Here is a 225601-nt window from a genome sequence, read left to right as displayed (position 1 = left end):
TTTCGTTTCGCCCACCCCTGGAAAGGGATGGAGAAACTGCCGCAGGCCGGCACCGTGATCGGCTGGTCCGATGGCCAAGCCGTGACCACCCCCTATGACAACTGCGTGCTCATCATGCCGTCGCTGGCCAATCTGCGCCCCGGCGTGACGGTCTTGCGGCTGGCCCGGCCGCTGGCCTGAGGCCAGGCTTTATTCTGTGATCGCTCCTCAGAGCGTATCTTTCACTGAGACCACCAAGGAAATCGAAACGTGGCCTTGTTTATCCTGCGCAGGCTGATACAGAGCCTGTTTGTTCTGCTGGCGGTATCGCTCGTCGTCTTCCTGGCGGTCTACGCCGTGGGCGACCCGATCGAACTGCTGGTCAGCCCCGAAGCCAGCATGGAAGCGCGCCAGGCGATGATCACGCGCCTGGGGCTGGACCTGCCGGTGTGGCAGCAGTACCTCAACTTCCTGTGGCGCGCCCTGCATGGCGATCTGGGCACGTCCTTCGTGCACGGCATCCCCGCCATCGAACTCATCGTCCAGCGCATGCCGGCCACCTTCGAACTGGTGCTGGTGGCCATCACCCTGACCTGTATTGTCGGCATTCCGATGGGGCTGGTCGCCGGCCTGTATCGCGATGAGCCGCTGGGTCGCGGCATCATGGCCACCTCGGTGCTGGGCTTTTCGCTGCCGAACTTCTGGCAGGGCATGATGCTCATCCTGCTGTTTTCCGTGTGGCTGGGCTGGCTGCCGGCCTCCGGACGCGGCGCCACGGTCACCGTGCTGGGCATCCCGTTCTCCTTGCTCACGGCCAACGGCTGGGCGCACGTGATCATGCCCGCCATCAACCTGGGCCTGGCCAATATCGCCCTGGTGCTGCGCATGACGGCCAGCGGCGTGGCCGAGGCCCAGTCGCAGGAGTACGTCAAATTCGCGCGCGCCAAGGGCATCAAGCCCGGACGCATCGTGCGCCGCCATATCCTGCGCAACATCCTCATCCCGGTGGTAACCGTGATCGGCATGGAGTTCGGCCAACTGATCGCCTACTCGACCATCACCGAAACCGTGTTCGCCTGGCCGGGCATGGGCAAGCTGCTGATCGACAGCGTCTACCAGCTCGACCGCCCCGTGGTGGTCGCCTACGTGATGCTGGTCACGCTGATCTTCGTCATCATCAATCTCATCGTCGACATCATGTACGCCGCGCTCGATCCGCGCGTGCAGCTGGTCGCCCCCGCCCAATAAGGTCCGCCATGGCAACCCCTTCCAGCAATGGCCGCACGCGCACGGTTCCGCCCCTGGCCGAAACCCCGCGCCGCGCCCAGATCCTGAAGAAGCTGCGCAGCCGCCCGACGCTGCGCGGCTCGGCGTTTGCGCTGTTCATCCTCATCGCCATCGTGCTGATTGCGCCGTTCTTCGCGCCGCAGAACCCCTACGATCTGGCCAACCTCAACCTGCTCGACGGACGCCTGCCGCCACGCTCGCCCATGATGGATGGCGGCATTTACTGGCTGGGCACCGATGACCAGGGCCGTGACATGCTCAGCGCCATTCTCTACGGCCTGCGCATCAGCCTCTTCGTGGGCCTGAGCGCCGTGGCGCTGGCCACGGCCATCGGCAGTCTGGTGGGCCTGGTGGCGGCCTACACCGGCGGCATCATCGACGCCGTGCTGATGCGGCTGGTCGATTTCATCCTGGGCTTTCCGACCATTCTGGTGGCCCTGGTGCTGCTGGCCATGATGGGCCGCGGCGTGGACAAGGTGATCCTGGCGCTGGTGATCGTGCAATGGGCCCACTACGCCCGCATCATGCGCGGCCGCGCCCTGCAAGAGCGGCGCAAAGAGTACGTGGAAGCGGCCGCCAACCTGGGTTTCCCGGCCTGGCGCATCATGCTGTTTCACCTGCTGCCCAACTGCATGGGGCCGGTGATGGTGTTCGCCACCATCCAGATCGCCAACGCCATCGTGCTGGAGGCCACGCTGTCCTTCCTGGGCGTGGGCGTGCCGGTGACCGAGCCGTCGCTGGGTCTGCTCATCGCCAACGGCTTTCAGTACCTGCTGTCCGGCGACTACTGGATCAGCCTCTTTCCGGGCCTGGCCCTGCTGATCCTCATCCTGACCATCAACATCGTGGGCGACCGCCTGCGTGAAAGCCTGGACCCGCGACGAGCATGAGCGACACTATTCTCGAGGTGCGCGGTCTGCGCACCGCATTTCACACCGAAGCCGGCGCCTGGCCGGCCGTCGACGGCGTGGACCTCACCGTCAAGCGCGGCGAGATCGTGGGGCTGGTGGGCGAATCCGGCTCCGGCAAATCCGTCACCGGCTTCTCTTTGCTGGGGCTGATCGACCCGCCCGGGGAAGTCGTGGCCGGCGAGATCCGCTTCAAGGGCAAGGATCTGCGCAAACTGAGCGAAGAACAGATGCGCCAGTTGCGCGGCAACCGCATCGCCATGATCTTCCAGGATCCGCTCATGACGCTCAACCCGGTGCTCAAGGTCGGCGAACAGATGATGGAAGCCATCCTCACGCACGAGAACGTCTCGCGGCAACAGGCGCTGGAGCGGTGCCGCGAGGCGCTGGCCATGGTGGGCATCCCCGCGCCCGAAAAGCGCCTCAACGCCTATCCGCACGAATTCTCCGGCGGCATGCGCCAGCGCGTGGCCATCGCCATCGCCATGCTCAATCGTCCGGACCTCATCATCTGTGACGAACCCACCACGGCGCTGGATGTCACCATCCAGGGCCAGATCCTCTATCGCATGCAGGAAATCTGCCGCGAGCACAAGACGGCCCTCATCTGGATCACCCACGATCTGGGCGTGGTGGCCGAGTTGGCGGACAAAGTGGCCGTCATGTATGCGGGGCGCATCGTCGAGGCCGGCCCGGTCAACGACATCCTGGATGCGCCGCGCCATCCCTACACGCGCGGGCTGCTGGACTCGATGCCGGCCCAATCCATGCCGGGCAGCCGCCTGCACCAGATCAACGGCATGGCGCCCAGCCTGTCGGCGCGGCCCTCGGGCTGTGCTTTCCGACCCCGCTGTCCGAACGTGATTCCCCGCTGCACCGAGCAGCCGCCCGCCGCCACCCAGGAAGGGCCGCGCAGCTACCGCTGCTATGTACCGATTGCCCGCGAGGCCGCATGACCCAGACCGACACCCCTGTTATCGAACTGCGCGACGTCCACAAGCGCTTTGAGAACCGCCCGGACATCGCGCAACGCCTGCTTGCGCTGGCCGGCAAACCCATCGACCGCCGCACGGTGCATGCCGTCAACGGCGTGTCGCTATCGGTGGCGCGCGGCGAAGTCGTGGGCCTGGTGGGCGAGTCCGGCTGCGGCAAATCGACGCTCGGCCGCGTGGTGGCCGGGCTGCATCACCAGAGCTCCGGCGAGCTGTATTACCAGGGCCGCGAGGTGAGCAGCCTGCAGAACGCCGACAAGCTGGCCTACACGCTGGGCGTGCAGATGATCTTCCAGGACCCGCAGGCCTCGCTCAATCCGCGCCAGCGCCTGCGCCAGATCCTGGGCGAAGCGCTCAAGGTGCACAAGCTGGCGCCGGCGGCCGACATCCCGCAGCGCGTGGATCGCGCGCTGGCCGAAGTCGGCCTGGACCGCGAGTACCGCGATCGCTTTCCGCATCAGATATCGGGCGGACAGCGCCAGCGCATCGGCATCGCGCGCGCGTTGCTGGTCGCGCCGAAATTTCTGGTGTGCGACGAGCCGGTGGCCGCGCTGGATGTGTCCATCCAGGCTCAGGTCATCAACCTGTTCATGGACTTGCGCGAGCAGCACGGTTTTACCTATCTGTTCATCAGCCATGACCTGGGCGTGGTGCGCCACATCTCCGACCGGGTCGCCATCATGTATCTGGGCAAGATCGTCGAACAGGCCAAGGCTTCGGAGATCTTCGCGCACCCCAACCATCCCTACACCCAGGCCCTGATGGCCGAAGTGCCGGATGTCGAACGGCGTGGGCGCAAGTTCACGCCCATTCGCGGCGAGATCCCGTCACCGCTGAATCCGCCCTCGGGCTGTACCTTTCATCCGCGCTGCCCGCAGGCCATGCCGCGCTGCAAAGAAGAAGCCCCCGAGCTCAAGACCATCGCCGCAGGCCATATCTCGGCCTGCCATCTCAACGACAACGCCGCCTGATCATGAAACCCGCCGAACTGAGCAACGCCGACCGCATGGCCATCGAACTGGGCCATGCGGGCCGCAACAGCTTCATCTATGTGGATGACGACCGCAACGCCGATCGTCCCTTTACGCTCAACACCTACCGCCCCTACGGCTATACGCCGGAAGACCCGGTGGTCATCGTCCAGCACGGCGTGCTGCGCAACGGTGACGACTACCGCGACTTCTGGATCCCGGCGGCCGACAAACACCGCCTGCTCATCATCGCGCCGACGTTCTCCAACGAGATCTGGCCCGGCGTGGACAGCTACAACAACGGCCGCGTGTTCACGCCTTCGGGCAACCCGCGCCACGTCGACGGTTGGACCTACGCCCTGGTCGGGCGCGTGCTCAAGGATCTGGCGGCCTCCGAGATATCGGTGTGCAAGCCCGTCTACCTCTTCGGCCATTCGGCCGGCGGGCAGTTCGTGCACCGTCTCATGAGCAGCCAGCCTTCCGAGGCGTTTGCGGGCGTGATCGCGGGCAACCCGGGCTGGTACACCCTGCCCACCCTGGATCTGCCTTACCCCGAAGGCATGGGCGGCGTGGGCCTGACCGAACAGCATCTGGCCCGGCTGCTCGCCTATCCCATGATCATCCTGGCCGGCGATCAGGACATCGCCACCGATGACCCCAATCTGCCCAGCCAGCCCGAGGCGCTGCGCCAAGGGCCGCATCGCTATGCGCGCGCCCACCACTACTACGAAGCGGGCCGCCAGGAAGCCGAACGCCGCGGCCTGCCTTTTGCCTGGCACTTGCAGACGGTGCCCGGAATCGGCCATGATGGACGCGCCATGTCCGCCGTTGCCGCCAACCTCTGGTTCGACGGCAGCATGCCCGACGCCGCCACGCTGGCCGCCCTGGCCGGCAATCACACCGCCTGAGCTCCTTCCCAAGCCATGACCACGCTTCCGAATACGCAAGAACTCGTCGCCGAAATCCAGACCTGGGTGCAGTGCGAATCGCCTTCCCATTACGTCGAAGGCATCACCGCCATGGCGCATCTGGCCGCCGAGCGGGCCCGCGCCATCGGCATGCAGGTGGAAGTCACCTCGCTGGGCGCCGAGGTCGGCCCCATGGTGCTGGCCACCACGCGCGCGCCCGGCGACACACGGCCCGGCATTCTGATCATCGGCCATATCGACACCGTCCACCCTGTGGGGACGCTGGCCGACAATCCCTGCCGCATCGAGGATGACCGCCTCTACGGCCCGGGCAGCTACGACATGAAAGCCGGCATCGTGCTGGCGCTGGCCGGCCTGCGCGGGCTGACCCAGCCCGGCGCGGCACGCCTGCCGATAGACTTTCTGATGGTGCCCGACGAAGAAACCGGCAGCCACGCCTCGCGGGAACACATCGAACGTCTGGCCAAGCAGGCCAAGTACGGCCTGGTGTGCGAACCGGCACGCCCCAACGGCGGCAAATGCGTGACCGCGCGCAAGGGCACGGGCATGCTGCGCCTGGGCGTCAAGGGCCGGCCGGCCCATGCCGGCATGTCGCACGAGAAAGGCCGCAGCGCCATCCGCGAAATGGCGCACCAGATCCTGGCCCTGGAGAACATGACCGACTACGCGCGCGGCGTGACCGTCAGCGTCGGCACCATCGCCGGCGGCACGGTGACCAACACCGTGCCGGCGCACTGCCGCTGCGTGGTGGACTTCCGCGTGCCCGACATGGGCGCGGCCAAGGACGTGCTCGCCCGCATGCGCCAACTGTGCGCCGTGGGCCCCGATGTCGAACTGGATATCGATGTCGAGCTGAACCGTCCGCCCATGGTCAAGACGCCCGAATCGGCCGCGCTGCTGGCGCTGGCCCAAGGCTATGCCAGCGAAGCCGGCTTCCCGCTCGAAGACGCGCCCATGACCGGCGGCGGCAGCGATGCCAACTTCACCTCCGCGCTGGGCGTGCCCACGCTCGACGGCCTGGGCGCCGATGGCGACGGCGCGCACACGCTGCACGAGTACATCCAGATCTCCACCCTGGATATGCGCGCGAAGTTCTGGCACTTGTTGCTGCGCGACCTGGCCTGAACGCCGCCGGCCGCCGCAGGCTTATTTCTGCAGCAAGGCCTTGAGCATGCCCAGGCGTTCCTTGGGGCTCAAGGCCGCGGTGGCCGCGTCTTCCTTGATGCCGGGCTGAGACAGGCCCATCTCCTCGATAAAGCGCGAGGGTTCACACACCCGGTCTTCCCGGGCGCGCCGCCGCTTGCGGCACCAACTCAGATGCAGGCTGCGCTGCGCGCGCGTGATCCCCACATACATGAGACGGCGCTCTTCCTGAATGCGCGTGGCCAGATTGTTGGCGGCATTCTCCGGATCAGTGTCTTCTTCGTCGCGGCCCACATGGGGCAGCAAGCCTTCCTCCACGCCGACCAGATACACGTGCGGATACTCCAGCCCCTTGGACGCATGCAGCGTGGACAGCTTGACCGCATCGGGCTCCTCGTCTTCGCCGCGCTCCAGCATGGTGACCAGCGCCACGTGCTGCACCAGTTCGAATAGCGTCATGCCATCTTCTTCGGCTTTGCGCTTGAGCCAGGACACCAATTCCATCACGTTCTGCCATCGCGTCTGGGCCGGACGCTCTTCCAGCGTGTCAAAGAGATAACGCTCGTACTGAATGGCCGCAAGCAGGTCGTCCAGCAACGGCCCGGCCGGCTCGGCCGCGCGTGTGGTGGCGCCGTCGGCGCCGCGCCCGGCACGCCACTGAATGCGGCGGATGAACTCGCCGAAGGTGCGCAGCGGCTCGAGTTGCCGTGGTTGCAGCAGCGCCTCCAGCCCCTCTTCGGATGCGGCCTGCAACAGCGAAATCGCCCGCTGCGCCGCATACTGCCCGAGCGTCTGCAGCGTGGCCTGGCCGATACCGCGCTTGGGCGTGGTGGCGGCACGGATAAACGCCGGATCGTCCTCGTCATTGGCCACCAGACGCAGATAGGCCAGAATGTCGCGCACCTCGGCCTTGTCGAAAAAGCTCTGGCCGCCCGAGATGGTGTACGGGATCTTCAGATTCCGCAGCGCCTGCTCCAGAATGCGCGACTGATGGTTGCCGCGGTACAGGATGGCGAAATCCTTCCACTGCGCCTGGCGCTCAAAGCGCGACGCCGACACTTTCATTGCCACCGATTCGGCCTCGTGCTCATCGCCATCCATGGGGCTGACGGTGATGGGCTCGCCGGCGCCCAAATCCGACCACAGCTTCTTTTCGAACAGCTTGGGATTGCGCTCGATCACATTGTTGGCGGCCGCCAGGATGCGCTGCACGGAGCGGTAGTTCTGCTCCAGCTTGATGAGCTTGAGGTTGGGATAATCGGTCGTGAGCTTGGCCAGGTTTTCGATGGTCGCGCCGCGCCAGGCGTAAATGGCCTGGTCATCGTCGCCCACGGCGGTAAACAGCGAACGCATGCCCGTGAGCAATTGCACCAGGCGATACTGGCAGACATTGGTGTCCTGATACTCATCGACCAGCAGATAGCGCACGCGATTCTGCCAGCGCGTGCGGACCTCTTCGTTGTGCTCCAGCAGCATGGCCGGGATGCGGATGAGGTCATCGAAATCCACCGCCTGATAAGCGGCCAGCGTCGCGGCATAGCTGCGGTAGACGGCCACGGCTTCCACTTCGCCGGGCGTGACAGCCACCTTGGCCGCGTCGTCCGGTTCGAGCAAGCCGTTTTTCCAGAGCGAAATAATCGACTGCACCTCGCGCAGGCGGCCGCGATCGGTCGTGGCCAGCAGATCCTGGATAATGGCCATCGCGTCATCGGCATCCAGGATCGAGAATTGCGGCTTGAGCCCGGCGTGCGCGGCCTCTTCGCGCAACAGGCGCACACCCAGGGCGTGGAAGGTGCTGATCGTCAGCCCTTTGGCCAACTGGCGATCCACCAGGGTCTTGACCCGCTCGGCCATCTCGCGCGCGGCCTTGTTGGTGAAGGTCAGCGCCACGATGTTGCGTCCCATGTAGCCGCACTCCCGCAGCAGATAGGCAATCTTCTGCGTGATGACGCGCGTCTTGCCGCTGCCGGCGCCGGCCAGGACCAGGCAGGGGCCGTCCAGATAAAGCACCGCCTCTTTCTGGGCGGGATTCAGGCCGTGGCCGATCGGGGTATCAGTGGACATGGTGTAAGCGTGGGGGTCAGGATAGCCGCGGGCGCGAAGACGTCAGATCTCCAGAGGATCGACCTCCAGTTGCCAGCGCGCGCGGGCCTGTGCCGCCAGCGGCACGATGGCGTCGAGCCAATGCGGCAGAAACGCCTGCAGGGCGGGGCGGCTGGCGCTCTCGACCAGCAATTGGGCGCGCTCGACATTGGCCACGCGCACAATCCGCAGCGGCACGGGATCGTAGAGTGTAATCGCCTCGCTCAGGCTTTCGCCGGCCTGCCTGGCCGCCTGCAGAAACGCCAGCGCCTGGGCGACTTCGCGCGCCTCCGAGGTCAACAGCGCCTGGTAGGCGAAGGGCGGCAAGCCCGTGACCTCGCGCTCCTCGAGCGAATGACGGGCAAAACCCGCGTAATCATGGCGGATCAGCGCCTGGTAGACGGGTTGTTCGGGATAGCCGGTCTGGATGAGCACCTCGCCGCCGCCGACATGGCGGCCGGCGCGGCCGGCCACCTGCATCAGCTGGGCAAACAAGCGTTCCGGCGCACGGAAGTCCTGGGCAAACAGCATGGAATCCGCATTCAGCACGCCGACCAGGCCCAGCTTCGAAAAGTCATGGCCTTTGGCCACCATCTGCGTGCCCACCAGAATATCCACCTCGCCGGCATGCACCGAGGCGAACAGCGCCTGGGCGCTGCCCTTGCGCCGCGTGCTGTCGGCATCGATGCGGGCAATGCGCGCCTCGGGGAAAAGCTCGGCCAGATGCTCCTCGATGCGCTGCGTGCCGCGGCCCATGGGTTGCAGATCCTGATCGCCGCAGTCCGGGCAGGCGCGCGGCACCTGCCCCTGATAGCCGCAATGGTGGCAATGCAGCCGGTAGCCACCCTTGGCGCCGGCGCGGTGCAGCACGGTGAAGGCCGAGCAGCGCGGGCAATGCGTCACCCAACCGCAAGACGCGCAATGCAGCACCGGCGCATAGCCGCGGCGGTTCAGAAACACCAGCGACTGTTCGCCCCGCGCCAGGCGTTCGGTAATGCCGTCGATCAATTGCGGCGACAGCCCGTGCTTCATTGGCAGCCGGCGCGTGTCCACCAGGCGCATGCGGGGCAACTCCGCGGCACGCGCGCGATGGGCCAGCGTCAGCAACTGATAATGGCCGCGTTGGGCGTGATGCCAACTCTCCAGCGAGGGCGTGGCCGAGCCCAGCACGACAGGGATGCGCCGTTCGTGTCCGCGCCACACCGCCAGGTCGCGGGCAGAGTAGCGCAAGCCTTCCTGCTGTTTGTAAGAAGCGTCATGCTCCTCATCGACCACGATGAGCCCCAGATCCGGCATGGGCGCGAAAATCGCCATGCGCGTCCCCAGCAGCATGCGCGCCTGTCCGCGCTGCACCCGCGCCCAGGCCTGCAGCCGCTCGCCATCGGACAGCCCGCTGTGCAGCACGGCCAGCCCGTCCTGCCCGATCAGACTCTCGAAGCGGGCGCGCAGAGCGGCCTCCAGCTGCGGCGTCAGGTTGATTTCCGGCACCAGCAACAACACCTGCCGCCCGGCGGCCAGGATGCGCTGTGCGGCGTGCAGGTACACCTCGGTCTTGCCGCTGCCCGTCACCCCATGCAGCAAAACGGTCTTGAAGCCGCTGATCCCGGCAATGGCCGCCACCGCCGCGGCCTGCGGCGCGTTGAGCGCCGGGGCGGTATCGGGCTGAGCAGGCGCGGCGGCGGCGCGCCGCGGCTTGCGCGCGTCCAGGCGCGCCACCGGCCCGGCGCCGGAGCGCTTGCCCTGATAGGCGGTGGGCTTGCGTAACGGCGGCGGCAGCACCGGCAGCATGACTTCGCCCAGCGGGCGTTGATAGTACTCGGCGGCAAACTGGGCCAGCCGCATCCAGTCGGCGGGCAAGGGCGGCAGATCCTCGAGCACCTGTTCGATCTCCCGCACCTGCGCCACGTCGATGGACGGCTGCTCGGGCAGGGCCAGCACGACGCCCACCAGTTTGCGACGCCCGAAGGGGACGATGACCCGGCTGCCGGGCTGCACCGCCGCCGCGTCCAGCCCGGCCGGCAGACGGTAATCAAACGGGCCATAGAGCGGCACGTCCAGCGCGACGCGAACCCATACCGGCTCAAGCATGACGCAGGGGTGCCGGCCGCGTCCGAGGACGGGCGGCGTAACGGAAAGACCGGGCCGGAGACGGGCGCAAACGAGGTTCCAACTTAAAGTGGATTCTGGAAGATGGCGCTAAGCGCCGCACGTGCCGAGGGGATTGGAGAGAAATTTTCCGGCCTGTGGATAACTTTGGGGAAAAACACAAAACAATTCGATCGGACCGATCTGCCACAGGCTCGGCATGCTTGGCAAGCCATTCAATAACCATGAAATTATCATTAAAATTCATTGGCTTATCTGAATTTTACACTGCCGTGACGAGAAATTTCGGGTTTTCCCCATCGCTGTCATTGCTGTGCACAACTCAAACCGAAGGCAGGCCGAGAATGCCGTTTGTGACGCAAGCGGTCACTCACTTAGCATGCAAGGCACGGCTGTATTGATGCACTTCGTCGACCAGCTCATGGACCGCCTCGGGCGGGGTGAATTGGGAGATCCCGTGCCCCAGATTGAAGACATGCCCACCCTGGGCCACTGGCCCGAACGCATCAAGCGTGCGCCGCGCTTCGGCGCGGATCGCCTCGGCCGAGCCGAACAGCGTCATCGGGTCGAGATTGCCTTGCAAAGCCACCCGATCGGCCACCCGGCGCCGGGCCTGCCCCAGGTTGACCGTCCAATCCAGGCCCACGGCGTCGCAGCCGCTGGCGGCGATATCCTCCAGCCACAGGCCGCCGCCTTTGGTGAAGGCGATGACCGGCACCCGGCGTCCCTCGCGCTCGCGGTGCAGGCCGGCGATGACCTTGCGCGTATACGCCAGCGAGAACGCCTGATACAGGCCATCGGCCAGCACACCGCCCCAACTGTCGAAAATCATCACCGCCTGCGCGCCGGCTTCGATCTGGTGGTTCAGATAGTGCGTGGTGGCCTCGGCGTTGATCTCCAGGATGCGGTGCAGCAAGTCGGGCCGCGAGTACAGCAATGTCTTGATCTGCCGGTAGTCGTCGCTTCCCTTGCCCTCGACCATGTAACAGGCGATGGTCCAGGGGCTGCCGGCAAAGCCGATCAGCGGCACCCGCCCATCCAGGGCGCGCCGTATGCTGCTGACCGCGTCAAACACGTAGCGCAGCTTGTCCATGTCCGGTACGGCCAGACGCGCGACATCGGCCTCGTCACGGATGGCATGCGCAAAGCGCGGGCCCTCGCCTATGGCGAAATCCAGGCCCAGGCCCATGGCATCGGGCACGGTCAGGATATCGGAGAACAAAATGGCCGCATCCAGCGGAAAGCGCTCCAGGGGCTGCAGCGTCACCTCGGTGGCATAGGCCGTATTGCGGGCCAGGCCCATGAAAGAACCGGCTTTGGCCCGCGTGGCCCGGTACTCCGGCAGATAGCGCCCCGCCTGCCGCATCAGCCAGATTGGCGTGTAAGGCACAGGCTCGCGCAGCAGCGCGCGCAGAAAGACATCGTTCTTCAGGGCAAGGGACACGGCTTTCCTCGGATGATAGGCAGCGCACGATTTTACCGCCCCTGGGCCCCGCGGCCTTGCGCGGCCGCAAGATGGCGGCGCCTAACCCGGGCGCGGCCGCTGCTCGCGGGCCTGTTCGCGATACGGGGCGGCCTGGATGCGGTGCTTGCGCATCAAGGCCCAGAAGGCACGGCGGTGCTTGGCTGCGGCGCGCGCGGCCTGCGTGACATTGCCCTCGTAGCGCGCCAGGCTGCAGTGCAGATAGGTACGCTCGAAATGCCCCACCACGCGGGCCTTGGCCGCGCCAAACGGGGTGTCCAGCAACGAGGCATCAACGGCCGCGGCGTCCTCGCCAGGTTCGCTCAGCGTCGTGGCGGCATCCTCGAAACGGCCGCGCCGCACGTCATAGACCCAGGCCTCGTCCGGCTCGAGGGCCGGCGCGGCGGCGCGGGCGCGGCGCCGGCTGGCCAGGGCAATGCGCAGGCGCAGTTCTTCGGTCGAATCCGGCCGCAGGAAATCATCCAGGCCCAAGGGCAGCAGATCACGCAGGGCCACGCTGCCGACGTCGCTGGCCAAGGCCAGCACGGGCGTTTGCAATTGCTCGCGGGCCGCCGCCAGGGCCGTGCGCACCCAGGACAACGTGGCCGATTCCACCGGCAACACGCAGGCATCGAAACGGCGCAGGCTCAGAGACGAAGCGGCCAGCCAGGAGGGGTCGCAGACACCGGGCGAGACGGCCGGCTCCTGAGGGAACAGGCGCGGATAGCCATTGCGCAGGCCTTGCCGCTGCACGCCTTGCATCCAGTCATGCAGCCAGGTCCCATGCCCAGGCACTAATACCAAGGCGCAATCGTAGGTTTCACGCATCGCAACTCCTCTGTCGTACGGGAAGAAAGAGGCTACGCGACTTCGCTGGCGCTGCGATAGGCGATGGGGCCGCATTGCGGCAACTGCGCGAGACAAGATCGAAGCACTCTCGGCGGGCCCAAAACAGAACAGCGACCCGAAGGTCGCTGTTCTGTTTGCCGTCCGCGTGGTGCTTAGTGCGAATTGCGGCCGCTGCGCAGGCGGCGAGCCGCCGCGGCCTGTGCTGCCAGCATGGCCAGCTCGGCTTCGACCACGGCGATGTCCTCGCGGTCCTTGGCGTTGCGCAAGGCCTCTTCGGCCTTCTCGCGCGCCGCCAGGGCACGGGCTTCGTCCAGGTCAGCGGCACGGATGGCCGTATCGGCCAGCACGGTCACGCTGCCGGGCTGCACTTCCAGAATGCCCCCGGCGACGAAGATGTTTTCCTCGCCTTCGTCGGCACGGACGATCTTGACCGTCCCGGGGCGGATGCGCGAAATGAGCGGGGTGTGGCCGGGCAAAATGCCCAGTTCGCCCGACTCGCCAGGCAGGACCACGAACTTCGCCTCACCGGCGAAGATCGCTTCCTCTGCGCTGACCACATCAACATGCAGGGTTGCCATAATGGATCCTTATTGCAGTTTCTTGGCCTTCTCGAAGGCTTCGTCAATCGTGCCGACCATGTAGAAGGCCTGCTCGGGCAGCGTATCGCACTCGCCGCTGACGATCATCTTGAAGCCACGGATGGTTTCGGCCAACGGCACGTACTTGCCGGGCGAACCGGTAAACACTTCGGCCACGTGGAAAGGCTGCGACAGGAAGCGCTGGATCTTGCGCGCGCGGGCCACGGCCTGCTTGTCTTCCGGCGACAGTTCGTCCATACCCAGAATCGCGATGATGTCGCGCAGTTCCTTGTAGCGCTGCAGCGTCTGCTGCACGCCACGGGCCACCTGGTAGTGCTCTTCGCCCACGACTTGCGGGTCGAGCTGGCGGCTGGAGGAATCCAGCGGATCCACGGCCGGGTAGATACCCAGGGCGGCGATGTCACGCGACAGCACCACGGTCGAGTCCAAATGCTGGAAGGTCGTGGCGGGCGACGGGTCGGTCAAGTCATCGGCAGGCACGTACACGGCCTGGATGGAGGTGATCGAGCCGGTCTTGGTCGAGGTGATGCGCTCTTGCAGAACGCCCATTTCCTCGGCCAGCGTCGGCTGGTAGCCCACGGCCGACGGCATACGGCCCAGCAGTGCGGACACTTCCGTACCGGCCAGGGTGTAGCGGTAGATGTTGTCCACGAAGAACAGAATGTCACGGCCTTCGTCGCGGAACTTCTCGGCCATCGTCAGGCCGGTCAGCGCCACGCGCAGACGGTTGCCCGGGGGCTCGTTCATCTGACCGAACACCATGGCGACCTTGTCCAACACGTTCGACTCTTCCATTTCGTGGTAGAAGTCGTTGCCTTCGCGGGTACGCTCACCCACACCGGCGAACACCGACAAGCCGCTGTGCTGCTTGGCGATGTTGTTGATCAGTTCCATCATGTTGACGGTCTTGCCCACGCCGGCGCCGCCAAACAGGCCGACCTTGCCGCCCTTGGCGAACGGGCACACCAGGTCGATCACCTTGATGCCGGTTTCGAGCAGTTCAACCGAGGGCGACAGTTCGTCGAACTTCGGGGCGTGCTGGTGAATGGCGCGCTTTTCGTCGGCCTGGATCGGGCCGGCTTCGTCGATGGGGCGACCCAGCACGTCCATGATGCGGCCCAGCGTGCCGTGACCGACCGGCACCGAGATCGGGGCGCCGGTACGATTGACGGGCATGCCACGGCGCAGGCCGTCGCTGGAGCCCAGGGCGATCGTGCGGACCACGCCGTCGCCGAGCTGCTGTTGCACTTCGAAGGTCAGGCCCTTCTCGGCGAACGAGGAACCCTCGTCGGCCAGGGTGAGCGCTTCGTAGATCTTGGGCATTTCGTCGCGGGGGAACTGAATGTCCACCACGGCGCCGATGCACTGAACGATGGTTCCGTTGCTCATGTCGATTCCTTGATATTTTGACGGGATACTGCCCGGCTTACACCGCGGCAGCGCCCCCTACGATTTCCGAAATTTCCTTGGTGATCGCGGCCTGGCGGGTCTTGTTGTAGACCAGCTGCAGCTCACCGATGACCTTCTTCGCGTTGTCCGACGCCGCCTTCATGGCGACCATACGAGCGGACTGTTCCGAGGCCATGTTCTCGGCCACGGCCTGATACAGAAGGCCTTCGACGTAGCGTTGCAGCAAATCGTCGATCACGCTCTTGGCGTCCGGTTCGTAGATATAGTCCCAGCTATAGTCAGATTTGACCTCAGCCGTGCCATCCAGAAGCTCCATGCCCGACTGGAAGGGATCGTCCAAACCAGAGGCCAGCGGCAAGAGGCGCAAGAACACCGGCTCCTGCTTCATCGTATTGACGAAGCGGGTGGTCGCCACGTAAAGCGCGTCGATGCGGCCTTCGAGGTAGTCGTCCAACTGCACCTTGATGGCGCCCAGCAGGCGATCCAGATCGGGCTTGTCGCCGAGCTGGGTTTCCTGCGACACCAGCTTGGCGCCGATACGGGTCAACAGGCCGAGGCCCTTGTTGCCGAAGGCGGTCGACTGCACCTTGATGTTCTGCGCTTCGAAGTCCTTCAGGCGCGACAGAGCAAGACGGCTGATGTTGGTGTTCAAGCCACCGCACAAGCCCTTGTCCGTGGTAACCAGCACCACGCCCACGGCCTTGATCTCGCGTTCCTGGAGATAGGGGTGGTTGTACTCGGGATTGGCCTGCATCAGATGCGCGGCGATCTCGCGCACCTTGTTGGCGTACGGACGGCCCGCGCGCATCCGGTCCTGCGCCTTGCGCATTTTGGATGCGGCGACCATTTCCATCGCCTTGGTGATCTTGCGCGTGTTCTGCACGCTCTTGATCTTGGTTCGGATTTCCTTGATTCCGGGCATTGCGCTTTCCTGTTGAGACGGCTGGCGGGTTCGGCCTCTGGCCTGGCCCGCCCTACCGTAGGATGGGCGTCAACCCATCACTACGCCAGAACTTGCCTTAAAAAGCACCGTGCTTCTTGAAATCCTGGACAGCTGCGGCCAATTCGGCTTCGTCGTCCTTGGACAGTTCCTTGGTGTCCTCGATGCGCTGGATCAGGGCGGCATGCTTGGCCTTGAGCAGGTCCTTGAAGGACTTCTCGAAAGACAGCACTTGAGCCACGTCCACGTCATCCAGGTAACCGTTGTTCACGGTGTACAGCGACACGGCCAGTTCCCACACTTGCAGCGGCTGGTATTGCGGCTGCTTGAGCAGTTCGACCACGCGCTTGCCGCGCTCGAGCTGGCGACGGGTAGCGTCGTCCAGATCCGAGGCGAACTGTGCGAAGGCGGCCAGTTCACGGTACTGCGCCAAGTCGGTACGGATACCGCCGGACAGCTTCTTGACGACCTTGGTCTGCGCAGCGCCACCCACACGCGACACCGAGATACCGGCGTTGATAGCGGGACGGACACCGGCGTTGAACAGGTCGGTTTCCAGGAAGATCTGGCCGTCGGTGATCGAGATCACGTTGGTCGGCACGAAGGCGGAAACGTCACCGGCCTGGGTTTCGATGATCGGCAGCGCGGTCAGCGAGCCGGTCTTGCCCTTGACGGCACCGTTGGTGAACTTCTCGACATACTCTTCGTTGACGCGAGCGGCACGCTCGAGCAGACGCGAGTGCAGATAGAACACGTCGCCCGGGTAGGCTTCGCGGCCCGGCGGACGGCGCAGCAGCAGCGAGACCTGGCGATAGGCCCAGGCTTGCTTGGTCAGATCGTCATAAATGATCAGGGCGTCTTCGCCACGATCACGGAAGTATTCGCCCATCGTGCAACCGGCGTAGGCAGCCAGGTATTGCATGGCGGCCGAGTCGGAGGCCGAAGCGGCCACGACAATGGTGTACTCCATCGCGCCGTGCTCTTCGAGCTTGCGCACGACGTTGTTGATGGTCGATGCCTTCTGGCCGATGGCGACGTACACGCAGGTGACGCCCTTGCCCTTCTGGCTGATGATGGTATCGACGGCAACAGCGGTCTTGCCGGTCTGGCGGTCGCCGATGATCAGCTCGCGCTGGCCACGGCCGATCGGGACCATCGAATCGATAGCCTTGACGCCGGTTTGCAGCGGCTGCGACACCGAGCGGCGGGCGATAACGCCGGGCGCCACTTTTTCGATGATGTCGGTTTCCGTCGTGTTGATCGGACCCTTGCCATCGATGGGCATGCCCAGCGTGTTGACCACGCGGCCACGGAGGGCGGGGCCGACCGGCACTTCGAGAATGCGGCCGGTGGTCTTGACCTGGTCGCCTTCGGACACGCCGGTGTAGTCGCCCAGAATCACGGCGCCGACCGAGTCGCGCTCGAGGTTCAGAGCCAGACCGAAAACATTGTTGGGAAATTCGAGCATTTCGCCCTGCATCACGTCGGACAGACCGTGGATGCGGGTAATACCGTCGGTCACAGAGACGACGGTACCTTGGGTACGAACATCAGTCGAAGCGCCCAGGCCCTCGATGCGGCTCTTGAGCAGTTCGCTGATCTCGGAGGGATTGAGTTGCATATTGACTCCTGGAATCCTGTTAGTCTCGCGTGCCTTGTCAGGCGGCCAGCGTATCGCGCAAGCGGGCCAGTTGGGCTTTCACGGAAGTATCGAGCACCTGGTCCCCGACGGCCACGCGCACACCGCCGATCAGGGACTGATCGACCGTGACATGCGGCTTGAGCTTGAGACCGAATTTGACTTCGAGCGCGGCGATCAGCTCGTTGACCTGAGCATCACTCATTTCGAACGCGCTGGTGATTTCCGCCTGCGCCGTGCCCTCGTGACGATTTTTCAGATCGACAAATTGCGTGGCGATGCTGGGCAGCAGCAACAGCCGGTCGTTCTGCACCAGCAGGTCAATGAAATTGCGCGCGGCCTGCGGCAGCGGCGATTTGACCAGGCTGGTGAACACCTGGCCACGCTGTGCGTCGTCCAGGCGCGGATCGGTCATCGCCTCGCGCACATCGGGGTTGGCGGCAACCTGGGCCAGTTCGCCGACGAGCTCGGCCCATGCGGCCAGGCCAGCCTTGTCGTCGCGCGCAGCGCCGAACAGAGCTTCGGCGTAGGGGCGGGCAACAGTGGAAAGTTCAGCCATGACGTTCCCGGATTAAAGCTGTGCCTTGAGCTGGGTCAGCAGCTCGGCATGGGCGCGGGCGTCCACCTCGCGTTTGAGGATCTGTTCGGCACCCTTGACGGCCAGCGCAGCGACTTCGTCGCGCAGGGCATCACGGGCACGCTGAACTTCCTGAGCGGCGTCCTGGGCGGCTTGGGCCACGATGCGCGCACGTTCGGCTTCGGCTTCGCGGCGGGCTTGATCGATCAGGCCGGCAGCTTGCTTCTCCGCGTCGACGATGCGAGCGTGGGTTTCAGATTTGGCAGAAGCCTCGATCAGACTGACGCGCGCTTGGGCCTGGGCCAGGTCGGCTTTCCCTTTCTCGGCGGCGGCAAGGCCGTCGGCGATTTTTTGGCGGCGCTCATCGATCGCCTTCGTCAGGGGCGGCCACACGAATTTCATCGTGAACCAGCCCAGAACGAAGAACACGAGCATCTGGAAGAAGATCGTCGCGTTCAGATTCACGGTCGTTCCTTTAACACCTTGCGGCTCCGGCTACCCGACGCGGGGCGGCACGGAGCTCTCGATACTTGCCGGGCGTACCACGCCCAGCTGCGGGCCCGCCTCGCGCCGGCGGGCATGGCCTTTATCCGACGAACGGATTGGCGAAGGCGAACAGCATGGCGATACCCACACCGATCAGGAACGCCGCGTCGATCAGGCCGGCCAGCAGGAACATCTTGGTTTGCAGCGCGTTCATCAGTTCGGGCTGACGAGCCGAAGCTTCCAGGTACTTGCCGCCCATCAGTGCGATACCGATGCAAGCGCCGATGGCGCCCAGGCCGATGATGAGACCGCAAGCGAGAGCAACGAAAGCGACGTTGGTCATGACAACTCCTTGGTTAAAAATCTGAAGTCAGAAATGTTAGAAAACGGGTACTACTTGAATGCAAGAAAATCTTGCCATCGGTGCCCGCCACCATGGCGTGCACCGAAAATTGGGATCAATGACCTTCGTGAGCCTGACCGATGTACACCAGGGTCAGCATCATGAAGATGAATGCCTGCAGCAGCACGATCAGGATGTGGAAGATTGCCCACACCGAACCGGCCAACACATGCCCAATGCCCAAACCGATGCTGGAGGCGTTAAAGCCCGTCCAGGCGCCACCCAGCAGGGCGATCAGCATAAAGACCAGCTCACCGGCAAACATGTTGCCGAACAACCGCATGCCGAGCGAAACCGACTTGGCGGCGTACTCGATGAGGTTGAGCAACAGATTGAAGGGCGCCAGCACGACGGCCGCCAGGCCATGCGCGTGGAACGGCGCGGTGAACAATTCTTTGACGAAACCGGCCGGGTGCTTGATCTTGATGCCGTAATAGAACATCAGGAGCAGCACGCCCAGCGACATGCCCATCGGCACGTTCAGGTCGGCAGTGGGGAGAATGCGGTGGTAATAAAGCGGATCGCCGTGATGCGCGCCCAGGCCGGTGATGCGCCACAGGGACGGCAGCAGATCGACCGGCAGCAGGTCCAGCGCGTTCATCAGGATGATCCAGACGAAGACGGTCAGGGCCAGCGGCGCGACGAACAGGCGGCTCTGGGCGTTGTGCACGATGCCCTTGGCCTGATCGTCGACCATGTCGACGATCATTTCGACAAAACCCTGGAAGCGACCCGGCACGCCCGACGTGGCACGGCGCGCGGCCAGCCACAGGAAAAAGACGACGACCAGACCCATGAGGCCGGACCAGAACAACGAGTCATAGTTGATGACGTTGAACTGGGCGATAACGGACTGTTTCTCACCCAGGTTGTTCAGGTGCACCAAGTGATGCTGGATGTACTCGGACTGAGGCGACGCGCCACTGGCTGCAGCCATGTGAAATCCTACCCTGTTTGCTGTGCGCCGCCTCTTGCGAAACGGCATGCACGATTGTTAATTGCGCTATGACAACTTGCGGAACATCAACAGCACGAGATAGCCCTTGAGCGTCAATATCAAGCCCAACAGCACCGCCGGCCAGACCAACCAGGCCTGTGTGTAGTGCCATATCAGCCACAACAGCAGCGCCGTTATGAACAGCTTGAACATCTCGCCCACGAAAAAGGTCAACGGATTGGGCTGTACCGACTTGACGACGTTTATCAGTAAGCGCAATGCAAACAATGCATTGGGCAAGAAATACGCCCCCGCTCCCAATAACGCCGACGTTGCCGCCGCCGTTCCCGCAACCGCCCCCGCGATTGCTGCCGCCACGAGTCCCATGAGCCCCTGTGCCAAGACAGCCATAAAGAGTTCCCGGCACGCACGCGCATTGATGGCCGCGCGATCCGCATCGGTAAGAACCAAACTCTTCTGCATTAAGCTTCCCCGCCCATAACCGCCCACGATATCGCCACGACATCGCAGCACGGCTCAAGGCTTGCTTCGAAAGTGGCCCTGCAACCCGATTTCCGTGCCTTCCGCCGCCGCCCGCTCCCCGTCGCCGACAGGGTCGGCAATGGCTGGCAAGTGCATCAGATAAGCCCCCAGGATATGGGGTGGGAATCGAGCCACCGAACGTGGCCTCTCTAGCGTTTTTCGCCCAATTTGCTATTGGCCGCCCAGGCGCAGCTTTTAAGCTACGTGTTACCCCGCAAGCGTCAAACCGCGAAAGTATAGCTTGAAAGCAATTCGGCAGACAAATGAGAAAACGGGCCACCAGATGGGGGTGCCCCGTCCCTTTTCAAGTCCGGCAAAAAAATCCCCCCGACAACGGGGGGAAAAACACGGAAATCAGTGCGAAAAGCCGGTTTTTCAATCGCGGACGATGGGCGGCGGGGCCCATTGGCCGTCCAGCGCGATGTTGTGCGGCGCATACAGACGCAGATTGACCAGGAAATTACCCTCGCGCGGCGCGGGCAGCCAGTTGGCTTCGCGCGACGCACCCGGATGGTCGCGCCGGATGTAGATATCCAGCGACCCGTCACTGTTGTACTTGAGCGGATCGGAGCTGCGCAGGGTGTAACGGTTGGCGGCATTCTCGGCAAAACCCTGGTGCGCGTCGTAGAGGTTGATCGACCAGAAGCCGTCGACCGGCGGCAACTGCCCCTTGTCGAAGTGCAGAACATAGTCGCGTCCGCTCTCCAGGGGCCGGCCCTTGTTGTCCGCGCCGGTGACCGGATAGATGACCTCTTCCGGCGGACTCGCGCCCAGCCCCGCATAGGCCACCGAAGCACGGCGCAGATAGTCCGTGCCATAGGTGCCGATGCCCGAGAGCACGGTGTTCCAGTTGTTGGCCGGCGTGCTCAGCCGCGAGATGCCGTCGGCGATACGGCGGCCGGCCAGGGGCTGCGCCTCGTTCAGCGCCTGCTGCACCGCCGGCTCCAGTTGGCCAAAGACCAGCGGGCGGTCGCCGATGCCGATGCGGCGCAGGCGGTCGAGCATGGGGTAATCGTTGGCATGCGGCGGGTTGTTGCGCACCAGCTCGGAAAAGAGCGTGAAGAAGGTGGCGGCATCCATATTGGCCACCTGTTCGGCCGGTGTGCCCTGGGTGTTCCAGGTCGTGTTGACCGGGCCGCTGGCGGCAAAGCCGTAGCCATGGCCGTACTGATTCATGGGGGTGGCCGACAAACCGGCCTGGAACTGACTCAAGGCCTGGGCATCGTTCGGGCCGCCCGCCTGCACGCGGCCGATCAGCCAGCCCGTTGCGGTCGGACTGCGCACCAGATCCACGCCGGCCGGCAGCGTGCCCTGCCAGCTCGGGCCCACGATGGCGAAGGTCTGGGGTCCGCGGCCATTGGCCCGCGTACCGCGCGTGGCGAAGCTGTCGGTCCACATGTCGAGCAGATTCAGCATCACGAAGCGCTCGCCGGCATCAGGCACCTGCACGATCAGCGGCTCGCGCGAGACGTCATACCAAAGGCTGGAATACAGCGTGTCGGTGCTGGGCCAGGCCATATCGGCCGTGCGTGCGTCGGGCGCGGCGGTCCGGTGCCCGAACTGGTTCATGGGCGCGCGCCCGCCCACCGGCGATTGCACATTGGTGGTCTGGCGGCGCGTGACCTCCATCAGCACCATCGGATAGGCATAGACATAGGCGTCGACCGCCAGATCGCGCAGCTCCTGCGCGGACAGCGGCGCCAGGCGCACGCCGCTGGAGGAAGCCGGATAAGGCGTCTCGGACACCAGACGCAGTGTCGGCGTCGGCGAGCGGTCCTGTGCCTGGGCGCTGCCCAGCGCGGCCACTCCCAGCACGCTGGCCACCAAGGCCGCTTGCCAACGCAACTTGCGGTTTGCCGGTGTTTGCATATGAGGCTCCTTGTTTCTCGTTGGACGGACGCGCCGCCGACATCCCGCAGGCATCAGCCGGCGCGACTGAGTCCACCCAGCATAGGCTTCTGACCTGCAACAGAGTGCAATGCAAAGGTTTCAACGGGCAACATGAGCAGCGCCGCCGCGCAGGCTGCCAAGGCCCAGGCCGCACGCCTTTTTCATAGACAAACCGCCCGCCGGCGAATGCGGGCGGGCGGTTCAGGCGCCTGGCAACCAGACACTACGACAAGTAACCGGCCAAGGGGCTCAGCGGTGCTTGAAGTCGGGTTTGCGCTTCTCGGTAAAGGCAGCCATGCCTTCTTTCTGGTCATCGGTGGCAAACAGCGAATGGAATACGCGGCGCTCGAACAGCAGGCCCTCGTTGAGCGAGACCTCGAAGGCGCGATTGACGCACTCCTTGGCCATCATGACCGAAGGCAAGGACATCGAGGCGATGATGGTCGCCGCATCCAGCGCTTCGTCGAGCAGTTTGTCGGCGGCCACCACGCGCGAGACCAGCCCGCTGCGCTCGGCTTCGTCGGCGTTCATCATGCGGGCCGTGAGCACCAGATCCATGGCCTTGGACTTGCCCACCGCGCGCGTCAGGCGTTGCGTTCCGCCCGCGCCGGGAATCACGCCCAATTTGATTTCGGGCTGGCCAAAGCGCGCCGTATCGGCGGCAATCACGATGTCGCACATCATGGCCAGTTCGCAGCCGCCACCCAGGGCATAGCCGGCCACGGCCGCGATCACGGGCTTGCGCACGCGCTTGAGCGTCTCCCAGTTGCGCGTGATGTATTCGCTACCGTAGACATCCATATATGACCAGTCTTTCATGGCGCCGATATCGGCGCCGGCGGCGAAGGCTTTCTCGCTGCCGGTGATCACAATCGCGCCGATGCCGGCATCGGCCTCGAACGCCAGCAAGGCCGCGCCGAGCTCATCCATGAGCTGGTCGTTCAGGGCATTGAGGGCCTTGGGACGGTTCAAGGTCAACAGACCCACTCGGCCACGGGTTTCGACCAGTACAAACGACTCGCTCATGGAATGTCTCCTGCGAAGAATATGAGAAGTAAGATATGCGGATGAACGACGCACCCGTAATTTACCGCCTTGAGCCCCATGACCCGGCCGGCCATCGCTACCGGATAACCCTAACGGTGCAACAGCCCGACCCCCAGGGCCAGCGGCTGTCGCTGCCGGCCTGGATCCCGGGCAGCTACCTGATCCGCGATTTTTCGCGCCAGATCGAAACGCTCTCCGCGCGGGCGGGCAATCGCCCCGTGGCGGTCGAGAAGACGGACAACCATACCTGGCAACTGGCGCCCTGCGCCGGGCCGGTAGTGATCGACTACACGGTTTACGCCTGGGACCTGTCCGTGCGCGGCGCGCACCTGGACGAAAGCCACGGTTTTTTCAACGGCACCAGCGTCTTTCTGCGCGTGCATGGCCAGGATGATCAGCCCTGTCAGCTGGACCTCGCTCCGCCTCCCGGCATCGAGGGCTGGAAGGTCTACACGAGCCTGCCGCAAGCCGGCGCGCGCCGCCATGGTTTTGGCCGCTATCAGGCCCCCGACTACGACGCCCTGATCGACCATCCAGTCGAAATGGGCACGCCGCAAGTGGCCCGCTTCACCGCCCATGGCGCCGAGCACGAGCTGGTGTTTACCGGCGTGGCGCCGCACCTGGACCTGGCGCGCATCGCACGCGATGTGCAAAAAATCTGTGAAACGCAGATCGCCTTCTTCGAGCCGCGCACCCGGCGCGCGCCGTTTCTGGACAGCGCCGACCGCTATGTCTTCATGACCATGGTCACGGGTGACGGCTACGGTGGCCTGGAGCACCGCGCCAGCACCGCGCTCATGACCGCGCGCAAGGATCTGCCCGTGCTGGGCCAGCAAGGGCAGGGCGAGGGCTACCGCAGTTTTCTGGGGCTGGTGAGCCACGAATACTTCCACACCTGGAACGTCAAACGTATCAAACCGGCAGCCTTCGCCCCCTACGGCCTGCAACAGCCCGACCTGACCCGGCTACTGTGGATCTTCGAAGGCTTCACCTCTTATTACGACGACCTGCTGCTGCTGCGCGCCGAAGTCATCGGCCGCGCCGACTACCTGCGCCTGCTGAGCAAGGCCATCACCGGCGTGATGCGCAGCCCTGGCCGGCACAAGCAGTCGGTGGCCGAGAGCTCGTTCGACGCCTGGACGCGCTACTACAAGCAGGACGAGAACTCGCCCAATGCCCTGGTGAGCTACTACACCAAGGGGTCGCTGGTCGCGCTGGGTCTGGATCTGCTCATCCGCCGCGACAGTCAGGGCCAGCGCAGTCTGGATGACGTCATGCGGCTGCTGTGGCAGCGCTATGGCCGCGATTTCTACCAAGGCCGGCCGCAAGGCCTGGGCGAAACGGAATTCCCGGCCCTGGTGCGCGAAGCCACCGGTGTGGATGCGCGCCGCTTCATTCAGCGCTATGCCTATGGGCGCGCCGACGTGCCGCTGACGGAGTTGCTGGCGCCGCACGGCGTAGAGGTGCGCTGGAAAACCGCCAGCCCCATTCCCAGCATGGATGTGCGCACGCGCAAGCAGGCCGACAGCCTGGTGCTGGCCACGGTGTTCGAAGGCGGTGCGGCGCATCGGGCCGGCCTGTCGGCCGGCGACGTGCTGGTGGCCATCGATGGACTGAAGGTCGAAGCGCCCGCGGGCCTGGATGTGCTGCTGTCGCAGTACCGCCCGGGCGACCGCGTGCTGGTACACGTTTTCCGGCGCGACGAACTGCGCGCTTACCGGCTGCGGCTGGCCGCCCCCGAGGCCCTGGACTGCGTGCTAAGCGACACGGCCTGACGCCGCTCGCTTAAGCGCGCTCCCAGCGCCGCTGGATGTCCTTGGCGGCCACGACGCCATCGGCCATGGCGGTCACCACGCAGGGGTGGGCGCGATTGGCGACCTCGCCAATCGCGTAGACATCCGGCAGGCTGGTGCGCGCGGTGGCCGTCTCGGTCTGGATATAGCCGCGCGCATCGCGGGCCAGATTCAGCCCGTCGGCGAAGTCGGCCTGCGGCTCCCAGCCATAGAACACCAGGATGAGGTCATAGCGCTGCCCGTTGACGCGGCGCGCGGCGGGATCCACCTCATAGGCGCCCACGCTCACGCCCGCGCTGCCGGCGCGCTGCACCCACTGCTGCTGCGCCCGCACGCTGCGCGCATACAGATGCACCTGGCGCGCGCCGCGATTGCGTACATAGACGAAATTCTCGAAGGCATTATCGCCGCCCCCCAGCACGGCGACCGACAGGCCCGAGTAATCCTGGGCCACGATGGGCGAGCCCGGGCCGATCAGCACGCCCGGCCAGCTCACGCCTGGCGGATGACCCGGCAACCCGCGCGCGCGCACGCCGCTGGCGATGACCAGACAACGCCCGTGCAATGACTGCGCCGGATCCGCCAGGCTCAAGACGATGCCTCCTTTGCAGGGCCGCACCGAGCGCGCCGCGGCACCCAGCCGCAGCGGCACCCCGGCCTGCTCCAGACTCTCGGCGATCTGTCCCGCGATCTGCTGGCCGGTCAGCCCGGCTACCGCCACGATCCAGTCATCGGCAAAGGGGTTGTCCGCCGTCAGCCCGCCGGCACGCGGGCCGGCCTCGACCAGCACCGGCGACAGGCCCAGCCGGGCCAGCCAGACCGCGCAGGACGCGCCCGCCGGCCCCGCCCCCACGATGACCGCATCGTAAAACTGCTGCATATATCCCTCTTTCGCGCCGCCCACGGGCGCGCTGTCCGAATTGTAGTCAGACCGCGCAAACCGCCTCACCGACTTACAATTCAGCTTCTCCCCGCCTAGAGTTCATTATGCCCACTCGCCGTATTTTCATTTCGGGCCTCGCCCTGGACGCCCGCATCGGCATCCTCGAACACGAACGCCGCGCCACCCAGCCGCTGCACATCGATGCCGAGTTCGATATCGACATCACGCGCAATGTGGACGACCACGACATCCAGAGCGTGCTGGACTACCGCAGCCTGCGCGAAGCCATCGTGCAGGAATGCACCCAGGCTCACGTCAACCTAATCGAAACGCTGTCCGAACAGGTCGCCGCCCGGCTGCTGGCCGAGTTCGCGGAAGTCCGGGCCTTGCGCCTGCGCATCAGCAAGCCCATGGCCTTTTCGGACTGCAACGCAGTGGGCGTGGAAATCCAGATCAGCCGTTAAACCATGAGCGCCACCGATACCGAATTCCGCAGCCCGGCCGAAGAGAAGGCCCGGCATGAAGGCAATAAGCTGAGCAAGCGTCTGGCGCGCGAGACGACACGCGCGCTGTCAGACTACAACATGATCGAAGAGGGCGACCGGGTCATGGTCTGCCTGTCCGGCGGCAAGGATTCCTATGCCATGCTGGACATCCTCATGGCGCTGCAACAGCGCGCGCCCTTCCGCTTCGAACTGATTGCCGTCAACCTGGACCAGAAACAACCGGGCTTTCCGCCCGAGATTCTGCCCAACTACCTGACCGCGCTGGGCGTGCCGTTCCATATCGAGACCCAGGACACGTATTCCATCGTCACCCGCGTGGTGCCCGAGGGCAAGACCATGTGTTCGCTCTGTTCGCGCCTGCGCCGCGGCATTCTGTACCGCGTGGCCGACGAGCTGGGCGCGACCAAGATCGCCCTGGGCCATCATCGCGACGACATCCTGGGCACACTCTTTCTGAATCTGTTCTACGGCGGCAAGCTCAAGGGCATGCCGCCCAAGCTGGTTTCCGATGACGGCCGGCACACCGTCATCCGCCCGCTGGCCTATGTCCCGGAAAGCGACCTCATCGCCTATGCCCAGCTCAAGCAGTTCCCCATCATCCCCTGCAACCTGTGCGGCTCGCAGGAAAACCTCAAGCGCAAGGAAGTCTCGCGCATGGTGCAGGAATGGGACCGGAAGTTTCCCGGGCGCTCCTGGAATGTCTTCAATGCGCTGTCACGCGTGGTGCCGTCGCATCTGATGGATCGTGATCTGTTCGATTTTGCCGGCCTCAAACCCACCGGCGTGCCGGATGCTGGCGGCGACATCGCCTTCGACCAACCCGACGAAGACGACGACCAGGCCTGTGGCGCGCCCGCCGACGAAACGGCGGGCCTGGCCGAACAGAAAATCGTCTTCAGCCGTCAGGCCTGAGCCCGGACGATCCGCCTCAAGCGTTGAATACCTGGATGGGGGTGCCGTCCATCCAGGCCCGCACTGCCTTGACGGCATTGCGGTAGAAGGCCTCGAAGTTGGACTGGCTGACATAGCCCAGATGCGGTGTGAGGATCACATTGTCCAGATCGCGCACCGCATCGGTGGGCGAGAGCGGTTCGACCGGGAAGACATCCAGGCCGGCGCCGCCGATACGGCGCTTCTGCAGTGCATCGAACAGCGCCTGCTGATCGACCAGACCGGCCCGCGACGTGTTGACCAGATAGGCCGACGGCTTCATCGCCGACAGCGCGGCATCATCGACCACATGGCGCGTGCGCTCGCTCAGGATGAGATGGATGCTGATGGCGTCGCAGGTCGAGAAAAACTCGTTCTTGTCCAGCCGCTTCACGCCCGCCTGCGCGGCGCGCTCTTCGGTCAGATTGGGGCTCCAAGCCACCACGTCCATACCGAAGGCAAGCCCCACGCGGGCCACGGCCTGGCCCAATTTGCCCAGACCCAATACCCCCAGCCGCTTGCCGCTCAAGGGTTGCGGCATGCCCGTCTGCCACATGCCGCGCCGCATGGCGGCGTCTTCCTGGGGCAGATGCTTGAACAACGCCAGCAAATGCGCCCAGGCCAGCTCGGCGGTGGCGGTATTGGCGTCGGCACTGCCTGGCGCCCCGCACACCACAATGCCGCGTTCCGAGCAGGCCTTCATGTCGATGGCGTTATTGCGCAAGCCCGTGGTGACCAGCAAGCGCAGATTCGGCAGCGCGGCGATCAGCTCGGCCGGAAAGGCCGTGCGCTCGCGCATGGCCACGATGACATCGAAAGGCTGCAGGACCTGCGCGCGCGCCGGCCCCTCGGGCAGGGCATCGCGAAACGCCGTGACCTCGGCGCCCAACGCGTTCCAGTCGGCATAGCTCAAGGCCACTTCGTGGTAATCGTCCAGTACGGCGATTTTCATGTTCTGTCTCCTCTCCCGCGTCTGACTCAGTGGCTCGTGGCCAGCCTTTGCTGCAATTGCGCCAAGGGCAGCGCGCCGCTGGCGCGCGCGCCATTTTCAAAGAATATCGTCGGTGTGCCCCGCACCATGAGCTTGCGGCCCAGCGCCAGCATCGCCTCGACAGGCGCTTCGCACTGCGCGGTGGCAGGCCGCTTGCCATCGATCATCCAGTCGTCCCAGGCTTTACCCTTGTCGGCGGCGCACCATACGTCGCGCACCTTGGTCGTCGAATCGGGCGAAAGAATAGGGTAGAGGAAGGTGTAGATCGTCACATCATCGACATCCTTGAGGGTGTGACGCAGCTGTTTGCAATAGCCGCAATTCGGATCCTCGAAGATGGCGATCTTGCGCGTGCCCTTGCCCTTGACCTGCTTGATGGCCAGATCGAGCGGCAGATCGGAAAACTGGATGGCGCTGAGCTTTTCCTGGTTTTCGCGCGTGACATCACGCCGCGTGGCCGCGTCGATCAACGGCCCTTCCATGACCCAGGTCACCCCTTCGTCGGTGTAGATCATGTCGGGGCCGACCTGGACCTCGAACAGGCCATAGGGGGTGCGCCGCACGGCCGTGATGTCCATCTCATTGAAACGCACCTGGAAGCGCTTCTTGACGGCATCGGCCGCCGGATCGGCCGGCTGCACGGCCGCCGTGGAATAGACCTTGTCCTTGGCGCCCGCGGGCTGCGTGGTCGAGACCGATTTGCCATCCTGGGCTTGCGCCAAGCCGCACAACAGGCCGACCAGCAGAAAAGCGATGCGTGCTTTCATAATCCACTCCTGAAACCAGAACCGCGCCGATGGCGCGATTCAATTGCGCGAGGCGTCCTCGATAAGACGGCGCTTGAGAAAAGGCAGGGCATCGACCAGCCGCATGCCGGCATTGCGCACGAAAGCCGCCGGCGCGTTGTGCGCGGCAAACAGACGATGCAGCCCGTCGGTGGCCAGCCGCATGGCCAGCACCGGCTCGGCGCGGGCGCGCTGATAGCGGCGCAGCACGCGCAGATCGCCGGCTTCGCGATAAGGCTCGCGCGTGGCCACGACACGCGCCAGGGCCTCCACGTCGCCCAGCCCCAAGTTCAGGCCCTGGCCCGCCAGGGGGTGCAGCCGGTGAGCGGCGTCGCCCGCCAGCGCGATGCCGGGAGCCACCATCTGCGATCGCGCCAGGGTCAACGGGAACCCATGCAAGGGGCTGCGCGCGCGCAACCGCCCCAGCCGGCCTTCGCTGGCCATGAACAGGCGTTTTTCGAGCTCGGCGGCCTGCTCGGCGGCCGGCATATCCAGCAACACCCGGGCCTGCGCCTCGCGCATGGACCACACCATGGATACCTGCGCGCCTTCGCGCGTGTCGGGCAGCGGCAGCAAGGCCAGCACGCCGTCATCACGGAACCACTGGAAGGCGGTGCCGAGGTGCGGCTGCTCGACATCCAGGTGCATGACCAACCCGATGTCGCCATAGGATTTGCTCTCATGCTTGAGCCCGGCGGCGGCGCGCAGCGGCGACGCGGCGCCATCGGCACCCACGAACAGCTCGGCCTTCAGACGCTGGCCGGTTTCGGTCTCGACCTCGCCGTCATGCCAGGCCACCGCGCGTTCTTCGATCCAGGGAATGCCGAACATGCGCGTGGCCTGCACGAGCACGCGTTCGATTTCGCCGGACTCGACGATCCAGGCGAGCTGATTCTGCGCGGCCTGCCAGGCGTTGAGTTCCACCCGGCCATCGGCATCGCCGTGGATCTCCATGGCCGTCACGGGCGTGAGGCGGGAGGCGGGCATGGAATCCCAGATACCCAGCTCGGCCAGAAAGCGCTGGCTGGCCGGCGAAATCGCATAGACGCGCGGGTGATAGACGTCCGGCTCTGCCGCCGGCAACGGCATGCGCGGGGCCAGCACGGCGACCCGCTGCTGCCGCCTGGCCAGCGCCAGCGCGGTCGACAGGCCAACGATGCCCGCGCCACAAACCACGATTTGATGTTTCATCTTGCGGACGGCTCCCCGGCTTGTTTGGGCCACAGCAGCCACATCTGGCCGCGCTGCTTCATGCGCCCGGCCTGCTGCCCGGCCTCATCGCCGAAACCCCAGTAATAATCGGCCCGCGCCGCGCCGCGTATGGCGGTGCCGGTGTCTTGGGCGAACACCAGGCGCTGCAGCGGCCGTTCGGAAGCGGGATAGGTGGTGGCAAGGTAGACCGGCGTGCCCAAGGGCACGAAGGTCGGATCCACGGCAATCGAGCGTCCGGGCGCCAGCGGGATGGCATACGCCCCCTTGGGACCCTGCTCGGGATCGGCGACGGTCTCTTCGCGGAAGAACACCACGGCCGGATTGGCGTTGAGCATCTCCTGCACGCGCGCGGGGTTGCGCTGCGCCCAGGCACGGATGTTCTGCATCGAGGCCTGATCGGCCCGCATTTCGCCACGATCGATCAGCCAGCGGCCGATGGACATATACGGCTGGCCGTTGTGATCGGCATAGGCCACGCGTATGGTCTTGCCCGCGTCAGGGCCTTCGGTGAGCTGCACGCGACCGGAGCCCTGCACCTGCAGAAAGAAGTTGTCCACCGGATCGTCCACCCAGACCACCACGGGCGGCTTGCGGCTGGCGGCCTCGATGCCGGCGCGGGTGTCGTAAGGCACCACCCGGCGCCCTTCGAGCTTGCCGCGCACGCGCTTGCCGGCCAGGTCCGGATATACCGCGCCTAGATCGATGGTCAGCAGGTCGTCGGGCACCCCGTACAGCGGCCATTGATGGCGCCCGCCGCGCTCGCGCGAGCCGCGTACCAGGGGCTCGTAGTAGCCCGTCACGGTGTTGATCGCCGGGCGGCCGTCGGCGCCACTGAGGCGCCAGGGTTGCAGATAGGTCTGGATGAACCGGCGCACGGCGGCCGCGTCGCCCGCGGCTGGCGCGCGCGCCGGATCGGCGACCGCGGCGCAGACCGGCTGCCAGGCGCGGGGCGTGGCCCGTGCCGGCACCGCCAGATTGCCCGAGGTCGGGCGCATCAGGCCCTTACAGTTGCGCACGATCAACGGCCAGATACGCGACAGATCGTCGCTCTCCCAGCCGGGCAGCTCGCTCCAGGCGGCGCGCTGATAGCGGCCGGCCAGCGCGCGCGCCGGGGTGTCGGGCAGCGCCGAGGCGGTCGGCACCGACAGCCCGGTCTCGGCAGCGGGCGCCGTGCCGCGCCCGCCGTCCTCGGGCGGGATTTCCGTTGTGGTGGAACATGCCGCCAGCAGCGCCGACAGCAGGGACAAACAAAGAAGACGTTTCATGAAGACGGGTGGGTCCGGTCAGTGCAGCGTACGGGGCATGGCCAGCAAGAACTCGGCAATCGGGACCTCGAAAGGAATGCCGTTTTCGCCCACGCAGTGATAAGTGCCCCGCATCGTGCCGACCGGGGTCGGCAGCGGACAGCCGCTGGTGTATTCAAACGTCTCGCCCGGCGCCAGCAAAGGCTGCTGCCCCACCACGCCCAACCCGCGGACTTCCTGCACGCGCTGATTGCCGTCGGTGATGACCCAGTGGCGGCTGATGACCTGGGCCGGATGCGCGCCGGTGTTGGTGATGCGCACCGTATACGCGAAGACGTACTGTTGTTGACTTGGATCGGACTGCTCCGGTACGAAGCGCGGAGTCACGGATACGGTCAGATCGTAGGGTTTCACAGGCCTTTCCCGGTTTGGCTCTCGACAATACGATAAAGGCGGGCCAGGGCGTCTACACAAACCCGTAACGCAAGCCTGGGCGCCAAACTGCAATAATTGCACATTATGCCCTTGGATACTTTGAACACCATGTCCGTCCCGGCCACCACTCGCATCGCTCCCAGCATTCTATCCGCCGACTTCGCCCGCCTGGGCGAAGAAGTCCGAAATGTCGTCGCCGCCGGCGCCGACTGGATACACTTCGACGTGATGGACAACCATTACGTTCCCAACCTGACCATCGGGCCCATGGTGTGCGCTGCCATCCGTCCCCATGTCCAGGTTCCCATCGACGTCCATCTCATGGTCGAGCCGGTCGACGAGATCGTGCCGCTGTTTGCCAAGGCCGGCGCCAACATCATCACCTTCCATCCCGAAGCCAGCCGCCACGTCGACCGCACGCTGGGCCTGATCCGCGACCACGGCTGTAAAGCCGGGCTGGTGTTCAATCCCGCCACCCCGCTGTCGTACATGGACTACGTCATGGACAAGCTGGACGTGGTGCTGTTGATGTCGGTCAACCCCGGCTTCGGCGGCCAGGCCTTTATTCCGGCCACGCTGGCAAAATTGCGCGAAGCGCGCGCCCGCATCGATGCCTGGATGCAAGCCGGCGGCCAGCCCATCCTGCTGGAAGTCGACGGCGGCGTGAAAACCGATAACATCGCCGAGATCCGCCGCGCCGGGGCCGACACCTTCGTCGCCGGCTCGGCCATTTTCGGCAAACCCGATTACCCCGCCGTCATCAAGGCCCTGCGCGAAGAAATCGCCCGCGGCGAAACCCTGTCTGCCTGACCCGAGAGAAGCCCTATGAGCCGTTATCGCGCTGCCCTGCTGGATCTGGATGGCACCCTGCTCGATTCGATCCCCGACCTGGCCATGGCCGCCAACGCCATGCGCGTCGAGCTGGACATGCCGCCGCTGCGCGACGACGTGCTGGCCACGTTCGTGGGCAAGGGGGTCGACAATCTGGTGCGCCGCACGCTGGCGGCCAGCCGTGACGGCGGCGAAATCGAGGAGGCGCTGTTTGCCAAGGGCCGCGAATCCTTCCACCGCCACTATCACCTGGTCAACGGCGACCGCGCCCGCGTCTTCGATGGCGTCATCGAAGGCCTCAAGCGCATGCGCGAGGCCGGTCTGAAGCTGGCCGTGGTGACCAACAAGCCCACCGAGTTCACGCTGCCCCTGCTGCAGCGCACCGGGCTGGCGGGCTTTTTCGAACTCGTGGTCTGCGGCGACACCTGCGCGCGCCGCAAGCCGGACCCCGATCAGGTGCTGCACGCCTGCGAACAATTGGGCGTGAGCCCGCGCGAGGCAGTGACCATCGGCGACTCGGTCAATGACGCGCAGGCCGGGCGCAGCGCGGGCACGGCTGTGCTGGCCGTGCCTTATGGTTACAACGAAGGCATGGACGTGCGTTCGCTCGATGTCGATGGTATAGTTGATTCGCTTATCGAGGCCGCAGCCTGGATCACGCGCCAGCCCGACACCGGCCGGCCCGCCTGAGCCCAGCGGCCACCCCAAGCCTATTCACAGCTACCGCCCGATTCAATGAACACTCGCCTCCAGACCCAAATGCGCAACGCCTCGTGGCGTTGGTGGCGTTTGTCTTCCGGGTGGCGATGATCTCTTCCCGGCCCTAAACGCGCGCGTCGCGATAGTGCCCAAAAGCCAAGCCCGGAACCGCCAAGGACCGGGCTTTTTTGTTGCGTGCCTGGTCCCCCAAACATCGAGACCCGACATGACCGAACTTGAATTCAAAGCCCTCGCTGCCCAAGGCTACAACCGCATCCCGCTGGTCGCCGAGACCTATGCCGACCTCGACACGCCGCTGGCCATCTACCTGAAGCTGGCCCACGCCGGCCCGCAGAACGGCCGCATGAGCTGCCTGATGGAATCCGTCGTCGGCGGCGAACGCTTCGGGCGCTACTCCTTCATCGGCCTGCCGGCGCACACCGTCATCCGCGCCAGCGGCCGCAAGACCGAAGTGCTGCGCGACGGCAACGTGGTCGAAACCCACGACGGTGACCCGCTGGCTTTCATCGAGCAATATCAGGCCCGTTTCAAGGTCGCGCTGCGCCCGGGCATGCCGCGCTTCTGCGGCGGCCTGGCCGGCTATTTCGGCTACGACACCGTGCGCCACATCGAGCCGCGCCTGGGCCCGGCCGTCAAGCCTTTCCCCAACGGCATGGAAGAGGGCACACCGGACATCATGCTGCTGCATGTCGATGAGCTGGTGATCGTCGACAACCTGGCCGGACGCACCTATCTGATGGTGTACGCCGACCCGGCCCGCCCCGAAGCCTACAACCGCGCCCAGGAACGCCTGCTGGAGCTGCGCGCCCGCCTGCGCAAGCCCGTCGACATTCCCTACAGCCACGCCAGCATGCAGACGGAAGAGCGCCGCGACTTCGCCAAGGACGACTACCTGGCCGCGGTGCGCCGCGCCAAGGAATACATCGCGGCCGGCGACCTGATGCAGGTCCAGGTCGGCCAGGTGATCGCCAAGCCTTTCCGCGATGCGCCGCTGTCGCTGTACCGCGCGCTGCGCTCGCTGAATCCTTCGCCTTATATGTACTTCTGGAACTTCGGCGACTTTCAGGTCGTGGGCTCCTCTCCGGAGATCCTCGTGCGCCAGGAACAGGTCAAGGAAGAAGGCCAGCTCAAATCGCAGATCACCATTCGCCCGCTGGCCGGCACGCGCAAGCGTGGCGGCACGCCCGAAGAAGACCTGGCCCTGGCCGCCGAACTGCGCGCCGACCCCAAGGAAATCGCCGAGCACGTCATGCTGATCGACCTGGCGCGCAATGACGTCGGCCGCGTGGCCGAAGTCGGCTCGGTCAAGGTGAGCGACACCATGGCCATCGAGCGCTACTCGCATGTCATGCACCTGGTCTCCAACGTGACCGGCAATCTGAACCCCGGCATGAGCAGCATGGACGTGCTGCGCGCAGCCTTCCCCGCCGGCACGCTGACCGGCGCGCCCAAGGTGCGGGCCATGGAGATCATCGATGAGCTCGAGCCGGTACGCCGGGGGATTTATGGCGGCGCGGCGGGTTACCTGAGCTATGGCGGCGAAATGGACGTGGCCATCGCCATCCGCACCGGCGTCATCAAGAACGGCACGCTCTTCGTGCAGGCTGCGGCGGGCGTGGTCGCCGATTCGGTGCCCGAACTCGAATGGGCCGAGACCGAGGCCAAGGCACGGGCTGTCCTGCGTGCCGCCGAACAGGTGCAGCATGGGCTGGATGATCCCATCTGACATCGGCCGCCCGCCGGCCCGCGCGCCGGCGGGCGCTTCCGCCTTCTGCTTCGTCCATCATTCTCTTGAGGTTGCACAGCCATGCTGCTGATGATCGACAACTACGATTCCTTTACCTACAACCTGGTGCAGTACTTCGGCGAACTCGGCGAAGACGTGCGGGTGGCCCGCAATGACCAGATCACGCTGGAAGAGATCGCCGCCATGGCGCCGGACCGCATCTGCGTCTCGCCCGGCCCCTGCTCGCCGGCCGAAGCCGGTATTTCGGTACCCGTCATCCGCGAGTTCGCCGGCAAGCTGCCCATTCTGGGCGTGTGCCTGGGCCATCAGGCCATCGGCGCGGCCTATGGCGGCGACATTGTGCGCGCGCAGACCATCATGCACGGCAAAACCGTGCAGGTCAGCCATACCGGCACCGATATTTTCCGGGGCTTGCCCTCGCCCTATACCGTCATCCGCTACAACTCGCTGACCATCGATCCGGCCACGCTGCCGGACGTGCTGGAAGTCACCGCCACCGCGCCCGACGGCGACATCATGGGCGTGCGGCATAAAACCCTGCCGCTGTACGGCGTACAGTTTCATCCGGAGTCGGTGCTCAGCGAGCACGGCCACGACATGTTGCGCAATTTTCTGAATATCTAAAAAAGGCGAATCCACCATGACGATCACTCCCACCGAAGCCTTGACGCGCTGCATCGAACACCGCGAGATCTTTCACGACGAAATGCTGCATCTGATGCGCATGCTGATGCGCGGCGAAATGTCGCCGCAGATCGCCAGCGCCTTGTTGATGGGTTTGCGGGTCAAAAAGGAAACCGTGGGCGAGATCACGGCCGCGGCCCAGGTCATGCGCGAGTTCGCCACCCCCGTGGTCACGCCCAATGCAGCCGATCTGCTGGACATGTGCGGCACCGGCGGCGACGGCAGCCACACCTTCAACATCTCCACCACGGCCATGTTCGTGGCCGCGGCCGCCGGCGTGCCGATCGCCAAGCATGGCAACCGCAGCGCCTCCTCCTCGTCGGGCAGCGCCGACGTCCTGGAGGCCCTGGGCGCCAATCTGCAACTCTCGCCCGAGCAGGTCGCCGAATGCATCCAGGCCACCGGCATCGGCTTTATGTTCGCCCCGGCTCACCATGGCGCCATGAAGAACGTCGCGGCGGTGCGCAAGGAACTGGCCGTGCGCACCATTTTCAATATCCTGGGCCCGCTGACCAACCCGGCGGGCGCGGCCAATCAATTGATGGGCGTTTTCCACCCCGACCTGGTGGGCATCCAGGTGCGCGTGCTCGAGCGCCTGGGCTCGCGCCACGTGCTGGTCGTGCATGGCAAGGATGGCATGGATGAAGCCTCGCTGGGCGCGGCCACCCTGGTCGGCGAACTCAAGGACGGCGTCGTACGCGAATACGAGATTCATCCGGAAGACTACGGACTATCCATGATGTCCAATCGCACCATCAAGGTGTCCAATCGCGAACAGTCGCGTGAACTTGTCATGGAAGCATTGGATAATGTCGAAGGGGCGGCACGTGATATCGTCGCGCTGAACGCTGGCCTGGCGATCTACGCCGGCAACAAGGCCGACAGCATCGAGTCAGCTTTGGCTCTGGCTTTTGAAACGATCACCAACGGGGCGGCACGCGCCAAGTTGGAAGAATTCTGCGCATACACCCGGAAATTTTCAACATGAACGACATTCTTGCGAAGATCCTCGCCATCAAGGTCGAGGAAGTCGCTACCGCGCGCCAATTGCGCAGCGAAGCGGAGTTGCTGCGCGAAGCGCAGGCCCGCCAGGACGTGCGCGGCTTTGCGCAAGCCATCGAGGACAAGATCTCGCAGGGCAAGGCCGGCGTGATCGCCGAGATCAAGAAGGCCTCGCCGTCCAAAGGCGTGTTGCGCGAGAACTTCGATCCCGCCGAAATCGCCGCCTCCTATGCCGTGCATGGCGCGGCCTGCCTGTCGGTGCTGACCGATGTGCATTTTTTCCAGGGCTCGCACGACAATCTGCGCCGCGCGCGCGCGGCCTGCTCGCTGCCCGTGCTGCGTAAAGACTTCATCATCGATCCCTACCAGATCATCTCGGCGCGCGCCATGGGCGCGGACTGCGTGCTGCTGATCGTGGCCGCGCTCACGCCGGCACAACTGCGCGACTACGAAGCGCTGGCGCTGGATCTGGGTCTGGATGTATTGGTCGAAGTCCACGACGAGCGCGAGCTCGAAGTGGCGCTGTCGATGAAGACGCCGCTGCTGGGCATCAACAACCGCAATCTGCGCACGTTCGAGACCCGCCTGGACACCACGCTGAACCTGCTGCCGCGCGTGCCTGCCGGCAAGCGCGTGGTCACCGAGAGCGGCATCGTCAAACCCGAGGATGTGCAACTGATGCGCCAGCACGATGTGCACGCCTTCCTGGTGGGCGAGGCCTTCATGCGCGCCGAGGATCCCGGCGTCGAACTGGCCCGCCTCATCGCCTGATCCGCCCTGCGGCAGCGCCGATCGCCAGCAGGCGGCTTGACAATACACAACCTCAGGCCGCCGCCGATGCGCTACAGTCTTCGGGTATCCCGCGTCTCCGGGAGCGGATCCTCTCCTCCCATGCCTGCGCGGGCACCCCAGGAGATCGGCAATGGCAAAAACCATGAAAGCCGCAGTGGTCCGCGAGTTTGGCAAACCCCTCGTCATCGAGGACGCCCCCATCCCCATGCCTGGCCCGGGCCAGATCCAGGTCGCCATCCAGGCCTCCGGCGTCTGCCACACAGACCTGCACGCCGCCGAAGGCGATTGGCCGGTCAAACCCAATCCCCCGTTCATTCCTGGCCACGAAGGCGTGGGCTTTGTGTCGGCCGTCGGCGCGGGCGTGACCTTCGTCAAGGAAGGCGACCGGGTAGGCGTGCCCTGGCTCTACACGGCTTGCGGGCATTGCCGGCACTGCCTGGGCGGATGGGAGACGCTGTGCGAGTCGCAGCAGAATACCGGCTACTCGGTCAACGGCGGTTTCGCCGAATATGTGGTGGCTGACCCCAATTACGTGGGGCATTTGCCGGCCAACGTCGGCTTCGCCGAGATCGCCCCGGTGCTGTGCGCGGGGGTCACGGTCTACAAAGGGCTGAAGGTCACCGACACCAAGCCCGGCGACTGGGTGGCGATTTCCGGCATCGGCGGGCTGGGTCACATGGCCGTCCAGTATGCGCGCGCCATGGGCCTGCACGTGGTCGCCGTCGACGTCGACGACGACAAACTGGAACTGGCCCGCCGCCTGGGGGCTGAAATCGCGGTCAACGCCCGAACCAGCGCCGATCCGGCCGCCGAGGTCAAGAAACTGACGTCGGGCGGTGTGCAAGGCGTGCTGGTGACGGCCGTCTCGCCCAAGGCGTTCGAGCAGGCCATGGGCATGACGGCGCGCGGCGGCACGATTTCGCTCAACGGGCTGCCGCCGGGAGACTTCCCGCTACCCATATTCAGTACCGTGCTCAATGGCTTGACGGTGCGCGGCTCCATCGTCGGCACCCGGCTGGACCTGCAGGAATCGCTGGAATTCGCCGCCGACGGCCGCGTGGCCGCAACCATCAGCACCGCGCGGCTGGACGACATCAATCAGGTGTTCGACAAAATGCACAAAGGCCAGATCGAAGGCCGCATCGTGCTGGACATGACGGCCTGAGTCAGTCCTTTTTGTCCGTGTCCGCCGCCGGCGCGGCGCACACGCCATCCTGACGGCGACGCCAATGAAACGCCACGCGACGGATACGGGCACTGCGGAATTGGGTCAAGGAGCGGCTGCCCGGCATGGGCAGCGCGCGGTGGGCACTGTTTTTCATCGTCCGCCTGAGACTTCGATAAAAGAGGCGGTGGTGTAGCTCGCCTCCGGAGAAAGCAGCCACATGATGGCGGCGGCGACTTCGTCGGCCGTGCCGCCGCGCTTCATGGGCAGAAAATGCTTGAGCCGGTCCACACGGCCGGGTTCGCCACCCGAGGCATGCATCTCGGTATGAATGAGGCCAGGCCGCACCGTGTTGACGCGGATGCCGTCCTCGGCCACTTCACGCGCCAGGCCCAGCGTCAGCGTATCCAGTGCCCCCTTGGAGGCAGCGTAATCGACGTACTCGCCGGCCGAACCCAGCCGCGCGGCCGCCGATGACACATTGACGATGGCCCCACCCTGGCCACCATGGCGCGGCGCCATGCGCCGCACCGCCTCGCGGCAGCAGACAAAGGCGCCGACCACGTTGGTGGCCAGGATGCGCGTGATGCGGTCCGCGTCCATGTCTTCGACCCGCATCTGCGTCTCCAGGATGGCGGCATTGTTGACCAGCGCATCCAGCCGTCCCCATTGCCGGTCCACCGCCGCGAACAAGGCCGCGACCTCGGCCTCGCGGGCCACGTCCGCCTGTACGGCCAGCGCCTCGGCACCCGTGCCGCGCAACGCCTCGACCAGGCGCTCGGCGGCCTCGACATTGGTGCGATAGTTCACACAGACCGCATAGCCGCGGTGCGCGGCCAGGCGCGCGGTCGCCGCGCCAATGCCGCGCGCGCCGCCGGTGATCAAAAGCACCGGCCGGTTCATGCCGGGCTCCGGTCGCAGGCCCATTGCAGGGCGTCCTCAAGCCTGTCATTACCCCAGAACATTTCATCGCCGACCATGAAGGTCGGCGCGCCGAAGATGCCATGCTGGCGCGCCCGGTCGACCTGCCGGCGCAAGGCCTCTTTGGTGGCTTCGGTCCTGGCGCGCGCGATCCAGTCCGCCGCATCCAGGCCGAGCTCCAGCAGAATCTCTTGCATGACATCCTCGTCCTGAATGTCGCGATCCTGAGCGAAGTTCGCCCGAAAGACTGCCTGGCAGAACGCCAGGCCCCAGGCCTGATGCTGCCCCAGCAGCGCCAGCCGGGCGGGCAGCACGCCCACCCGCGGGAAAATCACCGGCCGGTGGTACGGCACGCCATACTTGTCGGCCAGGCGGGCAATATCGCGCATCATGTAAGCGCCTTTACCCGGATAGAGCCGGAAGGGGCTGTCGTTCCAGCCCTGAGCCTGAAAAATAGGCCCCAGCAGAAAGGGCTGCAAGGTCAGCCGCACACCGGCCTGGCTGGCCAGCGCCTCGACGCGCGCCATGGCCAGATAACTGTAGGGGCTGGCGAAATCGAACCACATCTCAACGCTGGGCGCGGGAAGGGTCATGAGGGTGGACTCCGGCGGTAAAAAGGGCACGGCGGTCAGGGCCGCCGTCGGCGGGCTCGCGAGCGGACCACGGGCGGCCGCTGCCCCAAGCATAGAACAGCGTCGCGGCAGCGCAAGCCCGGGCCTTGCCGGCGCACAGGCCTGGCAGCCCGGCCCGTCAGCCCGCTCATTCGGGCCACTGCTATTGAACGCCCCGGGGGTACTATTGCTCAAGCGACTTTCACGGCTTCATGACATGAGTTTTACGAATGCCACTTACCCTCGCTAAATTACCACCGCTGGACCTGGTGCGCGGCTTTGTGGCGGTGGGCCGGCGCATGAGCATCACCCAGGCGGCGCAGGATCTGCATGTCACCCAATCGGCCGTGAGCCGCCAGATCCGCAGCCTGGAAGCCCATCTGGGCGTCCCCCTGCTCAAGCGCGGCTTCCGCAGCGTGTCGTTCACCCCGGAAGGCGCGCAGCTGTTCCGCCTGGCCGACCCCTGGCTGAGCGAGCTGGCCGAACTCAGCGCGCAATGGCGCACACCCGGCCGGCGCCTGCCCATCACGGTGACCACGACCATCGGCGTGGCGTCGCTCTGGCTCTTGCCGCGCCTGGGCGCCTTCCAGGCCGCCCATCCGGACATCGATGTCCGGGTCGCCGCCGACAACCGGGTGATGGATCTGGACCGCGAAGGCGTGGATATCGCCATCCGTTACTGCACCGCCGATCAGGTCGGTGAAGCGGCCCAGTGGCTGTTTGGCGAGGCCGTGCTGCCCGTGGCTCACCCCGCGCTGCATCTGACCCGCCTGGACCCGCGCACGCTGCCTGAGCAGGTGCTGCTCGAATTCGACGATCCCACTCGCCCCTGGCTGCAATGGGAGAGTTGGCTGCAGGCAAGGGGCCTGGACCGGCTGCGTCCGCGCAGCATGTTGCGCTTTAACCAATATGACCAGGTCGTTCAGGCCGCGCTGGCCGGCCACGGCGTGGCCCTGGGGCGCCAGGCGCTGATCGCGCCCATGCTCGCCGAAGGCAGGTTGCAGGCCGTGGGCGGCGAGGCGGCCGGCGACACGCCCTTGGCGTACTGGCTGGTGCGCAATCCCCGGCGGCCTTCTGCGCAAGCAGATATCGTGGCCGACTGGCTGCGCCATCAGGCGCGAGCGGCAGCCGGCTGAAGCGGCTTATGCGACGTCGACCACCGGATCGCCTGCGGCCATCTCGCCGATGACCGCCGCTTCGGCAAAGCCCGCGGCGCGGAAAACCGCCAGCACCTGATCGACGGTGTCGGGCGCGCAAGCCACCAGCAGGCCGCCTGAGGTCTGCGGGTCGGTCAGCAAGGCGCGATCGCTCTCGGCGAGGGTGGGGGCCAGACGAATGTCGGCGCCATAAGAAGCCCAGTTGCGGCCCGAAGCGCCGGTGACCACGCCCTCGGCGGCCAAGGCACGCACGCCGGGCATCCAGGGCAGATCGCTCAAGCGCAAACGGGCCGTCAAGCCCGCGCCACGCGCCATCTCCAGCGTGTGCCCCAGCAGGCCAAAGCCCGTGACATCGGTCATCGCATGTACGCCGGCCAGCGCACCGAGCTCCGTCCCCGGACGGTTGAGCCGGGTGGTGGCGGCGATCATGGCGGCGTAGCCCGCCTCATCGAGGCAGTTTTTCTTCAGGGCGGCCGACAGCACGCCCACGCCCAGCGGTTTGCCCAGAATCAGCACGTCGCCGGGCCGCGCATCGGCATTGCGTTTGATGCGCTCCGGATGGACCAGGCCCATGGCGGCCAGACCATAGATGGGTTCGACCGAATCGATGCTGTGCCCGCCGGCCACCATGATGCCGGCGTCCTGGCAGACAGACTCGCCGCCGCGCAGAATCTCGGCAATCACATCATGCGGCAAGACATTGATGGGCATGCCCACGATGGCCAGCGCCAGAATGGGCTTGCCGCCCATGGCGTAGATATCGGACAGCGCGTTAGTGGCGGCGATACGCCCGAAGTCGAAAGGGTTGTCGACGATGGGCATGAAGAAATCGGTGGTGGCGATCAAGGCCTGCTCATCGTTGAGCCGATAGACGGCCGCGTCATCCGAAGTCTCGGTGCCCACCAGAAGATTCGGGTCGCTGCGTTGCGGCACGAAACGCGCCAGCAACTCCGACAGCACGCCAGGCGCTATCTTGCAGCCGCAGCCACCGCCATGAGACAACGAGGTCAGGCGCGGGACGGTATCGTTGGACATGCGCAATCTCCATCAGATCAGGGGCGCTGAAAGCATAGCATCGCGCCCGCGCAAACGATGGCGGAAGGCAGCAGGAGTCGAACCTACCTGGGAGCGTCTGACGCCCCCAACTGGGTTTGAAGCCCAGCCGTGCCACCGGGCACGCATGCCTTCCCTTGGTGGCCCTCTATGATAGCGACTCGTCCCCGTCTTGTGCATAGGGGTAAAGCAGGCTGTCACTGCGCAGCACATGCCCGTCGCGCAGGCGCCGGGTATAGCCCGCGCGATCGAAGTATTCCAGGATCTGGATCGCGCGTTTGCGGCCCAGGCCGGTCAGGTCGCGAAAGGAGGCCGCCTCGGCACTGCCATGCTCCCGGCACAAACCGGCGACCAAGGCCGCCAACGCCTGCACCGCATCACGGTGATAGAACAGATCGCGCACCACCTGGACCACCTCGCCCTGCCGCAACAGTTTGCGCAACAGGCGGCGCATATCCTCTTCGGCCACATGCAGCGCACGGCCCAGATCGCGCACCCAGGGCGGATCGTAACGGCCCTGCTGCAAGAGCGGCAACACGCTTGCGGCCAGCACGGACTCGGCGTCGCTCAAAGACACGCCATGGTCGGGCAGTTGCCACCAGACGCCGTTGCGCCGCACCTGCCCCGTTTGCGCGGCGTCCTCCAGCAAGGCCTGCCACAGCGCCGGCGTGGCCTGCGGCCAGGCCATGCGCCGCAGCCGGCCGGCATCGGCGCCCGGCTCATCCGGATACTGTGCATGAAAAGCCGTCAACGCGGTCTGCAGGTCTTCGTGCAGCGCCTGCCAGCGCGCCTGATCGATCAGCACGCGCGCGCCGCCCTGGCGCGGCGCCACCCATAGCGCGTGCGGCGGCAGCCGATCCATTGCGCCCAGGCGCAGGACCATGAGTTCGGAGATGCCCAGCGGCGCTTGCGCCAGCACGGGTTGCAGATCGCCATCGGCCAGATAGGCGGCCACGGCGTCCAGCCAGGCCAGCCGCTCGGGCGAACGGCGTTTGCGGTCGGGCGCGTTGGCATCGAGGATCTGCCCGCCGCCGACCGTGCGATTGGCCTGGGCATTGCGCACGATGAAACGGTCGCCCGGCATGGCGCACATGGGCGTATCGAACACCAGCTGCACCCGCCCGGTTTGGCCGGCCAGCAGTAGCGCGGGCGCCAGCGGCACGGCATGCGCGAGCGCGCGCGCCGCGCCCAGATGCACATGCAGCGGCGTCCAGGCGGCCAGCGCCGTCTCGCCCTGCCAACGCAGCTCGGCGTCCATATGCTGCGAGGCCGTGAAGCAGCGCGCGTCGGCCACCCAATCGCCACGCGTGATCGCATCCTTATCCACACCAGGCAGATTCAGCGCGCAACGCTGCCCGGCCACGCCGGTCTCGCTGCTGCGGTTCTGGGCATGGATGCTGCGCACCCGTACCGGCCGCGCGGCCGGCATGAGCCGCAGATCGACGCCCTCCTCGCCCACGCGCACCGTTCCGCCATGCACGGTGCCCGTCACGACCGTGCCATGCCCGGCCAGCGTGAACGCGCGATCGATCGCCAGCCGAAACAGGCCGCTGGCGGGCCGCGGCGCCAATGCCTGCGCCTGCGCCTGCGCATCCAGCCAGGCTTTGAGTTCGCGCACGCCGGCATGGTCCGGCTGCCCGGCCGCGACCACGAACACAGGCGCATCCCGCAAGAAGGTGCCGGCCGTCAACGCGGCGACCTCCGCCTGCACGGCCTGGATGCGATCCGCCTCCACGCGGTCTGCCTTGGTCAGAACGACCGCCCCACGGTCCACGCCCAGCAGCGCCAGGATGGATAAATGCTCGCGTGTCTGCGGCATCACGCCGTCGTCGGCGGCCACCACCAGCAGCCCGAAATCGATACCGCTGGCGCCGGCGGCCATGGTATGCACCAGTTTTTCGTGACCGGGCACATCGATGAATCCCAGCACGTCGCCATTAGGCAAGGGCGTGTAGGCGTAACCCAGCTCAATGGAAATTCCGCGCGCCTTCTCTTCCTTGAGGCGGTCGGTATCGACGCCGGTCAGCGCGCGCACCAGCGTGGTTTTGCCGTGGTCGATATGCCCGGCCGTGCCGACGATCATGCGATAGGCTCCGTCAATTGGGCGGCGAACTCGGCTTCATCGCGCGCTTCGAGGCAGCGCAGATCCAGCCAGAAAACATCGTCTTCGATGCGGCCGATCACGGGCCGCGCCAGACCGCGCAGGCCTGCCTGCAGACGCTCCAGATGGCGTCCGGGACGGCCTCGGCCGAGATACCGGATGGCCAGGCCAAAACTGGGCAATTGATCGACGGGCAAAGCGCCGCTGCCGATCTGGCTGAACATCGCTGCGCCTTCGACGCCAAACTCGGGCCCCACCGCCTGTTGCACGCCGGCGCGCAGACGCTCGGCCTGCGCCTGCATCTGGCGCTGCCCCCGCGTAAGCAGACGCAAGGTCGTCAGCCGCTCGGCCAGCTTCTCGGGCGCACGGTAAAGCGCCAGCACGGGTTCGAGCGCGGCCAGCGTCAGCTTGCCCACGCGCAAGGCGCGTTTGAGCGGGTTCTTCTTGATCTTGCGGATCAGGTCGGCGCGCCCGACCAGCAGGCCGGCCTGCGGGCCGCCCAACAGTTTGTCGCCACTGAAGGTGACCAAGTCAGCGCCGGCCTCGATGGTATCGCGCACGGTATCCTCGCGCGGCAATCCCCATTGCGTCAGGTCCAGCAAGGTGCCGCTGCCCAGATCGACCGTGGCCGGCAGCCCCTGGGCATGCGCCAGCGCCGCGACCTCGGCGACACTGACGCTCTTGGTAAAGCCCGTCACGGCGTAGTTGCTGCAATGCACCTTCATCAGCATCGCGGTGCGCGCGCCCATGGCATTGGCATAATCGGCGGCGTGCGTGCGATTGGTGGTGCCAACCTCGACCAGGCGCGCGCCGGCCCGCTTCATGATGTCGGGAATGCGGAATGCCCCGCCGATTTCCACCAGTTCGCCGCGCGAGACGATGACCTCGCGGCGATCGGCCAGCGCATTGAGCATGAGCAAAACCGCCGCGGCATTATTGTTGACCACCGTCGCGGCTTCGGCGCCGGTCAATTCGCACAGCAGATCTTCAACCAGGTCATCGCGGTCGCCTCGCGCGCCGGTCTCCAGATCGAATTCCAGATTGGCCGGGCGGGTGAGGGCGCGCAGCACCGCATCGACGGCCTCGTCCGGCAGCAAGGCCCGGCCCAGATTCGTATGCAACACGGTGCCGGTCAGATTGAACACGGCCCGCAGGCGCGGCGCATTGCGCGCGAGCAGCGTCTGTTCCGTGACCTTGGCCAGCACGCCAAGGTCGAGTTCGGCCAGATCCAGCGCGCCGGCCAGCGCACGTTCGCGCAAGGCCTGCAATTGCTGGCGCGCAGCCGCCACGACCTGGCTGCGTCCGAACGTCTCGTGCAGCGGCGCATAAGCCGGCTGGCTGAGCAGCCGGTCCAGCGAGGGCAGTTCGCCCGGCGTCGCCGGCCGCGCACTCATGGCGCGCTCTCCTCGTGCCAGAGCAGCGGGTTGCCGCTGGCGCGGTGATAGCCGGCCTCGCCCATCAACACATCCAGCGCCAGGCTGGCCAGATCATCGGCCACCGGATCGACACGCAGTTCTTTTTCCTGATAGAAAATCTTGCGGTAGCTGTGGCAGCTGTCGCAGGACTCGGCCTTGATGGCTTCGGAGCGGCCTTCGATGTTGTGATACGCGATGTCCTTGGTGCCCTGGCACTGGCTGCAGGTCACCCGCACCAGATGCCATTCGCAGGCGCACAGGCCGCAGGCCAGATAACGCAACCCGTCGGACTGCCCGCCCACGCGCACCACGCTGGAGACCGGCAGGCTGCCGCACATGGGGCACACGCCAAAAGGGCTGGCCACCGGCATGGCCTTGGGGTCGAAGCGGCACGCCATATCGGTCCAGTAGACCTGCAAAGCGGCCATGACCAGAGGCGCGGCGGCGCTGTCCACCCCGACGGCGCGCTCGGCCAGCACCGCGTCGGCAAGCTCCTCGACGGCCTGCGGATCGCGGGCCAGCACCTCGCGCCAGCGTTCGCAGACCTCGCGCGCGGCGGCCGCGACGTCGGGCAGCGCGGCCACGCGCGCGAGCAATTGGTCCAGCAAGTCACGCCAGGCGGGATCGCGCTCCCAGGCCACGGCCTGCATGGGCGGCATACCGTGCGCCTGCGCCAGTTCAATCCGCTCGGCCGACGGGCCGGCGAAATGGCTGGTGCCCAGCAGCGCCTGCTGGGCGTCGGCCACATGCGCCATCAGACGCAGATAGTCGGCGATCGGGCTGTCTTCGGCCAGGCTGCGCAAACGGGCGGCGCGGGCGCTGAAAACCGTGCTGCGCTCGGGTTGGCGCAGGCGGGCGATGGCAGTGTGATCCAGGGACTCGATCTCACCGCGCGGCAGAATTCGCTGCAAAGCACTCTCCAGAGAAACAAACACGGCTGCGAACGCGCCAGGAGACGCAACGCAGCCGTGCGGCGGGCCGGCCGGCCCGAGGGATACGCTGGACGGGGGTTATTCGCCGCCAGGCGACTCCTTGCGAACCGTACGGAACCAGGCGCGATGATGTTTCCAGGCCCAGCCCCAGGTCACGGTGCCGCGCACCATGGCCCGGATCGAACCCTTGACCCAGATCGCCGCATAGATATGCACAATGATCGCGCAAATCAGGGCAAAAGCAAAAATCGCATGCAGCAGCGAGGCGGCGCGCACGGCCCAGATCGGGAAATACATCGCGAAGTAGGCGCGCCACATCACGATGCCGGTCAGGATCAGGCCCAGCATGCAGACCACCAGCACGAAGAACAACAGCTTCTGTCCGCCGTTGTACTTGCCGACCTCGGGCAGTTTGTCCTCGCGGTTGTTCAGGACATCGCCCAGCTGACGCAGCCACTGGACGTCGTTTCTCGTCATGATGTTGTTGCGCCACATATGGACGGCAAAAACAAAGAAGCAGACGAACATGACGACCCCAATGAAGGGATGCAGAATGCGCGTCCACGGGCCGCCGCCCAGCAGGGCGTACAGCCACGAGAAGGCCGGATGAAAGAGCGCCAGCCCCGAGAGCGCCAGCAGGATGAAGGTCAGCGCGATCAGCCAATGATTGGTGCGCTCATTGGCCGTGTAACGCTGAATCAACTTGGGATGATGGGGGTCAGCCATGGCGCGCCTCCTCTTCAGCCTTGCGTTCGTCTTCCTCGTCGGTCTCGTTCGGGCCGACCCGGATGTAATGCATGAAGCCCGCCAGCGCCGTCAAGGCCATCGCGGCCACGCCCAAGGGTTTGGCGATGCCTTTCCAGAGACCGACCATGGGGCTGATCTTGGGATCCTTGGGCAGGCCGTGGTAGAGCTGCGGCTGGTCGGCGTGGTGCAGGACATACATGACGTGCGTGCCGCCCACGCCCTGGGGATCGTACAGACCGGCATTCTCGAAACCCCGGGACTTCAGATCCTCGATGCGCAGCTCCGCATGCTGCTTCATGTCTTCCTTGGTGCCGAACTCGATGGCACCGGTCGGACAGGTTTTGACGCAGGCCGGCTCCTGACCCACCGCCACGCGGTCCGAACACAAGGTGCACTTATAGGCCTTGTGGTCTTTCTGCGAGATGCGCGGCACGTTGAACGGACAGCCGGTAATGCAATAGCCACAGCCAATACAGTTTTCCTCGTGGAAATCCACGATGCCGTTGTTGTACTGAATGATGGCGCCCGGCGAGGGACAGGCCTTCAGACAGCCCGGGTCCTCGCAGTGCATACAGCCGTCCTTGCGGATCAGCCATTCCAGGTCGCCCTTGTCGTTCTCGTACTCCGAAAACCGCATGACCGTCCAGGAGTGCTCGGTGAGATCGGCCGGGTTGTCATAGACCCCCACGTTCACGCCGATCTCGTCGCGCAGATCGTTCCACTCCATGCACGCCACCTGACAGGCTTTGCAGCCTATGCACTTGGAGACGTCGATCAGCTTGGCGACGCTGCCCGTGGAGGGCTCGCGCACGCCAGGCGGCGGGGTGGTGGTGGCCGAGCGCCGTTTGATGTCTAGTGATTGCATCGACATAACTTGACTCCTATGCCTTCTCGACCTTGACCAGGAAGGACTTGAACTCGGGCGTCTGACTGTTGCCATCGCCCACGAACGGCGTCAGCGTATTGGTCAGGAAGCCGGGTTTGGCTATCCCCACAAAGCCCCAATGAATCGGGATACCCACCTGGTGCACGGTGCGGCCCTCGATGGTCAACGCCTTGATCCGCTTGGTCACCAGCGCCACGGCCTTGATGTAGCCGCGCTTGGACGACACCTTCACACGCGAACCGTTGGCGATGCCCAGCTCCTTGGCCAGCGCCTCGCCGATCTCGACGAATTGCTCGGGCTGCAGAATGGCATTGAGCCTGACGTTCTTGGTCCAGTAATGGAAGTGTTCGGTCAGGCGATAGGTCGTCGCCACATACGGGAAGTCCTTCGCGGTGCCCATGGCTTCCCGGTCCGACTTGAACACGCGCGCGGCCGGATTACTGACGGCCAGCGGCTGCTTGGGATGCAGCGGGTTGTACCCCAGCGGATTCTCGAAGGGTTCGTAGTGCTCGGGGAAGGGGCCTTCGGCCATGCCGCCGCGCGCGAAAAAGCGCGCCACGCCCTCGGGGTTCATGATGAAGGGCCCCATGCCGCCAGCGGGATTCTCGTCGCCCTTGAAGTCGGGGATGTCGGCGCCCACCCAGGCCTTGCCGTTCCAGGAGATCAGGCTGCGGCGCGGATTGAAAGGCTGGCCCTGCACATCGCACGAGGCGCGGTTGTAGAGCACCCGGCGGTTGGCAGGCCAGGCCCAAGCCCAGCTCAGGGTCTGCCCGATACCGGTCGGATCGCTGTTGTCGCGGCGCGCCATCATATTGCCGGCCTCGGTCCAGGCACCGGCAAAGATCCAGCAGCCGCTCAAAGTGGTGCCATCGTCGCGCAGTTCGGCAAACCCGGCCAATTGCTCGCCAGCCTTGCGCGTGACGCGCGTCGGATCCTTGGGATCGGTCAGGTCTACCAGCGCACGGCCGTTGTATTCCTTGGCCAGCTCGACCGCCGTGGGGCTTTCCGGATTGGAATAGGGCCACGACAGATTGACGATGGGATCGGGATAGACGCCACCTTCCTTGCGGTACAGCTCGCGCATGCGCGTATAAAGATCGGACATGATCTCGATGTCGCTGCGCGCCTCGCCCGGCGGCTCGGCGCCCTTCCAGTGCCATTGCAGCCAGCGGCCCGAGTTGACCAGCGCGCCTTCTTCCTCGGCGAAACAGGTCGTGGGCAAGCGGAAGACTTCGGTCTGGATCTTGCTCGGATCAACGTCGTTGTGCTCGCCCACATTGCGCCAGAACTCGGAGGTTTCGGTGCTCAGCGGGTCCATGATGACCATGAACTTGAGCTTGGAGAAACCGGCCGTCAGCTTGGCCTTGTTGGGCGCGGCGGCCAAGGGGTTGAAACCCTGGCAAATGTAGCCATTGACCTTGCCCTGGTTCATCAGCTCGTACGTCTGCAGCATGTCGTAGAGCTTGTCCAGCTTGGGCAGATAGTCATAGGCCCAATTGTTGTCCGCCGTGGCAGCCGGTCCCCACCAGGCCTTCATGAGGCTGACGTGGAACTTCTTATAGTTCTGCCAATAGCTCAGCTGATTGGGACGCAGGGGCTTTTGCGCGCGGACATCGATGTATTTGCCGAAATCCTGCTCGCCCTCGTTGGGCAGCGTCATATAGCCCGGCAGCAGGTTGGACATCAGCCCCAGATCGGTCAGGCCCTGGATATTGGAGTGCCCGCGCAGCGCGTTCATGCCGCCGCCGGCCACACCGATATTGCCCAGCAGCAGCTGCAGCATGGCGCCGGTGCGGATGATCTGCGAACCGATGGAATGCTGCGTCCAGCCCAGCGCGTAGAGAATCGTGGCGGCGCGGTCCGTGGTGGCCGTCGACGCCAGTACCTCGCAGACGTGTTGGAACTTGTCCACCGGCGTGCCGCAGACGCGCTCGACCATCTCCGGCGTATAGCGCGCGTAGTGCTGCTTGAGCAACTGATAGACCGTGCGCGGGTGCTGCAGTGTCGGATCGGTCTTGACGAAACCGTCCTCGCCCCGCTCGTAATCCCAGGAGGCCTTGTCGTAGCTGCGTTTCTCGGCGTTGTAGCCCGAGTAGATACCGTCCTCGAACTGGAAGTCCTCGCGGACGATGAACGAGAAGTCGGTGTAATTGCGCACGTACTCGTGCTGGACCTTGTCGTTTTCGAGCAGGTAATGGATCACCCCGCCCAGGAAGACGATGTCCGTGCCGGTCCGTATGGGCGCGTAAAAATCCGCCACGGACGCCGAGCGCGTAAAGCGCGGGTCCACGACCAGCAATTTTGCCTTGTTATGGGCTTTGGCTTCCGTGACCCATTTGAACCCGCAAGGGTGGGCCTCGGCGGCATTGCCACCCATGATCAGCACTACATCCGCATTCTTGATGTCGACCCAATGGTTCGTCATCGCTCCACGGCCAAACGTCGGGGCAAGACCTGCCACCGTCGGACCATGTCAGACACGAGCTTGGTTGTCGAATGCAAGCATCCCCATGCTGCGCACAACTTTGTGCGTGATGTAGCCGACCTCGTTGCTGCTGGCGGAGGCCGCGAGCATGCCGGTGGTCAGCCAGCGGTTGACGGTCTTGCCGTCGGCCGTTTTCTGCACGAAATTGGCGTCGCGGTCGTCCTTCATGAGCTTGGCGATGCGCGTCATCGCCTCGTCCCAGGACATACGCTGCCACGTATCCGAGCCCGGTGCGCGGTACTCGGGATAGGTCAGGCGATTGGGGCTGTGAATGAAATCGATCAGGCCAGCCCCCTTGGGACAGAGGGTCCCGCGGTTGACCGGGTGATCGGCATCGCCTTCGATGTGGACGATGCTGGCCTTGGCGTTCTTGGCGCCGTCGCCAAGCCCGTACATCAAGATGCCACAGGCGACCGAACAGTAAGGACAGGTGTTGCGCGTTTCTTTCATGCGCGCAAGCTTGTACTGGCGCACTTCGGCCAGGGCCGTGCCGGGCGCGACGCCCAACAGAGCCAGGCTCGAGCCTGCCAGCGTCGACCCTGTCACCTTGAAGAACTGGCGGCGATTCATGTTCAGCATGAAGCACTCCCTTCTGGGTGGAGGAAACTGACGCCCGTCCGTATCTCTCGTAAAGCCACGGCCAGCGTCTGTGATACAGCCAGTATAGGATGCATACAAGGCCCATATCAATTGCGCACCGCTCAATCAAGGATATAGATCAAGAAAGCGGTGTATTCACCGATTTTAGCGCCGCAGTGCGCTGTTACCATGCGCCGATCCCACCCCGTTTTTTTGATACGAATGGGAAGAAAATCCATTCCTGATACTGGAGATCGCATGCGCTGCCTGAACGCGGCCCTTCTGGCCCTGGCTGCTCTCGCCGCACCGGTGCCTGGCCGCGCGCAGCCGCCGGCCGCCCCCCCCGCGATGGCGGCCACGGCCGAGCTGCCGCGCCTGGCCTTGGATGCCTATGTGTATCTCTACCCGCTGGTATCCATGGATCTGGCCAGACGCCAGGCCGTATCGGCCAAAACCGCGGGCCAGCCGGGCCACGCGCCGGCCAACCATTTCTGGCTGCAGCGCGGCGAGGCCAGCACCGGCGCCTGGCCTCATGCCGACATGCAACAGATGAACGCCTGGCTGGACCTGGACGCCGGGCCGGTCGTCATCTCGGTGCCCCCCACGCAAGGCCGGCTTTATACCCTCACGCTGCATGACCTGTGGGGCGATGCCTTTGCGGTGGTGGGCAAGCGCAGCACCGGCACCGGACGCGGCAATTACGCCGTGGTGCCGCCGGGCTGGCCAACCCCGTTGCCGCCCGGGATGCAACGGATCGATGCACCCACTGGCCACGTGTGGCTCACTGGTCTGCTGCAGGCGGGCGAGCCTGGTGAGACGCAACAACTGCAGGACGCCTTCATCCTGACGCCCTTGCAAGACTGGAACCGGGGCGCGCAATCGGTCCAGGTGAAATCGGACCCGACACTGGACGCGGTCACGCCGCCCAAGCAGTTGCTGGCCAGGATGCCGGCCGAGGTGTTCTTCGCGTATGCCGCGGACCTGCTGCGCCGAACGCCGGCGCACGACACCGATCAACCCATGGCAGCGCGGCTGCGCCGCCTGGGCATCGTGCCTGGCCAGCAATTTGATTTTGCGCGCCAGGACAACAGCGTGCAGCAGGCGCTGCGCCGCGCCGCCCGCGAAGGTCCGGCCTATCTCGCGGCGCTGGATCAAGCGCCGCAGGCGGCCATCGGCGGCTGGGTGGCCGAGCGCCAGGCCATGGGCGCCTATGGCGCTGCCTATCTCAAGCGGGCGCAGATGGCCCTGCGCCAGCCCGGCGCGGAGCTGCCCGAAGATGTGCTGGCCTGGCGTCTGGTGAGCGACGCCGCCGGCCGGCCCATCGATGCGGCCACACGCTACGTGCTGCGCTTCGAACCCGATGCGCTGCCGCCGGGGGACGCCTTCTGGGCGCTGGCGGCCTTTGATGCGCAAGGCCAACCCCTGACCTCCCCCTACCGCCGCCACAGCGTGGGCGATCGCGATCCCCTGCGCTTCAATCCTGATGGGTCGCTGGAGCTCTATCTGCAAGCCGACCCGCCGCCCGAAGCCGATCGGGCCAACTGGCTGCCCCTGTCCGGCGAGGACCTGCGCATCGTGCTGAGGGTGTATCTACCCGCCGCCGCCGCGCTCGATGGGCACTGGAATCCGCCGCCGCTTGCGGCCGAACCGGCGGCAGCCGCGCCGCAGGGCGCCGCCGCCGCCCAATAGCCGGGTACGATAGCCGCTTTCCCATTCGTAAGACCGCCATGGAAGACGCTTTCAGCCACCAGCTTTCGATGACCATCCTGATGACGCCAGACATGGCGAACTTCTCGGGCAATGTTCACGGGGGCACCATACTCAAGTATCTGGATCAGGTGGCCTACGCCTGTGCAAGCCGGTTCGCCGGCCAATATGTCGTCACCCTGTCGGTCGATCAGGTGGTCTTTCGCGAACCCATCCATGTGGGCGAGCTGGTGACCTTCCTGGCCTCGGTCAACTACACCGGCCGCACCTCGATGGAAGTGGGTATCAAGGTCGTGACCGAAGACATCCGGCGCAAGCTGGTGCGCCACACCAATAGTTGTTATTTCACGATGGTGGCCGTCGACGACCAGGGGCAACCCACCGCCGTGCCGGCGCTGGAGCTACGCACCCTCGAGGAGCGCCAGCGTTTCGAGGCCGCCAAGCAGCGGCGCGCCCTGCGTCAGGAAATGGAAAACCGCCACGACGCCATCAAGAAGCAGGCGCACGATCCGAGCGTCGCGACTTAGCCCGCGAGAACAGCCGCTTCATGCCCAGCCATTGCTGGGCCCAGAAACCGCGCCCGTAATCCCGGCCGCCCCCTTGGGGCAGCTGGTCGTGGATGCCGGTCGGGCCGTAGTCGCCGTCGAAGCGCGCCGTGCGAAACAGCATGTCCCAGATAGGAAACAGGGCGGCGAAGTTATAGCCGCCCGCCGGGCCGGGCGCCGAGGCGTCATAGGCGATCGAGTGATGCTGGCGATGAAAACGCGGCCCTACGACCAGGCGCGAGCCCAGCCAGCCGAAGCTGGCGCGCAGATTGGCGTGCGACAGGCTCTCGGTGAGCTGCGTGATGGCCACCACGGCCACGAACTGCGCCGGCGGCACGCCGATCAGCTGCGACACCAGCACGATCACCACGTCGCGCAACATGTCATCGAGCAAATGATTGCGGTTGTCGCTCCAGAGCGTCATCTGCTGCTGGCTGTGATGCAGGGAATGCAAGGCCCAGAGCCAGCTGAAACGGTGCTGCGCGCGGTGGTAGAGATAATCGACCAGATCGAAGATCAGCAGATACAGCAGCAGACTGGTCCAGGGACCGTCGGTGACGCCCGGCCAGACCTGATCGAGCTGGAAGGTCGCCAGGCCCCAGGTGTGCAGCGTACCGAAGACACCGTCCCAAAGCGGCTCGACCGTAAAGAACAACAGGATGCGGAACAGCCCCAGGCGATGCACCAGGGTATAGAGCACGTCCACGAAGACTTGCTGGCGGTCGCGCACCGCCTCGACCGGACGCCAGCGCTCCAGCGCGCCGAAGATCACCACCATGACAACGATCTGGATCAGGCCGACCAGCAGCCACATCGTGCCGTCGTAGGCGTCTTCGATGATGTTGGCCAGCCCCAGATGAAAAAGCAGCGGCTGTACGGCGGTTTCAAACAGCCATTCCTGGCATTGTGAAAACAGCTGACTGAGTGTTTCCATGGTGAATCAGTGATGCGTGGCAAGCCACTGGCGATACGCCGGATGGGTATCGAGCGTGGCGAAACAATAGCCCTTGGCCTTCAGGCCGGTGATCAGCGGCTCCAGCACGGCCGGCGCCCAGGGATCTTTGCGCGACCAGATGCCCAGGTGTGCAAGCAGAATATCGCCCGGCCGGATGCGGCGCAATGCCTGCTCCAGCAAGGCCGCATTGGGGTATTTGTCGCTGGGCAGCTCATCGCCCAGAAAGCCCGCGTCGGCCCAGCCGACATGGGCATAACCGCATTGGCGTGCCGCGGCCAGCAGCGCGGGCGAAGTCTTGCCGCCCGGCGCCCGATACAGCGGCAACATGGTCTTGCCCGTCATGGCCGTGAAGCGTTGCGCCGAACGCTTGATCTCGTCGCAGTACTGCGCGGCCGTCCACGTCTCGGTCTTGCCGTTATCGGGGCCGGCGCTGGGCCGCACGCGGAACTTGCCGTCGGGCAGGTCGCCGCGCCAATAGACGTGATCGTAGGTGTGCGAGCCGAACACATGCCCCTGGGCGGCCATCGCTTTCCACCATGGCGCCCATTGCGCATCCAGGCTGCTGCCATCGGTGAGCGTGCGCTCATTGGCCAGAAAGAACGTGGCATGCACGCCCTGGCGCTTGAGCACCGCGGCGATATGCTCGGCCACTCCCATGTGTCCGGTGTCGAACGTCAGATAAACCGGTTTGTCGCACACGGCCGCCACGGGCGCGGCCAGCGCGGCTTGCGAGCAGGCGGCGGCCAGCAGGCCGGCCGCCACGATACGGCGTCGATCAGCGGGCCGGCGCATGATTCAGCGTCCATACCCCGTGCGGGGACTTGCCCACGCGGACCTGTTTGCTGACGGTTTTCTTCTCGAGATCGATGACCGTCAGCTTGCCTGCCCAGCGCGAGGTGACGAAAAGCAGCTTGCCGTCCTTGGAGACGTCCATGCAATCCGGGCCGCCGGGCGCTGCGAAGGTATCGGTCACCTCCAGCGCACGCGTATCGATGCGGCTGATGGTGTTGGCGCTGCGGTTACTCACGAAGAGATGGCGGCCATCTCCCTGAGCCCGGAAGGCGTGGGCGCCGGCCCCGGTCTTGATGCGCTTGATGAGCTTGACCGGCTTGGCGGTCAGGTCATAGGCCTCGACATAGTTGTCGCCCGTCAGCGCCACCAGCAACGTCTTGTCGTCGGCGGTGATGAAGACATCGGCCGGCGTTTTACCCACCGGCATGGTCCACAGCGGCTTTTGCGTGGCCAGGTCGATGGCCATCACCTGATCGCTGTCCTGCAGCGACACATAGGTGATCTTGCTCTTGCTGTCGATGGCGATGTGGCTGGGCGTCTTGCCGGCCGGCACGCGCTTGACCAGCTTGAGGTCGAAACCCTTGCCCTGGCCCAGCGGCTTGTACTCATAGATATCGATGTGATCCAGCCGGTTGGCCGCCGTGACGAACCACTTCATGTCGGGCGAGAAGCGCAACTGATAGGGGTCGACGATGCCGGTCAGCGTGCGCTGGATTTCACCGGTGCGAGGATCCATCAGCGTGATGGTGTCGCTCAGGGCATTGGCCACCATGAGCGACTTCTCGTCGGGAGTGAGATAGAGGTGATGCGGCTCCTTGCCGGTCGGCACACGCCGCAGCTCGGTATAGGTCGCAGGATCAATGATGCTGACATTGGCGTTCAGCGAGTTGAGCACGAAGATCGGGGCCGCGGCCGCCGACAGACTCAACGCCATCCCCGCGCTCGCCAGAGCGCAGCGGATCAAATGCAGGGGCTTCAAGGTGGGGCAATACCTAAAAAGATCAGCGGCAACAGGGCCGGTGTGACGTCATTTTGGCATAGCCGCTCCCCGAAAAGTGCAACGTCCGATGCCGCTGGAGCTTTCCCGGTGGTCTGTTGCAACCTGGCAACAGCGGCCGCAAACGCGCCGCACCCCACGCCGAGACGGCGCGCCTGACCTGCCGCCCCGGGGCCGCGCTCGCGGCCGGGGCGGGGTGGGGCGCCGGCCAGGGGCGGACAAATTCCGATTGCAGTTTCATGCTCATTTAATAGAATGAGAGCTATTTTCATTTACATTGGGCGCCTACGTGTTCTCCGCCTCCCAAGACGACGTCCATCGCCTCTACGCCGATCATCACGGCTGGCTCAATGGCTGGCTGCGCAAAAAACTCGGCAACAGTTTCGATGCCGCGGACCTCGCTCAGGACACTTTCCTGCGCGTGCTGCGCCATCGCCGCGAGCTGTCCGCCGTGCGCGAACCGCGGGCGTATCTGGTCACCATCGCCGGGCGCCTGCTGCTGAACCACTACCGGCGCCGCTCGCTGGAGCGCGCCTATGAAGAGGCGCTGGCGGTGCTGCCGCTCGAATGCGCCCCCTCGCCCGAGCAGCGCCTGCTCGTCCTCGAAACCCTGGACCATATCGACGCCCTGCTCACGGCCCTGCCGGCCAAAACGCGCACGGCCTTCCTGCTGGCCCAGATCGAGCACCTGTCTCATGCCGAGATCGCCGAACAGCTGCAGATTTCGGTGCGCACCGTGCAGCGCCATATCCTGCGCGCCTACGAGCAGTGCATTCTGGCGCTGAACGACGCATGACTCCCGAAGGCACGATAGACCGCCGCGTCGCCCGCGAAGCCGCCCGCTGGCTCATGCAACTGGCCTCGGGGCAGGCCAGTGTCGAAGACATGGCCGCCTGCGAACGCTGGCGCGCGCGCAACGCCCAGCACGAGCAGGCTTGGCAACGCGCCCAGCGCGTCAGTGATCTGCTGGGCGGCCTGCCGCCCGAACTGGCGCGCGCCACCCTGGGGCGGCCGGCCTTCAAGGCCCGCCGCGCAGCCCTCAAATCCCTGGCCGGCCTCATCCTCGCCACGCCGGCGGCCTGGGCCGCCTGGCGCGGCGGCGAGCAGGCCGGCCTGTTCGCCGAATACCGCAGCGCGCCCGGCGAGCGGCGCGACATCACGCTACCCGACGGCACCCAGGTCACGCTCAACAGCGCCACGGCCCTGGATCTCACCCCCGACGGCCTGCGCCTGCGCGTGGGCGAAATCTATGTCCGTGCCGGCGCCCACGCCTGCGTGGCCCAGACGCCGCAAGGCCAGGTCATGGCGCAGCAGGCGCGTTTTGCCCTGCGCCTGCAGGACGATGGCTGCCGCGTGGAAGTCTACGAAGGCCATGTGCGCGTCCAGCCCGCGCTCGGCTCACCCGCCACCATGCCCGCTCCGCGCACCGCCTGGTTCGACAGCACGGCCCTGCACGCGCTGCCCACGGTTCCCGACAGCCAGCCTGCCTGGCTGCGCGGCGTGCTCCAGGCGCGCGACATGTCGCTGGCCGAGTTCGCGGCCGAAATCGCCCGGCACCGCCGCGGCATCGTGCGTTGCGATCCCGCCGTGGCACAACTGCGCGTCTCGGGCACCTTCCAACTCGACAACACGGCCGGCGTGCTGCGCGCCTTGCCCGCTTTGCTGCCGGTCACCGTCCACACCCGTACCCCTTACTGGGTCACGATCGGGCCGCTGGAAACCTGAATGATTCCTGTTACAAAAAAGCGGGGCATGAGCTGTCCGGTTTGAACTGCTCAACGGTCATGGGAAGCAACGGCTACCTCTGATCGGAACGACCTCATGGCACCTGTAACTCCTCCCGCAGCTTCTTTCTCCTCCGTCCGCTCGCCCAGACTGGCGCGCGCCACGGCCCTGACAGCCCTGGCCCTGGCGCTGGGCTTGTCCGTGCCCGCGCTGGCCCAGCAGACGGCCCCGCGCAGCTATCAGATCGAGGCCGCGCCGCTGGCTGACGCGCTGGCCCGCTATGCCGATCAGGCCGGCCTGACGCTGCTGTACGAGCCCTCGGCCGTGGCGGGGCTCAAGAGCCCCGGCCTGCACGGCAACTACACCCCCGAACAGGCGCTGGCCCGGCTGCTGGCCGGCACCCCGCTGGTGGCCTCCCGGCAGGGCAATGGCACTTACGTCGTCCGCCCGGCCGGCAACGTGCCCCAATTGCCCCCCGTCTCCGTCGAAGGCGAGAGCACGCGCGCCGATCCCGCCTGGAACACGGTCACCACGCGGCCCGAACTGGACGCCGCCATGGCCTACAGCTGGAGCGACGTCAGCAAACGGCTGGACCCGGGCGTGACGTTCAACCGCCAGAACAACAGCATCAACATCCGCGGGCTGGACCAGGACCGCGTGCTGACCCGCATCGACGGCATCCGCCTGCCTTTCCTGGACGACGGCGCGCGTGGCGTCAAAGGCGGACTGGAGGCGGTGGACTTCAACACGCTGTCGCGGCTGGATATCGTGCGCGGCGCCGATTCGACCAAAGCCGGCTCGGGCGCTCTGGGCGGCATGGCCGACCTGCACACCCTGGATCCCTCCGATCTGCTGCGGGACGACCGCAACTTCGGCGCACTGGCCAAAATCGACTATGACTCGGCTGACACCAGCCGCGGCGCCAATGCCGCGCTGGCCGGCCGCCTGCAGGAAAACACCTCGTGGCTGATTCAGGCCGGCGCGCGCGCCGGCCACGCGCTGGACAACCGCGGCGATGTCGGCGGCTACGGCCCCAAACGCGACGAGCCCACGCCCGAGAACTACACCCAGCAGAACTTCCTGGCCAAGCTGCAGCAAAAAATCGACGGCGGCCATCGCTTCGGCCTGACCGGCGAGTACTTCAAGCGCAAAGGCACGCTGGACAATATGTACGAACAGGGGCCCGGCACCAGCTACCTGATCGGGGGCAACTCCACCGTCAAGACCACCAAGCGCGAGCGCGTCTCCCTCGACTACCAATACACCGCGCCGACGGCTGGCGGCCTGATCGACAGCGCCACGGCGGCCATCTATTGGCAACGGGTCACGCTGGACAACGCGCTCGACGGCCAGCGCAGCGTCGACAGCCGCGCTTCCATCATCCCGCGCGATCCCTTCCTCTATGGCTACCCCTCGGGCGCATACGGCCGCAGCAACTCCATCCGAGAAGCGCTGTTCGGGGTCAACGGCGAAGCCAGCCGCCGTTTCGAGGGCACGGTCGCCCAACGCGTAACACTCGGTGGCGAGTGGATGGGCAACCGCACGCAACAGTATTCCGATGGCTACGACAATTGCCCGGCCATCCGCAGCGGCCTGCCCGCCCCGTTCGGCCCGCGCCTGTGCGATCTGCTGCACACCAATCAGGCCGACATGCCGCACGTCAAGGGCAGCCAGTTCGCCTTCTGGGCGCAGGATGAGTTCAGCTTCGCCGACGGCCGCTACACGCTGACGCCTTCGCTGCGCTACGACCACTACGAGCAAAAGCCGCAGTCCAGCGATGGCTACGACAGCAACGCCAACTCGCAAGGCACGCTGCCGCCGTCGTCCTCGGGCGGACGCTTCTCGCCCAAGCTGCTTGGCACCTGGAAAGCCCAGGAGCAGGTCACTTTCTATGCGCAGTACGGCTTTGGCTACCGCGCGCCCAACGCCAGCGAGCTCTACACCAACTATGGCGGGGCCGGCACCTATCTGCGGGTGGGCAACCCCTATCTCAAACCCGAAACCAGCAAGGGCTGGGAGCTGGGCACCAAACTGGGCGACGAGGCCCTGGGCGGCGCGCTGTCCTTCTTCGACAACCGCTACCAGAACTTCATCGACAAGAACGTGCCCATCGACGCCAGCTCGCCGCAATGGCAGCCGAGCTGGGCCGGCCAGTATCCGCTGGGCGTGACCGGTATCGTCAATCGTGACCGCGTGCGCATCTACGGCGCCGAAGCCTCGGCCCACTGGAAGTTCGCCCCCAACTGGCGCACCTGGGGCTCGCTCGCATGGGCCGTGGGCAAGGACCAGGGCACGGGGCAATACCTGAACTCCATCCCGGCGCTCAAAGCCGTGCTGGGCCTGGGCTATGCCCGCGATCAGTGGGGGGTGGACGCCACGCTCACCGCCGCGCGCAAGCACAGCAAGGTCGAGTATCCGGACGCCTCCAGCGCCACGCCTTATCCTGATTTTCAGGCGCCCGGCTATGGCGTTGTGGATTTGATGGCCTACTGGCGGCCGGCCGCCGTCAAGGGCATGCAGGTACAGTTGGGCGTGTTCAACCTGTTCGACAAAAAGTACTGGGAAGCCATCAATGTGCCCACCGCCGGCGCCACGGCCATCGCCCGGCCGGTAGACTGGTACACCGAACCCGGCCGCAGCGTGCGCCTGTCCCTGACCTATCAATACTGACCCCCCTTGCGCGGGCGGGGTCAGGCCCCGCCCGCCGGACCTAGGAGAAACCGCATGACCGATCTTTCTTTTGACCAGCGCGCCGGCGAGCTGCGCGCCCGGCACGACGCCTATGCCGCCAGCCAACCCGGCCAGCGTGCCCGCAACGCTGCCCAGGCGCTGGGCGTGAGCGAAGCAGAATGGGTTGCCGCCGGCTGTGGCGGGGCCCGCGTGACCGCCCTGAACGGCGAGGCCCAAGCTATTTTCCGCGAACTGGGCACCCTGGGCGAAGTGATGGCCCTCACGCGCAACGAGTGGTGCGTGCACGAGCGCCACGGCCGCTACGAAGACATCCAGGCGCAAGGCGCGGTGGGGCTGGTACTCGGCCCGGACATCGATCTGCGCGTCTTCTTCAATTGCTGGCGCTCGGCCTGGGCCGTCGAACAGGACGGCCGCCACAGCCTGCAGTTCTTCGACGCCGAAGGCGTGGCGGTGCACAAGGTCTACCGTACCGACGCCACCGATGCGGCTGCCTGGCAGGCGCTGGTCGACCGCTTCGCCGGCGCCCCGGCCTGGCCCGTCCCGCAAGCCATCGCCCCCACCGTCGAAGACGACCGCGTGGCCGATCCGCAGGCGCTGCGCCAGGCCTGGCTGGCCATGAAAGACACGCACGAATTCTTCCCGCTGCTGCGCAAGTTCAAGGTCACGCGCCAGGCCGCGCTGAGCGCCGCAGGCAGCGACCTGGCCCAGACCGTACCGGCCGACGCCGCCGAGCGCATGCTCACGCAGGCCGCCGCCAGCGGCCTGTCCATCATGTGCTTCGTGGGCAATCGCGGCATGATCCAGATCCACACCGGCGCGGTGCATAATCTGCGACGCACCGGTCCCTGGTTCAACGTGCTCGATCCGCGCTTTAATCTGCACCTGAACACGGAGGCCATCGCCCAAGCCTGGGTGGTCAACAAGCCCACGTCGGATGGCTGGGTGACGTCGCTGGAAATCTATGCGTCCAACGGCGATCTGATCGTGCAATTCTTTGGCGAACGCAAACCCGGCAAGCCGGAATTGCCCGCCTGGCGAGAACTTATGATCGGCCTTTGCGCAGAGCCGCTGGCCGCTTGAGGTGGATATGAAAAGACTGTTGGGCGCCGTACTCGGAGCTTGCCTGGGGCTATCAGCGCAGGCCGCCGACCGCGTCGTGACGCTGGGCGGCAGCGTGACGGAAATCGTCTACGCGCTGGGCAAGGGCGACACGCTGGTGGGCGATGACCTCTCCAGCGTGTACCCGCAAGCGGCCACCCAGCTGCCGCGCGTGGGCTATTACCGCAGCGTGCCGGTCGAGGGCGTACTGGCGCTCAAACCGGACCTGGTGCTGGCCTCCGAACAGTCTGGCCCGCCCGAGGCGCTCAAGCGCCTGAGCGAGGTGGGCGTCAAGGTGGTGCACGTCTCCGACGAGCCGTCCGTACAGTCGCTGGAAAAACGCATCGGTCAGGTGGCCGATGCGTTGCAGGCCAGGCCCGAGGGCGAGCGCCTGCTCGCCCAGGTCCGGGAAAATCTCACGGCGGCCCAGGCCTTGCCCGCCTCGGGCAAGCGGGCGGTGCTGCTCTTGAACCGCACCGGCACGCCCCAGGCGGCCGGCGGCGGCACGGCGGCCGACATGGTGCTGCGCATGGCCGGGCTGGAGAACGTCATGGCCAAGCAGCAGGGCTATAAGCCCCTGTCCGCCGAAGGCATCGGCGCGCTCGCCCCCGAAGTCATCATTGTGACCGAAGCATCGGCCGCGGCCTCGGGAGGCTTGCCCAAGCTGTATCAGCAGCCCGGCCTGGCCAGCACGCCGGCCGCGCGCAATCAGTGCATCATCGCCATGGACGACCTGCTGGCGCTGGGTACCGGGCCGCGGCTGGGTGAAGCCATCCGATTCCTCAAGCAGCAACCTTGCATCCAACATGCCGCCGGCCACTGACGCGGCCCGCGCACGCTGGATACTGGGCGGCCTGGGTCTGGCGCTCATCGTGGTGACGCTGCTGGCCACGGCCAGCGGCGCGGTGTCCATTCCGCTGTCGGCGCTGCCGCGTCTGCTGGGCGGGCGCGCCGGCCCCGAGGACGCGCTGTGGCAGAACATCATCTGGGACATCCGGCTGCCCCGCGTGGCCTTTGCCCTGGTGACGGGCGCGGCCCTGGCCATCTGCGGCGCCACCATGCAGGCCCTGTTTCGTAATCCGCTGGCCGAGCCCGGCCTGGTCGGGATTTCGCTCGGCGGCGCCCTGGGCGCGGTGGCGGCCATCGTTCTGGGCGCGGGCGGATTCTTTCTGACCGCATCGGCGGCCTTTGCCGGCAGTCTGGCCGCAACCGCCTGTGCTTACGCCCTCGGCCAACGCGTGCAGGGCGTGGCCGGCCTGTTGCTGGCCGGGATCGCCATCAATGCGATCTGCGGGGCAGTCATCGGGCTGCTCACATTCATTGCCAGCGACGCGCAACTGCGTGATCTCACCTTCTGGAACATGGGCAGCCTGGCCGGCGCGCGCTGGCCGGTGCTGGCGTTTCTGGCACCCTGGACCCTCTTCTGGTGTATCTGGCTGATGCGGCAGTGGCGCGCGCTCAACGCCTTGCTGCTGGGCGAGCGTGAGGCCCAGCATCTGGGCTTTGCCTTGTCGCGGCTGCGGCGCAAGCTCATCCTCGTGACCGCCCTGGTGGTCGGGCCGCTGGTCGCCGCCACCGGCGGCATCGGCTTTGTCGGGCTGGTGGTGCCGCACCTGGTGCGCATGGGCCTGGGCGCCAATCATCGCCTGCTGCTGCCAGCCTGCATCCTGGCCGGCGCCGTGGCGCTGGCCTTGGCCGACTGGCTCGCGCGCATCGTGGTGGTGCCCGCAGAACTGCCCATCGGCCTGGTGACCGCGCTGGTCGGCGGGCCTTTCTTTCTCTGGCTCTTGGCACGCGGACGCCGCTTCTGATGACACTGCACGCTCATCAACTCACCCTGGAGCGCGGCGGCAAGCGCATCCTGACCGACGTCTCGCTCACGCTGACCCCGGGCCTGACGCTCGGTTTGCTGGGCGCCAATGGCGCGGGCAAGTCTACGCTGCTGGCCAGCCTGTCCGGCGAACTGGCGCCGGTCAGCGGCCAGGTGACCCTCAACGGCCAGCCCTTGCTGCGCCTGAAGGCCACGCAGCAGGCCCGGCTGCGCGCCGTGCTGCCGCAAAAACCCTCCCTGTCGTTCGACCTGGGCGTGCGCGAGGTCGTGGGCATGGGCGCCTACCCGTTTATCGAGCTGAGCACGGAACAGGTCGATCAGCTCTGCGATCGCGCGCTGCGGCAGGCCGGCGTGAGCCACCTGGCGCAACGGCGCTATCTGGAGCTGTCCGGCGGCGAGCAACAACGCGTGCAATTCGCCCGCGTGCTCACGCAATGCCAGGCCGCGCCCGACGGCGCGGCGCGTTATCTGATGCTCGATGAACCCATCTCCAACCTCGACCCCCGGCATCAGATCGATCTGTTGCGCACCGCGCGCGAGCTGGCGCGCGAACAGGGTGTCGGCGTGCTGGTCATCGCGCATGATGTCAATCTGGCGGCCCAGTGGTGCGACCGCCTCCTGCTGCTGGCCGACGGCGCCACGGTGGCCGAAGGCCGCCCGGCCGACGTCCTGACGCCGGCGAATCTGCATCACGTCTATGGTGTAGAGGCTGAAGTGCTGCCGCATCCGCGCGAGGCCGGCGCCTTGCTGGTGCTGATGCGCTGAGGCGGGCTCAGCCCTCGTCGGGGCGCAGATGGGCGATGATTTTGTCCAGCATGCGGCTGAACTCGGCCTGTTCGCGGGCGTTGAGGCAGCCGAAGACTTCGTCGTTGCGCGCGGCGATCAGGGCGATGAGCTGGCGATAGCGCCGCTGCCCCTTGGCCGTGGGGCTGAGCACGACGCCGCGCCCATCGACATGGCTGACGGCCTTGCGGATGAGGCCGGCGTCGCACAGGGCCTGAGCGCAACGGCTGGCCTGGCCCTTGTTCAGATTGGCAGCCCGCGCCAGATCATTGACCGACAGCGGCGCAAAACGGCCAATGGCCGCCAGGCACCGCCCCTCGCCGATGGGCAATTGATACTGGTCGGCATAGGCCTGGGCACTGTCTCGATCGCTGATCTTGTTGATCACATGCAGGCGATAGGTCAGGAACCGGTCCAGAGCGGGCAGCTCATCAGGGTTGACGTTATCGTTGGACATGGTCTGCATACCTCGATGGGAAGCTGCGAGTGTGCCACAAGCCGGCAAGCCTCAATCCACCCGGATATCCGCCTCCTTGATCACCTTGGCCCATTTGCCCTGTTCCTCGGCCGCGTAGGCGGCCATGGCGTCCGGCGTTCCCGGCAAGGTCTCCAGGCCCATCGCGGCAAAGCGCTCCCGCACGGCCGGCTGAGCCAGGGCGGTCTGCAAAGCCTGATTCAACTGCTGGACGATGGCCGGCGGCGTGCCTTTGGGTACCACCAGCCCTTGCCATGCGTAAGCCTGGAAATCCTTAAGACCCGACTCGATCAGCGTGGGCACCTGCGGGAAACCGGCCGGACGCTTGTCGCTGGCCACCGCAATGGGGCGCAGCTTGCCCGAGGCGATGTACTGCATCCCCGTGGCGGAATCGACAAACATCATGGGCACCTGGCCGCCCACCACATCCTGTACGGCCGGGGCCGCGCCCCGGTAGGGCACATGCACCAGATTCAGCCCGGTGCGCGCGCGCAGCAACTCGGTGGCCAGGTGATGCGGGCTGCCCGAACCGGGCGTGGCGTAGGGCACGCCGTCCTTCTGCGTCTTGGCCCAGGCGAGGAACTCGTCATAGGTCTTGACCGGCACCGAGGGGTTGACCACCAGGATCATGGAGAATCGCGTCATCAGGCCGACGGCGTCGAAGTCACGCTGCGGTTGATAGGACAGCTTGGGATAGAGCGAGGGGTTGGCGGCCAGGGTCGCCGTGTCCCCGGTGAGCATCACGTAGCCGTCAGCCTTGGCGCGCGCGGCATAGTCCGCGCCGATGGCCGTGGCCGCGCCGGGCTTATTGGAAATGATCAAGGTCTGTTTGAGTTCGCGCGCCATGGGTTCGGACAGCGTGCGGGCCACGATGTCCGAACCGCCGCCGGCCGGATAGGGCACGACCCATTCGATGGGGCGCTCGGGGTAGCCGGCCGCGTGGGCGGCGCCGGCGAACACGGTCAGGGTCAGGCTGGCGGCAAGCGCCGCCGTATATCGCAACGTCATGATGTCTCCTCGGGTTTATTGTTTTCTTGCTTTATGAAAGATGCGCGGGCTAAAGCGCTGTCTCGGCCTGCCGGATGAGCTCCAGCGCGGTTCGGGCATCGTCCTGCCGGCCCAGCAGCGCCAGGCAGAGCATGGACAACAAAAGCGGTGCACGCTCCTGCCCCGCGCGCGTCAGGCTGTGCGCCAATTCGGTATAGACCTGATCGAGTTCCTGGTGGGTCATCGCGTTTCGCCTTGAATTCCAAACGACGCCAGCGCCTGGCGCAGGGCTTGCATATCGGGTTGATTCCAGCGCCCCAGCACATAGCCGTCGGGCCGGATCAGGTAGAGCTGCGCATGGCCATACCGCTGGCGCAATTGTCCGGTGTCGCGCAGGGCCGTCTGCGCGCCGATGCGCAACACCTGAACGTGCGGCCCGCCATCGAACGCAGGCATGTCATCCCCCAGCATCAGCACGGTGAATTGCTGACCCAACCATTCGCTCAGATGCCGGCTGCGGCCGTCCTGGCGCAGTTCACATTCCGGCGCCGGCATGCCCGGCGCGGCCTGCCAGCCCGCCTCAGGGGCGCCATCGGGCAGGTTCAACGCGCTATCACGGTAGTACACCGGTTCGGATTGCCGCGGGTTAATGAGCGAGCGCACGCTCGGCTCATGCAGGGCAAGCCGCAGCGTGGCCTGGCGCAACACGTCGAAGCCATAGCTGGGCGGCGCCATGAACTCGGTGCTTTTGGCGCCGTAGGCGATGTTCATGCGCGCGGCGGCCACGCGTTCCTGGCTGTAGCTGTCGAGCAAGGTCTGGGGCGCGCGGCCGGCCACCACGGCGGCCAGCTTCCAGGCCAGATTGGCTGCGTCGTCGAGGCCGGAGTTCAAGCCGCGCACGCCGAAGATGGGCACCAGGTGCGCCGCGTCTCCGGCGAACAGGACTCGGCCATGATGGTAGTTTTCCAGCGTCAGGCATTTCGCGTTGTAGATCGAAATCCACAACGGCTCCCACGGCTCGTTCTCGCCGATCATCTCGAGATGGCTGCGCACACGCGGCAGCACGTTCTCGGGCTTGACGGCTTCGGCGGGGTCTTCATCGTCGCGGATCTGGTAATCAATGCGCCATACGTCATCCGGCTGACGATGCATGAGCAAGGTGGATCCCGGATTGGAGGGCGGATCGAACCAGGCCAGCCTTTCGGTCGCCCGCTGGCTTTTCTGGCGGATATCGACGATCACGTAACGGCCTTCATACTGCATGCCCTGCAAGGACAAGCCGCTGAGCTCGCGCACCGTGCTGCGGCCGCCGTCACAGGCCAGCACCCAATCGGCGCGCAGCTCGCGGCACTGGCCGCCGGTCTGGATCGACACGCAAGCGCCGTGCTCGTCCTGCTGCACACCGGTGACTTTGCTGCTCCACATGACCTGCGCCAGGTCGCTGTGCTGGCGCAAGGCGCGATCGAGATACTCCTCGATATAGAACTGCTGGATGTTGACCATGGGCGCGAACCGCTGCGCGGGCTCATGCGGCATCTCGAAGTGCAAGACTTCGCGATCGCGGTAATAGCTGCGCCCGCCGCTCCAGGCCAGGCCTTTTTCCAGCACCGGCTTGTCCACGCCGGCCCAGGCCAGTATCTCCAGCGACCGGCGTGACATGCAGATCGCGCGGCTGCCTTCGCAATAGGAGGGATCCGCCTCCACGGTGACCGAGGCAATCCCTTGGCGCGCCAGCAATAGCGCCATCATCAGGCCGACCGGCCCGCCACCGGCGATAACAACGGGAACATGATCGCCTTGCGGCATGCTCGTCTCCATCCGTCTATTTGGTTGTTTGCGCAACTATATGCCGTTCTAGTTGCGCTCGCAACTAAATAGGGAATACCCTCGGTGCCCGGGTTGTCATCTCCAAAAAGGGGTCAATCCAGCGCGCGCAGTGCGGCGTCGGCCGCCTCGAGTTCGAGCTCGCTGAATACCCGCAGGCCCGCTTGGGCCAGGCTGGCGGCCGTCACGCCGCTGCCGGCGATGCGCCGGCCCTGGAAGCGGCCGTCGTAGATGAAGGCGCTGCCGCAGGAGGGGCTGCCCTCTTTGAGCACGGCCACGGCGATATCGTGGCCTTGCATCAGCGCCAGCGCCAGGCGGGCCCCTGCCAGAAAGGCGGGGCTGACATCGCTGCCGTCCCGGGTGCGCACGCGGGCCACGCCTTGCCAGACGGCCAGGCCATCTGCGCCCGGTTCGATCTCGGCGGCCGCGCGCGGGATGGGCAGGCCGCCTGCCACCTCGGGGCACAGCGCCACGATGCGGCCTTCGGCCGCCCACCGCGCCAGAATGGGGCCGTCGGGCGCGGCGTGGCGCCCGTCGTAACGGACGGGTTGCCCCAGCAGACAGGCGCTGACGAGCACGCGTTTCATGGCTTAGCCCTGGTGCCGATAGACCCGCGTGTCGCGCACGGCGAAACCGGCTTTCTCGTACAGACCATGCGCCGCGGCCCGGCCGGGATGAGAGGTCAGGTCCAGCGTGCGCGCGCCCAGCTCGCGGCTGCGCGCCACCGCCGCCCGCACCAGGGCTTGGCCCACGCCCAGCCCGCGGGCCTGGCCATCGACCACCACATCCTCGATCCAGGCCCGCATGCCGGTGGGAATGCGAAAGTGCACCAGGGTCAGGGTGCCGACAATGCGGCCCGCCGCCCGCGCGACGAAAACATCGTTGCCCGGGGCCGCGACGATCTGCGCGAGCGTGGCGGACGACAAGGCCGCCGCGCTGGCCGACAATTGGGGCAGCAGCCGGGCGAAGGCCTCGACAAGCTCGGGGTCGGCGGTCTGCGCGATAGTGACGGACACGGCGCTCATCAGGATTCTCGATGCGGGGACAATGCTGTTATTTTCCTCCAACTGAAAAATGCCCGCCTGCCGGCGCTTGCGGCAAGGCCGCATCCGTCCCCCGCGCCCGATTCGAGCGCAAGAAAGCGGATGCGCCGCGGCCGCCGCTGCGTCAGACTGCCCGGCACACCCTGCACCTCCTGCCTGCCGTGACCGCTGATTACGCCCGCCGCATCGAACAACGCCTGGACACCCAAGACTGGCACGCCCTGCGCCTGTCGCTGGACGCGGCGGGGCGGGCCGTGCTGCCCGCATTGCTGCGGCCGGCCGAGTGCCGGCAGCTGGCGCAGGCCTATGACGACGACACCGGCCGCTACCGCAGCCGCATCGTCATGGCCCGCCACGGCTTTGGCCGGGGCGAGTACCGGTACTTTGCGTATCCGCTGCCCCCGGCCCTGGCCCTGTGGCGCACGGCGCTCTACGCCCGCCTGGCGCCCATTGCGCGGACCTGGGGCCAGCGGCTGGGCTTGATGGCCGACTACCCGGATCACCACGCCGACTACCTGGCCCGCTGTCATCTGGCCGGCCAGACGCGCCCCACGCCGCTGATCCTGCGCTACCGTAAGGGCGACTACAACTGCCTGCACCAGGACGTGTATGGCGAGCAGGTCTTTCCCCTGCAATGCGCCGTGCTGCTGTCCGCCCCGGGCCAGGATTTCACGGGAGGAGAATTCGTCATGACTGAACAGCGCGCCGGCCAGCCCGCGCAAGCCGAGGTATTGCCGCTGCAGCAGGGAGATGCCCTGATCTTCGCCGTCCATCACCGGCCGGCCGCCGGCCCACGAGGCTGGCATCGGCGCACCCTGCGCCACGGCGTGGCGGCGGTGCGCGCGGGCGAGCGCCACACCCTGGGCATCATCTTTCACGACGCCGCCTGACATGCAGGCCGATCTGTTCGCCGACGACCACCGCATCGCCCTGGGGCCGCATGCCTGTGTCCTGCGCGGGCTGGCGCTGCCCTGGGCCGAGGCCATCCTGCAGGCGCTGGCCGACATCGAGGCCGGCGCGCCGCCGCGGCAGATGATCACGCCGGGCGGCTTCACCATGTCGGCGGCCATCACCAATTGCGGCGCGCTGGGGTGGACCACAGACCGGCAGGGCTATCGCTATCGACCTGATGATCCGCAGAACGGGCAGGCCTGGCCGCCGCTGCCCGCGCTGTTTTCGCGCCTGGCGGCTGACGCCGCCGCGCGGGCGGGTTTCGACGGATTCCGCCCCGATGCCTGCCTCATCAACCACTATGCGCCGGGCGCACGCATGAGCTTGCACCAGGACAGCAACGAACAGGATTTCACGGCCCCCATCGTGTCGGTATCGCTGGGCTTGCCGGCGGTATTTCTGTTTGGCGGCCTGCGGCGCGACGACCGCACGGCCCGCGTGCTGTTGCAGCACGGCGACATCGCCGTCTGGGGCGGCGCGGACCGCCTGCGCTTTCACGGGGTGCTGCCGCTGGCCGATGGACGGCATCCCCTGGTGGGACGCCAACGCATCAACCTGACCCTGCGCCAGGCCGGCCACCAGGTAAAGTGAAGCGCCAGGGCGTCCGAATTCGACCGCAAGCAGCGGAGTGCGCCCGATCCGGCGCCGGCCTACAGTGGCCCCATGATGATTCTTCCCGAGCCCGCCATGAACAAGCGCCTGACCATCACCGATCCCCGCTGGGCCGCCGTGATCGCGCGCGACCCGCATGCCGACTTTGTCTACGGCGTCAAAACCACCGGTATCTACCATCATCCCGGCCACCCGGCACGCCTGCCGCGGCCGGAAAATGTCGAGTTCTTCGCCTGCGCCAGGCTGGCCGAGGCCGCCGGCTACCGGCCCAGCCTGACCCAGGCCAGGGCCAGCCAGGCCCATGCTGCCTGGGTGGCCCTGGCCTGCCGCCGCCTGGAAACCCCCGACACGCTGCCCTCCTTGCGCGAACTGGCCGCGGAACTCGGGGTGAGCAGCTACCATTTTCATCGCGTGTTCAAGGCCGCCACCGGCCTGACTCCGCGCGCCTACGCCCAGGCGCATCGCGCGCAGCGGGTGCGCCAGGAACTGGCCAGCGGCGAACGCGTCACCGCTGCCCTCTACGCCGCCGGATTCAACTCCAACAGCCGCTTTTACGCCAGCGCCGATAACATGCTGGGCATGACACCGAGTGCTTATCGCGAGGGCGGGGCCAACGCGCGGCTCTATTTCGCCATCGGCCAATGCTCTCTGGGCGCCATTCTGGTGGCGCAAAGCGAGCGCGGCGTCTGCGCCATCCTGCTGGGCGATGACCCCGAGCCTTTGCTGCAGTCCTTGCAGGATCGTTTCCCGAAGGCCGAGCTGATCGGCGGCGACCCCGGTTACGAAAGCCTGATGGCCACCGTGGTGGGCATGGTGGAGCGCCCCGGCGCCGCCGTGGACCTGCCGCTGGACGTGCGCGGCACGGCCTTCCAGGAACGGGTCTGGCATGCCTTGACCCAGATCGCCCCAGGGCAGACGGCCTCATACAGCGAAATCGCGCGCCGTATCGGCCAGCCCAAGGCCGTACGCGCCGTGGCCCAGGCCTGCGCGGCCAACGCCCTGGCGGTGGCCATTCCTTGCCACCGCGTGGTGCGCAACGACGGCGCGCTGTCGGGCTACCGCTGGGGCGTGGCGCGCAAGCGCGAGCTGCTGCGCCGCGAACGCGCGCAGGCCGCCTGAACCATGCCGCAATGGGATGAGCCGCTGGACGAGCAGGGGTGGGTGCTGCTGGACCGCCCGCTGGACGGCCAGGCCCTGCTGGGCCTGCGCGCCGGGCAGGTCCCGCGCTGGGCCGCCACGCTGCGTGATCAGCTCGAACCGATCGCGCACCGCTGGCTCAGTCATCTTGGGCCGGCCGGCGGCGCCGCCCGCGCCGCGCAAGCCGTTGTGCAAGCGCACAGGCTCACGGCCGGGCAGGCCTTGCCGCTGAGCACCCACCATGCGCCGGACCGCTTCCCCCTGCAATTGCTGATCCTGCTGGACGCGCCTGGGCGGGACTTCACCGGCGGGCAGACGATCGCGGTCGAACAGCGCCCCCGCATGCAGTCACGCCCGGCGGTGCTGCCGCTCGAGCAGGGCAGCGTCGCCATCTGCGCCACCGGCCCGCGGCCCGTCCAGGGGCGCCAGGGCCACTACACCACCGTATTGCGTCTGGGCGCGGGCCCGGTGCTGCAGGGCGAGCGCCAATGCTGCCTGCTGGGCTGGCAGCTCTAAACCACAAATTTCGCGCTCACGCCCGCTCTTCACCCCGAATGGTCTTGCGACGGTCATCACGGCAGGCTATACCACTAGCTCGCCAGTCACGAATACCGAGCATGCTTCCAACCCGCAGCATCTATTCCGCCCCCACCTGGCGCCTGACCAAGTGGCTCGCCGATCCCGGACGCAACGTTCCGCCGGAAATTCGTGGCGCCATGATCGGCGGTCTGTTCGGCACCCTGCCGATTTTCATCGGCGGCGTTCTCAATAGTGTCCTGATTGCCGCCGTGCTGGCCTGGCGGGTGGACACGCCGATTTTCTACGGCTGGATCGCGCTGGAGGTTTTCATCTGCGTCACGCGCGGCATCGTGCTGGTGTCGGCGCGCCGCAACGTGCGCCGAGGCGGCTCAACACACACCGATATCTATTTGCTGTTGGCGGTGGCCTGGGCCGCCAGCGTGGGCTATGGCGTGACCATCAGCGCGCTCAGCGGCGACTGGATCGCCATTACGATGACCTGCCTGTCGGCCGCCGCCATGGTCGGCGGCATTTGCTTTCGCAATTTCGGCGCGCCGCGCCTGACCGCCGTGATGGTCGTGCTGGCCCTGGGGCCGTGCATCACGGTGCCGATCTTCAACTCTGCCTGGCAGCTCTGGCTGTTCGCCTGGCAGTTGCCGATGTATATCGCCAGCATGACCGTGGCGGCCTACAAGCTTAACGCGATGCTCGTGACCACCATGCGGGCCGAGCGCGAGAACGAAGAGCGCGCGCGGCGCGACTTCCTGACGGGCGTGCTCAACCGGCTGGGCCTGAGCCTGGCGCTCGAAGAAGCCACCGCCCTGGTGCGCGAGCGGCACCAGCAATACGCCTTGCTCTACCTGGACCTGGATGGCTTCAAGGCGGTCAACGACACCCTCGGCCATGCCAGCGGCGACCGCTTGCTGCGCGAGGTGGCGCAACGCTTGTGCATGCTCGCCCCGGGCGGCACGGCCATTGCGCGCATCGGCGGCGACGAGTTCGTCTTGCTGCTGCGCATCGACCGCCACTTCGAACCGGGCGACATCGGCGCGCGGCTCATCACCGAGGTCAGCAAGCCCTACGATATCGGCGAAAGCAGCATGGTGACCATCTCCAGCAGCCTGGGCATCGCGCTCATCCCCGAGCATGGCCAGGAGATGCCCGACATCCTCAAGGCCGCCGACCGCGCGCTCTATCAGGCCAAAAGCAGCGGCAAGGGCCGCTGGGCCATCGCCGCCTGACGCCTTGGCCGCCAGGCGCGGCCTGCCCGGTGCGCGGTATTCACGCAGGCTGCGCGCCTTTCACGCAAAACCCCAGCACCCCCGGCCATGGGTTTTTCACAACCCTCTGTTTTTTCTGACGATTTTCAAAACATCGAGACTGGCACGGCGTTTGCAATAAACCAGGCATCCGGCCCTGCGTGGCCGCTCTCGACCGAGTCAGAAGATGCGCTCTCTAAAAATCATTTGTCCCAACGGGCACCTGGGCTTCGCCCCCCTGCGTACCGAGAGTTTTCAGGCGGGCGTGCGCGCCCAGCCTGACTACATCGCCGCCGATTCCGGCAGCGACGACGTCGGCCCGGTGCCCCTGGGTTCAGACACCTCGACCAGCCCCGAAGCCTGGCAACGCCATGATCTGGAGCAGATGCTGCTGGCCGCGCGCGCCCAGCAAGTGCCCCTGATCATCGGCTCGGCCGGCGACACCGGCTCCAACAGCCGGGTGGACCGCTTTGTCCGCATCATCCGCGAGCTGGCACAGGAACATGGCCTGGCTCCTTTCAAGATCGGTTATTTCTACTCCGAAGTCGACCCCGAATTCGTGCGGCGCAAGCTCCGCGCCGGCGTGACCGTCGCGGGCCTGGACGGCTATGCCGACCTGACCGAGGCCGAACTGGATGCGACCCAACGCATCGTCGCCGTGGCCGGCACCCAGCCCTACCTGAAGCTGCTGCAGGCCGGCGCCGACGTCATCATCGGCGGGCGCAGCTCGGATGCGGCCCTCTTCGCGGCGGCCGCATTGCATCACGGATTTCCTGCCGACCAGGCCTACTACCTGGGCAAGGTGCTCGAATGCGCCTCGTTCTGCGCCGAGCCCTATGGCGGCAAGGAAACGGTGATGGGCGAAATCAGCCATGAGGACGTCCGGGTCACGGCCATGCATCCCGATCAACGATGCACCATCGCCTCGGTCGCGGGCCACGCCATGTATGAGCGCTCCAATCCTTATGAAGAGTTCTTCGCCGGCGGCAAACTGGACATGCGCGAATGCCACTACGAACAACTCGATGAGCGCACCACCCGCATCACCGGCTCACGCTTCATCCCCTCCGAGCACCTGTCCGTCAAGCTGGAAGGCTCGGGCAAAGTGGGGGAGCGCTACATCGGCCTGTGCGGCGTGCGCGACCCCTACACCATCGCCAATATCGATCGCGTCATCGCCTGGGCGCGCGACAAGGTGCGCGAGCGCTTTGGCGACAGCGGCTATGAGCTGCATTACAAGGTCTATGGCCGCGACGGGGTGATGGGCGAGCTGGAGCCGCTGCGCGACCGCCCCGCGCACGAGCTGTGCATCATGGTCCAAGGGGTGGCGCCCACGGCCGAGATGGCCGAGGAGTTGACGCTCACGGGCCTGCGCCAGATGTTCTATGCCCGCCTGCCCGACGTCAAAGGCACGGCCGGCTCGGTGTCCTTTCCGCTCGATGAGGTCGTGCGCGCCAGCGCTGCCTACCGCTGGACACTGAATCACACCATTCCGGTGGAAGACATCTTCGAATTGATCCAAACCCACCTCATCCAGGCCTGAGAAGACCCGCCATGTCCCTGCAGAAACTGAGCGAACTCGCCAAGACCATACGCAGCAAGAATGCTGGCGTGAACAAGATCACCTTCGACATCATCTTCCGCGACCGCGACACTTACGAATCCGTCAAGCGCTCGGGCGCCCTCACGCGGCAAAGCGTGGCCACCCTGTATCGCATCCCGGAGACACGCATCTCTGACTTTGTGGCTTACGATCCCGGCCTGGCGATCAAGTTCACCCTCTATCGCCTCACGCCCAGCGGCTCGGCCGGCGATGGCGACATCTTCGGCGCCCAGCAGTACGCGCCGCTTCTGGATCTGCCTGTGCAACGCTAAACCACAAACAGGGCCCGCCCGATGGCGGGCCTGCCACATCATGGGGAAAACAATGAAGCACATTCTTCAGGCGGTGGCGCTGTGCGCACTGACCGCCGGCGCACAGGCCCAGCAAGCTCCGGCATCCGTGCCCAAGCAGATCAAAATCGTCGTGCCCTTTAGCGCCGGCGCCAGCAATGACGCCATCGCGCGTGCCATCGCCCCGCAATTGGCCGAACAGTTAAAGACCATCGTCATCGTCGAGAACCGGGTGGGCGCGGCCGGCGTCATCGGCTCGGATTATGTGGCCAAATCGGCCAAGGATGGCGCGACGCTCCTGTTGACCTCCTCCACGTTTCTCACCTCGGCCGCCACCCAGCCGCGCATGCCCTATGACCCGGTCAAGAGCTTCGCGCCGGTGGCCATGGTGGGCGAGGGCCCGCTGGTCATCGGCGTGACCGGCACCAAACCCTACACACGCCTGAGCCAGGTTCTGGACGCCGCCCGCCCCAGTCCCGATGTGCTCAACTACGGCACGGCCGGCATCGGATCGCTGGCCCATCTGGCCACGGTGATGATGGATGACGCCGCCCACGTCTCCATGACCCATGTGCCCTACAAGGGCGCGGCCAATGCCGCCTCCGACATGGCCGGCGGACAGATAGACATCATGCTGGCCAACTACAGCTCGCTGGCGCCGCTGGTTCAGGCCGGCAAGATCAAGCTGGTGGCGACCACGGCGCGCCAGGCGCATCCGGCATTCCCCAAGCTCGAACCGGCCGCCGCCTTGCTGCCGGGCTACAGCGTGGACATCTGGGTCGGCGTCTTCGCGCCGGCGGGCACGCCGCCAGCGCTGATCGAACGCTACAACCAGGCGATCAACCAGGTGGCCAAGGCGCCCGAAACCACCGCATTGCTCGACATGGACGGCACGGTGCCGGCCGCCATCAGCAGCGCCGACTTCGGCGCGCGCGTGGCCCGCGACTATGCGCTGTGGCGTGATGTCGCGCTCAGCCACCACATCAGCGTCGAATGAAGCTTGCGCGCCGGGCCTGCCGGCCCGGCCGTCAGGCCGGTGTTTTTTCCAACGCCAGCCGGGCCATCTGGTGCCGCAGGGCATGGCGAGTCAAGCCCAAGGACTGCGCGGCCGCGGCCACGCTGCCGCCCGCCGCCGCCAAGGCCGCCTCGATCATGCGGCGCTGAAACTGCGCGGTGCGCACGGCATAACCGCCCGTTTGCGGCGCCGCGGTGGCCTCGCGCACAATGCGCGCCGGCAGGTGGCCCATGCCGATGGTGTCGCCGCTTTCCAGGATGCAGATGCGTTCAAGCAGGTTGCCCAACTCCCGCACATTGCCCGGCCAGCCATAGCGCCGGAAAATATCCTGCACGTCGGTGTCGATGTGGCGAAAGCCGCTGGCGTGCAGCGCGTTGTAGCGCGCCAGGAAACGATCGGCCAGCACGAAGACATCGTCGCCGCGTTCGCGCAGCGGCGGCAGGTTGATCGATACGACCTGCAGACGATAGTAGAGATCATCGCGAAACCTGCCCTCGGCCACCTCACCCAACAGGATCTTGTTGGTCGCCGCGATAAAGCGCACGTCGGTGCTCAGCTCGTGCACCGCGCCGATGCGGCGAAAGCGCCGGCTGTCGAGCAAGGTGAGGATCTTGGCCTGCATCATGGGCTCGAGCTCGCGCACCTCGTCGAGAAACACGCTGCCGCCATGCGCGATTTCCAGCAGGCCCTCCTTGCGCGCGACCGCCCCCGTGAAGGCGCCGCGCTCATGGCCGAACAGCTCCGACTCCAGCAGGTTGCCCGGAATGGCCGCGCAGTTGATCTCGGTAAAGCCCTTGTCGGCGCGCGCCGAATGCTCGTGCAGCGCGCGGGCGACCAGCCCTTTGCCGGTGCCGGTTTCGCCGTAAATCAGCACGGAGCTGGCGCGGCTGCGCGCCACGCGCAAGACCAGGTCGCGCAAGGCCACAATGGAGGGATGATCGCCGACGATGGCGTCGGCCAGGGCGGGCGGCGGTGTCATTGATGCAATATAGGGACGCGATACTGTCGCGATTATGCGACCGTCCGCGCCCGGGCTCCATTCCGGCATACCCTAGGCCAGGTCGGCCTGGGCTACACTAGCCCGCTTTTTTCCTGGTTTGCCATGACTGCCTGCGGAATCGATTTCGGCACCTCCAACTCCACCGTCGGATGGATGCGCCCCGGACAGCACGCCCTGCTCGCGCTGGAAGACGGCAAAGCCACCTTGCCCTCGGCCATCTTCTTTCACGATGAGGATGATGAGGTCAGCTATGGCCGTGCCGCGATCGCCGACTATGTGGCCGGCTACGATGGCCGCCTGATGCGCTCCATGAAGAGCCTGCTGGGCAGCTCCCTCATGGAAGGCCATACCGAGGTGGCCGGCCGCGCCGTGCCCTTCAAGGTTTTGCTCACGCGCTTTATCGCTGAACTGAAGGCCCGCGCCGAACGCACGGCCGGCCGCAGCTTTGAAGCCGCCGTGCTCGGCCGCCCGGTCTTTTTCGTCGACGACGATCCCAAGGCGGACCAGCTCGCCCAGGACACCCTGGCGGAGATCGCCCGCGCGGTGGGTCTGCGCGATATCGCGTTTCAGTATGAGCCCCTGGCCGCCGCCTTCGACTACGAGTCGCAGATTTCGCGCGAGGAACTGGTGCTGGTCATCGATATCGGCGGGGGCACCTCCGACTTCTCGCTCATCCGCCTGGGACCCGACCGCGCCGGGCGCGCCGACCGGCGCGACGACATCCTGTCGCATGGCGGGGTCCATATTGGCGGCACCGACTTCGACAAGCAGTTGAGCCTGGCGCATGTCATGCCCTTGTTCGGGCTGGGCGGACAACTGAAAACCGGCAAGGATGTCCCCTCGACGCAATACGCCAACCTGGCATGCTGGCATACGATCAATCAGGCCTATACCCGCAAGGCTGCCGAAACCTTTGCCTTCATCCAGGCCCAGGCGGTCGATCGCGCCAAGATCGACCACCTGATGACGCTGATCAAGAATCGCGAGGGGCATTGGGTCGCCATCCAGGTCGAGGAGGCCAAGATCGCCCTGTCCGAAGCGTCGGCCACGCACATCGACCTGGCGCGCATTGCGCCGGGCCTGGCCGCCGACATCGACCGGCCCGCCTTCGACGTCTCGATGAACGGCCTGATCGACCGTGTCGAGACCACCGTCGCCCGTCTGCTGGCCGACGCCGGGGTAACCACGGTGGACACCCTGTTTTTCACGGGCGGCTCGAGCCGCGTGCCCTGTCTGCGCGAGCGCGTCTCGGCGCTGGTGCCGCAGGCTCGCAGCGTCGAAGGCGATCTGTTCGGCAGCATCGGCGCCGGGCTGGCGCTGGATGCCCGGCGCCAATTCGGCTGACCGGTTACCAGGCGTGCAGGGCGTCGTCCGGGAAGCTGCCCTGCCGCACGGCCTGGGCATAGGCCGCGAAGGCCTCGCGCACCCCGCCGCTGCCGGCCAGGAAGTTCTTCACGAAGCGCGGCGTTTTGCCCAGGCTGGCGCCCAGCATGTCATGCATCACCAGCACCTGGCCGGCCGTGCCGCGGCCGGCGCCGATGCCGATGGTGTGGCAGGCCGGCAAGGCCTGGGTAATGCGCGACGACAGCGCGGCCGGCACCATTTCGAGCACCAGCAGCGTCGCGCCCGCATCGGCCAACTCACGCGCGTGGCGCTCCAGTAGCGCGGCGCCCGCGTCGTCGCGGCCCTGGACGCGGTAGCCGCTCAATGCGTGCACCGTCTGCGGCGTCAGCCCCAGATGCGCGCATACCGGCACCCCGCGCTCGACCAGAAAACGCACCAGCGGCGCCGTCCAGCCGCCGCCTTCCAGTTTGACCATGTGCGCGCCGGCCTGCATCAGGCGTACGGCATTGCGCATGGCTTCATCCTGCCCGCCGTGATAACTGCCGAAGGGCAGATCCGACAAGAGCAGGGAGGCCGCATCCGCCGCCGCCAGGCCACGCGCCACGCCTTGCGTGTGATAGACCATGTCGTCCATCGTGACCGGCACCGTGCTGTCGCCCCCCTGGCAGACCATGCCCAGCGAATCGCCGACGAGCACCACGTCCACCCCGGCCTGCCCCGCCAGCCCCGCGAATACGGCGTCGTAGGCCGTCAGCATGACGATTTTTTCACCGGCCTCGCGCATCTCCTGCAGACGCCGTGGCGTGACTTTGCGGACTGGGCTCGCGCCGCCGTAGGGCGCGGGGGAATGCTGGGGGGCGCTGCTGGCCATAACCTCTCCTTGATGGGAGGGCCAAGGCTACACCAGTGCGGGCCGGATGCGCCGCCGCTGCCCCGATAACGCGCAACGCGGAGCGAGCACCGCCGCCGGCCAGGGTGCGCCGCCCGCACAAACGGGGTCGAGACGATTCTTTACTTTAGCAACCTAATGTTTCTAAATAGATGCATATTGAGCACAATTGACCGAAATAGCTTCGTTTTGGCCTACACTCGGCACAAGGGAACCGCGTCATCCGCAGTTCCCTTCTTTTTTGCGCCGGACAAAGCGGCGCATGTCTCAACCCCTGCACGGAGATTTCTCGGATGAAAAAGACGTTGCTCGCAACGGCGCTGGGCCTGTCACTGGCCGGCATTGCACAGGCAGACACGTCAGTCACTCTCTACGGTGTCATCGACACCGGCATTGGCTACAACAAGATCAAGGGCCCGGGCTTCGACGGCAGCCGCGCCGGCATGATCAACGGCATCCAGGAAGGCTCGCGCTGGGGTTTGCGCGGCACCGAGGATCTGGGAGACGGACTGCGCGCGACCTTCAAGCTCGAAAGCGGCTTTGACTCCGGCAACGGCAGCCGCGCCCAGGACGACCGCATGTTCGGGCGCCAGGCCACCATCGGGCTGGCCAGCAACGCCTGGGGCTCGCTGGAATTCGGCCGCCAGGCGACGGTCGGCTCCAATTACCTGGCCGACATCGACCCCTTCTACACCAGCTACACCCAAGCGAACATCGGCGCCGGTTTCAGCGCCGCCAACACCATGCGCTGGGACAACATGGTGATGTACAAGACCCCGTCGTTCAACGGCTTTGAACTCGGCGTGGGGTATTCCTTCAACGTCGACAGCAACAACGACGATCAATCGGGCTTCCGCACCGCCGACAATACGCGCGGCATCACCGCCGGCCTGCGCTACCTGCAAGGCCCCCTGAACGTCACGCTGACCTACGACCAGCTCAACGGCGCCAGCCGCTCCTCCATCGACAACGGCGCCACGCCGCGCCAGTACGCCGTGGGCGTGACCTACGACTTCGAAGTCGTCAAGCTGGCCGCCGCTTACGGCCGCACCACCGACGGTTGGTTCGTCGGCCAGGATCTGCCCAGCGGCACGCCCTACAGCAATGAGTTCGGCAGCTACCGTTTCGAAGACGGCTTCAAGGCCAACTCGTACATGGTCGGCGCCACGATGCCGGTCGGCGGGGCAGGCAGCCTGTTCGGCTCCTGGCAAATGGTCGATCCGTCCAACGACCGCCTGACCGGCGGCGACGAGAAGATGAATGTCTTCAGCCTGGGCTATACCTATGATCTGTCCAAGCGCACGGATCTGTATGCCTATGCCTCGTACGCGAAGAACTATGCCTTCGTCGACGATCTGAAGAGCACGGCCGTGGGCGTAGGCCTGCGCCACAGCTTCTGATCCTGTAGCAGGCAACACGAGCGCAAGCCGCAAGGCCTGCGCTCACCACAAACCCTCCGGTCACACGGAGGGTTTGTTATTTGCGCTGCCGGAGCGCGCGTGCCGCGCCAGCAGCGCGTCCAGTTGATTGACGAACGCCTTGCGGTCGGCCTGGCTGAACGCGGCCGGCCCTCCGGTTTCCACGCCTGCCGAGCGCAGCTCTTCCATCATGTCGCGCATGGTCAGGCGCTCGCGGATGGTTTCCGGCGAGTAGCGCTCCCCCCGCGGGTTGATCGCCATGACCCCTTTGGCCAGCACATCGGCAGCCAGCGGGATATCGGCGGTGATGACCAGGTCGCCGGCCACGGCATGCTGCGTGATATGCGCATCGGCCACATCGAACCCGCGCGGGACCTGCACGGCGCGGATCCAGGGCGACGGCGGCGTGCGCAGCATCTGGTTGGCCACCAGCGTCATCGGCAGCTGCCAGCGCGTGGCGGCCCGATAAAGAATGTCTTTGATGACCACCGGGCAGGCATCGGCATCGACCCAGATCTGCATGCGGATCAGGCGTCCAGGGCTTGTTGCAGCAGCTCGGCGACCAGCTCGTTGGTCGACACGCCACGCTCCTGAGCCAGAGCGCGCACGCGCTCGGCCTGCGCCTGCGGCAGCTTGAGCGCAAAGGGCACCAGGCCGGCGGCCTGGTCGCGCTTGCGCTGCTCACGCCGATCCGGCAGGGGGTCGGCGCCGAAGCGGCCGGGCGTGCCGGCCTGGCGCAACTGGCCTGCCAGCTTCAAAGCCTTGTTCTTTTCGAGGTCGTACTTTTTCATGGTGATTCCTGTGCGAGGTGCGCCATCATAGCCTTGCGCGCCTTCCGCCACCCTTTACCGCTTAAAGCGGCTGGCGGCGCGGGCGATCACCGCCAGCTTCTGCTGGGCGATACCCGCCGAACAGATGGGGTTATCGGCAAAGGTCGCGAACCCGCAATCGGGATGCAGCAGCAAGCGGTCGCGCCCAAACAGCTGGATGCCGCGTTCGATGCGCGAAGCGACCTCCGCCTCGGCTTCGATGGCCGGGTCTTTCTGATTCACGACCCCGATGCCGATGCGGGCGTGATCCGGCAGGGCCCCGAGCATGGCCACGTCGCCGGCGCGCGGCGTGCACATCTCCAGCAGATAGGCGCCGACCCGCACCTGTGCCAGCGTAGGCAGCAGCGGCGCATAATCGCCCGACAGCGCCACGCTTTCATCGGGCGTCCAGTTCCCCCGGCAGACATGCAAGGCCGTGCGCTCCTGCGGCATGCCGTCCAGCACCGCATTGAGCAGATCGCGGGCAAACGCCAGCTCATCGGCCGGCGCCAGCGATTCGGACAGCGCGCCGCACATGAAGCTGCGCTTGTTCTTCGCGCCGGCAAACACCACCTCGGAGAGCACCGGCTCGTCCAACTGCACCAATGTCGCACCGGCATCCAAGGCCTCGGCCAGTTCTTCGCGCAACACCCGCACGATATCGGCCGCCAGCGCCTCACGGTTGTCATAAGCCCGGTCGGAGATGCACTCCATCCACATGGTGCGCGTCAGTAAATAGGGGCCGGGCAAGGCGACTTTCACCGGTTTGTCCGTGATCGAGCGCGCGAAATCGACTTCATGCGCGACCAATGGCCGTGACCGGGCCAGCCGGCCAAACACGGCGGGATGCCGCACGTCGCCGGCCGGAATATCCAGCGCGCGCAGCTCGGCGGCAAACGCCTCGGGGTCGTCCACCAGGGGCAGCAGATCGGTCAGGGGGATGAGCTGGCAGTTATCCAGCCGCGAGGCCACAAAGCTGGCGTAGCTGTCGCGGCGCTGCTCGCCATCGGTGACCATATCCACGCCCGCCTTCTCCTGGGCGGCGATGGCCAGGCGCACGGCGTCGTCCGCAGTCTCTTGAAACGCCGCCTCCGCCAGCCGCCCCTGCACGTGGGCGTGCATGGCATCGATCATCCAGCGCGGGCGCGGCCAACTGCCCATGCCCGTGACCGCCAGCGGCGGCAGGGCGGCAACGGGCCTGCGCTGGCGCTCGGCCTGCCGTGCCGGCGCGCCCTCGACGCGCGCGTCCACCGGCGCCTGACCCGGCGCTTGCCGTTCGGCCAGCGCACCCTTGCAGACCAGAAAACTGCGCTGCGCGCCGTGACAGGTCCAGGACAACAACTCATTGCCCGTCAGGCGGCACCAGGCGGGCAGATCCTCATCGACCGAAATCTCGCGCGACTGGATTTCCAGCAAGCCGCCGCGCGGCAGGGGATCGATGTGTTTGCGGATCAACAGCAACAACCCGTTGCCGCAATCCAGATCCCCGCCGTCGAAACTGACATCGGGGCTGTGTTCATGCCGGGATACGGCTTGCATGGCAGGACTCCTGTACGAACTAGCGGCGGCGCCGGCCCCACTCGAAACCCACGCCCAGGCAGGCCAGCGCGAGGATGGCGACGACAATGATCAACGACGGCGACCAGCCGGCCCGCGACTCGGCCGCCACCGGGGCGGCCGCGACGGGCGCGGGCGCTGCGCCCGCATCGGCGCGCTGGGCGGTGGCATAACTGCGGGCCAGCATCGCTCGGCCCACGTCGAACAACATGGCCTGCCCGGCCACACGCCCCTGGCCCAGAACCAGATCGACGTTCTCGACGTCCGGGCCGCCCAGATTGATGGAGCGCGCGCCGTCGCGATCTTCGATATGCCAGCCGGTCACCTTGCCGTTATCGATGCCGTCGACCGCGATCTTGAAATACCCTTCCGGTCCGGTATAGGCCTCGCCCGGCTTAAGCCGTATCGTTTCCTTGTTGACCAGCATGAAGCCGAACTGATGCCCGGTCGGGCAGCCCACCGGATAACTGGCGTAACGCGTGTCAGGTGCGTAGTCGGCGCCATAAGCCAGGCTGAATGCCTTGCCGTACACCTTGAGGTTGGCCTTGCCGTCTTCGAAGGCCTTGGGCCAGGGCGACAGAAAGACCACGATGTCGCCATCCTCGAAGACCAGTGCCTTGCGCGCCGCCGTATCTTCGATCAGCCTGGCCGGTTGCACCGGACCCAACGTGCGCGTCTTGACGACCTTGCCGTCTTCGAGGAGTTCGAGCGTGACGGTGTCATGGCCGACCGCCGCCACACGCAGCGTGCGTGCGCCGATCTGCCATTGCTCGCCCGCGCCGGCCAGGCCCGCATGGATCTTGTCCTCGGCATACAGCAGGCGGTCGGTGCGCACTCCGCTCAGCCAGTCGAACACCATCTTCTGCGGCGACACCTCGCGCGCCTGGCCCTGGTTGTAGAGCTGGTTGAATCGCGTGCCCCACCAGTTGGTCTCATTGGCCGACAGGATGGGATTGCCGAACGCCCACTCCCAATCGGTACCCGCGATGGTGCGCACATGCAGCGCGTGGTTGGCCATGGTCTCATGGCCAACCGTCGCATAGTATTGGTACACCTGCCCGCCCACCACCACGCTGCCGCCCGCGGGAATGGTGACGTTTTCCTGCACCTCGATGGACATGTCGTAGTCGACGAAGGTGGCCATGCGGCCCAGCATGGGCACTTGCTCGCCGCGCAGCGCCACCTCGCCGCCCCAAGTATCTTCCAGGTAGTACAGGCCGCCCGGCGGAATGACCACTTCGCCCTGTTCGACGCGGCTCTGGCGGATGAAGACACCGTCGTACTTAGCGATCTTGCGGCCAAAATCATCGCTGACCATGCGGTACTGCGGCAAGCCAGGCAGGCCGGTGACGTAAGCGGGTTTGACCGGCCGCTCGGCGATCAGCGAGAACGGCGGCGGCGCAATGGGTTCGGCGGCGATGGGATGGGCCAGCGGCACATCCGGGCGAGCCGGCGTCAGCACGCTGGCACCGTCCAGCGCATAGGCCGGCAACGCGACCATACAGGCCGCGACTGTGGCGGCGTAGCGGATTTTCATAGGTGGCACTCGATGGAATTCAAACCCGGGCCGCCCGCGGCGGCAGCGCACAGGCGTTGGCGCGCCGCGACAGGAACAGCACGCCCCAGCCCGTCAGCAGCAGCGTGTTCAAGGCGATCAGCCATTTCGGTACGTCGGCGAGAAAACCGCCTGCGATCCCCAATCCGACGACCGACAGGGCCGGCGCCAGGCAGCTCACGCACAGCGCGGAGACCGCCAGCGCGCCACTGCCCGCGGCCACGCCGGCCGAGGCGGCGCCGCCGCGGCGACCGATGCTCAGGGCGAAGGCCATGAAGGCCAGCGCCAGGCCGACGGTGATGGCCGTGAAGTACTCCTGCTTGCGCACGAAGCTGATACCGAAAGCCTGGGTGCGTTCATAAGTCAGCCCGCCGCCCGTGGCGAATTCGCCCGGCAAAAAGCCGCATTCCTCGGCGGCGGCGGCCGTGGCAGGCAGCTCGAAAACGGCATAGCTGACCGCGACATACGCCAGGGCGGCCAACACGAATACCGTGCACATCAAACGACGGACTGACATGAGCGTCTCCCGAAGGTGGATCAATAGCTGATGCTGGGCGCGCCCTCGCTCATGAATTCCACCAGCTTGGCGCCGCCGACGATCTTGGCGCCGGGAATCAGCTTGTTCTCATCCAGCGCGCGTTTCTTGAAGCACGGCGAACACACGTAGATTTCGCCGCCCGCGGCCGCGAAGTTGTCCATCAGTTCCTTGAGCGGGGCGAAGCCCGCCTCGTGGATCTCATCCGCATAACCTTGCTGAGACAGCCGCGTGCCCTCGATGGAGAGAAACACCACGGTTTGCTTGTCGGAAGCGACGGCGGCATTGGCCACCACGAAGGCCACGGTTGCCTTATCGGTATCGTTCTTGGAACAGGTCAGCGAGACGACGAATTTTCCAGCCATGTTGAGCCTCCAGGGTGTTGAAGTAAGAATGGATAAACAACGCTACCAATCCAGCCGCGAGCGTATCCAGAAGGTGTGCGTCGCGGCATCGTAGTGCTCGAGGGAGTTGCGGGTCATGCGGCAGAAGGCCGGAATGTCGTGGATCGCGCCCGGATCATGCGCGACCACGCGCATCAGCCCGCCAGGCATGCTTTTGAGGTGCTTGCGCAGTTTGAGCACGAGTTCGCCGCAACCCATGTTGCCGGCGTCCCAGAAGTCTTCGCCTTGACGGAGTGCGGACACAGCGCGTCACCGGCCAGACAGTCTGGCCAGACAGGACATGGGAGAGATGGAGAGAGAAAAAACAGGCGTAGTCATGGCGGCAAGGACCTTGCACAGCGGCGACGAAAGAACGCAGCCCGACGGGCTGCTGCACTAAGCATATTAGCGCCAGTTGGCAAAAGACAAGCCGCGCTGCACCACGCCCTGGCCGTCAGGCCGCTGCATGCCCGCCGGACTTGACGGCCCCGGCCCACAGCGAATAGAAAAAAGAACGATTCAAAGACGCCAGCTCGCGGCTTTCGATCACCATGGCGTAGTTCTCCTCCTTGGAAGACACATACGTCACCTTGTCGTCGGCGATGTACATCGTCATGCCCAGATCGAGTTCGGCCGGCACGTATCGCAGCTCGCGCAGTTCGCCGCCGCTCGTGGGCCAGATCCTTTCGGTCTCGCGCGCCGGCGAGCGCAGCACGTTAAGGCGTATGCCGCGCCTGACGCGCTCGGCGATGAAGCCATCCATCCATTGCGCGCCGGGCTCTTCGAGCAACTCATGCATGGACAGCACCCCCAGCAGCAACTTGCTGCGGCACTCCAGGGTTTCCCACAGCGCGCGATGTATGCCCTCCGCCCCCTCGTACATGCGGGTGCGCGGCTTGCGCGGCGAGCCGTTATACAGCGAGCGCAGTTCGGGAACGAGTTCGTCGAGCATGAGCCGCTTACGCTCCCAATCCCGGATCAGCACGCTCGGGTCGGCCGGTAGCACGCGCCGCACGCCGGCGGCCTCGCCCTCCTGCGCCACCAGCCCGCGGCGCTCCAGGCGTTCGAGCAGATCGTAGCCGTTGGTGCGCGACACCCCGGCGCGGGTGGCGACCTCCGTGACCGAGGCCGAGCCCAGCTGCAGCGCTGCAAGATAAAAGCGGCGCTCCTTCTCGTCCAAGCCCAAGGCCTGCAGTTGCGCATCGATCTCCATGCCGTCTCCTTTGTCGATTATTTTCGACAACAATATATCCCGTAAAGCCCTGTTTTACAAGGGTATTAATAGGGGAAAACGCCAGCAAGGCGGAATTCTTGTCGAATTTATTTGACGTGGGTTTTGACGCTGCCTAGACTGCTTTCCAACCGCTTGCTGCGGTACACAAAAATGTCAGTCCAAGGAGAAAGAACATGGCTCGCTGGTTAACAGTGACTTTATTGAGCGCCGCCTTGCTCGGTCCGGCCGCCGCCTCGGCGGAAACCGTGAACATCGGCGTCGTGCTGCCCCTGAGCGGCCCCAATGCCCAGTTCGGCATCAATGCCAAGAACGGCATCGAACAGGCGCTCGAAGAGATGAAGCCCGCGCTGGGCGATCTCGATGTCAAGCTGGTCTACGCGGATGTTCCGGCCCCCAACGCCGCGGCCGCCGCCGTGCAGCGCCTGGTCAGCCAGAACCAGGTCGTGGGCATCGTGGGCTCATTCGTGAGCTCCATCACGCTGGCGGCTTCGGAAGTCACCGAGCGCGCCGGCATCCCCATGATCACGCACTCCTTCGCCGACCAGATCACCAATCGCGGCTACCGCTACATCTTCCAGGTGGCTCCCAAAGCCACCACCTTTGGCGAGAAGCAATTCCAGTACGCCAAGGACGTCGCCGCCAAGGCCGGACAGAAACTGTCGAAGATCGCGATCTTCTATGAAGACACCGCCTACGGCACCTCACAGGCCGAAGGCATCCGCAAGGCCGCCGCCAAGGACGGCGTGGAGGTCGTGATCGATGATGGCTACCCATTGGGCATCACCGATGTCGCGCCGCTGGTCAACAAACTGCGCCGCTCCGACGCCCAGGTGGTCTTCCCCGTGTCGTACTTCAACGACGGCCTGCTCATCATCCGCACCATGCGGCAGCAGCGCGTGAACCTGCCCGTCATCGGCGGCGCCGCCGGCTACATCGTGCCTGACTTCCAGAAGGGCCTCGGCGAATATGCCGAAGACGTGTTCTCGATCGCGCCGGCCAACTACGATGCAGCGCCGGACATCGCCGCGCGCTACAAGGCCAAGCACGGCGTGTTCATGGCCCACGAATCCATCATGTACGGCGCGGCGCTGCAGCACATGATCGCGGCCATCCAGCAAGCCAAATCCACCGATCCCGAGAAAATCCGCAACGCCGTGGCCAGCCTGAAGAAGTGCGACGGCTTTGCCGCCGGCATTCCCGGCGGCTGCACCGCCTTTGACGCCAAAGGCCTGACCTCCACCGCCTATCCCATCTTCGTGCAATGGCGCGGCACCGATCTGGTGACCGTCTTCCCCGACGCCGCTGCCAAAGCGCCGGCGCGCTGGATGGGCGCCGAAGTCAAGTAACCCCTCTTTACTTCCCCGAGGGCCGGCCCGCGCCGGCCCGCAGGATGCTCCATGATCTCCGCATTTCTTCAAACCCTGATTGACGGGCTGCTGATCGGCGGGGTCTACGGCGTGATCGCCGTCGGCCTGTCGCTGGTGTTCGGCGTGCTCAAGATCGTCAATTTCGCGCAGGCGGAATTCCTGATGATAGGCATGTACGCCGCCTGGTTCGCCTGGGCCTACCTGGGCCTGGATCCCGTGCTGGGCGCCTTCGTCTCCCTGGCGGTGGGCTTTGCGCTGGGCGCGCTCTGTCAGCGGCTGCTGGTGCAGCATGTGCTCAAAGCACCGCCGGTGGCGCAGATTTTCCTGACCGTCGGCCTGCTGGCGGTGATCGAGAACGGCGCGCTGATGCTGTTTGGCTCGGAGTTCCGTTCGGTGCGCACGCCTTACCAGACCGCCGCCCTGGAGATCGGACCGCTGTTCATCTCCGTGCCCTATCTGGTGGCCTTCATCGCCGCCCTGGTGATCTCGGGTGCGCTATGGCTGCTGTTGACGCGCAGCTGGATCGGCCGGGCCATCCGCGCCACCTCGCAAAACGCCAATGCCGCGCAACTCTTCGGCATCGATACGCGCACCGTCTATGCCATCGCCTTCGGACTGGGAACCGGCCTGACCGCCTTTGGCGGCGGCGTCATTCTCAGCTATTCGGCCGTCAGTCCCACCGCCGGTGCGCAATTCGTCGTCCTGATGTTCACCGTCGTGGTGCTGGGCGGCTTGGGCAGCGTCCTGGGCGCCTTGGTCGGCGGCCTCATCGTCGGCGTCATCCAGTCGCTCTCCACCCTCGTCATGCCCATACAACTGCAGAACCTCGCGCTGTTCGTGGTCTTCATCACTTTTCTGGCCTTCCGCCCGCAGGGCTTGCTGGGCAAGGGGGCACGATGAAAAAGTCTGTGCTCCTCATCGCCATCGTCGCCATCGCCGCGCTGGGCCTGTCGCTGGTGCTCGACCCGCGCGGCTACGCGGTGCGCGTGCTGTGCCTGGTCCTGATGGCCGCCACCCTGGGCCAATGCTGGAACATCGTCGGCGGCCTGGCCAACCAGATCTCGCTCGGTCACGCGGCCTTCTTTGGCATCGGCGCCTATTCCTCGACCGTGCTGCAGACCCTGTGGGGCATCACGCCGTGGCTGGGCATGCTGCTGGGCATGGTCCTGGCCATGCTGGCGGCCATCGTCCTGGCCCTGCCGACCATGCGCCTCAAAGGCCCGTACTTCGCCCTGGCCACGCTGGCTTTCGGCGAGGCATGCCGCATCCTGGCGACCTCACTGCCCGGCATTACGGGCGGCCCCCAGGGCATCTCCGTGCCTTTCGTGGGTAACTCCTGGCTCATGATGCAGTTCCGCGGCGCGGGCAACTACGTCTATCTCTTTACCGGGCTGTTCGTCATTGTCTCGCTGGTGTTTGCCTGGCTGGCGCACGGCAAGATGGGCTATCTGCTGCGGGCCGTGCGCGAGAACGAAGATGCCGCCGAGGTCGCCGGAGTCGATACGCTCAAGGTCAAACTTACCGGCGCGCTGATCTCCGCGGCGCTGACAGCCGCCACCGGCACGCTGTTCGCGCAGTTCACCTTCTTCTTTGATCCGGAAAGCGTTTTCAGCGCGGCGGGCATCTCCATCCGTGCCGCCCTCATCGCCATCGTCGGCGGCGTCGGCACCCTGGCCGGCCCCATCATCGGCGCGCTGGTCGTCGTGCCGCTCGAAGAAGTCCTCAACACGTATCTGTCCAATAAGGCAGCCGGCATCGCGCCCTTTACGTTCGGCGTGGTGCTCATCGCCATCGTGCTGTGGCGTCCACGCGGGCTGGTATCGGTATTCCGCGGCAAGCGGGCAGGAGCACGCGCATGACCGCCACTTTGATCGCCAGCAATCTGACCGTCCGGTTCGGCGGCCTGGTGGCCGTCAACGATGTCTCTTTCAGCATCCGGCCCAAGGAAATCATCGGCCTCATCGGCCCGAACGGCGCCGGCAAAACCACGTTGTTCAGCATGCTGGTGGGCATGTACAAACCCACGTCGGGACAGATTCACTTCGACGGCAAACGCATCGACCGCAAACGCCCGCACGTCATCGCGCGTCAGGGCATGACCAAGACCTTCCAGAACACCGCGCTGTTTCCCGAGATGAGCCTGCTGGAAAACGTCACGACGGCCGGCTTGCTGCATCACAAGCTGCCCGACGCGCGCGCCCTGGCCTGGGACTGCCTGGACAAAGTCGGGCTGCGCGACCAGGCACACGCCGACGTCGATGACCTGACGTTTCCGCAAAAGGCGCTGGGCGAAGTCGCCCGCGCCCTGGCCACCGAGCCGCGCATCCTGCTGCTCGACGAGGTGATGGCCGCGCTCACGCCGCCGGAGATGGATGCCGTCATGGCGACGCTGCGCGAGTTGCGCGACCGCGACGGCCTGACGCTCATCGTGGTCGAACACCACATGCGCGCCATCATGCGCCTGTGCGAAAGACTTCTGGTGCTGAATTTCGGCCGGCTGATCGCCGACGGCACGCCGGCCGACGTCTCCGCCAACCCCGATGTCATCTCCGCCTATCTGGGAGGCAGCCATGCTCAGCATACGTAATCTCACGGGCGGCTACGGACCCCGGCCGGTTCTGCACGACGTGAACATCGACGTGCAGGCCGGCGAAACCGTCGCCATTCTGGGCGCCAACACGGCCGGCAAGACGTCGATCATCCGCGCCATCTGCGGGCAACTGCCCAAACTGAGCGGCACCATCGCGTTCGAAGGCCGCAATCTGACGGAATTGCCCGCACACCGGCGCGTCAATGCCGGTGTGGCCTGCGTGCCGGAAGGCCGGCATGTCTTTCCTGAAATGAGTGTCCACGACAACCTGCTGCTGGGCGCCTACAACCGCCGGGGCGCGGACCTGAGCGCCGATATCCAGGCCTGCTTCACGCTGTTTCCGCGCCTGGCCGAACGCCGCGGCCAGATGGCCGGCACCTTGTCGGGCGGCGAGCAGCAGATGGTCGCCTTCTGCCGCGCGCTGATGGCCCGGCCGCGCTTGCTGCTGCTCGATGAGCCCAGCCACGGTCTGGCTCCCATGATGGTCGACGAAGTGCACGACGCCATCCTGAAGGTCAACGCCCAGGGCATCTCCGTGTTGCTGATTGAACAGAACGTGGCCAGCGCCCTGCGCGTCGTGGGCCGGGCCTATGTTCTGGAAAGCGGCCGCATCGCCATGCATGGCAGCGCCGCCGAACTCGAATCCAACGACGATATCCGTCGTACCTATCTCGGCATTTAGAAGGAAATCCACATGGCTAAGTTCAAGGCCGCGGTCGTTCAGGCCGCCTCCATTACCGAAGACACGCCGGCCACGGTGGCCAAGGCCTGCGCGCTGATCGCCGATTGCGCGCGCCAGGGCGCCGACATCGCGGTGTTTCCCGAAGCCTTCATCGGCGGCTACCCCAAGGGAGCGAGTTTCGATATCGCCATCGGCGTGCGCACGGCCCAGGGCCGCGACGAGTTCCGGCAATACTTCGACCAGGCCATCGTCGTACCCGGCGCGCAGACCGACGCACTGGGCGCGGCCGCCGCTGAAGCCGGCCTGTTCGTGACGATCGGTGTCATCGAGCGCGACGGCGGCACCCTCTACTGCACCGTGCTGTTCTTCGGCCCGGACGGCACGCTGCTGGGCAAGCACCGCAAGCTCATGCCCACGGCCGCCGAGCGCCTGTGCTGGGGCTTTGGCGACGGCTCCACGCTGACCACGGTGGACACGCCCTGGGGCCAGATGGGTTCGGTCATCTGCTGGGAAAACTACATGCCCTTGCTGCGCATGGCCATGTACGGCAAAGGCGTGTCCATCTACTGCGCCCCGACGGCCGACGACCGCGATAGCTGGGAGGCCACCATGCGCCATGTCGCCCTCGAGGGCCGCTGCTTCGTCCTGTCGGCCTGCCAGTACCTGAAGCGTTCCGAATTTCCTCAAGGCATGAAGAACCTCATCACGGATCAGGACGATGACCTGCTGATGCGGGGCGGCAGCCTCATCATCGATCCGCTCGGACGTGTGCTGGCCGGCCCGGACTTCAGTGGCGAGACCATCCTGACGGCCGAGCTCGACACCGACGACCTGGCGCGCGGCAAGTTCGACTTCGATGTCGCCGGACACTACGGCCGGCCAGACATCTTCCAACTCACCGTGCAAGAGCGGCCCATGTCTGTGATCCAGACGGTGGGCGAGGACTGAAACAGGGGGCCGTCATGACGTTCGAAGTTCAGTACCCACGCACCATCGCCGCCCGCCGGCCGCCCGGCCATCAGCCGGCCGCGCCGCGGTTTTCGCTGCGCTGGGACAAGCCCGTGGCCATGCTCACCACCGCTTACTTCGGCATCCAGGCCGAGGTCTTGAGCTGGGAAGACGAGCAGGCCTTTCACCGCCTCATGCAGCCCTGGCTCGACGACCCCTATGGTCCGCAAAGCTATGAGTTCATGCGTTGCCTGGACGAAGCCGGCCATACCAATGGCATCGTGGTGGCGTACTGGACCGACCCGGGGCAATACGCTGCCTGGATGCACCAGACGGGCTTCCGGCGCTGGTTTACCGATGCCGCGCGCCTGCAGGAGCGTTTCGGCTACTGGAACGAGACGGTCAGCGTGCCCTATGACCGCCACGAAACCATTTATTCCAAGCCGACCTACCGCATCGGCTTTGGCCGCACGCCGGACAGCACCATCGTCTCCATCACCAACAATGGCTACTTTGGCGCGGCGCGCGACCGGCTGCCCGTCTCGGCAATAGACGAACTGCTCAGCCCCTGGGGTGAGCAGTTGCCGCAGCCGGCCGTGCCGGCCAGCCGCGGCGCGCGCCTGATGGTGCGCGTGCCGCACAATGTAGCGATGCTACGTTCGGGCCAGTTCTGGGAAGGCGCAGGGCTCGAGCAGACCGAGGACTATCTCCAGGCGCTGCAGCCCAAGCTCATGCGCGGTATGAACTTCCTGCGCGACCACAAAGTGGCCACGGGCTGTATGTCCTTGCGCATCATGGCCAATCTGAACGAGGACGGCTCACCCCGGCAGGAAACCTCGGTTGCGGCCTACTTCCTGTCGATGGCCCACCTGGAGGGCTGGGCGGCTTCGCACGAGACGCATCTGGACATCTACCGCCACGCCATCGACATGAACCGGCTGCACAAAGACAAACGCGAAGTCGTCACCTGGCACGAGCTCTTCGTGCTGCAAGACGGCCATGCCTTCGAATACGTCAACTGTCATCCGGCCACCGGCATGCTGCCGTTCTGCGAACCTTGGGCACCGGCCTGACCTGCGCCAGAGAAACGGGGCCGGGAGTTTTCACCCCCGGCCCCGCGCAAGCCAGCACAGAAACGATCGCGCCCCGGGCGGGCGCGACATCTCAGCAATGCGTTTTCAGCGCCACCGCCGGATCCAGCAGCACGTCCACGGGCGGATGCTCGGCCAGATCCAGCAGCTTGCGCGCCGCCATATGATCCAGCGGTGCATTGATGGATTCCACGCACATCAAACGCCCATTGAGGAAATGCATCACCGACAGGCTGCCGGGTTTTGCACCCGGGCGGATGCGCCGCTCGCACCCCGCCGGAGCAATCCCGGCGATCTGCAGACGCAATGCCCCTTGATCGGACCAGAACCAGGGCAGGGCGTGGTACTCGGCAGCCTGCCCGCCCAGCACCGCTGCCAGCACCCGGGCCTGATCATTGGCGTTCTGGACCGACTCCAGACGCAGCGCGCGCCCTTCGCGCGCATACGGGAATGCCGTGCAGTCGCCAATGGCATGGATATGCGGGTCCGACGTTTGCATGCGGCCGTCGACCACAATGCCGTTGTTGACCTCCAGGCCGGCCGCTTCGGCCAGGCGAGTCTCGGGCACCGCGCCGATGCCGGCAATCAGGAGTTCGACCGCATGTGCCTGGCCCGCTGCGCGCAGGCTGCGCACCCGGCCATCGGCCACGTCGAAGCCCTCGACGGCCGCGCCCAGATGCAGCGCGATGCCGGCCTCGCGCAGGTTGGCGCTGACCAGATCCGAAATCTCAGGCGAGACCGAACGCGCCAACAGCCGATCCTGACTCTCGAATACCGCTACCTGCTTGCCCAGCGCTGCCGCCGTGGCAGCCACTTCGAGCCCGATGAAACCGCCGCCCAGCACCGTGACACTGCCGGCCGCGGCCAGGGCCTCGCGCAGACGCTGCGCGTCGGCCACGCTGCGAACGTAATGCAGATTGGCCGGCTCGGGCTCCAGGCCCGGCAGCCGCCGCGCGCGCGTGCCGGTGGCCAGCACCAGCTCGTCGTAGCTGAGCTGCGCGCCCGAGGCCAGCGTCACCTTGCGCTCGGCCCGATCGATGGCGACCGCGGTTTCGCCCAACAGCAGGCGTACTCCGGCGTCGTCATAGGCCTTAGCCGGCCGCAAGAGCGCGGGCTCGGCGGCGGCGTCCTTGATGAAAGTCTTGGACAGCGGCGGCCGGTGATAGGGCAGATGCGCTTCTTCGCTGATCAGCGTGATGGCCATGTCCTGGCCGCTGTCGGCCAGACTGCCGCAAAGTTGTGCGGCGGCGTGACCGCCGCCAATGATGACGATTTGGCGCATGAAGGCCCTCCTGAATTGCCAACCGATCGCAGGCTTGCGCCGCGTGGGCGGGTGCGTTCGCTACCCCGGCCGCACCGGTATTACGTGCAAGATAAGCCGCGAACTCTACCCGATATTCGCTCATGATAACGAGCCGGCCTTCAGGATCGGTCCGGACGGCCGCAGGGGCCGGGTGCCAGGCAGGCCCCTGCGCGGGGCCAACGACGCCGGCTCCCGCCTGGGCGGCCGTCCGATGCGCGGCGGCCCGAGGAGCCGGCGGGCGGTCAGCGGGGCTGGCCAGCCCTGGCGCTTTCCTCCGCGCAGATACGAAAGACCTGCGACAAATCGTCTTCAGCCCAGCCGCGCGCCATGGCGGCTTGCAGCAGCCCCCGCACGGCGGGCAGCACGCGCAGCACCGTGTGGCTGTCTTCGGCGAGCTCGGCGATGGCGTCCAGATCTTTGAGCAAGACGCGGATCGTGCCCGAAGCCTGCAGGGGCGGCTGCACCATGCGCGGCCACAATGTCTGCAGCAGCACCGAATCCGCCCAGCCGCCTTGCAGGGCCGCCGGCATCGCCGCGCAATCGATGCCATTGCGCGCGGCCAGCACAAAGGCTTCAGCCAGCGCCGACAGCGTGGTGGCCACGACCATCTGATTGGCCAGCTTGCTCGTCTGCCCGGCGCCGACGTCCCCCATGCGCGTCACGCGCGCCGCAAAGGCCATGAGCGCCGGCGTCACGGCCGCGATGGCCGCTTGCGGCCCGCCCGCGATGACGGCCAGGGTGCCGCGCTCGGCGCCCGCCGTCCCGCCCGAAACCGGCGCGTCGATCCAGACCCCGCCGGTCGCCTCGTTCCAGCGCTGCGCCAATGCTTGAGTCAACGCCGGCGACAGCGTCGAATGATCCACCAGAAAGCGCGGCGGCCGGGCCGCAACAGCCAGGCCCTGCGCGCCGAAGACCACCTCCTGCACGGCCGGGCCATCGCCCAGGCACAGCAACACCATGTCCACCCGGTCGGCCAGTGCCGCCGGCGTGTCGCAGGCGTGCGCGCCGGACTCGACCAGGGCCGTGAGTTTGCCCGCGGAGCGATTCCACACCGCGACCTCGTGGCCGGCGGCCAGCAAGCGGCGCACCATGGGCTCGCCCATGCGGCCGATGCCGCAAAACCCGATACGCGGCCCGGTCATCGCGCACCGCCCTCGGCCAGCGAACCCGGCTCCTGCGGCGTGTCGTACGGCCAGTCGACGGCGCCCGAGTGCGTCACCGCGCCCAGCGCCGCCGGGCGGACCAGTGCCTCGTATTTTTCCAGCACCCCGCCGAGCCGGCCTCGCACAAAGGGGCGCGCCTGAGCGGCGCGCGCGGCCAGCTCATCGTCGGACAGCGCTACGTCCAAACGTCCCTTGAGCGCATCGATGTGAATCCGGTCGCCGTCGCGCAGCAAACGAATCGGGCCGCCCGCCGCCGCTTCGGGGCCGACATAGCCGATGCACATCCCGCGCGTGGCGCCGGAGAACCGTCCGTCGGTCAGCAGGGCGACTTTCTCGCCCATGCCCTGACCGTAGATGGCGGCCGTCACGCTGAGCATTTCGCGCATGCCGGGCCCGCCCTTGGGGCCCTCATTGCGGATCACCAGCACGTCGCCTTCCTGGTAGCCCTGCGCGGCCACCACGGCCATGCAATCCTCTTCGGTCTCGAAAACCCGCGCCGTCCCGGAGAACACCAGTTGCTTGAGCCCCGCGGTCTTCAGGGCCGCGCCATCGGGCGCGAGATTGCCGCGCAAGACCACCAGCCCGGCATTGGGCGACAGGGGTTCGTCGTGCGGCTTGACCACCCGCCCGTCCGGGCCGGGGAAAGCCTGCAGCGCCTCCTGCAGTGTCTGGCCGCTTTGCGTCAGGGTATCGCCATGAATATGGCCGCCGGCCAGCAAAGCATTGAGCACCGCCGGCACGCCGCCGACGTTGTGCAGATCAACCGCCAGATAACGCCCGCCAGGCTGCATATCGCCGATCAGCGGCGTGCGCGCCAGCACTTCGGACACATCGTCGAGCGTGAAGCGTATGCCGGCCTCGTGCGCGATGGCCGGGATATGCAGCATGGCATTGGTGGACCCGCCCGTGGCCGCCACGGCCGCACAGGCGTTCTCCAGGCTTTTGCGCGTGACCAGATCGCGCGGCAGCGGACCGCCGCCGCGCAAGGCGCGCATTACATTCTCGCCGGCACGCCGGGCGATGGCGATACGTTCGCTATAGACCGCGGGCACCATGGCCGATCCCAGCGGAGCCAGGCCCAGCACCTCGGCCACCATGGCCATGGTGTTGGCGGTGAACTGCCCGGGACAGGACCCCGCCGTCGGAGTGCAGCGCTTCTCGATGCCGGCCAGCGTCTCGGCGGACATCTTGCCTTGCTGCGCCGTACCGACGGCTTCGATGGCCGTCAGGATGGTGGCTTGCGAGCCGTCGGGCAGGGTGCCGGGCAGCATGGCGCCGCCAAACAGAAAAACGCCCGGCACATTGACCCGCACCATGCCCATCAGAATGCCGGGCAGCGTTTTATCGCAGCCGGCCACGCCAACCAACGCGTCGTAGCAATGCGCCCGCACGAACAGTTCGACGCTGTCGGCGATGGTTTCGCGCGACACCAGGGAAAAACGCATACCGGCGTGGTTCATGGACGTGCCGTCCGACACCGAAATCGCCGAGCCGCGGATAGGCACGCCCCCGCCTGCGGCCACGCCCAGCCGCACATTATCCGAGATCTGATTCAAGGACATGGAACAGGGCGTGTTCTCGCCGAAGGTATCGACGATGGCCACGAAAGGCTTGGCGATCGCCTCATCATCCAGACCCGTGGCGCGCAGAAAGGCACGATGCGGCGTGCGGGTCACACCCTCGGTCACGATGCGCGAGCGGTGTTTATGCAAGTCTTTCATGGTCAGCATCCTTAAGTGTCGCCACGGCGATCATGTGTTCAACAACAGGCCGTTCTCGATCGCCAGCACCTGGCCCGTCATGGCCGGCGCCTGAGTCGCCAGAAACCAGCTCAGCTCGGCGATCTCGCCGGGCGAGGCCACGCGCTTGAGCGGCGCGTTCTCGCGCATGCTGGCCAGCACGCGCGCATAAGCCTCGTCGCCCAGCGTGCGGCGCAGCAGGCCGTCGTCCACCATGCCCGGCGCGATCGCGTTGACCCGCACCTCGGGCGCCAGCGTGCGCGCCAGCGACAACGTCAGGCTGTTGACCGCGCCCTTGGACGCGGCGTAGGCAATGGACGAGCCCGTGCCATTCAAGGCGGCCAGCGACGAGATATTGATCACCGCGGCCGAGTCGCTGCCCGGCGCCCGCGCGCGCAGCAGATCGGCGGCCGCGCGCGTCATCTGAAACATGCCGATGAGGTTCACGCGATAAATCCGCTCGAATTCGTCGGCATCGACGCCGTCCAGATCTCCATGCGGAATCACGCGCGTCGTGCCGGCGCTGTTGACCAGGCAATCCAGCCGGCCCCACCGCTGCGCCACCGCCTGAACCAGCGCGCGGCAATCCTGATCCTGCCCGACGTCGGCGTCCCGGATCAACACGTCGGCACCGGCCGCGCGGCATTCGGCGCCGGTCGCCTCGGCCGCCGCGCGCGTGCCGGCATCAAAATTGGTGATGGCCACCGCCCAGCCCGAGCGGGCGAAGCGCAGGGCCGTGGCCGCGCCGATGCCGGTCGCCCCGCCGGTGACCAAGCAAACGGGCGCGCTCACGAGGCGCTCCGCACGGGCTTCATCGACACCGAGATCACCGCACCCACGACCAGCGCCAGCGCCAGCACAATCATGCCCGGCAGCAATTGACCCGTGCTGTCCTTCAGAAAACCGATCAGATAGGGGCTGGCGAAACCGGCCAGATTGCCAATGGAGTTGATCAGCGCAATGGCCGCGGCCGCGGCCGCGCCACCCACCATCGCGGTCGGAATGCCCCAGAAAACCGGGGCGATGGAATTGATCCCGATGGCCGCGACGATCAGGGCCACGATGGACCAGGCCATGTGGTTGACCAGCAGCACCGAAGCCAGCATGCCGCCGGCGCCAAGCAGGCAGCAGATGGCCACGTGCCAGCGGCGCTCATTGTGCCGATCCGCATGGCGCGCGATCAGAATCATGGCCACCGCGCTGATCAGCGAGGGCACGGCCGACAGCAGACCAATATTGCCCAGGTCCGCCACGCCGGTGGAGCGAATCATGGTCGGCAGCCAGAACACCAGGCCGTAGTTGCCCATGGCGATGCAGAAGTACAGCAGGCTGAGCAGCCAGACCTTCGGATTGCGAAAGACCTCGCGCACGGTGTGATGGGCCCGCGTGCCCGCATCGGCGGCCAGGTCGGCGGCCAGCAAACGCTTCTCGTCGTCGCTGAGCCATTTGACGGTTTCGATACGGTCCTGCAGCACGAAGAACGCCGCAATGCCCACGAGCAGCGAGGCGATGCCTTCGATCAGGAACATCCATTGCCAGCCCGCCATATCGTGCACGCCGGCGAAGCTTTGCATGATCCAGCCGGACAACGGCCCCCCGATGGCGCCGGACACCGGAATCGCCACCATGAACAGGGCGATGATCTGCGAGCGGCGGCTGGCGGGAAACCACGTCGACAGATACAGCACGATGCCGGGAAAGAAGCCTGCCTCGGCCACGCCAAGCAGAAAGCGCAGCACATAGAAAGAGGTCGCGCCCTGCGTGAACAGGGTCAGACAGGAGATGATGGACCACGTCACCATGATGCGCGCGATCCACATGCGCGCGCCTACGCGATGCAGAATCAGATTGCTCGGCACTTCGAAGATGAAGTAGCCCAGAAAGAACATCCCCGCGCCCGCGCCATAGACCGTCTCCGACAAGGACAGATCGGCAAGCATCTGCAGCTTGGCGAAGCTGATGTTCACCCGGTCGATATAGGCGACGATGAAGGCCAGGAACAGAAAGGGAATCAGGTGCAGGGTGAGTTTGCGATACAGGGCATCGCGTGCGCCCGAATCGGCGGCTGCACTGAGGCCGGCGGGCGCGGATGCGCCGCCAGAAAGGGACGAACTCATGAGTACTGTCTCCGTAGTTGCATGCCTTGTGGCACGTCGTGTATTGCCAGCCATTCTGCAAAAGGTTATGCGTTACCTCTTGGCCCGACACCGGCAAATTCTTGCCTGGCGGCTTACCGCGGCTCGATGAGCACGCGCAGTTGCGCTGTCCGCAGCATTATTACGATTGCGGATAGCCGGCGACAAATCACTGTTAGAGCCTACGGCATAACCATTTGGTTATGATTGACGTACCGCAACCTGCCCGCACATCCCCCATGCCCACCGCCGACGCTTCCTTGGAACGGTTTTTCCGCAGCGGATTGAAGCTGGGGCACCTGCGCATCCTGGTCGCCTTGGCCGAGCTGCGCCAGGTCACCCGCGTGGCGGCCGCCTTTCATGTGACCCAGCCGGCCATCTCCAAGCAGATCGCCGAGATCGAAGAGGCGCTGGGCGCCGCCGTCACACGGCGAGCTGGCAACGCGGTCGAACTGACCAGCATCGGCCAGGTACTGGTCGAACGCGGCCGCGAGATCCTGCGGCAACTGGAACTGGCGCAGCGCGATGTCAGCGCCCTGAGCGCGGGCACGGCCGGCCATGTCCGGCTGGGCGCGGTCGTCACCATCCCGCAGCCCGTCATCGAGCACGCGGTAGAACTGTTTACGCGGCGCGCCCCGACGGCCACCCTGTCCTTTGTCGAATCGACCCTGGACCGGCTGCTCAAGATGATGGACGAAGGCAATCTGGATCTGGCGCTGGGCCGCAACCGCATGGCCGGCACCATCCCCGAAATGCGGCAAGAATCCCTGCACCACGAACCTTTTGTTTTCGTGGTCGGATCGCACCACCCGCTGGGCGGCAGCGATGTGCAAGTCCGGCAGCAGGACCTGCAAGACGCGCGCTGGATCACTCCCATGCGGGCCTCGCCCGCCTTCGCCACCATGGCTCAGGCGCTGGCCGAACAGGGCGTGACACTCGGCCAGCCGGCCATCGAGTCCAGCTCGCTGGCGCTCAATCTATCGCTGCTGCGGCGCGGCGACTATATCTCCATCCTGCCGCTGTCCCTGGCCAGGCGCTACGTGCAGCGCGGCTCCATGCGCGTGCTGCCCCTCGAACCGCTGGCCCCTCTGGGCGAGGCCATTCTCTATTGGCGTGCCGACACCATCACACCCGCCGTCGAACTCTTTGCCGCCTGCCTGCGCGAATCCTCCAGCGAGCGGATCAAACAGCCCTAGCCACAGGCCGGCGCCGGCACGTGCACGCCCGGCATTGCGGGCATTGCGAACGCGCCAAGCATGCCGGTGCTCAGACCGTGACATTGGCCTTGATGATGACTTCCCGCCACTTCTTCTGATCCCGCCGAATGCGTTCGCCCAATTCCTCGGGTGTATCCGACAGAATGGCGTACCCCATCTCGGCGACTCGCGCCTCGGTGGCCGGTTCGGCCAAGGCCTGCCTGAACGCCACGGACAAGGTGCGCACGACCTCGGCCGGCGTACCCGGCGGAGCGAGCACGTAGTTGATGGCCCCGGACTCGAAGCCCGGGACGGTCGCCGCGATAGGGGGAACCTGCGGCAACGCCGGGTGCGGCGCCAGGGTCCCCACACCGAGGGCACGCAAAGTGCCTGCGCGGATGTGCGGCAATACCGTCGAGATCGTGTCTATGGCCAATTGCACGCGGCCCGCCAGCAGATCGTTCATCGCCGGCGCGCTACCCTTGTAGGGAACATGTGTCATCTCGACTTGCGCCATCAGCTTGAACATCTCTCCTGACAGATGCGAGCTGGACCCGGGGCCGGAGCTGGAAAAATTGAGCTGCCCGGGCTGCTTTTTGGCTAGCGCAATAAGCTCGGCAACCGTCCGAGCCGGCACATCGGGATGCACGACCAGGACATTGGGCGCGTCGAACAGCGGCCCCACCGGCACGAAGGCATCCGGCGCGTAGGGGAGGTTCTTGAACAGATACGGGTTGATCAGCTGTGTGCCCGGTGTCGCCATCAACAGGGTGTAGCCATCGGGCGGCGCTTTCGCCACGAAATCCGCCGCGACGACGCCGCCGGCGCCCGGTTTGTTCTCCACGACAAACGGCTGCCCCAGACCCCGACTCAACGGCTCGCTGATGAGCCGCGCGAACGCATCGGAGGCGCCACCGGCCGCAAACGGAACGATGAACCGCAGCGGCCTCTGCGCCGTCCAGTTCGACGCGGCCCGCAACCCTGAAGAGAAAAGGCTCGATCCCAGGGCCGCAACCCCGCCCAAACCCACGCAAAACCCACGTCTTGAAGGCATGTCTGTCTCCTGGCCCGGGGCTATGGTGCCCGCGTCGCCGTGATTGGCCGCACCGCTGCCGGCGCGTGTCGCACTTATGGTAGGCAGCGCCGCGCCCGGCGGCTTACCAGGATAGGCATATCAGGTATGTGCGATTTGATACGAGAGACACACCGGCCACCGGCAAAATGCCAGGGATACGCATGCCTGCCGCTCGCAACCGCGCAAGGAGACAACCCGTTGGGACGCTTTGAAGACAAGCTCATACTGATCACCGGCGCGGCGCATGGGCAAGGGGCGCAAGAGGCCCGGCAATGCATCCAGGAGGGGGCGCAAGTATTTCTGGCCGACATTGACGACGAGACCGGCCACCGTCTGGCTGCCTCGCTGGGGCCCAACGCCCACTATCTCCACCTGGACGTCGCGCAGGAAGCGGACTGGGCGCAAGCCATGGCCGCCATCGCGCGGCTGGGCCCGCTCTATGGCCTGGTGAACAATGCGGCGATTTACCGGCCCCAACCCTTGCTCGATACCTCGCCCGCCGCGTTCGATCTGCATGTCCAGGTGAACCTGCGGGGCAGCTTTCTCGGCTTGCAGTATGGGGCCCGGGCCATGACCCGCTGCGGAGGAGGCTCCATCGTCAACATCTCATCGACCGCGGGTCTGCGTGCCTCGCCCGGGTCCTTTGCATACAGCGCCACCAAGTGGGGGCTGCGGGGCATGACGCTATCGGCGGCGGCCAGCCTGGCGGCCCACGGCATCCGGGTCAACGCGGTATATCCCGGCCCCATCGACACCGATATGCTGAAAATCAAATCCGCGCACGCCCTGGCCGAGCGCGTCAAACGCGTACCGCTGGCGCGCCTGGGCACCTGCGATGAAGTCGCCGCGGCGGTGCTGTTTCTGCTCTCGGCAGACAGCGCCTATATGACCGGCGCCGAGCTGACGGTCGACGGCGGCGCAACGCTCTGACCGGCGCCGCATGAAGGCAGCACGGGGCCTGGAGCCGGTGCGCGCCGGATGCAGGCCCTGCGCCAGCGCTGCGGATCCAGGTGCAGGCGCGCGCCGCGCGCCTGCACGCGGCCTCAGTTCGATAGATCGATGCCGGATGTCTCCACGACCTGCTTCCACTTCTCACTTTCCTTGTGCAGGAAAGCCGAGAACTCGGCCGGCGTGTTGGGGTCGACATACGCCCCCAGCGTCTTGAACTGGGCCTGAAAGGCCGGGCTAGTCACGGCCTTCATGACGGCCGCATTGAGCTTATTCACGATGGCAGGGGGCGTGCCGGCCGGCGCGGCCAGGCCGAAGTAGGAGGAGATCTCGTACTGCGGATAGCCCGATTCGGCAACGGTGGGCAACTCCGGGAAAGCATCGGATCGCTTGGCCCCCGTGACGGCCAGGGCTTTGAGGTCGCCGGTCCGGATCATGGGTGCGGCGGTCGATAGATTGTCGAAGGCCGAGGTGACGTCGCCGGCGCGCACCGCCATCAGCGATGGCCCGCTGCCATTGAACGGCACATGCAATATCTGCGCGCCCGTGGCTTGCCGGAACAGCTCGCCGCCCAGATGCAAGGAAGAACCCACGCCCGGCGAGCCATAAGACACCGCCTTGGGGTTGGCCTTGGAGTACGCCACATAGCCCTTGACGTCGCTGACCGGCAGGTTCTTGTTGACCACCAGCACGTTGGGCACCTGCGCGACCAGCGCGATGGGCGCAAAGCTGTCGAGCGTGTACTTCTGGCCTTTGTACAGATACTGGTTCACGGCCAGGCCGAAGGGCACCATCAGCAGCGTATAGCCGTCCGCCGCGGCGCGCGCCACATAGGTGTGCGCAACATTGCTGTTGGCGCCGGGCTTGTTCTCGACAATGAAAGTCTGTTTGAACTGCTCGGAAAGCTCCTTGGCCAGGGTGCGGGCGAGCAGATCGGTGCTGCCGCCGGCCGCGAAGCCCACCACGATGGATACCGGCTTGGCCGGATAGGTATCCTGCGCCATGACGCTGGAGGCCGTGACGGCCAACGCCACGGCCAGCAGGGTTTTCTTGATGTCGTTCATTGATGTCTCCTGAGCCTGTCGCGGTCTTATGCCGACTTGGCCGATAGAAATTGATAGACGATTCCGTTATCGCGATCGCCCAGCCCGGCATTGGCGCATAGCTGGTACAGATGCGTGGCCGCCCCGCCAAGCACCGTGGCCGCGCCGCTGGCCATGGCCGCTTCCTGCGCCAGCACCATATCCTTGAGCATCAGGCTGGTGGCAAAGCCATTGGTGTAATCGCGGCTGCTGGGAGAGTTTTCGACCAGGCCCGGTACCGGGCAGGTGCGTGTGAGCGCGAACGATTGCGCGCTGCCCGATGCGGCGACCTCGAAGAAGACCCGCTCATCCACGCCCAATTGCCGGGCCAGGACAAAGGCCTCGCTGATCGCAATCTTGATGATGCCCGCGGCCATGTTGTTGCATATCTTGACGGCTTGCCCGTTGCCGGCCGAACCCGCATACACCAGCTTGGAACCCATCACCGCCAGCACATCGCGCATGGCGGTGAATACCGCCTCCTCGCCGCCAATCATAAAAGTGAGCGTGGCGGCCTGGGCCCCGCCCACCCCTCCTGTCACCGGCGCATCCAAGGCCGCCACGCCATGCTCGGCAGCCAGGGCATGCAGTTTGCGCGCGCTGGGCACGCCTATCGTCGAGCAATCGATGATGACCTGTCCCGGCCGCATATGGGGCAGGACCTGGTCCGCGGCCACATCAAGAACGGCCGCGCCATTGGGCAGCATGGTGATGATGATGTCGGCCTCGGCCACCAGCTCCGAAATGGCGCTCGCGACCCGGCCCCCCGCCCGCTCGAAGGCCGGCTTGGCAACGGTGTCAAAGCCAATGACAGGATGCCCCTTGGCCAGCAGGTTCACGGCCATGGGCAAACCCATGGCGCCCAATCCGATGAAGCCGATGCGCTGCATATCAGGCCTTGTCGATCAGGTTCTGCGCGGCCAGCACTTCTTCCGTCGCCCGGAAGGCCTCCACACCGGCCGGCACGCCGCAATAGACCATGGCCTGCAGCAGCACCTCTTTGATCTCGTCGACCGAACATCCGTTGTTCAGCGCGCCAACCACGTGCATCTTCAACTCGGCCCCCTTGCCCAACGCGGTGAGCATGCCCAGCAGAATCAGGCTGCGGGTATGGGCGGGCAGGCCGGGACGACCCCAGATCGCGCCGAAGCAGTAGGTCTCGACCAGTTCGCGGGCGTCGTTATTGAAGGAATTCCGGCCAGCCTCGCGTTTCTCGAAATACGCGTCGCCCAACACCCGGCGCAGCACCTCGCGGCCGTTTTTTTGCAGGTCACTCATGTCGTCTCCTCGTTGCAGCCTGGGTATCCGGCTACCTGGCGGCTATTCTATGAACGATGCAGCGGATGCAGATATGCGATTAACACTGCGGGTATAGCTGCAAGACATAGACCCTCAAGGACGACAATGAAATTCAAGCTGCGCCATATGGAAGTCTTCCGGGCGGTGATGCTCACCGGCTCGACCAGCGGCGCCGCCCGTATGCTCTTCGTTTCCCAACCCGTGGTCAGCCGCACCCTGGCCAATATCGAAAGCAGCCTCGGCCTGGCACTGTTCGAGCGCAAGGGCGGCGCCTTGCTGCCCACGGACAACGCCCGGGTCATCTTTCGCGAGGTCGACGATCTCTATGGCGCCGCCGCCCGCATCGATGGGCTGGTCGAAAACCTGAAAGGACACCGGCAAGAGCGCATCAGTTTCTCCAGCAGCCCGGCGCTAGGCCTGCGCGTCGTGCCCCGGGCGATCAAACGCTACCTCGCGACACAGCCGCCGGCTGCCTTCTCCTACAAAACCAGTCTGATCAAAGAGATGCCGGCGGATCTATTGGGCAAGGTGGTCGATTTTTCCTTGTCGATCTGGCCCATCGACCATCCCAACCTGCGTTGCACACCCTTGTTCGACGGCAAGATTTGCCTGGCCGTACCCAAAGGGCATCCGCTTGCGCGCAGCGCCATGATCAAGCTGGGCGACCTGACCGGCCTGCCCTTGATCCTCTACCAGCAGGACATGCCCATCGGTGCCCTGATACGCAAACACTTGCGCGCCGCCGGCGTGGAAGACTCGCCCCTGGTCGAGATCAACCGCTCGGAACAAGCATGCGCCTTGGTGCATGAAGGGGTGGGGGTCGCACTGGTCAATGAGCTGTGCGTCGACGAAGAACTATGGAGCGGCCTGGTCGTGCGGCCGGTAGACCTGGAATTCCCCGTGGCCGTCTACCTGATCACCTCGGCGTTCGAGTCGCTGCGCTCAGGGTGCGAGACGTTCCTGCAATTGCTGGTGCGCCAGCAGGCCGAAGCGATTGCGGCACGCTAGCGCACATGGGCGCGCAGGCAAGCCTTGCTTAGAACGTGTCGCGCAACTGGGCGAAAACGTTGCGCGGTGCGCCGCAGAAGACGGAGTTGTCGCCGACCAGCAGCTGATGCGGGCGGCCGAGCAGGCGATAGGGCCGAAAGCCTGAAAGCCGACACTGTTCGCATGCGAATCGGTATTGAAACGGCTGGCGCCACCGGTGTAGCGGCCATGACCGACGCGTGTCCACATCGGCCAAGGCACTACGCATGCGCGAGATCCGTGGGCGCGAACGATAGTTGCGATGCGCGATACCCGCAAAGACGCGCGCCGTATCCTGCGTGCGCCAGGCCCATTGGCCCGCCGCGTTGGCCGAACGCGGGAAGCAGACTCGCGGGTCAGCGCGACGCGCAGGCGCAACGGCTGCGTCGCTCAGACAACGGGGAACACCCGCCGGGCGAGATCGCCCTTGAGCAAGGCCGCCAGGCAGTCCAGGCCGTGCGCCAGGCGCGCTCGGTCCAGCGCCCCGCCCAAAGACACCCGCAGCGCCATGGGGCTGGCCGGTCCGGCGGCAAACGAACCCGAGTCCGTGACGCTCACGCCCTGTTGCAGCGCGGTTTGCGTCAACCGGTAGAGGTCGATATCGCGCGGCAGCTGCAGCCAGAGGTGCAGCCCGTTGGGGTCGGCCTGAATGGGGCCCGGCAGAATCGACGCGGCGATGGCCTGACGATGCCGCAGCTCTTCCTTGACCTGCGCCAGCCATTGCAGGGCCGTGCCTGACTCGATCCAGGCCGACGCCATCTCCGTCATCCACGCCGCGGGCATCAGCGCCAAGGAACGCAGAGCATCCAGAACCGGGCTCAGCGGCTCGCCGCCAGGCACCACCAGGTAGGCGGTCCGCAACCCCGGCGCCATGCACTTGGACAGCGTGGATACGTAGTACACCGGCGCCGATGGCGTCTGCGCGGCCAGCGAGAACATCGTGCTCGGCGCCTGTTCGGCCAAGCGCCAATAGGGATCATCCTCGATCACGGGCAGCGCGTACTTCTGCGCCACCCGCAGCAGCGCGGCACGCCGCTCGAGCGATAACGTCAGCGTGGTCGGGTTCTGAATCGTCGGGTTCAGATACAGCATGGCGGGGCGATGCTGCTCGCACACCCGCTCGAGATCGGCCGGATCCATGCCATGCGCGTCCGACTTCACCCCGATCGCCTGCCGCTGCAACAAGCGGGCCGCGGCCAGAAAACCCGGATACGTCAGGGCATCACAGGCGATGGCGTCTGCGGACTGGCTCTTGGCAAGCAGCAGCGCGGCAATGGCGCTCTGCGCGCCCGGACACACCACGACCCGCTCGCTGTCCGTCTCACCGATCATCGGCCGCAACCATTGCGCGCCGGCCTGCCGATGCCGCTGGGCCCCCGCGCCCACGTGATAACTCATCAAATCCATGCCGTCCGCGGCCGCCTGCGCCGCGCCGCTGGCCTGCGCCAGCATCTGCGAAAATGCCGCACTGCCGAGCAAGGGCGGGATATTCATGCCCAGATCGATCGTCGCTCCGCTGCCGGCTCCGGAGTAGGCCACATACGTTCCGCCCGCGCCCTGCGCTTCCAGCATACCTTGCTGGCGAACTTCGGCATAGGCGCGCGTGACCGTCGTCAGGTCCACGCCCAGGGTCTGGGCAAGTTCGCGCTGCGGGGGCAGGCGGTCGCCCGGCCGCAGCACCCCGTCCTCCACCGCCGTCAGGATTTGCGTGGCGATCTGCCTATAGCGCGCGCCCGCGCCCGCGACCAGCGGCCGCACCCAGGACAGATTGGCTTTCTTCAAACGGGGGGAGAGAGGCATGCGCTATCTTTATGTAGGGATTTTTGTTGCTTTTCGCACGACATTTAGCCATACAAATTTGCTGTTTCAACTACTTGTATGGATTTTAGCGGTATTATCTGCCAACTTGTAGGGAGTATACCGCTCCCCGAACCGGGTCCCCGTGCCGGCAAACCCGCCTGCGCGGCCCCCGCCGCCGGCCTGCCCGAGCCTGACCCGCAAGCAATAAATGAAGCTGCCGCCGCAGCGCTTTGAGGAAATAATGGATTTCTGGATCCCCGTCGTCTTCGGTACGTTCAAACTCCTCGTGCTGGCCGTATGTATGTTCTTTGCCATCAAGTCGCACCGCGACGGAGAAAAGCGGGAAAAGGCCAGGCAAAAAGAGCTGGAAAACGAATCGTCCCGGGCCTCCTGAACGCCCCCGGGCTCAAGGGTGCCGCGGCACCGCTTGGGCGCAGCCCAGCCTCGACGCGCATATGAACGAGGGCCGCTTACGCGGCCCTCGTTCTTGGGTCATCCCGAGATGGCAGGCAGAGGGGAAGCGCTCGGACTCAGTCCACGCGCCCGGCTTACCGCTTCGCTATCCTCTGCCCCCCGGTCTGCTACCTCACTCCACCGTCACGCTCTTGGCCAGATTGCGCGGTTTGTCCACGTCGGTGCCCCGCACGCAGGCCGTGTGATAAGCCAGCAACTGCAGCGGGATGGTGTGCAGGATGGGCGAGAGCACGCCGTAATACTCCGGCATACGAATGACGTGCATGCCTTCTTCGTTGACGATCTTGCTGTCGGAGTCCGCAAAGACATACAGCTCGCCGCCGCGCGCGCGCACTTCCTGCATGTTGGATTTCAGCTTTTCCAGCAGCGCGTCCTTCGGGGCGATGGTGACGACCGGCATGTGCTCGGTCACCAGGGCCAGGGGGCCGTGCTTGAGTTCGCCGGCCGGGTAGGCTTCGGCGTGGATGTAGCTGATTTCCTTGAGCTTGAGCGCGCCTTCCAGGGCGATGGGGTAATGCATGCCCCGGCCCAGGAACAAGGCGTTTTCCTTGGTGGCGAAGCGGTCCGCCCAGGCCATGATCTGTGGCTCGAGCGCCAGTACCGAGCTGATGGCCGCCGGCAGGTGGCGCAAGGCTTTGAGGTAATCGGCCTGCTGCTGCTCGGAGAGCAGCCCGCGGGTCTGCGCCAGCGCCAGGGTCAGCAGAAAGAGGGCGGTGAGCTGGGTGGTGAAGGCCTTGGTCGAGGCCACGCCGATTTCGACACCGGCGCGGGTGATATAGGAGAGCTCGCACTCACGCACCATGGCGCTGGTGGCCACGTTGCAGATGGTCAGGGTGTGCGGCATGCCCAGCGACCGTGCGTGCTTGAGCGCGGCCAGGGTGTCGGCCGTCTCGCCCGATTGCGAAATGGTGACCACCAGCGTCTTGGGGTCGGGCACGCTGTCGCGATAACGGTATTCGCTGGCGATTTCGACCGCCACCGGGATCTTGGCGATGGACTCGATCCAGTACTTGGCGGTCAGGCCGGCGTAGTAGCTGGTGCCGCAGGCCAGAATCAGCAGGCGGTCGATGTCCTTGAAGACTTTGAAGGCGGCGTCGCCGAAAAGCTCGGGCGTGATGCTTTCGATGTCCTGCAAGGTGTCGCCCACGGCGCGGGGCTGCTCGAAGATTTCCTTCTGCATGAAGTGCCGGTAGGGGCCGAGTTCGGCCGCGCCGGTATGCACTTGCACGGTGTTGACCTTGCGCTCGACCGGCTTGCCGTCGTGGTCGGTGATCCACACGCGGGCCAGTTGCAGGTCAACGACATCGCCGTCTTCCAGATAGATGATCTGATCGGTGGTGCCGGCCAGGGCCAAGGCATCGGAAGCGAGGAAGTTCTCGCCCTTGCCCACCCCCACGACCAGGGGCGAGCCCTGGCGTGCGCCGACCACACGATGCGGTTCGTCGCGGCAGAACACGGCGATGGCATAGGCGCCATGCAGCCGCTTGACGGCCTGCTGCACGGCGTCGAACAGGTCGCCGTTGTACAAATGATTGACCAGGTGCGCGATGACTTCGGTATCGGTCTGGCTTTCGAAAACAAAGCCCACCTGCTGCAGTTCGGTGCGCAGTTCGGCGTAGTTCTCGATGATGCCGTTGTGGACCAGCGCGATGCGCGGCTCGTCCTTGCCCAGCGCCGAGAAGTGCGGGTGGGCGTTGTAGGTGGCGGGCACGCCGTGCGTGGCCCAGCGGGTGTGGGCGATACCGGTAAAGCCGGCCAGGCCTTCCTGGGCGACCTGCTCGGCCAATTCGGAGACACGCTGGGTGCTGCGGGTGCGGCGCAGGTGCCCGTCCATATAGACGGCGACACCGCAGGAGTCATAGCCGCGATATTCCAGACGGCGCAGGCCTTCGACCAGCACCGGAGTGATGTCGCGCTGGGCGACGGCGCCAACAATACCGCACATGAGCGTAGCTCCTTAAAAGATAGTGTGCGCATTGTGCGCGCAGCGAAGAGAAATTAGATTTCTATATTCTCGATAATCTGAAAGTTTATTTTTTTACAAATAGGTGATTAAATATTCTTTCTTGGTCTACCAATTGTTGAAATATAAATGCATAACAACCGGGATTTGGCCGCCGCGGCACCCGAAGCATTCGTGCTGGACGATCTGGATCGACGCATCCTGGAACAACTGCAACGCGACAGCGCCCTGACCAATCAGGAATTGGCCCTGCGCGTGCATGCGTCGCCGCCCACCTGCCTGCGCCGGGTGCGCCGCCTGACCGAGACCGGCGTCATCGCGCGCCAGGTGGCGCTGCTCGACGCGGGCCGCCTGGGCAGTTCGCTGACGGCTATTGTGGAGATTACGCTGGATGTGCAGGCGGCGGAACGCCTGGACGAATTCGAACAATTGATGCTGGCCGAGCCGGCCGTGCTGCAGTGCTATCGGGTGTCGCCCGGACCAGACTTTGTGGTCATCGTGCTGGTCCGCGACATGCCGGCCTATCACGCGCTGGCGCACCGTGCCTTTACCGCGCACGCCAATGTGCGCAATGTGCGCACGTTTTTCTCGGTGCACCGGGCCAAATTCGACACCCGGGTGGCGTTGCCGCCGGCCGCGCCGGCAGCCTGATCAGCGCAGCAGGCGCTCGAACTCCGCCAGATAGCGCCGGCCCATCTCGGTGACGTCGTGCTCGGTGCGCACGTAGTCATACGCGCGTTGCGTGACCTCGGCCCGGAAAGCCGCATCGTCCAGGCAGCGCGCCATGCCGGCCGCCATGGCGTGGTGGTCGCCCACCGCCACCAGAACGCCGCGCCCCTCGGCCAGGCTTTCCTTCAAACCACCGGCATCGGTGGAAACCACCGGAACACGCTGCAAAAAGGCATCCAGCACGCTGCTGCCCAAGGCCTCTTCGCACGAGGCCATGACGAAGACATCCATGATGCTGTAGAAGTCTTCCACCCCTTTGCGAAAGCCGGTGAACAGATAGACGTCTTCAATGCCCAGCTTCTGGACTTCGGCGCGTGCCTCGGCCTCGCGGTCGCCGCCCGCCCCAAAGTGCAGAAAGACAAAGTCGCGCCGCTGACGCGCCAGTTCGCCCACGGCACGCACCAGCGTCACGGGATCCTTGTCGCGGATGAGTGCGGCGGAGGTCGCCAGCACCTTGCGGCCCGTGAGCCGGAACTCCTCGACCAGGCTGGCCACGTTGGCCGGGTCGACCTCATGCGGCTCGACGGCACTGCGGATGATCACGGGCTGAAGGCCCAGGCGGCGCGGTTCGCTGGCGGCCATGTCACTGATGGCGACCAGCAGATCCACATGCCGCCACTTGAAGCCAGTCTTCCATTCCTCGCCCGGCTCGACGACGAAGGACGTGCGCCGCGAGAACACGACCGGGCGGCGATGCACGGGTTTGGTGAGCACGGCCCAGGTATTGGTGTTGGCCGTCTGCGAATGCAGCAGATCGAAGTCGCGGCCGTGCCGCGCCAGGAAAGCCAATTGGCCCGGCACGTTGCGCACGCCATGCGTCTTGAAACCCTCGCTGCGGGCGCGCGCCTGTAGCGGCCCGCCCTCGCGGCACAGGATCTCGACGTCGTGGCCGGCTTGACGGAATGCGCGCATGCAGTAAAGCGTCTGCCGCTCGCCGCCGCGCCAGCCTTTCTCGAAGTTCAGTTGCAGAATCTTCATGCGCGCCCGATGCCCTGGTACTCGAAACCTTGTTCGCGCATCTCCGCCGGTATCCACAGATTGCGGCCGTCGATGATGAGGGCGCGTTTGAGCAGCTGTTTGACGCGCTCGAAGTCGGGCGCGCGAAAGACCTTCCACTCGGTCGCGATGAGCAGGCCATCGGCGCCGTCCAGCGCCTCGTACATATCGGCCGTCATGGTCACGCCCGGATTGCCGGCCAACAGCGGACGCGCCTGCTCCATGGCCACCGGATCGAAAGCGCGCACCTGCGCGCCGCGCTGGGTGAGGTCGGCGATGATGCTCAGGCTGGGGGCCTCGCGCATATCGTCCGTATTGGGCTTGAAGGCCAGGCCCCAGAGCGCGAAGCGGCGGCCGCTCAGGTCGTCGCCATAAATGGCGCGCACTTTCTCGGCCAGCCGCAGTTTCTGGCGCTCGTTGGCGGCTTCCACCGCGCGGATGACCTGCATGGACTCGCCCTGCTCGGCGCCGGTGCGCACCAGCGCCTGCACATCCTTCGGAAAGCACGAGCCGCCATAGCCCACGCCCGGGTAGAGAAACTGATAGCCGATGCGCGGGTCCGCGCCGATGCCGCGCCGCACCTGTTCGATGTCGGCGCCGAGTTTCTCGGCCAGATTGGCCATTTCATTCATGAAGGAGATGCGCGTGGCCAGCATGGCATTGGCCGCGTACTTGGCCAGTTCTGCCGAGCGGATATCCATCACCATCAAACGCTCATGGGTGCGCTGAAAGGGCGCGTAGATGCGGCGCATCACGTCGATGGCGTGCGCATCGTCGGCGCCCACGATGATGCGGTCCGGGCTCATGAAGTCGGCAATGGCCGCGCCTTCCTTGAGAAACTCGGGGTTGGACGCCACCGAGAAGGACAGCGCCACCCCGCGCCGGGCCAACTCGTCGGCCATGACGGCGCGCACCTTGTCCGCCGTGCCCACGGGCACGGTCGACTTGTCCACCACCACCTTGGGCGCGGTCATGTGGCGCGCCACATTGCGCGCGGCGGCCAGCACATATTGCAGGTCGGCCGAGCCGTCCTCGCCAGGCGGCGTGCCCACGGCGATGAACTGTACGCTGCCGAAGGCCACGCTCTGGACCACGTCGTCCGTGAAATGCAGGCGTCCGCCCGCCACATTGCGGCGGACCAGTTCTTCCAGGCCCGGCTCGTAGATGGGAATGTGGCCCAGGCGCAACTGGGCGATCTTGTCGGCGTTGGTGTCCAGGCACATGACTTCATTGCCCATATCCGCCAGGCAGGCGCCCGACACCAAGCCCACGTAGCCGGTTCCTATGACCGTGATTTTCATGCGCGCAGCCTCGTAATTCCTCGCGCCTCCCAAGGAGGCGCTTCCGGCTGCCATTATAGAAGCCGGCCCGCGATAAGCTGGGCCGGCCTGCTCAGCGCTGCGGCAGACCGATGCGCTTGGCGATGCGCACCGAGTTCACCACGATGGCCAGGCTGGCGCAGACCGCCGCGGCGATCAACCCCAGGGTGGGGCCGTGCGCGGCGCTCAGGCCAAAGGCAATGGCCACCAGGGCCGTGCCGAAACTCTGGCCGAATACCCGGGTCGTGGCCTGCAAGCCGCCGGCCGCGCCGCTGCGATGCCGGGGCGCGGCGGCCAGCATGGCGCGGTTGTTGGGGGTCTGGAAAAACCCGAAGCCCACGCCGGCCACGAACATGCCCACCATCAGGCGCGCATTGGAGGCATCCAGCGGCGAACACACCAGCCACAGCAGCCCCGCCACCATGGCGCCGGCGCCGACGCAGGACAACACGGCAGCCGAATAGCGATCCGACAGAAAGCCGGCCACCGGCGCGATCAGGCCTGTGCCCAGCGGCCAGGCCGCCATCAACAGGCCGACCTCCAGATGGGGCCGCCCCAGAATGTGCTGGAAGTAAAAAGGCAGCGCCACATAGGAGGACATCTGCGCCGCGAACGTGCTGGCCGATGCCATGACGGCAAACCCCACCGTCCGGATGCGCAGCAAATCGATAGGCACCAGCGGCGCGGTCTGCCCCCAGCTGCGGCGCACCAGCAACAGCCCGGTGACGATGGACAGGGCGATCAGGCCCAGGCTGCGCAGCGGATCCTGCGCCAGCGAATCCACGCCGGAAATGAAACTGCCCAGCGTCACCATGGACAGCAGCGCCGAGAAGTAATCCATGCGCGCCGTATTGCGCGGCACTTCGGGCAGAAAGCGCAGCCCCATCATGAGCAGGATGCCGATGGGCAGGTTGACGGCGAAAATCCAGCGCCAGTCGGCCACACTCAGGATGAAAGAGCCTATCGTCGGCCCCAGCACCGACATCAAGGCCACGGTCGTGGCGTTGATGCTGATGCCCCGGCCCAGCAGGCTCGTGGGATAGATATTGCGTACCAACCCGCCGAACATACACATCATCGTGGCCGCGCCGATGCCCTGCACCATGCGCGCCAGGCTCAGCTGCAATAGCGAGCCGGACAAGGCACAGGCCAGCGACGCCAGGGTGAACAGCGCCAGGCCGATGGTGAACATGCGGCGAAAGCCGATGCGCTCGGCCAGCGCCGACATGGGCAGCAACATGGTGACCACCGCCAGGTTGTAGGCGTTGAGCACCCACACGGCCGCCGACGGCGGCGCGTTCAGGTCGCCGGCGATGGTCGGCAAGGCGACGTTGGCGATCGTCGCGTCGAGCACCGACAGGCTCATCCCCACCACCACGGTCGCGGCGGCGTAATACCGCTGTGGAACGGGTAGACCGTCTGGCGTGCTCTTGCCCGGGGCGGCGTCTACGGCCGCAACCGGGCTCACGATTTCTTGACTGGACGCTTCCAGCCTGCCACCGTCGTCTGGCGCGTGCGCGACAGGGTCAAGGCATCGGCCGGCGCATCACGCGTGAGCGTGGTGCCCGCGCCCAAGGTCGCGCCCCGGCCCACACGCACCGGCGCCACAAGCTGGGTATCCGAGCCGATGAACACATCATCCTCGACGACGGTGCGGTGCTTGTTCACGCCATCGTAGTTGCAGGTAATGGTGCCGGCGCCGACGTTGACGCGCGCGCCGATATCGGCATCACCGATATAGGCCAGATGGTTGGCCTTGCTGCCTTCGCCCAGCACCGCGTTTTTGACTTCGACAAAATTGCCGACATGCACGCCCGCGGCCAGATCGGCGCCCGGACGCAGCCGCGCGTAAGGGCCCAGACGGGCATCCGCGCCGACTTTGGCCTGCTGCAGATGGCTATAGGCCTCCACGTGCGTACCCGCCGCGATCTCGACGTCGCGCAAGACGCAGTGCGGGCCCACCCGCACGCCGTCGCCCAGCGTGACCTTGCCTTCGAAAACGCAACCCACATCGATGTAGACGTCACGGCCGCAGGACAGCGTGCCGCGCTGATCGAAACGGGCCGGGTCGGCCAGCGTCACGCCGGCTTCGAGCTGGCGGCGCGCCAGCTCATGCTGCCAGCGGCGCTCCAGCTCGGCCTGCTGCACACGGCTGTTCACGCCCAGGGTCTCCCAGTTGGCGCCGGGATGCGCGGCATGCACGGGCACGCCATCGGCCACGGCCAGACCGATGATGTCCGTCAGGTAGTACTCGCCTTGGGCATTGTTGTTGTCGATACGGGAGAGCCAGTCTTTCAGTTTGGCCGTCGGCGCCACGAGGATGCCGGTATTGACCTCCTGGATGGCGCGCTCGGCGTCGGTGGCGTCTTTGTGCTCGACGATGCGGGCGATCTGGCCCTGCGCATCGCGCACGATGCGCCCGTAGCCGGTGGCATCGGCCAGCACTTCGGTCAGCACCGCCACGCCCTGTCCGCGCGCCTGCATCAGGCGGCGCAAGGTCTCGGGCTGCACCAGCGGCACATCGCCGTAGAGCACCAGCGTTGCATCATCGGCGCCATCGCCGTCGGTCAATTGGGGCACGGCCTGTTGTACGGCGTGGCCGGTGCCCTGCTGCGGCCGCTGCAAGGCAAAACTCAGGCCCGCTTCCGCGGCGTAGGCGGCCTCGACACGCTCGGCGCCATGGCCGACCACGACGATGATGCGCGCCGGATCGAGTTGGCGGGCGCTATCCAGCACGTGGCTGAGCATGGAGCGCCCGGCCAGGGTATGCAGCACCTTGGGCAGATCGGACTGCATGCGTTTGCCCAGTCCGGCTGCGAGAATCACGACATTAAGCATAGAAGACATACTCTTGAAAATGACACGGGCGCCAGGGCGCCCGTACTCAGGCCTGCGGGGCGCGCCTAGCTGGCGCGCGTGGACTTGCGGGCGACCTTGCTGGCCGCGCGAGCGCGGCCGGCAGCGGCCGCCGGCTTGGCGGGATCGGTTTTGGCGGGTTTGGCGGCCTTGCGCGGCGCGGCCTTCTTGGGCGCGGCCGAGGCAGGCTTGGCCGCCGGCGCGCTCTCGGCGCCCCCCGCAGCGGCCTGGGCCATGGCATCCATGCCGGGCATCATGGCCGGCAGGCTGGCCGCCGTGGCTGCGGCAATCTGGCTGAACTGCTGATTCAGCAATTCCCACCAGGCCTGCGACGCCGATTGAGCCGCCGCATTCACGCGCTCGGATCCGGCAGCTTCGGCGCCGTCAGCCGCGGCGCTCGCCTCGGGCTTGGCCGGTTTGTCGGCCTTGGCGGGCCGCAGACCCAGGGCGACTTCCAGCGGGGAGGGGTCGCCCTCGCTGCCGGCAGCCGAACCCGAAGCCGAGCCCACGAAGGAACGTAGCGTGGCGATGGTGGCGCGCTGCACCTCCATGCCCTGGATGGAGCTGGACAGCATCTGCAGATTCAGGCGCAGCCAACCCTCGACCGTACGCAATTCGGCGATACGGCGCTCCAGGTCTTCGAGATTCATGGGGGGCGTCAAGGGCAGGCTCTGGCCCAGCCCGCCTGGGCCCGCCAGACTTGCCCAGGCCTGGCGCATCATTTCCATGCTGGCCAGCAAGGGATTGCCGGAGAGATCGGTGTCCTGGCCCATGCCAGGCAGGACGAAGGGGTTGGAATCGGTCATTCGGTCTCCGGTCAGCGCGGCAGCAATTGATTGTTTTCGACACGGACGGCAGCGCCCTGGCCATAGGCAAACGGCTGGGCGCTGTGAAACAGGCGCGTGCTGCCGTCGGCCATGCGCACGGTCAACTCATATTGGGTCACGGTGTCTTGCTGCCTAATATTACGCTCGACTTCCCGCCCTGCCAAAGCGCCGCCCACCGCGCCCAGCACGGTCAGCGCGTCCTTGCCATGGCCGCCGCCGAACTGATTGCCCACCACACCGCCCACCACACCGCCGGCCACCGTGCCGATGATGTGATTGCTGCTGTCGCGCTTGGGCACCTGGACCTGGCGCAGCGATTCGACCACGCCGCAGGTGGGGCAGGCCGGCGCGGGGCTGGCCGCCGGCTGGCTGCGCGGCGCCGCGGGGGCCAGGTTGGCGGCTTCGGGACCGCTGTTGGCGGCTTGTTCGGCGCTCATGGCAGCACCCTGCGGGACGCCGTCCTGGGCGGGACTGCGCGGCAGCCAACCCAGAATGGCCGCCACGCCGACAGCGCACAGCACGATGACCGCCACCGCTGCGGTGGCAAACAAAGGGTGGATCCGGCGCGTGCCGGTCGAACTCTGGGCGTTCATGGTGGCTCTCCTTGCAGACTCGACGGACCGTTGTATAGCACCCGGCCGCCATTTCGGCTTATTGCTATGGTGACGCTTTGCAAAGCCTTCCCGATGGACAGAAAACGGCATTCTGGGACAATGAGGCATGGATACCGTCATCCCGCTCAACAGCCTCGAACAAGCCATCAACTATTGGCGCAATCTGCGGCCTGCCCAAGGAGAAGAGGCTCGATTGTGCGCCGAAGCCGCGGCCCTGGCCACGCCTTACGCCATGATGATCATGGCGCGGCGCCAGACGCTGGGCTTAGATGAGCTGGGCCCCTCGGCCCGCCAGGCATACGACGCGTGGCGCGCCGCCATGCAAACGCCTTGAGCCCGGCCCGGCTCAACGGCCGTCGAGCAGCAGCTTGATATCGTTGGCCAGCGCCTGCGCACCCAGGGTGTTGTTGGCCAGCACGCGCGATTCGCCCTTGCCGTCGATGAGATAAAAGGCCGCGGTGTGATCCATGGTGTAGCCGCCGTCTTTGGTGGGCACCTTGGCGTAATAGGCCTTGAACGCGGCGGCAGCCTGCCGCAGTTGCTCGGGGCTGCCGGTCAAGGCCAGGAAACGTTTATCGAAGCTGGTTACATATTCCCGCAGGATTTCCGGCGTGTCGCGCTCCGGATCCACCGTCACCAGCAGCACCTGCACGCGGTCGGCATCGGGCCCGAGCAACTGCATGACCTGGGCCATTTCGGCCAACGAGGTGGGGCAGACGTCCGGGCACTGCGTAAAGCCGAAAAACACCACCGTGACCTTGCCCGCGAAATCCTTCAAGGTGCGCGGCTGGCCGTTCATGTCCGTCAGGGCCATGTTTTTGCCCAACTGCGTACCGGTGATGTCGCTGCCCTTGAACGGCGGCGGCGTTTCGCCGCAGGCGGCCAGCGCCCCCGCGACGGTAAAAGCGGCAATGGCCTGCAGGGCCCGGCGGCGGGTGGACGAAAACACAGACATCGAGCAAATCCCCGTCAAAACGGTCAGACAAGAAGGGCGCTGACCCAGTGATCCACCAGCAGCGCGCCAAACAACAGCGAGAGATAGAGGATGGAATAGCGGAACAGGCGCCGCGAGCGCTCGTCGCTGTAATGTCGATACAGGCCCACGGCGTGGCCCACGAAGATAGCGCCCAGACCGATGGCAGCCAGCAGATAGATCACGCCGCTCATGCGCATGGCATAGGGCAGCAGCGTCACGGCAAACAGCGCAAAGCTGTAGAGCATGATCTGCAGGCGCGTGTATTTGCTGCCGTGAGTCACCGGCAACATGGGCAGGCCGGCCTTGATGTAGTCCTGCGTGCGGTAAAGCGCCAGCGCCCAGAAATGCGGCGGCGTCCAGATGAAGATGATGAGCACCAGCACCCAGGCTTCGGCCGGCACGGCATTGGCCACCGTGGCCCAGCCCAGGGCCGGCGGCATGGCGCCGGACAGACCGCCAATGACGATGTTCTGCGGCGTGCGCGGCTTGAGGATGACGGTATAGATGACCGCGTAGCCGACGAAGGTGGCGAAGGTCAGCCACATGGTCAGCGGATTGACCAGGTGATAGAGCACCAGCATGCCGGCGCCGCCCAGCAAGCCGGACAGGCTCAGGACCTGCGCGGGCGAAATCGTGCCGCGCGCCGTCGCGCGGCGCGCCGTGCGCGCCATACGGGCGTCGATTTCCTGTTCGATCAGGCAGTTGATGGCGAAAGCGGCGGCGGCCAGCAGCCAGATCCCGATGGTGCCGAACAGCACGCGTTTGAGATCAGGCAGACCAGGCACCGCCAAGAACATCCCGATCACGGCACAGAACACAGCAAGCTGTGTGACTCTCGGCTTGGTGAGCACGAGATACTGGCGCAGCAATCCGGGTTGGGAAGCAGCGATAGACGTCATGATTTGCCTATTTTAGCGCCCCTGGCGCTCAAAGCCTGCGCAGGGGCGGGCGGCCCGCCGTGGCAAGCCGCACCAGCACCAGGACCGAAGCCAGCACCAGGCCGGCCGCGCCCCCGTTGTGCAGCACGGCGATCAACAGCGGCCACTGGAAGAAAATCGTGGTCAGACCCGTCACCAATTGTGCGGCAAGCAGCAAGAGCATGAGCCGGGCCGGCCCCGACAGGCCGGGCAGGCTGCGCATGCGCCAGGCCAGCACCCCCAGGTAGACGAAGACGATCAAGGCAAAGTTGCGGTGAACCCAGTGAATGGCCGTCAGGGCGCTCTGGGAGATCATGGCGCCGGAAGGCAGCTCGCCCAGGGCGCGGATCACCGAAAACCCGCCATGGAAGTCCATCGGCGGCAGCCACTCGCCATGGCAGGTGGGAAAGTCCATGCAGGCCAGCGCCGCGTAATTCGTGCTTACCCACCCCCCGAGCGTGACCTGGACGGCCAGCAGGATCAGGCCCACCGCCATCCAGGGCCGCAGGCGCGCCGCCAGCGCCGGCACCGGCAGATGCGGCCGTTCGCGCGCGGCCAGCCAGGTCATCAGGGCCAGCAGCGACAGGCCCAGCACCAGATGCGCCGTCACCACGGCCGGCATCAGTTTGTGCGTGACCGTCCAGGCCCCGAACGCGCCCTGCACGCAGACGGCCACCAGCGCCGCGCTCGCCAAGGCGGGCGATCTACCCAATTGCCGGCGGTAACGCCACGCCATGTAGACGATGGTGATAATGAGCAGGCCCAGCAGCGCGCCCACGTAGCGGTGGATCATCTCGATCCAGGCCTTGGACAGCGTCACCGGCCCGAAGGGCATGTCGCGCGCCGCCTGGTGGATGTCGGGCAGCGCGCCCAGCGGCGTGGCTTTGCCATAGCATCCAGGCCAGTCCGGACAGCCCAGGCCGGAGTCGGTCAGGCGCACGAAAGCGCCGAACATGATCAGGTCCAGCGTGAGAAACCAGGTAAAAAAAACGAGTTTGCGATAACGCTCAATGATGCGGTCCATGGACTCAGCCAATACGCGAGTTATACAAAAGCCTGCTGAGATCCTTGCGCACCTTGACGCCATCGGCATCGGCGGGGAACTGCAACATCAGGTTGCCCAGTGGGTCAACCACCCAAATCGGCCCCAACAAGCCGCCGGTGGTATCCGGCGGCAGAAAACGGGCCAGTTGATCGGCGCGCGCACGCAGCATGAGGGTGCCCTGATAGGCATCGAGCACCTTCTGGGGAACGTCCGCCTCGTCGGTGATGAACCACACGCGCGTGACGCGATCGACATTCTTGCCCTGGCTGGCATGCGCATTGCGCGCGACGAATAGTTTACGCGCACACGCCTGCGGACACTCGCCCTGGTCGGCCGAGATCAGCAACCATTGCCCCCGCAGCGTCGCCGGATCGAAGACCTTGCCATCCAGTGTGGTCAGCTGGAGCTGCTCGGCGCCGGGCAAGGGCCGCTGCGGCTGCACCAGCCGGCCGTAATTGCTGGCGTCCTGCGGCCACCATTGCGGGTTGTGGTAGACCAGCACGGCGCCCAGGATGGGCGCCAGGGCACAGAGGAAAATCAACACCAGCGGCAGCAGGGAAGCGTTACGGGTCATGGCGGTCGGGGCAGTCATGGCAGGGGCCGCCGGCGCCAGGCGCGCCAGGCCAGCGCCACGGCGGCCAGCACGGCGATGGTCGCAAAGGAAAACCACTGCAGGGCATAGCCCTGGTTCTGATGAAAGTCGACGGAAGGTTGTGGCCAATCCCGCAACAAACCATCCCCGGCCGCAGAGGTCTGCATCAAGACCACGGGCAACAGCCGCAGCCCTGTCGCCTGCGCATACGCGGACAGATCCAGATTCTGCACCGTGGGCAGTTGCCCGGGCGCCAGGCGCACGGGCAGCGTGGCGCTGCCGCCTGCGTTCCACAGCTCGAACAGGCGCGGCACATGCGCGGCCAGCTCACCCTGCACGGCCACGCTGCCCGGCGGCGCGGCCGGCGCCACGGGAGCGGCGCCCGGCTGGCGCGGCAACCAGCCGCGCAGCACCAGCACGGCCGGCCCGCCCGGCGCCAGCGCCAGCGGCGTGGCCAGCCAATACCCCGGCCGCCCATCATGATTGCGGTTGTCCAGCCAGACGCTGTACTGCGCCAGCCATTGGCCCTGCGCCCGCGCCGGCCGCCAGGCGGCAAAATCGCCGGGCACGCTGGCAGCGCTCAAGGCCAGCGGGGCCTGGCTGCGGCCGGCCTCGATGGCCGCCAGCACCGCCCGGCGCTCGTCGGCGCGGCGCAACTGCCAGCTGCCCAGGGAGAGACAGACCGCCGCCACCCCAGCCAGCAAAATCAGGGCTATCAGGGTAATCCGGGGCGAATGCGGGCGTGCCATGTCTGCAATAATTTTGTTTTCAGTGGAGGCCGGCATGCGCGTCATCGTCGTCGTGGCCTTCATCGGTATCCTGGCCAGCCTGGGGTCGGCCTTGTTCTATCTGATGAAGGATAAAGGCAGCACCAACCGTACCGTCAATGCCCTTACCGTGCGCATCGGACTGTCCGTGGCGCTCTTTCTGTTTGTCCTCATCGCCAACTATTTTGGGTGGATACAGAGCACCGGCCTGCGCTGACCCCGCAAAAGCCTGCCCCCGTCACCGGGGGCATCCGGCCCGCGGCCGGCGGCTCAGAACCAATACACGAACAAGTACAGGCCCAGCCAGACCACATCCACGAAGTGCCAATACCAGGCCGCGCCTTCAAAGCCGAAATGATGATTGGCGGTGAAATGCCCCCGGCACAAACGCACCAGAATCACCGTCAGCATGGTCGCGCCCATGATCACATGAAAGCCGTGAAAGCCGGTGAGCATGTAAAACAGCGACCCATACGCGCCTGAGTTGAACTTCAGATTCAGTTCGGTATAGGCGTGATGATATTCATAGGCCTGGCAGATCACGAAGATAAAACCCAGCAACACCGTGGCCGCCAGCCAGCACACGGCCGTGCGGCGATGGTCGGCGCGCAGCGCGTGATGCGAGATGGTCAGGGTCACGCCCGAGGTCAACAGCAGCGCGGTGTTGATGGTGGGCAGCCAGAAGGGCCCCACGGTCTGAAAGTGTTCGACCACCCCGGCCGGCCCGAAGTTGGGCCATACCGCCTGGAAATCCGGCCACAGCATCAGCCGGTGATCCATGTCCCCGAGCCAGGGAGTGGTGATGGTGCGCACATACCAGAGCGCGCCGAAGAAACCGGCGAAGAACATGACCTCCGAGAAGATGAACCAGCCCATCCCCCAGCGGTAGGAAAGATCGACGCGCTTGCTGAACAGCCCGCTCTCGGATTCGGCAATGGCGTCGCCAAACCAGAAGTACAGCACGGTGACGACGCCCAGAAAGCCGACCAGCACCGCCCATTTTCCCCAGCCCACGCCATTGACCCAGGCCGCCGCGCCCATGCCGACGATCAGCAGGGCCAGCGCGGTGCGAACGGGATGGCCGGAGTCGGCCGGCACGTAGTAGTACGGCGCTTCTTTGCCTTGAGCGGAGTGACTTGCACCCATGGTTCTCTCCCTGCAACGAAAGTATCGACTTGCTCAGGTCAGGCTGGCGACCGCCCAACGGACGATCATCACCAGCACGACGACGAATAGCACGGCGCCCAACAAGCCGGCCAGAATGACATGGACCGGATTCAACTGGGCAATGTCCTGACGGTAGCCCGCCCCCTTGCGCACCCCGAAGAACGCCCAGGCCACCGCTTTGAGCGTCTGCAAGAAACTCAGCTTGCGTTGCGCGGACTGGTGCAGATCCTCGCTCATGGCGCTACTGCCCCGCCATGCGGCTCAGGAATCCCGCGCCGCGCACGAAGGTCCAGCCAAAAATCGCCAGCACGAAAAGCAGCAGGATCAATCCGGCGACACGGTTGCGGCGGCGTTGTTGCGCGGTCATGGCGGGGCTCATTTGACTTGCGGCGGGGTTTCGAAGGTATGGAAGGGCGCCGGCGAAGGCACCGTCCATTCCAGCCCTTCTGCGCCGTCCCAGGGCTTGGCGGGGGCCACTTCACCCTTGCCGCGATAGCACCGGATCACCGCCCACAGGAATATGAATTGCGAGAGCCCGAACCAGAAGGCGCCAATGGTGGCAATCTGATGAAAGGTCGTGAACTGGGCCGCGTAGTCCGCGTAACGGCGCGGCATCCCGGCCAGGCCGAGAAAGTGCATGGGGAAGAAGGTCACGTTGAAAGAAATCAGCGAAGACCAGAAATGCAGCTTGCCGAGCTTCTCGCTGTACATATGGCCGGTCCATTTGGGCAGCCAGTAATACGTGCCCGCAAAGAGCGCGAACAACGACCCCGCGACCAGCACATAATGGAAGTGCGCCACCACGTAGTAAGTGTCGTGCACCTGGATATCGATGGGCGCCACCGACAGGATCAGGCCGGTAAAGCCGCCCATGGTGAACACGAAGATGAACCCCACCGCGAACAGCATGGGCGTCTCGAAGGTCATGGACCCGCGCCACATGGTCGCCACCCAGTTAAAGACCTTCACGCCGGTCGGAATGGAGATCAGCATGGTGGCGTACATGAAGTAGAGCTGGCCCGTGACCGGCATGCCGGTGGTGAACATATGGTGCGCCCAGACGATGAAGGACAGCACCGCGATGGAGGCGGTGGCATACACCATGGAGGCATAGCCGAACAGCGGCTTGCGCGCGAAGGCCGGCACGATGGCCGAGACGATGCCGAACGCCGGCAGAATCATGATGTAGACCTCGGGATGCCCGAAGAACCAGAACACATGCTGGTAGAGCACCGGATCGCCGCCCGCGGCCGCATTGAAAAACCCCGTACCGAAATGGCGGTCCGTCAGCACCATGGTGATCGCCGCGGCCAGTACCGGCAGCACCGCGATCAGCAGAAACGCCGTGATCAGCCAGGTCCAGCAGAACAGCGGCATTTTCATCAACGTCAGGCCTGGGGCGCGCATATTCAGGATGGTGACGATGATGTTGATCGCCCCCATGATGGACGAGGCGCCCATGATGTGCATGGCGAAAATCGCCAGGTCCATCCCCGGCCCCATCTGGGCCGACAGCGGCGCATACAGGGTCCATCCCGCCGCCGTGGCCCCGCCAGGCACGAAGAACGACACGGTCAGCATGAGGCCGGCGACGGGCAACAGCCAGAAGCTGAAATTATTCATCCGCGCAAAGGCCATGTCCGAGGCGCCGATCTGCAAGGGAATCATCCAGTTCGCAAAGCCCACGAAGGCCGGCATGATGGCACCGAACACCATGATCAGGCCGTGCATGGTCGTGAACTGATTGAACAGCTCCGGCCGGAAGAACTGCAACCCCGGCTCGAACAGCTCGGTGCGCAACAACAGGGCCAGCGTGCCGCCTTCGAGCAGCATGACGAACGAGAAGATGAGATACATCGTCCCGATGTCTTTGTGGTTGGTCGCAAACAGCCAGCGGCGCCAGCCCGTGGGGACGGCGTGATGGTGGTGGTCATCGTGGCCCAGGCCGGGCGACACGTGATCGACTATGACGCTGCTCATGGTGGACTCCTTCCTGCTGATCCGCCGGTCCCTGTCCATGGGGACCGGCGCGATATCTGTATCTACGGAAACAGCTTCTTAAAACAGCGAAGGGGCCGCGCCTAGCGCGCGGCCGCCACGTCCTTGGGCAGGACCACGGGGTCCTGACCCTTGCCTGCGTTGCTCCAGGCATTGCGCGTGTAAGTGATGGCTGCCGCGATGTCGACGTCGTTCAACTGGCCGCCGAAGGCAGCCATGGCCGTGCCGGGCCGGCCCTTGAGCACGGTATTGATCTGCGCGGCCTTGGGCCCGAGCACGGTGGCGTCGCCGTCCAGGGCCGGGAAAGAGCCGGGAATGCCCTTGCCGTTGGCCTGATGACAGGCCACACAGGAGCCATTGAAAGTCTGCTCGCCGCGCGCCATCAGCTCGGCCTGGGTCCATTCCTTGTTCGGATCGTCGGCCTGCGCGGCCATGAGCTTTTTCTGCTCGGCCACCCAGGCGTCGTAGTCTTCCTGCGACTTGACCTCCACCACGATGGGCATGAAGGCGTGATCCTTGCCACAGAGCTCGGCGCACTGGCCGCGATAGGCACCCACCTTGTCGGCACGAAACCAGGTATCGCGCAGAAAACCCGGAATGGCGTCCTGCTTGACGCCGAAGTCCGGCACCATCCAGGAGTGAATCACATCGCCGGAGGTCAACACCACGCGGACTTTTTTATTGACCGGCACGACCATGGGCTTATCCACCTCCATGAGGTAGAACTCGCCCTTGGGCTCGCGATTTTCAATCTGCGCGCGCGGCGTGGACAAGGTGGAGAGGAATTTGACGCCGGTGGCTTCGCCGTCGAGATACTCATAGCCCCACTTCCATTGATAACCGGTGACCTTGACGGTCATGTCCGGACTGGAAGTGTCTTTCATGGCGACCACGGTCTTCGTGGCGGGCAAGGCCATGGCGATGACGATGATGAAGGGGATCACGGTCCAGGCGACTTCCACGCCCAGATGCTCATGAAAGGTGGCGGCCTTGTGGCCGCGCGACCGGCGGTGAGCCCAGATGGAATAGAACATCACACCGAACACACCGATGAAGATCACAATACAGATCGTGAGCATCATCCAGTGCAACCACATCGCATCACGCGAGATCTGTGTCACACCTTCGTGCAGATTCAGCTGATTGACCCGTGGGCCGCCCGGCATGTCCTGGACCTGGGCATAAGCCATGTTGCCGACAAGTAGCGCACCTGCTCCCAGCACCCCTCTCCACATCTTCATGCTTACCTCGAAACATGGCGCGGATGGCCCAATACCGCCGCACGCCGTACGGGCCGCCGGAAGGCAGGGAACGCGCAATTATTAGACGGTAGTCACGAACCAGGCGAAAGACAACAGACCCTGTCGCTCCCACACACAACACATCTAAAACCGCGGAATTATAGCTACAGGCCAAATCTTGTGTAAGTTCTAGATAGCGAGACTTGCCTGCCAACTATTTAAATGCCATGCCCGGATGAAGCCTTCAAATAAACATGGCTTGCTGCGCCTGTTTGCCTCCGAGACCGTCGCGGCCCCGGTGCAACCGGTCCCTAGACTATACCGTGAACTAAAATCCGCTTCATGCTTCGACTGTCTTCTCTACCCGACCCCGAACGACTGGCTCATCTGTCGGCCGCTTTGCGCGACAAGGCACAACAGCCGCCGCCCGAGCACGCCCGCCCCGTTTACATCGGCGGGCAGCGCTGCGGCTGGGCCACGCTGGCCGCCTGCGACGCGCTGCGCGACAGCGGCCTGGTCCGCCTCGATGACGACGCGCTGTGGCTGCTGCCCGAGCTGGGCCCGGGCCCGGCGCTGGACGCGGCGCTGGCCGACTTAGCGCAAACCCTGCGCGACGCCAGCTGCCTGCGCGGCTGGCGCGATGAACTGCTCGATATCACGGCCGGCACGCAGCATCTGGGCGCGATCGAGCGCGCCGCGATGCGGCCGCTGGGTCTGCCGACATTTGCCGTGCACCTGAATGCCTGGACGCCCGAAGGCCGCCTGTGGGTCGCGCGGCGCGCGCTGTCCAAATCCACCGACCCCGGCATGTGGGACACGCTGGTCGGCGGGCTGGTCGGCAGCACGGAGTCCCTGGACCAGGCGCTGGTCCGCGAATGCGCTGAAGAGGCGGGCCTGGAGCCCGGGCAGATCCGCCAGCGCAGCCCCTTGCGCACCGTGCTGCGCATGCAGCGGCGGCTGCCCGAGGGCTATCAGGTCGAAGCGCTGCTCAGCAGCACCTGCGTACTCAGCCACGATACGCAACCGGCCAACCGCGATGGCGAAGTCATGGAAATCGCCACGCTGGACGCCACGCAGGCCGTCGACCGCATCGAGGCCGGCGAATTCACGCTCGAAGCCGCCCTGGTCATCCTGGAAGACATCCAGTACTGCAGCGCAGCATAAAACGGCCGCGCCCTGGCGCTCAGTCTGGCGCCGGCAATCCCTTGGGATCCTCGGCGCCGGTCGGCGGCGCGCCCTTGGCCGGCGGCGTCACGCCAGGCGGATAGACCTGGCCCGTTTCGGAAAACTGGCGCCAGACCTCGATGGCGCGCAGCCGTTGCTTGACCACCTTCTCGATGCGCTCGCGCAGATCCGGATCGCGCGCCAGCACGGCGCGCAGGTCACGGGCCGAGAGCATCAGCAGCTTGCTGTAGCCCAGCGAGCGCACGTCGGCATTGATGTGCTCGTCGCCCATCAGCGCCAGCTCGCCGAAGAATTCGCCGCTGCCCAGTTCCACCGTCGTGTTGTCGGGCAGTTGCACGACCACGGCGCCGGACGCCACAAAACACATTTCCTGGCCATGATGGCCATGCGCCAGAATGCGTTGGTCCGGCAGGGCCAGGCGCGGCTTGAGCAGCTTGCAGATCGCGCGCAACGAGTCCGGGCTCAACCCTTCGAAAATGGGTACCCGCTTGATCAGCTCGGCCGCGCTCAGTTCGATATCCAGGGGCGGGCGGCGATCGATATGCTCCCAGCGTGTTTTCAACTGCGCCATCAGATCGGCATACACTTCGCCGCTGATCAGGAATTGCTCCAGCATGTCGCGGTAACGGATGCGCTCGAGTTCGCGGGCGACGCGCCCCAGATAGCTCTCCTGCAGCCACAGCGCATAACTCGGATACTGCAGATTCAGCGCCTGCAAGGCGTTGTCCACCAGATCCAGACGGCGCTGGTGCGCCGCCACGATTTGCTGCGCGGCATCATCGCCCAGCAGCGGCCCGATCTGCTCACGCGCAAACTGCATCAGGCGCTGCGCCACCGAGCGCTTGGTTTGCAGATTGGCGAAGCGCTGGCTGAGCTCCCGGGCCAGCCAGCCCTGAAAGCCAAACACATAATGCACGCGCAACGCCAGACGGAAGCCGGGCGAGTACCGCACATCGGCCACGATGGCCTGTTCGAAGCCCTTGACGCCGCCCATGCGCACGGCATCTTCGAGGCGTTCGGCGCGGGCCAGCAGACTTTCGGCCATGCGCCAATCGACGATCTGCGCTTTGAGAATGTCAAAGAACATTTCTTCTTCGTGCCGCGCCACGATGGCCAGGCCGACGGCCGTGCGCTGCTCCACGCTCATGCGCCCCACCTGGCTGTCGTGCACCGCCGTCAGGCTGGCATCGAATACGGCGTGGATGCGGTCGCGCGCCTCGGGCGCGATATGGTCTTCCTTGGCGATTTCGTCGGTCTTGCCCTGCAGCGTCTCCAGCGCGACCGACAGCGCCTGATTACGAATGGTGCGCTCGACGGGCGAGAGCTGATTCAAGCCCAACATGCGGATCAAGGGCCGCAGACTGATACCGTTGATGAACAAGGTGGCCAGCACGAAACCGGTGGTCGCCACCGCCACGAACTGGCGCGCCTCCTCCGGCACGGTGGTCTGTTCGGTCACAGCCAGCGCCAGCGCCAGCGAGACCGCGCCGCGCAAGCCCCCCCAGAGCATGACGCTCTTGTAGGGGTTGCTGACCTCGGCGCCGATCTTGAAGATCTGCAACAGCGGCAGCAGCCCGAAGACCACGATGGCGCGCGCCACCAGCGTGGCCACGAACACCACCACCACCAGCAACAGCTCCTGCCAATCGGCCGCCGCCATCAGCTTGGGGATCAGCATGGCGGCAAACACGAAAATGAGCGAGTTGGCCCAGAAGCCGAACTGCTCCCAGAAATTGGACAGGTATTCGAAGGTCGTGGGCGACATACGCGTGCGCCCCGTCGAACCGACCACCAGGCCGGCCACCACCGTCGCCACCACGCCGGAGACATTCAAGTAATGCTCGGAGATGAAGAAGGACAGATAGGCCAGGGTGAGGGTGAGCGTGATCTCGGCCGTGGGGTAGCCGCGCAACCAGGCAAACAGCGAGCAGGCCGCACGACCCATCAACCAACCGGCCAGCCCGCCGCCCAGGAAGTGGATGATGAAATCATTGAACACGGCGCCGGCCGAGATTTCGCCCGAACCGCCCAGCGCGGCCAGCAGCACCGAGTACAGCGCGATGGAGGCCGCGTCATTGAACAGGCTCTCGCCTTCGACCAGCGTGGTCAGCCGCTTGGGCGCGCCCACCTCGCGGAAGATCCCCACCACCGCGGCCGGGTCGGTCGTGGCGACGATAGCGCCCAGCAACAGACACACCAGCAAGCCATAAGAAGACACGGCGCTGACGGCCACCCCCACCACCAGCGTGCACACCACCACGGCCACGATGGCCATCATCAGGATGGGGCCGATGTCGTTCATCAGCCGCCGCACGTTCATCGACAGCGCCGTCTCGAACAACAGCACCGGCAAAAACACCATGAGGAAGGTTTCGGAAGAGATCTCGAAACGCTCGATCGTGTCCAGCAGATCGCCCAGGACCGGCGGCGCCCAACCATGCAGATGGATGCCGATGCCCAGCAGACAACCGACGATGGCCAGCAGCACGGAATAGGGCAGGCCCAGGCGCCCGGCCAGGGGCGGCATGAAGCAGACCAGGGTCAACAGCCCGGCAAGCCCGAAAACGAGAAATCCGATATCCATGGGAAGGCGCGATGGCGCAAGACAACAAGGCCCAAGGATAGCGTCTTTTTCCCGCCTGCCCGATACGGGCGCGCCGGCCGCACCCACACTTGGTTACGCCTGCCGCGCAGCGAAAACATGCGGGCCACGGGATTTTTCGCTAACGTGGCGCTTTCCGATACCGGGAGCGGCCTTTGGCCCACGACCAGCTTGAAGCGCGCCGCCAGGATGCGCCGGCCTTGCTGCTGCAATTGACCGACTCGCACCTGATGTACGACCCGCAAGCGCGCCTGCATGGCGTCAACACCGACGCCTGCCTGCGCGCCGTGCTCGACCTCGCGCGGCGCGAACAGGCGCGTCCCGACCTCATGCTGCTGACCGGCGACCTGGCTCAAGACGGCAGCGCGGCGGCCTACCAGCGGCTGCGCCAGCATTTACAGGATGCCGACCATCCCATCCGCTGCCTGCCGGGCAATCATGATTCGGCGCCGGAACTGCGCCGCCAATTGGCCGCCTGGTCGCAGCCTGTCCATGACTTGCCCGGCTGGCGGGTCATCCTGCTGGACTCCACCGTGCCCGGGCAGGATTTCGGCCATATCGGCCCGGCGCAATTCGACTTTCTGGAACACGCGCTGCGCGAGGCGCAATCGCGCCATGTGCTCGTTGCGCTGCACCATAACCTGGCGCGTGTCGAGGGCGCGGCGCACGATGCGCTGATGGTGGACAACGCCGCGGCGGTATTTGCGCGGCTGTCGGACCACCCTCAGGCTCGCGTCGCGCTCTGGGGCCATATCCACCAGGCCTTCGACTGCCGGCATCACCACCTGCGCATGCTGGGCGCGCCCTCGACGTGTTTTCAGTTCACGCTCGACGAGGGCCGCCACGCCATCGATCCGCAGGCGCCGGGCTACCGCTGGCTCAAGCTCTATGCGGATGGGTCGATCGCCACGGGGGTGTCCCGCCTGGATGCGGGCACCTGGGCCGCGCTGCGCGGCGACGCCGCGCCCGCCGACATCGCGGCCTGAGCCGCGCGCCTTCGGGCCACGCCCGTGTGGGCCGCAAAATAAAAAACGGGGCACCCATATGCGTAGGTGCCCCGTAAACCGTCCGTCTCATAGGGGAGGGGAAAGAGGAGAAGCCGAGACGGACGACAAGACTGCAACACAAACCAAGATTGCGGTCTAAGAGGATTAGTCCAGGCCCGGCGCCATAAGTTTCGGGCTGCACGCCCCGATTGCCCCCAATTTTGTATCAATCGGTGTCGTATCCGCATCTGTCCACCAATACCCTGGCCAGAAAAAACAATGCCTGCCCCGTGGGCAGGCATGGCGCCGAACAGCGAGGCCGGACTCAGGCCGCGGCCAGCGTGCCCCGCATTTTCTTTAGCGCCGCCGCTTCGATCTGGCGGATACGCTCGGCCGACACGCCGAACTCGGCGGCCAGTTCGTGCAGCGTGGCACCGCCATCGTCCTGCAGCCAACGGGCCTGGACGATCCGGCGCGAGCGCGCATCCAAGGCCATGATGGCATCGGACAAGCCCTTGCCCTGCAGATCATCGCGCGCTTTGCGCTCCAGGACCCGGGTCGGCTCTTCCCGGCACTCATCGGACAAATAGGCGATCGGCGCAAAGCTGTCGTCGTCATCGTCCTGGTTTTCCAGCGACAGGTCACGGCCCGACAGGCGGACCTCCATCTCGCTGACATCCTCGCGGCGGACATTGAGCTCGCGGGCGATGCGGTCGACCTGCTCGGTATCGAGCGTCTGGCCATCCGGACGCATGCTGCGCAGGTTGAAGAACAGCTTGCGCTGGGCCTTAGTGGTCGCCACCTTGACCAGGCGCCAGTTGCGGATGATGTATTCGTGGATTTCGGCCTTGATCCAGTGCACGGCAAACGAGACCAGGCGCACACCGCGCTCGGGGTCGAAACGTTTGACGGCCTTCATCAGGCCGACATTGCCTTCCTGGATGAGGTCGGCATGCGGCAATCCGTAACCCAGGTACTGACGAGCGACCGATACCACCAGGCGCAGATGCGACAGCACCAGCTCACGGGCGGCTTCGAGGTCATCGCCATCGCGCAGGCGCCGGGCCAGCGAGGACTCTTGCTCGAGGCTCAGGACAGGCAGACGGTTGACCGTCGAAATATAGGCATCGATCGTGCCCAACGCACCTGGATTGGCAACCGCCAAGGCCAAGGCGTTGCCCGAGGTGGCCAACGAGGGACTGGCAGAATTCATAGTGCGGCCTCCATGGAACGAGGGGAAAACGGGCATTAGCTTGATGTTAGCACTCCAAATCTTTGAGTGCTAATTCGACTCCCGCGCTGCAGCAAAGTTCCGGTTTCAGGAGATGGCAGAGCGGTCCGCCCCCGTTATTTTTGGGCCACGCGCTTGCCGACCAGATCGATGACCGGCGCCAGCCGCTCCTGCAAGTGCGCCGGCAGGCCCAGATCGGCCACCGTGTGCATCAAGACCTCGACGCGGCCGGCGCGCTCGCGCACCAGCACGCGCAGCGGCAAATCCAGCGCCACATCGGGCGCGGCCAGCATCAACGGCGTGCCCGCCCTGGGATTGCCGAAGATGAGGACCCGGGTCGGCGGCATGGACAGGCCGGCGGTCCGGGCCGCGGCGGCATGGTCGATCTCGGCGAAGAGGGTCATCCCCTGCTCGATCAGGCCCTCGCGCAGGTGCGCGACCGTCTGCGCGACATCGCGCGCGCTGTCGAAGGTCACCAGGGCATTGTGGGCTTGCGCGCTGGCGCCCAGGCCCAGCACGGCGCAGACCGCGGCGATGCCGCGGCGGATGACACGGGAAGGATGGCAGTTCGGCATGGTCGCTCCTCAACGGGCAGAGAGCGTCCGAGTATAGAAAGGCCGGCCGGCGGCATGGCAGGCGCGGCGCCGGAATTGGACCGAGCGCCGGCCGGCTACCAGCCGCGCGCTTTCAGCCCTTGCTCGGTGGCCGCATCGGCAGGGCGGATAAACAGCGCCCCGCGCGGATCGAACAGCACCTGATAGCGCGCGCCATCGAACAACGGCATATAGGCTGCGCTACCGTAGGTGACATCGACAAAGGGCAGCCAGCCCGGGAACCAGGCCTTGACGGCGCTGATGTCGGGCACGGGCCAATCGTCCAGCGCGTGGACCGAGCGCGTGCCGCTTTGCTCGCGCTGCACATCCCGATAGCGGCCCGACAAGCGCTCCAGGCGGTAGAGCGGCGGCGCCCCCGTCACCAGCGCGGGCAGGCGCCAGCGCACGACCTTGGCATCGATCTGCCATTCATCGCCGTAAAGGGTGTAGTCGCGCGTGCCCAGACCCTCGGCCTGCGCCGCCACCCGATATTGATTGTCGCCCTGGCGGGTGACCTCGATGTCGGCCACGGGCTGATCGGTCGTCAGGCGGAAGAACTGCAGCAGCGACAAGGCCAGCAGGACCGAGACGCAGGCCAGCCCCGCCAAAAGCAGCCCGAACAGGCGCCGCACGGGCCGCAGCCGGAAGGTCTTGCGGCCCATGTCGTCGCGCGCGCCGCCGCGGCCCAGCAACATGCCCAGGCCGAGCAGGAACACGACGATCGCCACCAGGGCGATCCATACGAAAGGCGTCAGCAGATCAGTCAAGGACGAGCGCTCCGGTCAGGGGTCGCGAAAGTATAAAAGCGGCCTGCCCGGCAAGCCTTAACGCAAGCGCTCGACGTGAAACCGGATGTGATCCGCCATGAAGGTCGAGATGAAGTAATAGCCATGGTCGTATCCTTCGTGGCGGCGCAAGGTCAGCGGCTGCCCGGCCTGCTGGCAGGCGGCCTCGAACGCCTCGGGATACAGCTGCTCGGCCAGGAATTGATCCGACAGGCCCTGATCGATCAGGATGCCCTGGGGATAGGGATTGCTCAGGCCGCGCATCAACTCGCTGGCGTCGTGCTGCGCCCACAGCGCCGTGTCTTCGCCCAGATAACCGGCGAAGGCTTTCTTGCCCCAGGGGCAGCGCGTGGGCGCGGCGATCGGCGCGAACGCCGAGACGCTGGCCCAGCGCCCCGGATGCCGCAGCGCCAGGGTCAGCGCGCCATGGCCGCCCATGGAATGGCCGAACAGGCCCGCGCGCGCCGCATCGCCGGGCAGATCCCGGGTCGCCAGATCGAACAGCTCTGCCGCCACGTAGGTTTCCATGCGGTAGTGCGGCGCATACGGCGCCGTGCGCGCATCCAGATAAAACCCCGCGCCCGCGCCGAAATCCCATTGGTCGGTCTCTCCGGGCACCCCCGCGCCACGCGGACTGGTGTCGCAACTGACCAGCATGACGCCATGCTCGGCGGCCAGGCGCTGCGCGCCGGCCTTGATCATGAACGTCTCTTCGGTGCAGGTCAGCCCGGCCAGATAGAACAGCACCGGCACGCGGCCGCTTTCGGCCTGTTGCGGCAGAAAGACCGAAAACCGCATGGGCAGACCGATCGCGGTGGAGTCATGGCGGTAGAAGCGCTGGCGGCCGCCAAAAGCCCGGTGTTCAGAGAGCAGTTCCATGGCGCGCCCGTCAGTACAGCACGACCGAACGGATGGACTCGCCGCGCTTCATCAGATCAAAGCCCTCGTTGATGCGATCCAGCGGCAAGGTGTGCGTGATCAGATCGTCGATGTTGATCTTGCCTTCCATGTACCAGTCGACGATCTTGGGAACATCGGTGCGGCCGCGCGCGCCGCCAAAGGCCGAGCCCTTCCACTCGCGTCCGGTCACCAGCTGGAACGGGCGGGTGCTGATTTCGGCGCCCGCCTCGGCCACGCCGATGATGATGGACTGGCCCCAGCCCTTGTGGCAGCACTCCAGCGCCTGACGCATCACCTTGGTATTGCCGATGCACTCAAACGAGTAATCCGCGCCGCCATCGGTGAGCTGGACGATGTGGTCGACCACATTTTCGACATCGTTGGGATTGACGAAGTGGGTCATGCCGAACTTGCGCGCCATGGCTTCGCGCTCGGGGTTCAGGTCCACCCCGATGATCTTGTCCGCGCCCACCATCTTGGCGCCCTGGATGACGTTCAGCCCGATGCCGCCCAGACCGAACACCACCACATTGGCGCCGGCTTCGACCTTGGCCGTGTAGACCACCGCACCGATCCCGGTGGTCACGCCGCAACCGATGTAGCAGATCTTGTCAAAGGGCGCGTCCTCGCGCACCTTGGCCACGGCGATCTCCGGCACCACGATGTGATTGGCGAAGGTGGACGTGCCCATGTAATGGAAGATGGGCTTGCCGTCGATGGAAAAACGCGAGCTGCCATCGGGCATCAGGCCCTTGCCCTGCGTGCTGCGGATGGCCTGGCACAGATTGGTTTTGCGCGACAGGCAGAATTTGCACTGGCGGCATTCGGGCGTATAGAGCGGAATGACATGGTCGCCCTTGCGCAGCGAGGTCACGCCGGGGCCGACATCGACCACCACGCCGGCGCCTTCATGGCCCAGGATGGCGGGAAAGATGCCTTCCGGGTCCGCGCCCGAGAGGGTGTAATAGTCGGTGTGACAGATGCCGGTGGCCTTGACTTCGATAAGCACCTCGCCGGCGCGCGGGCCGTCCAGATCGACTTCTTCGACGGTCAACGGGGCACCGGCCTTCCAGGCGATGGCGGCTTTGGTCTTCATGCGAGGCTCCTAGGTGTATCTGCGGGTACTGAAAAACAGTTCCAGATGTTAACCTGACCAGTCGCGTGCCCCCGGAACCGAAATCGCGGGCTTGACCGCAGGCGTTGGTGGCACTATTTATATAGGGTATCGATCCCTAACGTGCTTGCGCCACCGCGAGACCTGATATGGCCCGTCTGCCCCGTCTGTATGCTCCAGGGCTGCCCCAATTGGTGCAGGCCAACTTTGTCCAGTCGCTGGCCTCGCCTTCGCAGCCTGCGCCCTCGGATATCCTCAATCAGCTGGCCGGTTGGTTAGGCGAGTCCGCGCATCGCCACAAAGTGGCGGTGCATGGCTGGGTCCTGGCCAATGACCGCATCCTCTTGCTGGCCACGCCGGCCGATGAAGAAGGCTTGCCGCGCCTGATGCAGACCCTGGGCCGCAATCTTGCCGCCCGGCTGCGCGGCGGCCGGGTATTCGCCGGCCGCTATCGCTCCGCGCTGCTGGAGCCAGGCGTCTGGGTGCTGCCCTCGCTGGTCTGGCTGGAAACCTACCCGGTGCGCAGCGGCTCCTCCGTCGAGGCCGACACCTGGCCATGGTCTTCGGCAGCCAGCCATACGGGCAACTCCAGCGTGGCCGCGGCGCAATGGCAATCCGATCACGCAGACTACTGGTCCTGCGGCAACACCCCCTTTGACCGCCAGGCCAATTACCGCAAGCTGCTGCATGACGGCCTGTCGCGCGAACAGACGCAGCGCATCGAGCAGGCCGTTTCGGGCCAGTGGGCACTGGGCGGGCAGGAGTTCATCGCCAGCCTGACCCACACGGCCAGCCGCCGCGTGGCCCCCGGGCAACGCGGACGGCCGCGCAAAAAGCCCGCCGCCCCGCCCATCGACCCCGCCGACACCCCCCCCGCGCCAGGCGGCCTGCCTGGCAGCAACGGCGTCAGCAACTAATCTTCACCCGGCCCTGCGCCGGGTGAAGCCTTTTCGGCCCTTGCGCCTGCCGCGCCGGGGCTCGCCCGGCGAGCCGGAGCGCCTCCCTGCCTCGCGCCAAGGGCGCACGATGTTGCGCTTTTCCGCCCCGTTTCGCGTCCTGAGTGTGGCTATTTAATCAGGGACATATAGTGACGGTTTTTGGCATTTTCCTGCCGCTAATCGGTGACGCATAAGCAGGACGATTTGTAAAACACTGATAGATAACGACTTTTGTTTTGTCCCTTTTTAACACCAAACTAAATTAGTCGGGATATATTTAGGGACATAACATCAAAATACAGCTTGCACTGGCTTCTTGCAGGAGGTAACTTCACCCTGCACTGCAACATTGATGACGCAGGCCACTGCGGAGCGCGTTATGTCCCATACCCCCCAAAACGAATCCTGTCGTCCCGTCGCGGCCGTCGCGATCGATGCCTCGCGCATCGGTCTGCCTGCCGCCCAGGGTCTGTACAGCCCCCTCAATGAGCATGACGCCTGCGGCGTCGGCTTTGTCGCGCACATCAAGGGCCGCAAAAGCCACGCGATCATCCTGCAGGGCCTGAAGATCCTCGAAAACCTCGACCATCGCGGCGCTGTCGGCGCCGACAAGCTGATGGGCGACGGCGCGGGCATTCTGATCCAGATCCCCGATACGCTGTACCGCGACGAAATGGCGCAACAGGGCGTGACCCTGCCGCCGCCCGGCGAGTACGGCGTGGCCATGGTGTTCCTGCCCAAAGAAACCGCTTCGCGCCTGGCCTGTGAACAGGAACTGGAGCGCTCGGTGCGCGCCGAGGGCCAGATCGTGCTGGGCTGGCGCGACGTGCCGGTCGACCGTGACATGCCCATGTCGCCGGCCGTGCGCGATTGCGAACCGGTCATCCGCCAGCTGTTCATCGGCCGCGGCGCCGACGTGATGGTGCCCGATGCCCTGGAACGCAAGCTCTACGTCATCCGCAAGACCGCCAGCCACGCCATCCAGAACATGCGCCTGGCGCATGGCAAGGAATACTTCGTGCCGTCGGCCTCAGTGCGCACCGTGGTCTACAAGGGCCTGCTGCTGGCCGACCAGGTGGGGCGCTACTACCGTGACCTGGCTGATCCGCGCACCGTCTCGGCCCTGGCGCTGGTGCACCAACGCTTCTCGACCAATACCTTCCCGGCCTGGCCGCTGGCCCACCCCTACCGCATGATCGCCCACAACGGCGAAATCAACACGGTCAAGGGCAACTTCAACTGGCTGCGCGCCCGCGAAGGCATGATGCAGTCGGCGGTGCTGGGCGAGGATCTGAAAAAGCTCTATCCCATTGTCTACGAAGGCCAGTCGGATACTGCTACGTTCGACAACTGCCTGGAGCTGCTGGTCAATTCCGGCTACTCGCTGTCCCACGCGATGATGATGATGATCCCGGAAGCCTGGGAGCAGCACACGCAGATGGACCAGAGCCGCCGCGCTTTCTACGAATACCACGCGGCCATGATGGAGCCCTGGGACGGTCCGGCCGCTGTGGCCTTCACCGACGGCCGCCAGATCGGCGCCACCCTGGACCGCAATGGCCTGCGCCCGGCGCGCTACCTGGTCACCGATGACGATATGGTCATCATGGCCTCGGAAGCCGGCACGCTGTCCATCCCCGAAAACCGCATCGTCAAGAAATGGCGTCTGCAGCCCGGCAAGATGTTCCTGATCGACCTGGAACAGGGCCGCATCATCGACGACAGCGAGATCAAGTCCCAGCTGGCCAACAGCCGCCCCTACCGCCAGTGGATCGAGCGCCTGCAGATCAAACTGGAATCGCTGCCCGCGCCGCGCTCGAACTCGCCGGCCACGCAGACCTCGGTGCCGCTGCTGGATCGCCAGCAAGCGTTCGGCTGGACGCAGGAAGACTACAAGTTCATCCTCGAACCCATGGCCAGCACCGGTGAAGAAGTCATCGGCTCCATGGGCAACGATGCGCCGCTGGCCGTGCTGTCGAACCGCGCCAAGCCTTTCTACAACTATTTCCGCCAGTTGTTCGCGCAAGTGACCAACCCGCCGATCGACCCGATCCGCGAGCAGATGGTCATGTCGCTGGTGTCCTTCATCGGGCCCAAGCCCAACCTGCTGGATATCAACAACGTCAACCCGCCGCTGCGCCTGGAAGTCTCGCAACCGGTGCTGGACTTCGCCGCCATGGCGCAGATCCGCGACATCGATCAGGTCACGGGCAAGAAATTCCGCAGCTACGAGCTGGATATCACCTATCCGGCCGCCTGGGGCTCGGAGGGCATCGAAGCCCGCGTGGCCGCGCTGTGCGCCCGCGCCGTGGACGCGGTGCAAAGCGGCTACAACATCCTCATCGTCTCCGATCGCCTGATCGACAGCGAGCGCGTCGCCATTCCGGCCCTGCTGGCCACCTCGGCGGTGCACCAGCACCTGATCCGCGCCGGCCTGCGCACCAACACCGGCCTGGTCGTCGAGACCGGCTCGGCGCGTGAAGTGCACCATTTCGCGCTGCTGGGCGGTTACGGCGCCGAAGCCGTGCACCCCTATCTGGCGCTGGAATCGCTGGGCCGCATGAGCAGCCCCGAGAAGGCCGTCAAGAACTACATCAAGGCCGTCGGCAAGGGCCTGAACAAGGTCATGTCCAAAATGGGCATCTCGACCTTCATGTCCTATTGCGGCGCGCAGATCTTCGAAGCGGTGGGCCTGCAACGCGAGCTGGTCGAGAAGTACTTCACCGGCACGGCCTCCAACATCGAAGGCATCGGCATTTTCCAGGTGGCCGAGGAAGCGCTGCGCATGCACCGCGCCGCCTTCAGCGCCGACCCCGTGCTCGAGAACGCCCTGGACGCCGGCGGCGAATACGCCTTCCGCATCCGTGGCGAAGAACACATGTGGACGCCGGATTCGATCGCCAAGCTGCAGCACGCTTCGCGCTCGAACAACTACCGCACCTACAAAGAGTACGCGCAGATCATCAACGACCAGAGCCGGCGCCACATGACGCTGCGCGGTCTGTTCGAGTTCCGCGTCGACCCGACCCGCGCCATTCCGCTGGACGAAGTCGAACCGGCCAAGGACATCGTGCGCCGCTTTGCCACGGGCGCCATGTCGCTGGGTTCCATTTCGACCGAAGCGCACTCGGTCCTGGCCGTGGCCATGAACCGCATCGGCGGCAAGTCCAATACGGGCGAGGGCGGTGAGGACGAACTGCGCTACCGCGCCGAAATGCGCAAGGGCAAGAGCACCATCAAGGACGGCGACACGCTGGCCTCCTTGCTCGGCAGCGACCGCATCGAAGCCGATGTGCCGCTCAAAAAAGGCGACTCACTGCGTTCGCGCATCAAACAGGTCGCTTCGGGCCGCTTCGGCGTCTCGGCGGAGTACCTGTCCAGCGCCGACCAGATCCAGATCAAGATGGCCCAGGGCGCCAAGCCCGGTGAGGGCGGTCAGCTGCCCGGCCACAAGGTCTCGGAGTACATCGCCAAGCTGCGCTACTCCGTGCCTGGCGTGGGCCTGATTTCGCCGCCGCCGCACCATGACATCTATTCGATCGAGGATCTGGCCCAGCTGATCCACGACCTGAAGAACGTCAACCCGCGCGCCTCGATCTCGGTCAAGCTCGTCTCCGAAGTCGGCGTGGGCACGGTGGCCGCCGGCGTGGCCAAGGCCAAGGCCGACCACGTCGTGATCGCCGGTCACGACGGCGGCACGGGCGCCTCGCCGGTGTCGTCCATCAAGCACGTCGGCACGCCCTGGGAACTCGGCCTGGCCGAAACCCAGCAGACGCTGGTGCTCAACCGTCTGCGCAGCCGTATCCGCGTGCAGGCCGACGGCCAGATGAAGACCGGCCGCGACGTCATCATCGGCGCGCTGCTGGGCGCCGATGAGTTTGGCTTCGCCACCGCGCCGCTGGTCGTCGAAGGCTGCATCATGATGCGCAAGTGCCACCTGAACACCTGCCCGGTGGGCGTGGCCACGCAGGATCCCGAACTGCGCAAGAAATTCCAGGGCAAGCCCGAGCACGTGGTGAACTACTTCTTCTTCGTGGCCGAAGAAGTGCGTGAAATCATGGCCCAACTGGGCATCCGCAAGTTCGAGGACCTGATCGGCCGCACCGACCTGCTGGACATGCGCACCGGCATCGAGCACTGGAAAGCGCGCGGCCTGGACTTCCAGCGCGTGTTCCACCGTGTGACCTCGGACATCGCCGTGCGCCACATCGAAGAGCAGGATCATGGCCTGGCCGGCGCGCTGGATCACCAGTTGATCGAACGGGCCCGTCCGGCCCTCGAGCGCGGCGAGAAGGTGTCCTTCATCGTGCCGGTGCGCAACCGCAACCGCACGATCGGCGCCATGCTCTCCGGCGCGGTGGCGGCGCGCTATGGCCATGAAGGCCTGCCCGACGACACCATTCATATCCAGTGCAACGGTACGGCGGGCCAGAGCTTCGGCGCCTTCCTCGCCCATGGCATCACCATGGACCTGGTCGGCGAAGGCAACGACTATGTCGGCAAAGGCCTGTCCGGCGGCCGCATCATCGTGCGCTCGCCGAACGATTTCCGCGGTTTCGGCCCGGATCACATCATTGCCGGCAACACCGTCATGTACGGCGCGCTGGCCGGCGAGGCCTTCTTCAACGGCGTGGCCGGCGAACGTTTCGCGGTGCGCAACTCGGGCGCGGCCACTGTCGTCGAAGGCACGGGTGACCACGGCTGCGAATACATGACCGGCGGCACGGTCATCGTGCTGGGCGAAACCGGACGCAACTTCGCTGCCGGCATGTCCGGTGGCGTGGCCTACGTCTGGGATCCGGACGGCAGCTTCAAGCACCGCTGCAATCTGTCCATGGTCGAGCTCGAAGCGGTCACCCCGCACACCGAGCAGCAGGCCCTGGGCAATATCGAGATCTGGCATAGCGCACAACGCGGCGGCGAGCGCGAGACCGACGAAACCATTCTGCGCCGGCTGGTGGAAGACCACTTCCGCTACACCGGCAGCTACCGCGCCCGCGAAATCCTGGGCGACTGGGAAAGCTCGCGCAGCAAGTTCGTCAAAGTCATGCCGACGGAATACCGCCGCGCCCTGGGTGAAATGTGGCGTGCAGCCAACCCGCAACAAATGGCTGCCTGAGGACCGACATGGGAAAGATCACTGGTTTCATGGAGTATCAACGCCTGCAAGAGGCGTCGGAAGCTCCGCAAAAGCGTCTGAAGAACTGGCGCGAGTTCGTGCTGCACCTGAGCGATGACCAGGCCAAGCAGCAGGCGGCCCGCTGCATGGACTGCGGCATTCCGTTCTGCAACAACGGCTGCCCGGTCAACAACATCATTCCGGACTGGAACGACCTGGTCTACCACCAGGATTGGCGTGCGGCGCTCGACGTGCTGCACTCGACCAACAACTTCCCGGAGTTCACCGGCCGCATCTGCCCGGCGCCCTGCGAGGCTGCCTGTACCTTGAACATCAACAGCGACGCTGTCGGCATCAAGTCCATCGAGCACGCCATCATCGACAAGGGTTGGGCCGAAGGCTGGGTCGCCCCCAAGCTGCCGACGCGCAAGACCGGCAAGCGGGTCGCCGTCGTGGGTTCCGGCCCCGCCGGCCTGGCCTGCGCGCAGCAACTGGCCCGCGCCGGCCATGCGGTGACCGTCTTCGAAAAGAGCGACCGCATCGGCGGCCTGCTGCGCTACGGCATTCCTGACTTCAAGCTCGAAAAATCGCAGATCGACCGCCGCGTCGTGCAGATGGAAGCCGAAGGCGTGGAGTTCGCGCCCTCGACCTTCATCGGCGATGCGACCGATCCGGCGGCCGACGGCCTGAGCGTGCGCAGCCCGCAATCGCTGATGGACGAATTCGACGCCGTGGTCATGAGCGGCGGCTCGGAGTTTCCGCGTGATCTGCCGGCGCCTGGCCGCGAACTGGACGGCGTCTACTACGCCATGGACTTCCTGCGCCAGCAGAACAAGGCCGTGGCCGGCGACCGCCTGAGCAACCAGACCCTGGCCCGCGGCAAGCACGTGGTCGTCATCGGCGGTGGCGACACCGGTTCCGATTGCGTGGGCACGAGCAACCGCCACGGCGCGCTGTCGGTCACGCAGTTCGAACTGCTGCCCCAGCCGCCCGAGCAGGAAAACCGCGCCATGGTCTGGCCTTACTGGCCGCTCAAGCTGCGCACCTCGTCCTCGCATGAGGAAGGCTGCCAGCGCGACTGGTCGGTGACGACCAAGGCCTTCAAGGGCGCCAATGGCAAGCTCGAAAAACTGGTCGGCGCCCGCGTCGAGTGGATCAAGGACGAAGCCACCGGCCAGATGAAGATGCGCGAGATCGAAGGCTCGGAGTTCGAGATCAAGGCCGATCTGGTGCTGCTGGCCATGGGTTTTGTCTCGCCAGTGCAAAGCGTGCTCGAGGCCTTTGGCGTGGACCGCGATGCGCGCGGCAATGTGCGCGCCAACACCGACGACTACCAGACCAACGTCCCCAAGGTCTTCGCCGCCGGCGATATGCGCCGCGGCCAGTCGCTGGTGGTCTGGGCCATTCGCGAAGGCCGCCAGTGCGCCCGCTCGGTCGATGCCTTCCTGATGGGCAGCTCCGAACTGCCGCGCTAAGCGCCAACGCGCCCGAAAAGCCGGCCCGCGCACAGCGCAGGCCGGCTTTTTTGTACTCCGACCCCGTAAACGGCGGGCCGGTTGTGGCGCGATCTACACACTTGCCGCAAGACTCTCCCCGGGTTTGACCCAGGTCAAGACCGGCCGCCCGCCGCTCTGCGAACCTGTATGCCTACCCCTTAAGACATCTCTGGAGAGAGGAAATGCATTCGGTTTTCAGGCGCGGTCGCGCTATTGTCCTGGCCACACTCTGTGGCGCCGCCCTGTCCGCCCCCGCGCTGGCTCACGAAGAAGGCGACTGGCTGTTCAAGGTCGGCGTCACGCAAGTGCGCCCCAAGTCCAATAACGGCAGCGTGCTCAATGGCAGCGTGGGCCTGGATGTCGACAACAACGTCCGTCCCTCCTTCACGGTCACCTACATGGCCACCCGCAATGTGGGCATCGAACTGCTCGGCGCCTGGCCCTTCCAGCACGATATCAACGGCAGCGGCCTGGGCAAGATCGGCAGCACCAAGCAATTGCCCCCGACCCTGAGCCTGCAATGGCACTTCCTGCCCGACAGCACGGTCCAGCCCTATGTCGGCGTCGGCCTGAACTACACCCATTTCTTTGACACCAAAGCCCGTGGCGCCCTGGCCGGGTCGGATCTCAAGCTCAAAGACTCCTGGGGCGTGGCCGGCCAGATCGGTATGGACGTCAAGCTGAGCGAACGCTGGTTCTTCAACGCCGATCTGCGCTATGTGGACATTTCGTCCAAGGTCAAACTCAATGGCGAACGCGTCGGCACCGCCCGCATCGACCCCTGGGTCGTGACGGTCGGCGTGGGCTACCGCTTCTGACTTTGCCGGGCGGGCAGCGCATAATGCGCGGACCTAACTCAAATAACAGAGAGGAGTTCCGCGCATGCGTTTCTTTCGCCCCTTGCTGGCCGCCGGCCTGATCGCAGCCACCGCCAGCGCTGCCCACGCCCAGGATACGGGCAACTGGCCCAATGCCAAGCCCATCACCCTGATCGTGCCGTACGCGCCGGGCGGCTTTGCCGACACGCGCGTGCGCATCCTGGCGCGCAAGTTGGGCGAAGCGCTCAAGCAGTCCGTCGTGGTGGAGAACAAGGCCGGCGCCGGCGGCGTCATCGGCACCAATCTCATCGCCAAGGCAGCGCCCGACGGTTACACCATCGGCACGGGCAACCTGGCGCCGCTGTCGGTCAACCCGTCGCTCATGCCGGATGTGCCTTATCAGGTCGACAAGGACCTGGCCCCGGTGATCCTGATCGAGAACAGCCCGCTGGTGCTCAGCGTCAACAACGACGTGCCGGTCAAGACCCTGGGCGAACTCATCGCGCTGGCCAAGAAATCCCCCGGCAAGCTGACCTTCGGCTCGTCGGGCGTGGGCGGGGCCCATCATCTGTCGGGCGAAATGTTCCGCGAACAGGCCGGCATCGACATCGTCCATGTGCCTTACAAGGGCGGCAGCCTGGCGGCGACCGACCTGATGGGCGGCCACATCACGATGATGTTCGAAATGGGCTACTCCGCGTTACCGGCCATCCAGGGCAAAAAGATCCATCCCATCGCCGTGACCTCGGCCAAGCGCCTGGAAGTGCTGCCGGACGTGCCCACCATGGCCGAATCCGGTGTGCCGGGATTCGAATCCTATAACTGGCAAGGCATCGTCGCCCCGGCCGGCACCCCGGCGCCCATCATTGCCCGCCTGAACACCGAGTTCAACCGCATTCTCAAGGATCCGGAGGTGCAGAAAGCCATCTCCGACACCGGCAGCCAGGCCGGCGGCGGCACCCCCGAGGAATTCGGCGCCTTCATCCGCGACGAAACCGCCAAATGGGCCAAGGTGATCAAGGCCGGTAACATCACGCTGCAGTAAGGCTTTCCGCCCACGGCCGGTATAGCGCCGGCCGGGCCGACCCCCGGGTTGGCGGAAAACACTGTTCCACCGGTGAGCCGCCCTCGCGATGCGCAGGGGGCTCGGGCTACAATGCCCCCTTTGCCAACCGCGCACGCGCCCGGGTTTATCCCGGTCCGTTCAGCCCACCACCCGCTGCCCATGCCCGTTTCCACTCGCAACAGCTCGGATCTCGTACTGTCCTGCAAGGACGTGGCGCTGGGATATGGCGACTTCACCGTGCTGTCCGGCATCACGCTGGAAGTCAGCGCCGGCGAAGTCGTCGCCATCATGGGCGGGTCGGGCTCGGGCAAGACCACGCTGCTGCGCGCGGCCACCGGCCAGATCGTGGCCCAGCGCGGCCAGGTGCTGGCCTTTGGCCAGGACGTCGCCACGGCCAGCCCCCCGCAGCTGCAAGGCCTGCGCAAGCGCATGGGCGTGCTGTTTCAGCAAGGCGCGCTGTTCACCGACCTGAACGTCTACGAGAACGTCGCCTTCCCGCTGCGCGAACACACGCGCTGCAACGAGGCAGAAATCCTCGAGAAAGTCCTCGATAAGCTCGATGCCGTCGGCCTGCGGGCCGCCGCGCATCTGCGCGTGGCCGAGATCTCCGGCGGCATGGCGCGCCGCGTGGCCCTGGCCCGCGCCGTGGTCCTGGAACCCGAACTCATCCTCTACGACGAGCCCTTCGCGGGGCTGGATCCCATCTCCATGGGCATCACCGCGCGGCTGATCCGGCATCTTTCCGACCGGCTGCATTGCGCCTCGGTCCTGATCACCCACGACATCCAGGAATCCTTCGCCATCGCCGACCGGGTCTACCTGGTGGGGCAGGGCCAGATGAAGGCCTACGGCACGCCGCAGACCCTCAGCGACTCGCAAGATCCCTATGTGCGGCAGTTCCTGGACGGCGCCCCCGACGGCCCGGTCGCCTTCCGCTATCCGGAAACGCCTGCTTTCCAGACGTGGCTGGGGCAACAGCAAGGACGCAAATCATGAGCGCCCGTTTCATCTCCGCCATCGGCGCCGGGGTCGGCAACACCATCCGCGGCGTGGGTTATTTCACCCGCTTCTTCGGCGCCATCCTGGCCCGCTCGGGCATCGCGCTCAAGCGCCCGCGCCTGGTCTCCCAGCAGATTCACTTCATCGGCAATTATTCGCTGCTGATCATCGCCGTGTCGGGCATGTTCGTCGGCTTCGTCCTGGGCCTGCAGGGGTACTACACCCTGAACCGCTATGGCTCCGAAGAGGCGCTCGGCCTGCTGGTGGCGCTGTCGCTGGTGCGCGAACTCGGCCCGGTGGTGACCGCGCTGCTGTTTGCCGGCCGTGCCGGCACCTCGCTGACCGCCGAGATCGGCCTCATGAAGGCCGGAGAGCAACTGGCCGCCATGGAAGTCATGGCGGTCGACCCCATGCGCCGGGTGCTGGTGCCGCGCTTCTGGGGCGGCGTGATCGCCATGCCCATTCTGGCCGCCGTCTTCTCCATGGTGGGGATCCTCGGCGGCTGGGTGGTCGGCGTAGTCTTGATCGGCGTGGACACCGGCGCGTTCTGGTCGCAGATGCAAGACGGCGTCGACGTCTGGAACGATGTCGCCAACGGCGTCATCAAGAGCCTTGTTTTTGGCGTCACCGTGACCCTGGTGGCGCTGTATGAAGGCTGGCAGGCCCGCCCCACGCCGGAAGGCGTGGCGCGCGCCACCACCCGTACCGTGGTGGTGGGCTCGCTGGCCGTGCTGGGCCTGGACTTTCTCCTGACTGCCCTGATGTTTGGCAATTGATACGGATTCATCATGTCACGTGAAAAAACCGATTTCTGGGTTGGCCTGTTCGTGCTGCTGGGCGCCGCGGCGCTGGTGTTTCTGGCGCTGCGCGCCGGCAACCTGAGCAGCTTCTCGTTTGCGCCTACCTATCAACTCACCGCCAGTTTCGACAACATCGGCGGCCTGAAAGTGCGCGCGCCGGTCAAAAGCGCCGGCGTGGTGGTCGGCCGTGTCGCGCAGATCAGTTTCGACGACAAGACCTTCCAGGCCGTGGTCACCCTGAACCTCGAAACGCCGTATCAATTCCCGTCCGACTCCTCGGCCAGCATCCTGACCTCGGGCCTGCTGGGCGAGCAGTACATCGGCGTGACACCGGGCAGCGAGGAAGAAAATTTTGCCGATGGCGGCAAAATCCGCTATACACAAAGCGCCGTCGTCCTCGAGCAGCTCATCAGCAAGTTCCTGTACGGCACGGCCGAAAAGCAGGGCACGGCGGCCGGCGAATCCGGCGCCCATTAAGTCCGCGGCCCTCGGCGGCCCCGATATCACCACCCTACGAATACCTATCGAAGGTGCGCTACACCATGAAGATGCAAGCCCTCACCCGCCTGACCACCATCGCTGCCGCCGGCGCCGTGCTGGCTGGCTGCGCCGCGTCGCAGCACCCGGATCCCAGGGACCCCTGGGAGGGCTTTAACCGTGGCGTGTACAAGTTCAACGACACCGTGGACCGGGCGCTGTTCAAGCCCGTGGCCCAGGGCTATACCTATGTCGTTCCCTCGCCGGTGCGCACCTGCGTGCACAACGTGTTCAGCAACCTGGGCGATATCTGGGCCGGCACCAACAGCATGCTGCAAGGCCGCGGCCACGATTTCATCAACACCCTGGGCCGCTTCCTGTTCAACTCCACCATGGGCATCGGCGGTTGCATCGACGTGGCCTCCATGAACGGCGCGCGCAAGATCCCCAACGACTTCGGCACCACGCTGGGTGTGTGGGGCTTCAGCCAGGGGCCTTACCTCGTCCTGCCGTTCTGGGGCGCGAGTTCGGTGCGTGACGGCGTCGGCCTGATCGGCGACTGGAACGGCAACCAGCTGGCCACGGTGGGCCGTATCGACAACATCCCGCTGCGCAACTCGCTGTGGGGCCTGGAAGTCGTCGATGCGCGCGCCAACCTGCTCGATGTGACCAATACGGTGGACCGCGTCGCGCTGGACTCCTACAGTTTCGTGCGTGATGCCTATCTGCAGCGCCGCGCCGCGCTGGTGCGCGGCGACCGCGTCGGCGACGATGCCGATCTGCCCAACTACGATGACGACGACGAGGACGACACGCCTGCCCAGGCCAGCCCCGCCGCTACCCAACCGGCCAAGTAAAGCCGGCCAAGAAGAAGGAGTTCCTATGCAGTTTTCTGTCTTTACCTTTGCCCGCCGCGTCCTGTTGGCCTGCGCACTGCTGGTCAGCGGCGCGGCCGTGGCCCAGACCCCGGACCCCAAGGGCTCGCCCGACCAGTTCGTCCTGGATGCCGCCAACCACACCATCAGCGTGCTCAAGGCCGATCGGGGCGTCAAGGCCGGCGACTTGAACCACATCAATCAGGTGGTCAACCAATACATCCTGCCCTACGTCAACTTCGAGAAGACCACCCGCCTGGCGGCCGGCCGCTACTGGCGCCAGGCGACCGACGACCAGAAAAAGCGTCTGGCCGAAGCGTTCCGCGGCACGCTGGTACGCACCTACAGCGGCGCGCTCACCAATGTCGACAACGGCACCACCATCAAGCTGCTGCCGATGCGCGGCGACCCCAATGCCGACGACGTGGTCGTGCGCTCGCTCATCAGCCAGAGCAACTCCCAGCCCGTGCAGGTCAACTATCGGCTCGAGAAGACCCCGCAAGGCTGGCGCATCTATGATCTGAACGTCGAAGGCATCTGGCTGATCGAAAACTATCGCAATCAGTTTGCCCAGCAGATCAATCAGAACGGCATCGACGGCCTGATCAACGCGCTGAACCAGCGCAATCAATAGCAGCGCAGCCAGGCCGGCAGGCCTGGCCCGTCTGCCGGGGCGCGCGCAGGCCCTTCGCCCCGGCCCCTCTATAATGACGGTTTCGCTCTTTCCGGGCGCCAACCGGGCATGCCCCGGGAATCTCCGCCGCGTTTATGCCAGCCGTCAGCCTCGAACACGTCTCCAAGATCTACCCGCCGCGCCGGCAAGGGTGGAAAAGCCTGTTGGGCGCCAAGACCGGCCAGGGATTCCAGGCTCTGAACGACGTCAGCCTGCGGATCGAGCATGGCGAATTCTTCGGCCTGCTCGGCCCCAATGGCGCCGGCAAGACCACGCTGATCTCCGTGCTGGCCGGCCTGGCCAATGCCACCGCCGGCCGCGCCAGCGTCTGTGGCTACGACGTAGTGACCGACTACAAGCAGGCCCGCCGCGCGCTGGGCGTCGTCCCTCAAGAACTGGTGTACGACCCCTTTTTTACCGTGCGCGAGACCTTGCGCCTGCAATCCGGCTATTTCGGCCTGCGCAACAACGACGACTGGATCGACGAGATTCTCTTCAACCTGGGCCTGGCCGATAAAGCCGAGGTCAATATGCGGGCCCTGTCCGGCGGCATGAAACGCCGCGTGCTGGTCGCCCAGGCTCTGGTGCACCGCCCGCCGGTCATCGTGCTCGACGAACCCACCGCCGGGGTGGACGTCGACCTGCGCCGCACGCTCTGGGAGTTCATCTCGCGCCTGAATCGCGCCGGCCACACCATTATGCTGACCACCCACTACCTCGAAGAGGCCGAGGCCCTGTGCGGCCGCATCGCCATGCTCAAGGCTGGCCGCATCGTCGCGCTGGACACCACCCAGGCCCTGCTGGCCCGCGTGGGCGGCGTCGACCTGGAGGACGCCTTCGTGCGCATCATGCACCAGGACGACCCGCTGCCCGCCGTCCTGATCGACGAGGAGACGCTGCCATGAGCACGGCCGAACCGCTGGTGCAGCCGCGCCTGGACGCCGGCTCCGGATTCCCGACGCTGCTGCGCAAGGAGCTGCTGCGCTTCTGGAAGGTAGGTTTTCAGACCATCGCCGCGCCGGTGATCACCGCGCTGCTTTATCTGCTGGTGTTTGCGCATGTGCTGGAAGGACGCATGGTGGTCTACGGCTCGGTGCCGTACACCGCCTTCCTGATCCCGGGGCTGATGATGATGAGCATGCTGCAGAATGCCTTCGCCAACCCGTCGTCCTCGCTCATCCAGAGCCGTATCACGGGCAATCTGGTGTTTGTGCTGCTGCCCCCGCTGTCGCATCGCGAACTCTTCGCGGCCTACGTCATCGCGGCCATCGCGCGCGGCATGGCCGTGGGCCTGTGCGTCTGGCTGGTGGCGCTGTTTTTCGTGCCCCTGATCCCCAGCCACCCGGTCTGGGTGCTGGTGTTCGCCGTGCTGGCCTGCGGCATCATGGCCGTGCTGGGCGTGGTGGCCGGGCTCTGTTCCGAGAAATTCGACCAATTGGCCGCTTTCCAGAACTTTCTCGTCATGCCGGCCACCTTTTTGTCGGGCGTGTTCTACTCTATCCATACGCTGCCGCCGTTCTGGCAGGCAGTGTCCCACTGGAACCCGCTGTTCTACACCATCGACGGTTTCCGCCACGGCTTTTTCGGCATTTCGGATGTCTCGCCCTGGCGCAGCCTGGCCGTCGTGGCCGGCGTGTTCGTCGTACTGTCTCTATTCGCGCTGCGCCTGCTGGCGCGCGGCTACAAGCTTCGGAACTGACCCATGCTTCCCACCCCTGAGCAAGTCCGCCAATACATCGTGGACGGACTGCCCTGTGAACATATCGACGTGCAGGGCGACGGCTCGCACTTCGACGCCGTCATCGTCAGCCCCGCCTTCGAAGGCAAGCGCCTGATCGCCCGTCACCAACTGGTCTATGCCGCGCTGGGCGACCGCATGAAAGCGGAAATCCATGCGCTGTCCATGCGCACCCTCACGCCTGCCGAGTTCAACAAGGCAGGCAGCTGATGGATAAGCTGCGCATCACCGGCGGAGCCAGGCTGCAAGGAGAGGTCTCCATTTCCGGCGCCAAGAACTCGGCCCTGCCCATTCTATGCGCCAGCCTGTTGACGGCCGATCCGCTGCATCTGGCCAATGTGCCGCAACTGAACGACACCCGCACCATGCAGCGCCTGCTGGGGCAGATGGGCGTGCGTTCGGAAAGCTCGGGCACCGACGTCACGCTGCAGGCCGATCGGGTCGACAGCCTCGAGGCGCCGTATGAGCTGGTCAAGACCATGCGCGCCTCCATCCTGGTGCTGGGCCCGCTGGTGGCGCGCTTTGGCGAGGCGCGCGTGAGCCTGCCCGGCGGATGCACCATTGGCCAGCGCCCCGTGGACCAGCACATCAAAGGGCTGGAAGCGCTGGGCGCGGAGATCACCATGGAGCATGGCTTCGTGGTGGCGCGGACCACGCGCCTGAAAGGCGCGTCGGTGCGCACCGACATGGTGACCGTCACCGGCACCGAGAACCTGCTGATGGCCGCCGTGCTGGCCGACGGCCAGACCATTCTGGAGAACGCCGCGCGCGAACCGGAAGTCGTGGATCTGGCCGAGCTGCTCATCAAGATGGGCGCCCGCATCCAGGGCCACGGCACCGACCGCATCGTCATCGATGGCGTGCCGCGCCTGCATGGCGCGGCGCACACCGTCATCTCCGACCGCATCGAGGCCGGCACGTTTCTGTGCGCCGTGGGTGCGACCGGCGGCGACATCATGCTACGCAACACCGACGCGGCCATCATGGGCGCCACGCTGGACAAGCTCGGCGAGGCGGGACTGGCCATCACCACCGGGCCGGACTGGATCCGTGCCAGCATGGACCGCCGTCCGCGCGCCGTGGGGCTGCGCACGCACGAATATCCCGGCCTGGCCACCGACATGCAGGCCCAGATCATGGCCCTGAACGCCGTGGCCGAAGGCACGGCCATCGTGGTCGAAAACATATTCGAGAACCGCTTCATGCACGTGCAGGAACTCTGCCGGCTGGGCGCGGACATCGACATCGATGGCCATACCGCCGTGGTGCGGGGCGTCAGCCAGTTGTCCGGGGCCAAGGTCATGGCCACGGATCTGCGCGCCTCGGCCAGCCTGGTCATCGCCGGCCTGGCGGCCGAAGGCGTCACCCAGGTCGACCGCATCTATCATCTGGATCGCGGCTACGATCGTATGGAAGTCAAATTGCGCAATCTCGGCGCGCGCATCGAGCGCGTCTCAGGCAAGGAAGAGGAATGAGCAACGCCCCCGCGCCCCTGACACTGGCCCTGTCCAAGGGGCGTATTTTCGAAGAAACCATGCCGCTGCTGGCCGAGGCCGGCATCGAAGTGGGTGAAAGCCCCGAAAGCTCGCGCAAGCTGATCCTGCCCACCAGCGACCCTGGCCTGCGGCTGATCATCGTGCGCGCCTCGGATGTGCCCACCTACGTGCAGTATGGCGCGGCCGACTTCGGCATCGCCGGCAAGGACGTGCTGATCGAACATGCCGCCGGCCAGGCGGGCCGCCTGTATCAGCCCATCGACCTGAACATCGCCAAATGCCGGCTGAGCGTGGCCGTGCGCCAGGACTTCGACTACGCCGCCGCCGTGCACCAGGGCGCCCGCCTGCGCGTGGCCACCAAGTATGTGCAATCGGCGCGCGAACACTTCGCCAAGAAAGGCGTGTACGTCGACATCATCAAACTGTATGGCTCGATGGAGCTGGCGCCGCTGGTCGGGCTGGCCGATGCCATCGTCGACCTGGTGTCGACCGGCGGCACGCTGCGCGCCAACGGCTTGCGCGAAGTCGAGGCCATCATGCCGATCTCCTCGCGCCTGATCGTCAACCAGGCCTCGCTCAAGACCCGCCGCGACCGTCTGCAACCGCTGCTCGACGCCTTTGAGCGCGCCTCGGCGCGCCAGGACTGACCTGCCTTTCCCGAAGACCGACGCCATGGCTCTGATCAACCGACTCGATTCCCGCGACGCGGGCTTCCCCTCCGACTTGTCCCGCCTGCTGGCCTTCGAAGCCGCCGAGGACGAGTCCATCGACCGCGCCGCGGCCGGCATCCTGGCCGATGTGCGCGCCCGCGGCGACGCGGCCCTGCTCGAATACACCCAGCGCTTTGACCGTGTCGCCGTCAGCGACGCGGCCGCGCTGGAGATTCCCAAACCGGAGCTGCAGGCGGCGCTGGCCAGTCTGCCGGCCGCGCAACGCAATGCGCTGGAAGCCGCCGCCGACCGCGTGCGCGCCTACCATGAGCACCAGCGCGCCGAGACCTGGACCTATACCGACGCCGAGGGCACCATGCTCGGCCAGCAGGTCACGCCGCTGGACCGCGTGGGGCTTTACGTGCCGGGCGGCAAGGCCGCCTATCCGTCTTCGGTGCTGATGAACGCCATCCCGGCCAAGGTTGCCGGCGTGCCCGAGCTCATCATGGTCACCCCCACGCCCGACGGCCTGCGCAACCCCATCGTACTGGCGGCCGCGGCCATCGGCGGCGTGGACCGCGTCTTCACGATCGGGGGCGCCCAGGCCGTGGCGGCGCTGGCCCATGGCACGGCCACCGTCCCGGCCGTCGACAAGATCGTCGGCCCGGGCAATGCCTATGTCGCGGCGGCCAAGCGGCGGGTGTTCGGCGTGGTCGGCATCGACATGATCGCCGGGCCGAGCGAAATCCTGGTCATCTGCGACGGCAAGACGCCCGCCGATTGGATCGCCATGGATCTGTTTTCGCAGGCCGAACACGACGAGCTGGCCCAGTCCATCCTGCTGTGCCCCGACGCGGCCTATCTCGATGCGGTCGAGGCCGCCATCGAACGGCTGCTGCCCACCATGCCGCGCGCGGACATCCTGCGCCAGAGCCTGGCCAATCGCGGCGCGCTCATCCTGGTGCGCGATCTCGAAGAAGCCTGCACCATCGCCAACACGATCGCGCCGGAACACCTGGAGATCTCCACCGAGCAGCCCGAAATCTGGACCGCGCGCATCCGCCATGCCGGCGCCATCTTCATGGGCCGCTACAGCTCCGAATCGCTGGGCGATTACTGCGCCGGCCCCAACCACGTTCTGCCGACCTCGCGCACGGCCCGCTTCTCCTCGCCGCTGGGTGTCTATGACTTCCAGAAACGCTCCAGCCTGATCCAGGTCTCGCGGCAGGGCGCCCAGACCCTGGGCCGCATCGCGGCGGAACTGGCGCTGGGCGAAGGCCTGCAGGCGCACGCGGCCAGCGCGCAGTACCGCCTCGACGAGCAATCATGACCGCCGCCAGCCGGGTCGCCCGCACGGTGCGCGCCGATATTCAGGCGCAAACCGCCTACGCGGTCGCCCCCAGCGCGGCCGACGTCATCAAGCTCGACGCCATGGAGTGCCCCTATCCCTTGCCGGACGGGGTGCGCCAGGCCATTGCCCAGGCCGCGCACGACACGGCGCTCAATCGCTATCCGCAGGCCGACCTCTCGGCCCTCAAGGCCGAGGTGGCGGCCGCCTTCGGCGTGCCGCCGCAGGCCCACCTGCTGTTTGGCAATGGCTCGGATGAGCTCATCCATCTGCTGGTGCAGGCCTGTTGCGAGCCTGGCGACGTGGTGTTGTCGCCCTGGCCCTCGTTCGTTTATTTCGACATGGCCGCGCAGTTCAACCATGCGCGCTTCGAGGGCGTGCCCCTGACGGCCGACCTGGAGCTGGATCTGCCGGCCATGCTGGCGGCCATCGAACGCCACCAGCCCAAGGTCATCTTTCTGGCTCTGCCCAACAATCCCACCGGCGGGCTGTGGCCGGACGAGGCCGTCCACGCCATTCTCGCGGCGGCCCCGGGCCTGGTGGTGATCGACGAGGCCTACCAGCCGTTCGCCGGCCACAGCTGGATGCCGCGCGTGGCGGACCTGCCCAACGCCGTGGTCATGCGCACGGTCTCCAAGATCGGGCTGGCCGGCCTGCGTTTCGGGTATCTGGCCGGCCACCCGGACTGGATCGCCCAGATCGACAAAGTGCGTCCGCCCTATAACGTCGATGTGCTGACCCAGGCGGTGCTGCGCGTGGTGCTGCGCCACAAGGCCGTGCTGGACGAGCAGGCCGCGCGCCTGCGCGCCGACCGCCAGCCGCTGGCCCAAGCGCTGGCGGCATTGCCCGGCGTCAGGGTCTACCCCAGTGCGGGCAATTTCGTACTTGCACGCTTTGGCGGCAAGCTCGACGGCAACGCCGTGCATCTCGCCCTGAAAGCGCGCAAAATACTGGTCAGAAACTTCTCCGCGGCGCACCCGCTGCTGGCCAACTGCCTGCGCATCTCGGTTGGCACCCCCGAAGAAAACGCGGCCCTGCTGGCCGCCCTGCAAGACATACTGAGTCCCTGATATGCGTACCGCAGAAATCATCCGCAATACCAACGAGACGCGCATCCGCGTGGCCGTCAATCTCGACGGCACCGGCAAGCAGAGCATAGACACCGGTGTGCCCTTTCTGGACCACATGCTGGATCAGATCGCCCGCCACGGGCTGGTCGATCTGGACATCAAGGCCGAGGGCGACCTGCATATCGACGCCCACCATACCGTGGAAGACGTCGGCATCACGCTGGGCATGGCCATCGCCAAAGCCATCGGCAACAAGGCCGGGCTGCGCCGCTACGGCCATGCCTATGTGCCGCTCGACGAAGCCCTGTCGCGGGTGGTGATCGATTTCTCGGGCCGCCCCGGCCTGGAGTATCACATCGACTTCACCCGCGCGCGCATCGGCAATTTCGACGTCGATCTGACGCGCGAGTTCTTCCAGGGCCTGGTCAATCATGCCCTGATGACGCTGCACATCGACAATCTGCGCGGTTTCAATGCCCACCACCAGGCCGAAACAGTCTTCAAGGCCTTCGGCCGCGCCCTGCGCATGGCCATGGAGGTCGATCCCCGCATGGGCGACGTGATCCCGTCGACCAAGGGCGTGCTGTAACACCGAGGCCTACACGAATTGAGCACCATCGCCATCGTCGACTACGGAATGGGCAATTTCCATTCCGTCGCCCGCGCGCTGCAATACGCCGCGCCCCAAGCCAATATCCGCATCTGCAACCGCAGCCAGGACATCGACGCGGCCGATCGCGTCGTCTTCCCCGGCCAGGGCGCCATGCCGGACTGCATGCGCACCCTGAATGAATCGGGCCTGGCCGAGTCCGTGCTGCGCGCGGCCCGCAACAAGCCCTTGCTGGGTGTCTGCGTGGGCGAACAGATGCTGTTTGCCGCGAGCGAAGAGGGCAACACCCCCTGCCTGGACATCTTCCCGGGCCAGGTGCGCCGCTTTGCCGGCCCGCGTTTCGCGGACATCGTGACCGCCGACGAGCAGGGCAATACCGGCCCGGTGGCCACCGACACCCGCGAAGAGCGTCTCAAGGTTCCGCACATGGGCTGGAACAAAGTGCGCCAGACCCGCGCGCATGCGCTGTGGGACGGCATTCCGGACGGGGCGCATTTTTATTTCGTCCATAGCTATTACGCCGCGCCCGCGGACCCGGCCCTGACGGTCGGGGAAAGCGATTACGGCCTTGCCTTTACCTGCGCGGTGGCCGCCAGTAACATTTTCGCGGTGCAATTCCACCCTGAAAAGAGTGCCGAGCATGGTTTGCGCCTGTATCGCAATTTTGTAGACTGGCAACCATAGCCGCCTGCGCACGAGCTCCCGCGGCCTTTTTCTCAACCGAACTTTTCTACGCTCGCTATCCACCATGCTGCTGATCCCCGCCATCGACCTCAAAGACGGGCGCTGCGTGCGCCTGCGCCAGGGAGACCTGGACGATGCTACGGTGTTCTCCGAAGACCCCGCCGCCATGGCTTCGCATTGGCTTGCCCAGGGAGCCCGCCGGCTGCATCTGGTCGACCTGAACGGCGCCGTCGCCGGCAAGCCCAAGAACGAAGCCCCCATCAACGCCATCCTGGACGCCGTGGGCGATGACATCCCGGTGCAGATCGGCGGGGGTATTCGCGACCTGGACACCATCGAGCGCTATCTCGACGCCGGCATTTCCTACGTCATCATCGGCACGGCGGCGGTCAAGAACCCCGGCTTTCTGCATGACGCTTGCGGCGCCTTCCCGGGCCAGATCATCGTCGGCCTGGACGCGCGCGACGGCAAGATCGCCACGGACGGCTGGAGCAAACTGACCCGCCATGACGTGCTCGACCTGGCCAAGAAGTTCGAAGACTATGGCTGCGAAGCCATCATCTACACCGACATCGGCCGCGACGGCATGCTTTCGGGCGTCAACGTCGAATCCACGGTGCGTCTGGCCCAGCATGTGCGTATCCCCGTGTACGCCTCGGGCGGCATTGCCGGCCTGCCGGACATCGAAGCGCTGTGCGCCGTCGAATCCGAAGGGGTCGAAGGCGCCATCCTGGGCCGCAGCATCTATGAAGGCGCGCTCGACTTCCAAACGGCGCAGACCCGCGCCGACGAACTGACAAAATGACGCAAACCCAGGGCGCCGACGGCGCCGGCACTTCCTCGGCGCTGACGCGCCGCATCATTCCCTGCCTTGACGTCACGGCTGGCCGTGTCGTCAAGGGGGTGAACTTCGTCAATCTGACCGACGCCGGCGATCCGGTCGAGATCGCGCGCCGCTACAACGAGCAGGGCGCCGACGAGCTCACGTTTCTGGACATCACCGCCACCAGCGATGGCCGCGACCTGATCCTGCCCATCATCGAGCAGGTTGCCTCGCAGGTCTTCATCCCGCTGACCGTCGGCGGCGGCGTGCGCCAGGTCGCCGACGTGCAGCGCCTGCTCAACGCCGGCGCGGACAAGATCAGCATCAACAGCGCTGCCGTGGCCAACCCGGAGCTGGTGCGCGCGGCCGCCGCCTATCACGGCTCGCAATGCATCGTGGTGGCCATCGACGCGCGGCGCGTCAGCGCTGCCGGCGAAGCCCCGCGCTGGGAAGTCTTCACCCACGGCGGCCGCAAGGCCACCGGACTGGACGCCGTCGCCTGGGCACGGCGCATGGCCGCCTATGGCGCCGGCGAAATCCTGCTCACCAGCATGGACCGCGACGGCACCAAATCCGGCTTTGACCTCGAACTGACCCGCGCCGTCTCCGACGCCGTGCCGGTGCCGGTCATTGCCTCGGGCGGCGTGGGCAACCTGGAACACCTGGCCGAGGGCGTGACCACGGGCCGCGCCAGCGCCGTGCTGGCCGCCAGCATCTTCCACTTCGGCCAGCACACCGTGCGCGAATGCAAGGCATTCATGGCCGAACGCGGCATCGAAGTCAGACTGGATTGATATGAGCACCGAACCGGATTGGATGGCCGAAGTCGTTTTTGACGCCGATGGCCTGATTCCCGCCATCGCCCAGGATGCCGAAAACGGCCAGATCCTGATGGTGGCCTGGATGAACCGCGAAGCCCTGGCGGAAACCGCCGCCACCGGGCGCGCGGTGTACTGGTCGCGCTCGCGCCGCAAGCTCTGGCGCAAGGGCGAAGAATCCGGCCACGGCCAGCAGGTCCATGAACTGCGCCTGGACTGCGACGGCGACGTCATCCTGCTGAAAGTCCACCAGAACGGCGGTATCGCCTGCCACACCGGCCGGGCCAGCTGCTTTTACCGGCGCCTGGACGGCACTTCCCAGCGCGCGACCTGGGTGACGGTCGACCCCGTGCTGAAAGACCCTGAGCTGATCTACAAATGAGCCTCTCTCCCGCCTACGGCGCCGACGTGCTTGCGCGCGTGGCCGACACCCTGGAAACCCGCCGCCCCGAAAACGGCGGCGATCCGCAAACCTCCTATGTGGCCAAGCTGTTTGCCAAGGGCCCGGACGCGTTTCTGAAGAAAATCGGCGAGGAAGCCACCGAACTCGTCATGGCCGCCAAGGATGGCCAGGCCGAGCGTATCGTCAGCGAAACGGCCGATCTGTGGTTTCATTGCCTCGTCACGCTGGCTCACTACAATCTGCGCCCCGAGGACGTGCTGGCTGAACTGGCACGCCGCGAAGGGTTGTCGGGCCTCGAAGAAAAAGCCCGCCGGCCCGCCGACTGAGAACCGTATGAGCGAAAACTGTATCTTCTGCAAAATCGCGCAAGGCGCCATCCCGGCCAGCAAGGTCTACGAGGACGATGAATTCGTCGTTTTCCGCGACATCAACCCGGCCGCGCCCGTGCATCTGCTGCTCATCCCGCGCCGGCACATCACGTCCATGCAGGACGTCACTGCCGAGGATGCGGGATGGTTGGGTAGAATGATGACACTCGTGCCGCGCCTGGCCCAGGAAAACGGCTGCAATCCCGGGCCGCAGGGGGGCTTCCGGTTGCTGGCCAATGCCGGCGCCGAAGGTGGCCAGGAAGTTCCGCATCTGCATTTCCACATTATTGGCGGTTCGCGTCCCTGGAAAGGCCGCGCAGCCCCCGAAGCCTAAACACGGAGAGTTGTCATGGGTAGCTTCAGTATCTGGCATTGGCTGATCGTTCTGGTCATCGTTGCCCTCATTTTCGGCACCAAGAAACTGCGCAACATCGGCTCGGATCTGGGCGGCGCGGTCAAGGGTTTCAAGGAAGGCATGAAAGACGCCAATGGCGAGAAACCCGAGCAGGTCACGCAGCAGCGCGCCGATGACACCATCGACGTGCAAGCGAAAGAAAAACACAATTCCTGAGTTCCGGGCGGGCCTGCGGCCCGCCTGATCTAACCAAGCGGCAGACGCATGTTTGATGTCAGCTTCACGGAACTGGTCGTAATTGGCGTCGTGGCGCTGATCGTGCTCGGTCCCGAACGCCTTCCCAAAGTCGCCCGTACCGTCGGCCACCTGCTTGGCCGCGCGCAGCGCTACGTCAACGACGTCAAATCCGATATCCAGCGCGAAATCGAACTGGACGAACTGCGCAAGTTCAAACAGGAAATGGACAGCACCGCGCAGGACGTCAACCTGTCCTTGAAGCAGGCCACCGACTCGATACGGTCGGCAGGCGACACGCTGCGCGCCGAACTCGACAACACGACGCGAGCGGTCAACGAAGCGGCCGCCGACGCCGAGCGCAGCATCGCGCCGCCGGCACCTGCCCCCCTTAGCCAGACCGAGGCGGCGCCTGCGCCGGCCATCACACCGCCGGCGCCCTCCACGGCGACTCCGTCGGTGACTCCTGCGGCAGCGCCCGCGGTAGCTCCGGGAGTCGCCCCGGCCGCCGAATCCGCCGACGACGCGCCGGCCACGCCGCCCGCCGCCTCCAAGACCCCGCCCACTGGTAACGCAACGTGAGTCAGGACAAGCAAACGCTAGAAGAAGAGATGCAACAAGAAAGCTTCATGTCGCATCTGGTGGAACTGCGCTCGCGCCTGCTGAAGGCCGTCGGCGCGGTGGTGGTGGTGTTTCTGATCCTGTTCGCCTATCCCGGCGCCTCGACCATCTACGACATCCTGGCGCAGCCCATGCTGGCGTCCTTGCCCGAAGGCACGCGCATGATCGCCACCGGCGTGATCACGCCCTTCATGGTGCCGGTCAAGGTCACCATGATGGCCGCCTTCATCGTCTCGCTGCCCATCGTGCTCTATCAGGCCTGGGCCTTCGTCGCCCCCGGGCTGTACCGCCACGAGAAGCGCCTGGCGCTGCCGCTGATCGCCTCCAGCACGGTGCTCTTTCTGCTGGGCATGGCCTTCTGCTATTTCTTCGTGTTCCGCACGGTGTTTCATTTCATCGCCACCTTCGCGCCGCAATCGATTACGCCGGCGCCGGATATCGAGGCCTATCTGAGCTTCGTGATGACGATGTTCCTGGCCTTCGGCATCACGTTCGAAGTGCCCGTGGCGGTGGTGCTGCTGGTCAAGACGGGCATCGTCGATGTCGCCAAGCTGCGCCAGGCGCGCGGCTACGTCGTGGTGGGCGCCTTCGTGATCGCGGCCGTGGTCACGCCGCCGGATGTCGTGAGCCAGTTCATGCTGGCCGTGCCGCTTTGCCTGCTCTACGAGGTCGGCCTGATCTGCGCCCGCATGATCCGTCCGCGCGGCCAGTCCGAAGGCGGCGAACTCACCGAACGCCATTGAGGGCTGCGCCCCAACCGTGAAAACGCCAGGCAACGCCTGGCGTTTTGCATGCAGCGCGGGCCTGGCGCTTATTTGGGCCGGGTAGGGCGGGTGCCCATGACCACCTTGATATCCACCGTCTTGCCGTCGCGCAACACCTGCAGGGTGGCGTTCTGGCCCGGGGTGACGGCGGCGATCTGCGCCAGCAGGCCGGTCGTGCCATGCACGGCCTGGCCATCCAGCGATTGCACAATGTCGCCCACGCGCAGGCCGGCTTTGTCGGCCGGGCCGCCGCGCAGAATGCTGGCGATGATCACGCCGGAGGCGGCGCTGTCCAGATGGAAGGACCGCGCCAGTTCCGGCGTGAGATCCTGCGGCTCGATGCCCAGCCAGCCACGGCGCACCTTGCCGGTCTTGATGATCTCGTCCATGACGCGGCGCGCCGCATCGATGGGGATGGCAAATCCGATGCCCATGGAGCCGCCGGTCTCGGAATAGATCGCCGTATTGATGCCCACCAGATTGCCCTGCGTGTCGATGAGCGCGCCCCCGGAATTGCCGGGATTGATGGCTGCATCGGTCTGGATGAAGTTTTCGTAGATATTGATGCCCAGGCCATTACGCCCCAAGGCCGAAACGATGCCCTGCGTCGTGGTCTGGCCCACACCATAGGGGTTGCCGATGGCCAGCACCACATCGCCCACGCGCAGCCGCCGGCCTTCGGCATAGCTGGCCACGGGCAGCCGCTCCAGCTTGCCTTCCAGTTTGAGCACGGCCAGATCCGTCTCGGTGTCGGCGCCCACCACTTTGGCCGATGCCTGCCGCCCGTCGGCCAGGGCGACCTCGATCGCGTCGGCCGCATCCACCACGTGGAAATTCGTCAGCACATAGCCTTGCTCGCTCACGATCACGCCGGAGCCCAGGCTGTTGGTCGACTCACGCCGCGACAGCCCAGGCAGGCTGCCGACCAATTGCTGCAGGGCCGGATCGTTGGGCAACGGCACCACGGGCACATCGACATGCTTGGTCGTGTAGATATTGACCACGGCCGGCGCGGCATGCGCCACGGCGGGCGCATAGCTGTCCACCGTGGCCATGGGAACGGCCTGCGGGCTCGGGCCGCCCAGCCGCAGCCATTGCGGGCGCAGCGTGGTGACGGCGAATAGAATAGCCAGACAAACCGTGACGGTCTGGGCAAAGATCAGCCAGAGACGGCGCATATTTTCCACAGGACAGACAATGAAGAAGGTCGACATCCGCACGCTGACAGCCTGGCTGGATGCCACGCTGCAAGCATCGCGATTCAAGGACTACGCCCCCAACGGTTTACAGGTTGAAGGTAAATCCGACATAGCGCACATTATCACCGGCGTCACGGCATCCGAAGCCCTTTTGCGAGCGGCCATCGAACGCGGCGCCGACGCCGTGCTGGTGCATCACGGCTGGTTCTGGCGCAACGACGATCCGCGCGTGGTGGGCCAGCGCCGCCGGCGCCTGGCGCTGGTGCTGGCGCATGATCTGAACCTGATCGGCTACCACCTGCCGCTGGATGCGCATCCCACCCTGGGCAATAACGCCCAGTTGGCGCGCGTGCTGGGCCTGGAGCCCGCACGCGACGACGACGGCGTGCCGCTGATCTGTGGCAAAGACCAATTGATCTGGCTGGGCAGCGCGCCCGGGATAGCCACCCTGGGCGAACTGGCCGCAAGGATCGCCCAGCGCCTGGGCCGCACGCCGTTGTGCATCGGCGAGGCGCAGCAACCGGTGGGCCGCGTCGCATGGTGCACGGGCGGCGCCCAGGGCATGATGGCCGATGCCGTCGCCGCCGGCGCCACCGTCTACATCACCGGAGAAGCCTCCGAACCCAACGCGCATCTGGCGCGCGAATCCGGCGTGGGCTTCATCAGCGCAGGGCATCACGCCACCGAGCGCTACGGCGTGCAGGCATTGGGCCAGGCGGTGGCGGACGAGTTCGGCATCAAGGTCGAGTTCGTCGATATCGACAACCCCATCTGAGGCCGGCGCCGCCCGCCCTGCCGCGGCGCGCGACGAATGCGCGCCGAGGCAGTGTCTGCCTTACTGCTGCTTGAGCGAGTCGCGGATTTCGCGCAGCAGCACGACTTCTTCCGGCGTGGCGGGTGCGGCGACTTCCTTGGGCGTACGGGCGCGGTTAATGGCCTTGACCATCCAGAAGATGACAAAGGCCAGCAACACGAAGTTGATGAGAATGGTGAGGAAATTGCCCCAGGCCAGCACATTGGCGCCCGCCTTGGTCAAATCCGCATACGTCATGGGGCCCGTGTAGTCTTTGGGCATGGACAATACGAGGAACTTATTCGAGAAGTCCACCGATCCGCCAATGATGAAATTGATCACGGGCATGACCAAGTCTTTGACGATGGAATCGACGATCTTGCTGAACGCCGCACCGATGATGACGCCCACCGCGAGATCAATGGCGTTACCCTTGACGGCAAAGTCGCGGAACTCTTTGAGAAACCCTGTCGCTTTACTCATGCGTTTTCCCTTCCCTAATAACAACACACCACGATGGTGGGCTAGGACTATAATACGCGGTTGCTATGCTGTCTGTTACACCTTCCCGCTAAACGGATGACGCGAGACTGATCCTACGGCAGTCCTTGCGCACCAACAAGGATAGGAAATGAGTGAAGATACGCTGATGCAAGACGAGGAGGGGGCGGTCGATCCCAAGCTACCACCCGATCCTTCGCGACGATTCTGGGTCACCACCGCCTGTGCGGTGGGCGGCGTGGCCGGAGTAGCGACCGCCGTCCCCTTTGTAAGCACCTTTGCTCCCTCCGCCAAGGCCCGCGCCGCGGGCGCGCCTGTCGAGGTCGACATCGCGGACCTGGCGCCCGGCCAGATGCGCACGGTCGAATGGCGCGGCAAACCGGTGTGGATCATGCGCCGCACCGACGAGCAGCTCAAGGCCATCAAATCGCAAGACCCGCTGGTGGCCGACCCTGAGTCCAACCGGCCCGGCTTTACTCCCGCCTACGCCAAGAACGAGTACCGTTCACGCAAACCGGATCTGCTGGTCTGTGTCGGCATCTGCACGCATCTTGGGTGTTCTCCTACCCCGCACTTCGAAACCGGATCGGCAGCGGGCATGCCCGCCAACTGGCAGGGCGGCTTTCTCTGTCCCTGCCACGGTTCCACCTTCGATTTGGCCGGCAGGGTCTACAAGAACAAACCCGCCCCTGACAATCTCGAAGTACCACCGTATCAGTATTTGTCCGAAGGCCGCATCATTGTCGGCGTCGACGAAGACAACAAAGCCTGATCACCGCCCCATCCGGGAGGCAGAGGCCGGGTGTTGATCTGCAGCAAATACGCCACGTATAAGAGACAAGAGAAGGAGCCGTTAGATGGCTGGCGATAAAACCGTCGAGACGACAGGCCTGCTGGGCTGGCTGGACCGGCGCTTTCCGGTGACGTCCACCTGGAAAGCGCATCTGTCCGAATACTACGCACCCAAGAATTTCAACTTCTGGTATTTCTTCGGATCGCTGGCGCTGCTGGTGCTGGTCATCCAGATCGTGACCGGCATTTTCCTGGTCATGCATTACAAGCCGGACGCCGAGAAAGCCTTCCAGTCGGTCGAATACATCATGCGCGAAGTCCCCTGGGGCTGGCTGGTGCGCTACATGCACTCGACCGGGGCCTCGATGTTCTTCGTGGTGGTCTATCTGCACATGCTGCGCGGGCTGTTCTATGGTTCCTACCGCAAGCCGCGCGAACTGGTCTGGATCTTCGGCGTGGCCATCTTCCTGTGCCTGATGGCCGAAGCCTTCTTCGGCTACCTGCTGCCCTGGGGCCAGATGTCTTACTGGGGCGCGCAGGTGATCGTCAATCTGTTCTCGGCCATTCCGTTCATCGGCCCCGAACTGTCGATCTGGATACGCGGCGATTATGTGGTCTCCGACGCGACGCTCAATCGCTTTTTCGCCTTCCATGTGATCGCCATTCCGCTGGTGCTCATCGGCCTGGTGGCCGCGCATCTGGTGGCCCTGCACGAGGTCGGCTCCAACAATCCGGACGGCGTGGAAATCAAGGATGGCCCCAAGGACAAGTACGGCCGGCCTCTCGATGGCGTGCCCTTTCATCCGTTCTACACCGTGCACGACATCATGGGCGTGGCCGGCTTTCTGCTGGTGTTCGCGGCCATCGTGTTTTTCGCGCCGGAGATGGGCGGCTACTTCCTGGAGTACAACAACTTCCTGCCGGCCGACTCGCTGAAAACCCCGCCGCATATCGCCCCGGTGTGGTACTTCACGCCGTTTTATTCCATGCTGCGCGCCACGACGGATGAATTCACCTGGGTGCTGGCCGGCGCCGCCGTGCTCGGCGCGATCGCCTTGCTGCTAAAAAGCCGCATCAAAGGCGTCGCGCGGCTGGCCCTGCCGGTGCTGCTCATTGTCATCGCGGTGCTTCTGCGCACCATCGACGCCAAATTCTGGGGCGTCGTGGCCATGGGGGGCGCGGTGGTGATTCTGTTCTTCCTGCCCTGGCTGGACCATTCCCCGGTCAAGTCCATCCGCTACCGGCCCACCTGGCACAAGTGGTTCTACGGCATCTTCATCGTCAACTTCCTCGTGTTGGGCTATCTGGGCACCCAACCGCCCAGCGATGCCTTCAACCTCACGTCGCAGATCGGCACGCTGATCTATCTGGGCTTCTTTTTCCTGATGCCCATCTGGAGCCGTCTGGGCACATTCAAGCCGGTGCCCGACCGCGTGACCTTCCATCGCCACTGAGCCCCCACCAGGAAACGGAACGATCATGATCAACAAGCTGATGGGTGCCCTGGCATTGACGCTGTCGTGCACCGCCACCTATGCCGCCGAGGCCGGCTTTCCGCTCGACCGGGCGCCCAATCTGGTCAACGACCTGGCCTCGCTGCAAAACGGCGCCAAGCTGTTCGTCAATTACTGTCTGAACTGCCACAGCGCCAACGCCATGCGCTACAACAAGCTGCAGGAGATCGGCCTGACCGACAAGCAGATCCAGGACAGCCTGTTGTTCAGCGGCGAAAAGGTCGGCGACCTGATGAAAATCGCCATGACGCCCCAGGAAGGCAAGAAATGGTTCGGCACCGCGCCGCCCGACCTGTCGGTCATCGCGCGGGCCAAGTCCGTCAACGCCGGGCCCAGCGGTTCGGACTACATCTACACCTATCTGCGGACTTTCTACCGCGACACCGAGCGCGCCACGGGCTGGAACAATCTCGTTTTTCCCAACGCAGCCATGCCGCACGCCCTCTGGCAACGGCAGGGGCCGCGCGAACTGACCCTGGTGGCGATGCGGCCGGCGCAAGCCTCGGATGGCACGAAAAGCTGGGAACGGGTGACAACGTTGTATGATGCGCAAGGTTATTCCACGACAAAGGTGGAGCCCGTCGCCCATTTCAATGGCCATGCGGGACCGCCCGAGGCGAAGTTCAAGGCCCTGGATCCCTCGCGCGTGGCCGCTTACGACCGCGACGTCGCCGATCTGACTGCCTTTATGACCTGGATGGCCGAGCCCGTTCAACGCTTCCGTGTCCGCTTGGGCGTGGGAGTGATGATCTTTCTGGGCTTGTTCCTGGTGGTTGCCTGGCGCCTGAACGCCGCCTACTGGAAACACGTACGCTAACTGATAACGCCCCGCCGAACCGATCCGGCCCCTTTTGACCGGATCGTCTGCACAGATAGGACCACTCCCTGTCGTTGCCTGGCATTCGGGGCCAGCGCCTGCTATTTTAGAGGGCGCTGGCCTTTCGCTTTTCAATACAAGGACTTACCGCCATGATGGTGCTCTACTCCGGAACCACTTGCCCGTTTTCGCAACGCTGCCGCTTCGTGCTGTTCGAAAAAGGGATGGATTTCGAGATCCGCGACATCGACCTCTATAACAAGCCGGAAGACATCTCCGTCATGAATCCCTACGGCCAGGTGCCCATCCTGGTCGAGCGCGATCTCATCCTGTACGAATCGAACATCATCAACGAGTACATCGACGAGCGCTTCCCGCACCCGCAACTCATGCCGGCCGATCCGGTCATGCGTGCGCGCACCCGCCTGTTCCTCTTCAACTTCGAGAAAGAGCTGTTCATCCACGTCTCGACGCTGGAAGACCGCAGCGCCAAGCCCGATGACAAGAAGATGGTGCTGGCCCGCCAGGCCATCCGCGACCGTCTGGCCCAGCTCGCCCCCTTGCTGCTGAAGAACAAGTACATGCTGGGCGAAGAGTTCTCCATGCTGGACGTGGCCGTTGCGCCGCTGCTGTGGCGCCTGGATCACTACGGCATCGAACTGCCCAAGAATGCCGCCCCGCTGCAAAAGTACGCCGAGCGCATCTTCTCCCGTCCGGCTTACATCGAAGCGCTGACGCCGTCCGAAAAAGTCATGCGTCGCTAAGGCAAGTCATGGGTGAAACTTCGACCAAACCCTATCTGATCCGCGCCCTGCACGAATGGTGCACCGATAACGGCTACACGCCTTATCTCACCGTGCAGGTCGACGAGCACACGCTGGTGCCGATGGCCCATGTGCGCGACGGACAGATCACCCTGAACGTCGGCACGCTGGCGACCAACAAACTGCTTCTGGGCAACGAGTACATCGAATTCCAGGCGCGGTTTAGCGGCGTGACCGAAAACGTCTTGGTGCCGGTGGCCGCCGTCAGCGCGATCTATGCGCGCGAAACGGGCGCCGGCATGGGCTTTGAAGTCCAGCCTTATGAACCGCCCGTGCGCGAAGACGTGCCGGAAGAGGGCGAAGCCGCCACGGGCGGCGAAGCCCCCGAGGCGGCCGAAGAGGCCGGCGCCGATGCCAAGCGCCCCCATCTGACCATCGTGAAGTAAACCGGCAGCCAAACTTTGTTTACAATGCCGCTCCCGTGTCCCCAACACGGCAGCGCGCATGGCCGGTGTAGCTCAGTTGGTAGAGCAGCTCACTTGTAATGAGAAGGTCGAGGGTTCGATTCCTTTCACCGGCACCAAATACCCGTCTGCCGCCGTACACGGCAGGACACGAAACCCGCAGCAGCGAAGGCTCTGCGGGTTTTTTATCGCTTAACACCGCTGCGGGTGTCGACGGCCATCCCCGGGATCAGGGCCGCGCTTGATGCCATCGGCAACCGCCTTCAGGCGCTATCCTGGCAGTACATCCCCCTGCGATTGACCGATGCCCGAATCCACGCCTGCAAGCGCGCTTGAGCGCGCCGCCAGCCTGATCTCCGACGCCTATGCCATCGTGGTGGTCGCCGGCGCCGGCATGGGCATCGACTCGGGCCTGCCCGACTTTCGCGGCAGCCAGGGTTTCTGGAACGCCTATCCAGGCCTCAGATCACGAAAGCTGAAGTTCTACGACATCGCCTCTCCTTCCGCCTTCAAGACCGATCCTGGTCTCGCCTGGGGCTTCTACGGGCATCGTCTGGCCTTGTACCGCGCCACCACGCCGCATGAGGGCTTCGGCATCCTGCGCCGCTGGATCCAAGCCCGCCCCATGGGCGGCGCCGTCTTCACCAGCAACGTCGATGGCCATTTCCAGAAAGCCGGTTTCGACGCCCAGCTCGTGCTGGAATGCCACGGTTCGATCCACCATCTGCAATGCTTCGGGCAATGCCAGTCGGGCATCTGGTCGGCACAGGCCTTCCAGCCCGACGTCGACCTCGAGCACTGCTTGCTGCGCGGCCTCCCGCCCAGTTGTCCGTCCTGCGGCAGGCTTGCCCGGCCGAACATCCTGATGTTCGATGACGACGATTGGCTGTCACAACGCACAGACGAGCAATCCCGGCGGCTCGAACACTGGCTCAACCGCATCACACGCCCGCTGGTGATCGAGATCGGCGCGGGTACGGCCATCGCCACGGCGCGTGCGTTCACGCACCGCATGGCGTTCGAATGGAGCGCGCCGGTGATCCGCATCAATCCTGACGATACGGCCATCCATGGCAATCCCCGGCATGTTTGCTTGCCGATGACAGCGCTGCAAGCGCTGCGCGCCATAGACCGGTGCCTGAATTGACGCGGCCGCCTGCGGCACGGGCGAGCAAAGGGGCTTGCGGCTCGCCCGGTCCACGGCCGGGCGCCGCGGTCTCATCCTGCGTGACGCGCCGCCAACGCGGCCTCGATGGCCAGGCCTATGGCCAGCATCCTGCGGTCGGCACCATTGGAGCCGGCGATCATCAGCCCCACCGGCGCGCCGCCCGGCGCATGGCAGGGCAATGACAACGCGCAGCCATCGAGGAAATTGATAAAGGTGCAGTTGCGCAGCATGGTCAGGTTCATACGCGTGAAGGCGTCGTTGGAGGCCTCCAGCGGCGCGATGGCAGGCGCGACCTCCGCGACGGTGGGCAGAATGAGCGCATCGTAATGCGCGATGCGCGCATCCACGCCCGCCACCCAGGTCTCGCGCGCCTGCAGCAGATCGATGTAATCCGCCGCGCTCATATCTTTGCCGCGCAGGATGCGCGCGATCACACGCGGGTCGTAACGATCTCCCTTGCGCGCGAGCAGGCCGCGATGCCAGGCATAGGCCTCCGACGCGGTAAAGCCGCCCTTGGCGTTGATCTGTGCCAGCTCGGCGAACTCCGGCACCTCGATGCGTTCGATCAGCGCGCCGGCCGCCGACAGCGTCGACAGCGCCGCCTCGAAGGCCCGCCCCACGGTGTCGTCCAGCCCGTCGAGCGCGACCGTCACGGGCAAGGCCAGCCGCAAGCCGCGCAAGGGCGGGGCCTCGGCCGGGCGGGCGGTGTCATCGGCCAGAATGGCATCCAGTGTGGCGCAACAGGCCACGCTGGATGCCAGCGGGCCGATGGAATCCAGGCTGCTGGACAGCGGCAACGCCCCGGCCATGGAGACACGCCAGGCACTGGGCTTGAAGCCGGTCAGGCCGCACAGCGCGGCGGGAATGCGCACCGAGCCGCCAGTGTCCGAACCGATGGCGGCCAGGGCCATGCCGTCGGTCACCGAGACCGCCGCGCCCGATGACGAGCCGCCCGGAATGCGGCCCGTGGCCCGATCCCAGGGGTTGCGCGGCGTGCCGTAATGCGGGTTCAGGCCCAGGCCGGAGTAAGCGAACTCCGACATATTGGTTTTGCCGACGATGACCGCGCCGGCGGCGACCAGGCGGCGCACCACATCGGAGTCGGCCTCGGCGGCAGGTTCGCCCTCGCGCGCCACCGAGCCCGCCAGGGTGGTCTCGCCCCGCACGTCGAACAAATCCTTGATGCTGATGGGCAGGCCGTCGATGGGCGAGCGCTCGATACCCGCGGCACGCAAGGCGTCGGCCGCGCGCGCCTGCGCTCTGGCGGCTTCCGGATAAAGGCGCGTGAAGACCCGCCCGCCTTCGCCGGCAGCATCCTGCGCGCGCGCCAGCGCGGCCTCGGCCAATTCCAGCGCGCTGACGCGGCCCGAACGCAGGGCCTCCATGTGATCGTGCAAAGTGGGCAACATGACGGATATCCTCGGATGATTCAGCTGCGGGCACTCCGCGCGCCCCGGCCGTCTTCCCATGATAGCGCCGCGCTCCCTGCCTTCCTGCCAGACGCACGGCATGGGCGCGCCGCCAAGCGGTTTGCGAGGGCTTTTTTTTTGGTGCATAATTGCGCCCCTCTACCTCTTCCCCGATAGCTCAGTCGGTAGAGCGACGGACTGTTAATCCGCAGGTCGCTGGTTCGAGCCCAGCTCGGGGAGCCAAATTCCAAAGGCCCGCACATCTTTTGTGCGGGCCTTTTGCTTTGCCGGCCGTGGCGCTGCGGGGGAACCGTCTACAATGAAGCCGGGTCTATATCCGCACTGCCCACCGCCGCGCCTGCCTGCGGTCTTCTTCATGGGAAACGATATGGCTTCGGCATCCACCTCCTACGAAAACGCCTATTCCGAGCGCCGTTTCTGGCACAAGCTGGGCGGCCACGCCAAGGCCGGCGGCCGCCAGGTGCTCGAAAAAGCCCTCTGGCTGTACTTCGCGCTGCAAGATCCGGCCACGCCCAAATGGGCGCGGCGCGTCATCTACGGCGCGCTCGGCTATTTCATCCTGCCGCTGGATGCCATCCCGGATTTCGCGCCACTGGTGGGCTACACCGATGACCTGACCGTCATGACCGCCGCCCTGGCCACCGTGGCCTTCACCATCAATGACCAGGTCAAGGCGCAAGCGCGCCAACGCCTGGACAACTGGTTCGGCCCGGCCGGATGAGCCCGGCTCCCGGCGGCCTGACGGCCCAATGGCTCGCGGAGGCCCTGCGCCTGCGCGAAGAACACTGGGGTCCGCTCGACGACCGCGACGAAGCCCGCCGCGCCCGGCAAACCGAAGGCGACTTCTGCACCCGTGTCCTGGTGCGCGCCACGCTGCTGGCGCGGCGCGAAAACCTCGACGACGTGCTGACCCGCTGGCGCCAAGGCGCCGTCTTTGCCCTGCTGGTGCTGCTGGTCATCGTCCTGGCCTCGGGCGCGGGCGTGGCCTGGAGCGCACTGGGCGACGGCTCGCGCGCGGTCAATGTGCTGTGGGCGCTGGGGGCCTTGCTGGGCCTGCATGGGCTGATGTTTCTGCTCTGGCTGGCAAGCTTCATGCTGCCCGCCGCGCGCGCCTCGGGACTGGGGCGGCTGTGGCTGTGGATCACCCGGAAATTCGCGCGCGGCCCCGACAGCGCCCTCATTCCGCAAGCCTTGCTCAACCTGCTGGGGCGCGCCGGCGCGCTGCGCTGGCTGCTGGGCACGGTGAGCCATTTACTGTGGCTGGCCGCCTTGTGCGCGGCGCTCGGCACGCTCATCGTCATTCTGTCCACCGCCAGCTACCGCTTCATCTGGGCCACCACCTTGCTCTCGCCGGAAGCCTTCGTGCGCCTGACGGCCTGGGCTGGCTGGCTGCCGGCGCAGTTCGGCTTCGGCCTGCCCGATCCGGCCATCGTGCGCGCCAGCGATGGCCAGCAGGTGCTACCGGCCGCCGCGCAAGTGCAATGGTCGGTGTGGCTCATCGGCATGGTGGTCATCTGGGGCATCGTGCCGCGCCTGCTGGCGGCCTTGCTCTGCCTGACCATGAGCGCCCGCGCGCTGGCGCGGTTGCGCATCGACCCCAGCCTGCCTGGCTACGCGGCGCTGCGCGACCGGCTCACGCCGACGGCCCGCGCCAGCGGCGTGGACCGGCCGGCCGACCCGCTGCATACGCCCCGCATCAGCAATCGCAACGCCCTCGACGGCCGGCCGGTCTACGCCAGCCTGGAACTGCCCGCAGACCTGGCCCGGCCCGCGCCGGGCACCGAGGCGGTCTTCGATGCCGGCAATCTGGACACGCGCGAGCAACGCAATGCGCTTCTGGATGGCCTGGCCGCCCGCCCGGCCTCGCGCCTGCTGCTGGCCTGCGATGCCAGCCAGACGCCGGACCGCGGCTCGTTGGCGCTGATTGCCTCGCTCTCGGCCCATGCCGGCCAGACCCGCATCTGGCTGCTGGGCGAGGGCGAACGCCTGGCGCAATGGCGCGACCGCCTGCAGGCCGCGGGTCTGCCTGGCGCGGCCATTGTCTCTCAGCAGGATCCGGCGCTGCAATGGCTGGAGCGAGGTTCGGATGCGTGAGGCGCTGCGCATTGCCGTCGTCGGCCACAGCAACACCGGCAAAACCTCCTTGCTGCGTACCCTCACGCGCGATGCGGACTTTGGCGAGGTCGATGACGCGGCCGGCACCACACGCCATGTCCAGAGCGCGCTGCTGCGCGGCCATGGCGGCATCGAATGGTTCGACACGCCCGGCATGGAGGACAGCGTGGCCTTGCTGGAGTATCTGGACCATATCGCGCCCTTGTCAGAGCGCCTCGACGGCCCGGCGCGCATCCGGCGTTTTCTGGATTCGCCCGAGGCCCACGGCCGTTACGAGCAAGAAGCCCGCGTATTGAACAAGCTGCTGGAATGCGACGCGGGCCTGTACGTCATTGACGCGCGCGATCCGGTCCTGAGCAAACATCGCGACGAGCTGGCCCTGCTGGCCGCTTGCGCGCGCCCGCTGCTGCCGGTGCTCAACTTCGTGCATGCCCCGGGGCATCGGGCCGCGCAGTGGCGCGATGCCATGTCCCGTCTCGGCCTGCATGCCGTGCTGGAGTACGACACCGTCGCGCCGCCGCTGGACGGCGAACAGCAACTCTACGCCCGGCTGGCGGTCTTGCTGGACCGCCACGCCGATATGCTGGCGGAGTTGTCCGGCGCCTTGGGCCGCGAACGCGCCGCACGCCGCCAGGCGGCCTACCGGCTGGCGGCCGGCTTGCTGATCGATGCGGCCGCGCTGCATCTGCAAAGCCCGCCTCAAGCCCTGGCGCAGACACAAGCATTACTGCGCGACAAAATCCGGGGCAGGGAGCAGGCTTGCGTCAAAGCGCTGCTCACGCTCTATCACTTTCATCGCCACGACTACCGCGCCGATGCGCTGCCTCTGGAGAACGAACGCTTCGGCATGGACCTCTTTCATCCCCAGGCGCTCAAGGACATGGGCGTGCAACTGGGCGTCGGGGCCGCGGCGGGCGCCATGGCCGGGGCCGCCGTTGACCTGCTCTCGGCCGGCCTGAGCCTGGGCACGGGCATGCTGATCGGCGCGGCCGCGGGCGGGCTGTGGCAAGGCGTGGACCGGCTGGGCAAGCGCCTGTCGGGCAAATTGCGCGGCTACCGCGAATTGAGCGTGGATGACGGCGTACTGCGGTTGCTGGCCTTGCGCCAGCAGCAATTGATCGAAGCGCTCGAGCGGCGCGGGCATGCGGCCCGCGAGCCCATCGTTCTGCCCCAGGCGGCGCAGTGGCAAAGCGGGCCCTTGCCCGCCCCCCTCAAAGAAGCGCGCAGCCGGCCGGAGTGGTCGGCGCTGGCCGAGGGATATGTCGACGACGACCGGCGCAAACAGCAACTCGCCAGCCTGGCCGACACGCTGGCGCAGACCGCGCGCTAGATCCGGCGCCGCGGCAAGGCCTGGGCCGCTACCAGCGTCCCGAGGCGCCGCCTCCGCCGCTACTGCCGCCCCCGCCGCCGAAGCCTCCGCCCCCGCCGCCACCGCCGCCCCAGCCCCCTCCGCCGCCGAATCCGCCGCCGCCACCGCGGCCGCCACGGCTGGCCAGGGATTTCTTCAGACCGGTCACGCCCAGCAAAAAGCTCAAGCCGCCGACGATGACCGCGGCGATGCCGCCCATCAACAGACTGCCGCTCATGACGCCGGCAGCCACGCCGGCCACCGCGGCGCCCAGGATGGGCGGCGCGGCGATCAACAGCACCAACAGAAACAGCCCCACATCGAGCAGATCGCCCCACTCGAAACCGCTCGAGTGCGAACTCGAGCCGGAATCGGCGTTGGCCACCGGCGCGGGCAGGGCTTCGCCATCGATCAGCTTGACCAGGGAATCCACCCCCGCGTCGATACCCGCCGCGTAGTCGTCTTGCTTGAAATGCGGCACGACCTGCTCGCGGATGATGCGCGCCGCCATGGCGTCGGGCACGGCGCCTTCCAGGCCATACCCCACTTCGAAGCGCAGCGCGTGGTCGTTCTTGGCGACGACGAACAAAATGCCGTCATCGACCTTCTGCCGTCCGAGCTTCCATTTGTCGAACACCCGCGTGGCGAACTGCTCGACGGTATCCGGCCCCGTGGTGGGCACGATCAGCACCGCGACTTGCGCCCCCTTGCGCTGCTCCAGCGCCGCCAGCTTGCTCTCCAGCGCCGTCTGCTGCGCGGCATCGAGCGTGGCGGTCAGATCGGTGACCCGCTTGGTCAGCGTGGGCACGGCGACCTCCTTGGCCTGCTGCGCCTGCGCCGGCGCGGCCAGGCACAACAGGCTGGCCAGGACCCAGGCCAGCGCCGCCAGCCAGCGCTTACTGCTTGCCGGATTCATTGCTGAACTTCACTTCGGGCGGCTTGGAGATCGCGGCTTCGTTCTCGACACCGAAATTGGCCTTGGGCGCATAGCCGAAGATCTTGGCGGTGATCACGCCCGGGAACTGACGCACCAACACGTTGTAAGCCTGAACCGACTGCACATAGCGGCCACGCGCCACGGCGATGCGGTTCTCGGTCCCTTCGAGCTGGGCCTGCAGATCGCGGAACACGCCATCGGCCTTGAGCTGGGGATAGTTTTCCGAGACCGCGATCAGGCGCGACAGCGAAGAGGTCAGGGCGCTCTGCGCCTGCTGGAAGCGTTGCAGGGCCGCCGGATCTTCCAGTTGCTCGGCCGTGATCTGCACGCTGCCGACCTTGCTGCGCGCTTCGGTCACCTGCGTCAGCACCTCGCGCTCATGCGTCATGTAGGCATCGGCCACTTTGACCAACTGCGGTACGAGATCGGCGCGGCGCTGATATTGGTTCAGGACTTCCGACCACGCCGCCTTGACCTGCTCATCGGCGGCCTGCATGTTGTTGTAGCCACAACCGGAGAGCAGGACCGTCATCGACATCAACCAGGTCCAGGCCAGCAAGCGCATCTTTCTCATAGTGTTACCTCGCGGTGAGTTCATTCGGATTACAGCACCAATAGCGCATACAAATGTATCGGCGATTGTTACAGCTTAGTCCATCAGCAACGGACGCATCGGTTACACTCCCGTCCGGTGTGCATTGCCAATCAGCACACGTCACAAGGCGCTCTGCCGCCGGTTGGGCATCCGCCCCGCCTATTCTGTTTCCTCCTCGTTCGTCCGCCTGGATTGGAGTCTCTCAACTTGAGCGACAGGCTGCCGCTGGAGTTGTTTTTGACTACCTCTTCTTCTTTTGCCGACCTCGGGCTGGCTGATTCCCTTTTGCGTGCCATCGCCGAAACCGGCTATACCGCGCCCACCCCTATTCAGGCTCAGGCCATCCCGCAGGTGCTGCGTGGTGGCGATTTGCTGGCCGCTGCCCAGACGGGCACCGGCAAAACGGCCGGCTTCACGCTGCCGATTCTGCATCTGCTGTCGCAGACCAAGCCCGCCAAGCGCCAGGCTGGACGCCCGCGCTGCCTCATCCTCACCCCCACGCGCGAACTGACCGCGCAGGTGGCCGAATCCGTGCAGGTCTACGGCAAGCACACCAGCCTGACCTCGATGGTCATGTTCGGTGGCGTCAACATCAACCCCCAGATTTCGGCCCTGCGCAAGCCGGTCGACATCCTGGTGGCCACGCCGGGCCGGCTGCTGGATCATGCCGGCCAAAAGACGGTTGATCTGTCCGGCGTCGAAATCCTGGTGCTCGATGAAGCCGACCGCATGCTGGACATGGGCTTTATCCGCGACATCCGCAAGGTGCTGGCGCTGTTGCCCAAATCGCGTCAGAACCTGCTCTTTTCGGCCACGTTCTCCGATGAGATCCGCGAACTGGCGCGGGGCGTGCTCAACAATCCGGGCGAAGTGTCCGTCACGCCGCGCAACACTGCCACCGAACTGGTCACCCAGACGGTGCACATCGTCGACCAGGCGCACAAGCGCGATCTGGTCAGCCATCTGATCCGCGAAAGCGGCTGGCATCAGGTGCTGGTGTTCACCCGCACCAAGCATGGCGCCAACCGCCTGGCCGAAAAGCTCGTCAAAGACGGCCTGTCGGCAGCCGCCATCCATGGCAACAAGAGCCAGTCGGCCCGCACGCGCGCGCTGGCCGGCTTCAAGGACGGCAGCGTCGCCGTCCTGGTGGCCACCGATATCGCCGCACGCGGCCTGGACATCGATCAATTGCCCCAGGTGGTCAACTTCGAATTGCCCAACGTGCCCGAAGACTACGTGCACCGCATCGGCCGCACCGGCCGGGCCGGAGCCACCGGCGCGGCGGTCTCGCTGGTCGACAACAGCGAAATCAAGCTGCTCAAGGCCATCGAACGCCTGATCAAGAAAACCATCGAGCGCAAGACGGTCGAAGACTGGACGCCGCCGGTGGGCGTCGTGGCCGAAGCCGAGCCGCAAGACGACGAAGAGCGCGGTTTCGGCCGCCGCAACGGTCGCGGCGGCGGCAATGGCCGCAGCAATGGCAATGGCAACCGTGGTGGCGGCCGCAATCCGCGTCCGTCCGGCGAAGCCCGTGCGCCGCGCCCGGCCCGCAGCGCCGAAGCCCGGCCTGCCGCCGCCAAGCCCGCTGGCACCCAGCCGGCGGCGCCCCGGCAGGCCAAGCCGGCTGGCGCGCAACCGGCCCGCCGCCCCGAAGGCAGCCATCGCCCCGCCCGCGGCAATGGCCCTTCACGCGGTGTTTTGCTCGGCAAGTAAGCGCAGCTCGCAATCCGCAGGATCTCCCTCCATGATGCTCTCGACCTGGTTGACCTTTTTCCTCGCCTCCTGGGCGATTTCCTTCTCGCCCGGCGCCGGCGCCATCTCGGCCATGTCGTCGGGCCTGAAGTACGGATTCGCGCGCGGCTACTGGAATACCGCCGGTCTGATCATGGGGATCCTGTTCCAGTTCCTGGTCGTGGCGGTCGGCCTGGGCGCCGTGCTGGCGACCTCGGAACTGGCCTTCATGATCGTCAAATACCTGGGCGTGGGGTATCTGATCTATCTGGGCCTGCGCCAGATCCGCACCGACGCGGCCCCCGTGGCCGTGGACACCGGCGATCCTGGCAAGGCCTCGATCCGTGAACTCATCATGCGCGGATTTCTGATCAACACGATGAACCCCAAGGGCACGGTGTTCCTGCTCGCGGTGGTGCCGCAGTTCGTCGACCCGACCCAGCCGCTGACCGCGCAGTACGCCGCGCTGGCCGGCACCCTGGCCTTCACCGACCTGGTGGCCATGGGCTTCTATACCCTCCTGGCCGCCAAGGTGCTGCGCCTGTTGCGCAGTGCCCGGCATATCCGCTGGATGAACCGCGTCTTCGGTTCGCTCTTCATCATCGCAGGCGTTTTCCTGGCGACCTTCCGCCGTCACGCCTGATCGCGAGCGCCTCCCTCTCATCGCTATGAACATTCCTCAAGAAGTCGCGCGGCGACGCACCTTCGCCATCGTTTCCCACCCTGACGCCGGGAAAACCACGCTGACCGAAAAGCTCCTGCTGTTCGCAGGCGCGATTCAGATCGCCGGCAGCGTGAAGGCGCGCAAAGCGTCCCGCCACGCTTCCTCCGACTGGATGGAAATCGAGAAGCAGCGCGGCATCTCCGTGGCCTCTTCGGTCATGCAGATGGAGTATCGCGATTGCGTCATCAACCTGCTCGACACCCCGGGCCACCAGGACTTCTCCGAAGACACCTACCGGGTGCTCACGGCCGTCGACGCCGCGCTCATGGTGATCGACGCGGCCAACGGCGTCGAGCCGCAGACCATCCGTCTGCTGCAGGTCTGCCGCGCGCGCAATACCCCCATCATCACCTTCATCAACAAGATGGACCGCGAAGTCCGCGAGCCGCTCGAACTGCTCTCGGAGATCGAAGGGCACCTGGGCATGGACGCCGTTCCGTTCTCGTGGCCCGTCGGCATGGGCAAGTCCTTCGGCGGCGTGTTCGACATCCGCCGCGACCGCATGCGCCTGTTCCGCGCCGGCCAGGAGCGCCGCAGCGACGACGATGAATTCATCGAAGGCCTGAGCAACCCCGACATCTCGCAACGCTTCGGCCAGGCGTTCGCGCAGGCCAGCGGCGAGATCGAGCTGATCAACGAAGCGGCCCCCGCCTTCGACCATGCCGCCTTCCTGGCCGGCAAGCAGACCCCGGTGTTCTTCGGCTCGGCCATCAATAACTTCGGCGTGCAGGAAGTCCTCGACGCCCTGGTCGAGCTGGCGCCCCAACCCGGTTCACGCCAGGCCCTGGAGCGCGAGGTTCACCCCGAGGAGCCCAAGTTCACCGGCGTGGTGTTCAAGGTGCAGGCCAATATGGATCCGGCGCACCGCGACCGGGTGGCCTTCGTGCGCGTCAGCTCCGGCCGCTTCGAACGCGGCATGCGTCTGAAGGTCGTGCGCACCAACAAGGAAATGCGCCCCAACAACGTGGTGTCCTTCCTGTCGCAACGGCGTGAGCTGCTCGACGAAGCCTATGCGGGCGACGTCATCGGCATCCCCAACCACGGCGTGCTGCAACTCGGCGACGTGCTCACCGAGGGCGAAGCCCTGCATTTCACCGGGCTGCCCTTCTTTGCGCCCGAGCTGTTCCAGGCCGTCGAGGTCAAGGATCCGCTGCGCACCAAGCAGTTGCGCATCGGCCTGACCCAACTGGGCGAAGAAGGCGCAATTCAGGTGTTCCGCCCCGAGGTGGCCGGCGGCTCGCTGCTGCTGGGCGCGGTGGGCCAGCTGCAGTTCGAAGTCGTCGCCCATCGCCTGAAAACCGAGTACGGCGTCGAAGCCCGGATGATGCCGTCGCGCTATACGATGGCGCGCTGGATCACGTCCGACAATCCCAAAGCGCTGCGCAAGTTCATGGATGCCAATGCCGCCCATATCGCCTATGATGTGGTCGATGCTGCGGCTTTCTTGATCGGCTCGCCGGCGCAGTTGCGCGTCGCTGAAGAACTGTATCCGGATGTGAAATTCCACGCCATGCGCGAGCATGGTGGCAAGGTTTTTGGAGACAAAGCCTAAGCCCGGTCAAACACCGCAGAGCAAAAGAGGTTAGCAATGTCTTGGCGTTTATTGTTCGCAACGCTTCTGGTCGCCCTGGCCGCCGCCGCCTGGGGCGGCGTGCAGCTGGGAGATTGGCTGGTGGCTCACGCTCCCGCCGCCAGCGAGGCCCCCGGCCAGGATAAGGGCGACGCGGATCAGGCGGTCCTGGATGCCAACGGGCGTCCGTATGTCGCGCAGCCCCCCCAACCGCGTACCGATGGCACGCTCGGCGTACCCGAGCAGCCCGCCACGCGCGAGTGGGCCGTCAACACCGTCTCGCTGTTTGACAGCAATACCGACCCGTCGGTCCAGCTCTCGCGCGACAGCATCTCCATGGATCGCGCGCGCGAACTGGCCGCCGATTCGGACGTGCCTCTGCCCAACGGGCCTTCGGACGTCTCGACACTGGATCTGCAACAAACCGCGCTCCCCGGCATTCCGCCGCCGGCCGCGCCACCCGTACAGCAATCCGGCGTAACGCGTGACAACCCGCCCGTGGCCCTGAACACCCCCCAGACGCAGGCACCGCGCGCGCCGGCCAACTGGCAACAGCAATTGCGCAGCGAACTCGATCATTGCGCCACGCTGGGGTTTTTCGAGCGGCCCAGCTGCTCCTGGACCGCTCGCAACAAGTACTGTGCGCCCAACCGCGCCTGGGGCACCTCGGCCGACTGCCCCCGCCGGCCCGAATAAGCCCACCGCACATGACCAACCCCTTTCGCATGAAAGGGGTTTTTTTTCGCGCCGGATACCTGGCGTGCCCATGACGGGCCCGCCCCCCGGCGCTGGCAGCCGCAAGCTACGCGGGCTAGGGTGCGATGACCAAGAGCGAGGTGAGGGGGTCCACGGCGGGCGCGTCAGCGCTGCTGCGGGCGTCACGCATCAAGGTCGCAGAAGGCAGCTCCCCGAACAACGCACGGTAATGGCTGGAGAACCGGCCCATGTGATCGAATCCCCAGCGGGTGGCGATCTGCGAGACGTTTCCCTGTTGCGGGGTGGCGTGCAACAGCTCCCGGCGAACGCGATTGAGCCGCACATTGCGCGCATAGGTGACCGGATTGGCGCCCAGCGCATGCTGGAAAGTCTGATTCAACGTGCGCCGGCTGATGCGCAACATCAGGCAGAGCTCGCCGATGGAAGGCGGATCATCGGGCCGTTCGAGGATACAGTCACGCACCCGGTCCACGATGTACCGCTGCACTTTGCTTTGACGCACCGCCCGGTGATCGCGGGTACCCATCATCGCATCGACGCACAAGGCGAGAATGTCGAGCTCGAACTGGCTGTAGCCGCTGGGCCCGCACTCAAGCAGTTGCTCTTGCTGGGCACCGACGCTGTTCAGGGCATTGGCAAAGCGCGAGCGCATGCGCTCGGCCTGCGCCGCGGGCACGGGCTCGACCGACGCGCGGGCCCGCAGCAACGCCCGCCAATCGACCTCCTCGACCGTTTCGGCATAGGCTTCAATGATGTTCGATCGTATCGACGCCGCCATGATTTCCGAGACCTCGGCCGTGCGGAAGCTCAACGTGGTGCCCACGTCCAGCGTGATGACGGCATCGAGCGGCATATGCAGGTTGTTCCAGAGCGATTCGCCCTGGACCAGACAGGGAACCCCCACCACATAGGTGCCCTGCGGTGCATAGGCTTGCTCGTCGACGGCGCGATTCATGGTCTCGCGAAACACCTGCAGGTTGCGCATCGACACGCTCTCGACACTCCCCCTGAAACTGCCTGAGCTGAGCTGGGTGTAATCCTGCTGCCAGAACGGCAGGGCGTCGGCTTGCTCCACGACGTCGCTACACGTGGCTCGGACAATATGATTTGTTGCAGGCAATGCCGACTCTTGCTTGGGACGTGACAAGGGTTGGTTCATCGCTGTCTCCGTTCGTATTCTTATCACATGAGCCTCGGGCTCAATTCTTACGTTCTGCGGTCACTGCACTTGCCCAGGGCCGGCCGCAGCGGTGCGCATGCCTCGTCAGCCTGCGCACCGCCGGGCTTCAGGCCTTGCCGCGCGCGGCTGCCAGTTGCTCGAGCAGCAAGGCGGCCGTGGCGGGCGAAGAGGCAGGATTCTGCCCCGTGATCAGCAGGCCGTCACGCACGGCATGCGACGTCCAGTCCGCGGCGCGTGTGAACTCCGCACCCTTGGCCTTGAGCTCGTCCTCGACCGAAAAGGGCACGATCTCCGTGGCGCCCGCGGTGACCTCTTCGCTGTTGGTAAAACCGGTCACTTTGCGGCCCTGGACCAAGGGCTTGCCGTCCGGCGCTTTGACATGCCGCAGCACGCCGGGGCCATGGCACACCAGGGCAACGGGTTTCTCGGCCGCCAGAAAGGTTTCGATCAGTGCGATGGACTGCGGGTCCTCCGCCAAGTCCCACAGCGGGCCGTGGCCGCCCGGGTAAAAGACGGCGTCGAAATCTTCCAGCGTCAGCGCGTCCAGGCGCTGCGTATTGGCCAGCTGGGCCATCGCCTGCCCGTCGGCTTCGAAGCGCAGGCCTTCCTCGGTCTGGAAGGGCGGCTCCTGGCTCAAAGGATCGATGGGCGCCCGGCCGCCTTTGGGCGAGGCCAGCACGATCTGTGCATCCGCCCCCTTGAAGGCGTAGTAGGGCGCGGCCAGTTCTTCCAGCCACAAACCGGTTTTCCGGCCGGTATCGCCGAGCTGATCATGCGAGGTCAAAACCATCAGGATCTTCATTGGGGTCACTCCACATTGAAAGAATAAATTAGACCGGTCGTATATAAATTTTTCGATAAAAAAAGCACCTCGAGGGAAGTGCGCACGCCGCCGTGATTCAGGCAGGGAGATGCAAGGTCAGTCGGGTTGCGGCCAACGCCGATTCAAAGGGTTGAGGACTACGGACGATCTTCGCCATGACACTGGCGCCGACCCATAGCTGATAAAGCGTTTGCGCGATCTCGTCGGCGGTGCCATCGACCACCAGCGAGCCTTCCTGGGCGCCCGCCTCGATGGCCTGGGCCAGGCGGGCAATGACGCTGGACGAACCCCGCTTGAGCGCCAGACGCATGGCCTCGGACAAATCTGCCACTTCCGCGCCGAGTTTGACTGTGAGGCATTTGCCCTGGCAGCCGGAAAAAGACTGCACCTCCTGCCACTCCTGCCAGTAATTCATCAGGCGCTCGGCCATGGTCAGCCCGGGCGCGGTCAAGGTCTGTTCCAGGCCCGCGAGATACTCCTCGAAGTAGTTCTCGAGCAGGGCTTCGCCATAGGCGTCTTTCGAGCCGAAGTAGTGATAGAACGACCCCTTCGGCACGCCGGCGGCAACCAGAATTTCATTGATGCCGACGGCGGCAAAACCTTTGCCGGCCATGATGCGCTGCCCATTGGCGAGGATCTTCGCGCGAGCGTCGCTGTTTCGAAGGGTCGAAGTGTTCATGCGGGCAGTCTAGCAACGACTAGACCAGTCGTCTAGGAAAATTTCGGCACCACCCGCCGGCCTCGCCGGACCGCGAGCCGGGATCTGCCACATCCGCCCGTATCACCGGTTTCGCTCTCGCCCCTCACGCCCGCCGGACCGCGCATCCCCCTTCGCGTGCACACCCTGCGAAAGCCCATCGCTCGCCACGGCAGTTCATCGCATCGCAGGGCCACGACGCACACACGAACCTCGCGTTGTGTCACGCATGCCGCGACGCGCTACGCAGCGCAAGCCGCGGTGCGCGCAACGCTGGCCATGCGTGTCGCACACACGCCATTCCGCGCCGCGGCACTGCTCACAAAGAGGCCGCGCCATAGGCGCGCCTCAAACCCTGCGGGGAAAACCCTAGGCAGGCTGATGCCGATTTTGGCTAACGCGACCGTGCTCGCGGAATCAATACTTCGCAGCCATAGGCCTATCTCCAACACGATCAACAACACGAGACATATTCATGAAGCTTTTCTACAGCCCGGGTTCCTGCTCACTGGCACCGCACATCGCCCTGCAGGAAGCAGGCATCAATTTCGAACTGGCCGAGGTATCGCTCGAAGATCACAAGCTGCGCGACGGCAGCGATTACACCGCGATCAATGCGCTGGGCTATGTGCCGGTTCTCCAGCTCGATGACGGCATGCGCCTGCACGAAACGCCGGCCATCCTGCAGTTCCTGTCCGAACAGAACAATGCGCAGACCCATGACGCGTTGAGCCGCGCGCAGTTGGGGCAGTGGCTGGCCTTTATCGGCGGCGAGCTCCACTCGGTGTACTACATCCTGTTCTCACCCGACGCCGAGCAAGGCTTTCAGCAGGCGACCCGCGCCAAACTGCGCGCCCGCTACGAATGGATCGACGGCCAGCTCGAAGGCCGCGACTACCTCACGGGCCAGACCTTCGGCGTGGCCGACGCCTACCTGTTTGCCGTCACCAGCTGGGCCGATGCCGTTGGCGTGGATCTGTCCGGACTCGAACGGCTGCAAGCGTGGCTGGAGCGCGTCGCGGCGCGACCCGCCGTCCAAGCGGCTTTGCGCCGCGAAGAAGGCTGAGCCCCGGACGCGACGCGGCCGAAACCAGATCCGTACATTCGAAGGAAAACCCAATGCCACGCATCGCATTTCTCGTGACGAGCGCAAACGCCATCGATCTGAAAGAGGCCTCGGCGCACCCGACTGGCTACTGGGCCGAAGAGGCTCTCAAATCGTATGAGCGCTTTGTCGACGCCGGTTTTGACGTCGTCGTGCTCACGCCCGACGGCAACAAGCCCGTGCCCGACCCTTACGGCCTCGAGCATATTTTTCACTACCCGGACATCGACCGGGATTATTTCGCCTCGGTGTATCGCACTTTCCATCACGATCCCGACGACATCCGCATCACCCTGCACCACACGACGGGACAGGAGCTGATGGCCTCCCGGCGTATCGCCAAGCTGCTGATGGAGGCCGGAAAAACGTCGGATGAAGCCCATCAGCTGCTGAGCAAAGCCGCGAAGATCGCCTGGCGCCAGAAGCGGCAGCTCAGCGAAGTCATGCTCAGCGAGGGCCTCGATGGCGCGCTGCCGGAAGCCACGATACGCGCGGCCATCGAAGAACTGCGCGCGGCCGCGCAAGCCATCGCCGACGAACGCGCCGCAAAGCTGGCCGCGATAGCGAGCTTCAACAACCCGATCGCGCTGTCGTCGCTGAGCGACGAACAGATGGCGCAGTTCGATGCGCTGTTCGTCCCCGGCGGCCATGGCCCGATGGTGGACCTGCCCGACAACGCGGATGTGAGCCGGCTGCTGCGCATTCTGCACAACGACGGAAAGATCATCTCCTCGCTGTGCCACGGGCCGGCCATGCTGCTGTCGGCACCCGATCGCGCCGATGGCCAATGGATGTTCGAAGGCTACCGCCTGACCTCCTACACGAACGACGAGGAAGACCAGAACCGCATCGGCCAACTGGGCATGACCTGGTATCTCGCCGATGCGCTGCAAAACGCAGGCGCCATCTTTGACGATGCGCCCTACGCCTGGGCCTCCCACGTCGTCGTAGACCGCAACCTGATCACCGGCCAGAACCCCAACTCGACCGAGGCGACCGCCGACGCCGTCGTCAAAGCGCTGCGCGCCGCTTCGGCCTGATCCTACCGATCACAAGGAAAACTCCATGTCCAACAGTTCCGGCCAGACGGTCGCAACCTTCTTCAATGCGTTTCGCGCCAAGGACGTCGCGTCCGCGCTCGCCTTGGTGTCCGACCAGGCCAAGATCACGGTCTTTCCGCTGCAAGTGCGCGAAGGCAGCAAGGACGTGATCAGCCAACTGCTCACCGATATCGTCACCGCCTTTCCGGATTTGCTGATCACGATGCGCAATGTCATCGAAGCCGGGAAAGTGGCGCTGGCCGAATTCAAGCTCGAAGGCACGCAGTCCGCGGACTTTCTCGGCGCCATCAACCAGGAAAAGCACCTCGATCTCGACACCGCCTGGCGCTTCACTGTCGACAACGGCCAGATCATCGGCATCGATGCCTACTGGTGTCAAAACCAACTCTATCGTCGCCTGGCCGTCAAACGCCAGGATCAAGTCACGATCGTTTGACCGGAGCCTCCCATGAACACCCTTGTCACCCAAACCCCCGTCGAGATCGTGACCGAGTTCTTCGATCGCTATCGTGACCACGATGTGCCCGGCATGTCGGAACTCTGTACCGATAACGCTAACTTCGAGTACATCCCCTTCGAAGTCTGGGCCAAGCAGCGCGTGGTCCGCGGCGACGGCAAAGTGCAAACCGTGGGCCGCGTTATCTGGAGCGGCCTGATCAACGCCTTCCCCGATCTCGGCAACACGGTCTTCCATATCGATGGCAACGACAACGGCGATGTCGTGGTCGCCTGCGACATCACCGGCACTCAGGAGTCGGCCTGGGGCTTCATCAGCTCCAAGGGCCAGTACTTCGCCGAGCCTCATCTGTTCATTCTGCACGTAAACGAAGACGGCCTGATCGACAACATCCGGGCTTATTGGGACAACGCCGGCGTGAACCGTCAGCTTGGCCACTTTGAAGTTGACTGACCTGCCAGAGGCGGAGACAAAAAATGACATTGCTGAAACGCGAAGAATGGCAGGGGTTCGTCCGTGACGTGGACTGGACGCTTTCCTATGTGGATGACGAAGCCGTCTATCCTGACTGGCTCACCGGCACGGGCAAGGTGCCGCGCGAAGCGTGGTTGAAATGGGAGGAGGGCTACAAGGTCAGCTATCCGGAGTACGTCTATACCCAGCGCGAAAAGGAAGCCGCGACCTACGGCGTGAAGGCGGCGTTGCAGCGCACCAAGACCTTCGATCACCTCGACGAAGGCTGGAAGTCGGGCACCAAGCAGCACTTTGGCGGCGTGGCCCAGGTTGAGTACGCGGCCACCCTGGCCGAACTGAAGATGGCGCGCTTCGGCCTGAACGGCGCCTGGCGCAATATGGCCATCTATGGTCATCTCGATGAGTTGCGCCACAATGCCCTGAACACCTTCTTCGGGCATGAACTGGTCGCCAAGGATCCGCAGTTCGACTGGACGCAGAAGACCTACAGCACCAATGACTGGGTGCCGGTGGCGTTGCGCACGCTGTTCGACGGATTCATGACGACGTCCAACGCCGTGGACTGCGCGCTGATGTTGCCGCTGACGTTCGAAACCGGCTTCACCAACCTGCAGTTCGTCGCGCTCGCGGCCGACGCGCTCGAAGCCGGCGATGTGAACTTCGCCAACATGATCTCCACCATCCAGACCGATGAGGCGCGCCACTCGCAGCAGGGCGTGGCCACGCTGGAGATCCTGATCGAGCACGATCCGCAACGCGCGCAATGGGTGATCGACAAAGGCTTCTGGGCCAATGCGCGGGCCTTCGCCGCGCTGACCGGCCCGGTCATGGACTACTACACCCCGCTGGAACACCGCAAGCAATCCTTCCGTGAATTCATGGAGGAGTGGATCGTCGACCAGTTCATCCGCACGATCGAGGACTACGGGCTGAAGAAGCCCTGGTTCTGGGATGAATTCATGCGCGGCCTGGACACCTGGCATCACAGCCTGCACATGGGCCTGTGGTGGTGGCGCCCGACGCTGTGGTGGAACCCGCGCGCCGGGGTCTCCAAGGACGAACGCGAATGGCTGCGCGAAAAGTACCCCAATTGGGAGAAGGTCTACGGCGACAAATGGGATGTCATCATCGACAACGTCAATGCCGGCAACGTCAATCCGGCGCTGCTGCCCGAGACCTTGCCCTGGCTGTGCGAGACCTGCCATCTGCCGATGTGCAACCCGACGCAATCCCGCGACGGCCAGTGGCGCATCCGCGACCACTCCCTGAACTACAACGGCAAGATGATGCATTTCTGCACCAACGGCTGCCGTCAGATCTGGTGGAAGGACCGCGACAACGTCAACCACAAGACGCTGGTCACGCGCTTTCTGTCCGGCGACATCCAGCCGCCCACCGTACAGGGCATTCTCGACTACATGGGCATCACGCCTGATGTCATGGGCGAAGAGATCGATTACCAGGCCTGGGCGAAAGACTACGCCGGCCGCGAGGCGAAAGGCCTCATCCTCAGAGGAGCGTGACGACCATGTCCGATCAACAAGCCGCAGCCGAAGTCGTTCCGCTGAACGCCATCTTCTCGACCGATTTTGTCGCGATTCTGGTACCGGTGACCACCGCCAACACCATGGACGAAGTGGCCGCCGCGGTGGCCTACCACTCCGAAGGGCGGCGCGTGCGCGCGCTGCCGTATCCCAAGGTCGTGATCCATCAGGGCAAGAAACTGCCCGGCCACATGACCGTGGCTCAAGCCAACATCAAACCGCTCGACCACGTCGCCGTGGAGTATGAGATTCCCGCAGGAGCCGCAGCATGAAGAACCCCGTAGGCCCGGTGCTGCGCGTCAGCGATGAAACCGACAAGATCGTGGCTGCCATCGAAGATGACAACCCCGATCGCGAAATCGAGATCATCGACCGAGGCGCCTATCTTCGCGTGCAGGCCGAAGACCGACTCGTACTGACCGAGTCTTCATTACAGAACTACCTCGGCTCCGACTACCGCATCCGCTCGCTCGAAGCGGTGCTGTCGTCGTTCTCGGGCCGAGTGGCAACGGAAAGCGATTCCATCACCTGGTACAGCGGCCAGTCGGGACGCACGGGCAACATCGCCCAGGAAGGAGACAAACAATGAGCACCCAGTCCAACGACAGCGCCGCGCCCAAGCAACGCAAAATGCGCACCTTCAGTGCGTTTGGCAACGTCCGCCGCATGCCCAGCGAGTACGAAATCGTCACGCATGCGCAAAACTGGAACGCCCGGGGCCGCGTGCCTGGCCGGGCCAATGTCTTCGAACAAAACCCGTCCTCGCCCGGCAACCTCTGGTTCATGACGTACCGGGAACACTCGCCCCTGCAGACCGATGATTGGGATGGCTTTCGCGACCCCGATCAGATCCATTACCGCGCCTACGTCAATCTGCAGGCCAACGAGCAGACCAAACTGGACGGCGTTCTCGAACAATATGGCGACTCCGGCTCGGATGAGCGCCTGAGCAGCGCGCAGGTCGACGTGCTGGCGCATGCCTTGGCGCCGCAACGATACCTGGTGCATGGGCTGCAGCAAGCCCAGGCCTATCTGGGCTACATCGCCCCGAGCTCGTACATCACCAATGCGGCCTGCTATGCCAGCGGCGACTTTCTGCGTCGGGTGACCACCATCGCCTATCGCACCCGCGCGCTGCAGATCGCGCATCCGGAATCCGGCATCGGGGTGAAAGAGCGCGAACTCTGGGAAAAGCATCCGGCATGGCAACCCACCCGTGAAGCCATGGAGCGCGCGCTCATTACCTACGACTGGGGCGAGGCGCTCACCGCCTTGAACCTCGTGCTGGCGCCGACCCTGGACAACGTGCTGCTGCATCAACTGGGCGAAGTCAGCCGCAACAACGGCGACGAGCAGGACTGGCTGGTCGCCAAGCTGCTCGCCGAGGACAGCGCCCGCCGCAACCGTTGGAGCAGCGCCTTGGCGCGCTACGCCATCTCCAAACGCGAGACGAACATCAAGCCGCTGCAGAAATGGACCCAGAAGTGGTCCGTGATCGCCGATCGCGCCGCCGCGGGGCTGGCTCCGCTGCTGGGCAAATCCGCCGATGACGTCGTGGCCACGGCACGCGCGGCCCGCGAGAAGCTGCACGCCGAGTTCTTCGCCAGCAAACCGGAGTAAACAGCCATGAGCGAAACATCGACCCAGCCGCAATGGCAAGAGGTTTCCCACATTGACGATATTTGGGAAGGAGAGATGACGGGCGTCGAGGTGAACGGGAAGAAGGTCCTGATCATCAACGCCGATGGCGACATCCACGCCTATCACGACCGCTGCCCGCATCAGCAATGGCCGCTGCACGACGGCGACCTCAGCGAGGGTGTGCTGACCTGCGCGCAACATCTCTGGCAGTTCGACGTCACGACGGGTAAGGGCATCAATCCGTCCACGTGCCAGCTTCACAAATACCCCTGCCAGGTCGACGACGACGGGACGATTCGAGTGAGCGTCGAATGAAACGATTCGTTTTCATTGGCGGCGGCGTGGCCGCCGCGACAGCTGCCCGTGAACTGCGCAGCGCCGGTTTCGCAGGCGAAATCATCATCGTCTGCGACGAACCGGATCTGCCTTACGAGCGCCCGCCGCTGTCCAAGGACTGGCTGACCGGCCAGTTCGACCGCAGTCAGTTCCGCATCAACCCCCAGGACTGGTACGCACAGAACGATGTCACCGTGCTGCTGTCGACCCGTGCCACGCGCATCGACGTCGAAGCACACGAAGTGGCGTTGTCCGATGGCCGATCGCTGACTTATGACGCGCTGATCATTGCCACCGGCGTGCGCGCGAAAACCCTGCCCGGATTCTCCGGCGAGCGGGTGCACGTCATGCGTTCGCTGGAGGACTCCGAACGCCTGCGTCATCGCCTCATCCCCGGCCAACACCTGGCGGTGCTCGGCGCGGGCTTTCTGGGCTGCGAAGTCGCCGCCTTCGCCGCCGAGAAAGGCTTGCGCGTGACCGTCTTCGATCCGGGCGCACTGCCGCTGGGCCGTGCCGTCTGCCAGGAGATCGGGCGCGCCGTCATCGATATTCACCGCGAGCACGGCGTGCAGATGCGCACCGGCGAGATCGTGGCCAAGCTCAAGGAAACCCCCACCGGCGTCGAATTGACCACCGGCCGGGGGGAAGTCGTGGTCTGCGATGACGTGCTCGTGGCGATCGGTTCGATTCCCAATGTCGAACTCGCCGAGCAGGCCGGCATAGAGGTCGACGGCGGCATTCTTACCGATGAGTACGGGCGCACGAGCGCGCCGGACGTCTATGCCATCGGCGACGTGGCGGCGCGCTTTCATCCGGTATATGGCCGCATGTTCCGCGTCGAGCATCACGACACGGCCATGCGCCACGGCATCAATATCGCCCGCAACCTGATGGATCAACCGCAGCCCTTCACGGAAGAGCATTTCTTCTGGTCGCAGCAGTACGAACATAGCCTGCAGGCCTATGGGCAAGCCGTCGGGGATTGCGTCGAAGTGATCCGCGGATCCGCCGCCGACCGGTCGCTGTCGGTGTTCTCGCTCGAGGGCAAGCGGATCAAGGCCATCATCTCCTTGAACCGGCCCCAAGACCTGATGCAGGCGCGCAAGATCATGGCCATCGCGCACGAAGTCACCAAGGAGCAGCTTGCCGATCCGGCCTTTGATCTGAAAAGCCTGCTGCCCCGGCCGGTGCGGCCGCAACGCCGGGAGGTCAACGCATGAATACCGTCGCCGAGGCAATCGAAACCATCACGGTGCGCGAGGCACAACTGAGGCTCGCGCAATCCGAAGCCGCGGTGGCGCTGAAATGGGTCATGAACACGCCCGCCGACAAGGCGCGCACGCGCCTGCGCTTTGGCCCGGGCCCGACCTGCGAGCCGCTGGCGCGCATGCTGGACCGCGCGCTGGCGCAAGCCGAAGAGGCCGGCGTCGAAGCGGATCAGCTGGTGCTCAACCGCGCGCGGGTCGTTCAAGCCGAGCACATTATTCGCATCCGGCGCAAAGCCCACGGCCTGGCGGATTGGATCAGCAGCCCGACCAGCGACATCACTCTGGTGCTGGCGCCTCCCGGGCTGGCGCCGGAAATCGACATCGACAGCGCTTCGCCGGCGCCCGGCGTCGCGGACACCCCGTCCTGGACGCCAGCGCCGGAGACCGCCGCCGAGAGCGAGATTCGCCAGGCGCTGCTTACCGTCCTCGATCCCGATCTGGGCGTGAACATCGTCGATCTCGGCTTCGTGCGCCAGGTCAGGCTCGATGACGCCGGCCACGCCACCATCACCATGACACTGACCTCGCCGGCCTGCCCCCTGGCCAAGGTCATGACGGATCAGATGCGCACGATCCTGGCCGAGCGCAATACCGAATTCACGGTCGATTGGATGTGGCAGCCGAGCTGGCGCCCCGCGGACATCACGCCCTCCGGACGCGAACAACTCGCGGCCATCGGATTCAACAAGTTCTAGAGAGACCCCGTCATGACTGACTCAAAGCACATTTCCATCGCCACGCTGGACGCCATCATGGCGGCGTTCAACACCCATGATCTCGACGCGATCATGGCGTTCTTCGCCGAAGACAGCATCTGGGAAGCGGCAGCCGGCCCCGAGCCTTGGGGCAAACGGTTCGTGGGCAAGGCGGCCATCCGGGAAGGCTTCGCCGCCGGCTTTGCGGCCTTGCCCGACGCCCACTACAAGCCGCAGGGGCACTGGTTCCTCGAACACAAGGCGATTTCCGAATGGGCGCTGACCGGCACCAAGGCCGACGGCAGCAAGCTGTGCGTGCGTGGCTGCGATCTGTGGGAGTTCCAGGATCACAAGATCGTGCGCAAGGACTCCTACCGCAAATCGCTCACCTCGGCCTGAACCCACGCGCGGCGGCCTTGACGGGCCGTGGCGCACGCAGATCGTCTTTTTGCTTCGCTAACGGAGTTCTTCATGGCACTTCATGTCATCGCGTCCTTTACTTCGCGTCCTGAGTCGATCGACGAGGTCAGAGACCTCCTGATCGGCCTCGTGGAGCCGATTCGCAACGATCCCGGCTGTATCCAGTGTGATCTGGTCAGCCGCGAGGGCAACGAACTGGAGCTGCTGTTCATCGAACAATGGCACGGCCCCCAGGAGCTCGACCGCCATTTGGCCGATCCCCATATCGCCGCCGTCGTCCAGCGCGCGGCGCCGCTTCTGGCGCGTCCGTTTTCCCTGGATCGCTTCACGGCCGTAGGCTGACCCGCCGCGGGGGCGCAGCACCGCCTGGCAGGCCTGCCTGCACGACGCAGCAGGCCTGACCGGGCGCCCACCTGATTCGCAACACTCACGTCATACACGGTCTGGCGGGCCGGGCTTTGTCGCGCCCGCACCCAGGCGGTTTACCTGCGCATCGACGAACGTCCGCCGGCATTGGCCGCTAGCGCACCGCAGTACGAAAGGACTTATCCATGAACGACCTCACGCTACTCAAACAACAAGCCTACATCGATGGGCGCTGGCTCGATGCCACGGACGGACGGGTCCAGGAAGTGCGTAATCCCGCCAACGGCGAGCGGATAGGCGCGGTCCCGCTGATGGGCGCGGCCGAGACCCGGCAGGCCATCGGCGCCGCGGACAGAGCACTGGACACGTGGCGGGCGCTGCCGGCCAAGACCCGCGCGGCCGCGCTGCGTCGCTGGTTCGAGCTGATCCTCTCGAATCAGGAAGCCTTGGCCCGCCTGATGACGCTCGAACAGGGCAAACCCCTGGCCGAGGCGCGCGGCGAGATTGAGTATGCCGCGGCCTACGTAGAGTGGTTCGCCGAAGAGGGTAAGCGGCTGTACGGCGACGTGATCCCGGCTCCCCAGGCCGACAAGAAACTGCTGGTGTTCAAGCAACCCGTCGGCGTGACGGCCGCGATCACCCCGTGGAACTTCCCCAGCGCCATGATCACTCGCAAGGTCGCGCCCGCGCTGGCCGCAGGTTGCACGGTGGTGCTCAAGCCCGCGCCGCAAACGCCTTTCTCTGCCCTGGCTCTGGCTGCGCTGGCCGAACAGGCCGGCATTCCGGCAGGCGTGTTCAACGTGGTGACCGGCCACGCCGTTGAGATCGGCACCGAGCTGACCAGTAACCCTACCGTGAGGAAGCTGAGCTTCACCGGTTCGACGCAGGTCGGCCGGCTGCTGATGGCGCAATGTGCGCATGACATCAAGAAACTCTCGCTGGAGCTGGGCGGCAACGCCCCCTTCATCGTCTTCGAAGACGCCGACCTCGACGCCGCCGTCGCCGGCGCGCTGATCGCCAAGTACCGCAACAACGGGCAGACCTGCGTTTGCGCCAATCGGTTCTATGTGCAGGACAGCGTCTACGAGGACTTTGCCCAAAGGCTGGCGACCGCCGTTCAGGCCTTGCGCGTGGGCAACGGCCAGGACAGCGGCGTGGCGCTCGGGCCGCTCATCGATGCCGCGGCCATGGCCAAGACCCAGGCCCACATCGATGACGCCGTCGCAAAAGGGGCGACCATTTTGACTGGGGGTCGTCCCCATCCGCTGGGAGGCACCTTCTTCGAGCCCACGGTTCTGGTGGATGTCTGCCCCGAGGCGCTCGTTGCCAAGGAAGAGACTTTCGGCCCTCTCGCCCCGTTGTTCCGGTTTCACGAAGAAGCCGAGGTTCTGGCCCGCGCCAACGACACCGAGTACGGGCTGGCCGCGTATTTCTACACGCAGGACATCAAGCGAATCTTTCGTTTCTCGGAGGCGCTGGAGTACGGCATGGTCGGCGTCAACGCCGGCGCGATCTCCACCGAAGTGGCGCCTTTCGGCGGCGTCAAAGCTTCCGGGCTGGGACGCGAAGGCTCGAAGTACGGCATCGAGGAGTACACGGAAATCAAATACGTGAACCTCGGCCTCTAGCCCGCTCTCAACGGCTCGGCGCCCGGGGATAAGCCTCTCGCCGCCTGAGCCATCCATCGATTTCAAAACAGCGACGCTTCGGGCGCTGGGGGGTCCTTTTGCCTCCGAATCCCGGCGTGCATCCAGTTCGGATGTTCTCAATAGATCACAAGGAAGGAGACACCAGCATGAAAGCGAATGTTCGTATCACCGCCACGCTCATGGCGCTCTCGAGCGCTCTGGCCATCAGCAACGCGCAGGCCGACGGCCATTACGTGCCCGGCGTAGAGGGGATCCAGGCCGCCAGCGCCCCGCCGCCCGGGATGTACTACGTCGGCTATCTCTTGAACTACGACATCGAGGACTTCCGCGCACCGGGCAGCAGCAGCAATCTGCCTGGCCACAATACCGGCACGGTGACCGCACTGGCCAACCGTTTCGTATGGATGACCAACCAGAAATTCCTGGGTGCCGATTACGGTATGGAAGCCATCGTTCCCGTCATCCGCACCTCGCTGACCGTCAACGCCGCCGGGATTTCCGACTCGCGCTCCGGCGTGGGCGATATTTATCTGGGCCCGCTGCTGCTGGGTTGGCACGGCACGCAATGGGATGCCGTCGCCGCCGCGGGCATGTGGCTCGACAATGGCAGCACCAGCCACCCGGCGTCACCCGGCAAGGGCTACAAGAGCACCATGCTCACGGCCGGTATGACCTATTACTTCGACACCGCCAAGACGTACACGGCCTCCGCCCTGATGCGCTATGAGCTCAACCGCAGCAACAGCGATGGCTACCGGGCCGGCGATCAGATGACGCTCGAGTGGGGTCTGGGCAAATCATTCGGCGCCGTCTCCGCGGGCCTGGTGGGCTATAGCCAATGGCAGATGCGCGATGACCGCGGCTCCGGCGCCACCTCCGACAAAGCGTCGCGTCATGCGATCGGCGCCGAGTTGGTGTACCCGATCGCAAGCGCTGGCCTGGTCCTCAAGGGCGCCTTCTACAAAGAAGTCAGCGCCACGGCGGGCAGCGGGGCGCTGCCCAAAGGGTCATTGGCACGTCTGACGCTGGTCAAGGCGTTCTGATGCGACGAGCGCCCGGCACATCGGTGGCGGGCGCTCATCTACGGCGGCAGAATCAGCCGGCGACTTCCATCTGGCTTTGCAGATAGTTCTGCAGGCCCACCTGATCGATCAGGCCGATCTGGGTCTCGAGGTAGTCGATGTGGTCTTCGGTGTCGTCCAGGATGCCTTGCAGCAGGTCGCGCGAGACATAGTCGCGCACGGACTCACAGTAGGCAATGCCGTCTTTCAGCGTGGCCTGGGCGGTCTGCTCGACCTTCAGATCACAGGCCAGCAATTCGGGCACATCCTCGCCGATCAGCAGCTTGTGCAGGTCCTGCAGATTGGGCAGGCCGTCGAGCATGAAGATGCGTTCGATCAGGCGATCGGCGTGCTTCATTTCTTCGATCGACTCTTCGTACTCGTGCTTGCCCAGTTTGTTCAGGCCCCAGTGGTTCAGCATGCGTGCATGCAGAAAATACTGGTTGATGGCCGTCAGTTCGTTGGTCAGTTGCTTGTTCAGAAACTGGATAACCGTTTTATCGCCCTTCATATTTATGTACTCCTTGATCTGGCGGGGCCGCTGTCTTAAGCGTGGAACCCCGGCAGACTAACACCCTCATCCGCGCCCCGCCTAGCCTTTGCCTGCATTTGGTAAATCGCTTTGCGACTGCAATAAGAAAGCGACAAAAGAATGAGAATGACTCTCTGTATTTAATGCAATGACGTGCCAGCGACGTATTCATGCGCTCTGCGGCGCGCCATCCGGCCTGTCCGGACTGGATTTGCTCCGCCCTGGGCCGCAAAAAAGTGTGCGCCGCGCGGCGATTCGGCCGCGGCCGGCGCGCTGAAAATAAACAACAACCTCAGACGTTGCGACGCGTGGCCAGCCAAATGCCAAAGGCAATGGGCACGATGCCCAGCATATCGAGCCACGAGACGGGTTCGCGCAAGATCAGCCAGCCGAAGAACAGCCCCAAGGGCGGCATCAGAAAATGCAAGGCGCTGGCCGAGGTGGCGCTGCTGCGCCCCAGAATCAAAAACCAGAGGTAATAGCTGCCCATGGAGACGGCGACGATGGTGTAGCCCATGCTCAGCACCAGGCTGAGCGTCAGCCGTGCCTGCGTCAACGATTCGTAGTGCAGCGCAAACGGCCACAGCGCCACGCCAGCCGCCAGCGCCTGCACGCCGGTAGCCATCCAGAGGTTGGCCGCTGGCTTGAGTTTTTTATAGGCCAGCGTACCCGCCACCAATGCGATCAAGCCGCCCAATACCAGGAGCGTGCCGTGGACATCCTCGTGTGCGCCGGCGCCGGCGAGCCGGGAGCGCAGCACGATCACGACCCCGCCCAGCCCGAGCAAGAGCCCCACGAGTTTGCGCCAGCCCAGCCGCTCGCCCAGCACGGGTCCGGCCAGCATGCCGATGAGCAGAGGATTGGTGCTGATCAGCACCGACGTGAAGGCCGAGGACAGCGTCGCCATCCCGCTCCAGCTCAACCCCAGGTAAAGCGCATTGTTGAGTAACCCCAGGCCGATGAGCGCCAGCAGATCACGCCGCGCCGGCATGCGCAGCCCTCCGGTCAAGGCCGCCATCCCCATCATCAGCACACCGGCGATGCAAAAGCGTATGGCCAGCAAGGTCAGCGGCGGGCAGTCGCGCACGGCGATTTTGGCCGCCGCGAAGGCCGAACTCCACAGCACACAGAAAAGTGCGATGGCCCCCCAGGCCGTGCGTTCTGGCGCGGCGGCCGCGGAGGAGGAAACGGCACAGGTTTTCATGGCGGCGGGTAGGTGAGGAGGATGCAGGGCATTCTCCGCCCTGACCGGCCGGTTGACAAACGCGGTGCGGGGCCTCGGCGCCCCGGGCATAAAAAAACGCCCTGGCGGGCGTTCATCTGTGGGGGAGTGGGCCTGTCAGGCCGCGGCCACCAGCGGAATGGGGAAAGCGTTTGCCGCGGGCTGTTCGGCCTCGATCATCGCGCCCGGCGTGTTGACCGGCACCGCGATGGAGCGTACGTCGCACACGCTGGAAGCGCGTCCGCCGGGGAGGTACTCGCTGGCCGTGGCGGCGCAGCAACCACAGCAGGAGGCAACCCCCAGCTCGAATTGCAAATCGCCCAGCGAACTGGCGCCGGCATCCACGCAGGCGCGGACTTGGCGTTCGGTGACGGCATTACAGATGCAAACGTACATGAGAATGATTATCGGCAATAAGCGATTCTCATGCAAGCCCGATGCAAGACATTTTTTAGCGTGGTGCACCGGGCGTAACCCGTTGAAAAAAGGGACGAATAAGCTTATATCCGTCCCTGATAAGCTCCCCCAACGCCCTTTAGCGGGCGGCGGCCTGGGCTTTGCGTACCGCGGCCGGCGCGATGCGCAAGGCCTCGCGATATTTGGCCACGGTCCGCCGGGCAATCACGATGCCCTGGCTGGCCAGCCGCTCCATGATCTGGCTGTCGGACAGGGGTTTGGCGCGGTTTTCTTCGGCCACCATCTGCCGGATGTGTTCCTGCACGGCGGTGGCCGACGCCGAGTCGCCGCTATCGGTGGACACGCCCGTGCCAAAAAACCGTTTGAGTTCGAGCGTGCCAAATGGCGTGAGCATGTACTTTTGCGTGGTGGCCCGCGAAATCGTCGACTCGTGCAGCCCGAGCTCGCCGGCGATGTCTTTGAGTATCAGCGGCCGCATGGCCGCCGGGCCGCGGCTGAAGAATTCGGCCTGATGGGCGACGATGGCCTGCGCCACGCGCAAGATGGTGTCGAAGCGCTGCTCGACGTTGCGGATCATCCAGCGCGCCTGCTGGAGCTGGGCATTCAAGCCGGCGTAGGCCGCCTCGCGCTGATTGGCCAGCATCTGCGCATACAGACCGTTGACCTGCAGGCGCGGCATGACCGCACTGTTGAGCACGGCCTGCCAGCCCTGGCGCGTTCTGCGCACCAGCACATCGGGCACGGCGTAATCGGCGGCCGGCACCGTCCAGGCCCGCCCTGGCCTGGGTTCGAGCCGCACGATGAGCGCCCGCGCCGCGCGCAGCGTGGCCTCATCGACCCGCAGCAGCTCGCGCAGGCGCGCCGGATTGCCGGTGGCGAGCAGGGGCAGATGCTGGGCACAGAGCGCCCGCGCGCAGGCCAGCACCGCCGGTTGGGCGGCCTCGGGCAGACGACCCAGGTCGGGGTGGCGCAACTGGAGCAACAGGCACTCGCCCATATCGCGCGCGCCGATGCCCGGCGGATCGAAGGACTGCAACAGGCTCAACGCCGCGCGCAGCTCATCTTCGTCGACCTCCAGCTCGGCCGGCAGCCATTGCAGGATTTCGTCCAGCGGCGAGCCGAGATAGCCGTTGTCGTCCAGTTCATCGATGAGCAGGGCGGCCAGCGCGGCATCGCGCCGCCCGGCGCGCGTCAGGGCCAGTTGCTGCAGCAGATGTTCGCGCAAGGTATCGCTGCGGGCGGGCGAATCGCTGTCCTCGTCCGGATAGACGCCGCCCGCTCCGGGCATTTCGTCAAACCGCAACTCGGTGTCCGGCGCCTCGGCGGTTTCGACGCTGGCCTCGCGCTGCGGATCGCTGTCGACCTGATCGGCGGGCGTTTCGTCGCGTTCCAGCAACGGATTTTCAGCCAGGGCTTGGGAGATTTCTGCCTCCAGCTCCAGCGAAGACAGCTGCAGCAGCCGGATGGACTGTTGCAGTTGCGGGGTCAGGGTCAAATGCTGACCAGGCCGGAGTTCTAAGGCGGGACGAGTCATAGGTACAATATTTTGCATGATGAATCCCACTTCGCCCGAACGCATTCGCCAAGATGGCCGGCTGATAGGCCAAACGCTGCTCAAACTGGCGTTTCCGCGCCTGGTTCTGAGGGCGATTGTGCTGGCCGTCATTGCCATCATCTGGCTGCTCGCCAGCTCCTGGCTGCTTGGCTTCGGGAAAACCCTGGCCTTCGACGGCCTGCACAGCATGGGCCAGCAGACCGTGGACATGCTCACCCGCATCAACCCCTATTTCTGGTGGGGCGTGGTGCTCATCTGGACACTGATCGTGTTCTTCAGCGCGCGCAGCTGGCTCTATGCCAGCCTGGCCGCCGGCCGCGCCCACGTGGTCCCGCGTGACGTCCTGGCGCAACTGCGCGCCCGCTTGAGCGAAGAGGTCGTGGATGTGCTGCGCTGGGTCTGGGGCTATCGCGAAGAACCCTTCACCGTGGGCGATTTGCAACGCAGCCACCAGGAGCTGCGCCGCAACCGCATCGGCAAGATCGCCCTGGTGCGCGAACAAGCCGCCATCCTGGACCAGCCGGCTCACGCACCGCGCGCGCCCGTGCCCGAAACGGCCCGCGCAGCCGACCGCGAATCCCCGCGCGACACCGGCCGGATGGCCGTGCGCGAGCCCGCCGAGCCCATCATCGAAGCGCCGCGCGCCAGCGCCCCCCGCGAACCGGGCCGCTCGCCCTGGCGCCAGGATGAGGGCCCCCGCGAACCCAGTCTGGGGCCGGACCGCTGACCGCCAGCAGGCGCGGCGCGATTTGCGCGCTGCGCCAAAATGTGTTTGACTTACGCCTATGGCTATCGAACGCAACGCCCAATTTTCCGCCTCCGGACGCGCCAGCGCCCCGGCGTCGGTCGCGGCTGCGTCTCTGCTTGCCTCCTCCCTCCTGGGCGGCGTCGCCGCCCTAGCGCTATCGCTACACCTACCGATCGGTTGCCGGGCCTAGTGCCCCGTGGTAGCTCGGCACCCACACGTTAGCCACACGTCTTTTCCCCGTTTTAACCATTGAATCCGGCCGCCACCCTGGCCGACGCAGGCATAAAACCGCCATCCTGGTTTGCCGCGCCCACCCATTGCCGGGATTCAAGCAAAAACCGATTGAGGTGCACCGATGCTCGCCAACCCCGCCACCAAGTACGTGCCGTTCCAGCCCTTCGCCCGTGATTTCTCCGAGCGTACGTGGCCCAGCCGCCGGATCACCCACGCCCCGATCTGGATGAGCACGGACCTGCGTGATGGTAATCAGTCCCTGATCGAGCCCATGAGCGTGGAGCGCAAGATGCGTTTCTTCGAACAGCTGGTGAAGATCGGCTTCAAGGAGATCGAAGTCGGCTTTCCCTCGGCGTCGCAGACCGATTTCGACTTCGTGCGCAAACTCATCGATGAAAAGCGCATCCCCGATGATGTGACCATCATCGTGCTCACGCAGGCCCGTGAGGATCTGATCAAGCGCACGGCCGAAGCCGCCGCCGGTGCCAAGCAAGCCATGATCCACCTCTACAACGCCTGCGCGCCGGCCTTCCGCAAAATCGTCTTCGCCATGAGCAAGGACGAGATCAAGAACATCGCGCTGACGGGCACGCGCCAGATCAAGGCGGCGATGGCGCTGTATCCGCAAACGCAATGGCGCTACGAGTATTCGCCCGAAGTCTTCAGCACGACCGAGCCCGAGTTCGCGCTCGAGGTCGCCAATGCCGTGGCCGAGGCCTGGGACGCCACGCCCGAGCGCAAGATGGTGCTCAATTTGCCGGCCACCATCGAAGCCACCACGCCCAATCTGTATGCCGATCAGATCGAGTGGATGCACAAGAATCTGGCGCGCCGCGACAGCATCATCCTCAGCGTGCACCCGCACAATGACCGCGGCACCGCCGTGGCGGCGGCCGAATTCGCCGTGATGGCCGGCGCCGACCGCATCGAAGGCTGCCTGTTCGGCAGCGGCGAGCGCACCGGCAACGTCGACCTGGTCACGCTGGCGCTCAATCTCTACACGCAAGGCGTGCATCCCGGCCTGGACTTCTCCGACATCGACGAAGTGCGCCGTTGCGCCGAGTACTGCAACCAGTTGCCGGTGCATCCGCGCCATCCTTATGCCGGCGACCTGGTGTTCACCGCCTTCTCGGGCTCGCACCAGGATGCCATCAAGAAGGGCCTGGCCCAGCAGCAACCCGATGCCGTGTGGGAGGTTCCTTACCTGCCCATCGACCCGGCCGACCTGGGCCGCAGCTACGATGCCGTGATTCGCGTCAACAGCCAATCCGGCAAGGGCGGCGTGTCTTACCTGCTCGAGCAGGAACACGGCCTGGTCTTGCCGCGCCGTCTGCAAATCGAGTTCAGCCGCGCCATTCAGCGCGTGACCGATGAGACCGGCAGCGAAGTCACCAGCGAAGACGTCTACACCATCTTCGCGGCCGAGTATCTCGAACAAAGCGGCCCCTGGAAGCTGGTGCGCCATCGCATCGACGGCAACCCGAGCGCCGGCGAAGGCAAGCAATTCGCCATCGAAGCCGAGCTGGAATACAACGGTGAGCGCCGCATCGTGCGCGGCAACGGCGACGGTGCCATCTCGGCCTTCGTGGCCGCGCTGGACGTGCCCGTGCGCATCATGGACTACCACGAGCACGCCATCGGCACCGGCACCGACACCCGCGCCGCCAGCTATGTCGAAGTCCGCGTGGGCGATTCGCCGACCGGCTTCGGAGTGGGCATCGATCGCGACATCGTGACGGCCTCCTTCCGCGCCGTGCTGACCGCCGTCAACCGCCACATCCAATCGCAAGGCAGTACGGCCGAGGCTGAGGTCGAAGCCGCCACCACCTGAGGCCTTCGGCGTATCAACAAAAAGCCCAGTTCATGATGAACTGGGCTTTTTTGTTTGCCACCGGCCGGATCAGTCGGCCTGCTGCAGCACGCCGTGCATCCAGCGCGCCATGGCCAGCAAACGGTGGTCGGTATGCGGCGCCCCCACGGCTTGCAGCCCCACGGGCAGGCCTTGCGGCCCCTGAGCAAAAGGCAGGTGCACGGCCGGGAATCCAAACAGCGACCAAACCCGGCAGAACAGCGGATCTCCCATGCCCTGATCGAAAAAAGGCGCTTCGCCCGCCGTGCTGGGAGCAAGAATCACGTCGTAGCGGTCAAACCAGAGCAGGGCGCGCCCGCGCGATTGCCGGGCCCGCAACAAGCGCTCTTCGTGATCCTCGGCGCGGATGGCCGCACCGGCATCCAGCATGGCGAGCAGCCGGCCGCCCAACTGTGCGCGGCAGCGCGTGCGCTCAAAGGCCAGTGCCTGCGCCGCCTCGAAGGCCATCACATCGGCGTGCAACTGCACGAGGCTGCAATCCTGGGCCGGCAGCGCCACCTCTTCGACCTGGGCGCCCGCGCGCGAGAGCTGACGCGCAGCCTCTTCGTAGGCGTTGCGCGTTTCGGGCAATGCATGCCGCCACTGGAACGTGCGCAGCATGCCCACTCGCGGACGCTCCGCGTCGGGCAAGTCACGCAAGCGTGCGTCGCCCATCAAGACCGATGCCAGCAAGGCGACATCCTCGACGCTGCGCGCCAGGCTGCCGATGGTGTCCAGATTCTCGCTCAGCGTTTTCATGCCGGCACGCGGCACACGCCCGAACGTGGGCTTAAAACCCACGATGCCGCAGTAAGCGGCCGGACGGATGAGCGAACCCGCCGTCTGCGTGCCCAGCGCCAGCGGCACCATCTCGTCGGCGACGGCCGCGGCCGATCCGCTGGACGAGCCGCCTGGCGTATAAGCCGTGTTACGCGGGTTGCGTGTGGGACCGGGTTGATCGGTGGCGAATTCGGTCGTGACCGTCTTGCCCAACACCAGGGCGCCGGCCTCGCGGCACAGCGCCACCACCGCCGCGTCGGACGCCGGCTGGTGACCGCTATAGATGCCCGATCCGTACCGGGTGGGCTGATCCTGGGTGTCCAGCACGTCTTTCACGCCCAACGGCAAGCCGTGCAAAATGCCTCGCACCGCGCCACTGTCCAGTACCTGCGCCTGCGCCAGCGCTTGCGCCGGATCCAGCGCAGCCCAGGCCTTGACGGTGGGCTCGCGTTGTTCGATGCGCGCCATGCAGGCGCGTGCCATTTGCACGGCCGTGAGTTCACGGCGTTGCAGGCGCTTGACGGCCTCCAGCGCGCCAAGCTGATTCAAGGCTTTCGCCATTCCCCAATTCCCTATATCGACCGTGCGCCTTGTTTGCCGCGTGCATCTGGCGCATCAATAGCCGCAGTGTAGAAGCAAGCGACGGCCATATGCAAAGATCTCAAGACGCTAAGACCTAGGGCTTTCCCGCTGGTGCGCCCAACGACGCGGCATGCAAGGGGGCGCTACCGCAGCGTTGACATCGTCCTGTCACGCCCAGCCCGCAACATGCTCGACGCCAGGCCTGCCCCCCAGGCCTGAACCCTGTTTCCTATCGGCCGCCGCTCCGCCTGAGCGGATCGCGGCGTCCGACGATCCTGCCCATGCTCATCGCCCAAATCACCGATCTGCATATCCGCATGCCGGGGCAAAAAGCCTACGGCGTGGTCGACACCGGCAGCTATCTGCCCGCTGCGATCCGCACCCTGAATGCGTTGGACCCCGCACCGGACCTGGTCATCATTTCCGGCGACCTCACGGACTTCGGACGAGCAGACGAGTACGACTATCTGCGTGCTTTGCTGTCCGCCTTGCGCATGCCGTACTACCTGATGCCGGGCAACCATGACGCGCGTGCGCAACTGCGGGCCAGCTTCCCCGAGCACGACTATCTGCATGAGGACACGGCGTTCGCGCACTACACGGTCGAGCATCTGCCCTTGCGCCTGATCATGCTGGATACCGTCGTGCCCCTGCACAGTCACGGCGCGCTCTGCGCCCGGCGCCTTGACTGGCTGCAGGCGCGCCTGGCCGAAGCCCCGCAACGCCCGACGCTGATCGCCATGCATCATCCGCCGTTCAAGACCAGCATCGCGCATATGGACGACATCGGCCTGCTCGAAGGCGGCGCGGCGTTCGAAGCCTTGGTCGCACGCCATGCCCATATCGAACGCATCCTCTGCGGACATTTGCATCGCAGCATCTTCCGGCGTTTCGGCGGCACCGTGGTCTCGACCTGCCCCTCACCCGCGCATCAGATCGCCCTGGATTTACGGCCCCGGGGCATGGCGGCCTTCAATCTGGAACCGCCGGCCTTTCATCTGCACCATTGGCACGAAGGCCAACTGCTGACCCATCACGCCTATATCGGCGACTACCCCGGCCCGTATCCGTTTGCATGAGCCCGGCCGCCTGAAACAAGCCCGTCATCTTCGCAGCGCAAGATGACGGGAATTCATTGGCGCCAACCCTCCAGCCTGCCCATGCGCGGCCGTCACGTCCGGCCGACGCGGGGCCGGGCGGCGGGCACGGCGCAGCGGTAGCAGGGCGGTCAACGCGCCGTCACGACACAACGATATGTCAACGCTCGTTCTGGAAAGCCTCACCAAGCAGTACGCCGATGCCGTCGCGGTTCAGGACGTGGAATTCGAAGCCGCCGCCGGCAGTTTCACCGTGCTGCTGGGCCCCTCCGGCTGCGGTAAGTCCACCACGCTGCGCATGATCGCCGGACTGGATGCGCCCACCTCCGGCCGCATCCTCATCGGCGGGCAGGACGTCACGAAGCTGCCGCCGTCGCAGCGGCGCCTGTCCATGGTGTTTCAGTCGTATGCCTTGTTTCCGCATCTCTCGGTGCGGGAGAACATTCTGTTCGGGCTGCGCGTGCGCAAAGAACCGGCGCGGGATTTCGAGCGCCGCCTGTCCCGCGTGGCAGGGCTGCTCGGGCTGTCGGCCTTGCTGGACCGCAAGCCCGCGCAATTGTCCGGCGGCCAACAGCAGCGGGTCGCGCTGGGGCGCGCCGTCATCTCCGAGGCGCCGGTCTGCCTCATGGACGAGCCGCTGTCCAATCTGGATGCTCAGCTACGGCAGGAGATGCGCCGCGAGATCCGCGCCCTGCAACAAGCGCTGAAGATCACCATGGTCTATGTCACGCACGATCAGACCGAGGCCATGAGCATGGCGGATCAGGTCGTGCTGCTGCGCGGCGGGCGGATAGAACAGCTCGCCAGTCCGGATGGCTTGTATGCCCGGCCGGCCACGGAGTTCGCCGCGCGCTTCATCGGCACGCCGCCCATGAATCTGCTGCCCCTGGATACGCTGCACGGTCAACGCGTGCTGGCCGGCACGCATGGCCCGGCCATCGGCGGCGCGCCCTCGGCGGCCCGCACGCTTGGGTTGCGGCCCGAACACCTGCGCCTCGAGGCCGATGGCATGCCCGCCACGCTGGAAAGCATCGAGTATTTCGGCGCCGATTCGATCGCCCTCTGCCGCGTGGGCAACTGCCGCGGGATCGCCGTGCGCGTGGCCGGTCATCTGCACGCAGCGGCGGGCAGCCCGGTCGGCCTGCGTTGGGCCGCGGCGCATCAGCATTTTTTCGGCGTGGACGGCCACGCGATATGAACCTGGCCGGGCTGGCCGCAACGGGCATGGTGCATGCCCCTTACTTTGATTAGGACTGCGAACAATGCGACGTTTCGCCTTGAACACTCTGGCTGCCGGCCTGACCGCAGCCTTGCTGAGCGCACCTGCTCTGGCGCAAAAGAAACCCGTGGAAGTCGAGTTCTACTATCCCGTGGCGGTAGGCGGGCCGATCACGAAGATCGTCGACGGCATGGTCGCGGATTTCCAGCAAGCGCATCCCGACATCCACATCAAGCCGATCTACGCCGGCTCTTACCAGGACTCCATCGCCAAAGCGCTGACGGCGTTCAAGGCAGGCACGCCGCCGCAGCTTGCCGTCCTGCTGTCGACCGATATGTTCACGCTGATCGATGAAGACGCCATCGTGCCCATCGATACGCTGGCGCAAACCGATGCGGATAAGAAATGGCTGGGCGGCTTCTACGATGCCTTCATGCAGAACAGCCGCAGCGGCGGCCATGTCTGGGGCATCCCTTTCCAGCGCTCGACCATCGTCATGTACTACAACAAGGACTTGTTCAAACAGGCCGGTCTGGATCCCGAGCATCCGCCTGCCACCTGGTCCGAGCTGGTCGATACCGCCAAGAAGCTCACGCGCAAGGACGCCTCGGGCAATGTGACGCAATGGGGGCTGGAGATCCCTTCGGGCGGCGCCTTCGCTTACTGGCTGTTCCAGGCGCTGACCACGCCCAACGATGCCATTCTCATGAACGAGGCGGGCAATCAGGTCTATCTGGATCAACCCGGCGCCATCGAGGCGGCCGAGTTCTGGCATGACCTGTCGGCCAAGCACGGCGTCATGCCCAAGGGCACCATTGATTGGGGCACCACGCCCAAGGATTTTCTCGAGAAGAAAGCCGCCATCATCTGGACCACCACAGGCAACCTCACCAACATCCGCAAAAATGCCGATTTTCCGTTCGGCGTGGCCATGATGCCGAAGAAGAAACGCGGCGGCAGCCCCACGGGCGGCGGCAACTTCTACGTCTTCAAGAGCGGCTCGGCCGAACAGCAGCAAGCCGCGCTCAAGTTCGCGCAGTGGGCCACCACCCCCGAGCGCGCGGCCGACTGGAGCATTGCCACCGGTTACGTGGCGGTGACGCCGGCCGCCTGGCAGACCGAAAAAATGCAGAAGTACGTGCAGGAAGTCCCCGCCGCGGCCGTGGCGCGCGACCAGCTCGACGTCAGCGTGGCCGAGTTCTCGACCCACGACAACCAGCGTGTGACCAAGGTGCTCAATGATGCCTTGCAATCCGCGCTCACCGGCGCCAAGCCGCCCAGGCAGGCGCTGGGCGATGCGCAACGCGAGGCCGAGCGCATTCTGCGGCCTTACCGGTAAGCGTTCAGGCACGATGCGTCGCTCTCTCGAAGCGATCTATGGCTGGCTGCTTCTGCTGCCAGCCATCGCGCTGCTCGCCGCGTTTACGCACTACCCCGCGCTGGCGACGGTATGGCACAGTTTTTTCTCCACCCCCAAAGGCAAGCGCGGTGCGCAGTTCGTCGGCCTGGAGAACTACGCGGCCATGCGCGAGGACCCGGTGTTCTGGCAATCCCTGTGGAACAACCTGTGGTTCGCGCTGGGTACCATCCCCACGTCGATCGCCATCGCGCTGGCCATGGCCTTGTGGGTCAACCAGCACCGGGCAGGACGGGGCTTGCTGCGCATGGCCTATTTCACACCGACCGTGCTGCCCATGGTGGCCGTGGCCAACATCTGGCTGTTTTTCTACACCCCGCAGTACGGCCTGATCGCTCAGGTGTTGCAGGCCTTCGGCCTGCCCGGCGTGAACTGGCTGGGCAGCCGCGAGACCGCATTGCCGGCGCTGATGCTGGTGACCGTGTGGAAAGAATCCGGCTTTTTCATGATCTTTTACCTGGCCGCCTTGCAGACCGTCTCGCCGTCGCTGCGTGAAGCCGCCATGCTCGAGGGTGCCTCGCGCTGGCAGTACTTACGGCGCGTGCTCTGGCCCTTGCTGATGCCCACCACGCTCTTCGTGCTGGTCAATGCGCTCATCAATGCCTTCCGTCTGGTGGACCATGTCGTGGTCATGACCCGAGGCGGCCCGGATAACGCCAGCACGCTGCTGCTTTTCTATATCTACCAGGTGGGCTTCAGTTTCTGGGACACCGCCTATGCCGCCACCTTGACGGTGGTGCTCCTGGTGCTGCTGGCCGTGACGGCGCTGGTGAAGTTCCGGTGGCTGGATCGCAGGACGCACTATCAATGAACGCCAGACCCTCTCTGCTGGATACCGTGGCCGCCTGGTTGCTCGGCCTGCTGTGGATATTGCCGCTGGCCTATGCCGCCTGGGCGGCCTTTCATCCGCCGGCCTACGCCACGCGGTTTGCATGGGATGCGCCGCTGACGCTGGAGAATTTCGCGCGCGCCTGGCACGCCGCGCCGTTTCCGCGCTATTTTCTGAACACCTTCCTGTTGGTGACCATGGTGCTGGCCGCCCAGCTCGTGCTGTCCACCCTGGCAGGCTATGCCTTCGCCCGGCTGCAGTTCCGCGGCCGGGACGCCGTGTTCCTGCTGGTGCTGCTGCAGTTGATGATCATGCCCGACGTCTTGCTGGTGGAAAACTACCGCAGCATGAGCGCGCTCGGCGTGCGCGATACCGTGTTCGCGGTGGGGCTGCCTTACTTCGCTTCGGCGTTTGGTATTTTTCTATTGCGCCAGACCTTCAAGACGGTGCCGCGCGAGCTCGAAGAGGCCGCGCGCGTCGAAGGCGCGTCACCCATGCAGATTCTGCTCAAGGTCTATGTTCCACTGGCCAAGCCCATCTACATCGCCTATGGACTCGTGTCGGTGAGCCATCACTGGAACAACTTTCTGTGGCCGCTGATCATCACCAACTCCGTGCAGGCCCGGCCGCTGACGGTGGGCCTGCAGGTGTTCTCGTCCACCGACCAGGGCATCGACTGGTCCGTGATCACGGCCGCGACCCTGATGTCGGCCGCGCCGCTGTTGCTGGCCTTTCTGCTGTTTCAGCGGCAGTTCGTGCAGTCTTTCATGCGCGCGGGCATACGCTGAGGCCTCAATAGCCGATGGACAGCCCCGGCAGATCGACGATGACCCGCGCACGCTCCAGCGCCAGCGTGGCGTTGCGCGCGAACGCCTCGGCCTCTTTGGTGTCGCTCGACAAGGTGTCATAGCCCAGCGCATCGGCCACGCCCATGATCTTGTCCAGGAGCAGCACCTTGCCGCTGGGCCGCAGCGGCTCGCAGCCCATCAGCTCCCAGGCGCTGTCGAACCAATCGCGCGCGGCCAGCGCCGCGGCCCCCGAAGGCTCCACCTGGACGGTCAGATCCACCGAGCGCCGGGCGTCGAAGATCACCGTGACGTCGCTACGCATAAGACTCTCCTGGAAACCGAAAGAAACGACACCAGCGCAGTATGCAGAAAAAACCGGCCTGGCATTGTCAGACCGGCGACATTGCCTCACCAGCCCCGGCTGACTTCCCAGGTCAGGTCCGCATGCGCGGCCAGCGACTGGCGCATCATGTCGAGCAGAGGATAGGCACGCTGCTGCAGGCCGACTTCGCGGTCGACCGGGTGCTTGGGTTCCTGATCGGGGTTCTCGTCTTCTTCGGGCAGCGTGGACTGGCCCGCCACGGCGGCCTCCAGGGCAGCGATCGCCGCCGGCAATTGTTCCGGAGTAAAGACGCCACGCTCGGGGATGCTCGCCCCGGTGAGCTTGCCGGCCGCCTGCAGAAGCGGGGCCGCATCACCGGTGCGCATCAGGACTTCGGCCGTAGCCTTCGAATGAAAGGTAATCAGCATCTTATGTCTCTCCCAACAGGATAATTTCATACACTACCTGATCAGTCCCCCTCTGCCAACCATGCCGCGCCCGGCATGGCAGAACCGGGATCGCGCTATCATCTAGGCACTTTTAGCGCGAGCGCCCCGCCTGGCGCGGGCTCCGCATCCGCCTCCTGACATTTTCTGCCGACCGCCCATGCTCCCTGAGCAACAACAACACCTCATTTCCCTGCTTGCCCGTGCCGTCGCCGGCATCCTGCCCGAGGCCCAGCCCGACATCCAGCTCGAGCGTCCCAAGGTCGCCGCCCACGGCGATGTCGCCACCAACGTTGCCATGCAACTGGCCAAGCCGGCCCGGCGCAATCCGCGCGAGCTGGCCCAGGGGATCGTCGACGCACTGCTGGCCGATCCCGAAGCGCGCGTCCTCGTCGACAGCGCCGAGATCGCCGGCCCCGGCTTCATCAATCTGCGCCTTACCGCCGCCGCCCGCCAGGCAGTGATCGCCGCGGTGGCCGGGCAGGGCACCGACTACGGCCGCGCCGCGCGGCTGGGCGAAAAAGTACTGGTCGAGTTCGTGTCGGCCAACCCCACCGGCCCCTTGCACGTCGGCCATGCCCGCCAGGCGGCGCTGGGCGACGCTCTGTGCCGCCTGTTCGATGCCAGCGGCTGGGATGTCACGCGCGAGTTCTATTACAACGACGCGGGCAACCAGATCGAGAACCTGGCCATCAGCGTGCAGGCCCGCGCCCGCGGCATTGCCCCCGACGCGCCCGAGTGGCCCGCCGACGGCTACAAGGGCGATTACATCGCCGACATCGCCCGCGACTACGCGGCCCGCGCGTCGGTGCAGGCCGCCGACGGCCAGCCGGTGCAGGCCAGCGGCGACCTCGACAGCCTGGACGACATCCGGGCCTTTGCGGTGGCCTATCTGCGCCGCGAGCAGGATCTGGACCTGCAGGCCTTTGGCCTGAAGTTCGATAATTTCTACCTGGAAAGCTCGCTCTACACCTCCGGCCGCGTCGAGCGCGCCGTGCAGACGCTGATCGCCAACGGCCACACTTACGAGCAGGACGGCGCGCTGTGGCTGCGCACCACCGAACTGGGCACCGGCGACGACAAAGACCGCGTCATGCGCAAGAGCGAAGGCGGCTACACCTATTTCGTGCCGGATGTGGCGTATCACCAGGCCAAGTGGGAGCGCGGCTTTCACCAGGCCATCAACATCCAGGGCAGCGACCACCACGGCACCGTCGCGCGCGTGCGGGCGGGCCTGCAAGGCCTGAACGAGGGCATCCCCAAGGATTTCCCCTCCTATGTGCTGCACAAGATGGTCAAGGTCATGCGCGGCGGCGAGGAGGTCAAGATCTCCAAGCGGGCCGGCAGCTACGTGACCATGCGCGACCTGATCGAATGGGTGGGCCGCGATGCGGTGCGCTACTTCCTGATCCAGCGCCGCGCCGACACCGAATTCGTGTTCGACATCGATCTGGCCTTGTCCAAGAGCGACGAGAACCCGGTCTATTACATTCAATACGCGCACGCCCGCATCTGCAGCATGATCGCCAGCTCCGGCCTGGACGACGCGGCCATCGCCGCAGCCGACGCGGCGCCCCTGACCGCGCCGACCGAATTCGCGCTGATGCAGCGTCTGGCCGAGTTCCCGGGTGTGGTCAAGCTGGCTGCCCAGGAGCTGGCGCCGCACCACATCGCCTTCTGGCTGCGCGACTGCGCCTCGGACTTCCATGGCTGGTACAACGCCGAACGCGTGCTGGTCGACGATCCGGCGCTGAAGCTGGCGCGCCTGCGCCTGGCCGCCACCACGCGCCAGGTGCTGGCCAATGGCCTGGCGCTTCTGGGCGTGACGGCGCCCCAACGCATGTAAGCGCCCATGGCCAGTAAGCGCAAATCCAGCTCCCAGGGCGGCAGCACGCTGTATGGCGTACTGGCCGGCCTGCTCATCGGTCTGATCCTCGCCGCCGGGGTAGCTTTCTACGTCACCAAGGCCCCCGTTCCCTTCGTGGACCGGGCCACGCGCCAGACCAGCGGCAAGGAACAAGCCATCGATCCGCGCAACGCCCCCGATCCCAATCAAGGCCTGTATGGCCGGGATGGCGCGGCCGGCACGGCGCCCACCGGGCCGACGGCCTCGGCGCCCACCCCCTTGCCCGAAGGCAAAACCGACGACCTGGGCGCGCTGATCGCCAGCTTGCCCAGCGCCGATCAGGCCGCCGCGCCGGCCTCGTTGCCCGTGCCGGTGCCCGCAGCCCCGCCGCCGTCCAAACCGGCGCCGGCGGCGGCGGCCAAGCCGGCCGAGAAGACCGCCAGCGCCGCGCCGCAAGCCAATGGCAATTACTACCTGCAGGCAGGCGCTTACCGGGTGCAGGCCGATGCCGAGTCCCTGCGGGCGCGCATTCTGCTCTTGGGCCTGCCCGTCAATGTGGCGCGCGCCGAGGTCAACGGGGTGCAGATCAACCGCGTGCGCGTCGGGCCGTTCGCACGGCTGGACGACATGAATCGCGCGCGCAGTCGTCTGGGAGAGAACAAAATCGAATCCACCGTGGTCAAGCAGCAATAAACTCTTGAACTTCCGGGCCTGGCCCGGGTCTGTAACGCTTTTCACTCCAGGAATACGTATGCCGTCCCCTTCGATTTCCCGCCTCCTGGCCGCCGCCGCGCTGGCCGCGACAACCTTCTTCGCTCCGGCCAGCCAGGCGCAGGGCAGCAACAATGGCTATGTCACCATCTCGCCGGCGCTGCCGACGGACACCCCGGGCAAGATCGAAGTCCTGGAGTTCTTTGCCTACACCTGCCCGCACTGCGCCGCCATCGAACCCATCGTCGATGATTGGGTCAAGACCAAGCCGCAAGACGTCGTCTTCAAGCAAGTGCCCATCGCCTTCAATGCCGGCATGAAGCCGCTGCAACAGCTGTACTACACCTTGCTGGCGCTGGATCGTCCCGACCTGCACGTCAAGGTCTTCAACGCCATCCACGGCGAGCGCAAGCGCCTGTTCGACAAGAAGGCCATGGGTGATTGGGTGGCCACGCAAGGCGTGGATCGCGCCAAGTTCGACGCGGTGTTCGACTCCTTCAGCGTCCAGACGCAGGTGCAACGCGCCAACCAGCTGGCCGAGGCCTATCGTATCGACGGCACGCCCTCGTTTGCCGTGGGCGGCAAATACATGACCTCGCCGGTCCTGGCGGGCAACAGCTACGAAGGCGCCATCAAGGAAATCGACAAACTCATCCCCATGGCGCGCGGCCAGTAAATCGCCGTCATTGCGGATCGAACCCCCCAAGGCCCACGCCGGCCTTGGGGGGTTTTTCATGGCGGCATACAATGGCCCGGCAAGCGCCCGCCACTCATAACCCGGAAGCGTCAGACGCCCAATGCAGGCCATCAAGCATCGCCACCGCTGGAGCCTCGCCGTCGCGCTGCTTGCCATGGCGCTGCCGCCGCTGCTGATGTCGCCCTTGATCTGGTGGATGGCCGAAGACCGCGCCAGCGGCGAATCCGCCGTCACCGCCGCCACCATCCAGCGGCAGATGGACAGCACCCTGGACATCGTCTTTGACAATGTCCATCAGGCGCTCGGGCTGCTGGCGCAACCCTGCGCGGATGCCGCGCCCGAACTGGCCCGCCAGGCCAACACCACCGTCTATTACCGCTCGCTCACGCTGATGAAGCAGGGCAGGATGTATTGCTCCTCGCTCATCGGCCAGATCAGCTTCGCACCGCGCGATGTCTTCGATGGGCTGGACGCACTGCCGCCGGGCAGCGCCATCACGCCCATCATGGGCACGCTGATGGTGCCCGACCGCATGGCCATCGTCGTCTCCGAGTCGACGGCCCCCGGCACGGGCGCGCTGGCCATCATCGAAGGCCAATACCTGGTGGCCATCCAGAAAGCCGCCTCCAATCGCGGCGCTTTCCGGGTCGCGATCGAACTGAGCGACACGGGCCAGCCTCTGTCGCCCAGCGTGCCCGAGGACAGTGCCAGCGCCTTCAGCAGCCGCGCGCTCGGGCAGGCGCAATCGCCCCGCTACCCCGTGCGCGTGACGGTCGCCCCCGCGCTCAGCGCCATCGCCGAACACCGACGCTATCTGTGGCGCCATCACGCGCCTTTCGTGGTCATCGTCTCGCTGCTGGCGGCCTTGCTGGCCTATCACTACAACCGCCGCCGGCTGTCCCTGCTCAGCGAAATCGTGCGCGGCATGCGCCGCGGCGAATTCTCCATGGTGTATCAGCCCGTCATCCACCTGCCCACCGGCAGGATGAGCGGCGCCGAAGCGCTGATCCGCTGGCGGCGCTCGGACCTGGACATGGTCAGGCCCGATCTGTTCATCCCGTTGGCCGAGCAGCATGGCCTGATGCCTGCCCTGACCCGGCACATCTTCGAACTCGTCGCGGCCGACCTGCCGCTCATGCAGCTGGGTCCGCAGGACCATCTGGCCATCAATATCAGCGGCTCTCACCTGGCCACGCCAACCTTCACCCAGGACGTCGGCAGACTGATGGCCGCCTTGGGCCCGGGACGCCCCAAGGTCGTGCTGGAGCTGACCGAGCGCGAAGCCCTGCCACGCGACCAGCAAACGTTGTCGAATATTCAACAAGCCCGCAAACTCGGGGTGTTGTGGGCCTTGGATGATTTCGGCACGGGCCAGAGCGCACTGGCGTATCTGCGCGAGTTCGACGCCGATTTCCTCAAGATCGACCGCAGCTTTGTCATGGGCATCGGCACGGAATCGGTCAATGCGGTCGTGCTCGAAACCATTATTTCGCTGGGCCGCCGTCTGGAGATGGAGCTCACGGCCGAGGGCATCGAAACCCGCGAGCAGGCCGAGCACCTGACCCGCCAGGGGGTGCAGTGGGGGCAGGGCTATCTGTACTCCCAGCCCCTGCCGCCCGAGGTGCTCGCGCAGTGGCGGCGCGACCGGCAGGCCGCGCACCCAGACCCGCTTTAGCGCCCCTGGGCGCGCTGCAGCGCCTGAGCCAGATCGGCGATCAGATCGGCGGGCGACTCCAGCCCGATATGCAAGCGCACCAGCGCGTCCTGGCCACCGGTCCAGTAATGATGCCGTGCCAGCTCGCCGGGCGTGACCAACTGCACCAGGGACTCGAAGCCGCCCCAGGAAAAGCCGATGCCGAACAGGGTGAGGGCATCCACGAAAACCCGCGCGGCCTGCGGCGACAGGCGTAGTTGCACCGCCAGCATCCCGTTGGAGCCGGTGCAATCCCGCTGCCAGAGCGCATGGCCGGCGTCGCCGGGCCAGGCAGGGTGGTAGATGGCGGCCACCTCGGGGCGCTGCTGCAGGAACTCGCAGACCTCCAGGGCATGGCGCGCATGCTGCGCCATGCGCACCGGCATGGTCCGCACACCGCGCAGGGCCAGCCAGGCGTCATCGGCACTGACCGAATACCCCATGGCGTACTGCGTGCGGTTCAGGCGTTTGGCGATGGCTTCATCGTTGGTGACCACCGCGCCGAGCATCAGATCGGAATGGCCGCCCACGTACTTGGTGCCGGCGATGACCGAGACCTGCGCCCCCAGCGCCAACGGGCGGTAGATATAGCCCGAGCCCCAGGTGTTGTCGGTCGCCAGCACGAGATGGTGCTGGCGCGCAAAGCGCGCCAGGGCGGGCAAGTCGAGCATCTCGAACAGCAGCGAACCGGGCGCCTCGGCATACAACAGGCGCGTGTTGGGCCGCAGCAGTTTTTCCAGGTCATCGCCCGCGTGATAGAGCGTCAGCTCGATGCCCATGCGCGAGAGCAAGGCGGCGTCCAGCTCATGCACCGGCCCGTAAACGCAATCGGCCACCAGGGCATGATCGCCCGCCGACAACAAGGCCAGAAAGACCATGGTGATCCCGGCCATGCCCGACGGCGCCAGGTAGCAGTGCGTACCGTCTTCGAGCTGGCAGAACACCTGCTCCAGCGCGGCGTGCGTGTCCATGCCCATGCGCCCGTAGGTGGCGGCGCGCTCGCCAGCGGCCTTGCGCTGCTGCGCATTTTCCAGCGCCTCCAGGCTCGCAAAACGCACCGTGCTCGCGCGCATGGAGGGCAGATTGACCGGGGCGGTGCCCGTCTTGGGATCAAAGGGCGCGGTGCCCATGTGCTGAAGCAGCGTGTCGATATGCGCGGATGAGGACATGGCGGCGGCGAAGTAAGGAAAGAGTGACAGGGTAGCAGGCGCGGATCCGCCCGCCGGTTGGATCGATATTACCCAAAGGCAAGCTGGCCTATGATGCGCAAAGCGCACCCGGATGCGCCTTCCCTTTTGGCACCCCCTGACATGCTGCCCATCGATACCTTGCTGGCGTTTTTCGGCATCGCCGTGCTGTTGGCCCTCACGCCGGGGCCGGACAATCTGTTCGTGCTGATGCAGTCTGCCCTCTGGGGCCGCAAGGCAGGCTTTCTGGTGGTGCTGGGCCTGTGCACCGGGCTGCTGGGCCACACCGCCGCCGTGGCCTTCGGGCTGGCCGCGCTATTCGCCGCTTCGCCCACGGCCTTCCTGGCGCTGAAGCTGGCGGGCGCGGCCTATCTGCTCTATCTGGCCTGGCAGATTCTGCGCGCGCCCATCGGACCGGGCCAGGCCGAACGGCCCGCCGCATTGGGCGCGGGCGCGCTGTACCGGCGCGGCATCATCATGAATCTCACCAACCCCAAGGTGCTGCTGTTCTTCTTTGCCTTCCTGCCGCAATTCACCCGCGCCGAAGCCGGGCCGATGGCCGTGCAGATCGTCGAATTGGGCGCGGTCTTCATGGCGGCCACGCTGCTGATCTTCGGTGCCATCGCGGTGTTTTCGGGCGCCTTCGGGCAATTACTGCAACGCTCGGCCACCGCGCAGCGCTGGCTCAATCGCGTCGCCGGCCTGGTGTTCATCGGTCTGGCGTTGCGGCTGGCCGTGGCCACCCGCTAGCGCCAGACGGCGCCCTCAGGCGGCGCGGAACCGCACGATGCCATCAGGATCCGTTGCCCGCGTCAGGCGGCCCTCGAAGTAGAGCGCGTGCAAATGCGCCAGCGCCTCGCCCATGGCGAAGGTCAGCTGGTGCAGATCCAGCTGGCGGCGAAACAGCACCGGCACGATGTCCGTGGTCGATTGCGGGGCCTGGGCGCAAGCCTGCACGACCTCCTCCAGGCGCTCGGCATGGTGCTGCTGCTGCTGCGCGATGCGCTCATGCAAGCCGCGAAACGGCCGGCCGTGCGAAGGCAGCACCAGCGTGTCCTGCGGCAGATCCACATAGGCGTTGAGCGAACGCAGGTACAGCGGCAGGGGATTGGCGTCCGGCTCGTAGTCGAACACACTGATATTGGTCGAGATACGCGGCAACACCATATCGCCGGAAATCAACACATCGAGGTCGGCGCAGAAAAACGCCATATGTTCGGGCGCATGGCCGTAGCCGACGATGGCGCGCCAATCATGGCCACCGATGCGGATCAGATCGCCATCCATGACGCGGGTAAAACGCGCGGGCATGCCCGGCACCAGGTTGGGGTAGTAGCCGGCCCGTTGGCGGATCTGCTCCTGCGCGGCGGGATCGGTCAGGCCATGACGGGCAAAATGGGCCACCGCGCCCGCGCCGCCGGCGCCGCTGCCGCCCGCGCGGCTGGACCACAGCGAAGCCACCATGTAATCGGTCATGCTCATCCACAGCGGCGCCTGCCAGCGCTGACAGAGCCAATCGGCCAGGCCGACGTGATCCGGATGCATATGCGTGACAAGCACCCGCAATACCGGCAGCCCTTCGAGCTCCTGCTCGAACACCTGCTCCCAGAGCGCCTTGACCTCATCGCGCGAAATACCGCAATCGACGATGGTCCAACCCTGGCGGCCGTCGATCTCGTCGCGCAGCAGCCAGAGGTTGATATGGTCCAGCGCAAAGGGCAGGGGCATGCGCAGCCATTTCACGCCCGGCGCCACCTCCTGAGCCCTGGCGGGCTCGGGTTGCACGTCGCCCCAGGGATATTGCAACTTCTGCTCATTCGGATTCATGTCTCGTCTCGCAGGCTTGACGTCCGGGTCAAGGCGTCATAATTTACGTTTACGTAAACTGCCACAGACCGCATGTCCTCGTCAACCTGGACCATCTCCGAGCTCGCGCGCGAGTTCGACATCACGCCCCGCACGATCCGCTTCTATGAGGATCAGGGCATCGTCAGCCCGCAGCGCGAAGGCCGCAACCGCATCTATGGCTCGCGCGACCGCACGCGCCTGAAGCTGGCCTTGCGCGGCAAGCGCCTGGGCCTGCAGTTGTCGGAGATCCGCAGCCTGATCGACATGTATGACGGCCCGAGCGACAACGCCGCGCAATTGCGCCAGTACTTGTCGGTGCTGGCCCAGCACCGCGCCACGCTCGAGCAGCAGCGGCGCGACATCGAAGACACTCTGGCGGAGATCGCCGTCCAGGAACAGCAATGCCTGACCTTGCTGGCCAGCAAGGCCTGAGCCGCCTTACTCGGCTTTGATACCGTTGGCCTCGATGATCCCGCGGTTGGCGGCATACTCCTCGCGCACCTGCCTGGCGAAGGCCGACCCCACCCCGGTGCCCGGCTGCAGATAGGATTTGGCCAGCAGATCCTGGTACTCGGGATCGGCCAGCGCGCGCTGCAACGCGGCCTGCAGGCTGTGCATCATCCCGGCGGGCATGCCTGCCGGCGCGAACACCCCAAAATTGGAGTAGTACTGCGCCTGCGGCAGCTCGAGCTCGGCCAGCGTGGGCACCTGCGGCCAGACCGCCAGGCGCGCGGGCGCCATGACCGCCAGGGGCTTGAGCGCGCCGCTGGCCACATGCGGCAGCACCGTATCGCTGTTGACCACCAGCAGCTCCACGGTGCCGGCCAGGCCATCGGTCAATGCCTGGCTATTGCCGCGATAGGGCACGTGCGTCATCTGCGCGCCGGTTGCCGCCATCAGCGCGGCCATGCCCATGTGCGCCACGGTGCCCGCGCCCGGTGTGCCGAAGCGCACGGTATCGGGATGCCGGCGCGCGAAATCGACGAGCTGGGCAAAATCATCGACCCGCAAGGACCGGGTGGCCACGATGGCCACCGGCGCCACGGCCACGCTGGCCAGAGGCACGAGATCTCTCATCGGGTCGTAGCTGAGCCGGCGCATGTGGGGCAGAATCGTCAGCGGACTGGTCGCGGCCAGCAGCAAGGTCGCGCCATCGGCTGGCGCGCGCGCCACCTGATCGGTGCCCAGGCCGGCCCCGGCGCCCGGCTTGTTCTCGATGACCACGGCCACGCCCGAGCCGTGGCGCAATACGTCGCCCAACCGGCGGCCCAGCGCATCGGCGCTGCCGCCGGCGGTATATGGCACCACCAGGGTCACCGCCTTGCCGCCGGGCCAATCCTGCGCCTGCGCCACGCCGGCCACGGCGCAGCCGCTCAACAGCCAGGCGGCCATGCTGCGCATTGCTGTCATTGCTTTCCCCTTGTCGTTGCCGCAGCCTGCTGTCAGGCCATCTTACGCGCCGCTCCTCGCGTCTGGCCGTGACGGCGCGGCCGCGCCGCCTAGGGAAAACCCGACTGAACTTTACGTTTACGTAAACGTAATATTTGCGCTGCGCCATCCGTCCTCACTGCCCAGGCAGCCGCAACGAGGCGAGCACTCACTATCACGGAGACATCGATGAACATTCCTGGCCTGAACTTCGATCTGGGTGAAGATCTGGAGATGCTGCGCGATGCCGTGCGCAGTTTCGCCCTGAGTGAAATCGCGCCCCGTGCCGGTGAGATCGACCGCGACGATCAATTCCCCATGGATCTCTGGCGCAAATTCGGCGAACTCGGCGTGCTGGGCATGACCGTGAGCGAGGAGTATGGCGGCACGAGCCTGGGCTATCTGGCCCACATGGTGGTGATGGAAGAAATCACCCGCGCCAGCGCCTCGGTGGGCCTATCGTACGGCGCGCACTCGAACCTGTGCGTCAACCAGATCTATCGCAATGGCACGGATGCGCAAAAGGCGCGCTATCTGCCCAAACTGATCTCGGGCGAGCATGTCGGCGCCTTGGCCATGAGTGAGCCCGGTGCCGGCTCGGATGTCGTGAGCATGCGTCTGCGCGCCGAGAAAAAAGGCGACCGCTACGTGCTGAACGGCAACAAAATGTGGATCACCAATGGCCCGGACGCCGACACGCTGGTGGTTTATGCCAAAACCGATCCGCAGGCGCATCAGCGCGGCATTACGGCCTTTCTGGTCGAAAAAAGCTTCAAGGGCTTCTCGGTGGCCCAGAAACTGGACAAACTCGGCATGCGCGGCAGCCATACCGGCGAGCTGGTGTTCCAGGATTGCGAAGTCCCCGAAGAAAACATCCTGGGCCAGCTCAATGGCGGCGTCAAAGTGCTCATGAGCGGGCTGGACTACGAGCGTGCGGTGCTGTCGGGCGGCCCCCTGGGCATCATGCAGGCCGTCATGGACGTGGCCGTGCCCTATGTCCACGACCGCAAGCAGTTCGGCCAGGCCATCGGCGAATTTCAGCTCATCCAGGGCAAGATGGCCGATATGTACACCACGCTGCAGGCTAGCCGGGCCTTCTGCTACACCGTGGGCAAAAATCTCGACCGCCTGGGCCGCGAACACGTGCGCCAGGTACGCAAGGACTGCGCCGCCCTCATTCTGTACACGGCCGAGCGCGCCACCTGGATGGCCGGCGAAGGCATCCAGCTGCTCGGCGGCAATGGTTACATCAACGAGTATCCGGTCGGCCGCCTGTGGCGCGACGCCAAACTCTATGAAATCGGCGCCGGCACGAGCGAAATCCGGCGCATGCTGATCGGGCGTGAACTGTTCAACGAAACCGCCTGATCCGCCCCGGTGGCCCCCCATGCGCCAAGGTCCTGATCTGCCGCAAGCGCGTCCAGCGCGCGGCCAGGCAAGCGCTGGACGCGGGCCGCTTTTCTTTTACGATACCGACAGGGCCCGGCAAAGCCGGGCCGCGTAGCCCTGTCCCGATTTAAAGGAGCAAGTGATGTCCGACCCTATCGTCATCGTTTCCGTTGCCCGCACGCCCATGGGCGGCATGATGGGCAGCCTGTCCGGCCTGTCCGCCCACGAACTGGGCGCCATCGCCATCAAGGCCGCTGTCGAGCGCGCCGGCATCAAGCCGGATCAAGTCAATGAAGTCATCATGGGCAACGTGCTGCAAGCCGGGCAAGGCCAGGCGCCCGCGCGCCAGGCCGCGCTGGGCGCGGGCCTGCCGCTGGGTGTGAGCTGCACCACGATTCACAAAGTGTGCGGTTCGGGCCTGAAGGCAGCCATGTTCGGCCACGACCTGCTGCTGGCCGGCACGGCCGACGTCGTGGTCGCCGGCGGTCAGGAGAGCATGAGCAATGCCCCGTATCTGCTGCTCAAGGGCCGCCAGGGTTACCGCTACGGCCACAGCACCGTCTACGACCACATGGCCCTCGACGGCCTGGAAGACGCCTACGACCGCGGCAAAGCCATGGGCGTGTTTGCCGAAGATTGCGCCAGCAAGTACAGCTTCAGCCGCGAAGACCAGGATGCCTTCGCGCTGGAATCGCTGCGCCGCGCGCGTGCGGCCAGCGAAGACGGCAGCTTCAAGTGGGAGATTACTCCCGTCACCGTGGCCGGCCGCAAGGGCGACACCGTGATCGACACCGACGAAGCGCCGTCCAAAGCCATGCCCGAGAAGATCCCCACGCTCAAGCCGGCCTTCAAGAAAGACGGTACGGTCACGGCCGCGAACTCATCCTCCATCTCCGACGGCGCCGCCGCCATGGTGCTGATGCGCGCCTCGACGGCCCAGAAGCTGGGTCTCAAGCCGCTGGCACGCATCGTCGCCCACACCCAGCACTCGCAGGAACCGCAATGGTTCACGACAGCGCCGGTCGGCGCGTTGAAGAATCTGTTCGCCAAGACGGGCTGGAAAGCCAGCGACGTGGATCTCTATGAGATCAACGAAGCCTTTGCCGTGGTCACCATGGCCGCCATGAAGGATTTCGATCTGCCGCGCGACAAGGTCAACGTCCATGGCGGCGCGACCGCCCTGGGCCACCCCATCGGCGCGTCCGGTGCCCGCCTGATGGCCACCCTCATCGGCGCGCTGCGTCAGAAGGGCGGCAAGAAAGGCGTGGCCACGCTGTGCATCGGCGGCGGCGAAGCCGTCGCCATGGCCATCGAAATGCTCTGATCGGCCAACGGCCGGGCCTGCCTGGCCCGGCCGTTGTCATAACAGGCCGGCACACGGCCATCGAGACAATTCGCGCCTGACGGGCGCGCCCCTATCCCACACCAAGCCAGGACGGCCATGCCCATCATCGAATCCCGCATCGATACGCGCGGCGCCGATTTCGCAGCCAATGCGAGCGCCATGCAAACGGTGCTCGACGACCTCGACCGCCAATTGACCGCCACCGCGCAGGGCGGCAATGAAAGCGCGCGCGCCAAACACATCGCGCGCGGCAAACTGCTGCCGCGCGACCGCGTCGAGCAGCTCATCGATCCGGGCAGCCCCTTCCTGGAGTTTTCACCGCTGGCCGCCCATGGCATGTACGAAGGCGAAGCGCCTGGGGCGGGCCTGATCACCGGCATCGGCCGCATTGCCGGCACCGAATGCGTCATCGTGTGCAACGACGCCACGGTCAAGGGCGGCACCTACTATCCGATGACGGTCAAAAAGCACCTGCGCGCCCAGGAGATCGCCCAGCAGAACCATCTGCCCTGCGTCTATCTGGTCGACTCCGGCGGCGCCAATCTGCCGCGTCAGGACGAGGTCTTCCCCGATCGCGATCACTTCGGCCGTATCTTCTACAACCAGGCAGTGATGTCCTCGCAAGGCATCGCGCAGATCGCCGTGGTGATGGGCTCGTGCACGGCCGGCGGGGCCTATGTGCCGGCCATGAGCGATGAGTCCATCATCGTCAAGAACCAGGGCACCATCTTTCTGGGCGGCCCCCCGCTGGTCAAGGCCGCGACCGGCGAGGAGGTCAGCGCCGAAGACCTGGGCGGCGGCGATGTGCACACGCGGCTGTCCGGCGTGGTGGACCACCTGGCCGCCAATGACCGGCACGCCCTGGAACTGGCGCGCAATGCCGTGGCCCGCCTGAATCGCCGCAAGCCGCAACCGCTGGCGCTGGCCGAGCCGCGCGCGCCGCGCTACGACCCGAACGAACTCAACGGCATCATTCCCGCCGATACCCGCAAGCCCTTCGATGTGCGCGAAGTCATCGCGCGCATCGTCGATGGCTCGGAGTTCGACGAATTCAAAGCCCGCTTCGGCACCACGCTTGTCACCGGCTTTGCGCATATCCACGGCATGCCGGTGGGTATCGTGGCCAACAACGGCATCCTGTTTTCCGAGTCGGCGCAAAAGGGCGCGCACTTCATCGAGTTGTGCGCGCAGCGCAAGATCCCGCTGGTGTTTCTGCAGAACATCACCGGCTTCATGGTCGGGCGCAAGTACGAAAACGAAGGCATCGCACGCCATGGCGCCAAAATGGTCACCGCCGTGGCGACGGCCAACGTGCCCAAGTTCACCGTCCTGATCGGCGGCTCTTTTGGCGCCGGCAACTACGGCATGTGCGGCCGCGCCTACTCCCCGCGCATGCTGTTCATGTGGCCCAATGCGCGCATCTCCGTCATGGGGGGCGAGCAGGCCGCCAGCGTGCTCGCCACGGTCAAACGCGACGGCCTGGAAAGCCGCGGCACGTCCTGGAGCGCCGAGGAAGAAGACGCTTTCAAAGCGCCCATCCGCGCGCAGTACGAACGCGAAGGCCATCCCTATTACGCCACGGCACGCCTGTGGGACGACGGCATCATCGCCCCGGCCGATACGCGCCGCGTGCTGGGCCTGGCGCTGTCGGCCGCCCTGAACGCCCCCATCGAAGACACGCGCTTCGGCGTGTTCCGCATGTAAGCCACGCCGCGCCAAGGAGTCGCTCGTGTTCACCACGCTCTTGATTGCCAATCGCGGCGAGATTGCCTGCCGCGTCGCCGCCACCGCTCGCCGACTGGGCCTGCGCACCATCGCGGTCTATTCGGATGCCGACGCGCAGGCGCGCCATGTCGCCGCCTGCGACGCCGCCGTACATATCGGCGGCGCCGAACCGCGCGCCAGTTATCTGCGCGCCGACGCCATCCTGCAGGCCGCGCTGGCCAGCGGCGCGCAGGCCATTCATCCCGGCTATGGCTTTCTCTCCGAGAACGAAGCCTTCGCGCAGGCCGCCAGCGACACCGGCATTACCTTTGTCGGCCCGCCGGCCTCGGCCATTGCCGCCATGGGCAGCAAGTCGGCCGCCAAGGCCTTGATGGAGCGCGCCGGCGTGCCCCTGGTGCCGGGTTATCACGGCGACAACCAGGATCCGGAATTCCTGCGCCAACAGGCCGACGGCATCGGCTATCCCGTGCTCATCAAGGCCAGCGCCGGCGGCGGAGGCAAAGGCATGCGCGTCGTGGAGTCCAGCGGCGCCTTCCTCGATGCGCTGGCGTCCTGCCAGCGCGAGGCGCGCGCCAGCTTCGGCGACGACCGCGTCCTCATCGAGCGCTATCTGCAAAAGCCGCGCCACATCGAGATCCAGGTCTTTGCCGACAGCCACGGACAATGTGTCTATCTGTTCGAGCGCGACTGCTCCGTACAGCGGCGCCACCAGAAAGTCATCGAGGAAGCCCCGGCTCCCGGCATGACGCCCGAGCGCCGCCAGGCCATGGGGCAGGCTGCGGTCGCCGCGGCCAAGGCCGTGGGCTATGTGGGGGCGGGCACGGTGGAGTTCATCGTCGAGCCGGACGGGCGCTTTTACTTCATGGAAATGAATACCCGGCTGCAAGTCGAGCACCCGGTCACCGAAATGATCACCGGGCTGGATCTGGTCGAATGGCAATTGCGCGTGGCCGCCGGCGAGCCCCTGCCGCTGACCCAGCAGGCCCTGCGCATCGAGGGCCATGCCATCGAAGCGCGCATCTATGCCGAAAACCCGGAGAAGGGCTTTCTGCCCTCCATCGGCACGCTCAACTACCTGGCGCTGCCGCCGCACACCGCCTTTGCCAACGGCGACATCCGTGTCGACGGCGGCGTGCGCATGGGCGACACCATCACGCCGTTCTACGACCCCATGATCGCCAAACTGATCGTGCGGGGCGCGGACCGGGATCAGGCCCGCGCGCGCATGGTGCAGGCGCTGGCCCAAACGCAGGCCGTGGGCGTGCAGACCAATGTGGCCTTTCTCACCCGGCTCATGCAGGACGCCGCCTTCGCCCAGGCCGATCTGGACACGGGCCTGATCGAACGCCGGCGTGCCACGCTGCTGCCTGATGCCCAGCCCGCAAGCCTGGAATCGCTGGCGCTGGCCAGCGTGGCGGTGCTGGTCCAGGAAGGTCTGTCCAGCGACACGCTGCGCGGTACGCAGGCGCCCGACCCCTGGGCCGCGCGCGATGGCTGGCGTCTGAGCGGACGCTACCGGCGTGTGCTGCCTTGGGATGACCAGGGACAGACGCGCGAGGCCGAATTCACCCGCGACGCCGCCGGCTGGTCTCTGACCGTCGATGGCAACACCCACGCGCTGCAATGGCGCGCGCATCCGAGCGCCAATCCCGAACTTGCCTATGATCTGCGGCTGTCGCTCGGCGGCCAGGACGTGAGCGGCAATGTGGTTCTGCACGGCGGGCGCGCGCATGTCTTGCGCCAGGGCGCCACGATCGTGCTCGAGCGGCGCGACCGTTATGTCGATGAAGGCCAGGAAGGGCATGGCGGCGGCCTGACCGCCCCCA

The 225601-nt window shown here is 65.6% G+C and carries 227 protein-coding genes and 3 tRNA genes (2 of these 230 cut by a window edge); 128 read left to right on the top strand and 102 right to left on the bottom strand.

Annotated features, from left to right (window positions below):
* The 7 genes from CAL22_RS01660 to CAL22_RS01630 form a co-directional block, all read left to right on the top strand.
* Positions 1–180 carry the 3' end of a succinylglutamate desuccinylase/aspartoacylase domain-containing protein gene (locus tag CAL22_RS01660; RefSeq protein WP_094809777.1) on the top strand. 777 nt of this gene lie to the left of the window's left edge, so only the last 180 of its 957 coding nucleotides appear in the window; the start codon falls outside the window, past its left edge; it ends in the stop codon at positions 178–180.
* A 69-nt stretch (positions 181–249) separates the two neighbouring features.
* Complete coding sequence (locus tag CAL22_RS01655) at positions 250–1227, top strand: ABC transporter permease (protein WP_094809775.1); 978 nt, start codon at positions 250–252, stop codon at positions 1225–1227.
* Positions 1228–1235: 8 nt separating this feature from the next.
* Positions 1236–2156 carry an ABC transporter permease gene (locus CAL22_RS01650; RefSeq protein ID WP_094809773.1) on the top strand — a complete coding sequence of 307 codons (921 nt, stop codon included), beginning with the start codon at positions 1236–1238 and terminating at the stop codon, positions 2154–2156.
* Positions 2153–3130 carry an ABC transporter ATP-binding protein gene (locus CAL22_RS01645; RefSeq protein WP_094809771.1) on the top strand — a complete coding sequence of 326 codons (978 nt, stop codon included), beginning with the start codon at positions 2153–2155 and terminating at the stop codon, positions 3128–3130. The genes CAL22_RS01650 and CAL22_RS01645 overlap by 4 nt, the downstream gene beginning before the upstream one ends.
* On the top strand, positions 3127–4137 hold the full coding sequence (locus CAL22_RS01640; RefSeq protein ID WP_094809769.1) for an ABC transporter ATP-binding protein: 1011 nt from the start codon (positions 3127–3129) through the stop codon (positions 4135–4137). Before CAL22_RS01645 ends, CAL22_RS01640 begins: the two co-directional genes overlap by 4 nt.
* Positions 4138–4139: 2 nt before the next feature.
* On the top strand, positions 4140–5045 hold the full coding sequence (locus CAL22_RS01635) for an alpha/beta hydrolase (RefSeq protein WP_094809767.1): 906 nt from the start codon (positions 4140–4142) through the stop codon (positions 5043–5045).
* Between the two features lie 15 nt (positions 5046–5060).
* Positions 5061–6191, top strand: coding sequence for a M20 family metallopeptidase (locus CAL22_RS01630; protein WP_094809765.1), 1131 nt, complete (start codon positions 5061–5063; stop codon positions 6189–6191).
* 21 nt (positions 6192–6212) lie between these two features.
* Here CAL22_RS01630 and CAL22_RS01625 read toward each other — a convergent pair whose 3' ends face one another.
* The 15 genes from CAL22_RS01625 to CAL22_RS01555 form a co-directional block, all read right to left on the bottom strand.
* The gene (locus tag CAL22_RS01625; protein ID WP_094809763.1) at positions 6213–8273 is read right to left on the bottom strand and encodes a UvrD-helicase domain-containing protein; all 2061 of its coding nucleotides are present in this window, start codon (positions 8271–8273) and stop codon (positions 6213–6215) included.
* Positions 8274–8315: 42 nt separating this feature from the next.
* Positions 8316–10379, bottom strand: a complete 2064-nt coding sequence (locus CAL22_RS01620) for a primosomal protein N' (protein WP_094809761.1) — start codon at positions 10377–10379, stop codon at positions 8316–8318.
* Between the two features lie 388 nt (positions 10380–10767).
* On the bottom strand, positions 10768–11841 hold the full coding sequence (gene hemE / locus CAL22_RS01615; RefSeq protein ID WP_094809759.1) for a uroporphyrinogen decarboxylase: 1074 nt from the start codon (positions 11839–11841) through the stop codon (positions 10768–10770).
* An 81-nt stretch (positions 11842–11922) separates the two neighbouring features.
* Positions 11923–12687, bottom strand: a complete 765-nt coding sequence (locus tag CAL22_RS21090) for a hypothetical protein (protein ID WP_244193751.1) — start codon at positions 12685–12687, stop codon at positions 11923–11925.
* 173 nt (positions 12688–12860) lie between these two features.
* A complete protein-coding gene (locus CAL22_RS01605; RefSeq protein ID WP_094809757.1) occupies positions 12861–13286 on the bottom strand; it encodes a F0F1 ATP synthase subunit epsilon in 426 nt (141 codons plus the stop codon).
* Between the two features lie 9 nt (positions 13287–13295).
* Complete coding sequence (atpD, locus tag CAL22_RS01600; RefSeq protein WP_094809756.1) at positions 13296–14696, bottom strand: F0F1 ATP synthase subunit beta; 1401 nt, start codon at positions 14694–14696, stop codon at positions 13296–13298.
* 37 nt (positions 14697–14733) lie between these two features.
* The gene (gene atpG, locus CAL22_RS01595) at positions 14734–15639 is read right to left on the bottom strand and encodes a F0F1 ATP synthase subunit gamma (protein ID WP_094809754.1); all 906 of its coding nucleotides are present in this window, start codon (positions 15637–15639) and stop codon (positions 14734–14736) included.
* A gap of 97 nt (positions 15640–15736) precedes the next feature.
* Positions 15737–17278, bottom strand: a complete 1542-nt coding sequence (atpA, locus tag CAL22_RS01590; RefSeq protein ID WP_094809752.1) for a F0F1 ATP synthase subunit alpha — start codon at positions 17276–17278, stop codon at positions 15737–15739.
* A gap of 37 nt (positions 17279–17315) precedes the next feature.
* Entirely contained in the window at positions 17316–17855 is a 540-nt protein-coding gene (locus CAL22_RS01585) for a F0F1 ATP synthase subunit delta (protein ID WP_094809750.1), read from the bottom strand.
* Between the two features lie 12 nt (positions 17856–17867).
* Positions 17868–18338, bottom strand: a complete 471-nt coding sequence (locus CAL22_RS01580) for a F0F1 ATP synthase subunit B (RefSeq protein WP_043210264.1) — start codon at positions 18336–18338, stop codon at positions 17868–17870.
* 121 nt (positions 18339–18459) lie between these two features.
* Positions 18460–18702 (bottom strand): F0F1 ATP synthase subunit C, encoded by a 243-nt coding sequence (gene atpE, locus CAL22_RS01575; RefSeq protein WP_003815363.1) that lies wholly within the window; start codon positions 18700–18702, stop codon positions 18460–18462.
* Between the two features lie 115 nt (positions 18703–18817).
* The gene (atpB, locus tag CAL22_RS01570) at positions 18818–19699 is read right to left on the bottom strand and encodes a F0F1 ATP synthase subunit A (protein WP_094809748.1); all 882 of its coding nucleotides are present in this window, start codon (positions 19697–19699) and stop codon (positions 18818–18820) included.
* A 66-nt stretch (positions 19700–19765) separates the two neighbouring features.
* A complete protein-coding gene (locus CAL22_RS01565) occupies positions 19766–20182 on the bottom strand; it encodes an ATP synthase subunit I (RefSeq protein WP_167383533.1) in 417 nt (138 codons plus the stop codon).
* 435 nt (positions 20183–20617) lie between these two features.
* Positions 20618–22111: a DUF1254 domain-containing protein gene (locus tag CAL22_RS01560; protein WP_094809747.1), complete on the bottom strand. Its 1494-nt coding sequence runs from the start codon at positions 22109–22111 to the stop codon at positions 20618–20620.
* A gap of 270 nt (positions 22112–22381) precedes the next feature.
* A complete protein-coding gene (locus tag CAL22_RS01555) occupies positions 22382–23158 on the bottom strand; it encodes an enoyl-CoA hydratase (RefSeq protein WP_094809745.1) in 777 nt (258 codons plus the stop codon).
* 35 nt (positions 23159–23193) lie between these two features.
* On the opposite strand from CAL22_RS01555, the gene CAL22_RS01550 reads away from it, so the two are divergent.
* Positions 23194–24954 carry a M61 family metallopeptidase gene (locus CAL22_RS01550; RefSeq protein WP_094809743.1) on the top strand — a complete coding sequence of 587 codons (1761 nt, stop codon included), beginning with the start codon at positions 23194–23196 and terminating at the stop codon, positions 24952–24954.
* A gap of 10 nt (positions 24955–24964) precedes the next feature.
* Here the strand turns inward: CAL22_RS01550 and CAL22_RS01545 are convergent, their stop codons facing one another.
* Positions 24965–25852: an NAD(P)/FAD-dependent oxidoreductase gene (locus tag CAL22_RS01545; protein WP_094809741.1), complete on the bottom strand. Its 888-nt coding sequence runs from the start codon at positions 25850–25852 to the stop codon at positions 24965–24967.
* Positions 25853–25959: 107 nt separating this feature from the next.
* Here CAL22_RS01545 and folB point away from each other — a divergent pair, with 107 nt between their 5' ends.
* Both folB and ttcA read left to right on the top strand, forming a co-directional pair.
* Positions 25960–26319 (top strand): dihydroneopterin aldolase, encoded by a 360-nt coding sequence (gene folB, locus CAL22_RS01540; RefSeq protein ID WP_094809739.1) that lies wholly within the window; start codon positions 25960–25962, stop codon positions 26317–26319.
* A 3-nt stretch (positions 26320–26322) separates the two neighbouring features.
* Positions 26323–27273 (top strand): tRNA 2-thiocytidine(32) synthetase TtcA, encoded by a 951-nt coding sequence (gene ttcA, locus CAL22_RS01535; protein WP_094809737.1) that lies wholly within the window; start codon positions 26323–26325, stop codon positions 27271–27273.
* A 16-nt stretch (positions 27274–27289) separates the two neighbouring features.
* On the opposite strand, the gene CAL22_RS01530 is transcribed toward ttcA, so the two are convergent.
* The 5 genes from CAL22_RS01530 to apaG are packed head-to-tail and all read right to left on the bottom strand — an operon-like array spanning position 27290 to position 31937.
* Complete coding sequence (locus CAL22_RS01530) at positions 27290–28243, bottom strand: D-2-hydroxyacid dehydrogenase family protein (protein WP_094809735.1); 954 nt, start codon at positions 28241–28243, stop codon at positions 27290–27292.
* A gap of 26 nt (positions 28244–28269) precedes the next feature.
* Positions 28270–29049, bottom strand: a complete 780-nt coding sequence (locus CAL22_RS01525) for a DsbC family protein (RefSeq protein ID WP_094809733.1) — start codon at positions 29047–29049, stop codon at positions 28270–28272.
* Between the two features lie 39 nt (positions 29050–29088).
* Positions 29089–30258, bottom strand: a complete 1170-nt coding sequence (locus tag CAL22_RS01520) for a UbiH/UbiF family hydroxylase (protein ID WP_094809731.1) — start codon at positions 30256–30258, stop codon at positions 29089–29091.
* A complete protein-coding gene (gene mltA / locus CAL22_RS01515; RefSeq protein WP_094809730.1) occupies positions 30255–31544 on the bottom strand; it encodes a murein transglycosylase A in 1290 nt (429 codons plus the stop codon). The genes CAL22_RS01520 and mltA overlap by 4 nt, the downstream gene beginning before the upstream one ends.
* Positions 31545–31562: 18 nt before the next feature.
* A complete protein-coding gene (gene apaG / locus CAL22_RS01510; protein ID WP_094809729.1) occupies positions 31563–31937 on the bottom strand; it encodes a Co2+/Mg2+ efflux protein ApaG in 375 nt (124 codons plus the stop codon).
* A 105-nt stretch (positions 31938–32042) separates the two neighbouring features.
* Here apaG and rpe point away from each other — a divergent pair, with 105 nt between their 5' ends.
* From rpe to adhP, 7 genes are all read left to right on the top strand, one after another.
* Positions 32043–32768: a ribulose-phosphate 3-epimerase gene (gene rpe, locus CAL22_RS01505; RefSeq protein WP_167383531.1), complete on the top strand. Its 726-nt coding sequence runs from the start codon at positions 32043–32045 to the stop codon at positions 32766–32768.
* 15 nt (positions 32769–32783) lie between these two features.
* Positions 32784–33479 (top strand): phosphoglycolate phosphatase, encoded by a 696-nt coding sequence (locus tag CAL22_RS01500; protein WP_094809727.1) that lies wholly within the window; start codon positions 32784–32786, stop codon positions 33477–33479.
* A 235-nt stretch (positions 33480–33714) separates the two neighbouring features.
* The gene (locus CAL22_RS01495) at positions 33715–35235 is read left to right on the top strand and encodes an anthranilate synthase component I family protein (RefSeq protein ID WP_094809726.1); all 1521 of its coding nucleotides are present in this window, start codon (positions 33715–33717) and stop codon (positions 35233–35235) included.
* An 81-nt stretch (positions 35236–35316) separates the two neighbouring features.
* Positions 35317–35880: an aminodeoxychorismate/anthranilate synthase component II gene (locus CAL22_RS01490; protein ID WP_094809725.1), complete on the top strand. Its 564-nt coding sequence runs from the start codon at positions 35317–35319 to the stop codon at positions 35878–35880.
* Positions 35881–35896: 16 nt separating this feature from the next.
* Positions 35897–36928, top strand: coding sequence for an anthranilate phosphoribosyltransferase (trpD, locus tag CAL22_RS01485; RefSeq protein WP_094809724.1), 1032 nt, complete (start codon positions 35897–35899; stop codon positions 36926–36928).
* Complete coding sequence (gene trpC, locus CAL22_RS01480; protein WP_094809723.1) at positions 36925–37713, top strand: indole-3-glycerol phosphate synthase TrpC; 789 nt, start codon at positions 36925–36927, stop codon at positions 37711–37713. The genes trpD and trpC overlap by 4 nt, the downstream gene beginning before the upstream one ends.
* A 151-nt stretch (positions 37714–37864) precedes the next feature.
* Positions 37865–38899 carry an alcohol dehydrogenase AdhP gene (gene adhP, locus CAL22_RS01475; protein ID WP_094809722.1) on the top strand — a complete coding sequence of 345 codons (1035 nt, stop codon included), beginning with the start codon at positions 37865–37867 and terminating at the stop codon, positions 38897–38899.
* A gap of 1 nt (position 38900) precedes the next feature.
* Here adhP and CAL22_RS21085 read toward each other — a convergent pair whose 3' ends face one another.
* From CAL22_RS21085 to CAL22_RS01465, 3 genes are read right to left on the bottom strand one after another with little or no spacing between them, the layout of a single operon-like run.
* Complete coding sequence (locus CAL22_RS21085) at positions 38901–39056, bottom strand: hypothetical protein (protein WP_167383530.1); 156 nt, start codon at positions 39054–39056, stop codon at positions 38901–38903.
* Positions 39053–39802 (bottom strand): SDR family oxidoreductase, encoded by a 750-nt coding sequence (locus CAL22_RS01470; RefSeq protein ID WP_094811034.1) that lies wholly within the window; start codon positions 39800–39802, stop codon positions 39053–39055. The genes CAL22_RS21085 and CAL22_RS01470 overlap by 4 nt, the downstream gene beginning before the upstream one ends.
* On the bottom strand, positions 39799–40413 hold the full coding sequence (locus CAL22_RS01465) for a 2-hydroxychromene-2-carboxylate isomerase (RefSeq protein ID WP_094809721.1): 615 nt from the start codon (positions 40411–40413) through the stop codon (positions 39799–39801). Before CAL22_RS01465 ends, CAL22_RS01470 begins: the two co-directional genes overlap by 4 nt.
* 248 nt (positions 40414–40661) lie before the next feature.
* On the opposite strand from CAL22_RS01465, the gene CAL22_RS01460 reads away from it, so the two are divergent.
* On the top strand, positions 40662–41567 hold the full coding sequence (locus tag CAL22_RS01460; RefSeq protein WP_094809720.1) for a LysR substrate-binding domain-containing protein: 906 nt from the start codon (positions 40662–40664) through the stop codon (positions 41565–41567).
* Between the two features lie 6 nt (positions 41568–41573).
* Here the strand turns inward: CAL22_RS01460 and selD are convergent, their stop codons facing one another.
* The 8 genes from selD to fdnG form a co-directional block, all read right to left on the bottom strand.
* Entirely contained in the window at positions 41574–42623 is a 1050-nt protein-coding gene (gene selD, locus CAL22_RS01455) for a selenide, water dikinase SelD (protein ID WP_094809719.1), read from the bottom strand.
* Between the two features lie 58 nt (positions 42624–42681).
* A tRNA-Sec gene (locus CAL22_RS01450) sits at positions 42682–42777 on the bottom strand.
* A gap of 12 nt (positions 42778–42789) precedes the next feature.
* On the bottom strand, positions 42790–44724 hold the full coding sequence (gene selB / locus CAL22_RS01445) for a selenocysteine-specific translation elongation factor (RefSeq protein ID WP_094809718.1): 1935 nt from the start codon (positions 44722–44724) through the stop codon (positions 42790–42792).
* Positions 44721–46136, bottom strand: coding sequence for an L-seryl-tRNA(Sec) selenium transferase (gene selA / locus CAL22_RS01440; RefSeq protein ID WP_094809717.1), 1416 nt, complete (start codon positions 46134–46136; stop codon positions 44721–44723). Before selA ends, selB begins: the two co-directional genes overlap by 4 nt.
* The gene (gene fdhE / locus CAL22_RS01435) at positions 46133–47068 is read right to left on the bottom strand and encodes a formate dehydrogenase accessory protein FdhE (protein ID WP_094809716.1); all 936 of its coding nucleotides are present in this window, start codon (positions 47066–47068) and stop codon (positions 46133–46135) included. Before fdhE ends, selA begins: the two co-directional genes overlap by 4 nt.
* 99 nt (positions 47069–47167) lie before the next feature.
* Positions 47168–47815 (bottom strand): formate dehydrogenase subunit gamma, encoded by a 648-nt coding sequence (locus tag CAL22_RS01430; protein WP_094809715.1) that lies wholly within the window; start codon positions 47813–47815, stop codon positions 47168–47170.
* Entirely contained in the window at positions 47808–48707 is a 900-nt protein-coding gene (gene fdxH, locus CAL22_RS01425) for a formate dehydrogenase subunit beta (RefSeq protein ID WP_094809714.1), read from the bottom strand. Before fdxH ends, CAL22_RS01430 begins: the two co-directional genes overlap by 8 nt.
* Before the next feature lie 10 nt (positions 48708–48717).
* Positions 48718–51786, bottom strand: a complete 3069-nt coding sequence (fdnG, locus tag CAL22_RS01420; RefSeq protein WP_143276934.1) for a formate dehydrogenase-N subunit alpha — start codon at positions 51784–51786, stop codon at positions 48718–48720.
* 258 nt (positions 51787–52044) lie between these two features.
* On the opposite strand from fdnG, the gene CAL22_RS01410 reads away from it, so the two are divergent.
* Both CAL22_RS01410 and CAL22_RS01405 read left to right on the top strand, forming a co-directional pair.
* Complete coding sequence (locus CAL22_RS01410) at positions 52045–53475, top strand: DUF1254 domain-containing protein (protein ID WP_094809711.1); 1431 nt, start codon at positions 52045–52047, stop codon at positions 53473–53475.
* Positions 53476–53513: 38 nt separating this feature from the next.
* Positions 53514–54020 carry an acyl-CoA thioesterase gene (locus CAL22_RS01405; RefSeq protein WP_094809710.1) on the top strand — a complete coding sequence of 169 codons (507 nt, stop codon included), beginning with the start codon at positions 53514–53516 and terminating at the stop codon, positions 54018–54020.
* On the opposite strand, the gene CAL22_RS01400 is transcribed toward CAL22_RS01405, so the two are convergent.
* Genes CAL22_RS01400 through CAL22_RS01390 form a run of 3 tightly spaced genes read right to left on the bottom strand, consistent with a single transcriptional unit; the run spans position 53983 to position 56719 of the window.
* On the bottom strand, positions 53983–54972 hold the full coding sequence (locus CAL22_RS01400; RefSeq protein WP_094809709.1) for a sterol desaturase family protein: 990 nt from the start codon (positions 54970–54972) through the stop codon (positions 53983–53985). The two genes, CAL22_RS01405 and CAL22_RS01400, sit on opposite strands and share 38 nt — an antisense overlap.
* A gap of 6 nt (positions 54973–54978) precedes the next feature.
* Complete coding sequence (locus tag CAL22_RS01395) at positions 54979–55785, bottom strand: polysaccharide deacetylase family protein (RefSeq protein ID WP_167383529.1); 807 nt, start codon at positions 55783–55785, stop codon at positions 54979–54981.
* Entirely contained in the window at positions 55769–56719 is a 951-nt protein-coding gene (locus CAL22_RS01390; RefSeq protein WP_167383557.1) for a beta-propeller fold lactonase family protein, read from the bottom strand. The genes CAL22_RS01395 and CAL22_RS01390 overlap by 17 nt, the downstream gene beginning before the upstream one ends.
* 340 nt (positions 56720–57059) lie before the next feature.
* Between CAL22_RS01390 and CAL22_RS01385 the strand changes: the two genes are divergently transcribed.
* The 7 genes from CAL22_RS01385 to CAL22_RS01355 all read left to right on the top strand — a co-directional run bounded on the left by CAL22_RS01385 (position 57060) and on the right by CAL22_RS01355 (position 64892).
* The gene (locus tag CAL22_RS01385; protein WP_094809707.1) at positions 57060–57578 is read left to right on the top strand and encodes a sigma-70 family RNA polymerase sigma factor; all 519 of its coding nucleotides are present in this window, start codon (positions 57060–57062) and stop codon (positions 57576–57578) included.
* Complete coding sequence (locus CAL22_RS01380) at positions 57575–58507, top strand: FecR domain-containing protein (RefSeq protein WP_094809706.1); 933 nt, start codon at positions 57575–57577, stop codon at positions 58505–58507. Before CAL22_RS01385 ends, CAL22_RS01380 begins: the two co-directional genes overlap by 4 nt.
* A gap of 96 nt (positions 58508–58603) precedes the next feature.
* Positions 58604–61177, top strand: coding sequence for a TonB-dependent receptor (locus tag CAL22_RS01375; RefSeq protein WP_244193750.1), 2574 nt, complete (start codon positions 58604–58606; stop codon positions 61175–61177).
* Between the two features lie 54 nt (positions 61178–61231).
* A complete protein-coding gene (locus CAL22_RS01370; RefSeq protein WP_094809704.1) occupies positions 61232–62278 on the top strand; it encodes a hemin-degrading factor in 1047 nt (348 codons plus the stop codon).
* A gap of 7 nt (positions 62279–62285) precedes the next feature.
* Entirely contained in the window at positions 62286–63119 is an 834-nt protein-coding gene (locus CAL22_RS01365; RefSeq protein WP_094809703.1) for a heme/hemin ABC transporter substrate-binding protein, read from the top strand.
* Positions 63103–64107 carry a FecCD family ABC transporter permease gene (locus CAL22_RS01360; protein WP_094809702.1) on the top strand — a complete coding sequence of 335 codons (1005 nt, stop codon included), beginning with the start codon at positions 63103–63105 and terminating at the stop codon, positions 64105–64107. The genes CAL22_RS01365 and CAL22_RS01360 overlap by 17 nt, the downstream gene beginning before the upstream one ends.
* On the top strand, positions 64107–64892 hold the full coding sequence (locus tag CAL22_RS01355; RefSeq protein WP_094809701.1) for a heme ABC transporter ATP-binding protein: 786 nt from the start codon (positions 64107–64109) through the stop codon (positions 64890–64892). Before CAL22_RS01360 ends, CAL22_RS01355 begins: the two co-directional genes overlap by 1 nt.
* A gap of 7 nt (positions 64893–64899) precedes the next feature.
* On the opposite strand, the gene CAL22_RS01350 is transcribed toward CAL22_RS01355, so the two are convergent.
* From CAL22_RS01350 to CAL22_RS01330, 6 genes are all read right to left on the bottom strand, one after another.
* Positions 64900–65367: a MarR family winged helix-turn-helix transcriptional regulator gene (locus CAL22_RS01350; RefSeq protein ID WP_094811030.1), complete on the bottom strand. Its 468-nt coding sequence runs from the start codon at positions 65365–65367 to the stop codon at positions 64900–64902.
* Positions 65368–65418: 51 nt separating this feature from the next.
* Positions 65419–66393, bottom strand: a complete 975-nt coding sequence (locus CAL22_RS01345; protein ID WP_094809700.1) for a Bug family tripartite tricarboxylate transporter substrate binding protein — start codon at positions 66391–66393, stop codon at positions 65419–65421.
* A gap of 49 nt (positions 66394–66442) precedes the next feature.
* Positions 66443–66616, bottom strand: a complete 174-nt coding sequence (locus CAL22_RS21080) for a hypothetical protein (protein ID WP_167383528.1) — start codon at positions 66614–66616, stop codon at positions 66443–66445.
* Entirely contained in the window at positions 66613–68190 is a 1578-nt protein-coding gene (locus CAL22_RS01340) for an FAD-dependent oxidoreductase (protein WP_279628482.1), read from the bottom strand. The genes CAL22_RS21080 and CAL22_RS01340 overlap by 4 nt, the downstream gene beginning before the upstream one ends.
* A 101-nt stretch (positions 68191–68291) precedes the next feature.
* Positions 68292–68783 (bottom strand): DUF523 domain-containing protein, encoded by a 492-nt coding sequence (locus CAL22_RS01335; RefSeq protein WP_094809698.1) that lies wholly within the window; start codon positions 68781–68783, stop codon positions 68292–68294.
* Between the two features lie 3 nt (positions 68784–68786).
* Positions 68787–69221 carry a GNAT family N-acetyltransferase gene (locus CAL22_RS01330; RefSeq protein WP_208621843.1) on the bottom strand — a complete coding sequence of 145 codons (435 nt, stop codon included), beginning with the start codon at positions 69219–69221 and terminating at the stop codon, positions 68787–68789.
* Between the two features lie 179 nt (positions 69222–69400).
* On the opposite strand from CAL22_RS01330, the gene CAL22_RS01325 reads away from it, so the two are divergent.
* From CAL22_RS01325 to CAL22_RS01290, 8 genes are all read left to right on the top strand, one after another.
* Positions 69401–70129, top strand: a complete 729-nt coding sequence (locus CAL22_RS01325) for a 2OG-Fe(II) oxygenase (RefSeq protein ID WP_094811026.1) — start codon at positions 69401–69403, stop codon at positions 70127–70129.
* Between the two features lies 1 nt (position 70130).
* Positions 70131–70781: a DNA oxidative demethylase AlkB gene (gene alkB, locus CAL22_RS01320; RefSeq protein ID WP_094809697.1), complete on the top strand. Its 651-nt coding sequence runs from the start codon at positions 70131–70133 to the stop codon at positions 70779–70781.
* Positions 70782–70856: 75 nt separating this feature from the next.
* On the top strand, positions 70857–71921 hold the full coding sequence (gene ada, locus CAL22_RS01315; protein ID WP_244193791.1) for a bifunctional DNA-binding transcriptional regulator/O6-methylguanine-DNA methyltransferase Ada: 1065 nt from the start codon (positions 70857–70859) through the stop codon (positions 71919–71921).
* Positions 71922–71924: 3 nt separating this feature from the next.
* A complete protein-coding gene (locus CAL22_RS01310; protein ID WP_094809696.1) occupies positions 71925–72455 on the top strand; it encodes a 2OG-Fe(II) oxygenase in 531 nt (176 codons plus the stop codon).
* Between the two features lie 101 nt (positions 72456–72556).
* Positions 72557–73699 (top strand): GGDEF domain-containing protein, encoded by a 1143-nt coding sequence (locus tag CAL22_RS01305; RefSeq protein ID WP_208621841.1) that lies wholly within the window; start codon positions 72557–72559, stop codon positions 73697–73699.
* A 205-nt stretch (positions 73700–73904) separates the two neighbouring features.
* Positions 73905–75260, top strand: a complete 1356-nt coding sequence (locus CAL22_RS01300; protein WP_094809695.1) for an acyclic terpene utilization AtuA family protein — start codon at positions 73905–73907, stop codon at positions 75258–75260.
* Positions 75261–75271: 11 nt separating this feature from the next.
* Positions 75272–75592 carry a DUF4387 domain-containing protein gene (locus CAL22_RS01295; RefSeq protein WP_094809694.1) on the top strand — a complete coding sequence of 107 codons (321 nt, stop codon included), beginning with the start codon at positions 75272–75274 and terminating at the stop codon, positions 75590–75592.
* Positions 75593–75644: 52 nt separating this feature from the next.
* Positions 75645–76607 (top strand): tripartite tricarboxylate transporter substrate-binding protein, encoded by a 963-nt coding sequence (locus tag CAL22_RS01290; protein WP_094809693.1) that lies wholly within the window; start codon positions 75645–75647, stop codon positions 76605–76607.
* 31 nt (positions 76608–76638) lie between these two features.
* On the opposite strand, the gene CAL22_RS01285 is transcribed toward CAL22_RS01290, so the two are convergent.
* Positions 76639–77604 (bottom strand): sigma 54-interacting transcriptional regulator, encoded by a 966-nt coding sequence (locus tag CAL22_RS01285; protein ID WP_094809692.1) that lies wholly within the window; start codon positions 77602–77604, stop codon positions 76639–76641.
* 123 nt (positions 77605–77727) lie between these two features.
* Between CAL22_RS01285 and CAL22_RS01280 the strand changes: the two genes are divergently transcribed.
* Positions 77728–78969, top strand: coding sequence for an Hsp70 family protein (locus tag CAL22_RS01280; protein ID WP_094809691.1), 1242 nt, complete (start codon positions 77728–77730; stop codon positions 78967–78969).
* Positions 78970–78973: 4 nt separating this feature from the next.
* On the opposite strand, the gene panB is transcribed toward CAL22_RS01280, so the two are convergent.
* Positions 78974–79840: a 3-methyl-2-oxobutanoate hydroxymethyltransferase gene (gene panB / locus CAL22_RS01275; protein WP_094809690.1), complete on the bottom strand. Its 867-nt coding sequence runs from the start codon at positions 79838–79840 to the stop codon at positions 78974–78976.
* Between the two features lie 311 nt (positions 79841–80151).
* On the opposite strand from panB, the gene CAL22_RS01270 reads away from it, so the two are divergent.
* Positions 80152–81258: a porin gene (locus tag CAL22_RS01270; RefSeq protein ID WP_094809689.1), complete on the top strand. Its 1107-nt coding sequence runs from the start codon at positions 80152–80154 to the stop codon at positions 81256–81258.
* Between the two features lie 60 nt (positions 81259–81318).
* Here the strand turns inward: CAL22_RS01270 and CAL22_RS01265 are convergent, their stop codons facing one another.
* The 8 genes from CAL22_RS01265 to CAL22_RS01235 all read right to left on the bottom strand — a co-directional run bounded on the left by CAL22_RS01265 (position 81319) and on the right by CAL22_RS01235 (position 87328).
* Positions 81319–81798, bottom strand: coding sequence for a YaiI/YqxD family protein (locus CAL22_RS01265; RefSeq protein WP_094809688.1), 480 nt, complete (start codon positions 81796–81798; stop codon positions 81319–81321).
* Positions 81799–81803: 5 nt separating this feature from the next.
* Positions 81804–82067, bottom strand: a complete 264-nt coding sequence (locus tag CAL22_RS01260; protein ID WP_094809687.1) for a ribbon-helix-helix protein, CopG family — start codon at positions 82065–82067, stop codon at positions 81804–81806.
* A gap of 54 nt (positions 82068–82121) precedes the next feature.
* A complete protein-coding gene (locus tag CAL22_RS01255) occupies positions 82122–83624 on the bottom strand; it encodes a 5-methyltetrahydropteroyltriglutamate--homocysteine methyltransferase (RefSeq protein WP_094809686.1) in 1503 nt (500 codons plus the stop codon).
* A 19-nt stretch (positions 83625–83643) separates the two neighbouring features.
* Positions 83644–85179, bottom strand: a complete 1536-nt coding sequence (locus CAL22_RS01250; RefSeq protein WP_208621840.1) for a hypothetical protein — start codon at positions 85177–85179, stop codon at positions 83644–83646.
* 19 nt (positions 85180–85198) lie between these two features.
* Positions 85199–85714, bottom strand: coding sequence for a hypothetical protein (locus CAL22_RS21190; RefSeq protein WP_208621839.1), 516 nt, complete (start codon positions 85712–85714; stop codon positions 85199–85201).
* Positions 85715–85734: 20 nt separating this feature from the next.
* The gene (locus CAL22_RS01245; RefSeq protein WP_094809685.1) at positions 85735–86097 is read right to left on the bottom strand and encodes a DsrE family protein; all 363 of its coding nucleotides are present in this window, start codon (positions 86095–86097) and stop codon (positions 85735–85737) included.
* A 42-nt stretch (positions 86098–86139) separates the two neighbouring features.
* Positions 86140–86379, bottom strand: a complete 240-nt coding sequence (locus tag CAL22_RS01240; RefSeq protein WP_208621838.1) for a sulfurtransferase TusA family protein — start codon at positions 86377–86379, stop codon at positions 86140–86142.
* Between the two features lie 190 nt (positions 86380–86569).
* A complete protein-coding gene (locus CAL22_RS01235; RefSeq protein ID WP_094809683.1) occupies positions 86570–87328 on the bottom strand; it encodes a TrmB family transcriptional regulator in 759 nt (252 codons plus the stop codon).
* Positions 87329–87522: 194 nt separating this feature from the next.
* Here CAL22_RS01235 and CAL22_RS01230 point away from each other — a divergent pair, with 194 nt between their 5' ends.
* Genes CAL22_RS01230 through CAL22_RS01200 form a run of 7 tightly spaced genes read left to right on the top strand, consistent with a single transcriptional unit; the run spans position 87523 to position 94009 of the window.
* Positions 87523–88695 (top strand): ABC transporter substrate-binding protein, encoded by a 1173-nt coding sequence (locus tag CAL22_RS01230; RefSeq protein ID WP_094809682.1) that lies wholly within the window; start codon positions 87523–87525, stop codon positions 88693–88695.
* Positions 88696–88746: 51 nt separating this feature from the next.
* Positions 88747–89616, top strand: a complete 870-nt coding sequence (locus CAL22_RS01225; RefSeq protein ID WP_167383527.1) for a branched-chain amino acid ABC transporter permease — start codon at positions 88747–88749, stop codon at positions 89614–89616.
* A complete protein-coding gene (locus CAL22_RS01220; protein WP_094809681.1) occupies positions 89613–90575 on the top strand; it encodes a branched-chain amino acid ABC transporter permease in 963 nt (320 codons plus the stop codon). Before CAL22_RS01225 ends, CAL22_RS01220 begins: the two co-directional genes overlap by 4 nt.
* Positions 90572–91303, top strand: a complete 732-nt coding sequence (locus CAL22_RS01215) for an ABC transporter ATP-binding protein (protein ID WP_094809680.1) — start codon at positions 90572–90574, stop codon at positions 91301–91303. The genes CAL22_RS01220 and CAL22_RS01215 overlap by 4 nt, the downstream gene beginning before the upstream one ends.
* Positions 91287–91988 (top strand): ABC transporter ATP-binding protein, encoded by a 702-nt coding sequence (locus CAL22_RS01210; RefSeq protein WP_094809679.1) that lies wholly within the window; start codon positions 91287–91289, stop codon positions 91986–91988. The genes CAL22_RS01215 and CAL22_RS01210 overlap by 17 nt, the downstream gene beginning before the upstream one ends.
* Before the next feature lie 12 nt (positions 91989–92000).
* Positions 92001–92936: a nitrilase-related carbon-nitrogen hydrolase gene (locus CAL22_RS01205; RefSeq protein ID WP_094809678.1), complete on the top strand. Its 936-nt coding sequence runs from the start codon at positions 92001–92003 to the stop codon at positions 92934–92936.
* Between the two features lie 14 nt (positions 92937–92950).
* Positions 92951–94009, top strand: a complete 1059-nt coding sequence (locus tag CAL22_RS01200; protein WP_094809677.1) for a phenylacetaldoxime dehydratase family protein — start codon at positions 92951–92953, stop codon at positions 94007–94009.
* Between the two features lie 91 nt (positions 94010–94100).
* On the opposite strand, the gene CAL22_RS01195 is transcribed toward CAL22_RS01200, so the two are convergent.
* The 5 genes from CAL22_RS01195 to CAL22_RS01175 form a co-directional block, all read right to left on the bottom strand.
* Entirely contained in the window at positions 94101–95309 is a 1209-nt protein-coding gene (locus tag CAL22_RS01195; RefSeq protein WP_094809676.1) for an NAD(P)/FAD-dependent oxidoreductase, read from the bottom strand.
* 263 nt (positions 95310–95572) lie between these two features.
* Positions 95573–96472, bottom strand: a complete 900-nt coding sequence (locus tag CAL22_RS01190) for an NAD(P)-dependent oxidoreductase (protein WP_094809675.1) — start codon at positions 96470–96472, stop codon at positions 95573–95575.
* The gene (ilvD, locus tag CAL22_RS01185; RefSeq protein WP_094811019.1) at positions 96469–98214 is read right to left on the bottom strand and encodes a dihydroxy-acid dehydratase; all 1746 of its coding nucleotides are present in this window, start codon (positions 98212–98214) and stop codon (positions 96469–96471) included. Before ilvD ends, CAL22_RS01190 begins: the two co-directional genes overlap by 4 nt.
* A 30-nt stretch (positions 98215–98244) precedes the next feature.
* Positions 98245–99024, bottom strand: a complete 780-nt coding sequence (locus tag CAL22_RS01180; RefSeq protein ID WP_094809674.1) for an SDR family NAD(P)-dependent oxidoreductase — start codon at positions 99022–99024, stop codon at positions 98245–98247.
* Positions 99021–100349, bottom strand: coding sequence for an MFS transporter (locus tag CAL22_RS01175; protein ID WP_094809673.1), 1329 nt, complete (start codon positions 100347–100349; stop codon positions 99021–99023). The genes CAL22_RS01180 and CAL22_RS01175 overlap by 4 nt, the downstream gene beginning before the upstream one ends.
* A gap of 257 nt (positions 100350–100606) precedes the next feature.
* Between CAL22_RS01175 and CAL22_RS01170 the strand changes: the two genes are divergently transcribed.
* Positions 100607–101563, top strand: a complete 957-nt coding sequence (locus tag CAL22_RS01170; RefSeq protein WP_208621837.1) for a LysR family transcriptional regulator — start codon at positions 100607–100609, stop codon at positions 101561–101563.
* 70 nt (positions 101564–101633) lie between these two features.
* On the opposite strand, the gene CAL22_RS01165 is transcribed toward CAL22_RS01170, so the two are convergent.
* Entirely contained in the window at positions 101634–102617 is a 984-nt protein-coding gene (locus tag CAL22_RS01165; protein ID WP_094809671.1) for a Bug family tripartite tricarboxylate transporter substrate binding protein, read from the bottom strand.
* A 219-nt stretch (positions 102618–102836) separates the two neighbouring features.
* Here CAL22_RS01165 and CAL22_RS01160 point away from each other — a divergent pair, with 219 nt between their 5' ends.
* Positions 102837–103568: an SDR family NAD(P)-dependent oxidoreductase gene (locus CAL22_RS01160; protein WP_208621836.1), complete on the top strand. Its 732-nt coding sequence runs from the start codon at positions 102837–102839 to the stop codon at positions 103566–103568.
* A gap of 113 nt (positions 103569–103681) precedes the next feature.
* Here CAL22_RS01160 and CAL22_RS01155 read toward each other — a convergent pair whose 3' ends face one another.
* Genes CAL22_RS01155 through CAL22_RS01145 form a run of 3 tightly spaced genes read right to left on the bottom strand, consistent with a single transcriptional unit; the run spans position 103682 to position 105946 of the window.
* On the bottom strand, positions 103682–104650 hold the full coding sequence (locus CAL22_RS01155) for a Bug family tripartite tricarboxylate transporter substrate binding protein (RefSeq protein WP_094809669.1): 969 nt from the start codon (positions 104648–104650) through the stop codon (positions 103682–103684).
* 26 nt (positions 104651–104676) lie between these two features.
* The gene (gene mmsB, locus CAL22_RS01150) at positions 104677–105558 is read right to left on the bottom strand and encodes a 3-hydroxyisobutyrate dehydrogenase (protein ID WP_094809668.1); all 882 of its coding nucleotides are present in this window, start codon (positions 105556–105558) and stop codon (positions 104677–104679) included.
* A gap of 1 nt (position 105559) precedes the next feature.
* Positions 105560–105946, bottom strand: a complete 387-nt coding sequence (locus tag CAL22_RS01145; protein ID WP_094809667.1) for a carboxymuconolactone decarboxylase family protein — start codon at positions 105944–105946, stop codon at positions 105560–105562.
* A 126-nt stretch (positions 105947–106072) separates the two neighbouring features.
* Here CAL22_RS01145 and CAL22_RS01140 point away from each other — a divergent pair, with 126 nt between their 5' ends.
* Complete coding sequence (locus tag CAL22_RS01140; protein ID WP_094809666.1) at positions 106073–106975, top strand: LysR substrate-binding domain-containing protein; 903 nt, start codon at positions 106073–106075, stop codon at positions 106973–106975.
* A gap of 408 nt (positions 106976–107383) precedes the next feature.
* Here the strand turns inward: CAL22_RS01140 and CAL22_RS01135 are convergent, their stop codons facing one another.
* Positions 107384–108793 (bottom strand): PLP-dependent aminotransferase family protein, encoded by a 1410-nt coding sequence (locus CAL22_RS01135; RefSeq protein WP_244193749.1) that lies wholly within the window; start codon positions 108791–108793, stop codon positions 107384–107386.
* A gap of 208 nt (positions 108794–109001) precedes the next feature.
* On the opposite strand from CAL22_RS01135, the gene CAL22_RS01130 reads away from it, so the two are divergent.
* The gene (locus CAL22_RS01130) at positions 109002–109187 is read left to right on the top strand and encodes a hypothetical protein (protein ID WP_094809665.1); all 186 of its coding nucleotides are present in this window, start codon (positions 109002–109004) and stop codon (positions 109185–109187) included.
* A gap of 192 nt (positions 109188–109379) precedes the next feature.
* Here the strand turns inward: CAL22_RS01130 and glmS are convergent, their stop codons facing one another.
* A complete protein-coding gene (gene glmS, locus CAL22_RS01125; protein ID WP_094809663.1) occupies positions 109380–111212 on the bottom strand; it encodes a glutamine--fructose-6-phosphate transaminase (isomerizing) in 1833 nt (610 codons plus the stop codon).
* Between the two features lie 147 nt (positions 111213–111359).
* On the opposite strand from glmS, the gene CAL22_RS01120 reads away from it, so the two are divergent.
* Positions 111360–111881 carry an Lrp/AsnC family transcriptional regulator gene (locus tag CAL22_RS01120; protein ID WP_094809661.1) on the top strand — a complete coding sequence of 174 codons (522 nt, stop codon included), beginning with the start codon at positions 111360–111362 and terminating at the stop codon, positions 111879–111881.
* Here CAL22_RS01120 and CAL22_RS01115 read toward each other — a convergent pair whose 3' ends face one another.
* The 6 genes from CAL22_RS01115 to CAL22_RS01090 form a co-directional block, all read right to left on the bottom strand.
* Positions 111882–112937 carry a glycosyltransferase family 4 protein gene (locus CAL22_RS01115; protein ID WP_094809659.1) on the bottom strand — a complete coding sequence of 352 codons (1056 nt, stop codon included), beginning with the start codon at positions 112935–112937 and terminating at the stop codon, positions 111882–111884.
* Positions 112934–114256 (bottom strand): UDP-glucose dehydrogenase family protein, encoded by a 1323-nt coding sequence (locus tag CAL22_RS01110; protein ID WP_094809657.1) that lies wholly within the window; start codon positions 114254–114256, stop codon positions 112934–112936. Before CAL22_RS01110 ends, CAL22_RS01115 begins: the two co-directional genes overlap by 4 nt.
* A gap of 91 nt (positions 114257–114347) precedes the next feature.
* The gene (locus tag CAL22_RS01105) at positions 114348–115742 is read right to left on the bottom strand and encodes an MFS transporter (protein ID WP_094809655.1); all 1395 of its coding nucleotides are present in this window, start codon (positions 115740–115742) and stop codon (positions 114348–114350) included.
* Positions 115739–117112, bottom strand: coding sequence for a bifunctional UDP-N-acetylglucosamine diphosphorylase/glucosamine-1-phosphate N-acetyltransferase GlmU (glmU, locus tag CAL22_RS01100; protein WP_094809654.1), 1374 nt, complete (start codon positions 117110–117112; stop codon positions 115739–115741). Before glmU ends, CAL22_RS01105 begins: the two co-directional genes overlap by 4 nt.
* 65 nt (positions 117113–117177) lie before the next feature.
* On the bottom strand, positions 117178–117936 hold the full coding sequence (locus tag CAL22_RS01095) for a PhaM family polyhydroxyalkanoate granule multifunctional regulatory protein (RefSeq protein ID WP_094809652.1): 759 nt from the start codon (positions 117934–117936) through the stop codon (positions 117178–117180).
* A gap of 11 nt (positions 117937–117947) precedes the next feature.
* The gene (locus CAL22_RS01090) at positions 117948–118550 is read right to left on the bottom strand and encodes a glycine zipper 2TM domain-containing protein (protein ID WP_094809650.1); all 603 of its coding nucleotides are present in this window, start codon (positions 118548–118550) and stop codon (positions 117948–117950) included.
* Positions 118551–118677: 127 nt separating this feature from the next.
* On the opposite strand from CAL22_RS01090, the gene CAL22_RS01085 reads away from it, so the two are divergent.
* Complete coding sequence (locus CAL22_RS01085; protein WP_094809648.1) at positions 118678–118905, top strand: DUF3717 domain-containing protein; 228 nt, start codon at positions 118678–118680, stop codon at positions 118903–118905.
* A 12-nt stretch (positions 118906–118917) separates the two neighbouring features.
* Here CAL22_RS01085 and CAL22_RS01080 read toward each other — a convergent pair whose 3' ends face one another.
* Genes CAL22_RS01080 through CAL22_RS01060 form a run of 5 tightly spaced genes read right to left on the bottom strand, consistent with a single transcriptional unit; the run spans position 118918 to position 122850 of the window.
* Positions 118918–119526: an SCO family protein gene (locus tag CAL22_RS01080; RefSeq protein ID WP_094809647.1), complete on the bottom strand. Its 609-nt coding sequence runs from the start codon at positions 119524–119526 to the stop codon at positions 118918–118920.
* Positions 119527–119549: 23 nt separating this feature from the next.
* Positions 119550–120446 (bottom strand): heme o synthase, encoded by an 897-nt coding sequence (cyoE, locus tag CAL22_RS01075; protein WP_094809645.1) that lies wholly within the window; start codon positions 120444–120446, stop codon positions 119550–119552.
* A 28-nt stretch (positions 120447–120474) separates the two neighbouring features.
* Complete coding sequence (locus CAL22_RS01070; RefSeq protein WP_094809643.1) at positions 120475–121488, bottom strand: COX15/CtaA family protein; 1014 nt, start codon at positions 121486–121488, stop codon at positions 120475–120477.
* A 4-nt stretch (positions 121489–121492) separates the two neighbouring features.
* Positions 121493–122101, bottom strand: a complete 609-nt coding sequence (locus CAL22_RS01065) for an SCO family protein (protein WP_094809641.1) — start codon at positions 122099–122101, stop codon at positions 121493–121495.
* A complete protein-coding gene (locus CAL22_RS01060) occupies positions 122098–122850 on the bottom strand; it encodes an SURF1 family protein (protein ID WP_094811015.1) in 753 nt (250 codons plus the stop codon). The genes CAL22_RS01065 and CAL22_RS01060 overlap by 4 nt, the downstream gene beginning before the upstream one ends.
* A 34-nt stretch (positions 122851–122884) precedes the next feature.
* Here CAL22_RS01060 and CAL22_RS01055 point away from each other — a divergent pair, with 34 nt between their 5' ends.
* The gene (locus CAL22_RS01055; protein WP_094809639.1) at positions 122885–123085 is read left to right on the top strand and encodes a twin transmembrane helix small protein; all 201 of its coding nucleotides are present in this window, start codon (positions 122885–122887) and stop codon (positions 123083–123085) included.
* Between the two features lie 53 nt (positions 123086–123138).
* Here CAL22_RS01055 and CAL22_RS01050 read toward each other — a convergent pair whose 3' ends face one another.
* The 5 genes from CAL22_RS01050 to coxB all read right to left on the bottom strand — a co-directional run bounded on the left by CAL22_RS01050 (position 123139) and on the right by coxB (position 127274).
* Positions 123139–124014 (bottom strand): cytochrome c oxidase subunit 3, encoded by an 876-nt coding sequence (locus CAL22_RS01050; RefSeq protein ID WP_094809637.1) that lies wholly within the window; start codon positions 124012–124014, stop codon positions 123139–123141.
* 33 nt (positions 124015–124047) lie between these two features.
* Positions 124048–124272, bottom strand: coding sequence for a DUF2970 domain-containing protein (locus CAL22_RS01045; protein ID WP_094809635.1), 225 nt, complete (start codon positions 124270–124272; stop codon positions 124048–124050).
* Between the two features lie 4 nt (positions 124273–124276).
* Complete coding sequence (locus tag CAL22_RS21395) at positions 124277–124402, bottom strand: hypothetical protein (protein WP_279628478.1); 126 nt, start codon at positions 124400–124402, stop codon at positions 124277–124279.
* Positions 124403–124410: 8 nt separating this feature from the next.
* Positions 124411–126015 carry a cytochrome c oxidase subunit I gene (gene ctaD, locus CAL22_RS01040; RefSeq protein ID WP_094809633.1) on the bottom strand — a complete coding sequence of 535 codons (1605 nt, stop codon included), beginning with the start codon at positions 126013–126015 and terminating at the stop codon, positions 124411–124413.
* Between the two features lie 101 nt (positions 126016–126116).
* The gene (gene coxB, locus CAL22_RS01035) at positions 126117–127274 is read right to left on the bottom strand and encodes a cytochrome c oxidase subunit II (protein WP_094809631.1); all 1158 of its coding nucleotides are present in this window, start codon (positions 127272–127274) and stop codon (positions 126117–126119) included.
* Positions 127275–127616: 342 nt separating this feature from the next.
* On the opposite strand from coxB, the gene CAL22_RS01030 reads away from it, so the two are divergent.
* Positions 127617–128438, top strand: coding sequence for an NUDIX hydrolase (locus CAL22_RS01030; protein WP_208621835.1), 822 nt, complete (start codon positions 127617–127619; stop codon positions 128436–128438).
* 19 nt (positions 128439–128457) lie between these two features.
* Here CAL22_RS01030 and CAL22_RS01025 read toward each other — a convergent pair whose 3' ends face one another.
* Positions 128458–131043: a cation:proton antiporter gene (locus CAL22_RS01025; RefSeq protein ID WP_094809629.1), complete on the bottom strand. Its 2586-nt coding sequence runs from the start codon at positions 131041–131043 to the stop codon at positions 128458–128460.
* A gap of 173 nt (positions 131044–131216) precedes the next feature.
* Between CAL22_RS01025 and CAL22_RS01020 the strand changes: the two genes are divergently transcribed.
* A complete protein-coding gene (locus tag CAL22_RS01020) occupies positions 131217–132047 on the top strand; it encodes a metallophosphoesterase (protein ID WP_432264281.1) in 831 nt (276 codons plus the stop codon).
* Between the two features lie 325 nt (positions 132048–132372).
* Here CAL22_RS01020 and rpoH read toward each other — a convergent pair whose 3' ends face one another.
* From rpoH to CAL22_RS00995, 5 genes are all read right to left on the bottom strand, one after another.
* Positions 132373–133260 carry an RNA polymerase sigma factor RpoH gene (gene rpoH / locus CAL22_RS01015; protein WP_167383525.1) on the bottom strand — a complete coding sequence of 296 codons (888 nt, stop codon included), beginning with the start codon at positions 133258–133260 and terminating at the stop codon, positions 132373–132375.
* A gap of 134 nt (positions 133261–133394) precedes the next feature.
* Positions 133395–133853 (bottom strand): DUF302 domain-containing protein, encoded by a 459-nt coding sequence (locus tag CAL22_RS01010; protein ID WP_094809626.1) that lies wholly within the window; start codon positions 133851–133853, stop codon positions 133395–133397.
* A 95-nt stretch (positions 133854–133948) separates the two neighbouring features.
* Positions 133949–134638: a hypothetical protein gene (locus CAL22_RS01005; protein ID WP_094809624.1), complete on the bottom strand. Its 690-nt coding sequence runs from the start codon at positions 134636–134638 to the stop codon at positions 133949–133951.
* A gap of 57 nt (positions 134639–134695) precedes the next feature.
* Positions 134696–135535: an S-formylglutathione hydrolase gene (gene fghA / locus CAL22_RS01000; RefSeq protein WP_094809622.1), complete on the bottom strand. Its 840-nt coding sequence runs from the start codon at positions 135533–135535 to the stop codon at positions 134696–134698.
* A gap of 10 nt (positions 135536–135545) precedes the next feature.
* Positions 135546–136652, bottom strand: coding sequence for an S-(hydroxymethyl)glutathione dehydrogenase/class III alcohol dehydrogenase (locus CAL22_RS00995; protein ID WP_094809621.1), 1107 nt, complete (start codon positions 136650–136652; stop codon positions 135546–135548).
* Between the two features lie 167 nt (positions 136653–136819).
* On the opposite strand from CAL22_RS00995, the gene CAL22_RS00990 reads away from it, so the two are divergent.
* From CAL22_RS00990 to tatC, 27 genes are all read left to right on the top strand, one after another.
* Complete coding sequence (locus CAL22_RS00990; RefSeq protein WP_094809619.1) at positions 136820–137587, top strand: hypothetical protein; 768 nt, start codon at positions 136820–136822, stop codon at positions 137585–137587.
* Between the two features lie 400 nt (positions 137588–137987).
* Positions 137988–142727 carry a glutamate synthase-related protein gene (locus CAL22_RS00985; RefSeq protein ID WP_094809617.1) on the top strand — a complete coding sequence of 1580 codons (4740 nt, stop codon included), beginning with the start codon at positions 137988–137990 and terminating at the stop codon, positions 142725–142727.
* 8 nt (positions 142728–142735) lie between these two features.
* Entirely contained in the window at positions 142736–144202 is a 1467-nt protein-coding gene (locus CAL22_RS00980; RefSeq protein WP_094809615.1) for a glutamate synthase subunit beta, read from the top strand.
* Positions 144203–144405: 203 nt separating this feature from the next.
* Positions 144406–145041 (top strand): OmpW/AlkL family protein, encoded by a 636-nt coding sequence (locus CAL22_RS00975; RefSeq protein WP_094809613.1) that lies wholly within the window; start codon positions 144406–144408, stop codon positions 145039–145041.
* A gap of 64 nt (positions 145042–145105) precedes the next feature.
* A complete protein-coding gene (locus CAL22_RS00970) occupies positions 145106–146086 on the top strand; it encodes a Bug family tripartite tricarboxylate transporter substrate binding protein (protein WP_094809611.1) in 981 nt (326 codons plus the stop codon).
* 180 nt (positions 146087–146266) lie between these two features.
* Positions 146267–147103 (top strand): ABC transporter ATP-binding protein, encoded by an 837-nt coding sequence (locus CAL22_RS00965; RefSeq protein WP_094809609.1) that lies wholly within the window; start codon positions 146267–146269, stop codon positions 147101–147103.
* A complete protein-coding gene (mlaE, locus tag CAL22_RS00960) occupies positions 147100–147882 on the top strand; it encodes a lipid asymmetry maintenance ABC transporter permease subunit MlaE (RefSeq protein ID WP_094809607.1) in 783 nt (260 codons plus the stop codon). The genes CAL22_RS00965 and mlaE overlap by 4 nt, the downstream gene beginning before the upstream one ends.
* Positions 147883–147894: 12 nt before the next feature.
* A complete protein-coding gene (gene mlaD / locus CAL22_RS00955; protein WP_094809605.1) occupies positions 147895–148383 on the top strand; it encodes an outer membrane lipid asymmetry maintenance protein MlaD in 489 nt (162 codons plus the stop codon).
* A 65-nt stretch (positions 148384–148448) separates the two neighbouring features.
* Positions 148449–149240, top strand: coding sequence for an MlaA family lipoprotein (locus tag CAL22_RS00950; RefSeq protein WP_094809603.1), 792 nt, complete (start codon positions 148449–148451; stop codon positions 149238–149240).
* A gap of 25 nt (positions 149241–149265) precedes the next feature.
* Complete coding sequence (locus CAL22_RS00945) at positions 149266–149892, top strand: MlaC/ttg2D family ABC transporter substrate-binding protein (protein ID WP_094809601.1); 627 nt, start codon at positions 149266–149268, stop codon at positions 149890–149892.
* 134 nt (positions 149893–150026) lie between these two features.
* The gene (locus CAL22_RS00940; protein ID WP_094809599.1) at positions 150027–150836 is read left to right on the top strand and encodes an ABC transporter ATP-binding protein; all 810 of its coding nucleotides are present in this window, start codon (positions 150027–150029) and stop codon (positions 150834–150836) included.
* Positions 150833–151630 carry an ABC transporter permease gene (locus CAL22_RS00935; protein WP_094809597.1) on the top strand — a complete coding sequence of 266 codons (798 nt, stop codon included), beginning with the start codon at positions 150833–150835 and terminating at the stop codon, positions 151628–151630. Before CAL22_RS00940 ends, CAL22_RS00935 begins: the two co-directional genes overlap by 4 nt.
* Positions 151631–151633: 3 nt before the next feature.
* On the top strand, positions 151634–151879 hold the full coding sequence (locus tag CAL22_RS00930; RefSeq protein WP_094809595.1) for a BolA family protein: 246 nt from the start codon (positions 151634–151636) through the stop codon (positions 151877–151879).
* Positions 151879–153144 carry a UDP-N-acetylglucosamine 1-carboxyvinyltransferase gene (murA, locus tag CAL22_RS00925; RefSeq protein WP_094809593.1) on the top strand — a complete coding sequence of 422 codons (1266 nt, stop codon included), beginning with the start codon at positions 151879–151881 and terminating at the stop codon, positions 153142–153144. The genes CAL22_RS00930 and murA overlap by 1 nt, the downstream gene beginning before the upstream one ends.
* Positions 153141–153812 carry an ATP phosphoribosyltransferase gene (gene hisG, locus CAL22_RS00920; RefSeq protein ID WP_094809592.1) on the top strand — a complete coding sequence of 224 codons (672 nt, stop codon included), beginning with the start codon at positions 153141–153143 and terminating at the stop codon, positions 153810–153812. The genes murA and hisG overlap by 4 nt, the downstream gene beginning before the upstream one ends.
* Before the next feature lie 25 nt (positions 153813–153837).
* Positions 153838–155145 carry a histidinol dehydrogenase gene (gene hisD / locus CAL22_RS00915; RefSeq protein WP_094809591.1) on the top strand — a complete coding sequence of 436 codons (1308 nt, stop codon included), beginning with the start codon at positions 153838–153840 and terminating at the stop codon, positions 155143–155145.
* The gene (gene hisC, locus CAL22_RS00910; protein ID WP_094809589.1) at positions 155142–156233 is read left to right on the top strand and encodes a histidinol-phosphate transaminase; all 1092 of its coding nucleotides are present in this window, start codon (positions 155142–155144) and stop codon (positions 156231–156233) included. The genes hisD and hisC overlap by 4 nt, the downstream gene beginning before the upstream one ends.
* 1 nt (position 156234) lies before the next feature.
* On the top strand, positions 156235–156822 hold the full coding sequence (gene hisB, locus CAL22_RS00905) for an imidazoleglycerol-phosphate dehydratase HisB (protein ID WP_094809587.1): 588 nt from the start codon (positions 156235–156237) through the stop codon (positions 156820–156822).
* Positions 156823–156840: 18 nt separating this feature from the next.
* A complete protein-coding gene (hisH, locus tag CAL22_RS00900; RefSeq protein ID WP_094809585.1) occupies positions 156841–157527 on the top strand; it encodes an imidazole glycerol phosphate synthase subunit HisH in 687 nt (228 codons plus the stop codon).
* A 64-nt stretch (positions 157528–157591) separates the two neighbouring features.
* On the top strand, positions 157592–158332 hold the full coding sequence (gene hisA, locus CAL22_RS00895; RefSeq protein ID WP_094809583.1) for a 1-(5-phosphoribosyl)-5-[(5-phosphoribosylamino)methylideneamino]imidazole-4-carboxamide isomerase: 741 nt from the start codon (positions 157592–157594) through the stop codon (positions 158330–158332).
* Positions 158329–159144 (top strand): imidazole glycerol phosphate synthase subunit HisF, encoded by an 816-nt coding sequence (gene hisF / locus CAL22_RS00890; RefSeq protein ID WP_094809581.1) that lies wholly within the window; start codon positions 158329–158331, stop codon positions 159142–159144. The genes hisA and hisF overlap by 4 nt, the downstream gene beginning before the upstream one ends.
* Before the next feature lies 1 nt (position 159145).
* The gene (gene hisI, locus CAL22_RS00885) at positions 159146–159550 is read left to right on the top strand and encodes a phosphoribosyl-AMP cyclohydrolase (protein WP_094809579.1); all 405 of its coding nucleotides are present in this window, start codon (positions 159146–159148) and stop codon (positions 159548–159550) included.
* A complete protein-coding gene (locus CAL22_RS00880) occupies positions 159547–159897 on the top strand; it encodes a phosphoribosyl-ATP diphosphatase (RefSeq protein WP_094809577.1) in 351 nt (116 codons plus the stop codon). The genes hisI and CAL22_RS00880 overlap by 4 nt, the downstream gene beginning before the upstream one ends.
* Positions 159898–159904: 7 nt before the next feature.
* Positions 159905–160273, top strand: a complete 369-nt coding sequence (locus tag CAL22_RS00875) for a histidine triad nucleotide-binding protein (protein WP_094809575.1) — start codon at positions 159905–159907, stop codon at positions 160271–160273.
* 15 nt (positions 160274–160288) lie between these two features.
* Positions 160289–160510: a Sec-independent protein translocase subunit TatA gene (gene tatA / locus CAL22_RS00870; RefSeq protein WP_094809573.1), complete on the top strand. Its 222-nt coding sequence runs from the start codon at positions 160289–160291 to the stop codon at positions 160508–160510.
* A gap of 48 nt (positions 160511–160558) precedes the next feature.
* Positions 160559–161110 carry a Sec-independent protein translocase protein TatB gene (tatB, locus tag CAL22_RS00865; RefSeq protein WP_094809571.1) on the top strand — a complete coding sequence of 184 codons (552 nt, stop codon included), beginning with the start codon at positions 160559–160561 and terminating at the stop codon, positions 161108–161110.
* 29 nt (positions 161111–161139) lie between these two features.
* Positions 161140–161892, top strand: coding sequence for a twin-arginine translocase subunit TatC (gene tatC, locus CAL22_RS00860; protein WP_094809569.1), 753 nt, complete (start codon positions 161140–161142; stop codon positions 161890–161892).
* Positions 161893–161960: 68 nt separating this feature from the next.
* Here the strand turns inward: tatC and CAL22_RS00855 are convergent, their stop codons facing one another.
* A complete protein-coding gene (locus CAL22_RS00855; RefSeq protein ID WP_094809567.1) occupies positions 161961–163091 on the bottom strand; it encodes a S1C family serine protease in 1131 nt (376 codons plus the stop codon).
* 19 nt (positions 163092–163110) lie between these two features.
* Here CAL22_RS00855 and CAL22_RS00850 point away from each other — a divergent pair, with 19 nt between their 5' ends.
* Positions 163111–163887 (top strand): Nif3-like dinuclear metal center hexameric protein, encoded by a 777-nt coding sequence (locus CAL22_RS00850; protein WP_094809565.1) that lies wholly within the window; start codon positions 163111–163113, stop codon positions 163885–163887.
* A 60-nt stretch (positions 163888–163947) separates the two neighbouring features.
* Here CAL22_RS00850 and mscL read toward each other — a convergent pair whose 3' ends face one another.
* Complete coding sequence (mscL, locus tag CAL22_RS00845; protein ID WP_094809563.1) at positions 163948–164388, bottom strand: large conductance mechanosensitive channel protein MscL; 441 nt, start codon at positions 164386–164388, stop codon at positions 163948–163950.
* A 148-nt stretch (positions 164389–164536) separates the two neighbouring features.
* Between mscL and petA the strand changes: the two genes are divergently transcribed.
* The 7 genes from petA to CAL22_RS00810 all read left to right on the top strand — a co-directional run bounded on the left by petA (position 164537) and on the right by CAL22_RS00810 (position 169904).
* A complete protein-coding gene (gene petA, locus CAL22_RS00840; protein ID WP_094809561.1) occupies positions 164537–165178 on the top strand; it encodes a ubiquinol-cytochrome c reductase iron-sulfur subunit in 642 nt (213 codons plus the stop codon).
* 85 nt (positions 165179–165263) lie between these two features.
* Complete coding sequence (locus tag CAL22_RS00835) at positions 165264–166652, top strand: cytochrome b (RefSeq protein ID WP_094809559.1); 1389 nt, start codon at positions 165264–165266, stop codon at positions 166650–166652.
* 25 nt (positions 166653–166677) lie between these two features.
* On the top strand, positions 166678–167529 hold the full coding sequence (locus CAL22_RS00830; protein ID WP_094809557.1) for a cytochrome c1: 852 nt from the start codon (positions 166678–166680) through the stop codon (positions 167527–167529).
* 152 nt (positions 167530–167681) lie between these two features.
* Positions 167682–168293: a glutathione S-transferase N-terminal domain-containing protein gene (locus CAL22_RS00825; protein ID WP_005020329.1), complete on the top strand. Its 612-nt coding sequence runs from the start codon at positions 167682–167684 to the stop codon at positions 168291–168293.
* Between the two features lie 8 nt (positions 168294–168301).
* Positions 168302–168739 (top strand): ClpXP protease specificity-enhancing factor, encoded by a 438-nt coding sequence (locus tag CAL22_RS00820; RefSeq protein ID WP_094809555.1) that lies wholly within the window; start codon positions 168302–168304, stop codon positions 168737–168739.
* A 61-nt stretch (positions 168740–168800) separates the two neighbouring features.
* Positions 168801–168876 (top strand) — tRNA-Thr (locus CAL22_RS00815).
* Between the two features lie 185 nt (positions 168877–169061).
* Positions 169062–169904, top strand: a complete 843-nt coding sequence (locus CAL22_RS00810; RefSeq protein WP_094809553.1) for an SIR2 family NAD-dependent protein deacylase — start codon at positions 169062–169064, stop codon at positions 169902–169904.
* A 71-nt stretch (positions 169905–169975) separates the two neighbouring features.
* On the opposite strand, the gene CAL22_RS00805 is transcribed toward CAL22_RS00810, so the two are convergent.
* A complete protein-coding gene (locus CAL22_RS00805; RefSeq protein WP_094809551.1) occupies positions 169976–171334 on the bottom strand; it encodes an amidase in 1359 nt (452 codons plus the stop codon).
* A gap of 167 nt (positions 171335–171501) precedes the next feature.
* Here CAL22_RS00805 and CAL22_RS00800 point away from each other — a divergent pair.
* The 4 genes from CAL22_RS00800 (at position 171502) to CAL22_RS00785 (ending at position 174800) form a co-directional block, all read left to right on the top strand.
* Positions 171502–171577, top strand: a tRNA-Asn gene (locus CAL22_RS00800).
* A gap of 145 nt (positions 171578–171722) precedes the next feature.
* Positions 171723–172076: a YkvA family protein gene (locus CAL22_RS00795; RefSeq protein ID WP_094809549.1), complete on the top strand. Its 354-nt coding sequence runs from the start codon at positions 171723–171725 to the stop codon at positions 172074–172076.
* Positions 172073–173449 carry a DUF2868 domain-containing protein gene (locus CAL22_RS00790; protein ID WP_094809547.1) on the top strand — a complete coding sequence of 459 codons (1377 nt, stop codon included), beginning with the start codon at positions 172073–172075 and terminating at the stop codon, positions 173447–173449. Before CAL22_RS00795 ends, CAL22_RS00790 begins: the two co-directional genes overlap by 4 nt.
* Complete coding sequence (locus CAL22_RS00785; protein WP_094809545.1) at positions 173442–174800, top strand: GTPase/DUF3482 domain-containing protein; 1359 nt, start codon at positions 173442–173444, stop codon at positions 174798–174800. The genes CAL22_RS00790 and CAL22_RS00785 overlap by 8 nt, the downstream gene beginning before the upstream one ends.
* Before the next feature lie 28 nt (positions 174801–174828).
* On the opposite strand, the gene CAL22_RS00780 is transcribed toward CAL22_RS00785, so the two are convergent.
* Together CAL22_RS00780 and CAL22_RS00775 are read right to left on the bottom strand one after the other, a co-directional pair.
* On the bottom strand, positions 174829–175734 hold the full coding sequence (locus CAL22_RS00780; RefSeq protein WP_094809543.1) for a TPM domain-containing protein: 906 nt from the start codon (positions 175732–175734) through the stop codon (positions 174829–174831).
* Positions 175715–176320, bottom strand: a complete 606-nt coding sequence (locus CAL22_RS00775; RefSeq protein WP_094809541.1) for a LemA family protein — start codon at positions 176318–176320, stop codon at positions 175715–175717. The genes CAL22_RS00780 and CAL22_RS00775 overlap by 20 nt, the downstream gene beginning before the upstream one ends.
* 267 nt (positions 176321–176587) lie before the next feature.
* On the opposite strand from CAL22_RS00775, the gene CAL22_RS00770 reads away from it, so the two are divergent.
* Genes CAL22_RS00770 through CAL22_RS00755 form a run of 4 tightly spaced genes read left to right on the top strand, consistent with a single transcriptional unit; the run spans position 176588 to position 181071 of the window.
* The gene (locus CAL22_RS00770) at positions 176588–178063 is read left to right on the top strand and encodes a DEAD/DEAH box helicase (RefSeq protein WP_208621833.1); all 1476 of its coding nucleotides are present in this window, start codon (positions 176588–176590) and stop codon (positions 178061–178063) included.
* A 31-nt stretch (positions 178064–178094) separates the two neighbouring features.
* A complete protein-coding gene (locus tag CAL22_RS00765; protein WP_094809539.1) occupies positions 178095–178724 on the top strand; it encodes a LysE family translocator in 630 nt (209 codons plus the stop codon).
* A 25-nt stretch (positions 178725–178749) separates the two neighbouring features.
* A complete protein-coding gene (locus tag CAL22_RS00760) occupies positions 178750–180357 on the top strand; it encodes a peptide chain release factor 3 (protein WP_094809537.1) in 1608 nt (535 codons plus the stop codon).
* A gap of 36 nt (positions 180358–180393) precedes the next feature.
* Positions 180394–181071 carry a hypothetical protein gene (locus tag CAL22_RS00755; protein ID WP_094809535.1) on the top strand — a complete coding sequence of 226 codons (678 nt, stop codon included), beginning with the start codon at positions 180394–180396 and terminating at the stop codon, positions 181069–181071.
* Between the two features lie 115 nt (positions 181072–181186).
* On the opposite strand, the gene CAL22_RS00750 is transcribed toward CAL22_RS00755, so the two are convergent.
* From CAL22_RS00750 to CAL22_RS00740, 3 genes are all read right to left on the bottom strand, one after another.
* Positions 181187–182167, bottom strand: coding sequence for a helix-turn-helix domain-containing protein (locus CAL22_RS00750; RefSeq protein WP_167383522.1), 981 nt, complete (start codon positions 182165–182167; stop codon positions 181187–181189).
* Positions 182168–182378: 211 nt separating this feature from the next.
* Entirely contained in the window at positions 182379–183074 is a 696-nt protein-coding gene (locus tag CAL22_RS00745; RefSeq protein WP_094809531.1) for a type 1 glutamine amidotransferase domain-containing protein, read from the bottom strand.
* Positions 183075–183171: 97 nt separating this feature from the next.
* Complete coding sequence (locus CAL22_RS00740) at positions 183172–183774, bottom strand: TetR/AcrR family transcriptional regulator (RefSeq protein WP_094809529.1); 603 nt, start codon at positions 183772–183774, stop codon at positions 183172–183174.
* A gap of 493 nt (positions 183775–184267) precedes the next feature.
* Here CAL22_RS00740 and CAL22_RS00730 point away from each other — a divergent pair, with 493 nt between their 5' ends.
* From CAL22_RS00730 to CAL22_RS00660, 15 genes are all read left to right on the top strand, one after another.
* Positions 184268–184858 (top strand): glutathione binding-like protein, encoded by a 591-nt coding sequence (locus tag CAL22_RS00730; protein WP_094809525.1) that lies wholly within the window; start codon positions 184268–184270, stop codon positions 184856–184858.
* 53 nt (positions 184859–184911) lie between these two features.
* Positions 184912–185937, top strand: a complete 1026-nt coding sequence (locus tag CAL22_RS00725; protein WP_094809523.1) for a DJ-1/PfpI family protein — start codon at positions 184912–184914, stop codon at positions 185935–185937.
* Between the two features lie 25 nt (positions 185938–185962).
* On the top strand, positions 185963–186394 hold the full coding sequence (locus CAL22_RS00720) for a nuclear transport factor 2 family protein (RefSeq protein ID WP_094809521.1): 432 nt from the start codon (positions 185963–185965) through the stop codon (positions 186392–186394).
* Positions 186395–186406: 12 nt separating this feature from the next.
* Positions 186407–186868: a nuclear transport factor 2 family protein gene (locus CAL22_RS00715; RefSeq protein ID WP_094809519.1), complete on the top strand. Its 462-nt coding sequence runs from the start codon at positions 186407–186409 to the stop codon at positions 186866–186868.
* 23 nt (positions 186869–186891) lie between these two features.
* On the top strand, positions 186892–188412 hold the full coding sequence (locus CAL22_RS00710) for a toluene monooxygenase (protein ID WP_094809517.1): 1521 nt from the start codon (positions 186892–186894) through the stop codon (positions 188410–188412).
* A 5-nt stretch (positions 188413–188417) separates the two neighbouring features.
* Positions 188418–188705 (top strand): toluene-4-monooxygenase system B family protein, encoded by a 288-nt coding sequence (locus CAL22_RS00705; protein ID WP_094809515.1) that lies wholly within the window; start codon positions 188418–188420, stop codon positions 188703–188705.
* The gene (locus CAL22_RS00700) at positions 188702–189022 is read left to right on the top strand and encodes an MmoB/DmpM family protein (RefSeq protein WP_094809513.1); all 321 of its coding nucleotides are present in this window, start codon (positions 188702–188704) and stop codon (positions 189020–189022) included. The genes CAL22_RS00705 and CAL22_RS00700 overlap by 4 nt, the downstream gene beginning before the upstream one ends.
* On the top strand, positions 189019–190053 hold the full coding sequence (locus CAL22_RS00695) for a toluene hydroxylase (protein WP_094809511.1): 1035 nt from the start codon (positions 189019–189021) through the stop codon (positions 190051–190053). Before CAL22_RS00700 ends, CAL22_RS00695 begins: the two co-directional genes overlap by 4 nt.
* A gap of 6 nt (positions 190054–190059) precedes the next feature.
* Positions 190060–190389, top strand: a complete 330-nt coding sequence (locus tag CAL22_RS00690; protein WP_094809509.1) for a Rieske (2Fe-2S) protein — start codon at positions 190060–190062, stop codon at positions 190387–190389.
* The gene (locus CAL22_RS00685) at positions 190386–191630 is read left to right on the top strand and encodes an NAD(P)/FAD-dependent oxidoreductase (protein ID WP_094809507.1); all 1245 of its coding nucleotides are present in this window, start codon (positions 190386–190388) and stop codon (positions 191628–191630) included. The genes CAL22_RS00690 and CAL22_RS00685 overlap by 4 nt, the downstream gene beginning before the upstream one ends.
* Complete coding sequence (locus CAL22_RS00680; RefSeq protein WP_094809505.1) at positions 191627–192373, top strand: iron-sulfur cluster assembly protein; 747 nt, start codon at positions 191627–191629, stop codon at positions 192371–192373. The genes CAL22_RS00685 and CAL22_RS00680 overlap by 4 nt, the downstream gene beginning before the upstream one ends.
* A gap of 12 nt (positions 192374–192385) precedes the next feature.
* Positions 192386–192772, top strand: a complete 387-nt coding sequence (locus CAL22_RS00675; protein ID WP_094809503.1) for a nuclear transport factor 2 family protein — start codon at positions 192386–192388, stop codon at positions 192770–192772.
* 72 nt (positions 192773–192844) lie between these two features.
* The gene (locus CAL22_RS00670) at positions 192845–193135 is read left to right on the top strand and encodes a putative quinol monooxygenase (protein WP_094809501.1); all 291 of its coding nucleotides are present in this window, start codon (positions 192845–192847) and stop codon (positions 193133–193135) included.
* A 209-nt stretch (positions 193136–193344) separates the two neighbouring features.
* Positions 193345–194787: an NADP-dependent succinate-semialdehyde dehydrogenase gene (gene gabD, locus CAL22_RS00665; RefSeq protein ID WP_094809499.1), complete on the top strand. Its 1443-nt coding sequence runs from the start codon at positions 193345–193347 to the stop codon at positions 194785–194787.
* 167 nt (positions 194788–194954) lie between these two features.
* A complete protein-coding gene (locus CAL22_RS00660) occupies positions 194955–195851 on the top strand; it encodes a SphA family protein (protein ID WP_094809497.1) in 897 nt (298 codons plus the stop codon).
* Positions 195852–195903: 52 nt separating this feature from the next.
* Here the strand turns inward: CAL22_RS00660 and bfr are convergent, their stop codons facing one another.
* From bfr to rpoN, 4 genes are all read right to left on the bottom strand, one after another.
* Entirely contained in the window at positions 195904–196380 is a 477-nt protein-coding gene (gene bfr / locus CAL22_RS00655) for a bacterioferritin (protein WP_005017484.1), read from the bottom strand.
* 313 nt (positions 196381–196693) lie between these two features.
* A complete protein-coding gene (locus tag CAL22_RS00650) occupies positions 196694–197605 on the bottom strand; it encodes a DMT family transporter (protein ID WP_094809495.1) in 912 nt (303 codons plus the stop codon).
* Between the two features lie 135 nt (positions 197606–197740).
* The gene (locus tag CAL22_RS00645; RefSeq protein WP_094809493.1) at positions 197741–198037 is read right to left on the bottom strand and encodes a (2Fe-2S)-binding protein; all 297 of its coding nucleotides are present in this window, start codon (positions 198035–198037) and stop codon (positions 197741–197743) included.
* Between the two features lie 121 nt (positions 198038–198158).
* Positions 198159–199592, bottom strand: coding sequence for an RNA polymerase factor sigma-54 (gene rpoN, locus CAL22_RS00640; protein ID WP_094809491.1), 1434 nt, complete (start codon positions 199590–199592; stop codon positions 198159–198161).
* Between rpoN and CAL22_RS00635 the strand changes: the two genes are divergently transcribed.
* Together CAL22_RS00635 and leuA are read left to right on the top strand one after the other, a co-directional pair.
* A complete protein-coding gene (locus CAL22_RS00635) occupies positions 199591–200322 on the top strand; it encodes a hypothetical protein (RefSeq protein WP_094809489.1) in 732 nt (243 codons plus the stop codon). The two genes, rpoN and CAL22_RS00635, sit on opposite strands and share 2 nt — an antisense overlap.
* Positions 200323–200698: 376 nt before the next feature.
* On the top strand, positions 200699–202408 hold the full coding sequence (gene leuA / locus CAL22_RS00630) for a 2-isopropylmalate synthase (protein ID WP_094809487.1): 1710 nt from the start codon (positions 200699–200701) through the stop codon (positions 202406–202408).
* 69 nt (positions 202409–202477) lie between these two features.
* Here the strand turns inward: leuA and CAL22_RS00625 are convergent, their stop codons facing one another.
* The gene (locus CAL22_RS00625) at positions 202478–203767 is read right to left on the bottom strand and encodes an amidase (RefSeq protein WP_094809485.1); all 1290 of its coding nucleotides are present in this window, start codon (positions 203765–203767) and stop codon (positions 202478–202480) included.
* A gap of 302 nt (positions 203768–204069) precedes the next feature.
* Between CAL22_RS00625 and CAL22_RS00620 the strand changes: the two genes are divergently transcribed.
* The 5 genes from CAL22_RS00620 (at position 204070) to CAL22_RS00600 (ending at position 209138) form a co-directional block, all read left to right on the top strand.
* Positions 204070–204867, top strand: coding sequence for a phosphodiesterase (locus CAL22_RS00620; RefSeq protein ID WP_143276933.1), 798 nt, complete (start codon positions 204070–204072; stop codon positions 204865–204867).
* 175 nt (positions 204868–205042) lie between these two features.
* Positions 205043–206083, top strand: a complete 1041-nt coding sequence (locus tag CAL22_RS00615; protein WP_094809483.1) for an ABC transporter ATP-binding protein — start codon at positions 205043–205045, stop codon at positions 206081–206083.
* A gap of 64 nt (positions 206084–206147) precedes the next feature.
* Positions 206148–207443: an ABC transporter substrate-binding protein gene (locus tag CAL22_RS00610; protein WP_094809481.1), complete on the top strand. Its 1296-nt coding sequence runs from the start codon at positions 206148–206150 to the stop codon at positions 207441–207443.
* A gap of 13 nt (positions 207444–207456) precedes the next feature.
* Positions 207457–208332, top strand: a complete 876-nt coding sequence (locus CAL22_RS00605) for a carbohydrate ABC transporter permease (protein WP_094809479.1) — start codon at positions 207457–207459, stop codon at positions 208330–208332.
* Complete coding sequence (locus CAL22_RS00600; protein ID WP_094809477.1) at positions 208329–209138, top strand: carbohydrate ABC transporter permease; 810 nt, start codon at positions 208329–208331, stop codon at positions 209136–209138. The genes CAL22_RS00605 and CAL22_RS00600 overlap by 4 nt, the downstream gene beginning before the upstream one ends.
* Before the next feature lie 4 nt (positions 209139–209142).
* Here the strand turns inward: CAL22_RS00600 and CAL22_RS00595 are convergent, their stop codons facing one another.
* Together CAL22_RS00595 and CAL22_RS00590 are read right to left on the bottom strand one after the other, a co-directional pair.
* Positions 209143–209460: a hypothetical protein gene (locus tag CAL22_RS00595; protein ID WP_094809475.1), complete on the bottom strand. Its 318-nt coding sequence runs from the start codon at positions 209458–209460 to the stop codon at positions 209143–209145.
* Positions 209461–209546: 86 nt separating this feature from the next.
* On the bottom strand, positions 209547–209888 hold the full coding sequence (locus CAL22_RS00590) for a DUF1840 domain-containing protein (RefSeq protein ID WP_094809473.1): 342 nt from the start codon (positions 209886–209888) through the stop codon (positions 209547–209549).
* A gap of 178 nt (positions 209889–210066) precedes the next feature.
* Between CAL22_RS00590 and argS the strand changes: the two genes are divergently transcribed.
* The 4 genes from argS to CAL22_RS00570 all read left to right on the top strand — a co-directional run bounded on the left by argS (position 210067) and on the right by CAL22_RS00570 (position 214835).
* Positions 210067–211752 (top strand): arginine--tRNA ligase, encoded by a 1686-nt coding sequence (argS, locus tag CAL22_RS00585; protein ID WP_094809471.1) that lies wholly within the window; start codon positions 210067–210069, stop codon positions 211750–211752.
* A 6-nt stretch (positions 211753–211758) separates the two neighbouring features.
* Positions 211759–212445, top strand: coding sequence for an SPOR domain-containing protein (locus tag CAL22_RS00580; protein ID WP_094809469.1), 687 nt, complete (start codon positions 211759–211761; stop codon positions 212443–212445).
* Between the two features lie 58 nt (positions 212446–212503).
* Positions 212504–213139 (top strand): thiol:disulfide interchange protein DsbA/DsbL, encoded by a 636-nt coding sequence (locus CAL22_RS00575; RefSeq protein WP_094809467.1) that lies wholly within the window; start codon positions 212504–212506, stop codon positions 213137–213139.
* Between the two features lie 121 nt (positions 213140–213260).
* Positions 213261–214835 carry an EAL domain-containing protein gene (locus tag CAL22_RS00570; protein WP_094809465.1) on the top strand — a complete coding sequence of 525 codons (1575 nt, stop codon included), beginning with the start codon at positions 213261–213263 and terminating at the stop codon, positions 214833–214835.
* Here CAL22_RS00570 and metC read toward each other — a convergent pair.
* Positions 214832–216022 (bottom strand): cystathionine beta-lyase, encoded by a 1191-nt coding sequence (gene metC, locus CAL22_RS00565; RefSeq protein WP_094809463.1) that lies wholly within the window; start codon positions 216020–216022, stop codon positions 214832–214834. The two genes, CAL22_RS00570 and metC, sit on opposite strands and share 4 nt — an antisense overlap.
* Positions 216023–216163: 141 nt before the next feature.
* On the opposite strand from metC, the gene CAL22_RS00560 reads away from it, so the two are divergent.
* Complete coding sequence (locus CAL22_RS00560; RefSeq protein ID WP_094811007.1) at positions 216164–216790, top strand: LysE family translocator; 627 nt, start codon at positions 216164–216166, stop codon at positions 216788–216790.
* 15 nt (positions 216791–216805) lie between these two features.
* Here the strand turns inward: CAL22_RS00560 and CAL22_RS00555 are convergent, their stop codons facing one another.
* A complete protein-coding gene (locus CAL22_RS00555) occupies positions 216806–217867 on the bottom strand; it encodes an MBL fold metallo-hydrolase (RefSeq protein ID WP_094809461.1) in 1062 nt (353 codons plus the stop codon).
* Positions 217868–217939: 72 nt separating this feature from the next.
* Between CAL22_RS00555 and CAL22_RS00550 the strand changes: the two genes are divergently transcribed.
* The gene (locus CAL22_RS00550) at positions 217940–218320 is read left to right on the top strand and encodes a MerR family transcriptional regulator (RefSeq protein WP_094809459.1); all 381 of its coding nucleotides are present in this window, start codon (positions 217940–217942) and stop codon (positions 218318–218320) included.
* Positions 218321–218326: 6 nt separating this feature from the next.
* Here the strand turns inward: CAL22_RS00550 and CAL22_RS00545 are convergent, their stop codons facing one another.
* Positions 218327–219298 (bottom strand): Bug family tripartite tricarboxylate transporter substrate binding protein, encoded by a 972-nt coding sequence (locus tag CAL22_RS00545; RefSeq protein WP_094809457.1) that lies wholly within the window; start codon positions 219296–219298, stop codon positions 218327–218329.
* A 207-nt stretch (positions 219299–219505) separates the two neighbouring features.
* Between CAL22_RS00545 and CAL22_RS00540 the strand changes: the two genes are divergently transcribed.
* The 4 genes from CAL22_RS00540 to CAL22_RS00525 all read left to right on the top strand — a co-directional run.
* Positions 219506–220684, top strand: coding sequence for an isovaleryl-CoA dehydrogenase (locus CAL22_RS00540; protein WP_094809455.1), 1179 nt, complete (start codon positions 219506–219508; stop codon positions 220682–220684).
* Positions 220685–220847: 163 nt separating this feature from the next.
* Positions 220848–222029, top strand: coding sequence for an acetyl-CoA C-acetyltransferase (locus tag CAL22_RS00535; RefSeq protein WP_094809453.1), 1182 nt, complete (start codon positions 220848–220850; stop codon positions 222027–222029).
* Between the two features lie 117 nt (positions 222030–222146).
* Entirely contained in the window at positions 222147–223754 is a 1608-nt protein-coding gene (locus CAL22_RS00530) for a carboxyl transferase domain-containing protein (RefSeq protein WP_094809451.1), read from the top strand.
* A gap of 25 nt (positions 223755–223779) precedes the next feature.
* Positions 223780–225601 carry the 5' portion of an acetyl/propionyl/methylcrotonyl-CoA carboxylase subunit alpha gene (locus CAL22_RS00525; RefSeq protein WP_094809449.1) on the top strand. Its footprint extends 203 nt past the window's final position, so 1822 of the gene's 2025 nt are visible here — the first part of the coding sequence; it begins with the start codon at positions 223780–223782; its stop codon lies off the right edge, out of view.

Origin of the sequence: Bordetella genomosp. 12 (assembly GCF_002261355.1) — a bacterium.
GTDB lineage: Bacteria > Pseudomonadota > Gammaproteobacteria > Burkholderiales > Burkholderiaceae_B > Bordetella.
This window is presented reverse-complemented; position numbering and strand designations above follow the sequence as displayed.

Excerpts from the sequence above, each read along its gene's own strand:
- CAL22_RS01650 (WP_094809773.1), top strand. The coding sequence starts at position 1,236 with ATGGCAACCCCTTCCAGCAATGGCCGCACGCGCACGGTTCCGCCCCTG.
- CAL22_RS01645 (WP_094809771.1), top strand. The coding sequence starts at position 2,153 with ATGAGCGACACTATTCTCGAGGTGCGCGGTCTGCGCACCGCATTTCAC.
- CAL22_RS01640 (WP_094809769.1), top strand. The coding sequence starts at position 3,127 with ATGACCCAGACCGACACCCCTGTTATCGAACTGCGCGACGTCCACAAG.
- CAL22_RS01635 (WP_094809767.1), top strand. The coding sequence starts at position 4,140 with ATGAAACCCGCCGAACTGAGCAACGCCGACCGCATGGCCATCGAACTG.
- CAL22_RS01630 (WP_094809765.1), top strand. The coding sequence starts at position 5,061 with ATGACCACGCTTCCGAATACGCAAGAACTCGTCGCCGAAATCCAGACC.
- CAL22_RS01625 (WP_094809763.1), bottom strand. The coding sequence starts at position 8,273 with ATGTCCACTGATACCCCGATCGGCCACGGCCTGAATCCCGCCCAGAAA.
- CAL22_RS01620 (WP_094809761.1), bottom strand. The coding sequence starts at position 10,379 with ATGCTTGAGCCGGTATGGGTTCGCGTCGCGCTGGACGTGCCGCTCTAT.
- CAL22_RS21090 (WP_244193751.1), bottom strand. The coding sequence starts at position 12,687 with ATGCGTGAAACCTACGATTGCGCCTTGGTATTAGTGCCTGGGCATGGG.
- CAL22_RS01605 (WP_094809757.1), bottom strand. The coding sequence starts at position 13,286 with ATGGCAACCCTGCATGTTGATGTGGTCAGCGCAGAGGAAGCGATCTTC.
- atpD (WP_094809756.1), bottom strand. The coding sequence starts at position 14,696 with ATGAGCAACGGAACCATCGTTCAGTGCATCGGCGCCGTGGTGGACATT.
- atpG (WP_094809754.1), bottom strand. The coding sequence starts at position 15,639 with ATGCCCGGAATCAAGGAAATCCGAACCAAGATCAAGAGCGTGCAGAAC.
- atpA (WP_094809752.1), bottom strand. The coding sequence starts at position 17,278 with ATGCAACTCAATCCCTCCGAGATCAGCGAACTGCTCAAGAGCCGCATC.
- CAL22_RS01585 (WP_094809750.1), bottom strand. The coding sequence starts at position 17,855 with ATGGCTGAACTTTCCACTGTTGCCCGCCCCTACGCCGAAGCTCTGTTC.
- atpE (WP_003815363.1), bottom strand. The coding sequence starts at position 18,702 with ATGACCAACGTCGCTTTCGTTGCTCTCGCTTGCGGTCTCATCATCGGC.
- atpB (WP_094809748.1), bottom strand. The coding sequence starts at position 19,699 with ATGGCTGCAGCCAGTGGCGCGTCGCCTCAGTCCGAGTACATCCAGCAT.
- CAL22_RS01565 (WP_167383533.1), bottom strand. The coding sequence starts at position 20,182 with ATGCAGAAGAGTTTGGTTCTTACCGATGCGGATCGCGCGGCCATCAAT.
- CAL22_RS01560 (WP_094809747.1), bottom strand. The coding sequence starts at position 22,111 with ATGCAAACACCGGCAAACCGCAAGTTGCGTTGGCAAGCGGCCTTGGTG.
- CAL22_RS01555 (WP_094809745.1), bottom strand. The coding sequence starts at position 23,158 with ATGAGCGAGTCGTTTGTACTGGTCGAAACCCGTGGCCGAGTGGGTCTG.
- CAL22_RS01550 (WP_094809743.1), top strand. The coding sequence starts at position 23,194 with ATGCGGATGAACGACGCACCCGTAATTTACCGCCTTGAGCCCCATGAC.
- CAL22_RS01545 (WP_094809741.1), bottom strand. The coding sequence starts at position 25,852 with ATGCAGCAGTTTTACGATGCGGTCATCGTGGGGGCGGGGCCGGCGGGC.
- folB (WP_094809739.1), top strand. The coding sequence starts at position 25,960 with ATGCCCACTCGCCGTATTTTCATTTCGGGCCTCGCCCTGGACGCCCGC.
- ttcA (WP_094809737.1), top strand. The coding sequence starts at position 26,323 with ATGAGCGCCACCGATACCGAATTCCGCAGCCCGGCCGAAGAGAAGGCC.
- CAL22_RS01530 (WP_094809735.1), bottom strand. The coding sequence starts at position 28,243 with ATGAAAATCGCCGTACTGGACGATTACCACGAAGTGGCCTTGAGCTAT.
- CAL22_RS01525 (WP_094809733.1), bottom strand. The coding sequence starts at position 29,049 with ATGAAAGCACGCATCGCTTTTCTGCTGGTCGGCCTGTTGTGCGGCTTG.
- CAL22_RS01520 (WP_094809731.1), bottom strand. The coding sequence starts at position 30,258 with ATGAAACATCAAATCGTGGTTTGTGGCGCGGGCATCGTTGGCCTGTCG.
- mltA (WP_094809730.1), bottom strand. The coding sequence starts at position 31,544 with ATGAAACGTCTTCTTTGTTTGTCCCTGCTGTCGGCGCTGCTGGCGGCA.
- rpe (WP_167383531.1), top strand. The coding sequence starts at position 32,043 with ATGCCCTTGGATACTTTGAACACCATGTCCGTCCCGGCCACCACTCGC.
- CAL22_RS01500 (WP_094809727.1), top strand. The coding sequence starts at position 32,784 with ATGAGCCGTTATCGCGCTGCCCTGCTGGATCTGGATGGCACCCTGCTC.
- CAL22_RS01495 (WP_094809726.1), top strand. The coding sequence starts at position 33,715 with ATGACCGAACTTGAATTCAAAGCCCTCGCTGCCCAAGGCTACAACCGC.
- CAL22_RS01490 (WP_094809725.1), top strand. The coding sequence starts at position 35,317 with ATGCTGCTGATGATCGACAACTACGATTCCTTTACCTACAACCTGGTG.
- trpD (WP_094809724.1), top strand. The coding sequence starts at position 35,897 with ATGACGATCACTCCCACCGAAGCCTTGACGCGCTGCATCGAACACCGC.
- trpC (WP_094809723.1), top strand. The coding sequence starts at position 36,925 with ATGAACGACATTCTTGCGAAGATCCTCGCCATCAAGGTCGAGGAAGTC.
- adhP (WP_094809722.1), top strand. The coding sequence starts at position 37,865 with ATGGCAAAAACCATGAAAGCCGCAGTGGTCCGCGAGTTTGGCAAACCC.
- CAL22_RS21085 (WP_167383530.1), bottom strand. The coding sequence starts at position 39,056 with ATGAAAAACAGTGCCCACCGCGCGCTGCCCATGCCGGGCAGCCGCTCC.
- CAL22_RS01470 (WP_094811034.1), bottom strand. The coding sequence starts at position 39,802 with ATGAACCGGCCGGTGCTTTTGATCACCGGCGGCGCGCGCGGCATTGGC.
- CAL22_RS01465 (WP_094809721.1), bottom strand. The coding sequence starts at position 40,413 with ATGACCCTTCCCGCGCCCAGCGTTGAGATGTGGTTCGATTTCGCCAGC.
- CAL22_RS01460 (WP_094809720.1), top strand. The coding sequence starts at position 40,662 with ATGCCACTTACCCTCGCTAAATTACCACCGCTGGACCTGGTGCGCGGC.
- selD (WP_094809719.1), bottom strand. The coding sequence starts at position 42,623 with ATGTCCAACGATACCGTCCCGCGCCTGACCTCGTTGTCTCATGGCGGT.
- selB (WP_094809718.1), bottom strand. The coding sequence starts at position 44,724 with ATGATCGTCGGCACGGCCGGGCATATCGACCACGGCAAAACCACGCTG.
- selA (WP_094809717.1), bottom strand. The coding sequence starts at position 46,136 with ATGAGTGCGCGGCCGGCGACGCCGGGCGAACTGCCCTCGCTGGACCGG.
- CAL22_RS01430 (WP_094809715.1), bottom strand. The coding sequence starts at position 47,815 with ATGGCTGACCCCCATCATCCCAAGTTGATTCAGCGTTACACGGCCAAT.
- fdxH (WP_094809714.1), bottom strand. The coding sequence starts at position 48,707 with ATGTCGATGCAATCACTAGACATCAAACGGCGCTCGGCCACCACCACC.
- CAL22_RS01410 (WP_094809711.1), top strand. The coding sequence starts at position 52,045 with ATGCGCTGCCTGAACGCGGCCCTTCTGGCCCTGGCTGCTCTCGCCGCA.
- CAL22_RS01405 (WP_094809710.1), top strand. The coding sequence starts at position 53,514 with ATGGAAGACGCTTTCAGCCACCAGCTTTCGATGACCATCCTGATGACG.
- CAL22_RS01400 (WP_094809709.1), bottom strand. The coding sequence starts at position 54,972 with ATGGAAACACTCAGTCAGCTGTTTTCACAATGCCAGGAATGGCTGTTT.
- CAL22_RS01395 (WP_167383529.1), bottom strand. The coding sequence starts at position 55,785 with ATGCGCCGGCCCGCTGATCGACGCCGTATCGTGGCGGCCGGCCTGCTG.
- CAL22_RS01390 (WP_167383557.1), bottom strand. The coding sequence starts at position 56,719 with ATGGCGTTGAGTCTGTCGGCGGCCGCGGCCCCGATCTTCGTGCTCAAC.
- CAL22_RS01380 (WP_094809706.1), top strand. The coding sequence starts at position 57,575 with ATGACTCCCGAAGGCACGATAGACCGCCGCGTCGCCCGCGAAGCCGCC.
- CAL22_RS01375 (WP_244193750.1), top strand. The coding sequence starts at position 58,604 with ATGGCACCTGTAACTCCTCCCGCAGCTTCTTTCTCCTCCGTCCGCTCG.
- CAL22_RS01370 (WP_094809704.1), top strand. The coding sequence starts at position 61,232 with ATGACCGATCTTTCTTTTGACCAGCGCGCCGGCGAGCTGCGCGCCCGG.
- CAL22_RS01365 (WP_094809703.1), top strand. The coding sequence starts at position 62,286 with ATGAAAAGACTGTTGGGCGCCGTACTCGGAGCTTGCCTGGGGCTATCA.
- CAL22_RS01360 (WP_094809702.1), top strand. The coding sequence starts at position 63,103 with ATGCCGCCGGCCACTGACGCGGCCCGCGCACGCTGGATACTGGGCGGC.
- CAL22_RS01355 (WP_094809701.1), top strand. The coding sequence starts at position 64,107 with ATGACACTGCACGCTCATCAACTCACCCTGGAGCGCGGCGGCAAGCGC.
- CAL22_RS01350 (WP_094811030.1), bottom strand. The coding sequence starts at position 65,367 with ATGTCCAACGATAACGTCAACCCTGATGAGCTGCCCGCTCTGGACCGG.
- CAL22_RS01345 (WP_094809700.1), bottom strand. The coding sequence starts at position 66,393 with ATGACGTTGCGATATACGGCGGCGCTTGCCGCCAGCCTGACCCTGACC.
- CAL22_RS21080 (WP_167383528.1), bottom strand. The coding sequence starts at position 66,616 with ATGACCCACCAGGAACTCGATCAGGTCTATACCGAATTGGCGCACAGC.
- CAL22_RS01340 (WP_279628482.1), bottom strand. The coding sequence starts at position 68,190 with ATGGAGACGAGCATGCCGCAAGGCGATCATGTTCCCGTTGTTATCGCC.
- CAL22_RS01335 (WP_094809698.1), bottom strand. The coding sequence starts at position 68,783 with ATGAAACGCGTGCTCGTCAGCGCCTGTCTGCTGGGGCAACCCGTCCGT.
- CAL22_RS01330 (WP_208621843.1), bottom strand. The coding sequence starts at position 69,221 with ATGAGCGCCGTGTCCGTCACTATCGCGCAGACCGCCGACCCCGAGCTT.
- alkB (WP_094809697.1), top strand. The coding sequence starts at position 70,131 with ATGCAGGCCGATCTGTTCGCCGACGACCACCGCATCGCCCTGGGGCCG.
- ada (WP_244193791.1), top strand. The coding sequence starts at position 70,857 with ATGATTCTTCCCGAGCCCGCCATGAACAAGCGCCTGACCATCACCGAT.
- CAL22_RS01310 (WP_094809696.1), top strand. The coding sequence starts at position 71,925 with ATGCCGCAATGGGATGAGCCGCTGGACGAGCAGGGGTGGGTGCTGCTG.
- CAL22_RS01305 (WP_208621841.1), top strand. The coding sequence starts at position 72,557 with ATGCTTCCAACCCGCAGCATCTATTCCGCCCCCACCTGGCGCCTGACC.
- CAL22_RS01300 (WP_094809695.1), top strand. The coding sequence starts at position 73,905 with ATGCGCTCTCTAAAAATCATTTGTCCCAACGGGCACCTGGGCTTCGCC.
- CAL22_RS01295 (WP_094809694.1), top strand. The coding sequence starts at position 75,272 with ATGTCCCTGCAGAAACTGAGCGAACTCGCCAAGACCATACGCAGCAAG.
- CAL22_RS01290 (WP_094809693.1), top strand. The coding sequence starts at position 75,645 with ATGAAGCACATTCTTCAGGCGGTGGCGCTGTGCGCACTGACCGCCGGC.
- CAL22_RS01285 (WP_094809692.1), bottom strand. The coding sequence starts at position 77,604 with ATGACACCGCCGCCCGCCCTGGCCGACGCCATCGTCGGCGATCATCCC.
- CAL22_RS01280 (WP_094809691.1), top strand. The coding sequence starts at position 77,728 with ATGACTGCCTGCGGAATCGATTTCGGCACCTCCAACTCCACCGTCGGA.
- panB (WP_094809690.1), bottom strand. The coding sequence starts at position 79,840 with ATGGCCAGCAGCGCCCCCCAGCATTCCCCCGCGCCCTACGGCGGCGCG.
- CAL22_RS01270 (WP_094809689.1), top strand. The coding sequence starts at position 80,152 with ATGAAAAAGACGTTGCTCGCAACGGCGCTGGGCCTGTCACTGGCCGGC.
- CAL22_RS01265 (WP_094809688.1), bottom strand. The coding sequence starts at position 81,798 with ATGCAGATCTGGGTCGATGCCGATGCCTGCCCGGTGGTCATCAAAGAC.
- CAL22_RS01260 (WP_094809687.1), bottom strand. The coding sequence starts at position 82,067 with ATGAAAAAGTACGACCTCGAAAAGAACAAGGCTTTGAAGCTGGCAGGC.
- CAL22_RS01255 (WP_094809686.1), bottom strand. The coding sequence starts at position 83,624 with ATGCAAGCCGTATCCCGGCATGAACACAGCCCCGATGTCAGTTTCGAC.
- CAL22_RS01250 (WP_208621840.1), bottom strand. The coding sequence starts at position 85,179 with ATGAAAATCCGCTACGCCGCCACAGTCGCGGCCTGTATGGTCGCGTTG.
- CAL22_RS21190 (WP_208621839.1), bottom strand. The coding sequence starts at position 85,714 with ATGTCAGTCCGTCGTTTGATGTGCACGGTATTCGTGTTGGCCGCCCTG.
- CAL22_RS01245 (WP_094809685.1), bottom strand. The coding sequence starts at position 86,097 with ATGGCTGGAAAATTCGTCGTCTCGCTGACCTGTTCCAAGAACGATACC.
- CAL22_RS01235 (WP_094809683.1), bottom strand. The coding sequence starts at position 87,328 with ATGGAGATCGATGCGCAACTGCAGGCCTTGGGCTTGGACGAGAAGGAG.
- CAL22_RS01230 (WP_094809682.1), top strand. The coding sequence starts at position 87,523 with ATGGCTCGCTGGTTAACAGTGACTTTATTGAGCGCCGCCTTGCTCGGT.
- CAL22_RS01225 (WP_167383527.1), top strand. The coding sequence starts at position 88,747 with ATGATCTCCGCATTTCTTCAAACCCTGATTGACGGGCTGCTGATCGGC.
- CAL22_RS01220 (WP_094809681.1), top strand. The coding sequence starts at position 89,613 with ATGAAAAAGTCTGTGCTCCTCATCGCCATCGTCGCCATCGCCGCGCTG.
- CAL22_RS01215 (WP_094809680.1), top strand. The coding sequence starts at position 90,572 with ATGACCGCCACTTTGATCGCCAGCAATCTGACCGTCCGGTTCGGCGGC.
- CAL22_RS01210 (WP_094809679.1), top strand. The coding sequence starts at position 91,287 with ATGCTCAGCATACGTAATCTCACGGGCGGCTACGGACCCCGGCCGGTT.
- CAL22_RS01205 (WP_094809678.1), top strand. The coding sequence starts at position 92,001 with ATGGCTAAGTTCAAGGCCGCGGTCGTTCAGGCCGCCTCCATTACCGAA.
- CAL22_RS01200 (WP_094809677.1), top strand. The coding sequence starts at position 92,951 with ATGACGTTCGAAGTTCAGTACCCACGCACCATCGCCGCCCGCCGGCCG.
- CAL22_RS01195 (WP_094809676.1), bottom strand. The coding sequence starts at position 95,309 with ATGCGCCAAATCGTCATCATTGGCGGCGGTCACGCCGCCGCACAACTT.
- CAL22_RS01190 (WP_094809675.1), bottom strand. The coding sequence starts at position 96,472 with ATGACCGGGCCGCGTATCGGGTTTTGCGGCATCGGCCGCATGGGCGAG.
- ilvD (WP_094811019.1), bottom strand. The coding sequence starts at position 98,214 with ATGAAAGACTTGCATAAACACCGCTCGCGCATCGTGACCGAGGGTGTG.
- CAL22_RS01175 (WP_094809673.1), bottom strand. The coding sequence starts at position 100,349 with ATGAGTTCGTCCCTTTCTGGCGGCGCATCCGCGCCCGCCGGCCTCAGT.
- CAL22_RS01170 (WP_208621837.1), top strand. The coding sequence starts at position 100,607 with ATGCCCACCGCCGACGCTTCCTTGGAACGGTTTTTCCGCAGCGGATTG.
- CAL22_RS01165 (WP_094809671.1), bottom strand. The coding sequence starts at position 102,617 with ATGCCTTCAAGACGTGGGTTTTGCGTGGGTTTGGGCGGGGTTGCGGCC.
- CAL22_RS01155 (WP_094809669.1), bottom strand. The coding sequence starts at position 104,650 with ATGAACGACATCAAGAAAACCCTGCTGGCCGTGGCGTTGGCCGTCACG.
- mmsB (WP_094809668.1), bottom strand. The coding sequence starts at position 105,558 with ATGCAGCGCATCGGCTTCATCGGATTGGGCGCCATGGGTTTGCCCATG.
- CAL22_RS01145 (WP_094809667.1), bottom strand. The coding sequence starts at position 105,946 with ATGAGTGACCTGCAAAAAAACGGCCGCGAGGTGCTGCGCCGGGTGTTG.
- CAL22_RS01140 (WP_094809666.1), top strand. The coding sequence starts at position 106,073 with ATGAAATTCAAGCTGCGCCATATGGAAGTCTTCCGGGCGGTGATGCTC.
- CAL22_RS01135 (WP_244193749.1), bottom strand. The coding sequence starts at position 108,793 with ATGCCTCTCTCCCCCCGTTTGAAGAAAGCCAATCTGTCCTGGGTGCGG.
- CAL22_RS01130 (WP_094809665.1), top strand. The coding sequence starts at position 109,002 with ATGAAGCTGCCGCCGCAGCGCTTTGAGGAAATAATGGATTTCTGGATC.
- glmS (WP_094809663.1), bottom strand. The coding sequence starts at position 111,212 with ATGTGCGGTATTGTTGGCGCCGTCGCCCAGCGCGACATCACTCCGGTG.
- CAL22_RS01120 (WP_094809661.1), top strand. The coding sequence starts at position 111,360 with ATGCATAACAACCGGGATTTGGCCGCCGCGGCACCCGAAGCATTCGTG.
- CAL22_RS01115 (WP_094809659.1), bottom strand. The coding sequence starts at position 112,937 with ATGAAGATTCTGCAACTGAACTTCGAGAAAGGCTGGCGCGGCGGCGAG.
- CAL22_RS01110 (WP_094809657.1), bottom strand. The coding sequence starts at position 114,256 with ATGAAAATCACGGTCATAGGAACCGGCTACGTGGGCTTGGTGTCGGGC.
- glmU (WP_094809654.1), bottom strand. The coding sequence starts at position 117,112 with ATGCTTAATGTCGTGATTCTCGCAGCCGGACTGGGCAAACGCATGCAG.
- CAL22_RS01095 (WP_094809652.1), bottom strand. The coding sequence starts at position 117,936 with ATGACCGATTCCAACCCCTTCGTCCTGCCTGGCATGGGCCAGGACACC.
- CAL22_RS01090 (WP_094809650.1), bottom strand. The coding sequence starts at position 118,550 with ATGAACGCCCAGAGTTCGACCGGCACGCGCCGGATCCACCCTTTGTTT.
- CAL22_RS01085 (WP_094809648.1), top strand. The coding sequence starts at position 118,678 with ATGGATACCGTCATCCCGCTCAACAGCCTCGAACAAGCCATCAACTAT.
- CAL22_RS01080 (WP_094809647.1), bottom strand. The coding sequence starts at position 119,526 with ATGTCTGTGTTTTCGTCCACCCGCCGCCGGGCCCTGCAGGCCATTGCC.
- cyoE (WP_094809645.1), bottom strand. The coding sequence starts at position 120,446 with ATGACGTCTATCGCTGCTTCCCAACCCGGATTGCTGCGCCAGTATCTC.
- CAL22_RS01070 (WP_094809643.1), bottom strand. The coding sequence starts at position 121,488 with ATGGACCGCATCATTGAGCGTTATCGCAAACTCGTTTTTTTTACCTGG.
- CAL22_RS01065 (WP_094809641.1), bottom strand. The coding sequence starts at position 122,101 with ATGACTGCCCCGACCGCCATGACCCGTAACGCTTCCCTGCTGCCGCTG.
- CAL22_RS01060 (WP_094811015.1), bottom strand. The coding sequence starts at position 122,850 with ATGGCACGCCCGCATTCGCCCCGGATTACCCTGATAGCCCTGATTTTG.
- CAL22_RS01055 (WP_094809639.1), top strand. The coding sequence starts at position 122,885 with ATGCGCGTCATCGTCGTCGTGGCCTTCATCGGTATCCTGGCCAGCCTG.
- CAL22_RS01050 (WP_094809637.1), bottom strand. The coding sequence starts at position 124,014 with ATGGGTGCAAGTCACTCCGCTCAAGGCAAAGAAGCGCCGTACTACTAC.
- CAL22_RS01045 (WP_094809635.1), bottom strand. The coding sequence starts at position 124,272 with ATGAGCGAGGATCTGCACCAGTCCGCGCAACGCAAGCTGAGTTTCTTG.
- CAL22_RS21395 (WP_279628478.1), bottom strand. The coding sequence starts at position 124,402 with ATGACCGCGCAACAACGCCGCCGCAACCGTGTCGCCGGATTGATCCTG.
- ctaD (WP_094809633.1), bottom strand. The coding sequence starts at position 126,015 with ATGAGCAGCGTCATAGTCGATCACGTGTCGCCCGGCCTGGGCCACGAT.
- coxB (WP_094809631.1), bottom strand. The coding sequence starts at position 127,274 with ATGAAGATGTGGAGAGGGGTGCTGGGAGCAGGTGCGCTACTTGTCGGC.
- CAL22_RS01030 (WP_208621835.1), top strand. The coding sequence starts at position 127,617 with ATGCTTCGACTGTCTTCTCTACCCGACCCCGAACGACTGGCTCATCTG.
- CAL22_RS01025 (WP_094809629.1), bottom strand. The coding sequence starts at position 131,043 with ATGGATATCGGATTTCTCGTTTTCGGGCTTGCCGGGCTGTTGACCCTG.
- rpoH (WP_167383525.1), bottom strand. The coding sequence starts at position 133,260 with ATGAATTCTGCCAGTCCCTCGTTGGCCACCTCGGGCAACGCCTTGGCC.
- CAL22_RS01010 (WP_094809626.1), bottom strand. The coding sequence starts at position 133,853 with ATGCCGAACTGCCATCCTTCCCGTGTCATCCGCCGCGGCATCGCCGCG.
- fghA (WP_094809622.1), bottom strand. The coding sequence starts at position 135,535 with ATGGAACTGCTCTCTGAACACCGGGCTTTTGGCGGCCGCCAGCGCTTC.
- CAL22_RS00995 (WP_094809621.1), bottom strand. The coding sequence starts at position 136,652 with ATGAAGACCAAAGCCGCCATCGCCTGGAAGGCCGGTGCCCCGTTGACC.
- CAL22_RS00990 (WP_094809619.1), top strand. The coding sequence starts at position 136,820 with ATGGCCCGTCTGCCCCGTCTGTATGCTCCAGGGCTGCCCCAATTGGTG.
- CAL22_RS00985 (WP_094809617.1), top strand. The coding sequence starts at position 137,988 with ATGTCCCATACCCCCCAAAACGAATCCTGTCGTCCCGTCGCGGCCGTC.
- CAL22_RS00980 (WP_094809615.1), top strand. The coding sequence starts at position 142,736 with ATGGGAAAGATCACTGGTTTCATGGAGTATCAACGCCTGCAAGAGGCG.
- CAL22_RS00975 (WP_094809613.1), top strand. The coding sequence starts at position 144,406 with ATGCATTCGGTTTTCAGGCGCGGTCGCGCTATTGTCCTGGCCACACTC.
- CAL22_RS00970 (WP_094809611.1), top strand. The coding sequence starts at position 145,106 with ATGCGTTTCTTTCGCCCCTTGCTGGCCGCCGGCCTGATCGCAGCCACC.
- CAL22_RS00965 (WP_094809609.1), top strand. The coding sequence starts at position 146,267 with ATGCCCGTTTCCACTCGCAACAGCTCGGATCTCGTACTGTCCTGCAAG.
- mlaE (WP_094809607.1), top strand. The coding sequence starts at position 147,100 with ATGAGCGCCCGTTTCATCTCCGCCATCGGCGCCGGGGTCGGCAACACC.
- mlaD (WP_094809605.1), top strand. The coding sequence starts at position 147,895 with ATGTCACGTGAAAAAACCGATTTCTGGGTTGGCCTGTTCGTGCTGCTG.
- CAL22_RS00950 (WP_094809603.1), top strand. The coding sequence starts at position 148,449 with ATGAAGATGCAAGCCCTCACCCGCCTGACCACCATCGCTGCCGCCGGC.
- CAL22_RS00945 (WP_094809601.1), top strand. The coding sequence starts at position 149,266 with ATGCAGTTTTCTGTCTTTACCTTTGCCCGCCGCGTCCTGTTGGCCTGC.
- CAL22_RS00940 (WP_094809599.1), top strand. The coding sequence starts at position 150,027 with ATGCCAGCCGTCAGCCTCGAACACGTCTCCAAGATCTACCCGCCGCGC.
- CAL22_RS00935 (WP_094809597.1), top strand. The coding sequence starts at position 150,833 with ATGAGCACGGCCGAACCGCTGGTGCAGCCGCGCCTGGACGCCGGCTCC.
- CAL22_RS00930 (WP_094809595.1), top strand. The coding sequence starts at position 151,634 with ATGCTTCCCACCCCTGAGCAAGTCCGCCAATACATCGTGGACGGACTG.
- murA (WP_094809593.1), top strand. The coding sequence starts at position 151,879 with ATGGATAAGCTGCGCATCACCGGCGGAGCCAGGCTGCAAGGAGAGGTC.
- hisG (WP_094809592.1), top strand. The coding sequence starts at position 153,141 with ATGAGCAACGCCCCCGCGCCCCTGACACTGGCCCTGTCCAAGGGGCGT.
- hisD (WP_094809591.1), top strand. The coding sequence starts at position 153,838 with ATGGCTCTGATCAACCGACTCGATTCCCGCGACGCGGGCTTCCCCTCC.
- hisC (WP_094809589.1), top strand. The coding sequence starts at position 155,142 with ATGACCGCCGCCAGCCGGGTCGCCCGCACGGTGCGCGCCGATATTCAG.
- hisB (WP_094809587.1), top strand. The coding sequence starts at position 156,235 with ATGCGTACCGCAGAAATCATCCGCAATACCAACGAGACGCGCATCCGC.
- hisA (WP_094809583.1), top strand. The coding sequence starts at position 157,592 with ATGCTGCTGATCCCCGCCATCGACCTCAAAGACGGGCGCTGCGTGCGC.
- hisF (WP_094809581.1), top strand. The coding sequence starts at position 158,329 with ATGACGCAAACCCAGGGCGCCGACGGCGCCGGCACTTCCTCGGCGCTG.
- hisI (WP_094809579.1), top strand. The coding sequence starts at position 159,146 with ATGAGCACCGAACCGGATTGGATGGCCGAAGTCGTTTTTGACGCCGAT.
- CAL22_RS00880 (WP_094809577.1), top strand. The coding sequence starts at position 159,547 with ATGAGCCTCTCTCCCGCCTACGGCGCCGACGTGCTTGCGCGCGTGGCC.
- CAL22_RS00875 (WP_094809575.1), top strand. The coding sequence starts at position 159,905 with ATGAGCGAAAACTGTATCTTCTGCAAAATCGCGCAAGGCGCCATCCCG.
- tatA (WP_094809573.1), top strand. The coding sequence starts at position 160,289 with ATGGGTAGCTTCAGTATCTGGCATTGGCTGATCGTTCTGGTCATCGTT.
- tatB (WP_094809571.1), top strand. The coding sequence starts at position 160,559 with ATGTTTGATGTCAGCTTCACGGAACTGGTCGTAATTGGCGTCGTGGCG.
- tatC (WP_094809569.1), top strand. The coding sequence starts at position 161,140 with ATGCAACAAGAAAGCTTCATGTCGCATCTGGTGGAACTGCGCTCGCGC.
- CAL22_RS00855 (WP_094809567.1), bottom strand. The coding sequence starts at position 163,091 with ATGCGCCGTCTCTGGCTGATCTTTGCCCAGACCGTCACGGTTTGTCTG.
- CAL22_RS00850 (WP_094809565.1), top strand. The coding sequence starts at position 163,111 with ATGAAGAAGGTCGACATCCGCACGCTGACAGCCTGGCTGGATGCCACG.
- mscL (WP_094809563.1), bottom strand. The coding sequence starts at position 164,388 with ATGAGTAAAGCGACAGGGTTTCTCAAAGAGTTCCGCGACTTTGCCGTC.
- petA (WP_094809561.1), top strand. The coding sequence starts at position 164,537 with ATGAGTGAAGATACGCTGATGCAAGACGAGGAGGGGGCGGTCGATCCC.
- CAL22_RS00835 (WP_094809559.1), top strand. The coding sequence starts at position 165,264 with ATGGCTGGCGATAAAACCGTCGAGACGACAGGCCTGCTGGGCTGGCTG.
- CAL22_RS00830 (WP_094809557.1), top strand. The coding sequence starts at position 166,678 with ATGATCAACAAGCTGATGGGTGCCCTGGCATTGACGCTGTCGTGCACC.
- CAL22_RS00825 (WP_005020329.1), top strand. The coding sequence starts at position 167,682 with ATGATGGTGCTCTACTCCGGAACCACTTGCCCGTTTTCGCAACGCTGC.
- CAL22_RS00820 (WP_094809555.1), top strand. The coding sequence starts at position 168,302 with ATGGGTGAAACTTCGACCAAACCCTATCTGATCCGCGCCCTGCACGAA.
- CAL22_RS00810 (WP_094809553.1), top strand. The coding sequence starts at position 169,062 with ATGCCCGAATCCACGCCTGCAAGCGCGCTTGAGCGCGCCGCCAGCCTG.
- CAL22_RS00805 (WP_094809551.1), bottom strand. The coding sequence starts at position 171,334 with ATGTTGCCCACTTTGCACGATCACATGGAGGCCCTGCGTTCGGGCCGC.
- CAL22_RS00795 (WP_094809549.1), top strand. The coding sequence starts at position 171,723 with ATGGCTTCGGCATCCACCTCCTACGAAAACGCCTATTCCGAGCGCCGT.
- CAL22_RS00790 (WP_094809547.1), top strand. The coding sequence starts at position 172,073 with ATGAGCCCGGCTCCCGGCGGCCTGACGGCCCAATGGCTCGCGGAGGCC.
- CAL22_RS00785 (WP_094809545.1), top strand. The coding sequence starts at position 173,442 with ATGCGTGAGGCGCTGCGCATTGCCGTCGTCGGCCACAGCAACACCGGC.
- CAL22_RS00780 (WP_094809543.1), bottom strand. The coding sequence starts at position 175,734 with ATGAATCCGGCAAGCAGTAAGCGCTGGCTGGCGGCGCTGGCCTGGGTC.
- CAL22_RS00775 (WP_094809541.1), bottom strand. The coding sequence starts at position 176,320 with ATGCGCTTGCTGGCCTGGACCTGGTTGATGTCGATGACGGTCCTGCTC.
- CAL22_RS00765 (WP_094809539.1), top strand. The coding sequence starts at position 178,095 with ATGATGCTCTCGACCTGGTTGACCTTTTTCCTCGCCTCCTGGGCGATT.
- CAL22_RS00760 (WP_094809537.1), top strand. The coding sequence starts at position 178,750 with ATGAACATTCCTCAAGAAGTCGCGCGGCGACGCACCTTCGCCATCGTT.
- CAL22_RS00755 (WP_094809535.1), top strand. The coding sequence starts at position 180,394 with ATGTCTTGGCGTTTATTGTTCGCAACGCTTCTGGTCGCCCTGGCCGCC.
- CAL22_RS00745 (WP_094809531.1), bottom strand. The coding sequence starts at position 183,074 with ATGAAGATCCTGATGGTTTTGACCTCGCATGATCAGCTCGGCGATACC.
- CAL22_RS00740 (WP_094809529.1), bottom strand. The coding sequence starts at position 183,774 with ATGAACACTTCGACCCTTCGAAACAGCGACGCTCGCGCGAAGATCCTC.
- CAL22_RS00730 (WP_094809525.1), top strand. The coding sequence starts at position 184,268 with ATGAAGCTTTTCTACAGCCCGGGTTCCTGCTCACTGGCACCGCACATC.
- CAL22_RS00725 (WP_094809523.1), top strand. The coding sequence starts at position 184,912 with ATGCCACGCATCGCATTTCTCGTGACGAGCGCAAACGCCATCGATCTG.
- CAL22_RS00720 (WP_094809521.1), top strand. The coding sequence starts at position 185,963 with ATGTCCAACAGTTCCGGCCAGACGGTCGCAACCTTCTTCAATGCGTTT.
- CAL22_RS00715 (WP_094809519.1), top strand. The coding sequence starts at position 186,407 with ATGAACACCCTTGTCACCCAAACCCCCGTCGAGATCGTGACCGAGTTC.
- CAL22_RS00710 (WP_094809517.1), top strand. The coding sequence starts at position 186,892 with ATGACATTGCTGAAACGCGAAGAATGGCAGGGGTTCGTCCGTGACGTG.
- CAL22_RS00705 (WP_094809515.1), top strand. The coding sequence starts at position 188,418 with ATGTCCGATCAACAAGCCGCAGCCGAAGTCGTTCCGCTGAACGCCATC.
- CAL22_RS00700 (WP_094809513.1), top strand. The coding sequence starts at position 188,702 with ATGAAGAACCCCGTAGGCCCGGTGCTGCGCGTCAGCGATGAAACCGAC.
- CAL22_RS00695 (WP_094809511.1), top strand. The coding sequence starts at position 189,019 with ATGAGCACCCAGTCCAACGACAGCGCCGCGCCCAAGCAACGCAAAATG.
- CAL22_RS00690 (WP_094809509.1), top strand. The coding sequence starts at position 190,060 with ATGAGCGAAACATCGACCCAGCCGCAATGGCAAGAGGTTTCCCACATT.
- CAL22_RS00685 (WP_094809507.1), top strand. The coding sequence starts at position 190,386 with ATGAAACGATTCGTTTTCATTGGCGGCGGCGTGGCCGCCGCGACAGCT.
- CAL22_RS00680 (WP_094809505.1), top strand. The coding sequence starts at position 191,627 with ATGAATACCGTCGCCGAGGCAATCGAAACCATCACGGTGCGCGAGGCA.
- CAL22_RS00675 (WP_094809503.1), top strand. The coding sequence starts at position 192,386 with ATGACTGACTCAAAGCACATTTCCATCGCCACGCTGGACGCCATCATG.
- CAL22_RS00670 (WP_094809501.1), top strand. The coding sequence starts at position 192,845 with ATGGCACTTCATGTCATCGCGTCCTTTACTTCGCGTCCTGAGTCGATC.
- gabD (WP_094809499.1), top strand. The coding sequence starts at position 193,345 with ATGAACGACCTCACGCTACTCAAACAACAAGCCTACATCGATGGGCGC.
- CAL22_RS00660 (WP_094809497.1), top strand. The coding sequence starts at position 194,955 with ATGAAAGCGAATGTTCGTATCACCGCCACGCTCATGGCGCTCTCGAGC.
- bfr (WP_005017484.1), bottom strand. The coding sequence starts at position 196,380 with ATGAAGGGCGATAAAACGGTTATCCAGTTTCTGAACAAGCAACTGACC.
- CAL22_RS00650 (WP_094809495.1), bottom strand. The coding sequence starts at position 197,605 with ATGAAAACCTGTGCCGTTTCCTCCTCCGCGGCCGCCGCGCCAGAACGC.
- CAL22_RS00635 (WP_094809489.1), top strand. The coding sequence starts at position 199,591 with ATGATGAATCCCACTTCGCCCGAACGCATTCGCCAAGATGGCCGGCTG.
- rpoN (WP_094809491.1), bottom strand. The coding sequence starts at position 199,592 with ATGCAAAATATTGTACCTATGACTCGTCCCGCCTTAGAACTCCGGCCT.
- leuA (WP_094809487.1), top strand. The coding sequence starts at position 200,699 with ATGCTCGCCAACCCCGCCACCAAGTACGTGCCGTTCCAGCCCTTCGCC.
- CAL22_RS00625 (WP_094809485.1), bottom strand. The coding sequence starts at position 203,767 with ATGGCGAAAGCCTTGAATCAGCTTGGCGCGCTGGAGGCCGTCAAGCGC.
- CAL22_RS00620 (WP_143276933.1), top strand. The coding sequence starts at position 204,070 with ATGCTCATCGCCCAAATCACCGATCTGCATATCCGCATGCCGGGGCAA.
- CAL22_RS00615 (WP_094809483.1), top strand. The coding sequence starts at position 205,043 with ATGTCAACGCTCGTTCTGGAAAGCCTCACCAAGCAGTACGCCGATGCC.
- CAL22_RS00610 (WP_094809481.1), top strand. The coding sequence starts at position 206,148 with ATGCGACGTTTCGCCTTGAACACTCTGGCTGCCGGCCTGACCGCAGCC.
- CAL22_RS00605 (WP_094809479.1), top strand. The coding sequence starts at position 207,457 with ATGCGTCGCTCTCTCGAAGCGATCTATGGCTGGCTGCTTCTGCTGCCA.
- CAL22_RS00600 (WP_094809477.1), top strand. The coding sequence starts at position 208,329 with ATGAACGCCAGACCCTCTCTGCTGGATACCGTGGCCGCCTGGTTGCTC.
- CAL22_RS00595 (WP_094809475.1), bottom strand. The coding sequence starts at position 209,460 with ATGCGTAGCGACGTCACGGTGATCTTCGACGCCCGGCGCTCGGTGGAT.
- CAL22_RS00590 (WP_094809473.1), bottom strand. The coding sequence starts at position 209,888 with ATGCTGATTACCTTTCATTCGAAGGCTACGGCCGAAGTCCTGATGCGC.
- argS (WP_094809471.1), top strand. The coding sequence starts at position 210,067 with ATGCTCCCTGAGCAACAACAACACCTCATTTCCCTGCTTGCCCGTGCC.
- CAL22_RS00580 (WP_094809469.1), top strand. The coding sequence starts at position 211,759 with ATGGCCAGTAAGCGCAAATCCAGCTCCCAGGGCGGCAGCACGCTGTAT.
- CAL22_RS00575 (WP_094809467.1), top strand. The coding sequence starts at position 212,504 with ATGCCGTCCCCTTCGATTTCCCGCCTCCTGGCCGCCGCCGCGCTGGCC.
- CAL22_RS00570 (WP_094809465.1), top strand. The coding sequence starts at position 213,261 with ATGCAGGCCATCAAGCATCGCCACCGCTGGAGCCTCGCCGTCGCGCTG.
- metC (WP_094809463.1), bottom strand. The coding sequence starts at position 216,022 with ATGTCCTCATCCGCGCATATCGACACGCTGCTTCAGCACATGGGCACC.
- CAL22_RS00560 (WP_094811007.1), top strand. The coding sequence starts at position 216,164 with ATGCTGCCCATCGATACCTTGCTGGCGTTTTTCGGCATCGCCGTGCTG.
- CAL22_RS00555 (WP_094809461.1), bottom strand. The coding sequence starts at position 217,867 with ATGAATCCGAATGAGCAGAAGTTGCAATATCCCTGGGGCGACGTGCAA.
- CAL22_RS00550 (WP_094809459.1), top strand. The coding sequence starts at position 217,940 with ATGTCCTCGTCAACCTGGACCATCTCCGAGCTCGCGCGCGAGTTCGAC.
- CAL22_RS00545 (WP_094809457.1), bottom strand. The coding sequence starts at position 219,298 with ATGACAGCAATGCGCAGCATGGCCGCCTGGCTGTTGAGCGGCTGCGCC.
- CAL22_RS00540 (WP_094809455.1), top strand. The coding sequence starts at position 219,506 with ATGAACATTCCTGGCCTGAACTTCGATCTGGGTGAAGATCTGGAGATG.
- CAL22_RS00535 (WP_094809453.1), top strand. The coding sequence starts at position 220,848 with ATGTCCGACCCTATCGTCATCGTTTCCGTTGCCCGCACGCCCATGGGC.
- CAL22_RS00530 (WP_094809451.1), top strand. The coding sequence starts at position 222,147 with ATGCCCATCATCGAATCCCGCATCGATACGCGCGGCGCCGATTTCGCA.